Origin of the sequence: Pedobacter sp. N23S346 (genome assembly GCF_048515415.1) — a bacterium.
Classification (GTDB): Bacteria; Bacteroidota; Bacteroidia; order Sphingobacteriales; family Sphingobacteriaceae; genus Pedobacter.
This window is the reverse complement of sequence record NZ_JBLYEE010000004.1, coordinates 173015-362412: the sequence shown is the minus strand read 5'-3', so window position 1 is coordinate 362412 and position 189398 is coordinate 173015. Positions and strand designations below refer to the sequence as shown.

General features: G+C 37.6%; 142 protein-coding genes and 1 tRNA gene (1 of these 143 cut by a window edge). 61 read left to right on the top strand and 82 right to left on the bottom strand.

The features are described from left to right. Positions 1–529: 529 nt before the first annotated feature. Positions 530–2290, top strand: coding sequence for a S8 family serine peptidase (locus ACN1CD_RS10345; RefSeq protein WP_419130316.1), 1761 nt, complete (start codon positions 530–532; stop codon positions 2288–2290). A 10-nt stretch (positions 2291–2300) separates the two neighbouring features. On the opposite strand, the gene ACN1CD_RS10340 is transcribed toward ACN1CD_RS10345, so the two are convergent. The 3 genes from ACN1CD_RS10340 to ACN1CD_RS10330 are packed head-to-tail and all read right to left on the bottom strand — an operon-like array spanning position 2301 to position 5193. Then, complete coding sequence (locus tag ACN1CD_RS10340) at positions 2301–3080, bottom strand: polysaccharide deacetylase family protein (protein ID WP_419130315.1); 780 nt, start codon at positions 3078–3080, stop codon at positions 2301–2303. Then, positions 3080–4012, bottom strand: a complete 933-nt coding sequence (locus ACN1CD_RS10335) for a glycosyltransferase family 2 protein (protein ID WP_419130314.1) — start codon at positions 4010–4012, stop codon at positions 3080–3082. Before ACN1CD_RS10335 ends, ACN1CD_RS10340 begins: the two co-directional genes overlap by 1 nt. Beyond that, positions 4009–5193 (bottom strand): glycosyltransferase family 87 protein, encoded by a 1185-nt coding sequence (locus tag ACN1CD_RS10330; RefSeq protein WP_419130313.1) that lies wholly within the window; start codon positions 5191–5193, stop codon positions 4009–4011. The genes ACN1CD_RS10335 and ACN1CD_RS10330 overlap by 4 nt, the downstream gene beginning before the upstream one ends. A 316-nt stretch (positions 5194–5509) precedes the next feature. Here ACN1CD_RS10330 and ACN1CD_RS10325 point away from each other — a divergent pair, with 316 nt between their 5' ends. Further along, positions 5510–5701 carry a hypothetical protein gene (locus ACN1CD_RS10325; RefSeq protein ID WP_419130312.1) on the top strand — a complete coding sequence of 64 codons (192 nt, stop codon included), beginning with the start codon at positions 5510–5512 and terminating at the stop codon, positions 5699–5701. Between the two features lie 214 nt (positions 5702–5915). Next, positions 5916–8681: a DUF5695 domain-containing protein gene (locus tag ACN1CD_RS10320; protein ID WP_419130311.1), complete on the top strand. Its 2766-nt coding sequence runs from the start codon at positions 5916–5918 to the stop codon at positions 8679–8681. Between the two features lie 351 nt (positions 8682–9032). On the opposite strand, the gene ACN1CD_RS10315 is transcribed toward ACN1CD_RS10320, so the two are convergent. Next, entirely contained in the window at positions 9033–10997 is a 1965-nt protein-coding gene (locus ACN1CD_RS10315; RefSeq protein WP_419130310.1) for a glycoside hydrolase family 97 protein, read from the bottom strand. A 313-nt stretch (positions 10998–11310) separates the two neighbouring features. On the opposite strand from ACN1CD_RS10315, the gene ACN1CD_RS10310 reads away from it, so the two are divergent. The 5 genes from ACN1CD_RS10310 to ACN1CD_RS10290 all read left to right on the top strand — a co-directional run bounded on the left by ACN1CD_RS10310 (position 11311) and on the right by ACN1CD_RS10290 (position 17958). Then, the gene (locus ACN1CD_RS10310) at positions 11311–12990 is read left to right on the top strand and encodes a M1 family metallopeptidase (protein ID WP_419130309.1); all 1680 of its coding nucleotides are present in this window, start codon (positions 11311–11313) and stop codon (positions 12988–12990) included. A 186-nt stretch (positions 12991–13176) separates the two neighbouring features. Further along, positions 13177–14094, top strand: coding sequence for a dihydrodipicolinate synthase family protein (locus ACN1CD_RS10305; RefSeq protein ID WP_419130308.1), 918 nt, complete (start codon positions 13177–13179; stop codon positions 14092–14094). 10 nt (positions 14095–14104) lie between these two features. Further along, on the top strand, positions 14105–15688 hold the full coding sequence (locus ACN1CD_RS10300) for an aldehyde dehydrogenase (NADP(+)) (RefSeq protein WP_419130307.1): 1584 nt from the start codon (positions 14105–14107) through the stop codon (positions 15686–15688). Continuing rightward, a complete protein-coding gene (locus ACN1CD_RS10295; RefSeq protein WP_419130306.1) occupies positions 15685–16686 on the top strand; it encodes a 4-hydroxyproline epimerase in 1002 nt (333 codons plus the stop codon). Before ACN1CD_RS10300 ends, ACN1CD_RS10295 begins: the two co-directional genes overlap by 4 nt. Positions 16687–16716: 30 nt before the next feature. Next, positions 16717–17958 (top strand): NAD(P)/FAD-dependent oxidoreductase, encoded by a 1242-nt coding sequence (locus ACN1CD_RS10290; RefSeq protein ID WP_419130305.1) that lies wholly within the window; start codon positions 16717–16719, stop codon positions 17956–17958. A 40-nt stretch (positions 17959–17998) separates the two neighbouring features. On the opposite strand, the gene ACN1CD_RS10285 is transcribed toward ACN1CD_RS10290, so the two are convergent. Together ACN1CD_RS10285 and ACN1CD_RS10280 are read right to left on the bottom strand one after the other, a co-directional pair. Beyond that, complete coding sequence (locus ACN1CD_RS10285) at positions 17999–18295, bottom strand: type II toxin-antitoxin system RelE/ParE family toxin (RefSeq protein ID WP_419130304.1); 297 nt, start codon at positions 18293–18295, stop codon at positions 17999–18001. After that, entirely contained in the window at positions 18285–18521 is a 237-nt protein-coding gene (locus ACN1CD_RS10280; RefSeq protein ID WP_419130303.1) for a hypothetical protein, read from the bottom strand. The genes ACN1CD_RS10285 and ACN1CD_RS10280 overlap by 11 nt, the downstream gene beginning before the upstream one ends. Positions 18522–19486: 965 nt before the next feature. On the opposite strand from ACN1CD_RS10280, the gene ACN1CD_RS10275 reads away from it, so the two are divergent. From ACN1CD_RS10275 to ACN1CD_RS10255, 5 genes are all read left to right on the top strand, one after another. After that, entirely contained in the window at positions 19487–20389 is a 903-nt protein-coding gene (locus tag ACN1CD_RS10275) for an AraC family transcriptional regulator (protein WP_419130302.1), read from the top strand. Between the two features lie 135 nt (positions 20390–20524). After that, on the top strand, positions 20525–22267 hold the full coding sequence (locus tag ACN1CD_RS10270; RefSeq protein ID WP_419130301.1) for a DUF885 family protein: 1743 nt from the start codon (positions 20525–20527) through the stop codon (positions 22265–22267). Between the two features lie 35 nt (positions 22268–22302). After that, positions 22303–23712 carry an APC family permease gene (locus ACN1CD_RS10265; RefSeq protein WP_419130300.1) on the top strand — a complete coding sequence of 470 codons (1410 nt, stop codon included), beginning with the start codon at positions 22303–22305 and terminating at the stop codon, positions 23710–23712. A 106-nt stretch (positions 23713–23818) separates the two neighbouring features. Beyond that, positions 23819–26104: a prolyl oligopeptidase family serine peptidase gene (locus ACN1CD_RS10260; RefSeq protein WP_419130299.1), complete on the top strand. Its 2286-nt coding sequence runs from the start codon at positions 23819–23821 to the stop codon at positions 26102–26104. Between the two features lie 68 nt (positions 26105–26172). After that, complete coding sequence (locus tag ACN1CD_RS10255; RefSeq protein WP_419130298.1) at positions 26173–29697, top strand: family 43 glycosylhydrolase; 3525 nt, start codon at positions 26173–26175, stop codon at positions 29695–29697. Between the two features lie 961 nt (positions 29698–30658). Here the strand turns inward: ACN1CD_RS10255 and ACN1CD_RS10250 are convergent. Both ACN1CD_RS10250 and ACN1CD_RS10245 read right to left on the bottom strand, forming a co-directional pair. Beyond that, the gene (locus ACN1CD_RS10250; protein ID WP_419130297.1) at positions 30659–31594 is read right to left on the bottom strand and encodes a glycoside hydrolase; all 936 of its coding nucleotides are present in this window, start codon (positions 31592–31594) and stop codon (positions 30659–30661) included. Positions 31595–31599: 5 nt separating this feature from the next. Next, positions 31600–33045: a POT family MFS transporter gene (locus ACN1CD_RS10245; RefSeq protein WP_419130296.1), complete on the bottom strand. Its 1446-nt coding sequence runs from the start codon at positions 33043–33045 to the stop codon at positions 31600–31602. A gap of 162 nt (positions 33046–33207) precedes the next feature. Here ACN1CD_RS10245 and ACN1CD_RS10240 point away from each other — a divergent pair, with 162 nt between their 5' ends. Both ACN1CD_RS10240 and ACN1CD_RS10235 read left to right on the top strand, forming a co-directional pair. Beyond that, positions 33208–34605, top strand: coding sequence for an aminopeptidase P family protein (locus ACN1CD_RS10240; RefSeq protein WP_419130295.1), 1398 nt, complete (start codon positions 33208–33210; stop codon positions 34603–34605). Between the two features lie 6 nt (positions 34606–34611). After that, on the top strand, positions 34612–36384 hold the full coding sequence (locus tag ACN1CD_RS10235) for an aminopeptidase P family protein (protein ID WP_419130294.1): 1773 nt from the start codon (positions 34612–34614) through the stop codon (positions 36382–36384). A gap of 780 nt (positions 36385–37164) precedes the next feature. Here the strand turns inward: ACN1CD_RS10235 and ACN1CD_RS10230 are convergent. The 5 genes from ACN1CD_RS10230 to ACN1CD_RS10210 all read right to left on the bottom strand — a co-directional run bounded on the left by ACN1CD_RS10230 (position 37165) and on the right by ACN1CD_RS10210 (position 46196). Beyond that, a complete protein-coding gene (locus tag ACN1CD_RS10230; protein ID WP_419130293.1) occupies positions 37165–38118 on the bottom strand; it encodes a hypothetical protein in 954 nt (317 codons plus the stop codon). A 24-nt stretch (positions 38119–38142) separates the two neighbouring features. Next, entirely contained in the window at positions 38143–38814 is a 672-nt protein-coding gene (locus ACN1CD_RS10225) for a hypothetical protein (protein WP_419130292.1), read from the bottom strand. Beyond that, positions 38815–40284 (bottom strand): RagB/SusD family nutrient uptake outer membrane protein, encoded by a 1470-nt coding sequence (locus ACN1CD_RS10220; protein WP_419130291.1) that lies wholly within the window; start codon positions 40282–40284, stop codon positions 38815–38817. 10 nt (positions 40285–40294) lie between these two features. Beyond that, positions 40295–43438 (bottom strand): SusC/RagA family TonB-linked outer membrane protein, encoded by a 3144-nt coding sequence (locus ACN1CD_RS10215; protein ID WP_419130290.1) that lies wholly within the window; start codon positions 43436–43438, stop codon positions 40295–40297. Between the two features lie 370 nt (positions 43439–43808). Continuing rightward, positions 43809–46196 (bottom strand): glycoside hydrolase family 127 protein, encoded by a 2388-nt coding sequence (locus ACN1CD_RS10210; RefSeq protein ID WP_419130289.1) that lies wholly within the window; start codon positions 46194–46196, stop codon positions 43809–43811. A 550-nt stretch (positions 46197–46746) separates the two neighbouring features. Between ACN1CD_RS10210 and ACN1CD_RS10205 the strand changes: the two genes are divergently transcribed. The 4 genes from ACN1CD_RS10205 to ACN1CD_RS10190 all read left to right on the top strand — a co-directional run bounded on the left by ACN1CD_RS10205 (position 46747) and on the right by ACN1CD_RS10190 (position 49882). Beyond that, on the top strand, positions 46747–47289 hold the full coding sequence (locus tag ACN1CD_RS10205) for a hypothetical protein (protein WP_419130288.1): 543 nt from the start codon (positions 46747–46749) through the stop codon (positions 47287–47289). Between the two features lie 10 nt (positions 47290–47299). Then, positions 47300–48667: a hypothetical protein gene (locus tag ACN1CD_RS10200; protein WP_419130287.1), complete on the top strand. Its 1368-nt coding sequence runs from the start codon at positions 47300–47302 to the stop codon at positions 48665–48667. A gap of 6 nt (positions 48668–48673) precedes the next feature. Continuing rightward, the gene (locus ACN1CD_RS10195; protein WP_419130286.1) at positions 48674–49246 is read left to right on the top strand and encodes a hypothetical protein; all 573 of its coding nucleotides are present in this window, start codon (positions 48674–48676) and stop codon (positions 49244–49246) included. A 411-nt stretch (positions 49247–49657) separates the two neighbouring features. Beyond that, positions 49658–49882, top strand: a complete 225-nt coding sequence (locus ACN1CD_RS10190) for a helix-turn-helix domain-containing protein (RefSeq protein ID WP_419130285.1) — start codon at positions 49658–49660, stop codon at positions 49880–49882. 201 nt (positions 49883–50083) lie between these two features. Here the strand turns inward: ACN1CD_RS10190 and ACN1CD_RS10185 are convergent, their stop codons facing one another. The 3 genes from ACN1CD_RS10185 to ACN1CD_RS10175 all read right to left on the bottom strand — a co-directional run bounded on the left by ACN1CD_RS10185 (position 50084) and on the right by ACN1CD_RS10175 (position 53438). Then, complete coding sequence (locus ACN1CD_RS10185; protein ID WP_419130284.1) at positions 50084–51634, bottom strand: cryptochrome/photolyase family protein; 1551 nt, start codon at positions 51632–51634, stop codon at positions 50084–50086. A gap of 140 nt (positions 51635–51774) precedes the next feature. Continuing rightward, the gene (locus ACN1CD_RS10180; protein WP_419130283.1) at positions 51775–52911 is read right to left on the bottom strand and encodes an FAD-binding domain-containing protein; all 1137 of its coding nucleotides are present in this window, start codon (positions 52909–52911) and stop codon (positions 51775–51777) included. A 248-nt stretch (positions 52912–53159) separates the two neighbouring features. Further along, positions 53160–53438 (bottom strand): DUF427 domain-containing protein, encoded by a 279-nt coding sequence (locus ACN1CD_RS10175; protein WP_419130282.1) that lies wholly within the window; start codon positions 53436–53438, stop codon positions 53160–53162. 235 nt (positions 53439–53673) lie between these two features. Here ACN1CD_RS10175 and ACN1CD_RS10170 point away from each other — a divergent pair, with 235 nt between their 5' ends. Continuing rightward, a complete protein-coding gene (locus ACN1CD_RS10170; RefSeq protein WP_419130281.1) occupies positions 53674–53889 on the top strand; it encodes a hypothetical protein in 216 nt (71 codons plus the stop codon). 1689 nt (positions 53890–55578) lie between these two features. Here ACN1CD_RS10170 and ACN1CD_RS10165 read toward each other — a convergent pair. Continuing rightward, positions 55579–56091, bottom strand: a complete 513-nt coding sequence (locus ACN1CD_RS10165) for a hypothetical protein (protein WP_419130280.1) — start codon at positions 56089–56091, stop codon at positions 55579–55581. 569 nt (positions 56092–56660) lie between these two features. Continuing rightward, positions 56661–57071, bottom strand: coding sequence for a hypothetical protein (locus tag ACN1CD_RS10160; protein WP_419130279.1), 411 nt, complete (start codon positions 57069–57071; stop codon positions 56661–56663). A gap of 349 nt (positions 57072–57420) precedes the next feature. Between ACN1CD_RS10160 and ACN1CD_RS10155 the strand changes: the two genes are divergently transcribed. Further along, positions 57421–57966 (top strand): hypothetical protein, encoded by a 546-nt coding sequence (locus tag ACN1CD_RS10155; RefSeq protein WP_419130278.1) that lies wholly within the window; start codon positions 57421–57423, stop codon positions 57964–57966. A 275-nt stretch (positions 57967–58241) separates the two neighbouring features. Here ACN1CD_RS10155 and ACN1CD_RS10150 read toward each other — a convergent pair whose 3' ends face one another. Then, positions 58242–58643 (bottom strand): hypothetical protein, encoded by a 402-nt coding sequence (locus ACN1CD_RS10150; RefSeq protein WP_419130277.1) that lies wholly within the window; start codon positions 58641–58643, stop codon positions 58242–58244. Beyond that, positions 58633–59208, bottom strand: a complete 576-nt coding sequence (locus ACN1CD_RS10145; RefSeq protein WP_419130276.1) for a hypothetical protein — start codon at positions 59206–59208, stop codon at positions 58633–58635. Before ACN1CD_RS10145 ends, ACN1CD_RS10150 begins: the two co-directional genes overlap by 11 nt. 533 nt (positions 59209–59741) lie before the next feature. Between ACN1CD_RS10145 and ACN1CD_RS10140 the strand changes: the two genes are divergently transcribed. Both ACN1CD_RS10140 and ACN1CD_RS10135 read left to right on the top strand, forming a co-directional pair. Continuing rightward, the gene (locus ACN1CD_RS10140) at positions 59742–60107 is read left to right on the top strand and encodes a hypothetical protein (protein ID WP_419130275.1); all 366 of its coding nucleotides are present in this window, start codon (positions 59742–59744) and stop codon (positions 60105–60107) included. Positions 60108–60235: 128 nt separating this feature from the next. Next, the gene (locus ACN1CD_RS10135; RefSeq protein ID WP_419130274.1) at positions 60236–61357 is read left to right on the top strand and encodes a hypothetical protein; all 1122 of its coding nucleotides are present in this window, start codon (positions 60236–60238) and stop codon (positions 61355–61357) included. A 511-nt stretch (positions 61358–61868) separates the two neighbouring features. Here the strand turns inward: ACN1CD_RS10135 and ACN1CD_RS10130 are convergent. The 4 genes from ACN1CD_RS10130 to ACN1CD_RS10115 all read right to left on the bottom strand — a co-directional run bounded on the left by ACN1CD_RS10130 (position 61869) and on the right by ACN1CD_RS10115 (position 64363). Beyond that, on the bottom strand, positions 61869–62525 hold the full coding sequence (locus tag ACN1CD_RS10130) for a hypothetical protein (RefSeq protein ID WP_419130273.1): 657 nt from the start codon (positions 62523–62525) through the stop codon (positions 61869–61871). A 740-nt stretch (positions 62526–63265) separates the two neighbouring features. Next, entirely contained in the window at positions 63266–63868 is a 603-nt protein-coding gene (locus ACN1CD_RS10125) for a hypothetical protein (protein WP_419130272.1), read from the bottom strand. After that, a complete protein-coding gene (locus ACN1CD_RS10120; RefSeq protein ID WP_419130271.1) occupies positions 63869–64090 on the bottom strand; it encodes a hypothetical protein in 222 nt (73 codons plus the stop codon). A 199-nt stretch (positions 64091–64289) separates the two neighbouring features. Further along, positions 64290–64363, bottom strand: a tRNA-Met gene (locus ACN1CD_RS10115). A 136-nt stretch (positions 64364–64499) separates the two neighbouring features. On the opposite strand from ACN1CD_RS10115, the gene ACN1CD_RS10110 reads away from it, so the two are divergent. The 3 genes from ACN1CD_RS10110 (at position 64500) to ACN1CD_RS10100 (ending at position 67692) form a co-directional block, all read left to right on the top strand. Further along, on the top strand, positions 64500–64880 hold the full coding sequence (locus ACN1CD_RS10110) for an START-like domain-containing protein (RefSeq protein WP_010600323.1): 381 nt from the start codon (positions 64500–64502) through the stop codon (positions 64878–64880). Positions 64881–64909: 29 nt separating this feature from the next. Continuing rightward, entirely contained in the window at positions 64910–66334 is a 1425-nt protein-coding gene (locus tag ACN1CD_RS10105; protein WP_419130270.1) for an LptF/LptG family permease, read from the top strand. A 146-nt stretch (positions 66335–66480) separates the two neighbouring features. Then, on the top strand, positions 66481–67692 hold the full coding sequence (locus tag ACN1CD_RS10100) for a bifunctional 3,4-dihydroxy-2-butanone-4-phosphate synthase/GTP cyclohydrolase II (RefSeq protein WP_419130269.1): 1212 nt from the start codon (positions 66481–66483) through the stop codon (positions 67690–67692). A gap of 1734 nt (positions 67693–69426) precedes the next feature. Here ACN1CD_RS10100 and ACN1CD_RS10095 read toward each other — a convergent pair. Then, the gene (locus tag ACN1CD_RS10095) at positions 69427–73857 is read right to left on the bottom strand and encodes a translocation/assembly module TamB domain-containing protein (protein WP_419130268.1); all 4431 of its coding nucleotides are present in this window, start codon (positions 73855–73857) and stop codon (positions 69427–69429) included. A gap of 75 nt (positions 73858–73932) precedes the next feature. Here ACN1CD_RS10095 and tsaD point away from each other — a divergent pair, with 75 nt between their 5' ends. After that, positions 73933–74934: a tRNA (adenosine(37)-N6)-threonylcarbamoyltransferase complex transferase subunit TsaD gene (gene tsaD, locus ACN1CD_RS10090; RefSeq protein WP_419130267.1), complete on the top strand. Its 1002-nt coding sequence runs from the start codon at positions 73933–73935 to the stop codon at positions 74932–74934. A gap of 164 nt (positions 74935–75098) precedes the next feature. Further along, positions 75099–75296: a hypothetical protein gene (locus ACN1CD_RS10085; protein ID WP_154278923.1), complete on the top strand. Its 198-nt coding sequence runs from the start codon at positions 75099–75101 to the stop codon at positions 75294–75296. Between the two features lie 72 nt (positions 75297–75368). On the opposite strand, the gene recA is transcribed toward ACN1CD_RS10085, so the two are convergent. The 5 genes from recA to ACN1CD_RS10060 form a co-directional block, all read right to left on the bottom strand. Then, positions 75369–76382: a recombinase RecA gene (gene recA / locus ACN1CD_RS10080; RefSeq protein WP_154278924.1), complete on the bottom strand. Its 1014-nt coding sequence runs from the start codon at positions 76380–76382 to the stop codon at positions 75369–75371. 123 nt (positions 76383–76505) lie between these two features. Further along, positions 76506–77180 (bottom strand): endonuclease III, encoded by a 675-nt coding sequence (gene nth, locus ACN1CD_RS10075; RefSeq protein ID WP_419130266.1) that lies wholly within the window; start codon positions 77178–77180, stop codon positions 76506–76508. Positions 77181–77249: 69 nt separating this feature from the next. Then, a complete protein-coding gene (locus ACN1CD_RS10070; protein ID WP_419130265.1) occupies positions 77250–78437 on the bottom strand; it encodes an MFS transporter in 1188 nt (395 codons plus the stop codon). Positions 78438–78628: 191 nt separating this feature from the next. Further along, complete coding sequence (locus ACN1CD_RS10065; RefSeq protein WP_419130264.1) at positions 78629–78772, bottom strand: hypothetical protein; 144 nt, start codon at positions 78770–78772, stop codon at positions 78629–78631. A 138-nt stretch (positions 78773–78910) separates the two neighbouring features. Further along, the gene (locus tag ACN1CD_RS10060; RefSeq protein ID WP_419130263.1) at positions 78911–79495 is read right to left on the bottom strand and encodes an RNA polymerase sigma factor; all 585 of its coding nucleotides are present in this window, start codon (positions 79493–79495) and stop codon (positions 78911–78913) included. 259 nt (positions 79496–79754) lie between these two features. On the opposite strand from ACN1CD_RS10060, the gene uvrA reads away from it, so the two are divergent. Together uvrA and ACN1CD_RS10050 are read left to right on the top strand one after the other, a co-directional pair. Next, positions 79755–82568, top strand: coding sequence for an excinuclease ABC subunit UvrA (gene uvrA, locus ACN1CD_RS10055; protein ID WP_419130262.1), 2814 nt, complete (start codon positions 79755–79757; stop codon positions 82566–82568). A gap of 8 nt (positions 82569–82576) precedes the next feature. Further along, on the top strand, positions 82577–83230 hold the full coding sequence (locus ACN1CD_RS10050) for a LysE family transporter (protein ID WP_419130261.1): 654 nt from the start codon (positions 82577–82579) through the stop codon (positions 83228–83230). Positions 83231–84044: 814 nt separating this feature from the next. Here ACN1CD_RS10050 and ACN1CD_RS10045 read toward each other — a convergent pair. After that, the gene (locus tag ACN1CD_RS10045; RefSeq protein ID WP_419130260.1) at positions 84045–85079 is read right to left on the bottom strand and encodes a DUF2157 domain-containing protein; all 1035 of its coding nucleotides are present in this window, start codon (positions 85077–85079) and stop codon (positions 84045–84047) included. 241 nt (positions 85080–85320) lie between these two features. Here ACN1CD_RS10045 and ACN1CD_RS10040 point away from each other — a divergent pair, with 241 nt between their 5' ends. Next, complete coding sequence (locus tag ACN1CD_RS10040) at positions 85321–86307, top strand: hypothetical protein (protein WP_419130259.1); 987 nt, start codon at positions 85321–85323, stop codon at positions 86305–86307. A gap of 166 nt (positions 86308–86473) precedes the next feature. Here the strand turns inward: ACN1CD_RS10040 and ACN1CD_RS10035 are convergent, their stop codons facing one another. The 10 genes from ACN1CD_RS10035 to ACN1CD_RS09990 all read right to left on the bottom strand — a co-directional run bounded on the left by ACN1CD_RS10035 (position 86474) and on the right by ACN1CD_RS09990 (position 94470). Then, a complete protein-coding gene (locus ACN1CD_RS10035; protein ID WP_419130258.1) occupies positions 86474–88687 on the bottom strand; it encodes a cation:proton antiporter in 2214 nt (737 codons plus the stop codon). A gap of 82 nt (positions 88688–88769) precedes the next feature. Then, positions 88770–89117 carry a hypothetical protein gene (locus tag ACN1CD_RS10030; RefSeq protein WP_419130257.1) on the bottom strand — a complete coding sequence of 116 codons (348 nt, stop codon included), beginning with the start codon at positions 89115–89117 and terminating at the stop codon, positions 88770–88772. A gap of 58 nt (positions 89118–89175) precedes the next feature. Then, a complete protein-coding gene (locus ACN1CD_RS10025; protein ID WP_419130256.1) occupies positions 89176–90171 on the bottom strand; it encodes a bifunctional riboflavin kinase/FAD synthetase in 996 nt (331 codons plus the stop codon). A 135-nt stretch (positions 90172–90306) separates the two neighbouring features. Next, entirely contained in the window at positions 90307–91167 is an 861-nt protein-coding gene (locus ACN1CD_RS10020) for a YitT family protein (protein ID WP_419130255.1), read from the bottom strand. A 2-nt stretch (positions 91168–91169) separates the two neighbouring features. Beyond that, positions 91170–91895 carry a tRNA pseudouridine(55) synthase TruB gene (gene truB, locus ACN1CD_RS10015; protein WP_419130254.1) on the bottom strand — a complete coding sequence of 242 codons (726 nt, stop codon included), beginning with the start codon at positions 91893–91895 and terminating at the stop codon, positions 91170–91172. A gap of 27 nt (positions 91896–91922) precedes the next feature. After that, positions 91923–92717 (bottom strand): undecaprenyl-diphosphate phosphatase, encoded by a 795-nt coding sequence (locus ACN1CD_RS10010; protein WP_419130253.1) that lies wholly within the window; start codon positions 92715–92717, stop codon positions 91923–91925. A gap of 16 nt (positions 92718–92733) precedes the next feature. Further along, positions 92734–93120 carry a type II toxin-antitoxin system VapC family toxin gene (locus tag ACN1CD_RS10005; protein WP_419130252.1) on the bottom strand — a complete coding sequence of 129 codons (387 nt, stop codon included), beginning with the start codon at positions 93118–93120 and terminating at the stop codon, positions 92734–92736. After that, positions 93120–93323 carry a DUF2281 domain-containing protein gene (locus ACN1CD_RS10000; protein ID WP_419130251.1) on the bottom strand — a complete coding sequence of 68 codons (204 nt, stop codon included), beginning with the start codon at positions 93321–93323 and terminating at the stop codon, positions 93120–93122. The genes ACN1CD_RS10005 and ACN1CD_RS10000 overlap by 1 nt, the downstream gene beginning before the upstream one ends. A 38-nt stretch (positions 93324–93361) precedes the next feature. Further along, positions 93362–93592 carry a DUF3098 domain-containing protein gene (locus tag ACN1CD_RS09995; RefSeq protein ID WP_419130250.1) on the bottom strand — a complete coding sequence of 77 codons (231 nt, stop codon included), beginning with the start codon at positions 93590–93592 and terminating at the stop codon, positions 93362–93364. Beyond that, positions 93592–94470: a cell division protein FtsX gene (locus ACN1CD_RS09990; protein WP_419130249.1), complete on the bottom strand. Its 879-nt coding sequence runs from the start codon at positions 94468–94470 to the stop codon at positions 93592–93594. The genes ACN1CD_RS09995 and ACN1CD_RS09990 overlap by 1 nt, the downstream gene beginning before the upstream one ends. Before the next feature lie 203 nt (positions 94471–94673). Here ACN1CD_RS09990 and ACN1CD_RS09985 point away from each other — a divergent pair, with 203 nt between their 5' ends. After that, complete coding sequence (locus ACN1CD_RS09985) at positions 94674–95078, top strand: hypothetical protein (RefSeq protein WP_419130248.1); 405 nt, start codon at positions 94674–94676, stop codon at positions 95076–95078. A 268-nt stretch (positions 95079–95346) separates the two neighbouring features. Here ACN1CD_RS09985 and ACN1CD_RS09980 read toward each other — a convergent pair whose 3' ends face one another. Together ACN1CD_RS09980 and ACN1CD_RS09975 are read right to left on the bottom strand one after the other, a co-directional pair. Then, the gene (locus tag ACN1CD_RS09980) at positions 95347–95583 is read right to left on the bottom strand and encodes a hypothetical protein (RefSeq protein ID WP_419130247.1); all 237 of its coding nucleotides are present in this window, start codon (positions 95581–95583) and stop codon (positions 95347–95349) included. Then, the gene (locus ACN1CD_RS09975) at positions 95565–95735 is read right to left on the bottom strand and encodes a hypothetical protein (RefSeq protein ID WP_419130246.1); all 171 of its coding nucleotides are present in this window, start codon (positions 95733–95735) and stop codon (positions 95565–95567) included. Before ACN1CD_RS09975 ends, ACN1CD_RS09980 begins: the two co-directional genes overlap by 19 nt. Positions 95736–95854: 119 nt before the next feature. On the opposite strand from ACN1CD_RS09975, the gene leuS reads away from it, so the two are divergent. Further along, positions 95855–98680 (top strand): leucine--tRNA ligase, encoded by a 2826-nt coding sequence (gene leuS, locus ACN1CD_RS09970; protein ID WP_419130245.1) that lies wholly within the window; start codon positions 95855–95857, stop codon positions 98678–98680. 582 nt (positions 98681–99262) lie between these two features. Here leuS and ACN1CD_RS09965 read toward each other — a convergent pair. Beyond that, positions 99263–100564, bottom strand: a complete 1302-nt coding sequence (locus tag ACN1CD_RS09965) for a DEAD/DEAH box helicase (RefSeq protein ID WP_419130244.1) — start codon at positions 100562–100564, stop codon at positions 99263–99265. Between the two features lie 528 nt (positions 100565–101092). On the opposite strand from ACN1CD_RS09965, the gene ACN1CD_RS09960 reads away from it, so the two are divergent. Both ACN1CD_RS09960 and ACN1CD_RS09955 read left to right on the top strand, forming a co-directional pair. After that, positions 101093–104323, top strand: coding sequence for a SusC/RagA family TonB-linked outer membrane protein (locus ACN1CD_RS09960; RefSeq protein ID WP_419130243.1), 3231 nt, complete (start codon positions 101093–101095; stop codon positions 104321–104323). A gap of 11 nt (positions 104324–104334) precedes the next feature. Continuing rightward, positions 104335–106050 (top strand): RagB/SusD family nutrient uptake outer membrane protein, encoded by a 1716-nt coding sequence (locus tag ACN1CD_RS09955; protein ID WP_419130242.1) that lies wholly within the window; start codon positions 104335–104337, stop codon positions 106048–106050. A 268-nt stretch (positions 106051–106318) separates the two neighbouring features. Here the strand turns inward: ACN1CD_RS09955 and ACN1CD_RS09950 are convergent, their stop codons facing one another. Together ACN1CD_RS09950 and ACN1CD_RS09945 are read right to left on the bottom strand one after the other, a co-directional pair. After that, positions 106319–107653 (bottom strand): MFS transporter, encoded by a 1335-nt coding sequence (locus tag ACN1CD_RS09950; protein WP_419130241.1) that lies wholly within the window; start codon positions 107651–107653, stop codon positions 106319–106321. A gap of 191 nt (positions 107654–107844) precedes the next feature. Next, the gene (locus tag ACN1CD_RS09945) at positions 107845–109179 is read right to left on the bottom strand and encodes an APC family permease (RefSeq protein ID WP_419130240.1); all 1335 of its coding nucleotides are present in this window, start codon (positions 109177–109179) and stop codon (positions 107845–107847) included. A gap of 4 nt (positions 109180–109183) precedes the next feature. Here ACN1CD_RS09945 and ACN1CD_RS09940 point away from each other — a divergent pair, with 4 nt between their 5' ends. From ACN1CD_RS09940 to ACN1CD_RS09925, 4 genes are all read left to right on the top strand, one after another. Then, positions 109184–109420 (top strand): hypothetical protein, encoded by a 237-nt coding sequence (locus tag ACN1CD_RS09940; protein WP_419130239.1) that lies wholly within the window; start codon positions 109184–109186, stop codon positions 109418–109420. Then, positions 109347–109709 carry a hypothetical protein gene (locus tag ACN1CD_RS09935; RefSeq protein WP_419130238.1) on the top strand — a complete coding sequence of 121 codons (363 nt, stop codon included), beginning with the start codon at positions 109347–109349 and terminating at the stop codon, positions 109707–109709. The genes ACN1CD_RS09940 and ACN1CD_RS09935 overlap by 74 nt, the downstream gene beginning before the upstream one ends. A 193-nt stretch (positions 109710–109902) precedes the next feature. Beyond that, complete coding sequence (locus ACN1CD_RS09930; RefSeq protein ID WP_419130237.1) at positions 109903–111771, top strand: DNA topoisomerase IV subunit B; 1869 nt, start codon at positions 109903–109905, stop codon at positions 111769–111771. A gap of 159 nt (positions 111772–111930) precedes the next feature. Next, positions 111931–113952 (top strand): ATP-binding protein, encoded by a 2022-nt coding sequence (locus tag ACN1CD_RS09925; protein WP_419130236.1) that lies wholly within the window; start codon positions 111931–111933, stop codon positions 113950–113952. Between the two features lie 404 nt (positions 113953–114356). On the opposite strand, the gene ACN1CD_RS09920 is transcribed toward ACN1CD_RS09925, so the two are convergent. Genes ACN1CD_RS09920 through ACN1CD_RS09910 form a run of 3 tightly spaced genes read right to left on the bottom strand, consistent with a single transcriptional unit; the run spans position 114357 to position 122669 of the window. Further along, a complete protein-coding gene (locus ACN1CD_RS09920) occupies positions 114357–115379 on the bottom strand; it encodes a YihY/virulence factor BrkB family protein (protein ID WP_419130235.1) in 1023 nt (340 codons plus the stop codon). A gap of 8 nt (positions 115380–115387) precedes the next feature. After that, entirely contained in the window at positions 115388–117691 is a 2304-nt protein-coding gene (locus ACN1CD_RS09915; RefSeq protein ID WP_419130234.1) for a BamA/TamA family outer membrane protein, read from the bottom strand. Then, complete coding sequence (locus ACN1CD_RS09910) at positions 117675–122669, bottom strand: translocation/assembly module TamB domain-containing protein (protein ID WP_419130233.1); 4995 nt, start codon at positions 122667–122669, stop codon at positions 117675–117677. The genes ACN1CD_RS09915 and ACN1CD_RS09910 overlap by 17 nt, the downstream gene beginning before the upstream one ends. A 148-nt stretch (positions 122670–122817) precedes the next feature. Here ACN1CD_RS09910 and ACN1CD_RS09905 point away from each other — a divergent pair, with 148 nt between their 5' ends. From ACN1CD_RS09905 to ACN1CD_RS09890, 4 genes are all read left to right on the top strand, one after another. Next, the gene (locus ACN1CD_RS09905; RefSeq protein WP_419130232.1) at positions 122818–123306 is read left to right on the top strand and encodes a cytidine deaminase; all 489 of its coding nucleotides are present in this window, start codon (positions 122818–122820) and stop codon (positions 123304–123306) included. Positions 123307–123337: 31 nt separating this feature from the next. Then, on the top strand, positions 123338–125020 hold the full coding sequence (locus ACN1CD_RS09900) for a PNGase F N-terminal domain-containing protein (RefSeq protein WP_419130231.1): 1683 nt from the start codon (positions 123338–123340) through the stop codon (positions 125018–125020). A 378-nt stretch (positions 125021–125398) separates the two neighbouring features. Continuing rightward, the gene (locus tag ACN1CD_RS09895; protein WP_419130230.1) at positions 125399–128365 is read left to right on the top strand and encodes a DNA gyrase/topoisomerase IV subunit A; all 2967 of its coding nucleotides are present in this window, start codon (positions 125399–125401) and stop codon (positions 128363–128365) included. Positions 128366–128915: 550 nt separating this feature from the next. Beyond that, the gene (locus tag ACN1CD_RS09890; RefSeq protein ID WP_419130229.1) at positions 128916–131888 is read left to right on the top strand and encodes a glycoside hydrolase domain-containing protein; all 2973 of its coding nucleotides are present in this window, start codon (positions 128916–128918) and stop codon (positions 131886–131888) included. 752 nt (positions 131889–132640) lie between these two features. Here the strand turns inward: ACN1CD_RS09890 and ACN1CD_RS09885 are convergent. Further along, entirely contained in the window at positions 132641–133279 is a 639-nt protein-coding gene (locus ACN1CD_RS09885; RefSeq protein ID WP_419130228.1) for a gluconate 2-dehydrogenase subunit 3 family protein, read from the bottom strand. A gap of 11 nt (positions 133280–133290) precedes the next feature. After that, positions 133291–135027, bottom strand: coding sequence for a GMC oxidoreductase (locus ACN1CD_RS09880; RefSeq protein WP_419130227.1), 1737 nt, complete (start codon positions 135025–135027; stop codon positions 133291–133293). A 52-nt stretch (positions 135028–135079) separates the two neighbouring features. On the opposite strand from ACN1CD_RS09880, the gene ACN1CD_RS09875 reads away from it, so the two are divergent. Both ACN1CD_RS09875 and ACN1CD_RS09870 read left to right on the top strand, forming a co-directional pair. After that, the gene (locus ACN1CD_RS09875; RefSeq protein ID WP_419130226.1) at positions 135080–135208 is read left to right on the top strand and encodes a hypothetical protein; all 129 of its coding nucleotides are present in this window, start codon (positions 135080–135082) and stop codon (positions 135206–135208) included. A 101-nt stretch (positions 135209–135309) separates the two neighbouring features. After that, the gene (locus tag ACN1CD_RS09870; RefSeq protein WP_419130225.1) at positions 135310–136512 is read left to right on the top strand and encodes a class I SAM-dependent methyltransferase; all 1203 of its coding nucleotides are present in this window, start codon (positions 135310–135312) and stop codon (positions 136510–136512) included. A gap of 198 nt (positions 136513–136710) precedes the next feature. Here the strand turns inward: ACN1CD_RS09870 and ACN1CD_RS09865 are convergent, their stop codons facing one another. Further along, positions 136711–137070 (bottom strand): DUF1304 domain-containing protein, encoded by a 360-nt coding sequence (locus tag ACN1CD_RS09865; RefSeq protein ID WP_419130224.1) that lies wholly within the window; start codon positions 137068–137070, stop codon positions 136711–136713. Positions 137071–137118: 48 nt separating this feature from the next. Continuing rightward, on the bottom strand, positions 137119–137364 hold the full coding sequence (locus tag ACN1CD_RS09860) for a hypothetical protein (protein WP_419130223.1): 246 nt from the start codon (positions 137362–137364) through the stop codon (positions 137119–137121). A 150-nt stretch (positions 137365–137514) separates the two neighbouring features. On the opposite strand from ACN1CD_RS09860, the gene dnaK reads away from it, so the two are divergent. Next, the gene (gene dnaK / locus ACN1CD_RS09855) at positions 137515–139425 is read left to right on the top strand and encodes a molecular chaperone DnaK (protein ID WP_419130222.1); all 1911 of its coding nucleotides are present in this window, start codon (positions 137515–137517) and stop codon (positions 139423–139425) included. A gap of 421 nt (positions 139426–139846) precedes the next feature. Here dnaK and ACN1CD_RS09850 read toward each other — a convergent pair whose 3' ends face one another. The 8 genes from ACN1CD_RS09850 to ACN1CD_RS09815 form a co-directional block, all read right to left on the bottom strand. Beyond that, complete coding sequence (locus ACN1CD_RS09850; protein ID WP_419130221.1) at positions 139847–140920, bottom strand: phosphotransferase enzyme family protein; 1074 nt, start codon at positions 140918–140920, stop codon at positions 139847–139849. After that, positions 140911–141810: a nucleotidyltransferase family protein gene (locus ACN1CD_RS09845; protein WP_419130318.1), complete on the bottom strand. Its 900-nt coding sequence runs from the start codon at positions 141808–141810 to the stop codon at positions 140911–140913. Before ACN1CD_RS09845 ends, ACN1CD_RS09850 begins: the two co-directional genes overlap by 10 nt. A gap of 61 nt (positions 141811–141871) precedes the next feature. Further along, positions 141872–143440: a helicase HerA-like domain-containing protein gene (locus tag ACN1CD_RS09840; protein ID WP_419130220.1), complete on the bottom strand. Its 1569-nt coding sequence runs from the start codon at positions 143438–143440 to the stop codon at positions 141872–141874. Between the two features lie 99 nt (positions 143441–143539). Further along, positions 143540–143836 (bottom strand): chaperone modulator CbpM, encoded by a 297-nt coding sequence (locus tag ACN1CD_RS09835; RefSeq protein ID WP_419130219.1) that lies wholly within the window; start codon positions 143834–143836, stop codon positions 143540–143542. Positions 143837–143840: 4 nt separating this feature from the next. Further along, a complete protein-coding gene (locus ACN1CD_RS09830; protein WP_419130218.1) occupies positions 143841–144740 on the bottom strand; it encodes a DnaJ C-terminal domain-containing protein in 900 nt (299 codons plus the stop codon). 298 nt (positions 144741–145038) lie between these two features. Then, on the bottom strand, positions 145039–145359 hold the full coding sequence (locus ACN1CD_RS09825) for an AAA family ATPase (protein ID WP_419130217.1): 321 nt from the start codon (positions 145357–145359) through the stop codon (positions 145039–145041). 36 nt (positions 145360–145395) lie between these two features. Then, on the bottom strand, positions 145396–145803 hold the full coding sequence (locus ACN1CD_RS09820) for a helix-turn-helix domain-containing protein (protein ID WP_419130216.1): 408 nt from the start codon (positions 145801–145803) through the stop codon (positions 145396–145398). 431 nt (positions 145804–146234) lie between these two features. Then, positions 146235–148652 carry a prolyl oligopeptidase family serine peptidase gene (locus tag ACN1CD_RS09815; protein ID WP_419130215.1) on the bottom strand — a complete coding sequence of 806 codons (2418 nt, stop codon included), beginning with the start codon at positions 148650–148652 and terminating at the stop codon, positions 146235–146237. Between the two features lie 427 nt (positions 148653–149079). On the opposite strand from ACN1CD_RS09815, the gene ACN1CD_RS09810 reads away from it, so the two are divergent. From ACN1CD_RS09810 to ACN1CD_RS09800, 3 genes are all read left to right on the top strand, one after another. After that, complete coding sequence (locus tag ACN1CD_RS09810; RefSeq protein ID WP_419130214.1) at positions 149080–149502, top strand: hypothetical protein; 423 nt, start codon at positions 149080–149082, stop codon at positions 149500–149502. A gap of 636 nt (positions 149503–150138) precedes the next feature. Then, complete coding sequence (locus tag ACN1CD_RS09805; RefSeq protein ID WP_419130213.1) at positions 150139–152634, top strand: PAS domain S-box protein; 2496 nt, start codon at positions 150139–150141, stop codon at positions 152632–152634. Positions 152635–152911: 277 nt separating this feature from the next. Then, entirely contained in the window at positions 152912–154648 is a 1737-nt protein-coding gene (locus ACN1CD_RS09800) for an FAD/NAD(P)-binding protein (protein WP_419130212.1), read from the top strand. A gap of 37 nt (positions 154649–154685) precedes the next feature. On the opposite strand, the gene ACN1CD_RS09795 is transcribed toward ACN1CD_RS09800, so the two are convergent. The 4 genes from ACN1CD_RS09795 to ACN1CD_RS09780 form a co-directional block, all read right to left on the bottom strand. Continuing rightward, entirely contained in the window at positions 154686–155273 is a 588-nt protein-coding gene (locus ACN1CD_RS09795; protein WP_419130211.1) for a DUF4142 domain-containing protein, read from the bottom strand. An 83-nt stretch (positions 155274–155356) separates the two neighbouring features. After that, complete coding sequence (locus ACN1CD_RS09790; RefSeq protein WP_419130210.1) at positions 155357–155938, bottom strand: DUF1543 domain-containing protein; 582 nt, start codon at positions 155936–155938, stop codon at positions 155357–155359. A 723-nt stretch (positions 155939–156661) separates the two neighbouring features. Next, positions 156662–157156, bottom strand: coding sequence for a hypothetical protein (locus ACN1CD_RS09785; RefSeq protein WP_419130209.1), 495 nt, complete (start codon positions 157154–157156; stop codon positions 156662–156664). Beyond that, positions 157146–157616, bottom strand: a complete 471-nt coding sequence (locus tag ACN1CD_RS09780; RefSeq protein ID WP_419130208.1) for a hypothetical protein — start codon at positions 157614–157616, stop codon at positions 157146–157148. Before ACN1CD_RS09780 ends, ACN1CD_RS09785 begins: the two co-directional genes overlap by 11 nt. 110 nt (positions 157617–157726) lie before the next feature. On the opposite strand from ACN1CD_RS09780, the gene xth reads away from it, so the two are divergent. Beyond that, on the top strand, positions 157727–158497 hold the full coding sequence (gene xth / locus ACN1CD_RS09775) for an exodeoxyribonuclease III (RefSeq protein ID WP_419130207.1): 771 nt from the start codon (positions 157727–157729) through the stop codon (positions 158495–158497). A 195-nt stretch (positions 158498–158692) separates the two neighbouring features. Here xth and ACN1CD_RS09770 read toward each other — a convergent pair whose 3' ends face one another. Further along, a complete protein-coding gene (locus ACN1CD_RS09770; protein WP_419130206.1) occupies positions 158693–159088 on the bottom strand; it encodes a hypothetical protein in 396 nt (131 codons plus the stop codon). Between the two features lie 443 nt (positions 159089–159531). Beyond that, a complete protein-coding gene (nirB, locus tag ACN1CD_RS09765) occupies positions 159532–162036 on the bottom strand; it encodes a nitrite reductase large subunit NirB (RefSeq protein ID WP_419130205.1) in 2505 nt (834 codons plus the stop codon). Positions 162037–162299: 263 nt separating this feature from the next. Between nirB and cobA the strand changes: the two genes are divergently transcribed. Continuing rightward, on the top strand, positions 162300–163058 hold the full coding sequence (cobA, locus tag ACN1CD_RS09760) for a uroporphyrinogen-III C-methyltransferase (RefSeq protein WP_419130204.1): 759 nt from the start codon (positions 162300–162302) through the stop codon (positions 163056–163058). Positions 163059–163076: 18 nt separating this feature from the next. On the opposite strand, the gene gpmA is transcribed toward cobA, so the two are convergent. The 6 genes from gpmA to ACN1CD_RS09730 all read right to left on the bottom strand — a co-directional run bounded on the left by gpmA (position 163077) and on the right by ACN1CD_RS09730 (position 168775). After that, a complete protein-coding gene (gene gpmA, locus ACN1CD_RS09755; protein WP_419130203.1) occupies positions 163077–163766 on the bottom strand; it encodes a 2,3-diphosphoglycerate-dependent phosphoglycerate mutase in 690 nt (229 codons plus the stop codon). 129 nt (positions 163767–163895) lie between these two features. Next, complete coding sequence (locus ACN1CD_RS09750; protein WP_419130202.1) at positions 163896–164162, bottom strand: hypothetical protein; 267 nt, start codon at positions 164160–164162, stop codon at positions 163896–163898. After that, positions 164162–165298 (bottom strand): M42 family metallopeptidase, encoded by a 1137-nt coding sequence (locus ACN1CD_RS09745; protein ID WP_419130201.1) that lies wholly within the window; start codon positions 165296–165298, stop codon positions 164162–164164. Before ACN1CD_RS09745 ends, ACN1CD_RS09750 begins: the two co-directional genes overlap by 1 nt. Before the next feature lie 131 nt (positions 165299–165429). Continuing rightward, positions 165430–165840: a GNAT family N-acetyltransferase gene (locus tag ACN1CD_RS09740; protein ID WP_419130200.1), complete on the bottom strand. Its 411-nt coding sequence runs from the start codon at positions 165838–165840 to the stop codon at positions 165430–165432. Next, positions 165840–167003 carry an MFS transporter gene (locus tag ACN1CD_RS09735; RefSeq protein ID WP_419130199.1) on the bottom strand — a complete coding sequence of 388 codons (1164 nt, stop codon included), beginning with the start codon at positions 167001–167003 and terminating at the stop codon, positions 165840–165842. The genes ACN1CD_RS09740 and ACN1CD_RS09735 overlap by 1 nt, the downstream gene beginning before the upstream one ends. 230 nt (positions 167004–167233) lie before the next feature. After that, positions 167234–168775, bottom strand: a complete 1542-nt coding sequence (locus ACN1CD_RS09730) for an acyl-CoA carboxylase subunit beta (RefSeq protein ID WP_419130198.1) — start codon at positions 168773–168775, stop codon at positions 167234–167236. A gap of 468 nt (positions 168776–169243) precedes the next feature. On the opposite strand from ACN1CD_RS09730, the gene ACN1CD_RS09725 reads away from it, so the two are divergent. The 3 genes from ACN1CD_RS09725 (at position 169244) to can (ending at position 171950) form a co-directional block, all read left to right on the top strand. Further along, entirely contained in the window at positions 169244–169534 is a 291-nt protein-coding gene (locus ACN1CD_RS09725) for a hypothetical protein (protein WP_419130197.1), read from the top strand. Positions 169535–169683: 149 nt separating this feature from the next. Then, on the top strand, positions 169684–171288 hold the full coding sequence (locus tag ACN1CD_RS09720; protein ID WP_419130196.1) for a SulP family inorganic anion transporter: 1605 nt from the start codon (positions 169684–169686) through the stop codon (positions 171286–171288). Between the two features lie 5 nt (positions 171289–171293). Then, a complete protein-coding gene (gene can, locus ACN1CD_RS09715; RefSeq protein WP_419130195.1) occupies positions 171294–171950 on the top strand; it encodes a carbonate dehydratase in 657 nt (218 codons plus the stop codon). 392 nt (positions 171951–172342) lie between these two features. Here the strand turns inward: can and pruA are convergent, their stop codons facing one another. The 9 genes from pruA to ACN1CD_RS09670 all read right to left on the bottom strand — a co-directional run bounded on the left by pruA (position 172343) and on the right by ACN1CD_RS09670 (position 183922). After that, a complete protein-coding gene (gene pruA / locus ACN1CD_RS09710; RefSeq protein ID WP_419130194.1) occupies positions 172343–173977 on the bottom strand; it encodes an L-glutamate gamma-semialdehyde dehydrogenase in 1635 nt (544 codons plus the stop codon). A gap of 718 nt (positions 173978–174695) precedes the next feature. Further along, a complete protein-coding gene (locus ACN1CD_RS09705) occupies positions 174696–175421 on the bottom strand; it encodes a LytR/AlgR family response regulator transcription factor (RefSeq protein WP_419130193.1) in 726 nt (241 codons plus the stop codon). After that, the gene (locus ACN1CD_RS09700) at positions 175418–176104 is read right to left on the bottom strand and encodes a sensor histidine kinase (RefSeq protein WP_419130192.1); all 687 of its coding nucleotides are present in this window, start codon (positions 176102–176104) and stop codon (positions 175418–175420) included. Before ACN1CD_RS09700 ends, ACN1CD_RS09705 begins: the two co-directional genes overlap by 4 nt. A gap of 470 nt (positions 176105–176574) precedes the next feature. Beyond that, positions 176575–177618, bottom strand: coding sequence for a sensor histidine kinase (locus ACN1CD_RS09695; protein WP_419130191.1), 1044 nt, complete (start codon positions 177616–177618; stop codon positions 176575–176577). Between the two features lie 3 nt (positions 177619–177621). Beyond that, positions 177622–178932 (bottom strand): S41 family peptidase, encoded by a 1311-nt coding sequence (locus ACN1CD_RS09690; RefSeq protein WP_419130190.1) that lies wholly within the window; start codon positions 178930–178932, stop codon positions 177622–177624. A gap of 155 nt (positions 178933–179087) precedes the next feature. Further along, positions 179088–179261: a hypothetical protein gene (locus ACN1CD_RS09685; RefSeq protein WP_419130189.1), complete on the bottom strand. Its 174-nt coding sequence runs from the start codon at positions 179259–179261 to the stop codon at positions 179088–179090. A 135-nt stretch (positions 179262–179396) separates the two neighbouring features. Next, positions 179397–180809: a S41 family peptidase gene (locus ACN1CD_RS09680; RefSeq protein WP_419130188.1), complete on the bottom strand. Its 1413-nt coding sequence runs from the start codon at positions 180807–180809 to the stop codon at positions 179397–179399. A gap of 377 nt (positions 180810–181186) precedes the next feature. Further along, complete coding sequence (locus ACN1CD_RS09675) at positions 181187–182605, bottom strand: S41 family peptidase (RefSeq protein ID WP_419130187.1); 1419 nt, start codon at positions 182603–182605, stop codon at positions 181187–181189. Positions 182606–182611: 6 nt separating this feature from the next. Further along, positions 182612–183922 (bottom strand): S41 family peptidase, encoded by a 1311-nt coding sequence (locus ACN1CD_RS09670; RefSeq protein ID WP_419130186.1) that lies wholly within the window; start codon positions 183920–183922, stop codon positions 182612–182614. A gap of 489 nt (positions 183923–184411) precedes the next feature. Between ACN1CD_RS09670 and ACN1CD_RS09665 the strand changes: the two genes are divergently transcribed. From ACN1CD_RS09665 to ACN1CD_RS09635, 7 genes are all read left to right on the top strand, one after another. Further along, positions 184412–184570 (top strand): hypothetical protein, encoded by a 159-nt coding sequence (locus tag ACN1CD_RS09665; protein ID WP_419130185.1) that lies wholly within the window; start codon positions 184412–184414, stop codon positions 184568–184570. Between the two features lie 37 nt (positions 184571–184607). Continuing rightward, entirely contained in the window at positions 184608–184778 is a 171-nt protein-coding gene (locus ACN1CD_RS09660; protein WP_419130184.1) for a hypothetical protein, read from the top strand. A gap of 429 nt (positions 184779–185207) precedes the next feature. Next, the gene (locus ACN1CD_RS09655) at positions 185208–185855 is read left to right on the top strand and encodes a hypothetical protein (protein ID WP_419130183.1); all 648 of its coding nucleotides are present in this window, start codon (positions 185208–185210) and stop codon (positions 185853–185855) included. Positions 185856–185881: 26 nt separating this feature from the next. Beyond that, entirely contained in the window at positions 185882–186403 is a 522-nt protein-coding gene (locus ACN1CD_RS09650) for a peroxiredoxin family protein (protein WP_419130182.1), read from the top strand. Beyond that, positions 186393–188522, top strand: a complete 2130-nt coding sequence (locus tag ACN1CD_RS09645; RefSeq protein ID WP_419130181.1) for a peptidase domain-containing ABC transporter — start codon at positions 186393–186395, stop codon at positions 188520–188522. The genes ACN1CD_RS09650 and ACN1CD_RS09645 overlap by 11 nt, the downstream gene beginning before the upstream one ends. A gap of 145 nt (positions 188523–188667) precedes the next feature. Beyond that, entirely contained in the window at positions 188668–188865 is a 198-nt protein-coding gene (locus tag ACN1CD_RS09640; protein WP_419130180.1) for a hypothetical protein, read from the top strand. Positions 188866–188970: 105 nt separating this feature from the next. After that, positions 188971–189398, top strand: the 5' portion of a protein-coding gene (locus ACN1CD_RS09635; RefSeq protein ID WP_419130179.1) for a lysostaphin resistance A-like protein. It continues 64 nt past the right edge of the window; the window shows 428 of its 492 coding nt (coding positions 1–428); the start codon lies at positions 188971–188973; the stop codon falls past the right edge of the window.

The window sequence follows — 189398 nt, the reverse complement described above, 5'->3', positions numbered from 1 at the left end:
CCGGTAAAAAAAGTATTTTTGCCCATGTTGAATGTTTAAGTGTGGTAACTCAAATATCAACACTAAAAAGGGGAAGCCAAAAGCAACCCCTTTTATTTTATCAAAAAAAAATGTTTACCGGACAACAATGAACTTGATTCAGGATCTTTTTACAGCCTATGAAACAAACGGATAGACGAAAAACGAGCAACCTCACTATTATTTCCCGCAGATTTAAGGGATCTCGCAGATTAGATAAAAAGTTGTTAGTGGTGTTTTAACGGAAGTAATACTTAGGGTCAGGAATTCTTCGCTGCGCTCTTAATGATATAGGAATTAAACAAACTTCTCCTCATTTAGTTATAGGTTGAAAGTTAAGTTGAAAGTTCAAAGCGCATAAACCAGCAACGAACAACGATAGACGACAAACGATAAAAGTTTAACTCCATCTCACAAATATCTCTAGTTTCTCTTCTATGTTAAAAAATGTAAATTCTTCAAATGACAAAGTAATAAAACCGTATTATTGTAACATTACGTACGTCTTGATATGATCAACTTTAACCAAACAAAGGTATTCTTAATTTTCTTTTTTCTCTTTATACAAATTGGTGTTTTTGCACAAAACAAAAATATAAAACTTCCTGCTAATTGGTTCAATCTCGACTTAATTGAAAATGGATATTTCGGTATCAGTACCGAAAAAGCTTACAGGGAGATCTTAAAAGATAAGCAGCCAAAAGAACGTATCATCGTAGCCGTGATCGATGGCGGTATAGATACTGCACATCATGATCTGAAATCTGTGTTATGGACAAATGCCAAAGAAATTCCTGGAAATGGAATTGACGATGATGGTAATGGCTATATCGATGACATTCATGGCTGGAATTTCATTGGTTCCAAGAAAGGTAATCTGGAGTTTGATAATTTAGAACTTATCAGATTACTCAGGATCTATACACCTAAATATCAATCAACAACAAATTTAACGCCACTGGATAGCACTCAAAAGGAAGAATTTAGGTTATACAAGAAGATGGTTGGCGACTTCGGTAAAAAATATGAAGATGCCAGTAACACTTTCTCCGTACTTGTGGCGATTAATAAGGTACTGGATTCTGTAGCTAGCGGAAGTAACAAAAAAGTGCCAACATATGAAGATGTGGAAAGGTATAAGGCTGATGACGAGATTGAGGAGCAAGTTAAAAACATTATCAGAAAAGGATCTAAGGAGGATGGGAGCTTTGAGAAATTCTATAAAAGTATTAAAGATGGCTACAAACAATACGATGCCATGTTAAAATATAATCTCAATCCAAAATATGATATGAGGTCAGAATTGGTTGGGGATGATTATTCAAACAGCAGTGAAAGAAAGTATGGCAACACGGATGTTAAAGGACCAGATGCCATGCATGGAACGCATGTAAGTGGAATAATTGGAGCCGATCGTTCTAATAACATCGGAATATCAGGCGTAGCAAATTATGTTAGTATTATGGCCATCAGGGTTGTGCCAACGGGTGATGAACGCGACAAAGATGTAGCCAACGGAATCAAATATGGAGTTGACAATGGTGCAAGGGTAATCAATATGAGTTTTGGGAAAGCTTATAAGTGGGATAAAAAAGTTGTTGATGAAGCCGTGAAATACGCTGAATCTAAGGGTGTTTTGTTAGTGCATGCCGCAGGGAATGACAATCAAAATAATGATGTTGAAGAAAATTATCCCAATAAATACTTTGAAAGTCCGGAAGCTGAGGCTTACAAAGTGGCTCATCGGAAACCTGCGAAACCAGATTTCACACCACCAAAGCCGATGGGGCAGAATGGCATGGGTATGCGGCCGCCAATGAATAATGCAATCGTTAAGGCTGTTCCGGTAGATTCAGCAAAATTTAAGCTCCCAAGTGCGAGTAACTGGATTGAAGTTGGTGCAAGTGCTTATAAAGATGATGAAACGTTGAAGGCAGATTTCTCTAATTATGGAAAATACAATGTGGACGTTTTTGCTCCAGGCTTTCTAATCAATTCAACGGTTCCTGATGGTAAATATGAAGATTTGGATGGAACCAGTATGGCTTCGCCAGTAGTTTCTGGTTTAGCTGCGCTAATTTTGAGTTACTATCCGAAACTAAACCCGGCTCAGGTTAGGGATATCATTATGAAATCTGTTACCAAAGTAAATCATAAGGTTAAATATAAAAATGAAAAGGGCGAAAATACAAGAGCTTTATTCAGCGAAATCTGCGTAAGTGGTGGTATTGTAAATGCTTATAATGCTTTAAAGCTTGCAGAAACGTATTAAAAAGGATATTTTAATTTGATAACGTAGCAATGAATTCCTGAAAAGTTCCAAAAGGATAATTTTTTGATTTCATCCAGCTGATTAAGCTATCCATTCTTTTAATCATCTTCGACCCTGTGTTTTTTCTCACATAGGCTGGAAAGCCAAACCTATCGAAATCATCGAGATCTGTAAACTCCCACGGGTGGAAGTAGATATTCAGGTAATGATCTTTTTTATAAGTCCAGTCGGCTAGAAATTTATACATCGCGAGTGGTAGATTATGAAAAGAAAGCCAGAATAAAGGAAACCTAATCATCGGGCTTACAGAAGCCGGAATCTGCAGTACATTTTGTTTCTTGAAGTGCGTTCTGGAAACATTAAAATTATTATACCTGCCAGGCAAATAAGTTGGATTGATAGAGGTGTTGTAGCCATATCCAGCTTTTTCTATTTCCTTTTCGTCAACAGGCATCATCCTTGCCATACGATAGCCAGTTATTTCCTGGCCAGAAAGTTCTTGTAGTTTTATCTTAGATTGTAAAAGATGTTCTGGTTTAAAATCGGAGTGATAATAGCCATGTGAAGCTAATTCATGACCAGTTTTTGTGATCCGTTCGATTAAATCGGGTATATTCTCTGCAAAAGTTACTGTACAGAAAAATGTTGCTTTAATTTGGTGTAGATCCAGGAGATCTAAAATGGCTATGGTTCCTGTTCTGGAGATGGAAATTTGATCAGCGAAAGAAATATCTTTCCCATACTCAAAAGGCATATCAAACTCTTCAATATCAAAACTTAAAAGAACCATTAGTGATGCTGAATATTGGTTGAACGAATAATATAATTTGGGCGGTTTTTTGTCTGCATGAACATTTTACCAACGTAAATGCCAATGATACCCAGGATGATCAGCTGAAGGCCTCCAAAGAAAACAATCGTCATCAGCATGGATGCCCAACCAGAAACCTCAACATGATTTACGAAAGCATAAATAACATATGGAACGTATAAAACTGACGCAAATGAGAATATGAAACCAAGATACACAGCAGAATAAAGTGGTTTAATACTGAATGAGGTAACGCCGTGAAGTGCGAGGCGAAACATTTTCTTAATGGTATATTTACTTTTGCCTGAAAAACGGGCAGCGGGATTGTATTTTATAGCATGCTGTTTAAATCCAAGCCATTTAACCAGGCCGCGGAGGAAAGGTTCGTTTTCATGAAAATTTCTGAATACGTTAACAACCTTTTGATCTAACAAGCGGAAATCAGCCGCACCTGGTTCCAGTTCTATATCTGACAATAAATTAAGCGTTTTATAAAAGAGGTTTGATGAACTGCGTTTTCCTTTAGAGAGGCTTTTATCTTCCTCCCTTATAGTGTAAACCACTTCATAACCATCTTCCCATTTTTTTAGCATTTCAGGAATAAGTGTCGGTGGATGTTGCATATCGCAGTCCATTGAAATGACGCAATCGCCAAATGCATGATCCATACCAGCTTTCACGGCCAGTTGGTGACCAAAGTTTCTGGAGAATTCCAAAAAGAAAATATTTTCAGCCGTTGCTACATAATCCTGAATTTTCTTCAAGGTATGATCTGAACTGCCATCATCAACAAGGATAACTTCGTAATTGAAATTAATTTCAGCGAAAACTTTTTTGAGGCTTTCACAAATCACAAAAATATTATCAGCTTCGTTATATGCCGGTATTACGATTGAAACTAACTTCTTCATTTGTCGGTCAAGGAATAAGACTCAAAATCCTCTTTTAACATCTGGTAAACTATGGTTAGCCAGATGACAATACAAGGTAGCGCTTTAAGCGAATATAGACGAATAAATTCTTTTACTGCTCTAGGCAAAATATCAGTTGGAGATAGGCTTGTTAATACAAACGCAAACACAAAAAGTGAAATCACCCATGTTTTTTTAGGCGCCTGCTGTACAATAAACCAAATGGCCACGCCAGCAAATGCAATTACATATGTTGGCGATTCGGATCCACTACTAAAAATAACGGTGAAAATTAACGTAGATGCCAATAGCATTAATCTAAAGGCCAAATGTTTGTATTGTCTAATCCTAAAATAGGGAAGTGCAAATAAGACTAGTCCTGAGAGTAAAAAAGGTCCATTCGGGATATTTACATTACCGCTTATTCTCCTGCACATCCCCATAATGGAGATATCTTGAAATGAAGTTAAGGAAGCATTTGACGCATTTTTATGTATCAGTGAATGGTACCAATCTGAGTAAGATTGAATAACAAAAGATGGTGATGAGATTGCCATTGGCAAAATAAAAAGCAGCAACATTGCGGCTATACCAGCAAAAATGAACTTCAATTTATTGTTCGCAAAAAAGAAAAACGCAAGACCAACTATCCCATATAGTTTCACCATTGTGCCCAAAGCAATCATCAGAGCCGATTTTATTTCTTCCTTCTTAATGAGGTAAGAAAAGCTAAGTAACATCAATCCGGTTAGCGCAATGTTAAACTGAAAGCTGAACAGAGAGGTAAGTGTTTCGTGTGCACATATCCAGGCAACTATCGTTCGCTTATTTAATGAAATGGGTAAACTGTAAATGCCCCAAAGCAGAACCAGAACGTTAGCTATATTCCATAAAATCATTGCCATACCATCTGGCAATAATGCGAAGGGAGCAATGAGTAGAGAGAAAATTATTCCGTAGTGATTGCTATCGCCGTATTCGGCATAATTGCTATACAAATTTTGCATATCAACAGTGTGCCAATAAACATATTTGAAGATCAGGTAATTATTGTACGAATGATGAAGATACTGTTTTGTGCCAGCGATAATTGCCAAAAGGACATATATGGCGAAAACGAACTGCTTCTTTCGTAAAATCGTAAAAATCTTCGGAAAGATGGAGTGGTTTGCTAAGCTCATATGATTAATACCGCGAATATAGTGAATTTAATTATCCGTTTAAGGTGATTCTAATTGCCTTTTAATGTTGTTGAAGATAATTGTTAAGACTTTGATTTTTAAAAGAGAATAGAATTTGTAGTGACGTTACCCATCTGTATATGGTAATAATTCAGCTACAGAACTATTTTTCATATTTTTAAGTTTTTGAATGGCTATATTTAGTTATTATTAGTTTTTCTAAAGTGTATTGTCTCTTTATTAGTCTGAATCTTTTATTCTAGTTAACTTTTTTTGTTTATGCAAGATATTAAGTTGATTTTTTAATTAAATAGCTATGAAAAACTTTGTTATATCTCATTTTGGTCTTTTTGAGGTGGAAAATTATCGTAATTTTGGAGATAAAAAGCCAGTAATTCTATATGGTAGCGAAATTTACCCCGATCTTGGTAGTAAATTTCAACCTGGTATGCAAGAAAAAAAATCATCTTCATCATTCTTAAAATTATTATTCCGAAAACTTTTTTAACATACATTTTTCAAACAGACGATCCAATATTTTCTAAAAGTCACATATACTTCAAAGTGACCATTCTTATCAGTATCCTTTATTCTCTGGTTTACCATAATTAAGCTGATACTTTACCAATTTTATCTAAATTGACATGGAAGATTAACCCTTTCTGTTTTAAAGACTATTTTTGATTTACTACAATCATCATTAGTTTTTAAACGCTGTAACCATGAATATCAAGCTTAAAATGCCCTTCAATTATAAAAGGCTACTATTGCAAAATTTAATTTTTACAATTTCATTTTTTCTATTTTCTGAGATTGCCAGTGCACAATCGCCTTGGGTAAATTTGGCAAAGAAACCATCTACATTAGGCATAGAGAATGGTTTAGCGGCTTACGATGCAGGAGCATTTAATCTAAAACTAGTAAAGTCATCTCAAACGGTGGCCGGCCTTCAGCCAAAAAATATTAAAGATTTCGATTTCACACCTAGTGATAGTTTAAAAGTTAGAAGTTCGGATGGTTTGTACCATTTGGGTGATATCAATCTAAAAATCAGAAGTGGAAATGATGCTTCCTGGAAAAGTTATAGCACTGCAGCCAAAAGAATGCCTGTTAAAGCAATAGCTGTAAAGGGGAAAGTCCTTGCATCAGCAGATCTGGCAGCCACATTACCAGCAGATATTCCATTACAAATTATACGCAGCTGGGAGATGAGTGAAGGTAAACTTACTTTAAAATTCGAAATTAAAAATAAAACAGCTGCCAATGTAGAAATTGGTGCACTGGGGATTCCGATGATTTTCGATAATATTCTGGAAGGAAGAACTCTGGAACAAACCCACGCTAAAAATGTTTTTTATGATCCTTATATCGGACGAGATGCTGGCTACCTGCAAGTGACGAGGTTAAGCGGGCAAGCGCCATCATTAATCGTGGCTCCGGTTGGGAATACACCCTTTGAGGCTTATAATCCATTAAATGATGATCGTACGCCAAGGGGAATTGCTTTCGAAGGTTTTTACGAGTGGATGGTTTACAGTAAAGCTTATGCCGAAAATGAGTGGAAAAATGCAGATCAATGGAATGTACCTACATCCACCATTTTAAAACCAAATGAAACTAAAACTTATGCTTTGCAATTTATGCTTTCGGGCACTGCAAAAGATATAGAAAGCAAACTGATTCAGAATAAGCGACCAGTATCCATTTCTATTCCCGGGTATGTATTGCCAAAGGATGTAAATGCTAAATTATATGTAAACTATACAAAGAAAATTAAATCAATAACTGCTTTTCCAGATAAGGCATTAACAATAAGTGCTTCAGGTGTCACAAAGAATGGATGGAAAAACTACTCTGTTAAAGGCAATAGCTGGGGTAGGGCCAGGTTAACCATTGTTTATGATGATGGACTGGAACAAACCGTGAATTATAAAATTATCGAATCAGAAAGTAAGGTCATCGCCAGTTATGGAAATTTCTTAACAACGAAACAGTGGTTTGATCAACCTCATGATGTTTTTAAACGTTCGCCATCGGTAATTACTTATGATAATGAAAAGCAGCAACAAGTGGTGCAGGATAACAGGGCATGGATTGCAGGTTTAAGCGATGAGGGCGGGGCTGGATCGTGGTTGGGCGCCATTATGAAACAGTTGGTGAATCCGGATAAAACGGAAATAGATAAATTACAAAAATTTGTAGATACGGTGATGTTTGGAAATATCCAGCTTAAAGATGGTCCGCAGAAATATGGAGTGAAAAAGAGTTTATTCTTTTACGAGCCAGATTCGATGCCGAAAAATACTTATGCAAAAGACATCAATTTCAAAACCTGGTCTGCATGGCCAAGTAAGGAAGCAAATAATTTAGGAAGGTCTTATAATTATCCACACGTTGCAGCTGCGCATTGGATGATGTATCGTTTGGCTCGAAACTACACGGGCTTAGTAGCACAAGGTACCTGGAAACAACATTTAATTGATGCTGCTGAAACCGGAATGGCAATGGTTAATATTGCGCCATATTACGCACAGTTCGGACAGATGGAGGGAACCATATTCTACCTGATTTTAACCGACTTAAAAAATGAAGGTTTGAGTGATGAAGCCAACAAACTATCGGAAGCCATGAAAAAGCGTGCTGATCACTGGCGGTCGCTGGAATATCCTTTTGGCAGCGAAATGCCATGGGATTCTACCGGGCAGGAAGAAGTGTATGTATGGTCGAACTATTTTGGTTATGAAGATAAAGCCAAGATAACGCTTGATGCCATTTTAGCTTATATGCCTGTGATGCCGCATTGGGCTTACAATGGGAATGCCCGCCGTTACTGGGATTTTTTATATGGAGGTAAACTTCAGCGCATTGAACGGATGATTCATCATTACGGCTCTGCCTTGAATTCAATTCCGGTATTGATGGATTATCGCAAAAATCCAAATGATTTTTATCTCTTGCGCGCAGGTTACGGTGGATTGCTGGGTTCTATTTCTAACATTACTCAGGATGGATTTGCGCCTGCGGCATTTCATGCTTATCCTTCAACGCTTAAAAACGATGGCATCACAGGTGATTATGGGTCTGGTTTTTTTGGCTATGCGGTAAATACTTCATCTTATATTCTGGAGCATCCTGAATTTGGCTGGCTGGCTTTTGGTGGAAACCTGAAGAAGGAGAAAAATAGTGTTAATGTCGACATCACTACTGCAGCTAAATCATCAGTTTACCTTGCTCCAATTGGACTTTGGATTTCATTAGACGCTGGTAAAATTGAATCAGTAAGCTATAACATTTCAACGGGTGAAGTACGTTTGATGTTGGAAAAAGCAGATCAATACACGCCGGCCGCAGTGATTAGAATTGCGCAACCTGCAAAACTACCGAATGTGGGTACTTATGAAATTAAAACGGCAGGTAAAAAAGAAAGGGGTGCTACGCTGATTAATCTTTCTAAAACCGGGACAACTGAAGTGTTGATTCAAAAATAAAATATAAAAGTGTAAGCTTATAAGCTGTCTAAAAATTATAATTTATCAACTTACGAAATTTCAAAAGCCTGTGCGCCGAAGAATTTCGTAAGTTTTGATGAGAGTACCATAAAACTTTCGAAGTATTTCCCACAACAAAGGCCACCAAAACTTCGCAAGTTGATCATCGTAAAACATTCGCCTCTTATTGCATAAATGCGAATTCATTATTTCGGTCGGTGGGACATACGACCGATAGATACTGTAGAGAAATCTGAAAATAGGTCTTAGCATTTCGCTAAGACCTATTTTATGCAATTTGATATCATCACGTTGTTGTTCCGATAGATAACGCTGTAGTTCTTAATTCAATTAATCAATTGGCGTTAAGATGGCGCACCAACCACCACCTTTTTCCATTTTGATCTCGATTTTATCTGCTTTGGTCACTTTTAATGAGGTGATTTGATAATCAGCGGCGTGTTTATCAGCATTTATGCCATCACTTAAAATTTCCATCTGATAAGACTTGCCATCGAGGAAAGAAAGTTTTTGATTCAACGTTCTTGCATTCCAATCGGTCATTCCGGAGATGTACCATTTATCGTCTTTTTTACGGGCGATTAATGCATATTCACCAACCTTACCATCAAGTGCAACAGTTTCATCCCAAACTGTTGGGATTTTAGAAATGAACGATGTACATAAAGGATCTTTCAAATAATTAGATGGGTTATCAGCCAGCATCTGTAACGGACTTTCGTACATCACATACATCGCCACCTGGTGTGCCCTCGTACCCATACTCATGGGTTCACTAAAAACGATATTGAAGTTCTTTTTATTGGCATTAATCATCGCACCTGGCGTATAATCCATCGGCCCTGCAGCCATCCTGATAAATGGTAAAGTAACATTGTGGGTTGGGGTAATCTCTGCACTCCATTTGTTGTTTTCAGCTCCACGTACACCTTCATAACTCAGCACATTTGGATATTTATGGTTCAGTCCGACTGGTTTGTAAGCACCGTGCAAATCAACCATTAACTGATATTTCGCCGCAGTTGCCGCTACCCGCTCATAAAAGTTCACCATATATTGATCTGCTCTGGCCATAAAATCAACTTTAATTCCAACTGCTCCCCACTTTTTATATTGCGATAAGATATTATCCATATCCTTATCCAGCGGTCCCCATAAAGTCCAGAGCCAAACGCCTACATTTTTTGATTTACCATAGTCGATGATTTCCTGTAAGTCGATATCCGCTGTGGTATGCGTCAGGTCGGTAGTTGTTTTTGTCCAGCCTTCATCCAACATGATATATTCCAGGCCGAATTTAGCTGCAAAATCGATGTAGTATTTGTAGGTTTTGGTGTTGATGCCAGATTTAAAATCGACACCATAAATATTGTTATCATTCCACCAATCCCAGGCCACCTTACCTGGTTTAATCCATTTTAGATCATTGATAACAGCTGGGCTTGATAGCTTATAAGTGAGGTTGGTTACGAGTAAATCTTTATCCTCCGGGCATATCGCGATACTTCTCCATGGGAACTTACGCTGCCCTGAGGTTTTTGCAATATGACTTTCCAGTCTGGTAATTTTGATATCACGATCTCGTACTGGTGTGCTTTCTGCAATGTTTTTTGGATAACCGGCAGTAAGTTTCTCACTCCCTGTACCAAATAAAAACATATTGGGATAATCATAAAGATCAGCTTCGCTAACCAACATTTTAATTCCAGATTGAGCATAAACCAGCATGGGTAAAGCTGCATGTTGCTTACTGCTGAAGGCATTTAAGGTAGAGTCTTTATACAAACTTTCGAAATGGGAAAGAAAATTTGGATCACTTTCCTGGGGCCAGAATACACGATTGTTCGATCCAAAATCGAAATCTGCAATTTCATTTTCAACTTCTAATGTTTGCTTACCGAGTGTTGTTTCAAACCGATAGGCTACACCATCATCATATACCCTGAAATAAATACTATAATTCCCTTTAAAATTTAGCTTCAGTTCATTGTAGTTGTTGTTTACCTTTTTGCTTTTTACCGGAATTTCTGCTGTTAATATTTCCTGGTGCTGACTTTGCTTTTGATCGATCAGAATCGGATTTACCCCAAGTTGAATGTTATTTTTTAGCAACAACGCCAGCTGACTTGGCTGCAAAATTGTTTCCGCACCGTATTTAATGCTCCAGGTAATTTTCTGGCCTAAACTGATGTTAATTTTTATCTTCTGATCTGGAGAACTGATTTGGAGGTCTTTTCCAAATGCGGCTCCAAAAATGAAGATACCAACGAGAAAGGTAATGAGTTTCTTGTTCATAGTTTGTTTGTTAAATAGATGTTCTGGAAGGATTAATTTTTCCGCTGTATTAATATTTGGTCGAATTTATTGCTTACTAAATTACAGAAAAGATGGAGCTTAGAAATGACTATAATTTGCAATTGTTGTGCGTATTTTAACCCGAATTCCAACGTATTGATATATTTTAAGTGATTTTCGTACCATAGTTATTGCCAATAATTGGCTGATTCATCCCGTATTTTATCCGATTGATTCAAAAATTATTTATTAAAGACTGCTTTAGTCATCTTCGTATTAGCAAACCCATCACCATAGTTTGTTTAATTCTCACATGATGAAAAATTCGACTCATTGTATTCTTTTCCTAATCATATTGTTCGGTAATTTTACTGCTTTTGCGCAGATTAAAGCGCGAACATATTCTTTGGCTGATACCCTTAGGGGGAGCTTAAATGCAGAAAGAACCTGGTGGGATGTTCAGCGTTATGAGCTTGCTTTTAAACCAGATTACATTAATAAAACGATAGCCGGTGCTAACGAAATTATGTATAAAGTAGTAAAAGCTAATGATGGGAAAACGCGCATGCAAATCGATCTTCAGGAACCGCTTATTATCGATAGCATCTGGTACAATGGAAAATTAAAATTAACATTCGAACATGTTGGAAGTGTTTGGTATGCGCATGTTCCTGCTCAAAAAATTACAGCATTAAACCGTGTGAAGATTTTTTATCACGGCTCGGTACACCAGGCTAAACGAGCCCCATGGGATGGTGGATTTATCTTCACCACAGATTCTTTATCGCGGCCATGGATGACGGTTGCCTGCCAAGGTTTAGGTGCATCGGTTTGGTATCCTAACAAAGATCATCAAAGCGATGAACCCGATTTAGGTGCATCATTAACCATGACTATTCCAGATACACTTGTAGGTGTGGGAAATGGAAGATTGGTACTTAAGAAAAATAATAATGATGGCACCGTAACTTATAAATATAATGTACAAAATGCCATCAGCAACTATTGCATTATTCCTTACATCGGTAATTATGTTAATTTTAAGGAAGAATATCCTGGCGAAAAAGGAAAGCTGGATGTTAATTATTGGGTGTTGGATTATAATTTAAATAAGGCAAAAACCTATATGCCAGACCAGGTACATAAAATGCTGAAAAGTTTTGAGCACTGGTTTGGTCCGTATCCATTTTACGAAGATGGTTATCAATTAATTGATGCTTCTCACACCGGAATGGAACATCAATCTGCAGTTTCTTATGGCAATAAGTACAAGTTTGGCTATTTAGGCAGGGATATGTCTGGCAATGGATGGGGCATAAAATGGGATTTTATCATCATTCACGAAAGTGGACACGAATGGTTTGGCAATAATATTACCACAAAAGATCTGGCAGATATGTGGGTGCACGAAGGTTTTACAAATTACAGTGAAACCCTTTTTGTTGATTACATTTTCGGTAAGCAAGCCGGGAACGAATATAATTATGGTATTAGAAAGGGTATTCGGAATGATAGTCCGATTATACCTGCATATGGTGTAAATGCTCAGGGCAGTGGAGACATGTACCCAAAAGGTGGGAATATGCTGCATGCCATCAGGCATAGTATGAATAATGATGAACTTTTCAGGTCCATATTAAGGGGTTTAAATAAAACTTTCTATCATCAAACGGTAACCACTGTGCAAATAGAAAATTACTTTTCAAAAACGGCAGGTTATAATTATGCTAAAGTTTTGGATCAATATTTAAGAACCACACAAGTTCCGGTTTTTGAATATTACATTAAAAATGGTGAAGTATTTTATCGCTACACGAATTGCGTAACCGGATTTAATTTGCCTTTAGTGCTTAAGAAAGAAGATGTTAAAACATTGAAAATCGTTCCTTCGGGAGAATGGAAGCATTCAAAATTATTATCCGGGCAAAATGCTTTACTAACGGAAGCAGCAATAGAATCGATGTATTATCTGGACGTAAAAACTAAGAAATAAATTTAAACTCAAATGGTGTATTTATAGTTGGTATCGGTTAAAATCCAATAATTTTACCCTGAAGCTATGCCGTAACTTTGAAAATAATCAGGAACATCTAAGTAAAGAGACGCCATCCGTGGCTTTAAAGCTTTGAATAATGTTCAGTTAGTAATTAAAAATAACATATATAAAATTAGACATAAAATGGCAATAAAATGGACAGGGGTTTTCCCGGCTGTAACCACAAAATTTACAGCAAATGATGAATTAGATTTTGCAGCTTTTGATTTAAATATCGAGGCACAATTAGAGGCTGGTGCAAATGGTATCATTCTGGGCGGATCTTTAGGAGAAGCAAGTGTACTTACAGATGATGAAAAATTCGGATTATTATCTCACACGCTAGAAGTGGTAAATGGTCGTGTGCCTGTTTTATTAAACATCTCAGAATCTACCACTAAAAAAGGAATTGAAGTTGCTAAAAAAGCAGAATCATTAGGCGCCCAGGGATTAATGTTGTTGCCTCCAATGCGTTACTATGCATCGCCAGATGAAACTTTAGCATTTTTTGGTGCCATTGCAGAATCTACCGAATTGCCGATTATGATTTATAACAACCCTGTCGATTATAAAATCGAAGTAACTCTGGATATGTTTGAGGTACTTACAAAGTATCCAAACGTACAAGCCATTAAAGAATCTACAAGAGATGTTTCTAACGTAACGAGATTAATTAATCGCTTTGGCGATCGTTTCAAAATCTTCACAGGTGTAGATCCATTAGCAATGGAAAGTATTGTAATGGGTGCCGATGGATGGGTAGCTGGTTTAGTTGATGCCTTTCCAAGAGAAACCGTTGCGATTTTCAATTTGATTAAAGAAAACCGCATTGCTGAAGCCTTAACGATTTACCGTTGGTTCTTGCCGGTATTGGAATTGGATATTCACCCAAAACTTGTTCAGTACATTAAACTTGCAGAAGTGGCTACAGGATTAGGAACAGAGGCTGTTAGGGCACCACGTTTACCAATTGAAGGCGCAGAAAGAGAGCGCGTATTAAAAATTATTAACGACGCATTAGCAGTTCGTCCGGAATTACCTGCAGGAAGCTGGGGTAAATAAAAAAACAAATATGAACGGAAAAAATATTGTTGCCAGTGAATATGTAGATGGTAATGAAATTAGCCTAAAGGCAGTAAACCCAGCAACGGGTTTATTGCTGGATGGTGATTTTACTAAAGCCAGCGAAAAAGAGATTAATGGGGCTTTGGTTTTGGCGACTGAGGCATTTGAAGTTTATAGAAATATTAACAAAGATAAAAAGGCTGCATTTCTAAATGCTATTGCAGATGAAATTTTAGCCATTGGCGAAGAATTAGTGGCGCGTGCATCAGCAGAAAGTGGTTTGCCTTTACCAAGATTGCAAGGTGAATTGGGGAGAACTACAGGCCAGTTAAGGCTTTTTGCCAATCTGGTTGCAGAAGGTTCATGGGTAGATGCCATTATTGATACTGCTTTACCAGAAAGACAACCTTTACCTAGATCAGATATTCGCAGGATGCTGATTCCAATTGGCCCGGTAGTGGTTTTCGGAGCCAGTAATTTTCCTTTAGCTTTTTCAGTTGCCGGTGGAGACACCGCTTCTGCACTTGCATCTGGTTGCCCGGTGGTGGTTAAGGCACATCCTGCACACTATGGAACAAGTGCTTTGGTTGGTGAAGCGATAATTAAAGCTGTAGAAAAAACAGGCATGCCTAAAGGAGTGTTTTCTTTGCTTTATGATGATGCCTACCAGGTTGGAACAGATCTGGTTTTACATCCATTAACAAAGGCTGTAACATTTACAGGCTCTTATCATGGAGGAATGGCCCTGGTAAAACTTGGACAAGAACGCAAACAACCTATTCCGGTTTTTGCTGAAATGGGAAGTATTAATCCGATCATATTTCTTCCAGAGGCGATTGAAAACCAAGCGGAAGAACTGGCAAAAAAATACGCGGCATCCATTACCTTAGGTGCAGGTCAGTTTTGTACCAACCCAGGTTTGATGCTTGCCATTGCTGCACCGGGATTAGAAAAATTTAAGGAAACGCTATCTGCAGCAATTGCTGTTGTTCCGTCTGCAACAATGCTTACAGAAGGGATTGCTAAAAACTATGCAAAGCTTTCCGGAAACATCATTACAGAAGCAGGAGTTGAATTGCTTGCGGTTTCAGCAGTGAAAAATGCAGATTTGCAAAACCAATCTGAAGCGAAAGTAGCACAGGTTGATGCAGCGAGCTTTATCAAAAATCCTACACTCCATGAAGAAATTTTTGGCCCATATTCACTTTTAGTGGTGGCAAAAGATCAACAGGAATTGGAAGAAGTGATTTCTGTATTGCAGGGACAACTTACCGTTACCCTAATGGCTGATAAAAATGAACTTAGTCAATATCAATCGCTGATTCATAAATTAACAGATAAAACCGGGCGGATTATTCTCAATGGTGTACCAACAGGTGTAGAAGTTTGTGCCGCAATGCAGCATGGTGGACCATTTCCGGCAACAAATGACAGTCGATATACTTCTGTGGGATCTACTGCAATTTATCGGTTTGTGCGTCCGCTTGCTTACCAGGATTGGGAACAGGAATTGCTACCAGAGGAGTTGAAAGATGGTAACCCGGCGGGTATTTTTAGAATGATTAATCAGCAATTTACGAAAGACATATGAGTAAAACCTTTTTTTGTATAGATGCACATACTTGCGGAAATCCGGTGAGGTTGGTAGCTGGCGGTGGACCACAACTGGTGGGTGCTAACATGAGTGAAAAACGACAACACTTTTTAAGGGAGTTTGATTGGATCAGAACGGGATTAATGTTCGAGCCCAGGGGGCATGATATGATGTCGGGCAGCATCCTTTATCCGCCACATGATCCTGCAAACGATGTGGCTGTGCTGTTTATCGAAACCAGTGGTTGTTTGCCTATGTGTGGTCATGGTACCATCGGCACCATCACTATTGCGATAGAAGAAGGGCTGATCCAGCCGAAAATTCCAGGTGTAATCAGGATGGAAGCACCAGCTGGTTTGGTTGAGATTGAGTACAAGCAAGAAGGAAAAAAGGTTAAATCCGTTAAGTTAAAAAATGTGGCTTCCTACCTCGCTGCAGAAAACCTCGAAGTAGAATGCCCAGACCTGGGAACACTTACTTTCGATGTGGCTTATGGCGGAAATTTTTATGCAATTGTTGATCCGCAGACCAACTTCCCAGGCCTGGAAAATTATACGGCTTCGCAATTAATTACCTGGAGTCAAGCCATCAGGAAACGCATTAACGAGAAATATACTTTTGTTCATCCACAAGATGCTACCATTAATGGTTGTAGTCATGTGCTTTGGACAGGAACAACTTTAGATCCGACTTCTACCGCGAGAAATGCCGTTTTTTATGGAGATAAAGCGATTGATCGTTCACCATGTGGTACTGGTACATCTGCCCGTATGGCGCAATGGCACGCAAAAGGAAAGCTCAAAAAAGGAGAAGATTTTATCCACGAAAGTTTTATCGGTAGCAAGTTTACCGGAAGGGTAGAAGAAGAAATTGAATTGGCTGGTTTTAAGGCTATTATACCTAGTGTGGAAGGTTGGGCAAAAGTTTTTGGTTATAACACGATTAAAATTGATGCCGAAGATGATCCTTATGCATATGGATTTCAGGTGATTTAGTCGTTGATTTTTATAGAATAGGAAAATATAATGTCGAAAGTATTAGTTATAGGTGGAGGAATTGTTGGACTTACGTCTGCATATTATCTTCAAAAAAAAGGATTTGAAGTAACAGTTCTGGATAAAGGCGATTTAAGTGATAATTGCTCATTCGGAAACGCAGGTATGATTGTACCTAGTCATTTTATTCCATTGGCTGCGCCTGGAATGTTGAGTAAGGGGATCCGCTGGATGTTTAATAGTAAAAGTCCTTTTTACGTTCGCCCATCTTTAAACCCAAGCCTCATTGGCTGGGGGCTGAAATTCATGAAACACGCTACAGAAAAGCATGTGACTCAATCTGCAGAACCCCTTCGTGATTTATCATTATTGAGCAAAAAGCTTTACGAAGATTTATCAAAAGAACCAGATTTCAATTTCGAACTCACCAATAATGGCATTTTAGCTTTCTACAAAACCGAACAGGCTGGTGAAGAAGAAGCGCACCTGGCTGATAAAGCCAAGGCCCTTGGGCTGGATATGGCTGTTTTAAGTGCGGCAGAATGTAAGGCACTGCAACCAAATTTAAATCTTGATGTACTCGGCGCCGTTCATTACCGATGTGATGCACACCTTTATCCGGGGAAGCTGATGAATGCTTTACTCACTTATCTGAGAAGTAATGGTGTTTCGTTGGTTAGTGGGAAAGAAGTAGACAAAATCGAATCAGAAGGGAATAAAATTACGAAAGTGTTTACTGGTGCTACGGCCTGGGAAGCTGATCAATATGTGATTGCCACAGGGTCATGGTCGCCAGCGGTTGCTAAAATGGCTGATTTGAATATCTCACTGATGCCAGGAAAAGGTTATTCTTTTATGGAGCCAGAGCCGCAGCAACGCTTAACCATTCCGGCTTTACTTTGCGAAGCGAGAGTGGCTATTACACCTATGAATGGCAGCATTCGCTATGGTGGAACGATGGAGTTAGATAAGATTAATACAACGGTAAACATGCAGCGGGTGAAGGGAATTGTGGAATCTGTACCTAAATATTTCCCTGACTTGAACCCTGCTCTTCCGAATGAAAAAGAGATCTGGTATGGATTCAGACCATCATCACCTGATGGATTACCCTATATTGGCCGCAGCACTCACCGAAAAAACTTGATTATTGCCACTGGTCATGGGATGATGGGATTGAGTCTTGGGCCTGCAACAGGTTTATTGGTCAGTCAGATTATAGCAGAAGAAAAACTGGAAATGGCGGTGGAATCATTTTCGGCAAATAGATAATGGGATCATTTTTAATGCAGAAGCTTTAGAAATGATGACTTTAATACTTTGGTCTGTTATTTGGGTTTCTTTTGTTGTGAAAGCAAGATAGTATCCTGATTGAATTATTGTCTTCGTTAATTATAAAATATAAGGCATAGGGAAATTTTTTAATCCCTAAAGCACGGATATTTTTATAGCGTACTCTCAGAAATGGATTTTTTAATAATGAATTATAAGCATCTTTAAGAGCCGAAATAAAATGAACTGGAGCATCGATACTATATAAAGCATAGTAATCAATAGCGTTTTCTATTTCCTTTTGAGCTCTCGGCGAAACGATGATTTTATAAATCATATTTTTTATTGAGTTGAAGGATAGACTCTTCAGCAGTAAGATAGGAGCTCTCATCTTCTTGCAAGCGTTCATCCAAAACAATTTTCATGTCGGTGGTAAGTTCATGATCATTATTATCCTCTTCTACAATAATAGTGATAGGCTTGGATTTAAAAGTAGCCTTGATTGCATCTAAAATGTCAGTGCTTACTTCCTGTGCTGATGTTAAATGATATGTAGTATACATAATATGTTGTTTTAAAATTCTTTAAAATATTACTGATGAGAAAATGCGGAGAAAGCACTCTTACAATCAGTATTTTATAATTGTGGTAAAGTTATTTCTCCAGTTGATACAGTAGAAATGTTTTACAAAAATAAAAAGATAATGCTTTTTATTTTATAAAAGAAGCTAATCGTAAAATATAAAAACATTGTTATTTGATAATTGATTTAATTTCAACTTTAAAATTAAAAAGTTGAATAATTTTCTGTTCCGAGTAATTGCAGATACATACATCAAAGTGTCATAATTAATTTCTATGATTTTGTGGAGGTATTCCTTTGATCTCCTTTCAGATGATGAATAAAATTTTGGACTGGTCGTAGCGTCTCGTTACGACCTCAAAGCTATCGCTCTAACTTGCCTCGGCTGGCCGCCGAAAGGCTCCTACTTTTTTGCTTGATCAAAAAAGTAACAAAAAAATCAAGGCTTGGAACTGATGTCGGATAAATTCGTTGAAGCTTTATGGCGGCAGCACAAGCCGCGATAAAGAATCGCGGAGTACGCGCTGCCTTGGGTAGTGGTGGTGCGAAAGTTTTTACAGAAGCTTTAACGTTTTCTCCTTCCATCATCTCCTAGGCCGGAGAGCAGGGTGGTAATAGCGAAGTTCGTCCCTTGCTGTCATTAGTAGCCTGTTGAATGGCTTATAAAAAATATCCTTAACGGTGTTTCGATAAGCTCAATATGACAAATCTTAATATAAATTAATCATACCTTAATTTTCGCTAACCAAATTAATGTTTTGTTTGAATTTGCTTATTCAGCTTACTTTCAATATTACTTAAGAATAAAAATTCAAGGCGTAGATTTGTTGAATATTATCGCATTGTAGCAGGATTTTAACCTAATAAAGGTTTTTTTGAATTTTTATAGTTAATATCCTTATATTGAATCGTAATCAACAACCAACAAACCAACCAAACCGAGATATGAAAGTATTGCCATTTACCATGCTTGTGCCTGATGACAAGAGTGTCATTTCTGAGCACGTAGAATTGCCTTATTTTTATCAGTATCTGCACAGACATGATGAGTGGCAGATCACTTACATTGAACGGGGTGAGGGGACGCTAATCGCTGGAAGTGATATGCACGCTTTCAGACCTGGCGATATATTTGTGATCGGCGCAAAACTTCCACATTTGTTTAAAAGCAATCCGGAATATTTTGAAACTAAAAGTGAACGATCTGTTGCCGCTTATTCTGTTTATTTTAATTCAAACGGAACCTTAGGTCCACTATTTTCTCTTCCGGAGATGAAGATGGCCAATTCTTTTCTAGCAAAAAACAAACATGGCTTCAAGGTGCCCTTTATGCATACTGAAGAAATATTAAGTAAAATGGTTGCCGTTCACGAGGCATCTGGTACCGATTTACTTTTTGCATTTGTTAAACTGATGGTGGCTTTACAATCCATTGGCGACGACACCATTCCATTATGTTCTGATTTATATTCGTCAAATGTTAGTGAAAATGAAGGCATGCGGTTGAGTAAAATCATCGGTTACATTACAGAAAATTACAACAGTCAGATTACGTTGGAAGATGTGGCAAATGTTGCATTTATGACGCCTCAGGCCTTCTGTAGATATTTCAAAAAACATACCGGTCATACTTTTGTGTCATTTCTGAACGAGGTAAGAATTAATGATGCTTGTAAAAGTTTAATTTCCGGAGAGAAAACTGACTGCATATCGGGCGTAGCCTATAAAGCTGGCTTCAATAGCATTACTAATTTCAACCGGGTTTTTAAAAGCATTATTGGTCAGTCGCCAAGAGCTTATGTAGATACCTATAATACAGTAAGCAGGGTAAGTTACATGGGAGCGTAAGGTTCACAAGTCATTTTTTTTCTAATAAAATGATCTGATTTTTTTAATCGGAGTTAATTGCTATTGTTCCAATTTAAACAATTTACTATGCGTAATAGCCTACTTTTTGGCACTCTTTTTTTTATATGTTTTAGCATGTTTCTATCCTCGCGGCTGAGTGCCCAAAGCCCCAATGCTGTCCTTTACGAACAAACCAGCGAAATGGGGACCCTAATTGTAGGTTACCAACGAGATGTGGATGCCATTAACGATTTTTATTATCCTTATTCGGCAGGCGGCTACTATGCTGCGCCGCTCACAACTGTTAAATGTCCTGTTCAGCGTAAGCGTTTGCAAGAAATTAATAACGACTATCTGCTAAAACTAAAATCTGCAGGTTTTAATACCTTTAGTATATACGGAAAAGTAGATTATATACTTTTAAAGAAACAAATTGAAGCTTCTGTTTTTCTGCTTGATCAGGAAGAAAAAAGTTATAAGTCGCTGGGAAAGTACTTTCCTTTTGCAGATAACATTTACAGCCTGGAAAATCTTAGAAGAAGGGGTACTTACAAGGATGGGGCTCTTATAGCCGCCGAACTGAACGCTACAGTAAAGATGATTGATTCGGCATCTTCAGATTTAAATAAAACAACCAAACTTAGTTTAGATCAGCTAAAAACCGCATCTAATATTGCCATTAGTTTAAAGCATCGTTTAAAAGGATTTTATCAGTTTTACATGAATTACGAACCTACTTTTACCTGGTGGGTACCTAAACCTTATGAAAAAGTTGATCTTGCTTTAGATAATTATGCTAAACAATTTTCAGCTAAACAAGATAGTTTGATGGCTGCCAATCATGATAAGCTGGGTATAAAAGGCTTGCCAATTGGGCGTGATGAATTGATCAGACAGTTAAATGCAGAGCTGATTCCTTATACCCCAAAGGAACTCATCGAGCTTGCTGAAAAAGAATTTAAATTTTGTGATGCTGAACTGTTAAAAGCTTCAGTTGAAATGGGCTTTGGGAAAGATTGGAAAAAAGCACAGGAAAAAATAAAAAATAGCTATGTGCCACTAGGTAAACAACCTGAATTAATTGTGAAATTACAGGATGATGCACTTAAGTTTATTAAGGCTAACGATCTAATTGATATTCCGGCATTGGCGGAAGAGACCTGGGGTATGGTTATGATGTCTTCAGAACGACAACTGGTAAATCCTTTTTTTACCGGAGGAAGAGAAATTAGTATTTCGTACCCAACTAATACTATGGAAGAAGAGGATAAGCTGATGAGCATGAGGGGGAATAATCCATATTTTTCAAGAGGTACCGTTCAGCATGAGCTTTTACCTGGCCATCATTATGAATATTATATCAACAACCGATATAAGAGCTACCGTGATCCTTTTAAAACACCTTTTAGTATCGAAGGTTGGTCTTTATATTGGGAGCTTTTGCTATACGATAAAGGTTTTGCCAAAACACCAGAAGAAAAAATGGGAATGTTGTTTTGGCGCATGCACCGATGCGCAAGAATCTTGTTTTCGCTAAACTATCATTTGGGGAAATGGACACCACAGCAAAGTATCGATTTTCTGGTTGATCGTGTTGGGCACGAACGTGCAAATGCAGAAGGTGAAGTTCGTCGTTCGTTTCAAGGCAATTATAGTCCGCTATACCAGGTGGCTTACCTTACGGGAGGCCTGCAGCTTTTTGCTTTAAAGAATGAACTTGTTGATGGTGGCAAAATGAGTTTTAAACAATTTCATGATGCTGTAATTAAAGAAAATCTTATTCCTGTTGAAATGATCAGGGCAACTTTAATCAATCAGCCACTTACAAGAGATTTTACCACTACATGGAAGTTCTACGACAAAACGTCTAAACCTTAATCAATTCTGAACCACAAAATCAAGATACTAAATTTATGAAAGAAGAAACTAAACACTTTAAACCCTCACTTAAATTGTTAGATGCAACGATGTTAGTTGCTGGCAGCATGATTGGATCTGGAATTTTTATCGTGAGTGCAGATATCACCCGAAATGTGGGAAGTGCAGGATGGCTCTTGGTGGTTTGGTTGATTACAGGGTTCATGACCCTAACCGCAGCTTTAAGTTATGGCGAACTAAGCGCAATGTTTCCAAAGGCTGGCGGGCAATATATTTACCTGAAAGAAGCCTATAATCCACTGGTTAGTTTTCTATATGGCTGGAGTTTTTTCACGGTGATTCAAACGGCAACAATAGCAGCAGTTGGCGTGGCATTTGCCAAATTCACAGCCTATTTGTTGCCGTCTTTTAGTGAAGACCGTGTTGCGGTAGATTTAGGTTTTTTTACCATATCACCTGCACAACTGCTGGCCATTGCCGTTATTATATTGCTCACTTATGTAAATAGCCGAGGAGTAAATGCAGGAAAAGCAATTCAAACTACCTTTACAGTAGCGAAGTTGCTTAGTCTTTTTGGTTTGATTGGATTCGGACTGTATTTTCTCGATAAAGGAATCTGGAAAGCAAACTGGGAAAATATGTGGCATTTAGGGTTATTAAATGCTGATGGAATGATCTCGCCATACACAACTCTAGCCGCTTTTGGTGCCATTGCTGCGGCAATGGTGGGTTCAATCTTTAGTAGCGATTCTTGGCATAATGTAACATTCATTGCAGGGGAAATTAAAAATCCGGCACGTAATATTGGGCTGAGTTTAGCTTTAGGTACCATCATCGTAACGGTGCTTTATCTCTTAACCAATGTGATGTACACCGGGGTATTGAGTTTGCACGATATCGCCTATGCGGATAAAGACCGGGTGGCCGTTTCTGCGGCAAGCCATATTTTCGGCACCGCCGGAACGATGATTATCGCCGTAATGATTATGGTCTCCACTTTCGGGTGCAATAACGGATTGATTATGGCAGGTGCAAGGGTTTACTATTCGATGGGAAAAGATGGTTTATTCTTTAAAAAAGTTGCTCAACTCAACAAAAATGCCGTTCCGGGTTTTGGCTTGTGGATTCAATGCGTTTTTGCTTGTTTGTGGTGTTTAAGCGGGAAATACGGAGATTTGCTGGATATGATTTCCTTCGTGGTAGTGGGCTTTTATATGCTCACCATTTTTGGGATTTTCATTCTTCGCAAAAAACGGCCCGATGCTGCAAGACCTTACAAAGCCTTCGGTTATCCTGTTTTGCCGATCATTTACATTTTAATGGGGTTAGCATTTTGTATTCTTCTCATCATTTTTAAACCCAAATTTACCTGGCCGGGATTAATCATCACGTTAATTGGTATCCCGGTATATTATCTGATCAGGCGTTTAAACACCGAGAAATAAAAGAAAAAGAAAGGAGTAAAGTAGGTTAAAATATTCGTGTTATGCATCAAAATACAAAGGGAATTTAAGCACTTGTTGAATTATATTTACAGCTTAACATTGCAAAATGAAAATGAATTCCCTGATCCAAAAATTCGCCGTTACCTCTTTTTTTACTATCACTTCTCTTACTGTTTTAGCTCAACAAACTTCCTACGCACCCAGTGCCGCGGATATTGTTCAGGCCTATCAGCGGGCAAATAAATTAGATACCGCTATCCGCAACATCCCCACCAATAATGATATTGTTCCATTTTGGAAAAAAGATGGATCAGCATTTTGGTACAAGAAAAATCTACCAGATAAAAACTGCGAATATATTTATGTTGATGTGGCTTCTGGAAATCGCAAGCCCGCCTTCGATGCAGAAAAGCTGGCACAGAAAATAGAGGCCATCAGTGGTAAAAAGCAATCTGCCATGCGTTTGCAGTTTACCGAACTTTATTTTGCAGATCAAAATACCTTAAAGTTAAAAACTCAAAATCAATGGTATCAGGTAAATCTGAAGGATTATAGCATCGCAGCTACTACCGATACCACAATTTTTAAATATAATCCGAAAACGCCTTTGCAGCGAAAACGCTCTCGTTGGGAGGGGAGCAGAACGGTTCGCTTATCACCCGATGGAAAAAGCGAAATGGAAATTCGTGGAGGCAATCTGATCTTGATTGATGTGGCAACGAAAGCTGAAACGCCAATAAGTAAAGACGGTTCTGCAGATAAACCCTACGGGAATTTTGAATGGTCGCCGGATAGTAAAACGGTGGTGGCTTATAAAATTGATCCGAAGGAAACAAAGAAAGTTCATTACGTTTTAAGCTCCGTTCCAGGAACCACAAGAGGCGAATTAAAATCTCGGGAATATGCTCAACCTGGTGATGATTTTACCGCTTATCAGCCTTATGTTTTTAATTTAACAACTAAAACTTCGAAAAAAGTTGATGTAGAACCCACTGATTTTTTCGATCCGCAGCCATTACACTGGCGTGATAACCGATACTATTCTTATGAAAAAGCAGATCGCGGTCACCAGCGGTTCAGGGTAATTGAGGTAGATGTACAAACGGGCAAGACCAAAAATATCATTGATGAAAAAACAAAAACCTTCATTTACGAAAATAGAATTTATACTCGCTATCTCCCTAAAACAAACGAAATTTTATACACCAGTGAGCAGGATGGCTGGCAACACCTTTATCTTGTAAATGGCATTTCGGGTAAACAACAACTGATTACCAAAGGCAATTGGGTGGTTCGCGATATTGATAGTGTGGATGTGGTAAAACGCCAGGTTTGGTTTAAAGCCAGTGGCATGAATAAAAATGAAGATCCCTATTTTATCCATTATTACCGGATCGGTTTTGATGGGAAGGGATTAGTCAACTTAACGCCAGAGATCGGCAATCATACCCTTACCTTTTCACCCGACCGGAAATATTATGTTGATACCTATTCGCAGGTTAACATTCCGCCGGTTACTAAATTAAAACTTACTGCAAGTACAAAAACTTTGCAAGAAATTGAGCATGGCGATGCGGCAACATTTTTAAAAACCGGGGTGAAGTTGCCAGAAGTTTTTGTAACAAAGGGTAGAGATGGCTCTACTGATATCTGGGGCATAATTTGCAGGCCTTCTAATATGGATCTGAACAAAACCTATCCAATCATAGAATATATTTATGCCGGTCCGCAGGATAGCTTTGTGCCCAAAATTTTCCTGCCAGCGAGTGAAATGCAAAGCCTGGCAGAACTGGGTTTCATTGTGGTGCAAATGGATGGCATGGGAACGGCCAACCGATCAAAAGCATTTCATGATGTTTGCTGGCATAACCTGGCCGATGCGGGTTTCGAAGACCGGATTTTATGGATGAAAGCCATGGCTAAAAAATATACTAATGCCGACATTAATAAAATTGGTGTATACGGCACTTCTGCGGGTGGCCAAAACTCAACTGGGGCGCTACTTTTTCATCCCGAATTTTATAAAGCTGCGGTTTCTGCCTGTGGCTGCCATGATAATCGCATCGATAAGCAATGGTGGAACGAACAATGGATGGGTTATCCGGTTGGAGAACATTACGGCGCACAATCTAATATTACCAATGCGGCAAAACTACAGGGTAATTTATTCCTGATTGTTGGCGAAGCAGATGAAAATGTACCACCAGAATCTACTTATCGCCTGGCCGATGCCTTAATTAAGGCTAATAAAGATTTCGATATACTGAGCATTCCGGGAATGGGCCATAGTGATGGTGGTGTTTACGGGCGAAGACGGAAAAGAGACTTCTTTATCAAGCATCTTCTACACGCCGAAACACCAAATGTAAACCTGGTTTCGCCAACAAAATAGTAGTGCATATTGCTGCAGGTTAGCCGGAACCAATTTAATCGCTCCGAAGCGGGATCAAATCAATAATTATGAAAAATTCTTTGCTCAGTTTCTTGTTTCTTTCAATTTTGAGCGGTTTTTGTCAATCTGTATTGGCTCAATCCGAACACCTGAAAAAAGGAAATGGTAATCCGATTATTCCGGGTTATTTTGCAGATCCAACGGTAAAGAAATTTGGAGATACTTATTATATCTATGCCACTACCGATGGGAATGGTGGAGGCTTTGGACCATCGCAGGTGTGGACTTCAAAAGATTTTGTGAACTGGACGATGCAGGATATGAACTGGCCAACTACCCACCATTATTGGGCGCCAGATGCAACATTGGGTCCTGACGGGAAATATTACCTTTATTATTGTCAGCCAGTAGAAATCTTCGGCGCATCTTCTACTACGCCAGTCGGGCCGTGGACACCCTTATTGGCTCCGGGTAAACCAATTGTTCCTAACTTTCTGGTGCCAAATGTAATTACATTAGATGGCCAGACTTTTAAAGATGATGACGGGAAATATTATATGTACTGGGGAACCTGGGGCATTTATCCAAATCATGGCTGCGGGGTTGGCTTGCTCAATGCAGATATGAAATCGTTTGCTAAATTGGCTCAAATTCCCAATACAGATGCTAAAGATTTTTTCGAGGCACCATTTGTATTCAAAAGAAAAGGAATCTATTACCTCACCTATTCATCTGGTTATTGTGAAGATGGAACGTATCGAGTGCAATATGCAACGGCAACCAACCCAATGGGCCCTTTTAAATACGCAATTGAAAACCCGATTTTGGCTACCAATGCCGATGGAACAGTGCATGGCCCGGGTCATCAATCTGTATTGCAGCAGGGCGATGATTTTTATTTAATCTATCACCGCCACAATAATCCACACAATGATGGTGGTTATCACAGACAAGTGGCGACGGATAAAATTGTTTTTGATGAGAAAGGGAATATCCTTAAACTGGTGCCGACTCATGAGGGCGTTGGTTATCTGGCGAAAAACGTAAATCCACATGAGAACTTTGCTTTAGGGAAAACGGTGACGGCCTCATCTGTTTACGATCAGGATTTTAAAGCGGAGTACGCGGTGGATGATAACAACGGAACGCTCTGGAAACCGAAAAATAACATCGGGCCTTCCTGGTTGCGCATAGATTTAGGCAAGGTTCATCACGTTCGAAGTGTACACACCCAATTCGAATACGCCACCTGGTATTATCAGTATAAAATCGAATATTCTCTCGACGGAAAAACATGGAAACTGTATGCAGATAGAAGTCGCAATACGCAACACGGAAGTCCGATGATTGATTTTGGAAATGTGAAGGCGAGATATTTACGTACAACCGTTTTGCAAACAGAATATCCTGGACTGAATAAGGCGATCTGGAATGTTAAAGTTTTTGATGATGCAGCATATCATCCGGTGATGAATACCAAAGTCAAAAAATGGGAATCTTTGCAACGTTTTGAATCGAAAGGTTTATTGGTTGATTTGAATTTCAGTAAACTTCGTATTGGATCAGCCATTGAAAGTATTCCAAATGGCGGGAAACTGGCAGGTACATTTTCTGCAGCCGGAACAGGCAAGCCGATTGTGGCAATGATTGAGGGAAAAAAAGCATTATTGTTCTCTGGAAAGGAACGTTTATTGTCTTCCAGCCTAGCGCCGCAATCTTTATTGGGAAATAGTAGCTATAGTGTGAGCATGTGGGTGCTTAATCCGGAAATTGATAAGGAAGAAACCATTGTTTCGTGGACAAATAGGGGAGGTGATAATCTAACAAATGTTTCAGTAGGTTACGGCTCGAGCAAAAATGCTGGTGCAGCCGTTCATCTTGGTTGGGCAGATTTGGGGTATAAAGAAGTTCCGAAGTCAAGCCAATGGCACTATATTGTGATGGTTTTCGACGGGACTTTAGAGCGGATTTATGTAGATGGTAAACTGGATCGTGCGGATCGAAGAATGCTGTTTGTTAAAAAACTATCCCGCTTTATTGTCGGGGAGAATGAAGATGGAAGTGCAGGGTTTTCCGGAGCACTTGCCTCGCTGAAAATTTATGATAAGCCTTTAAGTGTTGAGGAGATAACCACTACCTACGCTAAAGGAATAAATAACAATACGGATTTGTACGTTGACGCCAAAAATCTGGAATATGGAAAATTAAAAAACTGGGAAAACCATGGCATCGCATTGGGTAAACTGAATATAAAAGGTGGTGTGGAAGTAGCTGATGTATCTGGGAAAATTGCTGTCGTATTAAGTGATGGAGCAAGGCTTCTTTTAAATGATGAAATTGCCAAAGCAATCAACTTCACTAAGCCTTTCAGTGCTGTTTTTTCTGTTTTGACGACTAAAGATTCAAAGGCTAATTTTTGTTTTGGAGTAGGGAAAAATGTAAATCTCGCAGGAACAGGCAGGTGGCAGCAGGTAATTTGCAACTATGCAAATGGAAAGTTTCAGGTTTTTGTAGACGGGAAATTGACTACTAATTTATCACATTCAAACGCCCAAAAAGATCAGCAGATTCTGCTTGAAACATCAGGAGGTCAAACCGCAATCTCTTCTGTTTTAATTTATAATACTGGTTTAGATGAACTTGCGCGAAGTGAAGAATTTAGTTTTTGGAAACGTACACAAAGTATCAGGCATGTAAAAGCAAGCTTTGCTTCAAATCCGTCTGCTATCACGCCAAGTATGGTTTCCATGGTTGCTCATCAGCCTGAATTACCCGGCAATGTTTTCGAATATTTTTTTACAGAAGTTAATAATCCAAATAGTGCAAGGTGGAATCAAACTGCTGATTTTATAGATTTTTCGGTGAAGCCAGGAAGTAATTATGAGTACATACTTAAAGTGAAAGATAATTTCGGGAATGTAACGGAGCCTTCTTCTACTTTTACTGCAAAAACAGATTCCTCGCTATTCACCATTAAAAGACAAAGTGGAACAGCTCAGTCCATCCCTGGAACAAAAGATGGATTGGCCGGAACCTCTTGGGATGGTTTCATGGGGACGGCAGACACACTTATTCAGCAATCAGGTGTGCTAAAGATGATTTCACATAATACGTTATGGGATGGCTCGGCTTCAACAGGTCCATTTGTATACAACAATGTGAAAGGAGATTTTGTCGCTGAAGTCATGCTTTCAGATCTACTTGGCCTGGCACAGAAAAAGGCTTATGGTGCAAGTGAGGCGGGGATCATGGTCAAACTACCGGGAAGCAATGAAAATCTGATTCAAAACGGCATCATGCCCGGTTGGGGAGTTGGTAACATTATTACTAATTTGGGTGCAAAGGGGAGAATACAATCAAATAATTCATCGAAATGGGATTTTTACAGACATTTACAAATCCAGCGTGCCGGAAATACATTTTTCTTAAGGGGAAGTAGTGATGGGAGGAATTGGGTAAACCTTCCGGGAAGTCCGATGAAGCGGGATGATTTGGCGGATGGGGTTTTGGAAGTTGGGGTATATCATGCTACTTATGGTGATATTGTCGGGTATGGTGCTTTTGAAGGATTTAAGGTTTTTCAAAGGAAATAATGCCCTATCCGCCTATCGGCACCTTTCCCCGGATGGGAAAGGACGAGTGGAAAAAGCATTCTTCGCAGCTAGTGACTTAAAAAATCAATAATAATAAAACATAGTTCCTGAATCAAGTTCACTGTTGTCCGGTTAAAGTTTAAACGATCCATTAAATCCTTTAAATCAAGCTAAAAAAGCTGTTTTTATCTCATTTTTAAAAGGTAAGCCCATTGTTTTATAGGTTTCCTAAAAATCTTGCACTAATTCGGCTGTCCGGTAAAAAACTATCATTTTCAGAGGTTTTAATATTTTAAACCGCTCATAGCTTCCATATCCTGCAAAATATTCTTTTGGTTAAGGAATATTGCAGCCATTTGTGATTAGGCTGTCCGGTAAAAATTTGTTCAAAAAGTTTTACCGGACAACAGTGAATCAAGTTCAGGATGACGACCGTGTTAACCCCCCGTTCATGCAAACGCTTCTTAACGTAAAATAAATCTGATAGATCTAATTCTGCATCCTGCTTTTCCACCTTGCTCTCCGGCCTAGGAAATGATGGAAGTAGAAAACGTTTAAAGCTTCTTCCACAATCTTTCATACCCCTACAACCTAAGGCAGCGCGTTCTCTCCCGATTCTTCATCGGGTGCTTGTGCTGCCGAAATTAAGCTTTAACGAATTTATCCGACATCAGATCCAAGCCTTGACTTTTGCTTCTTTTTGTTAAGAAAAAGAAGAAAGCCCTTCGGCGGCCAGCCGAGGCAAGCCAGCGCAGCGATAACAAATGGCCCTTATCTATCAAAATAATTATATTGACGAAAAGACTATTTAATCAGGACTCGTTAAGGTCTTAGCGAGACGCTACGACGAGAATTTAGATTCGCAACTAGCGACTTAAAAAATTAATAATAATAAAGGATAGATCCTGAGTCAAGTTCAGGAAGACGGCCGCATCAACCATTGTTAATGCAAAACCATCACTTAATGCTTCACTGTCGGTCCTCCAAAAGGAATATTTTTCCCATAATAAATATCCGCTGGAATATGATGCCCGGCATAAACCTGTGAGAGAATATGATATAGCGTCGGGTCATAAGCCTTCAAATCATCAGGTGTTTGCACACTTACAGTACCATCATTAAACTCGTAGTTTGACCAAAACCACCACTGACTACCTTCTGCCCAATACTCAGCAACGGTATTAATAGCATACTGGCCTTTATACATTCCCTTTTGTTTTGCAGCTTGGTAAGCTACATCAATTTGCTTGTAAAGTTCAGGATCGGCTTTCCGCAAGGCAGACATCACATTGTGGCTCCACTCATGCACCATAATATTTTCACCATAATACTTCGTTCCTGGGAAGCCTAAAAGATTTTCTTCTGCACACGAAGTTTGAATCCCACCCATTCCGCGGGCTCTTTGATTCCAATATCCTTTATCCGTTAAGCTGGCTATTCCCCCTGGTTTATTATAATTTTCTCTTTCCGTTGGCGTGAGTCTGCCATCAGAAAGCGCTGGTTTTTTCCAGTTACTATATTCCGGCAGATCCGTTTGCATTTCAGACCAGGCCATGATGGATAGACGGGCTTTCATGCTCATCATCGCACTGCGAATATCAGGTCTTTTCACTAACATATAATTGATGATATCGCGGGCCACTAATAGTGCGGCATCAGAAACTTTCGCCGATGAAACCACCGGAATACCAAATGCATCTGTATATTTTTCATAAAATTTGGGATAGCCCAGTGAATCTGGCGGACGGGTAATCAACAGCTGCTCCAGGTTGGTAACCAAGGGTTTTGCATTGCTTTTTTGTTCCTGGGCGGTAGCGCTTAAAGTAATAAAAAGAGTTGTAACAGTAAAAATTGTACAATAATATTGTTTTTGGATTTTAGAAAAGGACTTGATCATATCTGCTAATTTAATTCAGGTAGAATGGGTGATGTAGAATCGGTTTCCTGTCTTTCTTTAATCCTCGGAGAAACAAAAAGATAAATTAGGATAAAGAAACAAAGCAGGCCGATGAAGAACCAGTAATAATCTGCGCCTTTAAATTGAGCAAAGAAACCACCATTAGAAATACTCCTGTTTACCAGGGCTGTGAAAAGATTTCCTAGCGCTGTGGTGAGTAACCAGATCGCAATCATGGTACTTTTCATTGATTTACTAGCCTGCGTATAGGCATATTCCAGTCCGGTAATGGATACCAGAACTTCTGCGGCAGCAAGAATAGCATAAGCCAGAACCTGCCATCCAATAGCAGGAGTTGCGCCGCCATCAATACTGGTTTGAATTAATGCAATGATCACAAAAGATATAGCGGTAAGGACCAAACCAGCGCCTATTCTGCGCAGCGGGGTAGTTTTTAATCCTTTTCTATCCAAAAAAGGATATAGCCAATAGTTAAATATGGGAATAAAGACCAGCAAGAAGAAAGGATTTACCGTCTGGATCTGCTCTGGAAGAAGGTTTATACCCAGGATATGACGGTCCATCTTTGTAGCTTGTAATACCCACTCTGATAAATTCTGATCCCATAGGGCCCAAAAAATCGGAATGAATGCGAATACAGCCAGAACATTATAAACAGTTTTAACGTCTTCCACTTTCTGGTGATCAAACTTTTCTTTTGCTACATCCAGCAGCGATTGTTTTTTCTTCTTTGATCGCCAATTGATGAGCGCATAAATGGATATGAAAACAAAGTTATTTTTATTCACGCCCGATGGCGGAATATTGATGTACGTTTTTCTGCCCAAAAAGAATATCACGGTGGCAAGCGCCATTAAAATTCCGGGGATTCCAAATGCCCATTTGGCGCCATAACGGTCGTAAACCAATGGAATTACAATAGTAGACAAGACAGAACCAGCGTTGATGCTGAAGTAAAACCAACCATAAACTTTCGACATCAGGTGTTTGTTGCCGACTGTAAACTGATCACCAAGATTTGCAGATACACACGATTTAATTCCTCCGGCACCGATGGCAATTAAAATTAATCCGTATTTAAATTTTTCCAAATCATGATCAAATAAAGCCAGACACAAATGCCCAATACAGTAAACTATTGACACATAAATGATCACTTTATATTTTCCGAAAAACCAATCCGCCACCAGGCCGCCAACAAATGGAAGCGCATAAGCAAGCGATACAAAAAAATGTGTGGTTTCATTTGCCTTGGCTTCTGCAGTAATCTGCAAAAGAGGATTCATGGTTGGATTAAAAAAGTGAAACACCAAAAAGGTGGCTAAAATAGAACGCATGCCATAAAAGCTAAAGCGTTCTGCCCCCTCATTGGCAATAATGTATCCAATACTCTTGGGGTAGCTGCTCTTTTTCAATTCCATTTTATCCATACGCTAATTTGGTGTAATTCCGGGGATCAGTCTTTACTGATTTTCACCCTATGATGCATTATCTTATCCTCTTTGAGATTGTGACCTAAATGAGCCGACATTTTTTATCGCTTTTATTACTTTTGATCAAATTTTATTATTCATCACTACAAAATAAAGCAGATGTTTCAAACAAGTGTATATGTGGAGAGAAGGGCAGCGTTAGCTGAGCAGTTAAAATCTGGCTTACTTCTTTTCTTTGGCAATGAAGAAAGTCCGATGAACTATGCCGACAATACCTACAGTTTCAGGCAGGATAGCACATTCTTATATTATTTCGGTATTGCACATCCGGGCCTGGTGGCGGTGATTGATATCGATGAAAATCGCGAAATCATTTTTGGGAATGAAATGAGTATTGATGATATCGTTTGGATGGGCAGACAACAAACCATCCAGGAAAAAGCAAATCTGGCAGGCATCTCACAACTTCAGCCCTTTAGTGAAGTTTTTACTTATATTAATCAGGCGATTTCAAAAAACAGAAAGATTCACTTTTTGCCGCCTTATCGTGCAGATAATAAAATTAAACTGGCTCAGTTGTTAAATCTTCGCGTTGATAGCCTACAACAGGCTGCATCAGTGCCATTCATCAAAGCAGTTGCAACACAACGCTCCATAAAATCAGCATTAGAAATTACGGAGATTGAAAAGGCCGTTAATCATACAATTGATATGCATTTGCTGGCCATGCGCAAAACCAAGCCGGGAATGAAAGAGGAAGAGGTTGCAGCCTTAATTCATGGTGAAGCACAGAGAACAGGTGGAAATCTGGCTTATCCAATTATTCTAACCATTAATGGTCAAATTTTACATAACCATTTTCACGGAAACGTGATGCAGGAAGGACAGCTCGTGCTAAATGATTCTGGGATGGAAACCGAACTTGGTTATTGCGGAGATCTGACCAGAACTTTCCCGGTTGGGAAAAAATTCGACAGCAGGCAACGTGAGGTGTACTCCATTGTCCAGTCTGCACTTCAACGAGCAGAAGCCGCTTCTACACCAAATGCAAGATATATTGATGTTCATTTTGCCGCCTGTAAAGGTTTGGCAGAGGGAATGAAAGCGATGGGTTTAATGAAGGGTGATGTAGACGAAGCAGTAGCTGCAGGTGCGCATGCATTGTTTTTTCAATGCGGTACGGGCCACATGATGGGGCTTGATGTACACGATATGGAAGATCTTGGCGAAAAATATGTAGGTTATAATGAAAACCTGAAGAAAGAAACGGAGCTGTTTGGCTTGAAATCGTTGAGACTGGGAAAGGAGCTGGAACCTGGTTATGTGTTTACCATTGAGCCAGGAATTTATATGATTCCTGAACTGATTGATTTATGGAAATCTGAACGCAGATTTGAATCCTTTATTAATTATGATGCGGTAGAGAAATTCAAAGATTTCAGTGGAATCCGTTTAGAAAACAATTATGCGATGACTAATGATGGTCTGCAATTGTTAGGAAAACCACTGGCGATTGAGATTGATGAAGTGGAAGAAATTAGAAACAACGCTTATTAAATTGATATGACCTACCAGGAAAAATTATCCGCCATTCGGGCTAAAATGATGGCGGTTGGGATTGATGCTTATATCATTCCATCGTCTGATCCACACATGAGCGAGTACGTGCCAGATCGATACAAGTGTATCCAATTTGCATCTGGATTTACAGGTTCTGCCGGAACATTGGTGATTACACAAAAATTTGCAGGCTTGTGGGCCGATTTCCGTTATTTCGAACAAGCTAACCAACAACTTGAAGGTAGCGGATATGAACTGGTGAAATTGAAAGTTCAGCACACCCCTGAATATATTGGCTGGTTAGATGAGCAATTACCTGCCAGATCTATAGTGGCCTTCGATTATCAGCTAATGTCGATGGTTTTGGGCGAAGAAATTAAACAAGCTTTATCCGTAAAACAGTTTGCGATCCAGGATTTGGATTTGCTAACGGAAATATGGGAAAACAGACCAGCGCTACCAAATGATCTTGCTACTTTATTACCAGAGGAAGACTGCGGCCAAGATTTCAAAAGTAAACTTGTTGATCTTCGGTTGGAGATGCAGAAAGCTAAAACTGATATTCACGTGATCTCTAGTTTGGATGATCTGGCCTGGCTTTTCAATATCCGTGGGAATGATGTGAGTTATAACCCGGTGGTGCTTTGCTATGCTTTAATTACTGCGGATGAAGTGGCATTATATATCAATGATGGAAAATTATCGCCTGATGATTTGAATTTGCTGGCTGAAAGAGGAGGAACCATAAAACACTACCAAAACATTAGCGCTGATATTCAGGGATTAGCAAACTGTACCATTTTGCTTGATGGAAAGCGGACTTGCTATAAATTCTTAACGCAGTTATCTTCAACGGTACGCATAATTAAGGAAACCAATCCGGTAGTTTTTTTGAAATCAATTAAAAACGAAATTGAAATAAAAAATACAAGGGCGGCGATGGTAAGTGATGGTATTGCGCTCACGAGGTTTTTTAAATGGTTGGAAGAAAATATTGGTAAAATAGAAATTACTGAACTTTCTGCTTCTCAAAAGGTGAAGGAATTTCGGGAGCTTGGTAAAACTTTTGCGGGGATTAGTTTTGCTTCGATTGCAGGTTATGGCCCACATGCAGCGCTTCCACATTATTGTCCGGATGAAAAAAGTAATCTTGAATTACTTCCTAAGGGTCTTTTCCTGCTTGATTCAGGTGGTCATTATTTTTACGGAACGACCGATATTACCCGAACAGTTCCATTAGGCGAAACGACGGAAGAGGAAAAGATGGATTATACATTGGTGCTTTCAGCAATGATATTTGGTTCTGCAGCTAAGTTTCCGAAAGGAACGCGGGGTTATCAGATCGATGGAATTTGTCGACAGCAGCTCTGGCAGCAAGGTATTAATTACGGACATGGTACAGGCCACGGTGTGGGATATTACCTGAACGTGCATGAGGGGCCACAAAATATTGGACCCTCTAATGCTGCAGTTGCGGTTGATCCGGGAATGATTACTTCTATCGAACCAGGGATTTACCGGCCGGGTAGACATGGGGTCAGGATTGAAAACCTGGTGTTAACAGTTCCGGCAGAAACTACTTATTTTGGAGAATTCCTTCAGTTTGAAACGGTAACATTGGCTTACATTGATACCTCGATTGTGGTTGCCGAATGGTTACTTCCTGAACAGATTAATTGGTTGAATGCCTATAATCAAATGGTTTATGAGCGATTGAAGCCAGGGTTAAGTGAGGATGAGGCGTTATGGTTAGCGGGGAAATGTAAAGCGATATGACGGTAGGTTAGGTTGAAAATCAGGTTGTAGCATCTCGCTACGACTCTTCCTAGTCTTAGCCAGACGGGCTTCTTTCTTTTTCTTGGCAAAAAGAAACAAAAGTCAAGGCTTGCATCCTTTCTTGAATAGCAGCATCGAAATTCTTAAAGCAGAAATATGAGGCTTAGCCCTTACTTAAACCCGCCCTCGCTGCATATTTCCTTGGTCATTCGGAATAGGAAAGTAAGTGCAAGAATTTCAATGTGCTCTTCGGCGAAATTCTGCTAGGCCGGATAGCGTACTTAGGTAAATGAAGCGGTGGTTTTAAAGTTTGTTTAGCATGATGCATGGAGTGATGGCTTTAAGATTGATTCGTTCCTAAGCAATGACGGAGATGGTGCAGATGTTAATAAATTAGCAAAATGGCGATCGCTATAACCACCCAGCAAAGCCAAACCACTGTTTCCTCGTTCTGCTCTTAGACCGGCATGGTCAATTTTTTGGGATGGCACTGACCAAGCCTACCCACTGACTTTAACAGAAAAATTGCGAGCCGGCAGTTTTGTTTCTTTTGCTGTCAAAAGAAAAAAGGCCCGTCCGGCCAGGACAAGATAAAATCATTTAACTTTGAAGAGTAAAAAAATCTGCTTGTAGCTTCTCGCTATGACTCAATGTATATAGCGATCGTATTAAGATTGCTTCGGCGGCTGAAGAAGCCTTCTCGCAAAGACGGAAATAGATATTCAATAAAAAACCCAGCATCGGAATAATCCGATCTGGGCTTCAACACTAAACTAACCATTATGGCTTTTTAGTAATAGCAGGGATTTGAATAGTTACGGTGTAACTGCCTGCTGATAATGCTTTAAAACCAAAGAATACGGGATTTACATTCCTGTTTTCAACTGTAAACCTCGCTGGGATTCTGTAATAATTTCCGGTTCCGTTGTTGCCATCTTTAATCGGGAAACCGTTAGGGAGATCAATAAAATCCCATTCTAATGCAGCGGTGGTTCTAACCAAAGGGAAATAAGGATTCATTTGTGAAAAATTTCCCCGGTCGCCCCTGGTAACCACTTGCCCGGCAGATGGATTAAAGGCTACACCATTTTTATCTAAAAACACAAAACGGATTTTATTCGTGCCTTTGCTATCATAAGAAACAGTTACAGGAAGTGGCGACTGACCGCTAAAACCTGTTTCCGTATCAGGATCGGAAGTGGTAAAAAAAGCACCTGCATCCAAAGCAAAATGCGCTTTAGGAAGCAATTGAATTTTGCAGGCATTTAAAATGTCGCGGGTTCCTTTAACGTTGGTTACCTGAACATCGATCACATAATTTCCCGTAGCTACATTTGCCGTGGCTTGTGAAAGTGTTATCCGTCCGCCTACTTCGCTCACTTCCAGTGGGAGGGCAGGTTTCAATACAATTTTCTGATTCACAAGGGCCACTGTTGAATCTGCACTGGTAATCTGACCCAAAAATTGTTTAATGGTAAATTCCTTGAGCATATCTGGCGCAGGCTGACCTGTATTCGAATTCCTGACTGCCAATAGTTTAACCTTCACAGGGCCGGTAGAGCCATCTAATTCCAGCGCTTTAGAATTGACCACATTTCCCTGTGTTGCGATGAGTGGGTTAGGGCTGTAGTACATATAATCACTGATAAAGCCTGGAGTTACTTTTTTGCAGCTAAAAAAGATGCCCACCAGAGCCAATGCAGATAGAGATGAAATGATAAATCTTTTTTTCATGATTGTTGCTGTTGCAATTCCTGGTTAGAATCTGATGAATGTATGGTTGTTGTTTAACACATGTAACATGCCGCCTGAAGATGGTTCAATCCCGGTGGTTTGGCATTGTGCCCGTAAATCGATATTCGGATCGTTGGGTACGGGAGTCGCATTTGGAGGATCGAGCCCACCCCTGACTTTAATGTAATAGAGGTAATAAATCGGGGCCGAAGACCATGATTCACCAGGCTTGGGCTGTAAAATACGTTGTACCGCAGTTTGTGTATTTGCAGCATTAGCAACCACTAAAGGCTGCAATGGCGTGGAAGTTAATTCTATCCGCGATTTTGACAGGTACATGCGCAAAGAATCTGCTTTGATATCCTTATACATATCAGTGAGCGTGTACGTGTTATTTTCATCAATTTTACGAACAGAATCTCGTTTTACCCTGATGTAATTATTAATGGAATAATTGGTTGGTGCAAAGAAAGTTGCTGCGCCATTCACTTCATCTTTCATGTTATAATGATCAATTACCATAATCAGCGTATCGAATAAATGATACTTGTGTTGTTTCAGGTAATCATAAGTAGTGAGCGGTGTTTTTGCTTCACTAAGACCACCATCGGTTAAATATTCACTCTTTTTGCAACTGGTAAAATATGCCAGCCCCAGGCTGAATATTATAAAGTACAGAAGTTTATTTTTCATCATTTACATCTTTGAGCTCCAGAATGGAGTTTGAGTCAATTTTTTGTTAATGTTCATCAATGCCGGATCTAAAGGCCAATAGTATTTACCAGCATCAAAATCACTTTTATTCATTTTTTCAGCACCAAACTTCATGATTCCGGTTTTTTTACCGAGTCTTACCAAATCGTAATAGCGATGTCCTTCTAAGAAAAGTTCCCTTCCACGTTCGTCGATTATGCCTTCGAATAAATTAGCGTTTGTGCCTGACCAGGCGCCTAAACCCGCGGTGGCACGAACTTCATTTAAAGCAGATCTGGCCTGGTCAAACTGATTTAAGGCGGCAAGCGCTTCGGCTTTGAGCAAAGCGATATCAGCAAGCCTGAAAATGATAATGTTGTTTCTGGATACGGCATTAATTACATTTTGCCCGTTAACATAAGTAATGTTGGAATACTTAATGCAAATAGGATCGGTAGAATTAGTCAATGCAAATGCCGCCGTCAATCGCTTATCTGTAGGTGTATCAAATAAGGTAGTTAAGGTGTTAACATTAAGCGTAAATATGGCAGTTCCGGTATTGGTTGTTAAATAGGGGTTTTTTAAAGTGTAATAGGCAATATTAAATGAGTTACCTTCATTTTCATCACTCTGTGCGATTTCGAAAATCCCTTCGCTGGATTTACCTTTAAAAATATTTAAGTAGTTATCACGGTTTACGTACTGATAAAAGTTTTGGCTCAGGATTTTATCAGCAGTTAAATTACAATTCTGATAATCGCCTTGCCAGGCATAAATATGAGCCAATAGCGCCAGGGCAGCACCTTTATTTGCTCTTACAGCACGGTTGTTTGCATTGGTATAATCCCAGCTTAATAAGTTTATTGCAGTATTCGCATCGCTGATGCATTGTGCTAAAACTTCGGCAGCTTTGGTGCGGGGTATATCCACAGCATCCAGCACATTAACAGATGCTGTTACCAAAGGTACATCACCCCAGATTCTGGTCATGTAGAAATAGTTAAACGCTCTTAAAAAATAAGCTTCGCCCAGGAGATTGTTTTTAGATATGGTCGAAGCAAATTTATCATCGCCAATGGTGGGAATAAATTTGATGCATCGGTTTGCCTGATCAATTGCACTGTAAAATGTATCGTACCTTCTCATTTGCATCATTCTGTCCCAGGTTTCTCCGCTGGCTATAGGAATAGACCATTGCATTTGGGCAATCTCACTAAATCTATTACTGGCAGCTGCCGAAAATTCATCAGTCGGTAAATCACCGTAGGCATAAAAACCAATTCCTTCGGCTTTATTTAATGTTTTTCTCAATAGTGCATAACCGCCTGCAACGGCTTTATCGGCATCGCTTTCCTTTTTCCAGAAGGTTAAATCGGTAGAAACGCTGATAGGTGCCTCATCCAAGAATTTTTTACAGGAGGTGATCATGCTTATTCCAATGGCACAGCAGATATATATCGTAAGTTTTTTCATTGTTGTAGGGTTAAAAGGTTAAATCAAAGCCGAACGTATACTTTTTAGGGATTGGATAATCATTCCCGCCCGAGTAGCCTGTTACTTCTACGGCTTCTGGATCAGGTACAGTAGATCTGGACCAAACTTTTACGTTATCCATTACGCCATAAAATCTAACCATACTTAATCCGATTTTTTTTGTGAATTTCTGAGGCAACATGTAACCCAATCTGATGTTTTTAATCCGTAGAAAGCTTGCATCTTCAATGTAAGTGCTCTGGCCAATGTGCCATTTATCAACACTGTTGGTAATCAGGCCGGGGTATTTTGCAATGTCGCCAGGTTTAGACCAGAAATCTGCCACATTGAAGTTAGAAGCCGGGCCAGAACGCGGACCCCAAAATAAATAGGGGTCATTGGTGCCAGCATCCTGAAGTTTATCTGATAAATAACCATTCCGCAAGCTCCGGCCAGAAATAAAGGTCAACAGTACATCGAGCGAAAATCCTTTATAAGAAAAGGAGTTTAACATCCCGCCGGTAATATTTGGATTTGGATTTCCAATGGATACATAATCGTTATAATCGATGTTGTAATCGCCATTTTGATCTACTCTTGCCGGGTCGCCGGCGGCATATTGCGCACCACCAAAATGCGTAATTCTTTTACCCGTTTTCGGATCTATCGGAACATCGGCATCAGTAGAATAAATTCTGTTTACATCCCAAACCTTGAAGGTGAACAATGGCTCGCCTACACTTAACGTTTGTTGCAACCAGGGCGGCCCAAAGGTGAAATCTCTTCCGCCATTTGGCAGCTTGGTAATGTAATTATCGTTATAGGCAATATTGAAATTAGTGGTCCACTGGAATTTTGACGTTGGTGCCAGGTTTCGGGTAGTTAGTGTAAATTCAACCCCGGTATTGCGTAAATCTACATAGTTATTAGAGGTTTGAGAGTAGCCTGTGGTTAGCGGTACACCGATTTGAAATACCTTTGCTTTTGAATCACGGATATAATAATCAGCCGTTAAGGTAATCCTGTCTTTCAATAAACCCAAATCTATCCCTGCATTAAATTGCGGACTTCTTTCCCAACTGATGGAAGCTGCCGAAGCCGCACCATAATAATCAGGATAGAGTACCTGCGTACCATTATAAGTGGTTTGTGTGCCTTGTTGACCGTTACCCAATACAGATGTAGGATAATTAGCATCAGCAATTAATGATTGATATTGGGCGTAATAAGCACCGGGATCATTTCCAGTAATACCATAACTGGCCCTGAATTTTAAATAAGAAACTACATTTTTCACAGGCGTGAAGAAACTTTCTTCTGACGCATTCCAACCCACTGAAACGGATGGAAAGGAGCCCCATCTGCTATCTGCGCTATATCTGGATGATCCATCGGTACGATATACGGCTTGAAGCAGATATTTTCCCTTGTAGTCATAAACAAAACTCCCCATCCACGATAAACGTGAGCGCTCCTGAATCTCATTACTCACAAATAAATTTGGACCAGAAGCGATGCCGGCAACCGTTTTAACAGCGTCAGCATTCCCTATACTAGAACTCCTGGTATTATTTAACACGTTTTTTTCCATCCCCTGGAGCACCACTACATTAAAGTTATGCCCGCTTTTTAGCGATTTCGTATAGTTTAAAGTGTTCTCCAGCTCCCAGCGGTTGGTTTGGTAAATATAGCCGGTAGCCTCATTTTGTCCGCTTTCACTTAATAAGCTGGGCATAAAAAAGCTGCGGGTATTATTCGTAATGTTATAAGAGATGGTACTTTTCAGGTTCAAACCCGGCAAAATGGTATATTGCGCCATGGTGTTTCCATTTAAACTGGTGTTCTTGTCGTCATCCCTAAGTTCATCGTATCTGCCACTGTATAGTTCTTGTTCAGTTTGGCCAATACTCCAGAAAGATGAGGGAAAACCCCACGTTGTAAACGGATACCTGCTTCTATTAGGGTCACCTATTCCATGTTTCGCCTTAGTTAAGCCTACAAATAAATTGGTTTGTACCAGTAATTTTTTGGTTGGATTTACCTGAAAAAACAGGCTGGGGGTTATCCTGGTGATGTCGTAACCTTTCATTACGCCTTCTTCATAATAACGGTTAAAGGAGAACCTGTAAGAGTACTTATCGGTTGCCCCGGCAATACTGGCATCTACATTACTGATATTCCCGGTTTGAAGAAACAGGCCCTGCCAATCGGTATTGTTATTAAATGCGCTATTCAAACTATCGGTAAGCATCATGTTCAGGTTTCTCAGTCGATCATATTCAGCATTGCCTCCATAAAGTAAACCCATTTTTAACCGTCTTTCTGCTGCTCCGGTTTGAATAGGCTTTAGCGCAGGCTTATTTGCGATTCCGAAATAGCTCGAAACCCTGATTTGTGGCGGCGCACCGGCAATGGCACGTTTTGTTTTCACAATAATTACCCCATTAGCGGCGCGTGCACCATATACTGCCGAAGCAGATGCATCTTTCAAAACATCTACAGATTCAATATCATTCGGATTAATGGCCTGGAGCGGACTGCTACCGTAAGCAGAACCAATATCATTTACATCGTAAATTACCCCATCAATAACATATAAAGGAGAACTGGTTTGCCCAAAATTTACATTGCTTGCTCCACGAATGCTCACAATATTATTTCCGCCAGGTTCGCCTGATGTACTTAAAATGGTTAAGCCTGCAACTCTACCTTGCAACATGGCGTCGAAAGTAGAATAAGGCGTGTTTTCAAAATCTTTTCCCTTAACTGATGAAATGGCGCCTGCCGTATTTTTCCGCTGGATGTTCTGGTAACCAATGGCCACTACCTCATCTAAAGCGTTATCATCTTCTGCTAGTTCTACCTTAATATTTGTTTTCCCGGTTGATGAAATTTCCTTCGTTTTATAGCCCACAATACTGATGGTGAGCATGGGCGATCCTTCTTTTAGCGTAAGCGAGAATACCCCTGTGTTATCAGATGAAGTTCCGTTTGTAGTTCCCTTTTGTTTGATAGATGCCCCGGGTATGGGCTCGTTTTTTCCGTCGGTTACCGTACCGGTAATTCTGGTTTGTGCCAGGGTAATAAAGGGCAGCAAAAGGAATAGTATGATGCCGAGTAATTTACCTCGCCTCCAAGTAGAGTTCAATTTCATTAGCTTATTGATTAGTTTAAACGTTAGGTTAACGATTATAAATTTACCTTTGTAATGACTTAAATATGACGAAGATTTTACCTGATTTGAATCGTTTTTTAACCTATCCACAATAAAAAACAACTTATTCAGTTGATCGAAAATTTTTCTCTGGATAAAAGATTGAAATTGAGAATGGAAACTTTAATAAATAATCATCCAATTTTGCCTTATTTTGTATTAGTAGTTTGATTAATAGTGGGTTATTGATTTATTTTTGATAGGGTTTTACTTTTTTTTGATAAAATACCATGGTGCTTTAAAACGAAAAAACTCCCGTTCACAGAATTGAAAACGGGAGTTTTTCGAGAAAAAAATAGACCAATATTTATTATTTAACGGCCCACTCGTGCACGCCGGTTGCATGCTCTTTCGGGAGTTGAATTTCCATTCGTAAAGCGGTTGTATTTACTGGTTTGAAATGAAGTAAATTGAATTTGTCTTTGCTGATTTCGTATGGGGAAGTTGCTTCGACAGGTAACCACTGATCTCCTTTTTTATACAACAATTTGTAGGATGCAGGAATCCGGCATCCACCCCAGGGACTATCATCATACCAATAAATTTTAGATTCACTTACGGTTTGCGCAGCATCAAAATCATACTGGATAAATTCCTTGGTATCTTTTGCAGGCCACCAGTGTAGGTAAGGGAAATTGGTGTCTTTAGAATCGGCCGATTCATACTGGTCTTTAATGGCAGAGAACATCCTCTTATTTTTTAATGATGCAGATACGGTACTCTTGCTGGCAATGGTTGGAGCAGGTTTTGGTCTGGCGGCCGATTGTTCATACGGAATCCAAACAGTCATCTCACTTGGTCCGCGGTTTGCCCATGCATAATAAGGAATGGCTTTTACATTTTGATTCACCACTAAAAGGCTGTCGCTGTTTAATTGTCTTTTGGTACTTTGCCCGGCAATATTGATTACGCCAACGCCGTTTAAAAGGTTCGGATCGTATTGTGCAGTGGCGATGGCATTTTTATCGATCATAATGTTCTGCACCAGACTATCTTTATTGTCAGGTCCTTCAAGGCAGTAAACCATCGGACCACGTTCCAAAACAAAACGGGATAAATCATCTTTTACACTCTTGTTCGCAATAACTTTATCAGTTTCCAGCGGAAGATTCAACAAAACCAAGTCACCTTTTTTCCATTTTCTGGTTAATAAGGCATAACCCTTATCCGTGATAAAGTTCGTCGCCTTTCCGTTTATTGAAATGGTAACTGGGAGGGTTTTCTTATTCATAAAGGCATATAAATCGCCTGGAGAAGCTTCCTGATTCGCCCAGCCCGGGATGCGGATTTTTAAAGTGAAATCAGCCGTTTTTTCCGGATTGACATTAATAGCCACCTCACCTTTCCATGGGTATTCGGTGGTTTGTGTAATTTCTACATTGGTAGCATCAAGCGCAATTTTACTGGTATTGCCCATGAATAAATTAACGTAAAGATCATTTTTATCCTGTGCATACACGTAGCCAGGTAAAGAAGGTAAGAACCTGGCCATGTTACTGATGCAGCAGGCACAACTGATCCAGGCGCTGCGCTGGTGTTGAAACATGGAGGCTAAAGGATTAGGATAGAAAAATCGGTCGCCGCTTAAAGAAACACCCGATAATAAACCATTGTATAAGGTTCGTTCCAGCACATCAATATATTTTGAATCGCCATGTAGCAAAAACATCCTTTCATTCCAATAAACATTCCCAATGGCTGCACAGGTTTCTGCATAGGCAGACATGTTTGGTAGTTGATAAGCCTCGCCAAAAGCTTCGCCAGCACCTGTTGCGCCAATGCCACCTGTAATATAAAGTTTCTTATTTACCACATCTCCCCATATATCATCAATAGCTGCAAGGTATTTCGTATCGCCGGTTAGCGCTGCAATATCTGCCATTCCGGTATACATATAAGCTGCCCGCACGGCATGGCCAACGGCAGTATGCTGGTCTACCACTTTTTTATCTGCCTGGTTGTAAGCATCTCCCTTTGGTCCGCGAACATCTAAAAAGAACTTAGCCAGGTCGAGATATTTTTTATTGGCTGTAACGCGGTACATTTTAGAAAGGCCAATTTCTACAATCTGGTGGCCGGGATATTCTTCTATTTTGCCAGGGCCGAAAGTTTTAACTAAAAGATCTGCATTCTTAATGGCAATATTTAATAAGGTTTTTTTGCCTGTTGCCTGGTAATGCGCAACTGCAGCCTCGTACAGGTGCCCGGCATTATAAAGTTCATGGCTCAGAATTTCTTCCTTCTCCCAGCGTTTAGATCCGATCCATTCATGAGGTTGTTTCGCATTTACGGTTCTGAAGGTAAATAAATAACCATCCGGTTCTTGTGCAGCTCCAATAATGGCAATCAATGTATCTATATAAGCTTCTAGTTTAGGGTTTGCTTTATTTTGAATGGAGTAAGATGCACCTTCAATCGCTTTGTAAACGTCAGTATCATCAAATGGAAACTCGCTCATTTTGTCGCCACTTAATTTTTTGCCAGCGCGTAAAAAATTGTCCATCCGGCCATTGGCTTTGCATTGCGCAATTACATAGGGGATGGTAACGTTGGCATTAATCTCCATTTTTGGCTGCCAGAAATTATCGTGTACATGTACTTTCGTAAAGGCAACCGGCTGGATGGGATAGTCTTGTTGCTGAGCAGATGCTGTTGCCATTGCAACTATTAATACCAATGCAACTGTTAATTTCTTCATTTTTTAGATCAGGTTTTTAGCTGGTTTCACATTCCATTTCCCTCTGGAATGCATGTCGTTAATCCACTTGTATTCGCTTAAAGATCACCTTCTTTTCAGGAATGAGTGAAATGTTTAAGGTTATTCTATATCTGGTTAAGGTTTTATCAGTAGTGATGCTGATGGTACTAAATTAGTAAGAAAGCATTGTAGTCGGTTAATCAGTTTTGGCAAAAGTTAGCCGTATTTTAACTTATTTAACTTTGGTTTAGAAACAGAAATTTAAGTTAAACTTATAGTATGTTCGAGTAAAAAAACGCTAGGGTTTCGTGTAAAATACTACGGGGTTGGTGTAAGAAAAAAAACTATGTAACATTTTTGATGCTTCTTTGGGCAATCTAATCATTGTAAATGTATAATCTCTCAACTCTCAAAATCTATCCTTATTGTTTAAGAGTTCTTTGCGCTAATCCGCTAAATGAAACCTCTGATCCTGACCTTGGAACTCAAATTCTTTCAGTCGTCACATTCAACACCAGAAACTTTTTTTAAACAATTAATAACGCTAATCATGAACAAAACAAAATTTAAATTCCTAAGGGCTTTATTGCTCTTATGCGCTCTCATTGGACTAACAATTCAAAGTTGTAAAAAAGAAAAAACAGTAGACATTTCAGATGGAATTGAAGCTGGGGCTAAAGATAGGCTTTCCATGTCTAAAAAGACCTTTGACAATTTGTACTCTGAAATGAGAAAAGCTAATAGGAAGGTATTACCGTCAAATATTAAAAACAGCTTTCCTGAATTTATTTCCCTTTTTCACCATGAATCAACATTAATAAGTAAAACGTCATTATCGATTAAAGCAACTTCGCCATTAATGATGGCTAGAAAAGCATCCTTGCAAGCTTCTTTAAAGCCGGCACCAAAGTCTAATGTCAACCAGAATCAAGGTGCTTGGGAAGAAGTTGCTCCAACCTATGATGAGGTAATGACAGAGATTGTTGACGATCAGGTCTTTCAATCAATGTTAAATGTCGAAGGAGAAATTCAGGTAGATAATATAATTTATAAGGTTACCCCCTTATGGAACCTTTTTTACAAATGCAAATAATTACGCCGCTTTGAATAATGTGTTTGCCGATATTGCTTTACAGAACGATTATACTGTAAGGCTTGAAGATCAAGCTACACCAATTTTAATGGATGCGGTTCAAGTACAGAGCACGCAATATAGTGATGTAAGGTTACTCAATCAAAGTGTCTATTTCGTAGATTCATTTGTAGAGGAAGACTTGCCTCAACCTGAAGTAACTGTTTTCCCTTCTGACGCTGTTTTAGATCCGCTTGTATTCCCAGATTTAGTTGATGCTGATAATAATGGAGTAACGCCACCCTCAACACCTGATGAACTTCCGATTGCTAACCGTCAAAGTTACTTTTTAGATAATTTAATTATGGGGACGCAGCCTGCTGCTGATCCAGCGTATAACAATAATATTGATTATCCAATAGAGTTCAGAACAGGTTTCGGGAGCATCCTTCAAACATTTTTTGATAATTCAACACGATATAATAACTTTAATAACAAATATCGTATGAGTGCACTGATGTATAACAGGAATTATGGAGTTATCAAAACACTTGGGATAAAAGTTAAGTGTCAAAAAAAGGGATGGTTTTGGTGGAACAAAACGGATGCACAAGAAATCAGAGCCGGATGGGATTATATTTCTTATAAAGCCCCAATTGGTGTAGAAAAAATAGGGTTACCTAGTAATGATTTTGCACCATCAATTGGTCAACCATTCTTAATTAATCCAACAGAAGACCCATTCTATGGTGTGCCAATGTGGGGAAGTAATAATAGCTATGCTAAGCGTTATAATTTATATGGTTGGTATATGAAACGTGGCGATAATGAAATATTTACCGTTACTATTCCTGGAGGACTTTTGCCGATAAATAATCTTGAAGATGTGGATATACCTTCAAGTAAATTTAAATTCGCCATAAATGCTGGCTGGGCTAAATTAAAAGATGTATTAACCAAGTCTGCACCATCTAGTGGCACGTTGATAAGTCCTAATGCAAGTAACTACAAATTTCCAATCTATCCATTAAATGGTAACGGTGAGGTGAAATACCTTTCGATTAATGATATGGAGAACATGCCAAAATCATACGTTGGGGGCATTAGTAAAACGACATATCTAAATGGTGACTATAATTTATATACAATCGTGTCTCCACAAGAGCTTCGAGAATATAATACAGACATGATTGATATTCCATTAGATTTTAGAATGGTGGAGATAAAACTTTCGACAGATCCTAGTAAGTTAGCCTTTGACATCGGTCAGGCAGCTAGATCACTTATAACGGATAAACTTGCCAAGTCTTATAATGTTGATAAAGGTACGATTATAGGAGCCGTTAAATGGGATAACCAATGGAGGTCAATAAGGTTAAACTTCAAAATGAAAGAATAAATAACTATGAAAAGAAAACTATTATTATTTGGATTTGCGCTGGTTGCATCAAATCTGCTTTATGCTCAAACGATTACCAAACAAGAAAAAGGATATTTTAACCTTACCGAATTGGGTTATACAGTTGGGAATCATACTTATGATATTCAGGTTAGTCCAAATAGATATGATGGCGGAACAACGGGTGCTTATTCCCTCAGTTTAAGGAATATCAATGGCGTATTTTTTACTAATAAAATATCAGTTGGGGCAGGTGTAGGTTTAGAAAATTACACGGATAATGATAATTATTTTACAAATAATAATTTTTTCCAGTTATTTTTAGACGTTAGGTATTATTTTAAAAACGACAATAATACATTCTTTGCTTATGGCGACGCAGGGACTGGTTTGAAAATTGATGATAATTTCAGCAAAGGCCAAATGTTCAACCTTGGAGGAGGATATAAATTCAAAGTAGGTTCAAAAATGGCAATGCTAGGAAGCCTAGGTTACAGTGATCAATCCATCAAAGATGAGCCATCAATAACGAGAAATCGCTATTACGGCCTTGCTGTTAAAGTTGGATTACTTTTTTAATGGCATATAATAATATTACCTAATAATAGAAACGACATTATTTATCACTTAGTCGTTTATTAAGAATATGATTAACAGATTCTTGTGATCACCAAAAAAGGAAACAACTGGTATATGTTGTTTCCTTAAATAGCCTTTATTGAGAAAATATAGAACCTTTTTGTCTGATTTGCAGAAATTAGCGAAAGTTGTCATTTTACCATTTAGATGTAACTAATATGGTTTCTTTCAGAATGTATGTTTCATGCATGGCTGGTTCCTTGATCGATGTAAGTCAAAAGAATAATGGTTTAGATAGGATAATGATTGTCATTTTGAATGATTTAAGAGTATTTGATAGTTTATTTTAATATACTTTACTATGTTATTTAAGAATGAAAATCTTTTTTTTGCCTAAAATAGAGCATTATAATGTACTTTACAGCAATTATCGAAGCCATCAAATTACGACGGAATTCTTTAAAAGTTACACAGGAAACCTTATCAGACCTTTCTGGCGTGGCCATTGGAGCAATCAAGAAATTTGAGTCGGGAAGAGGCAGCCCCACCTTGATTACGCTTCAAAAGTTATCTGATACACTAGGCCTTGAAATCACTTTAAGCATCAAAAAAATGGTAAATAATGAGGAAAGCTAAGGTGAATGGCAACAAGATCAACGTTTTGACCGTTAGTTACCTTTCTTAAATTCGTAAAAAGTACAACCATAATTTTTCAAGCACATATAATATCCGGTTATATAGACATTTGTTCAAAGGCCTTGAAGATGTTTCCTAAATGAATTAGCAGAAAAGGTGCAACCAGATCGGTTTGTCAAATGCATCAGGATCAATATGATATTACAACTTATCTAAATTATTTAAGCAATGATTTGCCCGGTTCAAAACTGATGATTTTAGTTCCGGGTCCATTTTATCCCAAATCCGATAAACCATAGAAAGCCTGTGGTTACGCTGAAGCTTTTCCCGATGCCTGTCATGAAAGTCCCAATACAGGCTGTTAAAAGGGCATGAATTTTCTCCGATTTTATCACTGCGATCATATTTACAGCTATCGCAGTAGTTGCTCATCTTGTGAATGTAGTTGGCCGTTGCCGTGTAAGGTTTTGAGCCGATAATCCCTCCATCTGCATATTGACTCATGCCCCTGGTATTGGTAATTTCTACCCATTGGATGGCATCAATATAGATCCCCAAATACCAGAAATCAACCTCATCAGGATTTATCCCTGCAAGCAATGCAAAATTCCCGGTGATCATTAAGCGTTGAATGTGATGAGCATATGAAAATTCCAGCGATTGCGCGATCGAATGTTTTAAGCAATTCATGTTAGTCTCACCCGTCCAGTAGAACTGTGGAAGTTTTCTCTGGTAATTAAAGTAGTTCAGGTTTTCGAATTCGGGCATCTTCATCCAGTAAATGCCCCTCATGTATTCCCGCCATCCTAAAATCTGCCTTACAAAACCTTCAATCTGGTTTAGGGATATCGATTTTTTGTTTTTTCTCCAGTAGTCAATCGAAGTGTTTACCACTTCAATCGGCGAAATTAGTTTGGTATTCATGCTAAACGAAAGGCGGGAATGATAAATTGACCACTCCTGCGTGTGCATGGCATCCTGAAAGGTTCCGAACAATGGCAGGCAGTTTTCGCAGAAATAATGCAGCAGTTTTAACGATTGATCTCTGTCAATCGGCCATGGCAGGTACTCGGGATTAATGTTACCAATGGTCACAATTTCTGAAGCCCTGATTCTTTCAAATTGTTTCCTCACATCATTAGCCAATAACAAAGGAGGATTCGGTTTATGGTTCTTAGGAAGTTTTTTCCGGTTTTCTGTATCAAAATTCCATTTCCCCCCTTGTGGATCATCCGTATCATCAAGGAGTAGATGATGCTTTAAGCGCATTGCCCGGTAAAAGCTTTCCATCAGTAATTCTTTCTTTCCGGAAAAGAAATCACCGAGTTCTGTTCTGCTGGTATAAAAATGCTCTGTATCGAACGAGCGGGATGAAATCTGGAGCGTGCTACAAAAATGGTTCAGTTCCTGATCCAGCCTATATTCATCGGGCAATTGATAATGAAATTCCTCAATACCAAATTTCCTGATGATTTCAGCCAGGTTATCAGAAAAGTTTTGTTTGTTCTCTGCATCATCAAGGCGAATATATAAGGTTTCAAATGCGGTACTATTAAGCGTTTCTGCAAAATTTTCCATCGCAGCAAAAAAAGCACAGGCCTTTTGGATATGGTGCCAAACGTAATCGGTTTCTGTTTTTACTTCCATCAATACATGAAGCGTATCTGGTGTCGCCTGAGCAAACCAGGAATGTTTCAGGTTAAGCTGATCACCCAGAACTAGCCTTAATGTTTTGTATTTCTTTTTCATCATATTGAGGGATGGGAGTAGGATATGGGTTGCGGGTTACAAGTTGCAGGTTACGGGGCTGGATGTATAGGGATATCGTATAGACAAGGCTTACTACTTTTTATCTCAATAGAATAAATGCCGTATTGGTTTAGCGCATCTGATCATAATTTTTCCAGGTATGGCCTGCAAAGTTTCCAGTATTTAAAGAAGGATGGAAATGCACCTGTAACCTCTGGGAACATCCATTCATAAATATCTTTAATGCCGGGATAATGGCCAAATGCCGGATGTTCTTTTGAGATAAAAATTTCGCCAGCTAATAGGTTACTATCCTGATGTAGCGATAATAAATCTGATACCTCACCAGTAAAAATTTGGACTCCCGGAATGTTTTTAGATAGCCCGATTATAAAATTGATCACATTTTCACCCACAGGGTATTGAGAAAAGTGAGTGGGTTCTAACAATAAAATCCGGTTGGCCAGATCATCTTTTCTCCATGTAGGATCAAGATTATAGCTGTTGTAAATAATGGTTGGTCGGTTTGCGTCTATTTTGGGTAAAGCCGTTTCTGGCAGGAAAGTTTTTAACTGTAGGCGAGTTCTGTCTTTTAATTCATCAGGGATTGGCATTAAAGGGAGTTCTTCATAAGTTTTATCCAAAAAAGTATCCTGCTGATTACTTAATGTATACTTATTGATATTCTCCTGATTACAATAGTATTTCTTGGAAGCAAATGCCGCAGCTACCCATTGCCAGCTGGCGTTATTACTCGCCATATCTCCATCTAATAAATGATAATATAACCACTTTGATGGTGTTTTCCAATGGGTTTTGCCGATGTTACAAACCATAGATGCCACATACATTCTGAGGTGATTGTGCATATAACCCGACCGATACAAATCATTAATCCCGTTATCAATTGCGATTATGCCCGTTTTGGCTTCTGCGATTGATGATATCATATCATGTTCTACAATATCAGGTTGCGGTTGGTTAAGATCATCCCAGATGCGGTCTTTTTTCTCCTGCCAAATGCGCTGATAATATTCGCGCCAGGCCAGTTCTTGTGAAAATTTTTCGGTTATTTCTAATCCAAGTCCTTTTCTAAATACTTCTTGTTGAATTTGCTTCAGGCTGATCACTCCCCTGGAAATATATGGTGAAAGGTAGCTCACTGCACCATTTACAAAATTTCTGGTCTTTGCGTATTGCAAAGGATCTAAATCTTTGATTTTATTTAAAATCAAAGCATAATCTGTTGTAAATTTTATTTCAGGCATTTGCTGTTTCATAGTGAAGAAATATTTATTAATAACTACAACAAAGCAATTACAGATTTCTGAAGTATTGTATAGAATGCCTTATTACATTTGAGACTGACGAAGTTTCCCCACCACAAAGTCCACCAAAACTTCATAAGTCAGATCAACTTACGAAATTTCAAAGGCTGGGAGCGCGGAAGAATTTCGTCAGTTTACAACAAGGCATTCGTTGTACCTGCAACTTATAGGAATAGACTGCTATTGTAAAACAGCAAAATTTATTCAACTTTTACGCCTTTCCAAAAAGCAACATAATGTTTTATCTCCTTGGCAGCGTCTTTTGGATTTGGATAGTACCAGGCAGCGTCTTCGTTTTTTTGACCATCTACTACCAATGTGTAATAAGATGCTTCGCCTTTCCATGGGCAAGTGGTGTGTTTGCCGGAAGCCTGAAAAAATTCTTCTTTTATAGAAGCGGCAGGAAAATAATGATTGTTTTCAATTACAATTGTATCGTTACTCTCTGCTAAGACTTGATTGTTCCAGATGGCTTTCATGATTTTAATCTTTAAGATATCAACCGATAAACTCAGAATTTGTTTCGATGGAATGCTCCTTATAGTTAAGCTTATTAAGGATAAATTTAGGCACACAGAACGAACATACCATAGATCGATAATTTCGAATCTATTTAGTGCTAAAGTTTAATGCCGAACATAAAATAATTGCAACCTTGTAACCCTTTATAAAATTATTCGTCTTAAACCATCTCGAACTTCATATTATATCCTCATGAAACCCTTATTAACTTACTTCTTATTCTTTTTAATCTTTTCCAGTGCAGCCGCCCAATCCATCCCAACAAAACTTGACAGCTTGATTGATGCTTATGCCTCACTTAATAAGCTTAACGGGAATATAATGATCACCAGGGATGGACAGCATGTTTTCGAAGGTTCTTACGGCTACAGAGATATAGAAAAAGAAAAGCAAACCATCGGGCGATGAAACCTTTCAAATAGCCTTAAAGAGTCCTTATCAAATAGCTTTTTCGTAAATATAAATATCGTTAGATAGATAAGGGCCATTTCTTATCGCTGCGCTTGGCTTGCCTCGGCTGGCCGCCGAAGGGCTCTTACTTTTTTGCTTGATCAAAAAAGTAACAAAAAACTCAAGGCTTGGATCTGATGTCGGATAAATTCGTTAAAGCTTTATTTCGGCAGCACAAGCACCCGATGAAGAATCGGGAGAGAACGCGCTGCCTTGGGTAGTGGTGGTTTGAAAGTTTAGAGTCTAAGCTTTAAACGTTTTCTCCTTCCATCATTTCCCAGGCCGGAGAGCAGGGTGGCAATAGCAGGATGCAGACTTAGATTTATAAGATTTATTTCTGCATTAAGGAGCGTTCGCAGGAACGGTGGGTTAACACGGTCGTCTTCCTGAACTTGATTCAGGATCTTTTTACAGAAGTTCAAAACGATCAACGAAAGACGAAAAACGATTCAAGTAAATAATTTTATACCGACCTATTTTAACCCACTAGCTGCGATGAATAATTTTTTCCAGCGCCCTTTCCCATCCGGGGAAAGGTGCCGATAGGCGGATAGGGGCTGTTTTTCCCGCTACGCTTGGCCTGCCTCGGCTGGCCGCCGAAGGGCTCTTACTTTTTTGCTTGATCAAAAAAGTAACAAAAAACTCAAGGCTTGGATCTGATGTCGGATAAATTCGTTAAAGCTTAATTTCGCCAGCACAAGCACCCGATGAAGAATCGGGAGAGAACGCGCTGCCTTGGGTTGTGGTGGTTTGAAAGTTTAGAGTCGAAGCTTTAAACGTTTTCTCCTTCCATCATTTCCCAGGCCGGAAAGCAGGGTGGTAATAGCAGGATGCAGACTTAGATTTATAAGGTTTATTCTACGTAAGGAAGTGCAGGAGCGGTGGGTTAACACACTCGTCATCCTGAACTTGATTCAGGACCTATGTTTTATTCTTAATGATTTTTTAAGTCGCTAGCTGCGATGAATAATTTTTTCCAGCGCCCTTTCCCATCCGGGGAAAGGTGCCGATAGGCGGATAGGGGCTGTTTTTCCCGCTACGCTTGGCTTGCCTCGGCTGGCCGCCGAAGGGCTCTTACTTTTTTGCTTGATCAAAAAAGTAACAAAAAACTCAAGGCTTGGACCTGATGTCGGATAAATTCGTTAAAGCTTTATTTCGGCAGCACAAGCACCCGATGAAGAATCGGGAGAGAACGCGCTGCCTTGGGTTGTGGTGGTTTGAAAGTTTAGAGTCGAAGCTTTAAACGTTTTCTCCTTCCATCATTTCCCAGGCCGGAAAACAGGGTGGTAATAGCAGGATGCAGACTTAGATTTATAAGATTTATTTCTGCATTAAGGAGCGTTTGCAGGAACGGTGGGTTAACACACTCGTCATCCTGAACTTGATTCAGGATCTTTTTACAGAAGTTCAAAACGATCAACGAAAGACGAAAAACGATTCAAGTAAATAATTTTATACCGACCTATTTTAACCCACTAGCTGCGGTGAATAATTTTTTACAGCGCCCTTTCCCATCCGGGGAAAGGTGCCGATAGGCGGATAGGGGCTCTTAACCAATTAACCACCCGCTTTACAGGCACCCTTCCTTAAAAAAGGAAGGGTGTAGCGGTTGCCATAACTTATTAGTTGGTGATACAGCGACTCAAATTAATTGATTTGAATCCTTTGTTTAAAAGCTGTGTTCCAGGCATTGCAATCTGCCAGCCAATCACCAATCATTTTATAGGCGTTGGTAATTTCGGCAGAAAAGTTTAGGGTGGTGCCTTCATAACCATCTTCCTGAAAAATATAGGCATTTAAACCATAGTACAACAATTCAGACAACTGCGGGAGATCAAAATTGGCAACAGACTGCGGGTTATATTCCAGGTTTTTGTTGTAATGCTTAAAATACTCTTCTTTTACCAAAGGTTTTGCTGCGTTAAGCAGGCTGATAATGTTGTTTACGTGATAAAGTGCATTGGCAATGGCAATGGGTTTGTGTTTGCCTGAACGGGGATCTGGCCCGGTGGCAGCACGCAGCAGTTCGTTAAGTAATCGGTTAACATCTGATAGACTCCTCATTTCGAAATAAGTTTCGATCAATTTCCGGAATTCATTTACAGCTTCTACCTGAACAGGGAGCTGTGGGTTTGGGTTTTTACTTTTGGTACTTCGCATAACCGTTAAATAAAGTATCCCGATCGCTGCGAAGTACCAAATAACTCTTTTCAGAGAAAATTGAAATGAGGGGCTGCCTCTCGATCGGGAATATTGTTAAAAGAATTGTTGTGATGAAACTCTGATAGGGTGAAAAAATTATTATTTAATACTTCGCGATGGCAATGTAGATACAAAAATTTAATTCACAAAATATTTTCGAAGAATGGCAGTTAAATGGAACCTAATTTTTTTTAGTAGCAATAACGGGTGATGTAGTGATAGTACATTCCTTTAAAGGTGTTTAAGCTGTTAATTTAAGCTTTCCCTTAACTGCTAAATGAAATATCCTGGTCGCTGCAAACTACCAATAACTCAATTTTAAGAGAAAATTGAAAATGTGGGGCCACCACCTGACCAGGAATATTATGTATGAAATTTTAATTAAGGGAATGATATGTTATTGTACTAAACCGAACAGGTAGGTTTGCAAACGCTGTAATAAAAAAAATCTAGGGATGATTATTTTTTAAGCTGATTGTTATTTGAAGATCGTCGTACATATGGGATGTGACAATAACAAGGTAATTTTAGATACTCGATCTACGGGCAATTACTGCTATGGTAAATGCATCGGCTTCCGCTAATTCTTGTATTACACGGGCAATACTAAATTCTTTCTCTAGCAGGGCGATGGCGCCATAATTGGCCTTACGGTTGGTTAACAGAAAGAGATTGTATTCTAATTTTTTCTGCCGCTTAATGTTGTCATCTTTCGTGTCGCCATCTGGTAAGGTAGCCACTACAGTGTTAACCGCTGCAAGTTCTGCATTAATTACCTCAATTTCTGATGATACCTCAATGGTGGTAGTGGCATAATTTTCTTGTTGGCGTTCTAAAGAAAGTTTCCTGAAAGATAAATCTTTCCGCTCCTTTTCGATAAGGGCCAGAACGGTGTCGCAATCTGCAACTGCCGTTAATGTTGATACTGAATAATTCATGTTTAAAAATTTATTTTGTAATAAAAAATATTCCTAATAGTAGCAAATAAACTTTTTAAAATATAAATATTTCGACATTTAAATTGTATGATTTTATTTACGTTAAAAAAATGATTTTACTTTAAAAACCAACCTGAATTGTTCATTGCTGTTAATGCTTTCCAAATAAATATGATTCAAAAAGCATCTGGCATTCTTAAAAGTGAGATTGGAAACCATTTATCTCGAAACAAAAAATAGTTTCTTTAAAAAATGTTTCTAGATTTCGAAACAAAATTATTCGAAACAAAAAAATGTTTCGAATAATTTTGTTTCGAAAATCGTGTACCTTGGATTAAAATTCCGCAATATGAAAAAATTGAGAGATCAAATCGGCTTATCACAAACAGACATGGCTAAACTGATTGGGAGTAACAAAACCACAGGCAGTTTACATGAAAAAGGTTTGCGCGAGCTTAATCCTAAAGAATTAAGCATGTTAAGTACTATTGAAATTTTGATGAACAATTCGGCCGAGATCCAGGCAACCGAAAGCATTAGCTTAAATGATCAGAAAGCTTTAGTGGCCATGCTGAAAAAGCTGGCCTACAACCAGAAACGCGCAGCACAGCAACATGAAATCATCCGTGAGAAACTCTCGCGAATGGAAGAAACTTATGCCAACAACCGTAACCTTTGGCGTTTGCTTAACGAATTGAAAACAAATTTGAAAGGTAAAGTGGCTAACCCTTATGTGGGTGTGCTCGAAGTGAGGTGTTTAGAAAAACTTAAATCTTGTGGCCTTCATCAACAGATTTTACTCCGCCATCAACTTTCTGTTTTGGAAGGTGAGATTGCTTCTGCGCAAGAAATTGTTGAGGAGTATGAGGGGTTTGGGTTGCCGGGGGTGGGGTGAGGGGGGCTGGTCAAATGTGCACACGCGCACACTAGCATGAAATAAAAATATTTGTGAACGTGAAATAAAGCAAGATACATTTTAGTTATTCCGCCAAAGCACCGAAATGTGGATATCATCAAATATGATGAATTGTTTGAAATAATCTTAGTATATAAAAGATAATTGATAAGATGCAAAAACCTATTTACTGGTCATGAAATTAGATAGTCTTATTTAATCTATTCTCAAATAATAACAGTTGATATTTATATAATTTTCGAAATGTTGCATTATTAAAATGGCAAATCATCATTATTTGGTGTTTTTTCTGCTTCACCAATAATTTCTTGACCATTGAGATAGGCAATTAAGGCATCCATAGTTTCCTCAACCTTATAATATTGGTCACTAGCTGCTTTATACAGCTGTCTTAATAATTCAAAATCTTGTGGTGAAGATTCATCTTGAAACGTGTTAAACGTTTCTATTGGATCGCCATTGACATTGTAGACAATAATAACAAACATGTCCGGCTCTCTGGCATCTGCATGCCAAAAAGTTATTGTGATAGCCATACCTTCAGAGACAGATAACTTAAATTGATTTTCTGCACTCCCTTTAGTCCAGATTGCAGTCTTAGCAATTGTTCTTGATAACAACAGCTCTATAAGTTTTCTAAGTTTTTCAGGAATCATGATTTGTGGTTTTTAATTTTACCTCAACACTTAAGAATATTGTAGACAACAATTCAAGGTTTTTACTTATGATAGATCTGTCTATTTTACCTTTTGCTTTAAGTTGAAAGGTTTGAAAATTATCCAAATCAATATTAAAATTTTCAAAAACTGTTTTAAATTCTCTTTTGGATACAAGTGAATTATATTGTTCTTGGTTTTTCAAACTATTTAGTATAACTTTTAAATCCTTCATTCTTAAAATACACATTTCTATTTTATCATCTCTTAAATAGCCTTGAATTTCATCTACCATTGCTGCCTTACGAGATAAATCTGAAAGCATTATGATGTTATTATTCAATGTAATATTTTCATTGATTTTGTTTTGGGTATTTATTGCAATTTCTTTAATTGAAAGTATTTGTATATAAGCTATTATTAACCCAACAATAGACAATATAAACCCGATAATAGCTAAAAAATTAATAAAATTTCGCTCTTCCGGAGATAGGCAGAAAAACAAAACCACCGTAATTGCAAGTGATATAACAACAACAATGAGAATTTTTTGGCGATAACTCAAAACTAAATATCTAGATTTCGAATAGTAAAAAATTGTTAATTTTATTTGACTAAGGCAATGAATGATCAATATTAAACAATAAATTCCTGACAAGAGAATTTTATTGTATTACCTTCTTGTAACTTTCTACTTCACTCGCTAGCGCATACGTGCCGCGTGTGCATAAAATAAAACCCTTTAACCAAAAAAGCCCATCTTTCGATGAGCTTTTAATCAGTAGAGTCAATCCGCGGAAGTTCGACCCTTTTTGAACATTGTGAAGCGGTAGTTAATTTTGCGAAATTATTGAAGAATAAGATTGAGGGACAGTATAGAAAAAAGAAAAAGTTGTAATTGTTTTCGGAATTGGCTTAATGACAAGCTATGGTAGGAGGATATATGTAAGTATTGAAATTGATAAAGGCCGACAAGCCAGTTACTTTGTTATTCCCAAGCTCTGATCCAAATTAAAGGTTGGTAATTAAATAGTTATCAACACCTATTTACTTCGCTGTTATCATTTTTACATTTGTGTTAAACGTAAAATCAAAATCATGGCTCTTACCGACTTCTTTCGAATTAATTTCCCTTATGGGATAGCTTTCATCCCAAAAATGGGATGGTACGCATTTAATAGAGAATACATGCCGCTAGGTTGGCATAAGAAAGATCATACCGCCTTCAATTCATCCACAGTTGAGGAAATTCAAAAGATAAGTTCCTTCTACAAGGGTTTATCAGAGAAGCTTTTGCATGAATTGGCCGATGAATCTGATAGTATAGAAAGGGATGATTCTGGAGAAATCACCCGAATTTGGTTTTATAGTGATAGCAATAACCCAAATAATGATTTGAAAAACTGGGAGCCCTATATAAAGAAAATCAAAAAACTGGCTAAACTTAAAGTTGAAAATAAATAGGGTATCACATGTATAGCAGGCGCACATCAACTATTTTTCATGGGGGTAGAATTTCTGAAGTTTTCGAAAAAGTGCATAACGCAATCAAAACAACCATCGAAGGTGAACGGGAAGATTTTATATTGAATGTGAATGAGAACGATTATATCGAACATATTGAAGCCAAACATAAAATAAATCCTCCTCAAATCCATTTTGATCAGGTATCTGCTGATAGTTATGAAGCTGACATACCTGCGGAATATTTTCCTGGGGACTTTCACGTGTATCAGGGCAAGAGTTACAAAAAGGAAGTTATACAATTTTTCATCGCCGTTTCTGGGAATATCGGCTTACTCAAATATAGCCCTGCAACCACATTTTATTTTGGCGGAAGCGGAGATTTTGAAATTAAAGGTGATTCTATCCTAGTTGAATTTATTAATTTTCGTAATGATTCAGAGGAACTTAATCAAAAATTTCATGCGGAAGTTAATGGTCTCCATTCAAATTATAACGGCTTAATTGCTGATGTCGAAAGTTTTAACAGTTCCTTAAAAAGACAAATTAGATCAGTTTTCGACGAAAGAAAAGGCAAGATTCTTAGTAAAAAAAGTCTACTCTCCTCGCTCGGCGTGCCTCTGAGGAAAAAGGAAAATGTTTCAGCTACCTTTGCCGTTCCTAAGCCTGAACTTCGAGAAAAGATCGTTTTGAAACCAGTAGTTTATGAACATGGCTACAAGCCAGAACCAACATTAGACAATCCTACATACCATAAAATTTTAAAATTGATTAATGATGTCGGACGAAATTTCGAAAGGATGCCTAGCGTTTATAAAGATAAGGGAGAGGAGGATTTGAGAGATCACATTCTAATGACTCTAGATCCAAATTTTGAGTTTGGTAGTGCAAGTGGAGAAACCTTTAATAAATCCGGGAAAACGGATATACAGCTGCGATATGATAGCGCGGTAGTTTTTATTGCTGAATGTAAATTCTGGAGCGGGGAGAAGAATTATCTCATGACAATTGACCAATTATTGGCTTATCTTACCTGGAGAGACACCAAAGCATCAGTAGTGATTTTTGCAAGGCAAAAAGACATTTCAGCAGTTTTGTCAAAAATAGAGGAAAGTACCAAAAAGCACACTAATTACCTGAGATTCGTTGGTAAGTCAGATGAGAACTGGTTTAACTATCGTTTTCATCTTAATGGGGACCGAGGCCGTGAAGTGATGCTTGCAGTTCAGCTATTCCATTTGCCAGTTTAAATAATTTAAGATTTATAAAAAAAACATGCCCTTGCTAACAAGCCTGCCACATGTGCAAACAAACTACCCCTTAAACAAAAAAAAAGCCCATCTTTCGATAGCTTTTAATCAATAAAGTTAAGCTTCAATAGGTCTAACCTTTATGTGAATTGTGAAGCTGTGGTTAATTTTGAGAAAGCGATAGCTAATAAAGTTGAGGGGCTGTATAGAAAGAAAAAAGATTTTTAAAATGCTAAGTGCCCAAATCTTTCGCTCCAAAGTATGTACTCCGTTTCGGCTGGTAGTTGCCACCCGGTAAGATGCAAAACGATAGGGCTTAACATTTTTGCTAAGCCCTATGATATATCGTTTATTTCTTTTCTTGCAACAAGGTTTTTAACTTTTCTTTTGTTTCCGGAATTTCTTTTAGCGTCAGGGCTTTTTTAAATGATTCTATTGCCTGAGTTTTGTTTTCCCATGGCAAGGTATAAATCTCCTACAAGCTTATCAACAACGTATCAGAACAGTTATGCTAAATTTTTCCGCCCTTTTTCAAACCCGCTAAGATTATACTCGAATAATTAGTGTCTCCTACTATAGGCAGATCTATTGTACAAGTGCTAAAGTCTTTGCTCCACTTCACTAGAGGTTGCCCGGTTTTGTTTAGCGTATTAATAGTTATAGCAACTTTATTCGCAATTGGTCTCCATCCTAACGCAACTCCAACGCCTCTTTCAGGATTCAGAAATTCTCCTATTGTGGTTAAGGTTGTCATGCTGAGTTCGTAGCTATTATCTGTTAATTTATAACCATTTGCATTTAAGGTGATATGTAACTTGCCCTTGATTTTGGAAATTTCTTTAGCACATGCAGCTTTTTGTTCGGGTGTTGTATTTACGGCTGTTTTTTCTGCTGAGTTTAATATATCAGTGCCATAAACTTTATCAAAATACTTACCCAGGTATGAGCTTAAATAAGAAAAAGTTGAAATGTCAAAAGCGCGCTTATCAGACAGAATCCGGGTAAACATTTCCGAAGGACCATTAATAGTGACGCTTTCTTGTATAACCTTGGCTCTAGACCAATTATATTTTTGTTCCAGTGTTTGTACAATATCGGCAGTTCCCTGCGCCTTTGTGTAAAAAGGAGTGGCTAAGCAAAAAATAGCACAAAATAAAAATAGTCTCATTTCTTTAATTTTTTAATAGATGATGATTTAATAAATAGTTTGGAACCTGAAGAAATTTTGATTTCAATTTAGTTTCATGATCCCAAATCATTCATCTTAATTCCCATTATCAGCTCAATTATTGTTAATAAGCGATTATTGGTGTATCAGATTTTATTTAAATGGACTCATTTTTTGTTGAGGTTCAAATCAAAACTCTTAGATGGGTGAATAACAGTTTTTTTAACCAATAGTTTGATAATAGCTTAGTGATAAATAGATAGTAGTTTGAAATCAGCTGAGGAATGATCGATAGATTCGTTCACCTGCGTTGTTTTATATTATAAGTTTGATCATTTTATTGTTTGGATTGGGTTTGTATCAAAGCTATTATCCTCATCTAGTCTTAGCGTCCGGCTAAGATCAAAAGCAAATATAATCATAGGCATATAACAAAAAAAGCTCATCGTTCGATGAGCTTTTAATCAGTAGCCGTTACTGGATAAATTTCGAACTTTTTCTTGGCTGATTTGCAGGAATTGGAAATTTGATAAATCTTTTTAAGAGTAGGAATTGCGTTGTAGAATAATTATATAGAGGATTTTTATTCGCTTTTTGGTTGCAATTCGTTTTTAAGGAAGTCGTATTATTGTTTATGGTTAGATATTGAAAAGTTCCCACCGTTAAAACCTTTATTTTGAAGCAATTTATTTTCTTCTCTTTTTAGCGGATAGGTCTTGATTCGGTTCAGGAATTATATCTTACTTCAGTTTAGATAACCTCTCCTCAAGAAAGGGTAGGATATTTTTTGCGGCCCAATTTGGCATCTGCTTTTCTTTAAAAAGAAACCTTCCTGTATGTTCAACGGAAAGTATTAAATCAGGACCTCCAATAGGTTTAACATCATAGAGGTATAATCTATTAAATAATTCCAAATTTGATTTTAGTAATGTAAATGTGTTGTGGTACATTTGGAATATTGTTTTGTCAGAAACAAAATGCCCTCCAGCATTAAATCTTTTATCTGCCCTACTCCAGCATAAATTTACATCTTCCGTAAAGAATAAATGTAACTGAATGCGGTTTTTTGGTTTATAGGCAATTATTTGTTTTAAATCTTCATACTTCCAGTTAAATCCCAGATTGGTTTCATAACCAAAATTCTTATCGGTATCTAAAACCTCAAATATTTCTTTTTTAAATTTATTACTCCCAGCTTGGTCAGGGTCGGAATTATTTTGCTCTCTATACTTTAGATAAAAATAATCTTGATTGAGATATAGTTCGCCATTTACTAAAATAGTTTCTGATGCTGAGGTTTTACCAATTCCTGGTGGTCCGGCAATCACAATTATTTCAGCCATCTAATCAATCAGTTCTATTCTACCGTCATTATATTCTGCTATCATTTTGTTATCCGAAGCTCTTCGGTAAACCAATGGCTGATTGCGTGAAAATATATTTTCTCTAATATTTATTTCCTGCCATTTTTTGTATTCTTCCTGAAGCTCCGGGCTCATTTCCCAATAATCTTGTTTGAATTTATCAGGCTTTTTTCCGTATTGCAATTTAATTTCTGTTTCCATACCGCTAAATATTTAAGATCATTTGTAAGCCTAATAGTAAAAGAAATCTACATATAATTTAAGTTTTAATCGCTTTAAAAACTTAAAAGTAGCTTCTTTATACTTTTCTACATTAAGTATTGTTAAATTAAATATAATGTAATTTGTTATATAGGTCTATAACAAAAAAAAGCTCATCTTTCGATGAGCTTTTAATCAGTAGCGGGGAGCAGGATCGAACTGCCGACCTCAGGGTTATGAATCCTGCGCTCTAACCATCTGAGCTACCCCGCCGGGTTGAAATATTTGTGTATATTATCAAATATTTAGTTGGTTATTTTTTGGAGTTGCAAATATAGAATAAATTACCTTTCTTTAGAAAAATAAATAAAAAAAAATAGCTCCGGATTTATTCTGGTAATGAATTAACATGGCAGAGAAGAAAAAATTTACACTTGAGTACGAGGTTAAATCGTCACCACGAATTTTGTATAGCTTTATCAGTGAGCCAAATGGCTTGTCGCAATGGTTTGCCGATGATGTAAATTTCCGCGATCAGGTTTATACATTTACCTGGGATGATGAACAACTAAAAGCCAAGTTGGTTTCGATCAAAGAGAACAAATTAGTTAAATTCAAGTGGCTGGACGACGAACCTCAGTGTTATTTTGAGATGGAAATTGTTCAGGATGAGCTTACCAATGACGTAGCGCTTTCCATCACCGATTTCACAACAGATGATCTGTTAGCAGAGAAAAAATTAATCTGGGATAATCAAATTGACTATTTGATTAGCGTTTTAGGTGCCTAGTTTAAAACCGTATTGCTTACCTTTGTGAGGTGAAAAAAATACATCTTCTTCTTATAAAAGCATTCATTAAGCCATTCCTCGCCACATTTTTTGTAGTGATGTTTATTCTTTTGATGTTTTTCTTATTCAAGTGGATCGATGATTTAATCGGTAAGGGGTTTGAATGGTACACGATTTTAGAATTGATGTATTATGCCTCTGCCGCCAATGTGGCCATGGCATTACCACTTTCGGTATTGCTTTCCTCTATCATGACTTTTGGTACCCTCGGCGAAAATTATGAGCTGGTTGCCATTAAATCTGCAGGTATTTCCCTTCAGAAAGCCATGAGGCCCTTGTTTGTGGTGATCATTTTGCTTACCATCAGTTCATTTCTATTCTCTAACTACATGCTGCCTAAAGCGAACCTGAAATTCAGTTCGTTGCTTTATGATATCCGGAATAAAAAACTATCGTTTCTAATTAAACCAGGTGTTTTCAATAATAGTATTCCAAATTTCTCCATCCGGGTAGATTCAAAAGATGAAAATGGGAAACTGAGTGGCATTTTGATTTATGATCACAGGGGTACCAACGGGATTCCGAAGGTTATTATGGCCAGGGAAGGCGAAATGAATAAAACTTCGGATGGCAAGTACCTGCTCCTTAAATTAAAGGATGGCGTACAATATGAAGAACAGGCGAGTACCAGCGGGGCCTATAATCCACGCCAGATTTTAAATAGAACGCGTTTTAAAGAAACTGAGCCAAGATTTAGCCTGGAATCTTTCGATATGAACCGGACCGACCCCAATGCTTTTGGAAACAGTACACCGATGCTCAATTTAAGGGGAATCAGTAAAAAAGGAGATTCGTTATCTAAACTGCTGGATACCTTAGGCCAATATGCTGTACGAATGGCATCATCGAATTTCAAACAATTTAATTCAGCAAAAGGGTATTCCAAATTAAAAGTTACACCAAAAGTCATCAGCGACAATATTGTAAAGGATATTCCGAATGGATCGAAAAAGACCAGTTTAGACAACGCTTCAAACATTGTATCGGGGATGATCCAAAACCTGTCAAACACGGCTCCACGTCATACCGATTTGGTTGGCGAATATATTTTCACCAGGATAGAGTATCAAAGGAAGTTTACTTTGGCTGCTTCTTGTATCCTGTTGTTTTTTATTGGTGCGCCACTTGGGGCAATCATCAGGAAAGGCGGTATGGGTTTGCCGGTGGTAATCGCGATTTCATTTTTCTTGATCTATCATATCATTACCACTGTTGCAGAAAAATCTGCCAGAGAAGGTTCTACCAATCCAATTGTTGCGATGTGGATTGCGGTGATTGTGTTGTCGCCACTCGCGGCATTTCTTACCTATAAAGCTACGGTAGACTCGGCCTTATTTGACATCAATTATTACAAACAGCTTTTCTTTAAATTGTTCCGCATTAAGCAAAAATAGCAGCCAATATCCTTTACTTATAAATGATATTTCGAAGATTTTTTTTGTCTATTAAGGTTGTACCTTTGTGATGGCAAAAGCTGTTACATGTTATCTTAGCCAATTATAAATAACATGATTTGGCTAGATAAATATGCCTTGAACAAATGCAAACAAAACTAAATACCATAGAGGAAGCCATTGCTGATATTAAAGCAGGCAAAGTGATTATCGTAGTTGATGATGAAAACCGGGAGAATGAAGGGGATTTTTTAACCGCTGCGGAGAATGCAACGCCTGAGGTAATTAACTTTATGGCCACCTATGGAAGGGGATTAATTTGTGCACCGCTTACTGAAGAGCGTTGTAAAGAATTGAACCTCGATTTAATGGTTGGTAAAAATACAGCAGCCTACGAAACCAATTTCACCGTTTCTGTAGATCTTGTTGGCTATGGTTGTACTACCGGAATCTCAGCAAGCGACCGATCAAAAACAATGCTGGCTTTGGTAAATCCTAAAACCACTCCTGAAGAATTAGGAAGACCAGGACATATTTTTCCACTTATTGCCAAAGATGGTGGCGTAATCCGCCGTGCAGGTCATACAGAAGCAGGGGTAGATTTAGCCCGTTTGGCTGGAATGAAACCTGCTGGTCTTTTAGTAGAAATTTTGAAGGAAGATGGCGAAATGGCCAGACTCCCTGATCTATTCAAAATTGCAGAACAGCACCAGCTGAAAATAATTTCTATTGAAGATTTAATCGCTTACAGGTTAAATATTGATAGTTTAATTAAAAAAGAAGTAACCATCGATTTACCAACAGAGTGGGGCGATTTCAAAATGACTGCTTATACTCAGTTGGATAATAATGCAACACATTTGGCAATTTCAAAAGGTGAGTGGAGTGCTGATGAGCCGGTTCTTGCCCGTGTACACAGCTCTTGTGTTACTGGCGATATCTTCGGATCATGCCGCTGCGATTGTGGACCTCAACTTCATAAAGCTTTGGAAATGATTCAGAAAGAAGGAAAGGGAATTGTAGTGTATATGAATCAAGAAGGTAGAGGTATTGGACTGATCAATAAACTTCGTTCGTATAACTTACAGGATGCTGGTTTTGATACCGTAGAGGCGAATATTAAACTCGGTTTCAAAGGCGATGAACGCGATTATGGCGTAGGTGCTCAAATATTGAGATCTGAAGGCATTACCAAAATGCGTTTAATGAGCAACAACCCAACTAAGAGAGCAGGCCTGATTGGCTATGGTTTGGAAGTATTTGAAAATATTCCGATTGAAATTGAAAGCAATGTACACAATGAGCGTTATTTGAAAACAAAACGTGATAAAATGGGCCATTCGATTATGAAAGGATAGTTCAGTTTTCAGTTAACAATTTCCAGTTTGTGTTTGACAGTTGGATTGGGAATTGGGAGTTTGAAAATGATAAAAAAGATACGGCCAGTAGTTTAGCTACTGGCTTTTTTTGTTGAGGAAATATGGTTGTAGCGTCTTGCTATGACTCAATGCATATGGCAATCGCATTAAGATTGCTTTGTTACTCCAAGGACGGAAGGTAATGCAATTATAGAAATGGCGATCGCTATAGCCACCCAGCTAAGCCAAAAACTGTTTCTTCGTTTTGCTCTTAGACCAGCATGGTCAATTTTTCGGGATGGCACTGTCCCAGCCTGCCTACTGACTTTAACAGAAAAACGGCGCAGCCCTCATGAATACCATTAAAAATATAAATACTAATGAATAATTGCGAGCCGGCAACTTTGCTTCTTTGGTTGTCCAAAGAAGAGAGCCCTTCCGACCAGGACGAGATAAAATCTTTTTGATTAGAAATTAATAACAATCTTCTTTGTCTTAGCCAGACGGGCTTTTTTCTTTTTCTTGGCAAAAAGAAACAAAAGCCAAGGCTTGCATCCTTTCTTGAATAGCAGCATCAAAATTCTTAAAGCGGAAATATGAGGCTTAGCCCTTACATAAACCCGCCCTCGCTGCATATTTCCTTGGCCATTCGGAGCAGGTAAGTTTGTGCAAGAATTTCAATGTGCTCTTCGGCGAAATCCTGCTAGGCCGGATAGCGTACTTAGGTTGGAATAGTAATATATTAATGTTTGTTTAGCGTGATGCATGGAGTGATCGCTATAACCAAAATCTGGTTGTAGCGTCTTGCTACGACTCAACGCATATCGCGATCGTATTAAGATTGCTTCTTGCCTCCAAGGACGGAGGGAATGCATAAGTTAATGAATTATAGGAATAGCGGATTGCTATAGCAACCCGGTAAGACCAAACCACTGTTTCTTCGTTTTGCTCTTAGACCGGCATGGTCAATTTTTCGGGATGGCACTGTCCCAGCCTGCCTACTGACTTTAACAGAATAATTGCGAGCCGGCAACTTTGCTTCTTTGGTTGCCCAAAGAAGAGAGCCCGTCCGGCCAGGACAAAATAAAATTGTTTTAATAAAAAGCATAAAAAATCTGGCTGTATCGTCTTGCTAGGACTCAACGCATATCGCGATCGTATTAAGATTGCTTCGTGCCTCGCAATGACGACGTGTCGAGAATATCTTTTAAAAAACTGGTTGTAGCATTTCGCTACGACTACATGTATATAGCGATTGCATTAAGATTGCTTCGTGCAATGACGGAGATAGTGCCGAGGTTAATAAATTAGCGAAATGACAATCGCTATAACCGCCCAGCAAAGCCAGACCACTGTTTCTTCGTTTTGCTCTTAGACCGGCATGGTCAATTTTTCGGGATGGCACTGTCCCAGCCTGCCTACTGACTTTAACAGAAAAACGGCGCAGCCCTCATGAATACCATTAAAAATATAAATACTAATGAATAATTGCGAGCCGGCAACTTTGCTTCTTTGGTTGCCCAAAGAAGAGAGCCCGTCCGGCCAGGACGAAATAAAATCGTTGTAATAAAAGGTATAAAAAATCTGGGTGTTAGCGTCTAGATAAGTCTTAACTCATATAGCGATCGTTGTAAGATTGCTTCGTCGGCTGAAGGAGCCTCCTCGCAATGACGATAACCGGATGTGAACCCAAACTACAAATGATAGACGAAAAACGACCAACGATTCCTCCGTTTACTTCCTCGGATTCCCCTTGCTTTGATTGATAATCACTTCCTTACTAATAGATTTATTCGTTTTAACAGGTGTTTCGCTTTGTTTCCGTTTTAAGTTTCTTCTGTAAGAGCCAGAAATTTTCTGAATAAACTCTTTAAAAGTATCGAACTGTTGAGTATATACCAAACCAAAAGAAGTCACATTTGCAGTCTGACTAATCCCACTATTTAAGAAGATACTTTGTTGTGTGGGTGGTTTGTTAGCTGCTTTTACGGTTAAACTTCCGTCTTTTCTGATTAAAAAGAGTGCTTCAACCTCTCTACCTACATTGTCGTTAGAAAAGTCGATCACATTAAAATCATTTACACTGTTTCTGTCGACGATACCAGCATTGATGATCAACCTATTATTAAATAATTTGAAAGAGGCGTTGGCTTCGTTCAATGAGCGGACATTTAAATCTACAAAGTTCAGGTTTAACGATGATAATACATTATTAAACTGATTGAATACTAGTTCTGTAGCCGTACTTGTGGCGGTAGAACTTAATTGATTTCCGATAGATTCGCCGCCGTTTCCAGAAGCAAAACTCCGTCTGATAATTAAACTAAAGGCTTGTAAGTTAAGGTTATTCTGATCGCTTAAGTATGTCTGCAGCTGTTCTTTAATTGAGGGTTGTGACGGGAAATTAATATCAAGTTTAATTTCCGGCTGTAGCAGGAGGCCTGTCAGTCCCATTTCAACTTCAGTATCTACCCGCTGGTTAGCCAAACTACTCGCATCACGGTTGGCTGCTTTAAAGAGTTCATTTAAGTTTGCTCTCAATGCATAAATCGCTTTTAGGTTAATTTGTGCAGCAGTAGGGTTACCCGTCCAACGGATGGTACCACCTTGCCTGATTTCAAATTTCTTGTTAATTACTTCTTGTGCGGTAAAATCGAAACTACCGGTTTCAATAATATAATCGCCAGACATCTCGAAATCGCCCAAACTGTTAATATTCAGGTTTAATTCTGCATTACCCTTTCCACTCAAGTTACCTAAAGTGGTGAAAATATTGGCAGTTGTGTTCGGATCTATCGTAAGTTTGAAAGTTAATGTTAAACCATCGAAGCTGGTTGTTTTCTTCACTACCTTGCTCGAATCGCGACTAATGAAATTGATGAAATCTTTATCTGAAACCGTTTCGGAACTGTTTAAAGGCAGGTTGAAAACCGTTCCGTTTCCAGTTCTTGCTTTGATATCAATCTTCATCTTACTGGTAGGGCCATTAAACCTGAATACGCCTGTACCATACGCTTTCCCAAAATAAACTGAATTATCTTTCGAGGTGGTATTAAGCGCCATAAAATCTGTGGCCTTAACCTCGATAGCCAACGTTGGATCGTTAAGGTTATTCAAATCCACCGAACCTTCTGCACTTGCTAGATGACCTTCCAAATCTCGTAACTTGAAATCCTTAAGATTAACAACGCTGTTTTCGATATTCACCTTATCGGTAATAACATAGGTTGTTTTAAGGTAATTAACTGTTAACTGTCCCTCGTCTAATGCCAGTGATCCATTAATAGCAGGCTTATCCAATGGGCCTTTAACACTCAAATCTGCAGAAATATTTCCTTTCAAATTAGACACTAATGTTTTTACGAAAGGCTCCAGGATGGTAAGCTTGCTGTCGTTCATCTTCACATCCATATCGATCAGTTTCTCATTCAAATCCAGATTTCCTGTAAGTTTAAAAGTCTCTGTGTTATCTGCAATGATCCTGGTAAAGATGTTAACTTTATTTGTCTCGCTGTTAAAAGATGAAGTATCACTAAGCGTACCGATGTAGATATCGTTAAAGTTGAGGGAGTCGATTTTTAGATTATCGGTAGCCCTTGGAGCCTTTAAGATACCATAGAGCTTTGTATCTCCATTTACATTTCCATCAAGTTTTACGCCGAAGCCTTTTGTGAAGGGATTTAGTGTTTTTAACCTGAAGTTTTTAAATCCAACTTCAAGCAAGTCTTTAGGATCATCCGATAGTAAACCATCAATGGTTAATTGCTGGTTGCCGTTTGTTAAATCAAAGTTGCTGATCTGTGTTTTGCCATTGTTCAGCACAATTCTAACTTTCTCCTGAATCCGCCATTCCTCACTATTTATTTTTAAAATTGAGGGTAATAAGCTTAACCTGGCAGTGGTATCTTGGTTTTTGGTAAACTCAACGAGTCCGTTCAAATCCAGTTGATTAACTTCGTCAGAATTAGACATCTTGATGTTAAAAGCCAGACTATCATTGCGGAGAATGTTTGAAACGTTGACGTCTTTAATAAATAAACTATCATTTAACTGAACACGATCTGAAGTGATAATTAACTGAAGTTGTTCTTTAGTGGTGTTTTCATCCAGGATGATATTGTTTACCACAATGCCATTGTATTTCAGTTTTTTAACAAATCCAGTAAGTGTGGCGGTATTATTCCTCGAATCGAAATCGCCAAGCACGGTAGCGCCCTCCTCCATTTCTAGTCCGGGAGCAATAAACTGAGCCAGTGGCTCAAACTTTTTAATCCGCAGATCGAACTTAAATATTTGATTGTTATATTTTATAATGTCTGCTTTAAGCGATGGGATGTACGTTTTCGCTATTGCTTTATAATAAGAAGCAATAGAGTTAAGGTCGTATTCGCCAGAAATACTGGCATCTAAAATGTCAGATTTAATATTCAGGTTTCTGTTAATACCAGTGCCTTCGGCCATCAGTTGTACCGAATCCACATTGTATATTCCCTTCGGATTTTGTAATCTAATTTTTTCAATCAACAGACTACCTTTTATATTATTCAGATTCGTTCCGGAGAAATTCGTACTGAACCTGGCATCAACCATTAAAGAATCTTTCATTAATTTCAAGGCCTTTAATTTAGCTTTCGAAATCGTTGCATTGAAGTTAAAGACCGGCAGTTTTGGATTTAGATTAACACCACCATCAAAAACGAGTTTAACATTCCGATCATTGATGCTTAATTTTCCATCGAAATACTTTTTGTCAAAAGTCCCATCAATCTTCACGTTACTATATCTGTAACCATTGAAGTCGATATAATCTATATCACCATTAATTTTTTCCGTGAGATTTTTAAGTTCTTTTCCGCGACCTTTTACGTAAAGTGAAGAAGTAATTTTTCCTAAAGATTTTTCATCGATAAGATTGCCAATATTGAAATCGAATGTTTTAACATTACCCGTGTAAGATGGGATGTCATTTTTATCGATCTTCATATTTACATCAGAAACGATTCGGCCCAACTTCGTTTTAAACTCTCCATAAGCAATAAAATCATTTTGGAAACCCGTAAAACTACCATTGAAATTGATGTTGCCAAACTTATTTACAATCTTCGGAATAACCTTTTTCTTGCTATTGGTAATGCCAGCAAGAATTGCATCAAGATCGGTTTTGTTCGTCCCGGCCATTTCAATTTTCATATCCATGAAGGTTTCCCGCCATTTTGGAAGTCCCTTAAGAATGAAATCTCCTTTAATATAAGTGGCTTTCCCTGCTTTTATAGATAGCTTTTTTGCCCTGATGTTATTCACCAGGCCTGTAATCTGACCATCTATATCCAGTTCCAGTTTCACATCATTGAGTTCTGGCGTAAAAAAAGCAATGTCTTTGGAAGAGAGGTGGCTATCTTTGAAAACTGCTTTCATCCTCACATTATCTACATAATGATTAAAATCTTTGAGAGATTTATATTTCATTTGATAGTAATTCGTCAGGTGGCTATTATTCGTAACTAAGAGCAAGTTTTTCAATTCTATAGCATTACTATCCAGGGTGGTTTCTGCCGTTAAATTCTTAAGGTAAAAACCACTTTTTTCTTTTAAGGTCAGGTTTTTAACATTGGTTTTAAGAAGGTGATTTTTCATGTCAAGCCCCTCAAATATCCCGCTTAAAGCTTTAACATCAACGTTATCAAAGTTTACCGTTTTGCCTTGAGTAGTATCTTTAGCAGCATAGTTAGTATAGCGAAAAGCAAATTGGTTTAAAATAAGCCGGCCTAACTTCACATCATAAGGTTTACTTTTCTTTTTCTTTACCTTAGGTTTACCAGAATCGAAGTAGTCTATGATGAAATCGAGATTAGAAGACTTATCTTTGAAATCCTTTAGGAAAAATTGCCCATTATTAATCTGAATGGTATTAATATCAATCGTTTTATTATTAATAGATAATTGATTGATGTCGACCATGAACTGAGGCGTGCGCAATAAAGTGTCTTTTTGTAGATCGAGCACAACCAGATTTTCGAGCACAACAGATTTGAAAGGCTTGATATAAAGGCTTTTAATAGTGATAGTAGTTTTCAGCTCTTTAGATAAATATGATGCTACTTTCTGAGCAACATAAGTCTGAACGGGCTTAAACTGTAATGAGAAAATAATAAGCGCAAGCAGCAAAATTATTGATGCAATTACCCAAAGGAGTATTTTAAATAGTTTTTTAATAATTTTGCAGCTTAAAATTTAAATAATTTGTCTGTTATACTTGCTATCGAGTCCTCTTGCGATGATACTTCAGTCGCTATATGTAACAACGGCAAAATTACGGCCAATGTTATTGCAAACCAAACTATTCATGAAAATTATGGTGGCGTAATCCCCGAATTGGCATCCAGAGTACATCAACAAAATATTGTTCCAACTATTGAGCAGGCATTAAAGAATGCAAAGGTTACAAAACAGGACATAAATGCTGTTGCCTTTACACGTGGGCCAGGTTTGCTAGGTTCCCTATTAGTAGGGGTATCCTTTGCGAAATCTTTTGCACTTGCGTTAAATGTACCATTAATTTCTGTCAATCATATGCATGCCCATATCCTGGCCCATTTCATTGACGATCCAAAACCAAACTTTCCATTTTTATGCCTTACTGTTTCTGGCGGGCATACACAGATTGTGCTGGTGAAAGATTATTTCGACATGGAAATTGTGGGTGAAACGCTTGATGACGCAGCAGGAGAAGCTTTTGATAAAACGGCAAAAATTTTGCAGCTTCCTTACCCCGGCGGACCATTAATTGATCAGCATGCGAAATTGGGTAATCCTACAGCTTTTAAATTTGCTGAACCACAGATTGCAGAACTCAATTTCAGCTTTAGTGGATTTAAAACATCCATTCTCTACTTCATAAGAAAGCAGGAAAAGGAAAACCCAAACTTTATTGCCGAAAATTTAGATGATATTTGTGCATCTGTTCAACACAGCATTGTGCAAATTTTGCTAAACAAGTTAAAGAAAGCGGCTAAACAATATGGCATTAATGAAGTAGCCATTGCTGGCGGCGTTTCTGCAAACTCCGGCTTGAGAAATGGATTACAGGAAACTGCTGATGCGCTTGGATGGAAGGTATACATTCCTGCCTTTCAATATTGTACTGATAATGCCGGAATGATTGCTATTGCTGGTTACCAGAAGTTTTTAGTTAAAGATTTTGTAGGACAGGAAGTATCGCCGATGGCGAGAATGGAGTTTTAGGATAGAGGGGTTAAGGGGGGGTAGAAGGTTAGGGGTTTAGATAGGTTAGGGGGTTAGAGGTTTAGATGGGTGAGGTGGTTAGAGCGTTAGGAAAAGGATTAGCTAAACAACACAATTGCAATCCTAAGCTTCCAAGTAAGAATAATTAAATTGAATTTATAAATATGACTGGAGCATCATTGATATTTTGGATTGTTTGCGCAATACCACTTATCGGAATTTTATATTACCTGATCAGAAAAGATAAAAATAAGCTGAATGGAAGTTGGGGAGTGATCATTTTAGGTGCCTTAATTATCTCGGCATTATTGGTTATCGTATATGTAACCAAAGATTTTAACGCAATATTTAGCCAAAACTAAGTTTTGCATTTAACAACAAAAGGCGCTGTAAATTATTTGCAGCACCTTTTTGTATGAAAATTTTATTAGAGATTATTTTTCAGCTAATTTCTCACCTGTAACTTCAGCTTTAATCTTAATTTCAAGTTCATCTGCTAATTCTGGGTTATCACTTAGCAGTTGTTTCACTGCATCTCTACCTTGTCCTAATTTGGTGTCACCGTAAGAATACCATGAACCGGCTTTTTTGATAATTCCAAAGTCAACACCTAAATCTACGATTTCACCGTTTTTCGAAATTCCTTCACCAAACATCACATCAAATTCAGCGATTCGGAATGGAGGAGCTACTTTATTTTTAACGATTTTAACTTTTACACGGTTACCAGAAACTTCGTCTGAATCTTTGATTTGAGAAATCCTGCGGATATCCAAACGAACAGAAGCGTAGAATTTCAAAGCGTTACCACCAGTTGTTGTTTCTGGATTACCAAACATTACCCCAATCTTATCACGTAACTGGTTGATGAAAATACAGCAACATCCGGTTTTGGAGATCGTTCCGGTTAATTTACGTAAGGCCTGACTCATTAAACGGGCGTGTAATCCCATTTTACTGTCGCCCATTTCACCTTCAATCTCACTTTTAGGAACCAATGCTGCAACAGAGTCAATCACAATCACATCAATAGCACCAGAGCGGATTAAGTTATCGGCAATTTCCAATGCCTGCTCACCATTATCTGGTTGAGAAATTAACAGGTTATCTGTATCAACGCCTAATTTTTTTGCATAAAACTGATCGAAAGCATGCTCTGCATCAATAAATGCTGCTATGCCACCTTTTTTCTGTGCCTCTGCAATAATATGGGTAGCCAAAGTTGTTTTACCAGAAGATTCCGGACCATAGATCTCGATTACTCTTCCTTTTGGAATACCACCAATGCCCAAGGCAATATCCAAACTGATTGAGCCTGTAGAAATAAAATCAATCGGTTCAATAGCGGTATCGCCAAGTTTCATTATGGTGCCTTTACCATAAGATTTTTCTAATTTATCTAGGGTTAATTGTAATGCTTTTAATTTATCAGGATTTGCGCTTGCCATTTGTTTATGATTTGATTCCGTAAATATAATTGAATTGTCGGCAAAATATGCTCGTGTTAATAACTTGTATTGCTAAAATATTTAGCTAAGTTAATGGTTTTTTAGCTAATGTCAATAGTAAAATTAAATTATTTTTATTTTAAGTAGATCACGTCCTTTTTGAGCGGTTAATCGTTCAAAATACCTGCACATATAGGTAATTTCACATACTTCACATTTCGGGCTTCTGGCCAAGCAAACGTACCGGCCATGAAGAATGAGCCAGTGGTGCGCTATATGGATATCGTGTTTTGGTAAATTCTTAACTAAGTCTTTTTCTACCGCTAAAGGTGTTTTTCCGTTCGTTAATCCCAATCGGTTGGACACACGAAATACATGCGTATCTACAGCCATCGCTGGTGCATTATAAATCACTGAAGCAATTACATTTGCCGTTTTGCGACCAACACCTGGCATTTTTTGCAGGTCATCTATCCCCGAAGGAACTATATCATTAAACTCGTTAACTAAAATATTGGCCATGCCAACCAGGTGTTTTGCCTTGTTATTTGGATAACTGATACTTTTGATGTAATCAAAAACGATATCTGGAGTAACTTCTGCCAATGCTTTTGCATTTGGAAAACGCTGAAATAGGGCAGGTGTAACCATATTTACCCGCTTATCGGTACATTGTGCAGAAAGAATTACCGCTACCAATAACTGGTACGGATTGTTGTAATGTAATTCTGTTTCTGCATCTGGCTGTTTGGCCGAGAAATGTTCTACAAAAAGTTTATAACGTTCTTTTTTTAGCATGGGCAAATATAACAAGCAAATCGCTGAGATACCATTTATCTTTGCTATGTATAATGATTCAAGAAAAGATTAATGCATTATAGCATACTTTTGCTCTGTGGTAATCACAGCTTTGCCTGATTTACTTTTAATCAGCCAAAAGGCGAAGAAAGCACCAATCAGTGCCATTGCTGCGCCGACATAAGCAGGTGAAGTATAATCAAAACCATAAACTAAAGGTAACCCTCCGAAGAATGCACCTAAAGCATTTCCAATGTTAAAACTCGCCTGACTTGCAGATGCGGCCAGCATTTCAGAACCTTTGGCCGATTGAATCATCAGCATCTGGATTGGTGCGGCCAGTGAAAACGCAACTGCACCAGTGATAAATGTCATTACGAGCGCCAGTACCTGGTTTGCCGAAACAAAATGCACAATGGTTAAGGCAACCACCATTGCCAATAGTAATACGGCTGAAGCTTTGGCTGGTGAATATTTATCCGCCAGTAAGCCGCCTATAAAATTTCCTGCCATCATGCCTAAACCAGCAAGCATCAGGATATAGGTTACCGCTTCTGGTGAAAAGCCAGCTACATCCGTCATGAGTGGTGCAATATAACTGTACCAGGTAAATAAACCACCGGTACCGATGGAGATCATCAAAATTATAATCCAGGCTTCCCTCTTTTTGAAGAAACTGAGTTCAGCTTTCAAATCGCGATTTTTAGCAGCCTCTAAAGCGGGTAGCCATAATTTAAGACTCAATAAAGTAATCAGTCCAACGGCAACCACCACCGCGAAAGAAATCCTCCAGGAGAAATTATGGCCAATATATGTACCCAGTGGAACGCCAACAATATTGGCAATGGTTAAACCCATAAACATCAAAGAAACGGCTTGTGCTTCTTTCCCTTTTTGTGCAATGCGACTAGCCACTACAGAACCGACACCGAAAAAGGCACCATGTGGTAAACCAGATAATAACCTGGCAATAAATAAGGTATTGAAACTTGGTGCAAAAGCTGAAAAAGCATTGAATGCCGTAAACATGACCATCAGTGCGATGAGTATTTTTTTAGGTGGATATTTCCCAGCAATCATGATCAATAAAGGCGCACCAATTACAACACCTAGTGCATATGCAGAAATCAGATGGCCAGCTTTTGGTATAGTCACCGTTAAATCTTTTGCAATATCGGGCAGCAACCCCATCATTACAAACTCTGTTATTCCGATACCCAAACCACCCAGCGTTAGTGGAAGAAGATTTTTATTCATTTTGCTTCGTGTTAAAATTACACTAAGGCAAAGGTAAGACTTTTTGTTTTTTCAATTGTAAAAATCGGGACATCTTAGACGTTGAATCAATGCATCAAAAATGAGGTATTATTTAGCAAAACAGTTCTGAATAGTAAACGAAAAAGGCTGCCCTACACTTGTAGGACAGCCTTTTTTAACTCATGTAATTTTTACTTCTTGCTGCTGTAAGCTAAAATCTTCCGGATGGTTTCATCCTGAGGGTTTTTCGTTAAGCGATCCAGCTTACCTTTTATTTGATCATAAAATAAGCTAATTTCTGCGTCAGATTCGATGTCAGTTTTAGGCTGAAACATGTTTTGAATAGGTAAATTTACACTAGTGTTTGATGTAGAAGTTTTTGTCATAAGCAACGAAATGTGATAAGTTTATAAACTTAACGATAGTTCAGATGCTTTATTTTATACCCTACTACAAAAACTGTAACATTTACGCTACCCTTTGTATGTCATCTCTTTCGTTTTGAGCATTTTTCTAAGATTGCTCAAAGCGTAACGCATGCGTCCTAATGCAGTATTGATGCTTACATCGGTTAAATCAGCTATTTCTTTGAAACTTAAATCTGCATAATGGCGCATTAAAAGCACTTCTTTTTGCTCATCAGGTAATAAATGAATCATTTCCTTTAAATCTTTATGGGTTTGATCGCGAAGCATTTTCTCTTCAGCGCTCTCGTCATAAAACTGTAGCATATTGAAGACATCCATTCCATCAGAACTGGTGATGATTGGTGTTCTTTTTTCTTTTCTAAAATAATCGATAACAAGGTTATGTGCAATGCGCATTACCCAAGGTAAAAACTTACCTTCTTCGTTATATCTTCCTGATCGCAGCGTATTAATTACTTTGATAAAAGTATCCTGAAAAATATCTTCCGCCAGATATTGGTCTTTAACCAATAAATAGATAGAAGTATAAATCTTGCTTTTATGTCTTCGTAAAAGTTCCTGCAATCCGTTTTCGTTCCCAGTAATATATACCTTTACGAGGTCCTGATCGTTATATGATTGTAAATTCATAGGTTTACCTACACTAAATCCCGTACTGTTTGCTAAAAATTAATTTGTAGATGTTTAATTTCTATAGCTTATCTCCTATGTTTTTTTATTGAGTTAGTTTGGTTTTTGAGGTCGTTAATATCCAAAGAAAGTTATTTTTTTATCAAAATGCAAAAAATAAAATGTTAAAAAATAAATTAACCGTCTTAGTACCCTATTTTTGTATCATCTCAAAACCCAAATTACTTTCCGGGGTTTTATAATATATTCTTAACTATACATGAGCAAAAAAGAGGCCGAAAAAGATCCGCATAAAAATATAATCATTAAAGGTGCCCGTGTGCACAACCTTAAGAACATTGATGTTGCTATTCCGAAAAATAAATTGGTGGTGGTTACAGGCATGTCTGGTTCGGGGAAATCTTCGCTAGCATTTGATACTTTATATGCTGAGGGACAACGCCGTTACGTAGAAAGTTTATCATCTTATGCCCGTCAGTTTATGGGTAGGATGAATAAACCAGATGTAGATTATATTAAAGGGATTGCGCCTGCTATAGCGATAGAACAAAAGGTAATTACTTCCAACCCCCGCTCAACGGTAGGCACGTCAACAGAAATTTATGATTATTTGAAGTTACTTTTCTCGCGGATCGGAAAAACAATATCTCCGGTATCAGGTAAAGAAGTAAAAAAAGATTCGGTAAGTTCTGTGGTAGACTACGTGGGCGCCATGCCCGAAGATACCACGGTAACTATTTTTTGTCCGCTCTATCCGCATAACAACAGAACCATTAAAGAAGAACTTGCCATCTTATTGCAGAAAGGCTTTTTAAGGGTGTTGATTGATGAGAAAGTTTTGAAAATCGAATCAGTGCTTGATGATGCCGACTTTAAGGATGCAGAATTAACTGATGATAAAACGGTGCAGATTCTCATCGATCGGATTGTAGTTAATCAGGAAGAAGAAACGTTAAGCCGACTTGCAGATTCTGCACAAACGGCATTCTTTGAAGGTAAGGGTGATTGTTATGTGGAGGCCGAAGGGAACACTAAACATTTCAGTGATCGGTTTGAACTGGATGGAATCCGTTTTGAAGAGCCAACACCTAATTTTTTCTCTTTTAATAATCCATACGGAGCCTGTAAACGTTGCGAAGGTTATGGGAATGTAATCGGAATCGACGAAGATTTGGTGATTCCTGATAAAAGCAAAAGTGTTTACGACAATGCCATTGCACCCTGGAGGGGAGAGAAAATGAGCGTGTGGTTGCAGAATTTTGTTAAAGTAGCCCCAAAATTTGAATTTCCAATCCACAGGCCTTATAGTCAGTTAACGGCTAAAGAACAACGGTTGCTGTGGACAGGTAATAAACACTTTTCCGGCCTCGATGCCTTTTTTAAGGAATTGGAAGAACAAACTTATAAAATTCAATATCGGGTTATGTTATCGCGTTACCGCGGAAAAACGACTTGCCCGGATTGTCAGGGATCTCGTTTACGTAAAGATGCATCCTATGTTAAGATCGCAGAGAAATCTATTATCGATATCGTTTTGATGCCATTGGCTAAAGCTTTGGTTTTCTTTAATGATTTAAAGCTCAGTGTAAATGATGCGAAAATTGCGAAACGTTTGCTGGCTGAAATTGATAATCGTTTTCTTTACCTGAACAATGTTGGTTTGGGTTATTTAACGCTGAATCGTTTGTCGAATACGTTATCTGGAGGGGAGTCTCAACGAATAAACTTAGCAACCTCTTTAGGCAGTAGCCTGGTGGGATCCATCTATGTGTTGGATGAGCCCAGTATCGGACTCCATCCCCGCGATACCAACAAATTAATAGAGGTTTTAATATCCTTAAGAAATGTAGGTAATACAGTTATCGTAGTAGAACACGAAGAAGAAATGATGCGTGCGGCTGATTATATTATCGACATCGGCCCAGAAGCGGGTACGCATGGTGGTAACCTCGTGTTCAGCGGAAATTATGAGGAAATTTTAAAAGACACCAATAGTTTAACTGGCCGATATTTAGCAGGTATTGAAAAGATTGCCATACCAGAAAAGCGACGTAAATGGAAAGATCATATTCTGATTAAAGGTGCCCGCGAAAATAATCTTCAGAATATTGATGTGAAGTTTCCTTTGGGGGTTTTCACTGCAGTGAGTGGTGTTTCAGGCTCTGGTAAAACCAGTTTGGTGAAGAAAATTCTTTATCCTGCTTTGCAGAAAGCCATTGGTAATTATGCAGGTGAGCAAACGGGTGCTTATGATGGTATTTTTGGAAATACTGATTTGGTGAGTGCCGTGGAGATGGTGGATCAGAATCCGATCGGGCGTTCCAGTCGTTCGAATCCCGTTACTTATGTTAAAGCCTGGGATGATATCCGTGCGCTGTTTTCAGGTTTGGCCTCGGCAAAAGCTGCTGGCCTAAAACCTGCTGCATTTTCTTTTAATGTGGAAGGTGGCCGTTGCGATGTTTGTCAGGGTGAGGGTGAAGTGAAGATTGAAATGCAATTCATGGCCGATATCTACTTGCCTTGTGAGGCTTGTGGAGGGAAACGGTTTAAACAACAGGTTTTAGACGTTACTTATAAGGAGAAAAATGTTTCTGAAATTCTGGATATGACCATCGATGAAGCTGTCGATTTCTTTGCAGATGAACAGAAAATTTTAAATAAGTTAAATCCATTGGTTGATGTTGGTTTAGGCTATGTTCATTTGGGGCAATCATCAAATACCTTATCGGGAGGAGAGGCACAACGGATTAAGCTTGCTTCATTCCTGATTAAAGGAAATAATGCCAATAAAACGTTATTTATTTTCGATGAGCCAACCACTGGTTTGCACTTCCATGATATTAAAAAGTTGTTGAAAGCGCTCAATACTTTGATAGAGCAGGGGAATACCATTTTGGTAATTGAACACAATATGGACATGATTAAATGTGCAGATTGGGTTATTGATATTGGGCCTGAAGGTGGTGATGGTGGAGGTAAATTGGTTTTTGAAGGCTTGCCTGAAGATTTGATTAAAGAGAAAACTTCTTACACAGGTAAATATTTAGCAACGCATTTGAATTTAAATCCATAATTTCGGCAATGCTTTTCCTAACCTTTTTTATAGGCATTATACTTAACGCCATGGGCTACATTCCTCCTGGCAATATCAATCTCACCGTTGCGCAGTTGGCCATTAACAAAGGCATGCGCCAGGTGTGGTATTTTATCTTGTCGTTTTCTTGCGTAGAAATATTTTTTACGTTTGGGATGATGCGTTTTGCACGTTGGGCCATGAGCGATATTAATCCCAATGAAGCGGTAAGTGAAGTGCGGTTAGGCACTTTAGTAGACTGCTTTATGATTCTTATGTTCATTACCATGGGAACGATTACCTGGGTCAACCGTAAAAAGGTACCGATAACCAGTAATAAAAAGGAAGATAAACGAAGTGGAAGTGTATTGTATGGATTAATCCTTGGAGTGTTAAATCCGGTTCAAATTCCTTTCTGGTTGTTTTTTGGCAACTATGTGATTTTGCATGAATGGATAGAAACTGATTATTTATCATTGATTGTTTTTGCTATCGGATCTGGTTTTGGCTCTGCGGGTGCCTTATATGTTTATGCTCACTTTGCCACTTTTATTCAGGATAAATTTGCATTAAGTAGCCTGATTATTAATAAATCAATTGCGATATTCCTGTATGTACTCGCGGCATATTTGATCGTGAAACAGGTTGTTATTATTTTGTAAGGGTTTTTAGTCTGCAGTCGTGAGTCCAAAGTCTTTAGTTGGGAGTTTAGAGTTGGGAGTTGCAGGGGAGTAAAGCATGTTGCCGATAATCAAGTGTAAAATTTTGATGTTTTTTCATAACGAAAATCTTGTTGTAGCGTATCGCTATGACTTTTATTGCTAGGTTAAATGATCGCTTTTTACATTAAAGGTTTTAAAATAAGGTTAATAAGCAATTGCTGTAGCCACCTAGTAAGGCCAAAGCATTGACTCTTCGTTCCGCTTTTAGACCGGCATGGTCAATTTTTAGGGATAGCACTGAACTAGCCTACCCACTGACTTTAACAAAAAAATTGCGAGCCGGCAACTTTGCTTCTTTGGTTGCCCAAAGAAGAGAGCCCGTCCGGCAAGGACAAAATAAAATCGTTTTCATACAAAGCATAAAAAATCTGGTTGTAGCATCTCGCTACGACTCAGCGCATATAGCGACATCTTCATTAAAACAGCTTTTCTCCGTTTTATGTCAACCTCATTGCGGTTAGAGCAGTTCAAAAACAAAGGGGAGATTGTGCCACGAACATTACCGATGAAGGATCGGAGAATGTTCTCGCAATGACGTTCAAGGAGAAGAAAACTAAGGTGTTAAACTATATGCGATCGTCATTGAGGCAGCTTTCAGGAAGCAATCTCTATTACTAAATCTGGTTATAGCGTCTCGCTACGACTCTGCGTATATAGCGATTGCGTTAAGATTTTTTTCCATTCATCGTCATTGCGAGGCGGCTTCTTCAGCCGGCCGAAGCAATTTCTATTAAGAAGGATAACGTATACATTCTTACTTTAAAAATTCTACATTCCATATTTTCTCTGCTTTTCTGCCAATGAGCCAAAATGATGCAGCCAATACCGAAAAGAAAAGCGCCTTGTGCCAGCTATCCCAGAAATATTCGAAATAACGGGTATAGAGATTTACAAAAAGGAATGTGATTCCAAATTCCCTTGCAATATCATCACGGTATTTTAAACCATATAAGGTGCTGGCCACGCAAACTGCAGCAGAAATTAATGCCCAATAAAATAAGTTCAACTGGCGAACAGAATACCATTCTTCCAAACTGGCGAAGTTTCCAAAAACAGATAGAGCCCAAAGCGAAATGAACAAATAAACCATTCCGGCCAGGTACGTAACCTGAAAAAATTGCTTTGTTTTCGGAATCGCTTTCATGATGAAAGATGATGCGGTTAACGCGGCGCCAAACACCACAAACCTGAGTGGGTAATTCATGCCCAGAAAATAATAGTTCCAGCGGCTTAAATATCCTGTTTCTGTACCAAACCAGGCGCCTAAAGATATTAATGCAAAGATCCAGATCAACTTTGAATTGAAAAAATAACCAAGTCCGCCATAAATAAACACCGAAATTAAGATCAGAACGGTGAAATTTCCAGTACCATTATCCAGCGATTTGCCAAAATAGGCAATGGCATTCGCCGTGAGTAAAATGGCCGAAAACACAATTGCTTCATTACTAAATTTAAGATTGGGCAGCTTTTTCTTCCTTCGAACCCCCAAAATGTATAGCCAACCCGCGATTCCTGCAGATACCAGTGCAATCACGATATTTGGGGTATTGTAAACGCGTTTGAGGTAGTTAAGAATAGAATTATCAATCAAAAGCGATCCTAAAGCAATAAAACCACAGGCCAGTGCCACCCAAAAGGCATACTGAGCAAGTCTTAACCAGTCGAAATTTTTAGCTTCATAACTTTGCCGAAGCTTATTGCCGGTTTCTTCATTAATTAAGCCATCGTTTTGCCATTGCTCAATCATGTCATCAAGAAATTCACTTTTTTCTATATCAACTTTCATAGGTTTACGAATATATAAAATTAGTCTGAAGATAGAGGGGTATTGGAAAGCTGGGAAGTTGAGTAATTAGGAAGTTGAGGAGTTGAAAAAGCAATGTGATTGTCATCTGTATCTTAATAGTTTTATCATTCAAACAACTGGATATTGACTATACGGTTTCCCGTAACACTAAATGAAATTCCTACTATATCTTTATCTCTTAGTAAATTATCTAAAACTGTAAGACAATTCATTCTTAAATATGGCAACATTAAATAGCTTTATCAGATCTGCAAATGCATCTTATAAAAGAACTGCAAGGGCAAATGAAAGGCAGGCTCGAGCGCATGCTAAACAACAACAACAATATCTAAAAGAGCAAATTAGAAATGACAGTATCGCGGCTGTAAATGCCTACAATGATTACTTAGAAATGTTGATTTCAATACACAAGAGTTGCAGTGAAACATTAAACTGGAATACATTTTTACAAGAACCTGAACCTGTCAAGCCAAAAAAAACAAAAAAAAGAGAGGAGGTAGCTGCAGTAGCGCTTCATTTATACAAGCCTTCAATACTTGATAAATTACTCGGTAAAGAACATAATAAACGGGCGAATCTTCAGTCAACACTCGATGAAGCCATAAGAAAGGACCTTCAAGAATTCAACCAAAATGTACAGCAATATAATAATGATCTGGAGGATTGGAAAACGGTAAGATTAATTGCTACAGGTGTTTTGGCTAAGGAATCTTCAGCTTATAAAGATGCCATTTCTTTTTTCGATCCTTTTACCAATATCAATCAATTAGGGACGCGAATTAGTTGTGTTTTCAATGGTATTGGTTTAACATTAAACGTATCAGTAAATACATTAGATATTATACCGGATTATGTACTTTCAGCTACAGCTAACGGAAAGCTCTCTAATAAAAAAATGACTACTACGAAATTTAACGAACTCTATCAGGATTACGTTTGCAGTTGTGCTATTAGGGTAGCCAGAGAAACTTTTGCACTTCTTCCCATCGATTGTTTACATGTAAACGCTATTGCGGATCTTTTGGATCCTTCAACGGGACGTATTTTGCCACAGCCGATTCTATCTTGTAAATTTATTCAAGAAAATTTAGCTAGATTAAACTTTGTTCATATAGATTGTTCTGATGCAATGCGAAATTTTGTCCATAATATGAAGTTTTCAAAAACTACTGGTTTTGCACCTGTTCAGGTTTTATCCAATAATTAATTTTTATGATGATCTTTGTCGAAAGAACAGAATTAGAAGATAAATTAGTAAAAAGACTGGAAGTATATCTTATTAATGCAACAAAACTTCCGACTTTATTCATTTAATTTCTAGGATCATCTTCAAAGCTAAACTTTTGGCTTGATTCAACTTAAGACCTCCAACTTTAAATTACCTCCTTAATCTTCTTATTATTCCCAACAATCCAGATCACGTCGCCGTTATCGAAAGTAAAATCAGAAGATGGATTTAGAATTCTTTCTGTTCCACGTTCGATTCCAACTATTAGTGCCTGTGCTTTCTCACGGATACCTGCATTTCTGATGCTTAAACCGTAAACGGGAGATTCCATGTTGACTACAACTTTCTGCAATGTCATCTCCTTATCCGGGAAGTTTTTCTCGCTTTCAGTTTCTGGAATATCTACTTCTAAAATTGCTTTTACCGCTGCCAGCTGATCATCTGCACCAATCAAAAGTAGTTTGTCGTTCGGGTATAGTCTTTCATCTCTACCTGGTGTTGGAATATGGGTTCTCCCACGTTCAATCATGGCAATGTTAACTCCATACTTTTCGCGAATCATTAAGCTGGTAAGTGTTTGGCCCACTACTTCCGATTCCGGAGAAACTACTATTTCTGTTAAATGCGTATCCCAGGGTAAAATATCTGGTTTTTGGTTTTCTCTCGCATTCAGGTTTAAAATGAAACGTTTCTCCAGCTTATTATAAAATGCCTGAAGTTTTCTAGAGAAGATAAACATCATTAATACCATTAGCACCAAGGCTATTCCTGCAGCCACCCAGGTGTCGAAAAATTCGTATACCAAGAAACCTACGAAAAATACCCCTAATGCAATTCTAAATGCTTCAATTGCAATGAGCGGTCCGCGGGTAAACTTTTTACTTAACCACAAATGCGAATAAGCGGTTTTCTGGATTCTCCTAATGGATAAGGCCCATAAAAAAGGTGCCATGATGATGAAAGAAACGACCAGGCTAATGATGGTCGATCTCATTCCATTTACAACATTATTGGCAATGAAAGGCTGAATATAACGCGATGCCAGGAATATAACGGCTACGATAATTACCGAGTGGATCACGGTGTTAAAAGCATAGCCACGCAAAAGGATTTTCCAATCACTCAGTGTGGTCATTCCCGCAGTACTGGAGCTGTATCTGGAGATTCCATCGAGCCATTTTTTTGGTAAAACTCTATTCAGGAAGTTATAAAACGATTCAGAATGTTTAATCAGATAGGGGGTTGTAAAAGTGGTGATGGCTGATGCAGCCACAGCAATGGGATAAAGAAAATCGCTCGTTACCTTTAAGGTTAATCCCAACGTGGCAATGATGAAAGAAAATTCCCCGATCTGGGCCAAACTCATTCCCGCCTGAACAGAGGTTTTCAATGGCTGACCCGAAAGTAATGCACCAAGGCTTGAACTTAAAAACTTGCCTAGAATGGTTGCTAAGGTTATAATTACGATCGGTAAACCATAGTCGATCAGGATTTTTGGATCGATTAACATCCCTACAGAAACGAAGAATACGGCAGCAAATAAGTCTTTTACCGATTTGGTAAGGTGTTCTATTCTTTCTGCCTGTGTGGTTTCGGCCAGGATGGAGCCCATAATGAAAGCGCCCAAAGCCGGCGAAAAACCAACTTTCACGGCCAGAAGCACCATGATTAAACATAGCGCTAAAGAAACCACCAACATGGTTTCATCGTTCATAAGCTTCCTGGTGGCTTTAAGGAAAGTTGGGATGAGGAATATTCCACCCAGAAACCACAGCACTAAAAAGAAAGCCAGTTTTGCAATCGAAATTAACATTTCAGTGCCGGCGAATTGCTGACTCACTGCAAGTGTAGATAGAAGAACAAGCAATAAAATCGCAACTAAATCTTCAACAATGAGTACGCCAAATACCAAACCAGCGAATTTTTTATGTTTAACACCCAGTTCTTCGAAAGCCCTGATGATGATGGTGGTGGAAGAAACAGAAAGGATACCACCAAGAAAAATACTATCCATGGTTTTCCAACCCATTAGCTTTCCCGCAGAAAAACCAATGAGGAGCATGAAAACAACTTCTACAATGGCAGTAATAGACGCCGAGCCACCTACTTTAACAAGCTTTTTAAAACTGAACTCTAAACCCAAACTAAAAAGGAGGAAGATTACTCCAATCTCACCCCAAATATTAATGCTTTTGGTATCGGTAACGGAAGGAAAAAAATCTAAATGCGGGCCTACAAGTAAGCCTGCTAAAATGTAACCTAAAACTAAGGGCTGCTTTATTCTTTTAAATATGAGTGTGGTAATCCCTGCTGCGGCGAGGATTAATCCTAAATCGGCAATTAAATCTGGTAAATGCATTTTTGGTAATCGGTATGATGGTAAAAATATTTCCGGCTAAACCGGCTGTTGTATTCCACCTGATGGTGGTGAACCTAAAAATTTACCAGAAAACGTGTTTCGGGTAAAGCATTTTGAGCAAACACCAATATTTATACTTAAGTCGCTTCAATACCGACTTATTCATTTTTACTGGAAGAAAAAGTGCGAGGGTGATAAGGAAAACAGCAAATAGATCCAAAAGAATTTTAGCCACCGCATTGCTGATCAGGTTTTTTTGTAAACTTTCCTGATCCTGCGTGATGCCAGGATTGAGCGTTAAATTGCTTTTTTTAGAGATGGACGTAACTTGTGCAGGCTGATTTTTTGTCGTACTATTTTTTTTTGGATTAGCAAAGCTTGCGAAACTCACCAGTGCACTTAAAAAAAATATGATATAAAAAAGCCTCATTGCTGCTAATATAGCGAAAATGAGGCTTTTTTGAAAGTTAAATTTAGATTAAGCTTGCCTATTCTAAAGATGAGAAGTACGCCAGTGTATCTTCCTTATCTTTTTGGAGCTGAACTTTCAGGGCTTCTAAACCAGTGAACTTTACATCATGACGAAGGAACTTCAAGAAATTCATTTTAATGTCCTGACCGTAGATTTCCTGATTAAAATCGAAGATATTTACTTCAATATTTCTCGTCATTCCATTGATAGTTGGTCTTTGACCGATATACGCCATGCCTTTGAAAGTCCGAAGTCCGGAGTCAGGAGTCAGAAGTCTGTTCCCTGATTCAGGTTTTTCGGTATTGTATACCGCATCCATCTCAACGGTTACGGCGTAAATTCCGTCGCCTGGAATGAGTTTGTAGGTTTCTTCTACGAAAATATTTGCTGTTGGAAAGCCAATCGTTCTGCCAATTTTATCGCCTTTTATTACCCGACCGAATATAGAGAACGAATAACCCAGATAATCGGATGCCAGGCTCACATCTCCGGCCAAAAGTGCCTGACGGATTTTGGTTGAACTCACGGCCACATCGTGAATATCCTGTTCCATAATTTCTTCTATAGTAAAACCAAAATGAGTGCCTGCAACTTTCAAATCTGCTAAATTGCCTGTACGGTCTTTTCCGAAACGGTGATCATAACCAATGATGATGTGTTTGGTTCCGATATTATTTACCAGGGTATTTTTAATGTAGTCTTCTGGTAATTGGTTGGAAAAATCGCGTGTGAAAGGTGTAATAATTAAATGATCAACGCCCAGGCTCCTTAAAATCTCTGCCTTTTCATTAATGGTGTTGATCATCTTTAAATCTTGATTTTCTGGATCGATGATGAGCCTGGGATGTGGGAAGAATGTTAAAATAACACTTTCACCCTGATCTGCCTTTGCCTTTGCAACCAATTGTCTGATGATTTTCTGGTGCCCAAAGTGAACACCATCGAAAGTGCCGATGGTTACTACTGCATTATTGAGCTTAGTAAATTCTGATAGGTTATGATATATTTTCAATGGAATAATCTTTTAACTATGGGTTTTGCGTGAGGGATGGAAGCGGTATACCCCGATTTTTCATCGGGGATTTAGCGTACATCCCGACCCCTTGCGTAGCTTGGGGACACGCCCAAATTTCTATAATTATATTTATTAATGCAAAGCATGGCGCTTCACTACGCCACCTTTTAAATCTGCAATTTGTTGTTGTATCACGAAGGCATCGGGATCTATATTTCTGATGGCTGTTTGCAATTTGCTCATTTCCAGTTTGGTTACCACGGTAAAAACAATGTCTATGTCTTTTCTTTCTCCATAACCACCTTCGCCTTTATAAATGGTTACCCCGCGTTTCATTTCGGTAATAATATAGCTTTTTATTTCTTCCTGGTGTTCTGAGATGATGGTTACGCCGGTGTATTGCTCTATTCCATTCACAATAAAATCGATAGTGTAAGAAGCTGATAAATAAGTTAATATCGCATAGAGCGCTGTTTCTATATTTAAAAAGTAAGCAGCGAAGGCAAAGATGATGATGTTTAAAATGAGAATAAGATTGCCAACCGTTAAAATGCTGTTTTTACTGATGTAGAGTGCGAGTACTTCGGTGCCATCGATTACGCAACCACCCCGCATGGACAGGCCAATTCCTCCACCTAAAAATAATCCACCGAAGAAAGCGATGAGCAATTTATCGTGGGTAATGGGCTTAAAGGGCAATACAATTAAAGCTACAGATAAGGCCGCAATGGCAATAGCCGTTTTAATGGCAAAACCTTTTCCAATTTGCCTGAAGCCTAATATTACAAACGGAATATTGATGATGGCAATGAGGTAGGAGAGGTTCCACCCGGTTAAAGTGCTTAAAAGGAGCGAAATCCCGGTTACGCCACCATCAATGAAATGGCTGGGCATTAAGAAACTTTTCAAACCAAAACAAGCTGAAGTAACCCCCGCAGCAATCAAAATGATTTCTTTTGCAAACCGGGCATTCTTGTTTTTAATTCGGTTCATCTTTACTCCTGAATTTTAATTTCTTCTTTCTTGCTACGAATATAATTAACAAGCTCCAGAACCTCAAACGAATTTGAAAGCAAAAAGTTTCCACTTCTGGTTCGGGTAAGTTTTGATAGGTAAGCGCCGCTGTTAAGTGCTTTTCCAAAATCAGAAACCAGTGAACGAATGTAAGTGCCTTTGCTGCACACGATCCGGAAATCAATTTCGGGAAGCTCAATTCTGGTGATTTCAAAGGCCGGAACGGTTACAAAGCGTTTACGCAATTCTACTTCTTCGCCCAAACGTGCTTTTACATACAAACGTTCGCCGTTAATTTTTACTGCTGAATGTGCTGGTGGGTATTGCTCAATATCTCCGGTAAAAGGTGTGGTTGCAGCATAAATCTGCTCTTGGGTAATGGCAGAAATGTCAAAAGTTTGATCAACTTCCGTTTCCATATCAAATGATGGCGTAGTGGCCCCGAGAACCATGGTGCCAGTATATTCTTTTTCTTCTGCCTGGAAAGTGTCTATCTGCTTGGTTAATTTACCGGTACAGATGATTAACAAGCCAGTAGCCAGTGGATCTAGTGTTCCTGCATGGCCTACCTTTAATTTTAATGGTTTTAAAGAGTTGCGAATTTTGCCAACCACATCAAATGAAGTCCATTTGTAGGGTTTATTAATTAAAAGCAGTTCGCCCTCGGCAAAATTGAAATCTTTAAACTTTGAATTTTCTGTACTCACAAATCTTTTTTTGCACAAAGATACAGATTAAATTATTTGCATCGAGTGGCCGGTTAGCAACAGGATAATAATCACCAGGCCTGCAATAATTCTATAATAACCGAACATTTTAAAACCATGTTTATTTAAAAAGCCAATGAAGCTTTTAATGGCCAAAAGTGCTACAATGAAAGCAATTACGTTTCCTATAATCAGTAGATTAACCTGCTCATGTGTGATGGTATTGCCTTCTTTATAAAAATCAAATAATTTTTTGCCTGTAGCGGCGAACATTGTTGGAACGGCTAAAAAGAAGGAAAATTCTGCTGCTAGCTTCCTGCTTAATTTCTGAGTCATACCGCCAATGATGGTAGCTCCGGAGCGGGAAACGCCGGGAATCATGGCAATGCATTGAAAGAAACCAATTTTTAAAGCAGTTAAATAATTTATTTCTTCTTCTTCGTGAATAGTTGGCTTATTGAACCATTTATCTACAAATAAAAGAATTACGCCGCCAATCAGTAATGAAATGCCCACGGCCATCGGACTTTCTAAAAGTTCATCTATCTTCTTACTTAACAACAAACCAAAAACTGCTGCCGGAATAAATGCAACCAAAAGTTTAATGTAGAAGTTGATGGATTTAAAAAATCTTTTGAAGTATAAAACCAATACGGAGAGAATAGCCCCTAATTGAATGGCAATGGTAAACAATTTCACAAATGGATCGCTCGCGATGCCCATAAATGAAGATGCAATGATCATATGCCCGGTACTCGATACTGGCAAAAACTCAGTCAGCCCTTCGATAATAGCAAGGACAATGGCTTCGAAATAGTTCATAATAAATTTGTATGGGTTAATCCCACTGTAATTTTACTTTATAGCTTTTTAATTTTTTATCTCTGGATAGGAGCATTAGATCTTCTGAGATTGCTTGAGATACTATAATTCTAACAAAAGGATCATTGTTGAAAAAGTCAAGATTTAGTAATGTTGTTAGATGTGCTTCATTAATTGAAATTATTTCAATTTGATTTCTTTCTGCAAATCTAAATAATTCATCAAAACCGATGTTTAAATTGAGTTTTCCAATCTGTTTTTTAATTGCGATTTCCCAAAGCGAAGCAATGCTGATGAAACAAGATTTATTAATGTCTAATATCTTTTTTTTTATTGAAGCAGGCAATTGATCATCACCTTCAACAAACCACAGGAAAGTGTGTGTGTCTAACAAAAAAGCCATTAAATATAATCCGAAAATATTTCCAATGGTTCATCAAAATCATCAGCTAATTTGATTTTACCTTTTGCATAACCAAATTCTCGTGACTTTAATTTTGGTTTGTTTATGTTTTTTGTTTTTAAGAATTCAACAAAATCTGCCACTTCTTGTCTAAGATTCATAGGCAAGGAATTTATTTCTATTTGCAAATTTGTAGTTGTCATACCTTAAAGTTAAAAAAAGACTTTATTTAAAGCAAAAGTTATTTTTTTAAGATAGCGTAAATGCCGAAAGCGAAACCAAAAAGAACAACAAGCGGTGCCAGTAAGGTTCTTCTGAAATCGTAAATATCACCTGTTGTACCCATCATCAGAATAAAGCCTACTGCTACAATCGCGATGCTAATTAACAATAACTGATAGTTTTTTTTGGTGAAAACTAATTCACTTTTAACGTCCTTGGTAATTGGACCTGTCTTTTTTTCTAATGCCATTATCTATAAAGATTATAAGATTTTAAACGTAAATACCTGCTTACTGCAAACCAGGTGCTTATGCCGGTAATAAATATTCCAATAATAATTAAGCCAACGAATACAAAGCCAAATTCTTTATAGTTGTTTAGGATAATAATTTCCGGAACTTCTTTACGTGCATAAATTAAAGTGGCTAATAAAATGATAATTGCTATAAAAGCTGCAATTAAACCATGTAATGCCGCGTATAATAAAAAAGGACGTCGGATAAAGTTTTTCGTTGCACCAACCAGCTGCATACTTTTAATTAAAAATCTTTGGGAATAGATGGCTAAACGTATGGTATTGTTAATCAGTGCAATTGCGATGACTAAAAGCAGTGCAGCAAATGCTAAAATGATTAAGCCAATGGTATTGATATTTTTGTTCACCATGTCTATTAAAGAACTTTGGTAAACCACTTCTTTAACAACAGGATTTTTAGCGATACTCACTTTCAGTGCTTCTATGCTTTTATTATTGGCATATTCGGCTTTCAAATAAACATCAAAAGTAGAAGTAAGTGGATTGTAACCTAGAAAATTAACAAAATCTTCGCCCAAATCCTGCGTTAGATTTCTAGCTGCCAATTCTTTGTTTACATATTGGGTTTGCTTTACCACACGATTTGCATTTAACTCCTTTTGAAAAGCCAGAACGTCTGTTTCCTTTGCACCTTCATCAACAATAATGTTGAGCACAATATTTTCTTTTACGTAATTAGACAGATTTTTGGCATGTACAAGTACCAACCCAAGCAGGCCCAGCATTAATAAAACCAGCGCAATACTGATAATTGTAGAAATATATACGGTTTTGGTTTTCTTAGATGCATCACTTACTTCGAATTCTTCCATGTATTTCAATTTAGTTTTTGCGAAAATAGAAATTATACCTGATAAACACCAATATAAACCTATTCTAAATGAACTTTAACGCGTTGGTAAACGATTTAGTTTAAGTGTAACACTATAATTCCAAAGGAAGACTTTTTTCGTAATCTGCACGAAATTTGGAAAAACGGCGTTAATAATTATAATAAAACCTAAATCTATTCTAAATGAAAAAACAAATTACCATAATTGGATTGCTTTTTATCGCAACCACGGCATTATTATCTTGTAAGAAGGATACTACTTCCTTAAAAGCCCGGATTATGGGGAAATGGACAGTAAATAGAATCGAAGTATCGGGAAATACAAACCAATCCCTTAACGGAACCTTTAATTATACTAAAGATGATTATATGGATTTCAAATCTAATAACGATGATCAGGTAGAATTGAGTTTGACTAACCAGCGTACCATTGGGACCTATACCACATCTTTGGGAGATGAATTTTCGATGATTTTTCCAGAAGGAGATTCGTATTGCACAGTAGCGAATCTCACTGGAACACAATTTCAATTTACCGCTAAAATTGATAAAACCAATATTGTAAAAACATATTTCTTAACCAGGTAAAAGGTCTAACCCCCTAGTGTTTGCTTGCGCCATTGGTTTTTAATAGCCAATGGCGCTTTTTTTGTGGAGTGCTAAAATTACCTATCTATCGGTTGGTGACTTACAAAGAGAAAAACTTATCTACAGTAGATTCAATGGTGTTATAAACGATTGACGATACTTGGCAGGTTAGTGAGACACCAACCTGTAGGCTAAAATTTACCAATGAATTGTTTTAGAAGGCAAAAACTCAAAAACTCAAAAATTATAATTTTAGTTTCAAATTCTATTAAAGCGATGGTATCTTCTTTTCATATATTATACATTTATAGCCCATTAAAAACCTTTCTGTGTCGCGGCAAGTTCTATATCTTTTTCTGCTGTCAGCTAACTTCTCTATAAAGTTATATACGCGATCTGCAAATTTTTCAGCAGTAGCAGGTAAGCCTTCTGATTCTATATACCAAGAAATTGCAGCAATACTTTCGACAACATATTCTTTGATTGTTATTTTTCTGCTGACCATTTCCTGATTAACTTTTTGCTAAGCGCTCTTGCTTCAGCAATGGAAAAAGTTTTTTCAGGATGATGTTTTAAAGCTGCAGACTTTTGCAGTGCTTTATAGCTTTCTTCGGGGATGAGTACGTATTTTTTATTTTCGATTGTGATAGGTGTCATAACCACTCATTTTGATTAGTGAAGATAATAATAAATAACTTAAAGTTTTAACTTGTTTTTGGTTTTACTAAGCCCCTTTATTTCTGTATTTTCGCTTCTTTAAAAATTTAAAACTTGCAATGGATTACCAATTCAAAGAAATAGAACAAAAGTGGCAGAAATTTTGGGCAGATCATCAAACGTTTAAAGCCGAAAGCAATTCTACAAAACCAAAATATTATGTGTTAGATATGTTTCCTTACCCATCTGGCGCAGGTTTACACGTTGGTCACCCACTGGGTTACATTGCATCAGATATTTTTTCGAGATACAAACGTCTTAAAGGCTTCAATGTTTTGCATCCAATGGGCTACGATTCTTTCGGTTTACCTGCGGAGCAATATGCCATACAAACTGGTCAGCATCCGGCTCTCACTACAGAAGCAAATATTGCAACCTACCGCCGCCAGTTAGATCAGATCGGTTTTTCTTTTGATTGGAGTCGTGAAGTGCGCACCAGTGAGCCTTCTTATTACAAATGGACACAGTGGGTTTTTATGCAATTGTTCAATTCCTGGTATAACCTTGAAAACGATCGTGCTGAAGATATCACTACTTTAATTGAAAAATTTAATGCTTCTGGCTCTGCTGATGTAAAAGCGGCTTGTGATGAAGATGTAAAATCATTTATGCCAAGTGATTGGGCAACTTTTACCGAAGAGGAAAAGCAAACTGAATTATTAAAATATCGCTTAACATACCTTAGAGAAAGTACTGTGAACTGGTGTGCTGCTTTGGGAACTGTTTTGGCCAATGATGAGGTAAAAGATGGTTTCTCAGAACGTGGCGGTTTCCCGGTAGAGCAGAAAAAAATGATGCAGTGGAGCATGAGAATCACGGCTTATGCTGACAGACTTTTGCAAGGTTTAGATACCATCGATTGGCCTGAACCTATTAAAGAAATGCAGCGCAACTGGATTGGTAAGAGTGTAGGAGCATCAGTTAAATTTAAGATTGAAGATTTACGATCTACGAATGAGACTCCTGACTCCGGACTTCGTACTGCTGACTACATTGAGGTTTTTACCACTCGAGTAGATACCATTTTTGGTGTTTCTTACCTGGTATTGGCGCCCGAGCATGAATGGGTGGCAGAATTAACTACTCCGGAACAAAAACAAGATGTTGAGAATTACATTTCTCAAACGAAAAAGAAATCGGAATTAGACCGCATGGCGGATACTAAAACTGTTTCCGGTGCTTTCACTGGTACCTATGTAATCAATCCCGTGAGTGGTGAACGTGTTCCATTGTGGATTGCGGATTATGTGCTTGCTGGTTATGGCACCGGTGCGGTAATGGGTGTACCAAGTGGCGATCAACGCGACTGGTTATTTGCAACGCATTTCAATTTGCCGATTATTCAAATTTTGGATGGTCAGAAAGAAATCGAAGTACAAGCTGATCCTACTAAAGAGGGTACTTATATCAATTCAGGTTTTATTAATGGATTAACTTATCAGAAAGCAGTTCCATTGTTAAATAAATGGTTAGAGGAAAATAATGTAGGTAAAGCAAAGGTAAATTTCCGTCAGCGTGATGCGATTTTTGGTCGCCAGCGTTACTGGGGTGAGCCAATTCCGGTTTACTTTAAAGATGGTTTACCTTATTTAATCAAAGAAGAAGAACTGCCATTAGTCTTGCCAGAAATTGATAAATATTTACCAACCGAAACTGGTGAACCACCTTTGGCGAGGGCAGACAACTGGATGCCTCCTGCTGGTGATCATTATGAATTAAGCACCATGCCAGGTTGGGCCGGAAGTAGCTGGTACTGGTACCGCTATATGGATGCGAATAATAATGCTGACTTCGCCTCAAAAGAAGCTGTCGAATATTGGCAGGCTGTCGATTTATATATAGGAGGTTCTGAACATGCAACAGGTCACTTATTATACAGTCGCTTCTGGAACAAGTTTTTGAAAGATTTAGGTTACACCAAAGAAGAAGAGCCTTTCAAAAAACTGATTAACCAGGGGATGATTCAGGGCAGAAGTAGTTTTGTTTATCGAATTAATGACGAGAATGGAAAGCCAACTAATACTTTTGTTTCCGCAGGGTTAAGGAAAGAATATAAAACATCAGCTTTACATGTTGACGTTAACATTGTGGAGAACGATACCTTAGATCTAAATAAATTTAAAGCCTGGAGAGAGGAATATGCAAATGCAGAATTCATTCTGGAAGGTGGGAAGTACATCTGCGGTATTGAGGTTGAGAAAATGTCGAAATCAAAATTTAACGTAGTTAATCCTGATGATTTGATCGAACGTTATGGCGCTGATACCTTGCGGATGTATGAAATGTTCTTAGGTCCGCTGGAGCAAAGTAAACCGTGGAACACCAATGGCATTGAAGGCGTATTTAAATTCTTGCGTAAATTCTGGAGATTATTCCACAATGAGGCTTGGGAATTTACTGTTTCTGATGCTGAACCTACGAAAGCAGAATTGAAATCATTGCATAAGATTATCAAAAAAGTACAGGATGATATTGAGCGTTTCTCTTTCAATACTTCCGTGTCGAGCTTTATGATCGCGGTAAATGAATTAACAGATTTAAAATCAAACAAGCGAAGTGTTTTGCAAGATCTGGTAGTGATTTTATCTCCATATGCGCCACACATCTGTGAAGAACTTTGGGTTCAATTGGGTAACGAACCTGGAACATTGTCGTATACGGCTTTCCCTGTTTTTAATCCGGAACACTTAGTGGAAGATGAATTTGCTTACCCGGTTTCTGTGAACGGTAAAATGAAGATGAATCTGAATTTGAGTTTAACTTTGGGTCTACCAGAAGTAGAGGCAATTTTACTTGCAAATGAACAATTCCAAAAGTTTCTGGACGGCAAAGCGCCAAAGAAAATCATTTTCGTAAAAGGAAAAATTATTAATGTGGTTGTTTAAGGATAGGTTTAAAGCTTAAAGACTAAAGCAGAAAGCTTCCTGTAAAGTTTTATAAAAGCCCCGATTTGTGAGATAGCAAATCGGGGCTTTTTGTGCTCATCGTCAGCAATGACGGGAATCAACTTACGAAGTTTAGTTGGCCTGTGTGAGGGAAAACTTCGTAAGTTTAAAACTGTAGTTTCTCTCCCCTGAACAATCCTTGCGAGAATATTCACCGATTTTTTCATCGGTAGTATTTGCGGTAACCTGCTTTTTTGACATTGCTAACAAAAAGGAGGTTGCCACGGCTGATGAAGAATTAGCCTCAGCAATGACGACCGTTTATGTATGTGGCAAAGCAAAAGGTATAAAAACAAAACCCAAGCTATTTAACAAAGTAGGTTTTCGCTTTAGACTTTCCGCTTAGAAAGGAGGTTGCCACGGCTGATGAAGAATCAGCCTCGCAATAACGACCGTATTATAGATATGGCAAAGCAACAGGAATAAAAACAAAACCCAGGCTGTTTTTCACAACCTGGGTTTCTTCTTTAGCTTATAGTCTTTCAGCTTTGAGCTTTTTTCTTTCGGCTTTAAGCTTTAGTCTTATTTAGCTTTATTTCTGTTTCCACCAAATTTCCTTTGACTGCTGGCGTTACGTGGTTTGCCGCTCATGTTGCCATCGCCGCTTTTTCTTGCGCCACCGCCGCCGCCTTTAGATTGGGCTTGTGGTTTACGCTTTACCTGGTTTTTAGCCAACATACTTTCCCAGCTTAATGGGTAAGGATGGTCATCAACCACCGGTAAAGTAATTTTAATCAGTTTCTGGATGTCCAGTAAATATTCGTTTTCTTCAGCATCGCAAAAAGAAATAGCAATTCCGTTTGCACCAGCGCGACCTGTACGGCCAATTCTGTGGACATAAGATTCAGGGATATTCGGTAATTCGTAGTTGATAACATGCGATAACTGGTCGATATCAATACCACGCGCAGCAATATCAGTTGCCACTAACACACGGATTTTTCTATCCTTAAAATCTGTTAATGCACGTTGACGGGCATTTTGTGATTTATTACCATGAATGGCGGCAGATTTAATTCCGGCAAAGCCTAAATCTTTCACAATTCTATCTGCACCATGTTTAGTTCTGGTAAAAACCAATGCAGTTTGAATGTTCTTATCCTCCAACAAGTGAATTAACAACTTCTTTTTATCTGGTTTATCAACAAAATAAACCGATTGAACGATGGTTTCAGCAGTAGAAGAAATTGGGGTTACTTCAACTTTCGTTGGGTTAGATAAAATAGTATTGGCTAACTTCTGAATTTCATCCGGCATGGTAGCCGAGAAAAATAAAGTCTGGCGTTTAGCGGGTAATTTAGCTACTACTTTCTTCACATCGTGAATAAAGCCCATATCCAACATACGATCTGCTTCATCTAAAACAAAAAGTTCTATCGTGCTTAAGCTGATGAAACCCTGATTCATTAAATCCAATAAACGACCTGGGGTTGCCACTAAAATATCGATTCCTTTTTTAAGTGCTTCTACCTGGGAGTGTTGATTAACACCTCCAAATATGACCAGGTGACGCAGGTTTAAATTGTTACCGTAGGCCTTAAAACTTTCTTCAATCTGTATTGCTAGTTCACGGGTTGGTGTTAATACTAAAGCTTTAATGTTTTTATTTGCCTTGGTATTGATGTGTTTTTCGTGCAATAATTGCAACATTGGGATGGCAAATGCAGCGGTTTTACCCGTTCCTGTTTGTGCGCAACCTAATAAATCTTTACCTTTTAATATAGTGGGGATGGATTGCTCCTGTATCGGGGTAGGTTGTGTATAACCTTGTTTCTCAAGGGCCTGTAAAATGGGCTCTATGAGGTTTAATTCTTTGAATAACATGTATGTTTCTGTGTAATATTTATCGAAGAAGCTAGAACAATCATTTGTTGAAGGACTAACTTGCGGAGAGAATATGCCATTCAGAATGGCAAGCCCATATTCCTGCTTCAGCGGCAAAGATAAAGAAATAATTGGGAAGAGCAGATATAATTTTTATGTAAGCCAGTTCTCAGCCTCAAAAAGCGATAAAAAAGCAGATTTAAAAAATTATTGTTTGGTTGCAGATTTATTTTTAGTTAAATTGTAATCAGTTTATAATCAGAAATATGCAATTATTTTGCGTTATGTCTGTGTAGACTTACTGAATTACCTAACCAAATTAAACTTTTTTTATATGGCACAACTTGTACCTAAACGCCGAGGCAATTTTCTAAGCTTTGATCCAGTCGCATTTTTACATTTTCAATCAATCCGGCGTAACATCTCTATTTTTCAAAGGCATTGTTGATCAACGCCTGATTGAATTTGAACCAGTTTACTAAGCTGGTTAATTCGAACCGAAAACTAATACTAACCAATATATAAACTATGACACAAAATCTATCCATTTTCAGGAGGGGCTTTCTTCTTCTGTGCTTGGGTTTGTTGTATGCCATTGGCGCAACTGCCCAAACTAAAATTACTGGTAAAATCATTGCCAGTGATGACAAACTTCCCATCGTTGGAGCAACAATTAAAATTAAAAATGCTATCGGCGGTACCACAACAGATGCAAATGGCACATTTTCACTCAGTGTAAAACCCACTGATATTCTGGTAATTTCCTTTATTGGGTTTACAAACAAAGAAGTAACTGTAGGTAATCAGACCAACATTGCTGTGGTATTGCAGGCAGAGAACAACAACTTAACAGAGGTTGTGGTAACGGGTTACTCCGCCCAGCGGAAAAAGGATTTAACTGGAGCCGTAGCTGTGGTGAGTATGGATCTTTTAAAAGCACAGCCAGCCGCGAGTGCCGTAGAAGCTTTACAAGGTAAGGCTACTGGTGTTCAGGTAATTAATGACGGTGCGCCAGGTTCTACGCCACAAATCAGGATTCGTGGCACGAGTACCATCAATAATAATGAGCCCCTTTATGTAATAGATGGGGTGCCTTTTGAAGGTAAATTATCATGGCTTAACCAAAATGACATCGAAAGTCTGCAGGTATTAAAAGATGCTTCTTCTGCTTCAATCTACGGCTCGAGGGCAAATAATGGGGTAGTGATTATCACCACTAAAAAAGGTGTAGGTGGTGCACCAAAAATTACCGTAGATTCTTATTATGGTACCCAGGTGCCTAGAAAAAGTAGTTTTCCGGAAATGATGAACCCTCAACAATACGCACAATATGTATTTGATGGTTATAAAAACGCCGGAAAAACAATTGCTGCGGGCAGAAATTATGGTTCGGGAACAACACCCGTATTACCGGATTTTTTAGTTGCCGGATCGAAACTAGGCCAGGACGTTACTGCTGCCGATGCTGATCCATCTAAATATAATTATAGCCGCGATCCAAACTTGTTTTACCAGATTACCCGCGCTAATAAAGCAGGTACCAACTGGTTTGATGAAATAACGAAAGCTGCACCCATTCAGAATTATCAGTTAGGCGCTACTGGCGGTGGTGAAAATGCAACCTATGCGGTTTCTGCAGGTTACCTAAACCAAAAAGGAACTATAGATTATACTGGTTTCAAACGTTATAACTTCAGGTCTAATACAGGTATATCGGCATTTAATAAACGGGTACGTTTTGGTGAAAATGCACAATACAGTTATTCAGAAGGCTATGGATTTGGTGTAAATCCAAATCTTCCAGGTGGTTATCAGGATCAGGGAAGTGCGCTGGGTTGGGCTTACCGTATTCCAACCATCATTCCTGTTTATGATATCAATGGTAATTTCGCAGGTAGTCGTGGTAGTCAGTTGGGGAACGCAGAAAACCCATTGGCTGTTTTATTCAGGGCGAAAGATAACCTGAATAAAAATAATTTCTTCTTCGGTAATATCTTTGGAGAAGGTGATATTATCCCAGGCCTGGTACTCAGAACAAACTTTGGTTTACGTTATGAAAACTATAATGGTTTATCTATGCGCTATCCAAACCTCGAGTTCTCTGAAGGAAATAATTCCAATAACCTGAATGAATATCAGGGATATAATACAGAGTGGACCTGGACCAATACTTTAAACTATAGTAAAGTATTTAACGAGAAGCACAGATTGAATGCTTTAATTGGTACTGAAGCCATCAGGTCGAGATCAAGGCAATTAAACGCCGGAAGGAATGATTTTTTCCTTTTGGGTAATCCCGATTATTACTATTTAAATACTGGTTCTTCTAACATCAGCAACTCCAGTACCGGATCTATCGGATCATTATATTCGTTGTTTGCTAAACTTGATTATTCCTTTAATGATCGCTATCTGGCCAGCTTTACCGTTCGTCGTGATGGTTCATCAAACTTTGGTGAGAATAATAAGTACGGTAACTTCCCGGCAGTGAGTGGTGCCTGGCGGATATCTGAAGAAGACTTTATGAAAGATGTTAAATGGATCAGCGATTTGAAAATCCGTGCCGGTTACGGACAAACAGGAAATCAGCGGATTCCTGCTTATCAATACATCAACCGATTTGAAAGTTCTATCATCAATGCTGCTTATGCTGTTGGTGGTGGAAATGGTCTTACTACTGGTGTGCGTCAAAATGCCTATCAAAATCCTGATGTGAAATGGGAATCTTTAAAATCGCTTAACATTGGTTTGGATTTTACGTTGTTAGATGGTGCAGTTGACGGATCGTTAGACTGGTATGATAAGAAAACCACCGATATGCTTTACAATTTACCATTGCCATCAAGTGTAGTCGGATTAGGTTTTTCTCCGTTTGTTAACATCGGCGATATGAGCAATAAGGGGATCGAATTTAATGTAGCCTATCATTATGGCAGAAAAGCAGATAGCCCTTTAAAATTTGATATCGGCTTAAACTTCTCTAAAAACGAAAATAAAATTGTGCAACTGGCGCCTGGAATCTTAAACCAGATTTATGGTAATTACAGAAGTTTGCAAACCAGTGTATTACAGGAAGGAGCTCCTTTTGGTTCTTTCTTTGGCTACAGAACGGCCGGTATTTACCAAAGTGCTGCTGATATTCAAAATAATCCATCTTATGCTGGCGCCAGGGTTGGTGGACTTCGTTATCAGGATATTAATGGTGATGGTGTATTAGATCCAAGAGACCGTACCATTATTGGCGATCCAAATCCTGATTTCAATTTAGGGGTAAACTTGAATGCCTCTTATCGTAATTTCGATATTTCTGCTTTTATCTACAGCGTGCAGGGAAATGATATTTTTGAAGCTACCCGTTACTTTACCGATTTCCCATCATTCGATGGCGCTAAAAGTACGAGGTTGTTAAATGCCTGGAGTCCTACAAATACATCAAGCCTTATTCCTTCTGCTTATGCAGGTGCATCTGATCTTGAGTTTGCTTCTTCCAGCTATTACATTCAGGATGGAAGTTTTGTAAGGTTGAAAAATATTCAATTAGGCTATTCTGTTCCAACGGCTAAAGCTTTCGGACCGAATTCAAGGATTAGCAGATTAAGGGTTTATGTGAGTGCAACCAATTTATTTACCATCACCAAATATACAGGATTAGACCCTGAGGTTAGTCAGGTTACTGATGGATTTACTGCTCCGGGAGTAGATCAGGGTGTATATCCATCTCCACGTCAGTTTTTAATCGGTATTAATGTTGGGTTTTAATTAAAATGATCATGATGAAAAATATAAAATATATTATTCTTTCCGTACTAATCTGCAGTAGCATGTCTTGCAAGCGGGATTTTTTAACACTGCAACCTCAAGGAGAACTTACTGAAGAGCAGTTAATGACACAGGATGGAGTGGAAGGCCTTTTAGTTGGTGCCTACAGCTTATTAAATGGAAACGTTAATGGTACTTACGGTAATTATGGTGCGGCGCCAAGCCAGTGGTTATTTGGTGAGGTAGCTTCAGATAATGCCCACAAGGGAAGTAGTGTAGGTGATCAGCCGCCAATGAATGCCATAGAGCAACATGCTCCAACCAGTACCAATGATAATTTATCCAACATTTGGGATAGATGCTTTGAAGGTATCCAAAGAGCAAATACGACCATTAAGGTGTTAAACAACCTTCAGACTGGCCAGGCTGCTGGAAAATTCAGCGATGCCCGTGCAAGAGAAATTCAGGGTGAAGCCAGGTTGTTACGCGCTCACTACTATTTCTTTCTGGTGCGAATCTTTAAAATGGTGCCATACATTACAGAAACAACTAATGGTGCTATTGTTCCGAATGATAAAGATATCTATCCAAACATCGTAGATGATCTTACCTACTCGGTTGCAAATCTATCGACCACCAAACCGAGAGGACAAAGAGGCCGTGTAGATAAATATGCAGCGCAGGCTTATCTGGGGAAAGTACTCCTTTACCAGAAAAAATATACTGAAGCTTACGATTTGTTAAATGCAGTGATCTTGGCAAAACCAGACATTACCACTTTACCTTATTCTGATAATTTTGATATTACTAAAGAAGGTGGTCCTGAAGCAATATTAGCCGTAGAGCATTCTGTAGGTACTGATGGTACTGGTGGTGATAATGGAAATGTTGGCGATATTCTGAATTTTCCTTATGGCAATACGCCAATTAATTGCTGTGGTTTCTTTCAGCCGACCATCGATTTAGCCAATGCGTTTAAAGTAGATGCTGCCGGCCTTCCTTTATTAGATGGCAGTTACCGGAACAATCCATATAAATCAGATTTCGGGTTATTACCAGCAGAAAAAGATAGTTATGTGGTTGATAAAACATTGCCTTTAGATCCGAGAATAGAATCTACTTTAGGTAGACGTGGGGTTCCTTATCGTGATTGGGGATTAATGGCTGGTGATACCTGGATTCGTGATGCAAGTAATGGCGGTCCGTTTTTGCCAATTAAAAATGTTATTGAATCTTCTCAGATTTCCAGCGGATCAGCTCCTGGAACAACGAATGTAACCGGATTAAACGTAAACCTGATTCGTTTGGGTGACGTATATTTAATGGCTGCAGAATGTGCTGTTGAAAAGGGCGATTTGCCAAGGGCGCTAACACTGGTTAATTTAGTTCGGCAAAGGGCTGCAAAGATAACCCCTCAACTGGTTAATGGAGTGCCTGCCGCCGCTTATAAAGTGAATCCATACGTGTCGTTTCCAAATGCTACTTACGCCAGGAATGCGGTGCGTTTTGAGCGTCGCCTGGAATTGGCGATGGAAGGTCACCGCTTTTTTGATTTAGTACGATGGGGAATTGTTAAGCAAACACTCGAAAGTTATTTCGCTTTCGAAGGTGGGTTTTTTGATTACCTGAGAGGGATTAATATCGAAGCTAGGGATGAGTATTTCCCGCTGCCACAAGATCAGATTGATCGGAGTAAGGGCACATTGAAACAAAGTCCGGGATATTAACCTATTAACCGGAGTTCGGTAATATTATGCATTAGCATACCATTGAGCAGTTTATTTTTGTTCTTAACCACCCCGCCCTTTGGGCACCCCTCCGAAGGATGGGAATGGCGATCGTATTCCCCTCTTTCAGAGGGGTGGTCGCAGACCGGGGTGTAATAGGCAGTAAATAATTGTTCAACTCTCAGGTTTTAAGTAAAACAAAAAATAGAAAAACGCATGGAGGAATTTTGCTCCATGCGTTTTTTTATTTCAACTGAAATTTATGTGTTTATTTCTCTTCTTTAAACCGGCTAAAAACCACTAGAGCGATCAGGCATAAAGCAAAACCCACTACGCCATTTAATCGAAGTCCGAAGTCGTTTCCGGGATCTTTTCCATAGATGGTGAGCATGGCAAAAACAGCGATGCCTAAGGTTTGACCTAACTTCACAAACAAGTATTTTACAGCAAAGAACATTCCCTCATGATTCTCTCCTGTTGCAATGGTATCTTTTTGGGCGATATCGGCCAGGATTGCTGTAGGTAAAATCCCTAAGGCTGCTAAAGGAAAAGATGCCGAAAGTACCAAAAGGTAAATCTGGGTGTAAGGCCCGAAAGGTAATTTTCCTAAAAAGAAGATGGTAACAAAGATCAGGCAGAGTACACCAAAGCCTAGTAAAACAAAAGGTTTCTTACCAATTTTAGCAGATCCAAAATTAACCAGTGGATAAAATAAAAGTGATGCCAGCACCATCGCACCCATAAATTTGCCTCCTTCTGATTCTGGTAAGCCAAGCAAAACGGTACAGAAGAATAACAGGCCACTGGAGATGATGCTCAAAGCCGTATAAAAAGCGAAATCAGAAATTAAATAATATTTGAAATTGCTGTTTTTGAAGGTGTTTTTTATGGCAGGCCAAAGTGGAACATGTGTCGGTTTGGCTACAGAGAATTCTTTCTCATTGATGAAGAATATCGGCATCAACATCACCAGGCCAGATAAAACACACAAACCCCAGATTGCAATTTGTACAGCTTCACTTCTATCTGCAATGTTAAAATGATTTTGAACCAAATCTGCAAAGTTGTTGGTGCAGGCAGAAAAAATAATACCAATTACAAAACCCACCTGCTGATAGCTGGATAGTTTAACTTTTTGACGGGGCGTATTGGTTACCTCTGCCAGTAAGGCGTTGTATGGAATAATGTAAGTGGTTACCGATACAAAAAATAAACACAGCGTAATGGTTAGCCACCATGCATTATGTAAACTTTCTCCTTTTTGAATAGGATAAAACACCAATCCACAAAAGATCATTGCGGGTAAAATTGCCCATTTCATAAAAGGCATGCGTCGGCCATTTGGATTTTCACTGGCATCGCTTCGGCTTGCAATAAAAGGATCAAATATGGCATCAACTAATCTGCCTGAAGCAGCAATGATGGATAGAATGTTAAATGCACCCAAAAAAACAAGTTGCGGAACCAAGGTGGGTAAGCCTGAATTACTCGGTGGCAGGTAGAAAAATGGAAGCATTACAATGATGATGTTAGTCATTGTACTCCAACCAATCATTCCTGCAGCATAAGCAATTTCTTGTTTTAAAGAGAGTGTTTTGTTCATTAATTTGGTTAAGCTATTTGTAAAGCAAGGTCTTATTTTTTATTGGAAAAACCAGCTTTGCTTATCATTTTATTCTAGGTAATAGCAAATTTTTGACAATGGTTTGTGTCTCCTGGAAGAATTAATTCTTAATCATGTGAACCAGAGAAGAGGATCTTCAGCCATTAATCCCCATTTGGTAATTTACATACTTACTTTTTAATCAGTTTGGAAATGAAATAAATGATCAGAAATCCAATAAAAATATACAAACCATTCAAAGCTGCATTTGGGTCATCTGCATAAATGCTAAATGCCACAAAAGTATAGGCCGCAATAAATATTATTGGCAAAATGGGATAGAGCGGAACAGTATAGATTGTTTTCTGATCGAGATGTGCCGTTCTTTTTCTTAAAATGAAAATAGTTGCTGCAGAGCTTGCCATGCTAATGCTTTCCAGGAAGATAGTATAATTTAGAATCTTATCGAAGGTTTTGGCATAGAAAATAATCACCACAGCAATGAGCGTAAAAATGGTTAAACTTAAGGTAATTACTTCGGTTTTTTTATTCATTTTACTGAATATTTTTGGTAGCGCACCTTCTTCGCCCATGGCAAACATCGCCCTCGGATTACTGAGCAAATTCACATTTACATAACCCATTACCGATACAAAAATGATTACTGAAAGCATTTTAAACCCCGCCGGACCAAATATTTTGGAAGCTAAAATTGCAGCAATACTTTCAGCAGTTTTAAGTTCTTCAAAGCCAATTACCTTTACATAAACATAGTTGATGATTAAATAAAGCGTTACAATAATGGATAATCCGATAATAATTGAACGCGGAATAACTTTTTTTGCTTCCTTAACCTCACCTCCGAAATTAATGGTTTGTGCATAGCCAGCATAAGAGAACGAAACGGCAATTAGACATAAACCTAAGGCTTTTCCATAATCTGACCAGTTGGGTAGGGCGCCAGTTTCAGTTTTGAAAATAGGAGTTATGGCTTGACTTTGAGTGCCAAAAAATACAGCAGAAATAAGCAACAGGATTAAGGCAATTTTGACAATCGTTAATACATTTTGGGTTTTAGCACTCGCTTTTAAGCCAAGTAAATTGATGAAATAGAAAACCAAAATGGTGGTGATGGCAATTGCTACCCTGTAAAAGTCGGTTTGCATATCTGCTGGTAGCATAATTTTACCTAAATATTCTGCACCAATAATAGAAATTGCTGCTACAGATGCTGCACTCGAAATAATTACAATACAGTTGATGGCAAAAGCAATAGAAGGATGATAAGCCGCCGAAAAGATTTTATAGTAACCACCCGTTACCGGATACCTCGAACCAATTTCTGCATAAGTTAACGCACCACAAAATGCTACAAAACCACCTATAAACCAGGCCAGGTAAAACAATTCGGGAATCTGGGCTTTTGCAGCCACGTTAACAGGCGTACGAAATATCCCCATTCCGATAACCAAACTGACTACAATCATGGATAAATCGAAGAGCGAAAGTTGCTTTTTTTGTTGCATTAAAATGGATAATAAGTTATGGGATGAAGATAGGGAAAATATGGAGGATGGGAAAAAGGGGGAATGGAAAATGGGGAAACGGAAGATGGAAAACGGAAAAAAGATTGCACTACGTCCCTCATCCATCTTACATCATCACTTTTTACATTTAAGATGGGAAGTGGAAAATGGAGGATGGAAAATGGGGAAACGGAAGATGGGAAACGGAAAACGGGCAACGGAAACGGATGATGAAAAATGAGAAAACGGAAGATAGAAAACGGGAAATTGGAAACGGAATAGTAATGCGCCCATCATCCATCCTACATCATTACCTATTACATTTAAGATGGGAAACGGAAAACGGAAAACGGGAAACGGGAAACGGGAAATGGAAAAGGAATTGCACTATGCCCTCATCCATCTTACATCGTCACCTTTTACATTTAAGATGGGAAGTGGAAAATGGAATCGTAATGCGTCCATCATCCATCCTTACCTCTTACATTTTCTTAATGTTGAAATTTTCATTTGCTAGCTTCGAAGAATAGAAGTATTATTGTATAATAATTTTTGCTATTCGATTTTTGTAGAACTATCACTGTATTTTTCTCATTTATTCGATAATCAAATCATCCCAAAACTATTGTCATGTTGAACGTTAAAGCTTGCTCCGAACATCCCTCGGTATAGCTCCTTTGTGTAATCACGAAGTTCTATCAACTTGATAACAAATAAAAATTTATGGCAGAAGTAGTTTATAACGACGACAGTATTCGCTCATTAGATTGGAAAGAACACATCAGATTACGGCCCGGTATGTATATCGGTAAGTTAGGTGATGGCTCTGCCCAAGATGATGGAATTTATGTTTTGTTAAAGGAGATTGTAGATAACTCTATTGATGAGTTTGTGATGGGAACTGGAAAAACCATCGAAATTACAGTTTCTGAGCAGAAAATAAATGTTCGGGATTTTGGTCGGGGTATTCCCTTAGGAAAAGTTATAGATTGTGTAAGTAAGATTAATACGGGCGGTAAATACGACAGTAATGCTTTTCAGAAATCTGTAGGGTTAAATGGTGTAGGTACGAAAGCAGTAAATGCGCTATCTACCAGTTTCACCGTTCAATCTTATCGTGATGGCAAAAGCAAAAAAGTCGAATTTTCGAAAGGAGAGATTGTTAATGAACAACCCATCATCGATACTACTCAGCGAAATGGTACAGCCATTACCTTTTATCCCGATGAAACGATTTTCAGAAACTACCATTACATTCCCGATTTTGTAGAAAGTATGGTGTGGAACTATGTGTTCCTGAATACCGGCTTAACTGTAAATTTTAATAACCAAAAATATTTTTCGGAAAGAGGATTGTACGATCTGCTTTCTAAATTTAATAAGCCAGAAGAAATTCGTTATCCGATTATCCATATGATTGGAAACGACATCGAAATTGCCATGACACATGGTCAGCAATATGGTGAAGATTATCACTCGTTTGTAAACGGACAGCATACCACACAGGGAGGAACCCATCAAGCTGCTTTTCGGGCGGCAGTGGTGAAAACCGTAAGGGAGTTTTTTAAAAAAGAATTTGATGCTGCGGATGTACGTTCATCTATCATTGCTGCAATTTCTATACGGGTACAGGAACCTGTTTTTGAATCACAGACAAAGACTAAACTGGGTTCTCAAAATATGGGACCAGAGGGGCCATCAGTAGCAACATTCATTAATGATTTTGTGAAGAAGGAACTTGATGATTATCTGCACAAAAATCCAGATGTGGCAGATGCGCTGCTAAAACGGATCAATCAGTCGGAGCGTGAGCGTAAAGATATTGCAGGCATTAAAAAGTTAGCGAACGACCGGGCGAAGAAAGCCTCATTACACAATAAAAAACTTCGCGATTGTAAAGTGCACTTTAACAGTACGCACGAAAAACGTTATGAAACCACGTTGTTTATTACCGAAGGAGATTCCGCATCAGGTTCTATTACAAAATCCCGCGATGTAGATTGCCAGGCCGTTTTTAGTTTGAAGGGTAAGCCGCTGAATTGTTATGAGTTAACTAAAAAAGTGGTTTACGAGAATGAAGAATTTAATCTATTGCAGCACGCACTTAACATTGAAGATGGTTTAGAAGGCTTGCATTATAATAATATCGTTATTGCAACTGATGCCGACGTAGATGGAATGCACATTCGTTTGCTTATGATGACTTTCTTTCTTCAGTTTTTCCCTGATTTAGTAAAAGCAGGACATGTTTATATTTTACAGACCCCATTATTCCGGGTTCGAAATAAGAAAGAAACTATTTATTGTTATAGTGATGAAGAGCGTCGAAATGCCATTGCAAAATTAGGTAACAAGCCCGAAATCACTCGTTTTAAAGGGCTAGGTGAGATTTCTCCTGATGAATTTGGTTTGTTTATTGGTAAAGATATCAGGCTAGATCCTGTTATTTTGAAAGATCAGACCATTAAGAGTTTGCTCGAATATTATATGGGAAAAAATACTCCCGACAGGCAACAGCACATCATTAGAAATCTGCGTGTAGAAAAAGACGAGGTAGAAGAAGAACCTAAAATTATTGATGAAGTAGCATAAAATTCGGCGTTGATGTAATCACAAATTAAATCAACGCAATTGAAACCCACAAAAAGTTCAGCAAGAAAGTATTTAATAGTCGTATCTTCAATTTTAGCGATTTTCGGTATAACGGCAGTTTTATTTGTGAATTTCTCTAATATACCTCTTCTAAAGTCAGTGAAGAAAATTGCTCAGGTGCAATACGATTATGCAAAATTAGATAGCTGTATCTTTAAGCTTTACAATGCAGATAATAGCTGCAGAATGTATATAGTTAGTGAGGAGCGGAGCTATTACAACTTATTTATTAAGGAGATTAAAGAAATCTCCTTAATAATGGAAACCATCGAACTTAAAAACAATAAAGAGAATGCTTCCTCTTCCAAAGATTTTGATCGGTTAATTGCACAAAAGAAACTCCGGACACAGCAGTTTATTCATTTAAAAAGGCTTTCAGATAGTCTGATTAATTTTTCTGTTCAAGTAGGTGAGGTAGCGAAAAAAAATAATCCCCAGGCCAAGCTTTTTACCACAAGGCAATTTAAAAGCATCATTAAAATTGATACCCTTAAGCCAAGGATAGGCGCCCATCAAAAAAAACGATTTTTTAGTCGTGTAATGGCTGCTATTAATGGTAAAAGTACCAAAGAGATTGATAGCGCTAAATCAACAATTGTTAGAACAACCATTTCTGCAGATACCTCATCGTTAAATCTAACCTATAATAAGCTGCAGCTTAATACCATCAACGATTATTACCTTAAACTCTATCTAACTAATAACAGGCTAAAAATTAAAGAAAAGCAATTGCTTAATATAAATCACCTGTTGATTTTAAAAATTGTTAATGAGCTGAAAAAGTATAAATCTATTGAAAGTGATTACAATACATCTGCGCAACAAATTGCAGACATAAACGCCTTTAATGAGGTAGAAAATTTAGATAAGTTTATGAAAGTTTTGCTTGCGCTGGCCACGGGCCTCCTGACTTTTGTTTTTTATATGATTTATCATTTTTATGAAAATGAGAAAACGTTAATAGCACATAGTGATAAAGCAGCATCTTATGCGGTATCAAAAAGCCGTTTCCTGGCTAACATGAGTCATGAAATCAGAACCCCTTTAAACTCCATTGTTGGATTCTCTGAACAATTAACTCAGCTTGATCTTGGTACCGAGCAAAAGGAACAAGTTTACGCGATCAAAACTTCATCCATCATGCTACTGGAAGTGGTAAATGATATTCTTGATTTTTCAAAATATGAGACTGGGAAAGTTATTTTGGAACAAGTTTCTTTCTCACCTCATACTGCCATAAAAGATGTTTTTGATAGCATGAGTGTACAAGCCGCTAAAAAGAAAATTGGCTTTAATATGGAGTTGACTATCAGTAAAGATGTTTACATACTAGGTGATCCTCTACGCTTAAAACAAGTGGTGATGAATTTATTAAGTAATGCAATTAAATTCACTTTAAATGGAACTGTAACACTGAATGGAGATTTGACCATCACCCAGGAAGGGCAAGCCAAACTTAATGTAAGTATTACAGATACTGGTTTAGGTATAAGGGCAATAGATCAGCAAATTATTTTTGATGAATTTGCGCAGGTGTATTATGCTTCTACAAAAGAACGGCAGCAAGGTACCGGGCTTGGCTTAGCTATCTGCAAGAAAATCGTCGAATTTCAAGGTGGAACAATAAGTGTAGAAAGTGTGGAAGACGAAGGCTCTACTTTTTCTTTTGAACTATTGTATCAAATAGCTGCTAAACCAATCGCAACCGATTATCCTTCATCAAAGTACTATGATGAGGTTGCAAGTCTGGCTGGAAAAAGAGTTTTGCTGGCAGATGATAGTATGTTAAATATTTTACTGGCAGGTACCATCCTTAAAAAATATAAGATCACCTTTGATGCGGTGTACAACGGAGAAGAAGCCTATGAGTTATTTTGTGCAAATGACTACAATCTCATTTTAACTGACATACAAATGCCAGAAATGGGTGGGATTGAACTTACTCAGAAGATCAGAAATCAGCCTGATATTATTAAAAGGAACACACCTATACTGGGCATAACGGCAAATGTTTTACAAGAGGATAGACAAAAATACCTGGCATCAGGAATGAATGAGTTGGTTTTGAAACCGTTTCTTGAACATGAACTATTGGGGAAGATACTGAAGTTTATTAGGTAGCTAAATGAAATAGCCTGAATGCCACTACAATATCCGTTATAATGCTTCTAAATAGTTTATTTCCGCTTAGACTACGATATGGTTAATAAAATAGGTCCTGAATCAAGTTCAGGAGGACGGCCGCCTTAACCCTACGTTCATGCGGATCGAAAAATCTGAACGGATGAAAACATATAAATCCAATATTGAACTTGCTATTGCCGGCCTACATTGACGTATTTTATTTTATGAAATAAATTATCCCTCTGGAGGAATATTATGTGGATGCCATTATTTGTTAAGAGATTTTTCCCAATCTTTGCGGCGAATGCATGGCGCTTTAAAGCGCCAATAACCCAAAATGCCGGGCAATCCAAATGTGGGCCTTTTACAAACTTCGCAAGTTGATTATATGAATTTCCAGATTATTTATCTGGTGCGTTTAGGGTATCTTCAGGATGCTGAGGCGGGAGAACATCTACATGCTTCTCTACAATTGTGATTTTCGTAAATACAGCATATTTGCTTGGTGCAATACCACCATCAAACTTCTCGGAGTAAGCCTGTGTAAATTCAGCACCAAAATAAAGGATGATCGAAGTATAGTAAATCCAGAGTAAAATCACAATGATTGAACTTGCTGCACCAAATGCAGAACCAGGGTTACCCTTCTCAATGTAAATCCCAATTAGATATTTACCTAAACTGAAAAGTACAGCAGTAAATAATGCACCAATTATAGCAGATTTCCATTTAATCACCACATCTGGCAGTACCTTAAAAATTACCGTAAATACTGCGGTAACTGCGGCCAGTGTAATCACGTTATTTAAAATATAGATGATCAATGCCATGGTATCATCGGCAACAGGAATTACTTCATCAATCTGGCTTTTAGAAAGCAAAGAAATCAATTTATCTCCCAAACCAACCACTACGCTGTTAACTACTAGTGATACCAGGAGCAAAAAGCCCATCGAAACAATCAGAGAGAAAGAAAGTAACCGATTGGTTAACATTTTAAGCCAGCCTTTTTTAGGGATAGCTTTAACCTTCCAGATCATGTTGATGCTATCCTGAATCTCAATAAAGATTGCCGTCGAGCCTATAATCAGTGTGCCGATACCGATAATCAGTCCTATAGTAGATTGTCCGCTTTTGGTTGAATGTTCAACAAAACCTTGAATCTGGGTTGCAGCATCCTGACCAACCATGTCTGTAACCTGTGCGAAAAACTTATCACGGGTATCAGTATTGCTTTTATTTCCTAAAAAAATGGTAGCTGCAGATAAAACGATAATAATTAACGGAGTTAGCGAAAATATGGTGTAGTAAGCTAACGCAGCACTAAGTTTCATCACCCTATCCTCTACGAAACCTTTTCCTGCAGCAATAAATAAGTGATATAGCGCAATAAAAAAATGTTTAATCTTCTTAACTAACTTCATTCGAAAAATTAAAACGGATATCCTATCCCAATATTAAAGATTAAATTCTCTCTTCTCCAGGCTTTATCTCCGAAAGCGATATTATCAAATACCCAACGCTGCCCTTCTGCTAAATATGGTTTGCGTACCGGGAAAGCTACATCTAAACGCACTACAAAAATGGTTGCATCAACCCGCAAACCTGCACCGGTACCAACTGCTAATTCGTTTAAAGCATTTTTAAGTTTAAATTCAGATCCTGGTCTGCCGGTATTGTCTGTGCCAGGAATCCCAACATCTTCTTTTCTCAACCAAACGTTTCCGGCATCTACAAATAAAGCTCCATACAATACGCTCACTAATTTAAATCTTAATTCTGAATTTAGCATCAACTTGATGTCTCCACCCTGATCTGCAAAAACCGCATCCTCAGGAACTTTATACGTTCCGGGGCCTAATGTTCTGGCTGGAAAAGCTCTGATATCATTACTACCACCCGCAAAGAATTGCCTTACAAACGGTAAGGAGGTGCTATTTCCGTAAGCATAACCATAACCAAGATTTAAACGATTTGCCCAGGTTACATTTCTGGTAACCTTATAATAATCTCTTAAATCTGCCTCTAATCTGATAAATTGTGAGAGCGGAACATTGAAAATGGCACGTCTGCCTTCATCATCTTTTGGAACGAAAGTACCCCATAAGTTTCCACCAGTTTCTATTGCACCATAAAAGAAGGTATTGTTCCTTCTATTGGTTTCCATCTGGTTGGTGTACGTAAAGTTATAACTACTACCAATAATAAGTTGATTTTCTAAAGTAGTTCTTAGTAGTGGATTTACCCTATATAAACTATCACGAACTGCTGTATCAGGAAAACCCGTAGAAATATAACTCACCGAAATAGGATTGAAATTATGTTCCTTATACTGGTTTTCTTTAAAGTTATAACCAAATTCCCCTTTAAAAGCGTTCAAGGTATATTCACCACCTCTGTTTAGCATTTGGTATGAAACTGAAGCGATTGTTTTAGGGATGAACGCAGTGGTACTGTTTGGCTTATAGAATGGAACAATGAACCTTGGAAAAGTTAACTTTGCTTCAGTGGTAAGTGATACGGAGTTCTTACCCAATGATGTTCCTCTGGTTTGTGTTTCAAAACCTCCAGCTGCACTAATATCCAGTTGTTCTGCACCTCTAAAAAGATTTCTGGTCGTTTGCGTTACTTTAACCTCTGAGCCTACAAAGTTATTTGATTTACTGGTTCCGGTAACTCCAAACGTAAGCGAATTTTTCTTCAGTGGCGTTAAATAAATATTTAAATCAAGCTCATTGTTTTTAAAACTATCAAGCGGTAAAAACTCTGCCCTCACGTCTTGAAAAGCACCCACATTTACCATTCGGTTTAAAGATTGATTATGGTCTCTTCGGTTATAACGTTCCCCTTTCTGGAAAAAAACCAAACGATCAAACAAACGTGGCTTAAAGGTCTTTCGATCATCATAGATATTGAAATCATGATATTCTATAGGCTTTAAGCGCCTTAAAACAGTATCTCTTCTAAGCGAATAGTTTGGATAGATGTTGATGTTTTTAATGGTATATGGTTTTAATCCGGCTTCGGGCGCAATATCTTTAACCTTTACAGATACATTTACCAGGTTTTTGCCGATGGTACTATCCACCTGCATAATTAAATAATCAGGACTAAAATAAAAGAAACCATTTTCTTTTAAATCGTTGTCAATTCTAATCCGCTCATTTTTGTAAGTATCTAAATCATAATAATCACCAACTTTTAATAGCGTTTTCCCTTTGTTGTTATTGATAATATTGGTTAGCACACCAGAATCTGGAGGAAAGCTAATCTGGTTTATTTTATATCGCTCTCCGGTATTCGCGGTGTAAATGGCTTTACCTTTTCTTTCTTTTACTACGGTATCACCAGTAACTTCAGCTTGCAGATATCCTTCACTTAAAAGGTAGCTGGCTAACACATCGTTATTGTATTTTAATTTTACTTCACTTAAAAGCACTGGTGCTTCACCCTTTTTTCTAATCCAGTTTCTTAACCCGCCTTTAGCTTTTTTGGGTTCGCCGGCAAAATTATAAATGGCCAGTTTTAATTTGTTGTTAGGCTTTGGCCGGGTTTTACTTTTTAAATCTGCCTTTACCTGTTTTTCATCGTCAATTTTGCCAGAAGAATCTGGATTGATATTTATTTCAGCGCCGGTATATAAAATCTGACCTGGTTTTAGGGATTTGGTACTGCTACAGCCCGCGTAAACTAAACAGGCCAATATAAACAGGGTAGGTCTAATTAGTTTTCTCATTTTGTGCTTTCTGTTCAATGTTTCTCGTTCTTCTGTTTCTTTTCTTCTGGAATATCTCTCTGAATTTATTGTAATCTACAACAAGGGTAAATCCTAAACCTGTTTCAATAATTTGTCCCTGAACAATTACGTCGTTTTGATTTCTCCTGTACGCCCGTAACCTATATCTTCCATCTGCTGATAATGCATATTCCACATTTACGTTACCTGCAATATCTGTAGATTTTTCTCCCGGTGCCTGTGGACCTTCTAAAGCAAATGAGCTTCCAACGGTTACTGTTAACCGATCATTTAATAGTTTTTTAGATAACCCAATTTCAAGATCGGTTTTTTGCTGCATCGAACCTGTAGAATAATCTTCTGATGAATTTACGCCAAAATTAAGATCTACACCTTGAATTAAATCGGATGTTAGATTATTTAACTGCTCAGTTAATAGTTTACTTACACTAGAACGGGCAAGCGTTGAAACCCCGCCGCCGCCACCAGCTAAACTTTCGAAAGGATTATTTGCTATAAATCTATTTAGTGCAAGTAAAGCGAACACTTGTTTGTTTAACTCACTTTCATTTCTATTTACATTAATTAACTTGGTATAAACCTGTCCGCCTAAAGCATTACGCTCATTTTCTGGTAAATCTAGTTTAAAAGAAATAATTGGTTTCAACAATTCACCTTTCATCATTAAATAAACCTGGAATGGTAATTTTGTTCTCGCCTCGTATAAGTCAGGCTGATTAAGCAAGTCGATTGGTGCAGCGTTTACTTCATATAATGCAGTTAAATTTACATTCGCTGAAGTAGGCTCGCCAGTCCAGATAATCGTACTTCCTTTTACAAGTCTGAATTCTTTTTTACCTAACGGACCTATAGATAAATTATAAGAACCATCAATCACTTCATATCGGCCTGTCATGCTAATTTTCCCACTTGGATCCATCGTAGCATTCAAATTCGCATCACCTTTTATGTTTAATGCATCGCCATTTGATGGATCTACTACCACATTAAGTTCTGCTTCCGGATCAATGGTAATTGCTGCGACCAGGTTAATTCCCTTCATTGATGATTTACCAATGCTGTCTACTTTTAAAGCTTTTTGTCCGTTAAACGGTGGCGCATCTGCATCAATAAACTGTACAATACCGTCCTGATCAATGATAGATGGATCATTGGAAGGTAAGGCAAAAAAGAATCTGGTATCTTTATTTACCTTGATTTTCATGTTTACATCAGGCTGATTCAAATCTCCCCTAACTTTAATATCACTGGTGAGGAAAACCTTACCGTAAATCATTTCATTATCTGCCGCAGTGGAATTGATTGCCCTGAAATTATTCATTTTTATGTCTAAACCAAAGCGATAATTTCTATAATCCGTTGTCAATACTTTGCCGTTAATCGTTGCTTTCTGGTTAAGGGAGTCAATTAGCGTAAAGTTATTAAAGGCAATTCCTTCGTTGGTGAATGAAATTTTTTCATTAGGCATTCTGAAATAGGAATTCACATAAGCGACATTAATTCCGGCGTTATTGAAGGTCAAATCACCTAGAATTTTCGGAGCCGTTAAAGCACCTTTAACCGTAAGGGCGCCGGTGAGTGTTCCTGTTCCATTTTTTAATTGCCCTGCAGATAAGCTTTCGATATTTTTCAACTCAATCTTATCAATATTTACGGTTAAATCAAGCGCACTTTGTGGAGCGGTATAATAAAAACCATTTACCCTTAAATCATGAACACCACTTAGCGCAACATTTACCTCGAAAGCATTTTTAGTATCATTATTTACCGCCAAACGTAAGGTGCCTAATTGATCTTTTTGGTAACGTAATTGGTCGATGGTTAAATTGGCCTCAAACTTCGCGGCAGTGGCCAGGTCTTTTACATTAGCTGTTCCGTTTAATCGACCGCCAACCAAAGTGGTATCCGTTTCTGCAAATTTAGTTAAGGTCTCTAACTGAAAATCTTTAAACTCAATTGACAGTGGCGCATTGGGTTTTGTAGGGTTACTGTTAATCGATAATGACTGGCCACTGTTACTAATTTGAAATTGATTAACCAATATGCCAGATGCACCAAATTGAATGTAATTATCTTGCGAAACCACCCATTTTTGATAATCAAGTAATAGTTTCTGAGGATCTAAAGTGAATTTAAAGTCTTTATTAATCGACTGGAAATTTCCACCAATTACGTATTTATCTTTACGCTGTCTATCACGAAGAAAAATATTAACTCCTAAAATATTACTTGCCGCATCACCACTAACTTCTGTGTTAAAAAGTGAAACTGAAGGGCTTTGCAATGCTTTAACTGTTAAGGCGTAGTCGAGTTTGTTATTGTCGTTATTGATATTTAAAACAGTGGTATCAACTTTAAAATCGCCATAAACAATTTGCGGGAAGTTACCTTTAATCTGCAGGCTATCTTTTTGCGTATCAATTAAACCATAGAATTGTGATTGTTTAAAAACCGTTAATTCAGGAACGAATTGTTTCAACAACTTAGAATCATATACCTGAACGAAGAAACGCATTCTTTGATCTGGAATTTTTGTTACCTCACCAAAAGCATAGTATTTGTTAATTTCATTGATGATGGCATTGCTCAACTTCGTTAGCTGATACTTTCCATCTAGCTTCGCTGATAAAATTTCTGATTTTAATGTCAGCAAATTTTCTGTATCAGTGGTTTTAGCAAAAACAGAAATGGTATCTACATTAATGCGTTGCGCATCCTTCACCACCTGAAGTCCGGTAATGTCAACATTTCCATTTAAGTAATCTGCATCGGCAGTTGCTAAATCAACTTTTACAACACCGGCAGCACTTAAAACTGTTGGACTAAAATTCAACGCCTGAAGGTTAACTTGTTTTAAATTCAGATCTGCTTTTACAGCAGGGTATTTCCCGGCAAGGTTAACATTGGCATCCAGAGCAAAGTTTGCATTGCTATCTGGCATACTACTTTTAATGGCCACTTTCTGATTGGCATAAGTACCGGCAAGTTTTAAATTGCGATAAGTATATTTATTATAATAGGCACTTAAAACACGTGCATTAAATTTAGCGTTTATCTTTTTTGGATCCAGACCAGTACCCGCAACATCTGCTTTAACAGAAACGCGACCTAATTTAGGTTGCATTTTTAACAAGCGACCAACATTAAAATTATTCAGGCTAATATCTGCTTTATAACTTTCACGGCCTTTTTGTCCTTTCATGCCAGCCACTACAACTGCTCCACCCATATCAGTTTGGATATTCATGTTGGTGTTAAAATCAGTCATAGATCCAGTGAACTTTCCTCTTGCGTTTATCACATTAGGCAATTCGATAGATGGTGGGAGAGATTTTTTAGGTACAGCCACCAGGATATCACTTTTTGTAACATGAAGTTTTTTAATATTCAGATCGAGAAAGGTTTTATTCACGTCTGGTAAGCCCTTCACCGTTCCGCTAATGTCAATCTGTGTATTCTTTAATCCGGTAATTTGTAAACGCGGAATTTTAAGGTCATTTAAATAACCATTCAGTTCAGCATTTATTTTAATTTTTTCGTTTCTATAATTCGCAGGAATCGCATCACTAAAATAGCCAGCATCTCTAAGTCCGATGGTGGTATTTTTTAAACTTAATGCCAATTTTACGCGCTCCGGATGTTTGGTTAAATCCTCCATTGAGGTAAAGTTCAATTCCGTAGCATTTTCAATGGCGGTGTTTGGTGTTTTTAAAACGAAGTTGCTTAACTTGATTTGCTTATCGTTATAAATCGCATTACCCTTTAATTCAGTTAAAGCAAATCCACTTTTTTCTTTTAAAGATCCGTTTTTTACGTTGGCCTTAATTCCATCAGCACTATAACTTATATCTCCGGCACCAAAGGTAAGGCCACTTATTTTAAGGTGGTTAAAATCCATTCCTTTTGGCGTCGCTTTCGCACCCAGATTATCGAACTGCACATTATTATCGGCCAGGCTAATGTTTTTGATAATTAATCCCAATGGAGATTTTTCCGGAACAACGGTATCTTTCACCTTTTTCAAATCATTGCTGGGCGCAGGTTTGAAGGCGAAAAGGATATTGGATTTGTTTAACTTGGCATCTTCAACAGAATATTTACTGTTTGTTAAATCTACTTTTAAGTTTACCAAACCCAATTCATTCAAATTAGCTACAGCTTTAGTAGTTGAGATTTGATCGTCGTAATTTACCTTTACATTGTTGAATGCGAAATTTTCTACCTCTATGAGTGGAAGCTTTCCAGTTTCCTTTTCCGTACTATCTACACTGTTGGTAAGGTGTTGCACCAATTGTGTTAGCGGTTTCTGTTGCAGGTAGCTTAGTGAGGTATTATCCAGATTCAGGTTACTGATTACATAATGTTGATTCGCTAAATCGAAAGTTTTTAGTTTCGTTTTAAAAGCACCAAGGTAGAGTTTAACATCATTTCCGGCAACATCATCACGATAGGTAATGCCAATATCTTCGAAAGAAACTTTATCTACAGAGAATTTAAGCGTTGATGTAGTATCCTGATCAACTTTTTGTTCAGGTTTTTTTTGATTGCTCATGAAAGCATCAACCAGGAAGGAAAAGTTGAAGGTGGTATCTGGATTGATGCGCTTTACGTTTGCGCGGATGTTTTTTAACTCGATGTTGTTAATCTCAACGGTGTTTTTTAGCAATTTAAAAAGACTAATGTCTACCGCCAATTTCTCCGCATAAAGAAGCGTATCTCCCTTTCTGTCTTCGATGTAAAATTTGTTTAATACTACATCTTTTGGTAGTGCAATCTTGATACTTTCTAAACTAACCTCAGTCTTGGTTTTAGTTTTAAGATAGTTGATTGCCTTTCCCTTTACAAAGTTCTGTACTGCCGGGATGTTGAGTGAGAGTGCAATACCTACAATCAGGATAATTATCGAAGCGATTACCCAAAGTAAAACTTTTAAACTTTTACGTACGTATTTATTCAAAGCGGATGGTGTTTGGTGATTTTAAAATACAATCAAACTCGCTATCAAAATTAATTTTAATAGCGAGTCTACGAATAATACAAAAAATAACTTAAATTGTTCGCCCGCTACAAAAATTTAACATAGGCGGTTTCGTAATATATTATAAATGAAATTATTAAATTTAAATATAAGTTTTGAGCAATATGCTGGCATTAATGAATTACAGGAAAATGATCGGTTGCTATGCGAAAATGCAGAGCAAGCTTTAGCAACTTCCTATTCCCCTTATTCTAAATTTAGGGTAGGTACAGCAATACGGTTAGCATCTGGAGAAATCATTTTAGGAAGCAACCAGGAAAACCTTGCTTATCCTTCTGGATTGTGTGCTGAACGGGTTGCCCTGTTCTCTATCGGGTCTAATCAGCCAAATGCAATAATCGAAAGTATGGCCATTACTGCCCAAACGGATAACTTTGAAATCACTAAGCCTGTTACCTCTTGTGGTGGTTGTTTACAAGTAATGGCTGAATTTGAACGTAAACAAGCTACACCGATAGCCGTAATTTTTTATTGTCTGAACGGAGAAGTTCTAAAAGTGCCGAGTGTAAAGAGTTTGTTGCCATTTTCTTTTGTAGAAGATAGGTTGGAAAGATAAGCCTTTCCATACCTATATTTGGTTTTCTGCTATGATGAAACGACTTTACATCTTCCATTTTTTTCTTGTTATTTCTGTTTTTGCACAAGCCCAAAAAGTACTTAAACCAAAGCCTGGATATAAAATAACGTATAACCGATCTGCTGATGGCCAACCAAAAGGCGATAGAAATCCAATCATTGTTATAGTTAGTGAACAGCAGAATCTGCTCACTACGCAAAGTATACAAAGTAGTGGATTAAATTATCCCTATGAGCAAAGTGTTGTTGCCAAACCAGAAAACACATTGTTTCAGATTGCCAATTTGGCAAAGCAAAGTCAAATCGCCACGGCAGATAGCGCTGCAATAGCAAAGCAGGTTTTTGAGTTTAGCAATGAAACCAAATTGATTTTGGGTTATACCTGTAAAAAGGCAAAAACAATCGTAAACTCAAATACCATTGAACTGTGGTACACTACTGATGCCGGTATAAAAGCGGCGCCAACTGCTTTGGGGCAGAATTTGGGTTTGGTGTTGGAGCAGGTTCGCAATGGAAACAGCTATATCACCGCCACAAAAATTGAAGAAGTTAAGACTTATAAAACTATCGATGTTGCACATTTAAAGTTAACGGATGGTTTATCCTATAAAGATTTGTTGTGGAAAAGCAGGTTTACTACGCTAAGCATCTTCAATGATGAAACGATTAATTTTATGGATAGACCACAATCGAATGATTCCATTTTCAGGTTTGCGGGTGGAACGGTGATTGCCAGAAAAGTTAAGTTTCCTCTGTGGCAGTCTAATCCCAATGTTTTTGTCGATTTAACGGAGCAATCTAATGGCGATGCATATGATCGAACGGGTTCTGTTTTCATCATCCCTACTGATAAATCAATCAGTTTAATGGACGCCCTGAAGAGTTCGGTAAAGGCCTTGCCTGTTTACGATAATGGAAATGGAAAAACTTATCAAGGTGTGGTGGCTACGGCTAATTACAGCCCGGTAATTGAGCTGATGCGCTTTTTTACACCCTTTGGCGTTGGAAAATACAATTACTTGAAATTAAAAGATAAGAACTGGGCTGATAAAGTTTACTATAGACAAGATGTTTCTGAACTTTTCCCTTTGATGAATGGAAAGGAAGTTTGGGTGGCGGTGTTTATTGGTAACTACGATAAAGGCGGACATCGCGTGTCGATGAATATTACTTTACATCACGACAGGCAGGAGAAAATTGAGAAAGATGTTTTGCTGTCTTTATTTAATTCTACCAATGTAATGGAAATGGCCGGACAGGAATATGCCACCATGTTTAGCAGCGAAAAAGGTCTGGAAGTTTCTTTTACTTTGGCAAAAGATGTTAAAGATGCTAAACTGCGTTACATTACTACTGGTCATGGCGGCTGGGGCGGTGGAGATGAGTTTGTACCGAAGAAGAATACCATTTTTTTGAATGGAAAAGAGACATTTGCTTTTGTGCCCTGGCGGATGGACTGTGGCTCTTACCGCTTATCTAATCCGGCATCTGGAAATTTTGAAACCGGGTTGTCTTCATCAGATTTGAGTCGTTCTAACTGGTGCCCAGGGACAGTAACAAATCCAAATATTATCCCATTAGGTAATTTAAAGGCAGGAACACATACCATAAAAGTAGCCATTCCAATGGGGCTTCCGGAAGGATCTTATTCCAGTGCATGGAATGTGTCAGGTTTATTAATGGGAACAGAATAGTTTTGCTTCAGCAAAATGAAAAAGGTCATTGATTGTCTGAAGAAATTAGCTCAGATACGTTCGAGTTTGCTAACTGCAGCTTTTCCATATTAACCGTTAGCTATAATAGGCTATAGAAAGGCTCTTTCTTGCTATCCGCACCAACTTGCCATTTAAACCTGATTGGAGCGATATCTTTTTTGTAAAGCATAAACTATTATTTCTTGAAAGAGGTGCAAAAAAAGATTTAGCGTAAAGCAGGAAGAACATTAAAAAAGACTACAAATATTGCTTTCCAAATTAAAATGAGCAGGTTTTCTAACATCGAAATGTGCATAACCTCTATTCACTCGGTCGCATCATTTTTCCTATATTTACGGCTGCCAATTTTTTAAGTAAATGAGTGAAGAATTAAACCAAAACGTAAACGAAGAACACAAACATACTATAACCCCAATTAACGGTTTATACGAAAATTGGTTCCTGGATTATGCCTCTTACGTGATTCTGGATCGTGCGGTGCCGCATATTCATGATGGTTTAAAGCCTGTTCAGCGCCGCATTATGCATTCATTAAAGGAAATGGATGATGGGCGTTTTAACAAAGCTGCTAACGTAATCGGTAACACGATGAAGTATCACCCGCATGGTGATGCCTCAATTGGCGATGCGATGGTGCAGATTGGTCAGAAAGATTTGCTGATTGATATGCAAGGGAACTGGGGCGATCCTATTACCGGCGATAGTGCTGCGGCTCCCCGTTACATTGAAGCACGTTTATCGAAGTTTGCAAATGAAGTGGTTTTCAATCCGGATACTACCGAATGGCAATTAAGCTACGATGGGCGGAATAATGAACCCATTACCTTGCCTGTTAAATTCCCTTTGTTATTGGCGCAAGGGGCAGAGGGTATTGCGGTTGGTTTGGCTACGAAAGTGATGCCGCATAATTTCAACGAATTGCTCGATGCATCAATTGATGTGCTTAAAGATATACGACCGAACATTGTACCCGATTTTTTTACGGGTGGCATGGCCGATTTTTCGAATTACAATGAAGGACAACGCGGTGGCAAAATCAGGGTCAGGGCGAAAATTACGGAGAAGGATAAGAAAACGCTGGTCATTACGGAAGTACCTTATAGCACTACAACCAGTTCCATCATTGATAGTATTTTGGCCGCCAATGATAAGGGCAAAATCAAAATCAAAAAGATTGAAGATAGTACTGCCGCTCATGTAGAAATTATTGTGCACCTGGCGCCAGGAATTTCTCCTGATGTAACCATCGATGCGCTTTATGCCTTTACGGCTTGCGAAGTTTCTATTTCACCAAATACTTGTATCATTCAAGATGATAAGCCACATTTTTTAAGTGTGAACGATATTCTAATTGAAAATACAAAACACACTAAAAGATTATTAAAACGGGAATTGGAGATTCGCTTGCATGAATTGCAGGAGAAAATTTTCTTTAGTTCGTTGCTTAAAATATTTATTCAGGAGGGTATGTATAAAAACCCTGAATATGAAAATTCGAGTAATTTCGATACCGTTGTAGAGGTTTTACACCTCTTGTTTGATCCTTTCAAACCATCGCTTTACCGTGAAATTTTGCCGGAAGATTTCAAAAAGCTGATCGATAAGCCAATGAGTAGCATCACCCGTTTTGATGTGAAAAAGGCAGATGAGCAAATGAAAAATCTGGAAGATGAAATCAAAGTGGTTAAAAATCACTTAAAGCACCTTACTGATTATACCATCGCCTGGTTTCAGCGGTTAAAAGATAAATACGGAAAAGGAAGGGAGCGTAAGACAGAAATTCGCCTGTTTGATAGGGTGGAAGCATCGAAAGTGGCCCTGGCAAATGTGAAATTATACATGAACCGTGAAGATGGTTTTATTGGTACTGGTTTACGTAAAGATGAATTTATAGCCGATTGTTCGGATATAGATGAAGTGATTGTTTTCCGTGAAGATGGAAAGTGCATGATTACCAAAGTTGCCGATAAAACGTTTGTTGGGAAGGGGATTATCCACGCCCAGGTTTTTAAGAAAAACGACGAACGGACCATCTATAATATGATTTATAAAGATGGCGGCACCGGAGTAGCTTACATCAAACGTTTTGCAGTTGTTGGCGTAACAAGAGATAAGGAATACGATTTAACCAAAGGATCTAAGGGCTCTAAAGTCTTATACTTTACAGCTAATCCTAATGGCGAGGCTGAGATTATAAACGTAGCGTTAAAGCCGCATTCTAAATTACGTAAACTTCAATTTGATCAGGATTTTGCGGAAGTGGCCATTAAAGGTCGCGGTTCGCAGGGAAATATTATTTCAAAATTCCCGGTTAAGAAGGTTACATTGAAGAGTAAAGGTGTATCTACCTTATCAGGATTAAAGATTTGGTACGATGATTTGTTAAAACGACTAAACGTTGATGGCAGAGGAAAGTATCTGGGTGAATTTGATGGCGATGACCGGATTTTACAGATTCATAAAGATGGTTATTACGAATTGAGTTCTTTTGAGTTAAGCAATCATTTCGATGATGGTTTAATCTTAATTGAAAAGTTCGATCCGGAAAAGGTGTTTGCAGCTGTCCATTTTGAGGGTAAGGCACAAAATTATTTCATCAAACGTTTCGTTTTTGAATTGCAGTCGGTCGGTAGGAAAACGATTTTTATCAGCGAAGAGCAAAAATCTAAGTTATTGTTTTTAACGGCTCATCCGGCAGCGAAGGTAGTTGTTGATGTCTTAAAAGGTAAAACACAAATTCCTGAAACTTTAGATCTAGTACTCTCTGAATTAATTGATGTAAAAGGTTTGAAAGCCAATGGCAATCGATTATCGCCGCATGATGTACAAAAGGTTGTGCTGTTAGAGCCTGAAATGGAGGTAGAAGAAACAGACGAAAATGAACCTGGCGGAGATAATGAGAATTTAAATGAAGCTGAAACAGCAGAAGAAATTATCGCTGAACCTGTTTCAATTGATGATGACGCTGAACCTGAAGTAATAGAAAAGATAACTGAAACGCCAGCAGTAGAACAACCAAAACCGAAATTTGAACGCAAAATAGTACCTGCTGTTGAAGAGAAAGTAGTTCCGGAAGAAAAGCCCGTAATTGAACAACCAGCTCCAGAACCAATAGAAATTGAATCTGAAAAAACCAATACAGCGGAAAAACCTATTGAAGAAGATAAAGTAGAAAAACCAAAATCTTCAACTTTAAAAGAAGAGAAACCTAAGGTTAAGGAAAAACCAAAAGCAGAACAAAAACCAGCGAAAAAGGTTGATTTTGAAATTACCAACCCTAATGATATTGAGATAGATGATAAAGGGCAGTTAGGGCTATTTTAGGTTAGGTCGTCATTGCGAGGGATGCACTAACCGATTCGTCATGCTGACCTGTAGCGCAGCGGAAAGCTACGCAGTAAATTTAGTTCAGCACCTATTAAGGTAAGATCCTGAATCAAGTTCAGGAGGACGATTCGTCTCAAAATGGATTTCTCGAGGGATGCACTAACCAATTCGTCATGCTGACCTGTAGCGCAGCGGAAAGCTACGCAGTAAATTTAGTTCAGCACCTATTAAGGCTAAGATACTGAATCAGGTTCAGGAGGACGATTCGTTGTAAAGAGATTTCCTCAAGGGATTATCGCGATAAAACATAGGCAAGTTGGTAAGACACCAATCTGTAGAATCTTGCTATTTAGAATGCCAAACTAGAACGGTCGTCATTGCAATGACGAGGTTTCGAGAATATTTTTAATAATCCGGTCGTAGCGTCTCGCTGTGATTTATTGCATTTAGCGATTGCATCTTACTAATCCAGTGATAAGCTTCAATTTTTAATTTTATTATAGTATTTCAACTTGGTATCTATAAATTAGCCTAAAACTAATGTGAAATGAAATTAAGGCTAATTTTATTGTACTGTCTTTTCGGACAGCTGTCTATCCAAGCTCAAACATTAAAATATACCGATGGCAAGAATGCCTGGAATGCAGATTCGCTTGGCAACCATAGGGTTGTTGTTCAATTCGCTGGGAGCGATAAAATAGCTCATGCTAAAATTAACTGGCGCAGGAGGGATGAACATCCTGAATCAAAAGGGATTATTGTTCACGATGTTAAAGGTAAAACAGTATCGGTTCTTGGAATTGATAAATTCACCAGAGAAAGCGCAGATATCTATTTTGATCCTTCTTCTGGTGCTGGTATATATTATATTTATTATCTACCCTATAAAAACGAGGGCAGGAGCAACTATCCAAAAGGTGTCTATTTAAAACCAAATCAGGTTGATCAAAACTGGTTAAATAAGGCAAAGCGGGTTAAGGTGAATACTTCGGTTGTAGAGATTCAATCTATCGATGCTTTCAACTCTTTCTATCCAATGGAAGTGATTGCTACCAATAAAGAAACATCGGCTTTAAAAGCTAAATATCCATCAGAAGCTTTTATCGTATTTCCCGAGGATAGAATGTACCCTATTAAGATGCAGAATGATCTACCTTACCGATGGATACAAAAAGGGGCATCAAATTCTTTTGTAGGTACAGCAAGTAAAGGAGAAAATTATACCTTCCAATTGGGCGTATTCGCTTTGCAAGATTTAAAAAACGTAGATATAAGCTTCGGCGATTTGAAAAGCGCAGCTGGAAAAGTGATTCCGTCGAGATACATCAATTGTTTAAATACCAATGGAATTAGTTATGATAATAAACCTTTGGTCCAAACCGTAAATGTAGCTTCGGGTAAGGTTCAGCCGATGTGGATTACTGTCGATATTCCTAAAAATACAGCAACTGGTATTTATGCTGGTAAATTCACTGTTAAAGCCAATGGTAAGTCTAAGGTTGTTAATGTGAGTATCTCTGTTACTAATCAGGTATTGGCCGATGCAGGCGTAGGAACTCCAAATAAGCAAACCCGTTTAACTTGGTTAAATTCTACACTGGCACAAACGAATACGGTAGTTGCACCATATACGCCTTTAACTGTGGAAGGGAATGTGATTTCACTTTTAGGAAGAAAGTTAGAAATAAACACAGATGGTTTTCCTAAGCAGATTCAGACCTTCTTTAATACAGAAATGACTGGTTATAACAAAAAACCTAATAACCTGTTATACGAACCGATTCATTTTCATTTTTATAATACACCTAAAACACAAGAAAAATTTGTTCCAAGTAATTTTCAGATTACCAGTAAAGAAGCCGGAACGGTAAAATGGAAAGCAACCAATACTTCGCAAAACCTGGCAATGGATTTGGAAGGTGCTTTAGAATTTGATGGTTATGTACATTATGTGATTAAGGTTACGGCTTTAAATGATGTGGAATTTAGTAATGTAGATTTTCACATTCCATTTGATAAGTCTGCAACAAAATACCTGATGGGGCTGGGTGAAAAGGGTGGGATTAGGCCAGATACTGTCAGATGGAAATGGGATGTAGCGAACAAAAATCAAGATGCAGTTTGGATTGGAAATGTAAATGCAGGTTTGTATTACAACTTGAGGGATGAAAACTATGTTCGTCCGCTGAATACCAATTTCTACTTGCAGAAACCATTAATGTTGCCGAAGTCGTGGGGTAATGCTAATAAAGGTGGCATCCAGATTAATGTTAAAGGCAGTTCTATGTTGGCTGATAGTTTTACCGGAGCAAGGAGCATGAAGAAAGGGGATGTACTTTATTATAATTTCAATTTACTGATTACGCCTTTTCACCTGTTAGATAACGATTTCCAATGGGATAACCGTTTCTATCACAAATATGGCAGTCTGGATTCTATTAAGGCTACCGGTGCCACCGTTGTGAACATTCACCATGCCACACCAATTAATCCCTGGATTAACTATCCATTTATCGAATGGAAAAAGATGAAGAATTACGTGGATGAAGCGCATCATAAAGGCTTGAAAGTAAAAATTTATAACACCGTTCGGGAACTTTCGAACCATGCATATGAATGGCCGGCTTTAAGAAGTTTAGGCACTGAAGTGTACTCTCCAGGTAAAGGCGGCGGCTTTAGCTGGTTACAGGAGCATTTAGATTCTAATTATATCGCGGCCTGGTTTGTTCCAGAAATTAAAGATGCCGCTGTAATTAATAGTGGAATGAATCGCTGGCACAACTATTATGTAGAGGGGATGAACTGGTTGGTGAACAATGTAGGAATAGATGGGGTGTATTTAGATGATGTGGCTTTCGATCGGGTGACCATGAAGAGAATCAAACGTGTTTTAACCCAAAATAACCACCCTGGTATTATTGATCTGCATTCTGCCAATCAGTACAATAAAAATGATGGTTTTAATAACAGTGCAATTTTATACCTGGAGCATTTTCCTTATTTGAATCGGTTATGGTTTGGAGAATATTTCGATTATGAAAAGAATAATCCTGATTTTCTTCTAACAGAAGTTAGCGGAATTCCTTTCGGTTTAATGGGAGAGATGTTACAGGATGATGGAAATCCATGGCGTGGGATGATTTATGGAATGACGAGCCGCTTAGGTTGGTCGGATAAGAGTAATCCAAAACCACTTTGGAAAGCCTGGGACAATTTCGGGATAAAAGGATCTGAAATGATCGGTTATTGGAGCGATAATTGTCCGGTAAAAACGGATAATGTTAAAGTATTAGCAACGGTTTACAAGCAAAAAGGTAAAACGATGATTGCGTTAGCCAGTTGGGATGAAAATGATGTAAAAATTGATTTAACTATCGACTGGATTAAGTTAGGTTTAGCTGCCGATAAAATAAAAATAACTGCACCGGCGATTGATCAGTTTCAGACTGAAGGCAATTATCCAGAAGGAAAATCGATTCCTATTCAAAAAGGGAAAGGTTTGATTCTGATAATTGAGTAATTCTATAGGTAAGTTTTCATTATTTCGAGGAGGTACAACGAAGCAATCTATTCTGTAATTAAGATTGCTTCGCCGGCTGAAAAAGCCTCTTTATGGCCACTCAGAAAAGCCAAACCACTGTTTCTTCGTTCCAACCCCTCGGTTGGTGACTCACCAACCGAAACGATTTATCATTTTTTGTGCCGATCACATGATGCGAAAAATATTTTTTCTATGCCCTTTTCCTCGCGGTGAAAGGTGTTTATAGACGGATAGGGCCGTTTTTCTGATACGGTGACTTGCCTCGGCTGGCCGCCGAAGGGCGTTTACTTTTGGCTTGGCCCAAAAGTAACAAAAATCCAAGGCTTGGATCTGATGTCGGATTAGCTTGTCGAAATTTAAATGGCGGTAGCGCAAGGGCTCGATTTGACTTATAATAAAGATTCATTTTAAGGAGCCGTTCGCGCTACCTTGTATTTGAAATATTTGAACGTTCTTGCAAAAATTTCAACAGCTTCTCTTTCCATCATTTCCTATGCCGGATGGCATGGTGCAGATAGCAAAGCGCTAATCCAAGTTTGAGGTATTCTTCCACCTTGCTGTTATCCTGAGGGTTAAGTTACATTATAAAAATCATAATAAGACGTTTTTGGAATTAATTGATTTTTAGTTTTTAGTGGTTACGTCAATGAGGCTCGAAGCAATCTTAAAGCGCTAAAAGTAGCGATAGTTGTAAGATTGCCTCGTACCTCCAATGACGATTTTTTAAGAAATTATACCTTCACATTCTCCATTCCATATTGTTTTAAAACATCTTCTGGAACACCAGTCCACTGGTTTGGTGCATTTCCGGCATAACCAATATCCTTCACCCCAATTTCTGTAGTGTAGAATCCTGAGGCCGTTAGACTTCGCATTCTGTTAAAAAAGGTAACACCTGCCTGAACTTCTGGCTTTGCTTTTTTCGGGTAAGCGATTTCATCGATGATTGAAATCTGCTGACTTGATGACGCATCTATAAATGATTTTCCGAACTTATTAAAACAGTAAACATCCAGCCATTTTAAGCCACCACGCATCGGTGTCTTGTGTTCGGGAATGTCTTTAACTATAAATTCAATAAACTCGGGTACTTTGGCATCAGATGCGCTGCCTGAAACATTATCTTTTGGAATGATTATATCTGCCAGAACCGTTATCGTAGCCATTTCGTGTTTATCAAAAAATGTTTCTGCTTTCAGTTTTTTATTCCGGTCAATTTCCCATTGTTCTCGTCCTGCTTCTGTAGCATTTTCTTCTTTCGGGGCAACAACCTCAGCTGTTTTTGTTTCGGGTTGCTTACAGGATTCTAGTAATACGGTGGTACTAATCGCTGTTAAACCCAATGCTTTTATGGAATCACGTCTGTTCATGTTGTAATTCTTTAAATGTTATGTTTTTTCTTTTGAGCTAAAATGTATTCTGCGGTGCGCATGGAGAGCGCGAGGATTGTCCAGGTGGCATTTTTATCGCCTTGTTGCACAAACGGCCCGGCGTCTACCACGAAGAGGTTTTTACAATCGTGCGCCTGGCAATATTTATTTAATGCAGATTTCTTTGGATCATCTCCCATGCGGATCGTACCCACCTCATGGATGATTTTCCCTGGAGGAAGCAGTCCATAGTTGGTTTCTGGTCCCTGAATTTTTGAAGTCACTACACCACCCATTTCTTTCATCATGGTGAGGAAAGTATCCTGCATGTGCTTGGCCTGCAGAATCTCTTCTTTGGCCCATTTATAATGGAATCTTAAAACCGGAATACCATATTTATCAACTGTGTTCGGATCGATTTCGCAATAATTATCTTCGCGGGCAATTGCTGTTCCTCTTCCGGCCATACCAACCGTGGTACCGTAAAAGCGGCGATAATCATCCTTTAGTGATTTTCCATACCCACCAGAATCTTTCATTTTGCCATCTCTGCCTGGCACCATTCCATTCATCTCCGGAACGCCACCTCCAAAACCGTATGCAGGCATTCCCATGCCGCCCCAATATTCAATGTGGTATCCTCTAGGGAAATTAAGTTTTTTATTATCGAGCCACCAAGGCGAATAAATGTGAACACTGCCTAAGCCATCTTCATTGTAACGTTTCCTGTCCATCAGTTGAGGGAGAAAACCGGAAACACTTACACCTGTTGAATCATGGAGATATTTACCAACTATGCCGCTGCTATTGGCTAAGCCATTCGGGTGTGATGATGATTTTGAATTTAAAAGAATTCTTGCAGATTCGCAGGCACTGGCACCTAGAATAATGATTTTTCCATTTACCTGATATTCCTGTAAATCTTTCCGGTTTACATAAGATACGCCTTTGGCAGTTCCATCTTTATCAGTGATCACTTCACGAACCATGGCATCGGTGATCACGGTTAAATTTCCTGTTTTTACTGCTGGAATTACCAGGCAGGATGATGAAGAGAAATCACCATAAACTTTGCAACTCCTTCCACATTGACCACAATAAAAGCAAGGTGCCCTGTCGGTATTGTTGGGTAAAGGTTCTGTCAATACAGATCCTCTGCCAGGAATTACTTTTACACCAGCTTTGTCAGCACCTTTTTTAATAAAAAGTTCTGTTAAACGTGGTTTAGGTGGTTTCATGAAAATGCCATCTGGTTCATTTGGCAACCCTTCTTTTGTGCCATAAATACCAATTAAGCGATCTACCCGATCGTAAAAAGGTTTAACTTCATCGTAGGTTATTGGCCAATCATCAGTTAAACCATCTTTAGCTTGGAAATCCAGCGGACCCATTCTTAGCGAGATTCTTCCCCAGTGATTGGTACGACCGCCTAGCATGCGTGATCTGAACCATTCAAATTCAGTTTTATCTTTTGTGGTATAAGGCTCGCCTTCCAGTTCCCAGCCGCCGTATGAAGCATCAAAGTCGCCAAAAGGCCTCGTAGTGGATGCACCACGACGCGGAGATTCCCATGGCCATTTTAATTGATGTGCATCTATTCTTGGATCGAAATACTGACCAGCTTCTAGCATTAGAACTTTTTGTCCGGCATTTGCTAAAACATAGGCAGACATACCGCCGCCTGCACCAGAACCAACGATAATCACGTCGTAAACAGTCGGCGATTTTTTAATCTGAAATTCACTCATTTGTATTGGTTAGATTAAACTATAAATCTAATCTAACGCTATTTTTTATTAAATGAAAACGTTTAATTACTTTGGAACGATTACAGATAATGTCTCTTTATCGTTTTCTAAATCGTATTACCTCTCCAATACCACCATTCAAATCGCAAACCAATTTTTTTATACCGATGCATTGATTTAACAACACCAGCAACTAAACAAAGCATCGCTTCATTGTTACATTATTTGCCTTCAGGAGTTCTTCAAAGAAATTGGTTTATCTTTGTGCTTTAAATTTTATTGATGGTATTTTCAGCACACGTAGAACAATTTATATCTGCCTTAGAACAAAGCTTAAGCTTACAGCAGTTTGTGAAAATTTCTTTGGGGAATTATAAAGGCTCGGAAGAGGGATTGAAGCAACTTTTAATTAGAAAAGTCTTAATTAAAAGAGAAGCAAAACTGGCATTTACTTTTCGCTATAAAACGCGTGATATTCTAAAAAACTTTGATGAAGAAGAAGCGGTAAAGCTCATTTCGGAATATTTGCAGACTGGGTTTAAAATTGCTACGCTATTTACTACCCAGAAGGATTTAATTTTTGAAGAATTAAATAACGGTAAAATTGTTTTAAGAAAAACGCAAGCATCAACCAAAGAGGTTCCAACGGCTCATCACGATCAAGAGAAGTTGAGGTTAATTAAGCCTGATTCAAAACCTTATTTAACCGAGTTAAAAATTACGGATGCAGATGGCAAAGTGTTTAAGAATGCGCAGGATAAATTCCGCCAGATTAATCATTACATTGAAATTCTTAGTTCTTTGATAAAAGAATTGCCGGAAGGAACCATTAAAAAAGTTGCTGATATGGGATCTGGTAAGGGCTATTTAACATTTGCCTTGTACGATTATTTGCATTCGGTTTTAAAGTTGGATGCAGAGATTGTTGGGGTGGAGTACCGCCAGGATTTGGTTGATTTATGTAATGGTGTTGCTGATAAATCCAATTTTGACCAATTAAGCTTTGTTGAGGGAACGATTGAAAATTATAATGCAGAAAATGTTAATTTATTAATTGCGCTTCATGCTTGTGACACCGCTACTGATGATGCTATTTTTAAGGGGATTAAAGCAAATGCCGAGCTGATTGTTGTTGCACCATGTTGCCATAAGCAGATTCGGAGAGAGATAGAGCAAAACAAAGTGAAGAATGATGTTTCTTTTTTAACTAAGTATGGAATCTTTCTGGAACGTCAGGCTGAAATGGTTACCGATGGGATTCGTGCTTTAATTTTGGAATACTTTGGGTATAAAACTAAAGTGTTTGAGTTTATTTCTGATGCGCATACGCCTAAGAATGTATTGGTTGTTGGGGTGAAGAAAGTTGAAAGCATAAAGACTAAAGCTGAAAGCGAAAGACAAGCGGAGATTTTACAGAAGATTAAAGCAAGTAAAGCATACTTTGGAATTGGTTACCACCATTTAGAAAGATTGTTGGAGTTGTAAATTAACCGCAAAGAACACTAAGTTTTCGCAAAGGATCGCAAAGCTTCAGGCTAAATAAAGTGTAAAAGGTTGGGGTTTTAGTTTAACCGCAAAGAACACTAAGTTTTCGCAAAGAACCGCAAAGCCTTCTAGCTAAAACTAAAGCAGAAACAAAGGTTAATCCCTTATTTAATGCAATACCAACTAATAAGATCAGGCTTACAGGTGTAATAAGATTAACGCGATTAATGCCGGGATTGATTGCACATAAAGAATCTTCTTACTGGCAGTTGCAGCGCCGTAAATGCCGGCAACGATTACGCAGCATAAGAAAAAGATAGCTACATAAATTTTCCATTGATGATCGCTGATACATAACGACCAGATTAATCCAGCTGCCAGAAACCCATTATACAAACCTTGGTTTGCTGCCAATGCTTTTGTTTGTGGAAATAAATCCTGAGGAATAGTTTTAAAAACTTTAGGTGCTTTGGTGGTCCAGGCGAACATTTCCAGCCAAAGAATATAAATGTGAAGCAAGGCGACGAAGCCGATTGCGATTTGTGCTGCTAGTTGCATTATTAAGAAATCTAAAGATTTAAATGATTACACAGATTGATTCTGCTTTTAAATATATAAAACTTTAAGGATTATTGTGTTTAGTCGGCCAGTGGTTTTTTGCATTGACTGATGTATAATAAACCCGATAAGAGCGAACACGTAGTGTAACGAAGTAAAGCGGTTAGCGGGACTGCTGCTTCCGAAGTATTGCTTGCTATCATTTTCAAATCCGTTTAGAAATATACCTTGCTTTGGTCTTTCTGTTTTAACCTTTTTGTCTCCATCATCCATCTGCCATACAACATTTTCCATTCTTTTATGTCATGCTGTCAGTAAACTTTAAGCTATTTTTTTACATTTTATCAGTCTTTTGACGTTATTTTCTGCCAAAAGCCAATTGGCACAAGCATTGTTTAATAGCTAGCAATTACAATACTTTAAAAGAAAGAAAATAAAAATACAATGGGAAAAATTATTGGAATAGACTTAGGAACAACAAACTCTTGCGTGAGCGTAATGGAGGGCAATGAGCCTGTAGTTATAGCGAACAGTGAGGGCAAACGTACTACACCGTCTATTGTTGCTTTTGCAGAAAACGGTGAGCGTAAAGTTGGCGAGCCTGCTAAACGTCAGGCTATAACCAACCCAACAAAAACGATATATTCGATTAAACGCTTTATGGGTAACAGCTACGACGAAAGTTCTAAAGAAGCTGGACGTGTACCTTATAAAGTTGTTAAAGGTGATAACAATACACCGCGTGTTGAAATCGACGACAGAAAATATACTCCACAAGAGATTTCTGCAATGATTTTGCAGAAAATGAAAAAAACTGCTGAAGATTTCTTAGGATACGAAGTTACTGAGGCGGTGATTACGGTACCTGCTTATTTTAACGATGCACAACGTCAGGCTACTAAAGAAGCTGGTGAAATTGCAGGTTTATCTGTAAAACGTATCATTAACGAACCAACTGCAGCTGCTTTAGCTTATGGTTTAGACAAAGCACATAAAGACATGAAAATTGTTGTGTTTGACTGTGGTGGTGGTACTCATGATGTGTCTGTGTTAGAATTAGGTGATGGCGTTTTCGAAGTAAAATCTACTGATGGTGATACACACTTAGGTGGTGATGATTTTGATCACATTATTATTGATTGGTTAACTGAAGAATTCAAATCTGAAAACAGCATGGACCTTGCAAAAGATCCAATGGCTTTACAACGTTTGAAAGAAGCTGCTGAGAAAGCTAAAATTGAATTATCAAGCACTACATCAACAGAAATTAACTTACCATATATTACTGCTGATGCTAGCGGCCCTAAACACTTAGTGCGTACATTATCTCGTGCTAAATTTGAGCAATTGGCTGGTGATTTAATTAAACGTACTATCGATCCATGTAAATCGGCTTTGAAAAATGCAGGTTTAAGCACAAGCGATATCGACGAAATTATCTTAGTTGGTGGTTCAACTCGTATCCCTGCTATTCAGGATGCTGTTAAAGCTTTCTTCGGTAAAGAACCAAGTAAAGGTGTTAACCCTGATGAGGTTGTAGCTATCGGTGCTGCTATTCAAGGTGGTGTTTTATCTGGCGATGTTAAGGATGTATTGTTATTAGACGTTACGCCTTTATCATTAGGTATCGAAACTATGGGTGGTGTAATGACTAAATTAATCGAGTCTAACACAACAATCCCAACTAAAAAATCGGAGACTTTCTCCACTGCAGCTGATAACCAGCCTTCAGTAGAAATCCACATTTTACAAGGTGAGCGTCCAATGGCTGGCCAAAACCGTACAATTGGTCGTTTCATTTTAGATGGTATTCCACCATCGCCTCGTGGTGTTCCTCAGGTAGAAGTTGCTTTTGATATTGATGCTAACGGTATCTTACACGTAAGTGCAAAAGATAAAGCTACTGGTAAAGAGCAAAAAATCCGTATCGAAGCATCTTCAGGTTTAACTGATGCTGAGATCAAAAAAATGAAAGAAGAAGCAGAAGCTAATGCAGCAGATGATGCTAAGCAAAAAGAAGAAGCTGATAAAATCAATGGTGCTGATGCATTAATTTTCTCTACAGAGAAACAATTGAAAGAGTTTGGTGATAAATTATCTGCTGATAAAAAAGCGCCAATCGAATCAAGTTTAGAGAAATTAAAAGCAGCTCACTTGTCTCGTAACTTTGCAGATATCGATGCAGCACAAGCTGAATTGCAAGCGGCATGGAACGTAGCTTCTGAGGAAATGTACAAAGATGGCGGTCAGCCTCAAGGTGGTGAACAACCACAAGCTGATGGTCAACCTCAAGGTGGTGGCGATAATGTTACTGACGTTGATTTTGAAGAAGTAAAAGAAGACGATAAGAAATAAGTCTTAAGTCTGAAGTCCTGAGTCGAAAGCCTTGGGAGGATATAAAAAGCGTTTCTGATTAAGTTCAGAAACGCTTTTTTAGTTTGGAGTTGAGAGTTTGGAGTGGAGAGTTTTGGGCGGAAATAGCAAGTGTTCCTGACTAAGTTCAGAAGCGCCTTTTTTAGTTTGGAGTTGAGAGGTATGAAGAAATCTTAATACTGTTGCTATATAAGTTAGATCGTAGCGAGACGCTACAACCAGATAAGAGGTTTTAACAGCGATTGTAACTTATATGTTCCTTACATGCCTATATAGGTTAATATTGGCATCATCGATTAGACTTACGAAGTTATTCCTACGCACAAGCCCTTGAAACTTCGTAAGTCGGAGATATTTAAAGGCCATCGGTGTGGGGAAACTTCGTCAGTTTCAGAAATCAACTTTATTGGTTTTTGTCAATAATCCCCTGCAATTCTTTTTCATTTATCAATAACTCAGAAAGCAATTTAAACTGATTTTTAGCGCGATCTAAGTTTTGAGTAGGATAGTTTATAGGGTAATAAATATTTCCGTTTAGAAAATCAGTTAAGAAGCGTAAAGCCTGCATGTAAATAATATACCGGCCAGAGAAAAGAATCAGCTCCTTTTCTGTTTCGGTTAAAATACTTTTCATTTCAGAAAGATACCCTTTAATCATCGCCTCAAAATAAGGCAATCTGATTTTGATTCTGGTTAAATCTGTTTCATTTTCAGAGAAAGCACAGAGATAGGTTCGCATCATATCGCCTAAATCTGATATAAACTTTCCAGGCATAATGGTATCTAAATCGATAACACAAACACCTTTAAAAGTTTCTTCATCCAAAAGCACATTGCTAATTTTAGTATCATGGTGCATTACCCGATCTGGAAAATCATCTCTCTGTGAATAAGAGGTGTAATAATCTAAAATATATTTATGATTCAATGCATCTTCAATCTGAATTTCAGCTTGCTTTTTTAATGCTTCTGGTGCTTTACTTAATGCCTGTGTAAACTGTTTATATCTCAATCCTAAATCGTGGAAGCCGGGGATAGTAGGTTCAAGTGTTTGCGTATCGAAATTATTAAGCAACCTACTCAATTTACCAAATTGTTTAGCGGCTTCAAAAGCTTGCTTTGGATCAGTTAAAACATCAAGCGAAACTGTTTGAGGTACAAATGGTAACAATCTCCAAAACTCCTGATTAATATGAGCCATTTCTACTCCTTCGATAGTAGGAATAGGTTTGATGAAAAGATAATCAGGATGGTGTTGAGCAAGGTAATCTGAGATAGCCTTTAAATTCCCTGCGATGGCCCAGGGCGATTTAAAAACGGAAGTGTTAATTTGCTGAATAATGTATTTCTGCTCTTCAGCCAGGGGAGAAAGCAAATAGGTACGGTTAATTAAACCCGTACCTATTTGTGTGATTGTTGTGTTTTCTTTAGTAAATCCGTAAGCTTTTAAAACTTCAGAATCTAAATTTAGTTCCATAGTTTTTCAGGATAGGTTCCGTTTTTAACCAATTGGTCTATAGAATCCTGAACATATGGCTTATCTTCTTTATACGTTACACCAAACCATTTATTCGAAGTTGGTACCACTTTGATAGTAGCAGTATTGTTCTGTACCAGACTTTCGCCGATAAGTGGGATAAAGAATTCTGCTTTAGGTTTATCTTTATTAGCCATTGCAAATTCTTTAAATAATCCTTCTGTGATTTCAAAAACAGCTGGAGTAAAGCCCCAGAAATTCATCGACACGGGCGTACTAAAATCTAATGGAAATTCTTCGCCATTTTCTTCATAGAAAATTTTTCCATCTTTTGGATAAACTTTTGTACGCTCAATAATCTCTGATAAGTTGCCTGATTCATCTACTTTACAAACCCCTCTCGATACTGAACCGAACTCAGAAAGTGTTTTGCCGATTTCGTATCCTATGATTGAATAGTTACTATCTGTAGCTTCTGTATTTAAGAAATCTGCCATTTTTTTAAAGGCATCAAATCCATAATAATCATCGGCATTAATTACGCAGAAAGGCTCATTAATTACATCCCTGCCCGATAAAATGGCATGAGCTGTTCCCCATGGTTTTTCTCTGTAAATTTCTTCTTCGATTCCGAATTGTTTTAGGTCGAAATTTTGGAAAACGTATTCAGTTTCTATTCTGCCATTAAGTTTTGGCTCAAAAATAGATTTAAAGTTATCTTCAAATTCTTCTTTAATGATAAATACAACTTTGCCGAAACCAGCGTTAATTGCATCATATATTGAATAGTCGATGATGGTTTCGCCATTTGGGCCAAAGCCATCGATTTGTTTCATACTTCCATAACGGCTTGCCATTCCGGCAGCCAATATTAATAGTGTAGGTTTCATCATTTAAAATATTAAATCGAGCGTTTCTTTTGTTGTGTTAATTTATATTACCAAGGCTTTTTTAAAAACCCAAAAAGCCTCCGGTTTTAGATCTCGTTTTCTTTCCTGTTAGCATTCCGAAGATACCTCTAACAATTTCTTTGCCAATCTGGCGAGTAATTGTTGCATCCATTACTTGCTCTACCAGGCTTTTTTCTCCTGGCTTTGCCTTATTCTCCTGTTCCTCTTGCTTTTGTAATTCTTTTTGTTGTTTTTCCTGTTCTGCAACTTCGGCCTGATCATTAATCTTTTTAGTCAGCATTTCATACGCACTTTCGGGATCGATTGCATCTTTGTATTTAGCATACATCTTACTGCTATTTATCAGACTCTCGAAATCTGCCGAACTTAATGGTCCCATCACCGAGCGGGGAGGCGTAAGCATTGTAGCAGAAACTTCGGTTGGTATTCCTTTTTCATTTAAAACGGTAATCAATGCCTGGCCAGTACCCAACGAAGTTAAAACTTTGTCTATCTGGTAAAAATCAGATTTAGGATAGGTATTTACTGTTTTCTTTAGTGCATCTACATCATTTGGGGTAAATGCCCTAAGCGCATGCTGTACCCGGTTTCCTAATTGCCCCAATACACTTTCAGGTACATCGGTTGGAGATTGGGTACAGAAAAATACGCCAATTCCTTTTGATCTGATTAACCGGATGATGGTTTCAATTTGTTCTAAAAATGCTTTTGAAGAGTTTTTAAATAATAAATGGGCTTCATCAAAAAAGAAAACCAACTTGGGTTTTTCTAAATCGCCAACTTCGGGCATGGTATTAAATAATTCAGCTAAGAGGCTCAACAGAAATGTAGAATACAATACAGGCTGGTTTTGCACATCGGCAATATTGAGTAAACTAATGGTTCCTTTACCATCTACGCGTTCGAACAAATCGTCGATATCAAAAGATTTTTCGCCAAACATGCCACCTAAACCTTGTTGCTCAATGGCTACAATTTTTCTCAATATTGTGCCAGATGTAGCTGTTGAGATGCTGCCGTAACTGCTTTTAATTTCTGCTGCTCCGGCACCTTCTGATAAATAGGAAACTAGTTTTTTTAAATCGTTCAGATCGATAACGGGCATTTTATTGTCATCTGCATATTTGAAAATGACTGCCATCACACCAGATTGTGTATCGTTCAAATCCAGAACTTTCGATAAAAGAGTCGGGCCAAATTCGAGTACAGTCGCCCTCATTTGAGCACCCAGTTTTCCTGATAACGAATAGATTTCAAGCGGAAAAGCGGTAGGTGAAAATGGTTTGTTTAATTGTTGGGCACGCTCTTCGATTTTTGAATTTACCTGGCCTGGTTGATTCAATCCAGATAAATCGCCTTTAACATCTAACATAAAAACGGGTACACTGGCATCAGAAAGTTGCTCGGCCAGGAGCTGTAACGTTCTGGTTTTACCAGTACCGGTTGCGCCAGCAATTAAGCCATGTCTGTTCATCATCTTTAATGATAAATTAACTTCAGCTTCGCTGTAAACCTGTCCGTCTAAAATGCCTGCGCCCAAGTAAATATACGAGCCGGTTGGGGCATAGGATGCTTTTATCTTATCGATGAATGTTGACGACTCGCTCATGTTGTTTTATATGAATGCCAATTTAAGAAACTAATTTTATAATAAATGTGCATTTACCTTACCAATCGGTTCAATTTATTGCACAATTTGGTTTACTGTTTAATTGAAATGTTTACTGTGGATAAGGTCGGCTTTTAACGCATTTATTTCACTTTGCATGGTTTCTACCTGATTTAATAAATGTGCAATAGCATGTAAACCCTCCAGGTTAATATCGAGGTCTTTTGCCAAACGAACATAACGCTCTAGTTTTGAAAGTTCGCCAGACGATAGAAAACTGGATTGCTTTTGTGTGGTGGTTTTGATTAAACCAAAATCTTCAAGTGATTGAATAAAATCAATTTCCAAATGATGATAGATACAAATATCATTCACGGCTATTAGATTATTTCTCATTGTTTTAGCTTTTAGAAAGTTTTTCAAATAATTCTATTTGCTCGGCGTTTAAGTTTGTTGGTAATTTTACCTGCCACTTAATATAGAGGTCGCCAAACTGATCATCTTTTTTATAAATCGGGAAGCCTTTGCCTTTTAAACGTAAGGTAGCATCTGGTTGTGTGCCTGCCGGAACCTGCAACTTTACTTTCCCATTTAGGGTTTCTACAATCTTTTCTCCACCTAAAATAGCAGTATATAAATCTATCTCTTCCTGGGTATAGATGTCGTTGCCTTTTCTCTTAAACTTAGGGTCTTCGCTGATATTGAATTTAATATACAAATCTCCGGGTTGACCATTATTTGCCCCTGGCGCACCATAACCGGGAAGCTTTATTTTCTGGCCATTTTCTACTCCTGCCGGGATGGTAATCCGCACCTGGCGGCCATTAACCGTAAGCGTTTGTTTATGTGTGGTGTAAGCGTCTTTTAAATTTAATTGTAAATCGGCATTATAATCTTGCCCTTTAAAAGGCGATTGCCTGCCGCTTCTACCGGCCCCACTACCAAACATGGAGGAGAAAAAATCTGAAAAATCATCTCCGCCGAAGCCGCCAGAATAGCCGCCGCCGCTACCATAACCGCCACCTTGAGATTGATATTGCGAACGTTGTTTTTGCTGCGCATCCAGTTGATCGGCATGTTGCCAATCTTTACCATATTTATCGTATTTCTTACGCTTATCAGGATCACTTAAAACTTCGTTAGCCTCATTAATCTGCTGAAATTTTTTATTCGCCTCTTCATTATTCGGGTTTAAATCGGGGTGATATTTCCGGGCTAATTTTCGATAAGCTTTTTTTACATCATCAACCGTTGCCGTTTTCTTTAAATCAAGGATTTTATAGTAATCTATGTAGTCCATATGCTGTTAACAAATTATTGAGGTTTATGTTCAAATGCCTCGCGGATAAATTTACTGTAAATATTTCAGGTGTTTGTTTTCGGGATCAAAATTTTAAATACACAGAAGTTTTAAATGGAAAATGCCTCCGGTTTTGGGGGCATTTGGAGGTAAAGATTAATCAGGAAAAATTTGTTAATCTTTAAGTCTCTTATCAAAATCTATCAGAAATGTTTTAAAAAAGGAACAGTTGTTCGAAATGGTATTTAAATCAAGCAGGTTAAAAATATCAGGACAATGAGATTCTTCAAATTTTTTATTAAGTTTTCTCGTCGCTTCTTTTAGCCTTCCTTTTGGATCGGCAATATGCATCGGATTGCCTGGATATTTTAAACTTGTTGTCGCTATTTGTGGATTTTAATATTAACTCTGCTGATTTAAAGGTGTATTGTAAAACTCTAAACATCGAATAAATGGCATCATTCAGAAATTCTAATAAATTAGATTTGCCGGAGCCATTCGGACCTATAATAACATTAAGTCCTGGGTTGAGCTTGATGTGTAAATTATCTATAGATTTAAAGCCCTTCAAGAAAGCCTCCTCTATATGTAATTTATGTTTGGTATCGCTTTCAGACATTTAATTAATATTGTGGTAAAACTGGTAAACAGAGAATTACTTTCCTTTCAAAATTTCTACTTTCTCCTGCTCACTTGATAGTAAACGTTCATAGAGTTTTTTATTTTCTTCCATTAAATCTATTAGTTTATCTAACGGATTAAAGGTACAGTGGTAATTTACTCCTGGTCCATTTACAACTTTATTATCGTAGTTATTTTGGATATTATTAATCACAGATTCATCACTATAATTCTTTATAGCTTCCTTCGATACGCCTAATACATTGGCAATTTTATCTAAGGTACTATCTTCTATTTCTTCGCTTTGTTCTAATTTGCTCACCGTTTGTTGGCTAACGCCAAGTTCTGCAGCGAGTGTTTCCTGCTTCATTCCACGTAGCTCTCTTATACGGCTGATTTTTCTACCTATGTTAGTGGCATTTGTTTTTCCTGTGGTTTCCATATTCCAAATATATCTAATTTTTGTGTGGTAAAAAACAATATGGAGTTGTAGTTAACAATTGCCTATTTATGCATATAAGGGGATAGTATAAGTTTATCTTTTGTAAATAGCAATAGTATAAATTTATTAACCATATAAGGCATTTAAGGACATATAAGGCTAAATGGAGAAGAACGTTTAAAAGAGTTACAGTAGGCAACATAAGATTTGCAGTAGGCTGCATAAAGTTTACAGTAAGCAACATAAGGTTTGCAGTAGCAGGAATAAGGAAAGCAGTAAGCAACATAAGCGCTTGGGTTAACTTTTTATTTTTACCACCTTAGGCACCTAAGTAAATATAAGCTCGTTTGGTTATTAGCTTTAATAAAAAAACCATTACAATACCAGCAAATGCCAATACTGTAATGGTTTTTTAATAAATTTAGGGCAAATTATTTTTTTCCTTTTACATATTTTTCTAACCATTGGTCTTCTTCCCAAAGGGTATGAAGGATGTTTTCTTTACCACGATAGCCATGTGCTTCGTAAGGTAAGAATACAAATCGGGTGGTGCCGCCGGCACCTTTAATGGCATTAAATAAACGCTCACTATTAATTGGGAAAGTGCCTGGGTTATCATCAGAATCGCCATGAATTAAAAGCAATGGTGTTTTAATTTTATCTGCATAACTGAACGGACTCATTTCGTAATAAAGCTGCGGAACCTGCCAGTAAGTGCGTTCTTCATTTTGAAAACCAAACGGCGTAAGTGTACGGTTGTAAGCGCCACTACGCGCAATTCCTGCAGCAAAAAGATCGGTATGGGCCAGTAAATTAGCCGTCATAAAGGCGCCATAACTGTGGCCACCAACTGCCATTCTTTTCTTATCACCCACGCCTAAATCAGCAAGTTTATTAATGGCAGCTTCTGCATTTAATTTAAGCTGCTCTATAAATGTATCGTTTGGTTTTTTGCCGTCTTTTGCCACGATTGGCATTTCTGCATTATCCAGAATGGCATAACCACGGGTTACCCAATAAATTGGCGATCCCCAGTTAATGGTTGTAAATTTATCTTTCGAGCCACGGATTTGTGCCGCATCTGCTGCAGAGTTAAATTCACGCGGATAAGCCCAAATAAGGGTTGGGAGCGGACCATCTTTTGCCTTATCATAACCTTTTGGTAAATACAAATCTCCAGTCAAATCCACACCATCGGCACGTTTATAAGAAATTTTTTCTTTAGTGATGCCATCAAGAGATGGGTAAGGGTTTGCAAAATCTGTAATGGGCTGATCGGCCATGCGAAGCATAAGGTTTTTGATGAAATAATTTGGAACCATTTTCTGGCTCTCCTTGCGGGTTAGTAAGATCAATTTATCAGGATTGATCACATCGGTTACATATTCGAATGTGCCTTCTGCACTGCGCCAAATAATTTCATTCTTTTTCGAAGCCAGGTCAAACTTCGCTAAAAAAGGTAAATCGCCTTTTTCTGATGAACCTATAGGGTTGTTCATCAATAATTTGGTGCCATTATCTATGGTTTTAATCACCTGGCGGCCATACTTGTTTTTGGTAGTTACCGGATTACCTGGATTGCCATAAGCATCGGTTTGATTACGGGTATAGAGTTCTTCAACAGCGCCCGTAGTAGGATTATACCTGCTTACTTTATTCGTTTGCTTACTGCGTAAGCCTTCCATAATCAGGGCTAAGTTAGCATCTCCCCATTGTACACCGCGGTAACGTGTTTGTGTTTTGAATAATTCTTTTTCACTTCCGGTAAATGGCGCACTTAAAGCGTAAACTGCATCATGGAAAGGAACATTCTTTTTAATTAAACCACTATCTAAGGGTTTAGCCCAAACCAATGTGGCAGGCTCATCATCTCTCCAATCAAAACCACGGGCAACATTTTGTGTATTGTCGTAACCAGATGGTGTACCTTCAGATGATGGTAATTCTGCAACAACTTTTACCGTTTTGCCATTTAAATCTGTAATGCTAACGGTTGATGGAAAACCATAGGCAGAAACGAGATAAGAAAAAGGTTTCCGGATGGTTTCCGTCATGAGATAAGTTTTATCTGGCGATAGGCTCACTACTCCATAAATTGTGGGCTTGCCAATTGGCGTTTCTACGCCTGCGGTATTTTTTACCAATTGAGCAGTAGCGAAAAACTCGAACAACTGTTCATCAAAAGGCGATTTAATTAAATCCTGATAGGTTGCACTTGGAGCGGCTTTGCCTAAGTTTTGCTGAATGGTAGGCCCTTTAGGCATTAAGGGTTTGGTGGGTGCAGCGCTTGCTGGCTTGGTTACCGCGCGATAAATTAATGTATTGTCGTTTAACCAGATTAAGCCACTACCCAAAACAACATTTAAAAATGTTTTATTGGTTTTTACGGCCTTTTTTGTTGCAATATCAATTACATATAAATCAACGCCTTTTTGAGTAGTATTGGTAAAGGCAATTTTTGTTTCTGCAGGATTCCAGCTAATGTTACCGGCATATAGCGGGCTGGGTAAACCTGTAACCTGAGCAGTTTGATTCGACTTAATGTTTTTTAAACTAAAATTATTGATGTAATTCTGCCTGCTTGGAGAATAATTGTTGGGATTTAACCTTAAACCAGCAATCCGGTATTCGGGCATTGCCAATTCTTCTACAGATGGATAGGAATTGCGTTCGCTAAATAAAATCCATTCTGCCTTGCCATCAATACTTACTCCCGGAGTAGGTTTGGCTAGCAATAAATCTGCGATTTCTTTGGGCGGTGTTTGATAGCTAACCGCATCTTGCGCAGCTGCATTTAGCGAAACAAAAGCCCCTGCTACTACTAAATAAACGTATAAATTTTTAATCATTTTTTAAATAAGTTGTTGATAAAAGGAATAGTCAAAGATTGGAAATTTAAAGGTATCGTCTCGTAACTTCTTATTTACAGTATTATTATATGGGAAATATTTTAGCTAATTTTAGTTGCTAGCGCTACTGAGTATTCAAAATTCCTCGGCGCATTTAATATTTGTATGATCTTAAGTATGGAAAGTGGTTATAAATCTCTCAATACTGTACATAGGTTTTTTTTCTGTAGTTTTTGTATGACGTATTTATCGATTTAAATTATCGTATTTGTCACTTTTTTTCTTAGAAATACCTAAAAATGTTGATCTATGTCAAAAAATGCGTTCATTTTATACAATATTTTGCGTTTTTTCCTACTTTCGTCCTGTCAATCGTCCCCGATATTGATTTAATTGAATTTTTTACACTTAAAAATTAATTATCTCGATGACAACAAAAGTAAAACATGGTGAGATTTTAGAGCGCGTTGTGCGCCGAAATCGAATGGGAATTAGTGAGCTTTCAAGAAAGCTGAATGTTAGTAGGAGAACAATCTACAATTGGTTTGGCCAAGATAGGCTCCATCAAGAAATCATTTGGCAGATTGGACATTCATTAGGACAGGATCTTTCAATTTCATTTCCTGATGTTTTTCCAAAAAGCAATTCCGAGACAGAACACCCTGTCGAAGCCAGTGAGAAACCAGCAGGCAATTCAAATTCAGTATATTTCTGGATGAATAAATACATTCATTTATTAGAAAAATACAATAGTTTATTAAGTGTTGAGGAGGAGCAGGCGCATGCTGAAGATCAGCATAAATCTATGCCTCTAAGAAACAGAAGAACAGAAACGTTCATGTTTCAGTAAAAGCTTTTAGCTATTGCTGAAAAAAAGAATCTAAATCGATGTAAAATACCTTTTATTTAAAAAGATTAAAAGCAGAATAAAGTTGATATTTCTACATGATAAGAAATAAAGATCTCAAAGAATGTTGCAAAAAATCATTTTAAATACTGGGGAAGTCTTACAAAGAATTTGATATAATTCTAACAACCCAAAACCAGATATAACCAACAATGGTCATTCTCTAAATTAAATAAGTACTAATCTGGAACTTACTTAATTTTCTGACAAAACAAATATAGCCACTTATAAAAATAAGTGGCTATTTCTTTTTAAGGGTTCTGCCTTTTATGGTGTGCCTGCCCTCCGCGGATTACCCACTCACAGGACTTTTTTATCACTTTGTTTATGAACAACAATTTAGTGAAATGTTGGTTTCATTCTACAAAAAAATTTTACACATCCTGTGGATAATGTGAATAACTAAAATTTTATCAACTCAAACATTTATTATAGATGTTGGTTTTGTAAATCGAGATATTAAAATAAAGCAGTTTCAGCGTCGTATTTATAGAGAAAATAGGAGTTGTTTATTTTAGAAATTTTCCTCCACGATATCTTAAAAAAACATAATTTTCACCTTTCACCCTAAAATGTAGCATGAGCCGTCCATCATATTTTTTAAGTAGCGAGGAATTACTGGAGGTTTTTAACCTCACCCATACTGCCACAGCAATACATGTAACTGAAGATGCTATTATTCAAGAGGCCAATGATGCCATGCTTACCATTTGGGGTAAGGATAGAAGCGTAGTTGGAAAGTCTTTACAGGATGCATTGCCAGAACTCAAGGGGCAGCCTTTTTTAGATATGTTTAAACGGGTGTGGAATGAAGGGCTTGTCATTTCGGGTAAGGATACTGCGGCACATCTCGAGATCAACGGAGAGATGCAAACCTTCTATTTTGATTTTGAATATCGTGCCGTAAAAAATGAATCGGGCAAGGTAATTTGTATTCTGCATACGGCAATTGATGTTACAGAAAGATTTCTAAAAAGGGAGGCGATGGAGCTTGTTGCAGAACGGCAAGCGGCATTGGACAGAGAGCAGGCTTTAAATGAAGAACTTGCCGCAACCATAGAAGAGCTTTCTGCAACTAATGAAGAGTTACAAAAGGCACAAAATCGCTTACATATCTTAAATACCGAATTGGAAGACCGCGTTGCTGAACGTGTTAAGGAACTTTCGGAAAGTGAAGAGCGTTTTAGAATAATGGCTGAAGGCACGGAAGTTTTTATTGCTGTTGGCGATGAAAGTGGAAATGCAATATATTTTAACAAACACTGGATGACGTTAACAGGAAGGTCAATGAATGAACTTCTTGATTTCGGTTGGGCAGATCTGATTCACCCGGAAGACCGTGATCGTTATATAGGTATTTACCTGGCTGCTTTGGAAACGAAGACAGCTTTTGCAGGCGAATTCAGAATATTAAGTAAGGAAGGTAATTACCGCTGGCTTTTAGCCAGTGGTCCGCCACGTTTCCATTCAGATGGAACCTTTGCTGGTTATATCAGCTCTTGTGTGGATATTACTGAGCGTAAATTGGTAGAACTCGAAAGGCAAAACTTAAGTGCTTTGGTTGATGCAAGTTCTGAATTTATCTCTCTGGCAAACCTGAATCAGGAAATGACTTACGCAAATCCCATTGCTTTGAAAAAACTTGGATGGGATTCTATCGTAAACAGAACCATATTAGATTGTGTATACCCTCAGGATAGGGATTTTGCAAAAAAAGCATTAAACAATTTAGTTGCTTACGGAAATTTCCGGCATGAAATCCGTTATTGGAATGAGAAAACGGAGAAGCCCTTTTGGATAGAGTGGAATGGTATTGCCATTAAAGATCCGATCTCGAATGAGTTTATTGCATTGGCTACGGTTGGGCCAGATGTTACGGAAAGGAAATCTCACCAGGAGGAGTTACAAAATATTAATGAGGAAATGGCTGCAGCGAATGAGGAACTTGCTGCAACAAATGAAGAACTTGCAACCACAAATGAAGAATTGGCTCAAACCCATGACGATCTGGTGCAGTACATCAGAAAATTATCAGAAAGCGAAGAAAAATTGATACAGGCCATCGAAACCGGGAAGATGGGTACCTGGAGCGTAAACCCTCAAACACTTAAAGTTACCATGTCTGGTTTCGTTCGTGAATTGTTGGGTTTAGAAATGGATGAAGCCGTTTCTGTAGCGCAAATTTTTAAATCGATTAATGAAGATTACCATCAATTGGTTGCCAAATCTTTAGATGATGCCTTAATACATCATATCCCGAGCGATACTGAATACCTGATTAACAATCTACAAACTGGCGAAGAAAAATGGGTGCGGGCTACGGGTAAAGTCTTTTTAGATGAAACGGGTAATGTAACAGAATATTCGGGAATGTTTATGGATATTACCGAACGCAAGCTGGATGAACTTCGTAAAAATGATTTTATCGGAATGGTGAGTCATGAGTTAAAAACGCCTTTAACAGCCATAAATGGTTTTGTGCAGGTGTTGCAACGAAAATCCAGGTTAGAGGCTGATGAATATTCTAGTAATGCGCTGGAAAAGACCCACATCCAGATCAGGAAAATGACGGCCATGATTAACGGCTTTTTAAACGTTTCCAGATTGGAATCTGGTAAGCTAATGATTGATAAAACATCTTTCCGGTTAGATGAACTGCTACAGGAAACGGTAGATGAAACTTTTATATCGCCTTCTACACATGAAATTATCCTTGCTCTATCTTGTGAGGTAGTGGTGCATGCAGATAGGGATAAAATTGGTAATGTAATTTCAAATTTGCTGAGTAATGCGCACAAGTATTCATCTAACGGAAGTAACATAGAAATTAATTGTAACGTCAACGGAAATGATGTGATTGTGAGTGTTAAAGATCAGGGAATCGGGATTTCAAATGATGATGCGAAAAAACTTTTTGATCGTTATTACCGCGTGCAAAGCAATCATACCATATCTGGTTTCGGAATTGGCTTATACTTGAGTGCTGAAATTATCCAACGCCATGATGGAAAAATTTGGGTAGAAAGTGATGGTGAACTTGGTTCGACCTTTTATTTCTCTTTACCGCTTAATTAGATACAAAAAAGGGATAGGCTAAAAGCCTATCCCTATATCTAAACCCAAACATGCGCTCAAACATGAATGAATCACACAGTAAACAACTATAAGTTGTATTGGTTTTAGGTTATTGCAAATTTTTATTCAGCGTGAATGATTAATCCAAAATCAAAAGAGTTTTTAACGTTGAGCAAAACAATTTCCTTTTTTTTCGATTGTTTAGACAAATGATTTATACGCGAATTGTGACAGGTATTTGTAGCAATTCTTTTATTTAAAGATCATTAATTATCAAATGACTAAAAGCGCTAACCAACAAAGAATAGCAATACTTGGCGGTGGCCCCAGTGGGCTTTTTATGTATAAACGATTGGTAGAATCAGAGATTAAGCATCTTGTGATTGATATTTTTGAGCGGAAGAATTCCCTTGGATCTGGAATGCCATATAGTGAAGAAGGCGCCAATAAAGAACACATCACCAATGTATCAGATAATGAGATTCCGGTTATCTTTAATTCTATTGAAGATTGGGTTAAAATTGCTCCTAAATCTATCTTAACCAAATTTGATATCAACGTTGATACTTTTAACGAGTATAAAGTTTTACCCAGGTTATTTTTTGGTGAGTACCTTTCTGCACAGTTCGATTTACTTAAAAAAGCTGCAGATGATAAAGGAATTGTAACCAATATTCACCTTAATACCCAGGTAACCAATATTATTGATGATGCTAAAAAAGAAGAAGTTAGCGTAGAACTTAATGGGAAAGAGGTGATCCTCTTTAATCGTGTAATCGTTTGTGTTGGCCATAACTGGCCAAAAAAATATGAGGGTAAAATCAAAAACTATTTCGATTCTCCCTATCCTCCACAAAAGCTGGCTAAAAAATTTAACCATCCTATTGCCTTAATGGGATCTTCGCTTACAGCCATAGATGCGATTAGAACGCTGGCCAGAAATAATGGTGTATTTCAAGAAGAAGAAGGTGGTAAATACAAATTTACACCTGATGATCAAAGTGATAAGTTTAAGATTGTAATGCATTCCAGAAATGGTTTGCTACCCGCCATTCGCTTTCATTTGGAAGATTCTCATCTGGGAAAAGATGCTACCTTAAGCAAGGCGCAAATTCAGAAAAATATTGAGGATAACGATGGTTTTATTTCTTTGGATTATGTATTTGAAAAGAATTTTAAAGATCAGTTTAAGAAGAAAGATCCTGCGTTTTATAAGAAAATAAAGGATATGGATCTGGAGCGCTTTGTTGATGCCATGATGTCTTACAGGGAAAATGTTCCGGCATTTGATCTATTTAAAAAAGAATATGAAGAAGCGGAAAAATCTATTGATCGCGAAGAATCTATTTATTGGAAAGAGGCCTTAGCTGTTTTGAGTTTTGCAATGAATTATCCCGCAAAGTATTTATGTGCAGAAGATATGCAGCGGTTACAAAAAGTGTTAATGCCGCTAATTTCCATTGTAATTGCATTTGTTCCACAAAGTTCTTGCAGGGATTTGATGGCACTACATGATGCTGGCGTGCTTGAAATCGTTTCTGTTGGCGAAGATAGCTCGGTAGATCCTGAGGAAAAAGGAGGTGTAAAATATACTTATACAGATGCGGATGGAAAGGAAATTTCCATTGTATATAAAACGTTTGTTAACTGCATTGGCCAGCCACATTTATCGTATGAAGATTTTCCGTTTAAAGGCTTAGTAGAAGGTGGAACCATTAGCCCGGCAACATTAAAATTTACGTCGGAAGCGGAAGGTAAAAAAGAAGCCAATAAAGAAAATAAACTGGTAGAAAAGAATAAGCTTGGCGAATATATCTTGCGTGTTCCGGGTATTAAAATTAACGATTCCTTTCAAGTTGTAGATGAATCTGGAAAAGCGAACGATAGAATTTCGATGATGGCTGTACCTTATATTGGTGGTTATAATCCGGATTATTCCGGAATAGATTTTAGTGAAATGGCTTCACTGGAAATACTAAAGTGCCTGCAGCACAAAAAAAATCCTGGAGCATAACTCCGGGATTTTTCATTGATAAAAGTAATTTGATCAATTATTTCATTGCATCGTTAATTTTGTTAATCATTACCAAATGGCTTTGCACAATAGGTGCAGTTTTGGTTGCAAAAGCTTTCAATTCTGTGTCTTTAGCATCTCTGGATTCATCTTCCATTAATTTCAAGGTAGATTTGTGTCCATCAACCATATCACTTACATACGCTTTATCGAATTCAGTCCCAGATTTTTTACTTAAATCATCTAACTTTTTCTGGTGATCAGCATCAACAGTTGTTGGAAGTGTAATGTTCTTGGTTTTTGCAATTTCCATTAATTCCATATTTGCATTGCCATGGTCTGTAACCATCATGGTTGCAAATTCCTTAACCTGTGCATTGCTGCTTTTCTGAAGGGCTAACTTGCTTAATTCTACTTCTGCCATTCCGCCTACTGCAGCTGTTGTTGCAAATTTTGCATCCGCTTCATCAACAGCAATACCGCCCGTTGCAGTTGCATTAGTGGTGGTGTCTTTTGCCAGGTTTAAACTGTCTGCACTTTCTTTAGCATCTTTATTTTCACCACTACATGCCTGAAATGCTAATGCCGAAGCAGAAATTGCCATTACATAAATTAACTTTTTCATATTATTGGTTTTTTGTTGTATGCTAATAACATGTTATAGAGAGAATGGTTTCGTTGCATTGCTGCTTAAACAAATGTGGAATATTATAATTTATTGAGTTTAAAATAGCCTAAATGAATTTCGTCTTCTGGTAAATTGCCGCCTGGCAAAATCTGGATATGGTATTTTTCCTTATACACCGGACTTAAGATTTCTTCCACACGATAAATATCATCGATATCGATACCATATTTTTCATCTATGTGGGCATTTGCGCCTTTTATAGAATTGGTTTTAAAAAAGACTGATTTCTTGGCATCCTGAATGGCGGAGGCACGATCATCCTTCACACTCAATACAATATAGTGCTGTTCGGCTAATTTACCAGATTGATAGCCGCCAAGGTTGGTGAAGAATAATTTATGAGGGGAAGCTTCACGTGTTGCTTCCCTTGGGAGAATTTTGATTTCATAACCTTCTACCTGGGTAACTTCTCTCCATCCATCAACATGAATACTTGCTCCGGCTTCCGGCCAGAAAGCTTTAATTTCTGGAACGAGTTCTTTCAAAGAAGTTGCTATTCCGAAGAAATAGTCGTGCTGTTCTACATTTCGCTGGGGTGCTTTCGATCCTAATAAAAGCAGGTATAATTTGGGTTGATTGGTATGATTTAAATCGTCGCTCATTCTTAATTTTTTTTATAACAACGCCTTAAAGCGGCTATGGTTTAAAAAAGTTAAAGAATTATAGGTGTGTTGGCCGTAATTATGGTTCTCCTTTTCTTTTAAAATACTTAGTATCGAACGACAGAACAGTTTTATATTGGATTGCTCTTGTTTAAATAATTATCCCGCAGATTTAAAGGATTTCCGCAGAAGCAAGTAGCAAAAATCTGCGAAATTGTTTTGATCTGTGGCTAAAGCCTTGTATCATGTTAAGTTATTTAACTATTGGTTAGTGCCTCGCTAACATAAATATATGCATCTATAACTTAGTCGTATAGTGATTAATATGATGCAGCTTATGTTGGTTGGTGTGACACCAACCAGTAGGGGGAATTGCTTTCGCCTAAATGATCATCCCGCAGATTTAGGAGATTTGCGCGGAAGGAAGGAGCAAAAAATCTGCGAAATCATTTTAATCTGCGGGCCAAAGCCTTGTATCATATTAAGTTATTTAACTATCGGTTAGTACCTCGCCAATATAAATATATGCATCTATAACTTAGTGGTATAGTGATTAATATGATGCAGCTTATGTTGGTTGGTGTGACACCAACCAGTAAGGGGGTTTTATATGGGATTGCTCTTGCTTAAATAATTATCCCGCAGATTTAAAGGATTTCCGCAGAAGTAAGTAGCAAAAATCTGCGAAATCGTTTTGATCTGTGGCCAAAGCATCAATAAGAATTAACGGATTGGGGCATTTTGTTTAATCTCGGTTTTAAGTTCCAGAATTTTTTCCTGCGCCTGTCTGTTTGCCAGATAGAAGTAGATAGCGAAGCCTAAAAATATTTTTGCCAAAATAAAAACGGCTGCGAAAACCCAACGCCATGCTTTATGAATGCGCATGTGGCTTGATTCTGATTCAACCTCGATGTATCGGTCTTTATTGGCATATTCGCGGTTTGTTGTATGTTCCTGTTCAGAAAATTTTTCTACTTTCTGCTCTCTTAGTTGAATTTCATTAACCTCATGTTCAATTTTTGCTAAAATTCCTGGCGGCGGCGGAATAGCCATGCCTTGTGCCAGAACTTCCATATCATATTCTAGTTTGGTAAGTTCCTGTTCGAATTCTGGAAATTGTTTTCTAAGTGTTAGTACTTGTTCAATTTCTTGTTCGGTGGCAATCCCCATAATATAGGTTTCCATGATGCCACTTTCCATAATTTCCTTAATTTCCACGTGACCTCCTCATTTTATCTATTGATGATTTCAGTTGAATGCGTATGCTGTTCTCTTCTTCGCCAAGTGATGCTGCTATACAAGAAATTGATCTGCCGTGATAATATACTGCTTTGAAGATGATGCTTTCCTGTGCAGTTAAAACATTGATATGATCTTCTGAACGATTGTTGTTTTGATCCAGGCTGGTCATTGATGTTGGCCTTTCGCTTAATTTTTGCTGTGCCAAAACTTCCTTCGCATGTTGCCTGAGGTGCATCCACGTACTCATATTGCTGTTAGAATTTAGTTTGGTTTCCAATACAAAAGAGGTTATTATTTTTATCAAATGCGCTTCGGAGTTTTTAGAATCCTGGATAGTGCCTTGGATAAAACCTAAAAGCATACCTGCATATTTATCGTAAAATTGCCGGATATCTCCAGAGGCTTCTTTTGGGATGTTCAAAGTAGCTTCAGACATTAATTAGCGGGAGTAGTTAAATAAAATTGCAAGATAAGGCCAAAATTTTGATTTACATTTACAAAACGAAATATTTTTATCACTAACTGCTTTAGTTACTTTAATTTATCATGAAAATTGCAACCTATAATGTTAACGGTGTTAATGGTCGTTTGCCTGTTTTATTACAATGGCTCGAAGAAACTAAACCTGATGTGGTTTGCCTTCAGGAGTTAAAAGCGCCACAAGAAAAATTTCCGGAACAAGCCATTTTAGATGCTGGTTATCATGCCGTTTGGCATGGACAAAAAAGCTGGAATGGTGTAGCTATTTTGTCTCGCGGTTACGAAATTAAAGAACTTAAACGAGGTTTGCCTGGCGATCCGGAAGATTTGCATAGCCGTTACATAGAAGCATTAGTTAACGATGTAGTGATTGGTTGCCTGTATCTTCCAAATGGTAACCCAACACCCGGACCAAAATTTGATTATAAAATGGCCTGGTTCGAAAGATTAACCGATCATGCGGCGAAACTGCTGGAATATAATTTGCCTGTGGTATTAGCGGGTGATTATAATGTAATGCCGACTGAAAAGGATGTTTATAAACCCGAACGTTGGGTAAACGATGCTTTGTTTAAGCCAGAGGTTAGGGAAGCTTTTAAAAAACTTGTAGATCAGGGCTGGACAGATGCCATTAGAAAACTTTATCCAACGGAAACTATTTATACCTTTTATGATTATTTTAGAAATGCTTACGGCCGTGATGCCGGTTTAAGGATCGATCACTTTTTATTAAGTCCGCAGCTTGAAGGAAGGTTATTAAAAGGTGGCGTGGATAAGCACGTGAGGGGTTGGGAGAAAACCAGTGATCACTGCCCGGTGTGGATTGAGGTTGAGTAAAATTGGAAAATGAATGAATTAGTGAATGATAGAATTAATGAATGTTAGAATTAGTAAATGAATGAATGGTTGAGTGATGGAATACAAGCTTATTTAGCTATTCAAACTTAAAAAATACCATGTCATACAGATGCTAATCATTCTATCATTCAAAACTTCGTCATTCAATCAATTACCGATCAATTATTCAGTTCTTTATAATTTATAGCCCAAGCCTACACCTACATTCCATTCGCCATTTTTGGCACTCGTTTTCGCATTATAATATAAAGGAAGCTGAAGTGCGATGTGATTAAAAACAGCTGTTAATCCTAAGCCCAAAGAAGGGGTGATTAAGCTATTTTTAGTTGCCCCTGGCGCTACTTTGTCTTCCTTAATTCTTAATGATGGGAGTAAGCCAGCACTTATCGAGAATGGCTTCTTTAAATATTTTATTGATGGGCCGATACAGTTGATGTACCCTCCATGATCGACATATCCGCCAACGATTGTTCCATCGAATAACGCAACTTTGGTTTGTGCCTTTGTTTCAAAGCAAAGTAAAGCCAGTGCGAGGCAAGCTAATAGTGCGATGTTACTTCTTCTTTTCATAATTTAGGTTTGGTTTTTTTATGGGAGTTTGGTTTTATTTATTTAATGTTCGTGGCAATCTTGTTTTTGGTTTTTCATTTGTTAAGCCACAATGAGGTTGCCACGAAACGGAGAAAAACCGTTTTTCGCAATGACGACCGTGTTAGTTGGGCGTGCTAGTTTCTCTGCTCTTTTTTTCTATCGGTTGGTGTCTTACCAACCGAAAACTTATGCCTTTAAACTCATTGTGTTAAAAATTGATAATCAAACTTAAACAACAATGAGGTTGCCACGAAACGGAGAAAAACCGTTTCTCGCAATGACGAGCGTGTTAGTTGGGCGTACCAGTTATTCTGCCCCATGACCGTCCTTGCGAGAACATTCTCCGATTTTTCATCGGTAATGTTAGTGGCAATCTCCTGTTTGATTTTCCGTTAGTTATGCCGCAATGACGAACACGTTAGTTAGACTGTTTTCCATTCCGGGGTCTTTTTCTGACCTCTCATATCTACAAATTCGATTGTTGGATCTTTTTCTTCGGGTGCATTTACGAAGTGTGAAAATCTTTTTCTAATTGCCGGATTCTCTACCGCTTCTTTCCACTCACATTTATAACTGGCAATGAGGCTTTCGATTTCATTTTCCCATTTCTCTGCCATTCCAAGGCTATCGTTGATGATTACATTTCGCAAGTATTCCATACCGCCATCCATTTTATTAAGCCAGGTTGCGGTTCTGGTAAGTGGATCACCTGTACGGATGTAAAACATCAGGAAACGATCGATATATTTAATGCAGGTGTCGCTGTCAATATCTGTGGCCAATAATTGTGCATGCTGCGGTTTGCTTCCGCCATTACCACATACATAAAGGTTCCAGCCTTTTTCTGTGGCAATGATGCCGAAATCTTTACTCTGGGCTTCTGCACATTCTCTGATGCAACCGCTCACTGCTGATTTAAATTTATGCGGCGCCCTGATTCCCCGATAACGCTCTTCAATTCTAATGGCGAAACTCACACTGTCATGCAATCCAAAACGGCACCAGGTACTTCCAACACAGCTTTTTACTGTTCTTAGCCCTTTCCCATAAGCATGGCCGCTTTCGAAACCCGCGGCTATTAATTCTTCCCATATTATCGGAAGATCATTTAAGTGTGCACCAAACAAATCGATTCGCTGTCCGCCGGTTATTTTAGTGTATAAGTTATATTTCTTGGCTACTTCTCCAATTACAATCAGTTTATCTGGTGTAATTTCTCCGCCAGGAATACGTGGTACCACAGAGTAGGAGCCACCTTTTTGAATGTTCGCCAGAAAGCGATCGTTACTATCCTGAGCGGTGTCATTTCCTTTTTTAAGGATCATTTCATTCCAGAGGCTGGCCAGGAGCGAAGAAACCAATGGTTTGCAAACTTCACAACCATCAGATTGACCCAGTTTATTCAGCACTTCATCATATGATTTTAATTCATGGATATGGATTAAATCGTAAAGCTCCTGTCTGCTATAGCTAAAATGTTCGCAAATTACATTTCGTACGTACTTTCCTTGCGTTTTTAAGGTGTGTAACATTAAATCTTTCACCATTGGCATACAGCCTCCGCATCCTGTTCCGGCTTTGGTACATTTTTTTACACTATCGATGGTTTCACAGCCCAGTTCTGCAACTGCATGGCATATATCTCCCTTTGTTACCCCTTCACAACTACAAATCAATGCTTCATCCGGTAGGGAAGTAATGCCTGCTGCTGTTTCACCGCCTCTGCTTCCCAGAATCAGTTCTTCCGGATTTTCTGGTAATGCAATTTTGTTTACACTGGTTTGCAGCAGCATATTGTACGCTGCTGCATCTCCAATTAAAATACCTCCTAAAAGGTACTGCCCGTCATTACTAATGTTAATTCTTTTATAAATGCCTTTATGTTTGTTTTCGAAAACGATGGTACGGCAGTCTGGCTCATTAATAAATGGATCACCAAAACTGGCTACATCAATGCCAATGAGCTTCAGTTTAGTGCTCATGTCAAAGCCTTTAAATGATTTATCTTCTGCGCAAAGATTAGTGGCTAAAACTTCTGCCATTTCGTATCCTGGTGCGATAAGACCATAAATCATTTCGGAATGCAAGGCACATTCGCCAATAGCGAAAATACAAGGGTCGTTGGTTTGCATTCGATCATCAACCAAAATCCCGCCTCTCGTGCCAACCTCAATTCCACAGAATCTGGCTAGTTCATCTCTTGGTTTTATTCCCGCAGAGATAACCAGCATATCTGCAGCTAGTTCTGAATCATCAGAGAATTTTAATCCGGTAATGCTTTTATCGCCTTCAATGCGGCTGGTGTTTTTATTCAGGTGAATTTGTAAGCCTAATTCTGTGAGCATAGATTTAAGCATCTCGCTGCCTGCCAAATCAATTTGTCTAGGCATGAGTCTGGGCGCAAATTCTACAATACTGGTTTCTGCAATTCCTAAATCTATTAATGCTTTAGCGGCTTCAAGGCCAAGTAAACCACCTCCAATTACAGTGGCTGTTTTGGCTTTTTTCGAATAATCTGAAATCAAATCAAGATCTTCAATGGTGCGGTAAACAAAAACGCCTTCTTTTTCAATGCCTTCTATATTGGGTACGAATGCGGCAGAGCCTGTTGCGAAAACCAAAAAATCGTAACTATAAATTTCACCGTTTGATGTTCTAACCGTTTTTAAATTGCGGTCTATGCCCACTATTGGATTATTTAAATAAAGATCGATATCTTGTTCCTGGTACCAGCTTTCGGTAGACATAGACAGGTCATCAGCTGTTTTGCCATTAAAATATTCGCTTAAGTGAACACGATCATAAGCTCTTCTCGGCTCTTCACCAAAAACAACTAATTTAAAGGCATCAGACTTGGATGTCAATTTTTCGCAAAATTTATACCCCACCATCCCATTTCCAATTACGATTATCTTTAGTTTGTTCATGATTTTTTGATTTTTGATGATTATTTGCCCTTGTTTTGTTTGTTTTTATCTTTTTTCAGGTTTATGTTGATTAATTATTGATAATATTTATCGATAACTAATGCCTTTAAAGATTTTTATATGATTTAAGATATTCAAATATAGCTTTATTGATCAATATTTTTATTAAAACATGATTTTTATCATATTTTATTTAAATTTTTAATATTATTTGATCATATTTACTATTAATTAGTTGAATCATTAAAATTATCCTTCAAAAAATGGAAGATTTTGGACTTTTTATAATGGGTGCCGGACCTGGAGACCCCGAGTTGATCACAATGAAAGCCTTTAATGTGCTAAAAAGGGCAGAAGTAATCCTATATGATAATTTAAGCAATGAAAAGTTGCTGGAAATTGCTCCAAAAAATTGTGTAATGGTATATGTAGGTAAAAAGCCTTATGCTAAATGCACTCCTCATGAGGATATAAATGATTTGATTGTAAAATATGCATTAGCATATAATGTAGTGGTCAGGTTAAAGGGTGGCGATCCGTTTATATTCGGCAGGGGTTTTGAAGAATTGCTTTTTGCAGAGAAGTATGGGATCAAATCTCATTATATTCCAGGGATCAGCAGTATGCAAGGTGCGGGTTTGGTAGATGTTCCTTTAACCCACCGTGGCATTAGCGAAAGTGTTTGGGCAATAACAGGTACGAAAAAAGATGGAAGTTTATCCAGAGATTTGAAATGCGCAATGAACAGCTCTGCTACTGTCGTTATCTATATGGGAATGAAAAAGCTTGCGGAAATATCTACAGCATATAAGCAGGCTGGTTTAGGTTCTACTCCCGTAGCCATTATACAGCATGCTAGCTTAACAAATCAAAAACAAGTTACGTGTGAGATTAAAGATCTTCAGGAAACTGCTATAAGAGAAGGCTTGGCGCATCCTGCGATTATCGTAATCGGCGATGTAGTTAGGGCAAGAAAAATCGTATCTGCTCAAAACTATTTTAAACAGGCTGTAGCCGTTTAAGCTTTAACATAAAATATTTTATTCCAGGTAATAGTGCCTGATTTTCTTTAAATCATCATCTAATTCATAAACCAGAGGAATTCCTGTTGGAATTTCTAATGCAGTAACTTCTTCATTTGATAAATTATCAAGGTATTTAATCAAAGCTCTTAAGCTATTTCCGTGTGCAGAGATGATTACTTTTTCATTTTTACTAATTGCCGGCACGATAGATTCATTCCAAAAAGGCAATACTCTTGCAATCGTATCCGCTAAATTCTCGCTCAATGGTAATTGCTCGGGAGTTAAATTCTGATAACGCAAATCATTTCCCGGATAGCGGTCATCATCTTTTGTTAATTGTGGTGGCTCCTCATTAGGGTCGCGGCGCCATTTGTACACTTGTTCTTCACCATATTTTTCGGCAGTTTCTGCTTTGTTTAAGCCTTGTAACGCACCATAGAAACGTTCGTTTAAATGCCAGGTTTTATATTCTGGAATCCAAAGATGATCAAGGTCTTCCAGAATGATGTGCAGGGTTTTGATTGCCCGTTTCAATAATGATGTAAAAGCGATATCAAAATTATAACCGTGTTTCTTAAGTATTGCAGCAGCTTTTTTAGCTTCAAGATATCCATTTTCAGAAAGGTCTACGTCTGTCCAGCCGGTGAAACGGTTTTCAAGGTTATAAATGCTTTGGCCGTGGCGAATTAATATAAGTTTTTTCATTTGCCTTTGATAACAGTTTAGGACGCTATTTGATTTTAAACGCTGTAGGCTGATTGTCAAATTCTATATCATCCAACATCCTAACAAAAGAACAGGGCTTGAAGAATTAAATTCAAGCCCTGTAAACTATTACTTTTCGATCTGTTTTTGCTGCTCAATGAGCGCCTTCTGATCCGTTAAGTCTTTGTAATAGAAATAAGCACCGAAGCCAGCAATCAGCAGGATATTGCTCAACTTAAAACTGTGGTCGAGCCAATAGTTTAAAGGTGGCGTGTTTCCGCTCAAACTTTGCTTTATACTTCCCCATGAATTAAGGGTAAAAATAACCGCGATCATTAACAAAACTTTTAAAAAGGTTCTGATGGCTATTTTCTGATGCGAAATTTTGGTTTCCATTATTTAAATTCTCTAAAATCCTGTCCGTTTTCAATGTTTAATAAACTCTGGTAAATCAGGCTGATTACATTGTCTACATCTTCTTTATGAACCATTTCTACAGTGGTGTGCATGTAACGTAATGGTAGAGAAATTAATGCTGATGGAACTCCTCCGTTTGAATAAGCAAAGGCATCAGTATCAGTTCCGGTAGAACGTGATGAAGCCTGGCGCTGGAAAGGAATTTCATTTTTCTCGGCTGTTCTGATTAATAATTTATTCAAATTGGTTTGTACCGCCGGAGCGTAAGAGACAACAGGTCCTTTTCCTGCTGATAAATCACCCTGGATGTTCTTATTAATCATTGGGGTAGTGGTATCATGCGTTACATCTGTGATGATGGCCACATTTGGTTTAATACGTTGTGCAATCATTTCCGCACCACGTAAGCCAATTTCTTCCTGTACAGAGTTAACAATATACAATCCGAAAGGTAGTTTTTTCTTATTTTCTTTTAATAAACGAGCCACCTCTGCAATCATAAAACCGCCTACACGGTTATCTAATGCACGCCCAACATAGTAACGATCGTTCAGGATCATAAACTCATCTTCGTAGGTAATAACACAACCCACGTGGATGCCTAATTTCTCTACTTCTTCTTTTGTTATACAGCCACAGTCTAAAAAGATGTTTTTCAACTCTGGTGCCTGTTCTTTTTCTCCATGACGAGTATGAATTGCAGGCCAGCCGAAAACAGCCTTAACTAAACCTTTTTCTGTATGAATATTTACCCTTTTGGATGGTGCAATCTGATGATCTGATCCACCATTGCGGATAACATAAATCAAACCATCGCTGGTGATATAATTCACATACCATGAAATTTCATCGGCATGTGCTTCGATCACTACTTTATATGGTGCCTTTGGATTGATTACTCCAACTGCTGTTCCATAATTGTCTACAAAATGCTCGTCTATATATGGTTTTAAATAATTTAACCAAAGTTTTTGTCCTTCCCATTCGTAACCAGTAGGGGCAGGGTTGTTAATATATTCTTCTAAAAACTGCAGTGATTTTTTAGTTACAACAGTTACGTGTTTTTTCTTGTCCTGCGCCTTAGGCAGGCTGGTATCTTCTTTTTTCTTTGCCATATTTATTTAAGATTTTAGATCTAAGATTTTGGTTTTGCAGATTACAAATCCTATCATCAATCAAATTATTCAGGACTTATAGCATGTTATTTGTATGTAGTTAAACCAATCGTAATTGGTAAATCTACCATCTAAAATTCCCGCTCCATTACCACAAAATCATACCCATCTTTAAAAAAGGTTTTTTCGGTTTCGTGGAAGCCAAATTTATAATAAAATTCTTTAGCATTTACCCTGGCGTTACACCAAAGCTTTGATGCTTTCTGAATTTTACAAAAATCTAAGATATACTGCATTAATTGTGTTCCTAAGCCTGATTTTTGTTGATTGGATTGAATAGCCAATTTCCTGAACTGGTAAACATCGCCATCATGAAACAGCGATACCACGCCAGTAAGTTTATGGTCGACGTATAATCCAAAATGGATGCCTTCAAAATCATCTGCCAACTTTACGCTATCAAAAGGCAATTCCGGATACATTACCTCGTGCCGGATTTTCCAGGTTAACGATGGGAAAATTTGTTCGATTTGGATGAGCATTATATTGTTATTTTCTTTCTGCCGTAAAACTGATAAATTAAAATATTAAGGAAGGTGATTCCAGCTATTCCATAGCAGAATAGGGCCCAGCCACCATGGCCCCAAAGCCATAAGCCGAATGCCGAGCCACAACTGGCGCCAATAAAGCTTACCGACATAAAGATGGTGTTCAATCGGTTTCTGGCTTCAGGGATGAGGGTGTATATCCGGGTTTGATTGGTTACGTGAATGGCTTGCTGACCAATATCAATCAATACTATACCGATAACAAAAAGGTATAAATGACTGCCTGTGAAATAGAATAATACAATGCTGATTAATTGAAGGATGAAGCCAATCATCAGGTTTTTGCGGGGGTTGTTGCCATCGCTTAGTTTACCCACAAGTGGTGCGGCTAAGGCACCTGCTGCGCCAGCAATTCCGAATAAACCAATCTGTAAGGTTTGAAAATTGAAGGGTGGATTAGCTAAAAACAATACCATGGTTGTCCAGAATGCGCTGATAATGGCAAAAGCCAGAAAATTAATAATGGATGTTTCGCGGAGAACGGGTTGTGTTTTAATGTAGCTAAACATCGAACTCATTAACTGTTTATATGAACCTTTAAATGCAGGAAAGCTTTGTGGAAAGCGTTTGGCCATTAATAGAATTAATAACAAACAGATGCCTGATGCCATGTAATAAACTGCTCTCCAGCCTAACCAAAAGCCAATACTTCCACTTACTGCCCTGGAAGCAAGGATCCCGACTAACAATCCGCTCATAATCATGCCGATGTTAGCACCGCGGTCTTTATCCGTACTTAAGTTAGCGGCAAGTGGCAAAATGAGTTGTGGAACAATGGAACAAATTCCAATTAATAAGGATGCAACCTCAAGCAGAAAAAATGTTGGTGAAACTGCCGCTAATAACAAAGCTATAATGGCTAAGCCAGTGATGATTAAAATTTGTTTTTTTCGCTCGAACATATCACCAAGCGGAACTAAAAGAAATAAACCTATTGCGTAGCCAATTTGGGTGATGTAGGTAATTCTTCCTGCATCGGTTTCGTTAATCTTGAAATCTTTTGCAATCAGGATGACCAGAGGCTGGCAGTAATAAATGTTGGCTACAATAAGGCCGGTGCAAAAGGCCATTAGCAGGATGTCGATACGTTTTAACATTTAAGATGTAAAATGGAGTTAATATGTAAAATGTGAATATGTAAAATGGATGATGGAGTTAATATGTAAAATGTATAATGTCAAAATGTATGATGGGGTTTATTCCATCTATCATCTTACCTCATCCATCTCTTATATGTAAAATCGATGATGGAGATAATATGTAAAATGTATAAATGGATGACGGGGATTTGTTCCCTCTACCATCTTCCCTCACCCATTTTCCATCCTTACAAGGGTATATTTCCGTGTTTTTTCCGGGGATGATTTACCACTTTATTTTCTAACATCTTAAATGCTTTTATCAACTTCATACGGGTTTGTGCAGGTTCAATTACCTCATCTACAAAGCCTCTTTCTGCTGCGCGATAGGGGTTTGCAAAAATATCTGAGTATAGTTTCTCTTTCTCCAGCCATTTTTCTTCTGGATTTTCTGCTGCAGTTATCTCTCGTTTAAATATAATTTCTGCGGCACCTTTTGCGCCCATTACGGCAATCTCCGCACTTGGCCAAGCATAATTCATATCGGCGCCAATGTGTTTGCTATTCATTACATCATACGCACCGCCATAGGCTTTTCTGGTAATTACGGTAATGCGGGGAACAGTTGCCTCACTAAAAGCGTAAAGCAGTTTGGCGCCATTGGTGATGATGCCGTTCCATTCCTGATCTGTTCCTGGCAGAAAACCTGGTACATCTTCGAAAACCAGTAATGGAATATTGAAGCAATCGCAAAAGCGGACAAACCTGGCGGCTTTTGTGGAGGAGTTGCTGTCTAATACTCCAGCTAAATAGGCGGGTTGATTCGCCACAATACCGATACTCCGGCCAGCCAACCTGGCAAAGCCAACCACGATATTTTCAGCAAAATCTTTATGAATCTCCAGAAAACTATTTTCGTCTGCTACAGTAGTGATGACTTCCCGGATATCGTAAGGCTGCAATGCATTAAGCGGTAAAAAAGTATTTAATGCCGCCCTGCTCTCATCTCCGGTTTCATAAGCTAAGGGGGTTGCAATTTCTTCACAGTTCTGAGGCATATAGCTCAATAACTTCTTCACCTGATTAATGGCCTCAATTTCATTGGCGCAGGCAAAATGGGTTACGCCAGATTTTGTAGCATGTGTAGTTGCACCTCCTAATTCTTCGGAGGTTACTTCTTCATGGGTAACTGTTTTTACTACGTTAGGGCCGGTAACAAACATATAAGAGGTGTTTTCTACCATCAAAATAAAATCTGTAATGGCAGGAGAATAAACGGCGCCGCCGGCACAGGGGCCCATTATGGCAGATAATTGTGGAATAACACCAGATGCCTGAACGTTTTTATAAAAAATATCGGCATAGCCACCAAGAGAAACTACTCCTTCCTGAATGCGGGCACCGCCGCTATCATTAAGTCCGATTAATGGTGCACCATTTTTCATTGCCATATCCATCAACTTGCATATTTTCTCGGCATGAGTTTCAGACAATGATCCACCGAAAACTGTAAAATCCTGAGAAAAAACATAAGTTAAACGACCGTTTATGGTTCCGTAGCCCGTTACCACGCCATCGCCTAAATACTGCTCGCGTTCCATTCCAAAATCGGTACTTCGGTGGGTAACCATCATGCCTATTTCCTCAAAACTTCCTTCATCCATCAAAAAATGAATGCGCTCACGTGCAGTTAGCTTACCTTTTTTATGCTGGCTATCAATACGGGCCTGACCACCACCTAAACTGGCCTGTTTAATTTTATCCTGAAGTAGTGCTATTTTTTTATCCATCGCAGAAGTAATGAGATTTTAAATTTAGAAATTACCATTGGTATTGCAAGGTTTAGGGCCGTCTAAAAATGATAATTTATCAACTTACGAAATTTCAAAAGGCTGTGCGCTGAAGAATTTCGCAAGTTTTGATGACAATACCATAAAACTTGCGAAGTATTTCCTCAACAGAGGCCAACAGAACTTCGCAAATTGATCTTCATTCACGAGATTTAGACAGTTTCTAAAAGAAATAAATTTTTAAACTAGCAGTAGATTTAGAGATGAAAATTAAAACGCCTGTAATTCAGTAGATTATTCAGGGATAGCGAGTTAATTTCCTTAAATTACATTTGTTTTACAACACAAAGTTTTGAAAAGTCAATTATCCTTCTATTTTTGCGATACAACATTAGAACAGGATTAGAAAATCAAATGTTTTTTAGAAAGTACAAATATATCATTGTCAGTGCGTTCATGTTCATCTTCATGGCGAAGATGGTTATATCTGGCGCGCCGGTATTTTGTAAGTGTATCGATAAGGACATTATGAATGCTGTGATCATGCAGATTGAATTGGAGCATGACGGCGGTAAAGATTCATCGAAAGAAATTTCGAAATTTAACGATTTTAAACTTTTAGAATTAAATCATCCTATTTTTTCTTATGAATTCTCTTCCAGTCACATTGTATTGAAGAGCAGTTTTATTGAGCATTTCAAACGATACGTAGATCCATATCATCCTACAGTACCCACACCTCCGCCAAACATTATCTAGTTTTTTTATTGGGGTAAATTTTTAGAATTCTTTTTATTGTGCTGATGTAAATACGTGGCTAATGGCCAGGTAATTACTGCATCCTTTAAATTATCTTAAGAAAATCCCCGCGATTTATTCGTTAAAATTTACCAGATAATTATATCGTTATGCAAAAGTTTAACCCGGCCTCAGCAGGCTCGGACGTCAGAAAGTATTTTCTTAAAAAGAATCTTAAAAGAGATCTTCCATCCAGTATTGTTGTGTTCTTAGTGGCATTGCCATTATGTTTAGGTATTGCCCTGGCTTCTGGTGCACCATTATTTGCGGGTTTAATTACTGGAATTATTGGTGGAATTGTTGTTGCCTCGTGTAGCGGCTCGCAGTTAAGTGTGAGCGGGCCTGCCGCTGGATTAACGGTGATTGTGTTAGGTGCGATTACCTCCTTGGGTAATTATCAGACCTTTTTACTGGCGGTTGTTTTGGCTGGGGTTTTTCAATTAATCCTGGGTTTGGTAAAAGCCGGAACTATCGGAAATTATTTTCCATCAAGCGTAATTGAGGGTATGCTGGCAGCCATTGGTTTAATTTTAATATTGAAGCAATTGCCGCACGCCCTGGGCGTAGATACCGATTTTAGTGGTGATGAAGGCTTTTTTCAGCAGGATCATGAGAATACCTTTTCTGCAATTTCTGCAGCAATCGGTCATTTTAGCCTTGCAGCAGTGGTGATCAGTTTACTGGCAATAGCGATTTTAATTATCTGGCCTAAATTTCCAAAATTAGCCGTTGTGCCTGCCCCATTATTAGTGGTGGCTTTGGGGATTTTAGGAACACTTTTTTTCGCTGGAACGGATTATCCACTTCGTGCAGATCAAATGGTTAAAATTCCGGTTGTGAGTGGTTTCAATGGTTTATTGGGTTTATTCACCATGCCAGATTTTTCTCAGCTGGCCAATAAAAACGTTTACATTGTGGCCGTCACCATTGCCGTTGTAGCGAGTTTGGAAACGCTGTTGAGTATCGAAGCTGTTGATAAAATAGATCCGATTAAAAGAGTATCTCCAACAAACCGGGAATTGATTGCACAGGGGATAGGTAACATTACCAGCGGAATGGTTGGTGGTTTACCCATGACATCTGTAATCGTTCGGAGTTCTGCTAACGTAAACGCTGGCGGCCGGACTAAAATGTCTGCGATTTTCCATGGCTTGTGGCTGCTTTTATCATTGCTGTTTATCCCGCAGGTAATTAATATGATTCCGCTTTCCTGTCTGGCTGCAATTTTATTGGTAACCGGTTACAAGCTAACCAGAATAAGCCTTTTTAAACACATGTACCATAAGGGATGGGATCAGTTTGTGCCCTTTGTAGTTACGGTTTTGGCTGTTCTTTTTACTGATTTACTTAAAGGTGTGGCCGTGGGTATGCTATTATCAATATTTTATTTATTGCGTACCAACATGCGGAACCCTTTCTTTTATAGAATCAGCAATGATGGCGATAAAAAGAACATCAGGATTAAACTGGCCGAAGAGGTATCTTTCTTAAATAAGGCAGCGATACAGGTGGTTTTAATGAATATTCCTCGCGAAACAAATGTAATTATCGATGGTTCAAATGCCAGATACATTGATCCCGATGTTTTGGAAACCATTTTCAATTACAAGCATAATGCCTACACAAAAGGTATTATAGTAACCCTGGAGCATATACAGAAACATTATGCTGTGCCCAAATTAACCAACAAGTTTGTAGAAGATATTAATAAATAAAAATCATGTGTGCAAAAACAATAGAAACAGAAGATATATCATACGAAGCATTATTAAAGGGAAATAAAGATTGGGTGAAGGATATGATTACTAAAGATCCTGCCTTTTTTGATAAACTTTCTGAGAGCCAGCGTCCGCCGGTGTTGTGGATTGGTTGTTCTGATAGCCGTGTACCTGCCAACCAGATTACAAACACCAAACCAGGTGATATTTTCGTCCATCGAAACATTGCCAATGTGGTGGTGCATACGGATATGAATATGCTTTCCGTTCTGGATTATTCGGTAAATGTGTTGAAAGTGAAACATGTAATTGTTTGTGGCCATTATGGCTGCGGTGGTGTAAAAGCGGCTTTAGGTAATAAGCAGGTGGGGATTATTGATAACTGGTTGAGAAATATTCGCGATGTTTACCGTACCCACGAAAGTGAAATGGCTATCCTTACAGATCCTGAAGAAAGGTTCGATCGCCTGGTAGAACTCAATGCGATTGAGGGTGCATCAAATATTATGAACACCTCTATTGTACAGGCTGCCTGGGCAAATGGCCAGGAATTATCGGTACATGCATGGGTTTATAGTTTGAAAACAGGAATTATCAAAGACATGGAAGTGACTAGTAATTGCCTGGATGATGTAACGCCTGCATTTAAGATTGGGTAAGATGTATCTTCATGGATATATTTAAGCTGAGATTCGACCAATATCACCGCTTTTAACACCCCGGTCTGCGACCACCCCTCTAAAAGAGGGGAATTACGATCGCCATTCCCCTCCTTTGGAGGGGTGCCCAAAGGGCGGGGTGGTTAAAATAAGAATAAACCATTATCGAACTCCCGCTTAATAAGTCATGAAAGCCCCGGCATTAGTCGGGGCTTTCTATTTTTAGGCACTAAGGTCTTAGGTTAAGGCGATCATGGAATCTTCAATTGCTTTTCGAAGTGCTTTTAAAAACAAAAACCCCTGAAGGTTTCAGAGGTTATCAATTATAGATGTTATTAAGTCACCCAATGAAGCGGACGAAATACCCATCTTCATTGGATGACTGATTTTTATTAATCTTCAGCTAAAAAAGGATAGCGGTAATCTGTTGGTGATTCGAAAACTTCTTTAATGGTACGTGGAGAAACCCAGCGTAACAAGTTAATCATCGAACCCGCTTTATCGTTAGTACCTGAACCTCTTGCGCCACCAAATGGCTGCTGACCTACAACGGCTCCTGTACATTTATCGTTAATGTAGAAATTACCTGCCGAATTGCGTAAAGCGTGTGCTGCTTTATCAATAGCGTAACGATCCTGGGCTATTAAGGCACCAGTTAAGGCATAAGGTGATGTGGTATCAATTACTTCTAAAATTGAATCGAAATCTGCATCGGCGTAAACATAAATCGTTAACACCGGGCCAAATAACTCTTCGCACATGGTGGTGTATTTCGGGTCATTTACAACCAGAACAGTAGGCTCTACGAAATAGCCTTTGCTCTTATCATAATTACCACCAGCGATGATTTCTACGCCTTCGTCTTGTTTCGCCTGATCAATGTACTTCGCTAATTTATCGAAAGAGCGCTCATCAATTACGGCATTGATAAAGTTGGTGAAATCTTCCGTGCCGCCCATTTTAAATGTTGCTAAATCGCGAAGCATTAATTCTTTAATCTCCGGCCAGATGCTTTCTGCAATGTACACTCTTGATGCTGCAGAACATTTTTGCCCCTGGTATTCAAACGCGCCACGTACAATTGCGGTACTGGCGATATCGGTTTGCGCAGAAGGGTGAACAAGAATAAAATCTTTACCGCCAGTTTCTCCTACAATGCGTGGATATGATCTGTATTTATGAATGTTTGTACCAATAGTTTTCCAGATTTCCTGAAAAACTTTCGTAGAACCTGTAAAGTGAATTCCTGCGAAATCTTTGTGATTGAAAATTACTTCACCTGTTTCTGGTCCATCTGCATAAACCAGGTTAACCACTCCATCTGGTAAACCCGCTTCGCGGAAAATTTCCATTAATAGATTGGCCGCATAAACTTGCGTATCTGCTGGTTTCCAAACCACTACATTTCCCATCATTGCTGCAGATGCAGGTAAGTTTGCTGCAATTGCAGTAAAGTTGAATGGTGTAAGTGCAAATACAAAGCCTTCTAAAGGGCGTTGTTCTACGCGGTTCCAGCTACCGCGTGGCGAAACTGGAGGTTGTTGCTTGTAAATATCTACCATATAGCTCACGTTGAAACGTAAGAAGTCGATCAACTCGCAAGCGGCATCAATTTCTGCCTGGTAAGCATTTTTGCTTTGACCTAGCATGGTCGCTGCATTTAATTTATAACGGTATTTGCCTGCAATTAAATCTGCGGCTTTTAAAAAGATAGCTGCTCTGTGTTCCCAGGAAAGGTTTTCCCAATCTTCTTTCGCTGCTAAAGCTGCATCAATTGCCTGTGAGATGTGCGTTTTATCGCCAATGCTGAATTGGGCTAAAACATGTTGATGATCGTGTGGGGCAACAACTTTTCCTTTTTTATCGGTATGAACAGGCTTCCCGCCGATGTACATTGGAATATCTTGTTGGTGTGAGCGGGCTTCGGCTAATGCTTCTTTTAAAAGTGCACGTTCTTTACTGCCTGGGCCATAGTTTAATATAGGTTCGTTTACCGGTGTGGGTACGTTAAAAAATCCTTTAAGCATAGTGTATTTTTTATGAGTTGCCCAAAGGTAATGCTTTTTGAGGGATGGAATTCTATTTATTTGGTAAAGAAAACCGTACGTATACTTAAACGTTAAATTTGTTAATTTAAGAAGCTGCCTAAAAATTATAATTTATCAACTTACGAAATTTCCAAAGCCTGTGCGCTGAAGAATTTCGCAAGTTTCGATGATAATACCACAAAACTTTCGAAGTATTTCCCCCAACAACGGCCACCAAAACTTCGCAAGTTGATATTCATTCATGAAATTTAGACAGTTCATTAGGTAGTTCGCATAATCATTAAAAGCTTCCATATACGTCTATAAAGAATCTGAAACAATTTCTCGAGAAACAAAAAATAGTTTCCAAAGAAAATGTTTCGGGTTGGAGAAACAATTTATGGAGAAACAAAAAGATATTTCTCGTAAATTTGTTTCTCGGATGGTGTAATTTGAATTAAAGTTTAGCAGATTGGCTTAACACAACCAGATATGGCTAAACTTATTGGGAGTAATAAAACTTCTGGTAGTTTACATGAAAAAGGTTTACGTGAACTTAATCCTAAGGCGTTAACTATGTTAAGTACTATTGAACTTTTGTGACTATTTGTGAAAAAGTGCTGATGGTGGCAGTAGGTATGAGGCAAACATGCTCTGACGATTATGCATTCAGATTGGGTATAAACGAAAGAGCGGGTTTTAAGAGCGGCATTTTCCCTTAGAGCAGTAATTTTTGCTTCATCATATCTAAAAAATCTTTTCTGTAGGTTTCGCCAATTAATATTTCTGCCGAAATCCCTTTTAAAATGACCCGGTTTCCATCTATAGAGGTAATCTTGTTGAGCGCAACAATAAATGATTTTTGCACCCTGATAAATTTTGCTTTAGGAAGCCTGTCTTCTACATCCTTCATGGCTAATAAAGCCAGTGTTCTGGTACCATTATGATGGAAGGCAACATAGTTTTTCATTCCTTCCACAAAATCAATTTCCTTAATGTTTATTTTAAGCATTTTTCCTTTGGCTTCTGTTTTAACCAGGAAATAATCATTTTCCTGATGGTTATCTGGTGGGCCCAATTTTTTAATGTTGATAATTTTTTGAGCCTTGCCAATCGCCTGGAGAAAACGAATTAGGGGAATGGGTTTAACCAAATAATCTACCACATCGAGGTCAAAACCATTGGTTGCAAATTCTTTGTAGGCGGTGGTTAATATTACCTGAGTTTCTTTACTATTCATCGTCTGGATGAATTCGATGCCAGAAATTTCGGGCATGTGGATATCCAGGAAAATAAGGTCTACCGGGTTACTGTTTAAAAAACTAAGTGCATCAATCGGATTGGTAAAAGTGGCTAAAATCTGTATCGCAGAAATAGATTTTAGGTAATGTTGGATTACTTCAATGGCATGATCTTCATCATCAACAATAATGCAATTAATCATGAGGTGTAAGGTTTAGGCTTTATGGTTTGCAAGGTGAACTGCTCTAATAAATTAATCTGATTGGCTTGATTAACCTCATTGGCCATTGTACTGAAAGGGATGCTCAGATCTAATAAGTAATCCTGATCAGTTTCGGTGATGTTCAAAATAAACTTTTTCTGGTAATGATGGGCAAGTCTTTTTTTAATATTGTCTAATCCTATTCCACTCGAAAGTTCCTTTGGTCCTTTTTTCTTTAGGTTAAAGGTATTTAAATATACATAGCCATCTGCCTCGTTAATGTTTAAGAAGATTTTTACAGAGTAATTTTTATCTGTGCAATTGCCATGTTTAAGGATATTTTCTACCACGGTGATTAAGATAAGCGGAATCACCCGAACATTCTGGGTATTCCCTTTAATTTGAAAGTCTATTTGTAATTTATGGTTGAAACGGAGTTGATTAATTTTTATTACATTTTTAATGTGTTCGATTTCATCATCGATCAAAGTCATGCGGTCATCACTATCTATTTCGAGTGAGTAACGCATGATTTCGCTTAAGGTCATAATGCCATTTGCAAGTTCTTTTGAGTGGGGTAAGGACTTGGTAAAAAAGAAATTAAGGGTGTTGTTGAGGAAATGGGGATTGATTTGCGCACGAAGGAAAGCATTTTCAGTATCAAGTCTTTCTTTCTCCATCATTTTTAACTGTTTTTCACGCTTAAAGGATTCATTAAAATAGAATAGGCTGAATGATAATATCGCATATTTGATAAACTTATACAAGTTTACGGTAATAAAATCAAAGAAATGAAAGAGTCTAGGTGTAGGTCCATCTGGCCAAACGAAGGGCCTGATATAATAACCTGTTACATACCAAAAAACCGCGTAGGAGGCATGAGCCAAAATTAAAAAAATAATTAATTGCCACGTTCTTAATGGGTAAGTAGAAAAAGTATATATAAACCAGCATAAATAAAAGGCATAAATGTCTGGTAAAAAGGTAAATAAAAAATAAAGTGTACTTATGGAGTAATTTTTAGGCGAAGTAAAAACGCCAGCTGAAATACTAGTTATAATATATGCTAACCAAAGGCCTAAATGATAAAATATGAATTTATATTTTCTTTGAAATTTCAATATACTTATCATTTTGTAGCTGATTAATTATTTTAGTTTTTCTTTGGGATTGTTAAGTTAACTCTATAGAAGAGCTCTTGATCATTTATGATTAATTTAAATCCATCCCCATAATAGTTTTTAAGTCGTGTTCGTAAATTTTTGAGACTAATTCCTTCTAAAGGAATACTGTGTTTATTCTTTTTTTTGTTGAAAGCGTTTACTACTAGGATATCATTATCAATCGTTAGCTTTATTTCTGCTTTAGCATTCTTATTAGTACAATCGCCATGTTTTAAAATGTTTTCGAGAATGGTAGCCAAAGTTAGTGGGACAACTAAGAAGTTTTGTATATCACCAAGGACTATTAAATTTATATTCAGACTATTTTCAAAACGTAACTGATTAATTTTAATCATATTCTTTATTTGTTCAATTTCATCAATTAGTAGTGTTAATTGGTTATTTTGATCAGCCTGTAAAGAATAGCGCATGATCTCTGATAAAGTCATTATTCCATCTGACAATTCCTGAGATAACGGCAACGATTTAGCATAAAAGAAGTTTAAGGTGTTATTTAAAAAGTGAGGATTTATCTGTGCTCTTAAGAATGCATATTCAATTTCTAATTTTTCATTTTGTATTACTCTTAATTGTCTCTGATGATTCAACGTTTTCTTGAAAAATTGAAAACCGAACGCTACAGTATTACACTCTATAAAAATGTAAAATATAACTAAAACAAATTGCCAGAATTTAAATTCGGATGTTGGGATATAATCTTTGCCAATCTTTGGCAGGATACAATAATCAACTATATACCATACCAAAACATAAGAAATAAAAATTAGTATTAGTGATAGAATTAATTTATAAGTTTTTAAGGGAACTAAAAATTTAGAATAAGCATACCAGCTTATGTAAAAGCCATAGAATGTTGGAATGTTTAGTATTAAAATATCAGCGAGTAGATTCTCTAAAATATTACTTGCATAAGCGGAGTTTCTTGAAGCTTTTAACAACACACCTAGTGCAATATAAAATATCCAAAAGCAAATATGATATATAAATACTTTATGTTTTTTGAATAGGTACAAAATTTATAATTTATATTCTTTAACAAATAGCATCCAATCTTTAACATTTTCTGGTATTTCCACGTCAGGTTCAATACCTACATTAGCCATTTTTTTATCGGCTCTAAGTAGTCGTGCAGGCGGATAAACTAATGTGAAAAATTTGCAAGGCATCTGGGTTTCTACACGTTCAAGGTAATTGATTGAACCTGAGCTATTAGTGCCAAAAAGTTTAACTTTTGTGCTTTGTCTTGCCTGTAAAAGAAAGAGTTCGGCACTACTGGCTGATTCATTATTCATTAAAATGGATATGCGTGATGGATTATTTAATATTGTATTGAATTTAATGGTATCTATAGGATATAACAAATAAAGTTGGTTACGATGTGCTTTTAGTTCTAAAACTTTTTTTCTATAACTTTCTTTTATATTTCCAGAAACCAAATTAAAGATTCTTTCGTATCCGTCTTTAATATTATCATCTGTTGCTAAAACTTGTGCCCCTTCCGTAAGTATAGGATCAGTATATAGGTATGGTAATATTTTTTCGAAAGCATCTGCAGCCCCTCCCGAATTGTTTCGCAAATCGATAATTAAATGGTTTGTATTCTTTATTGTTGAATCATTTATGGACATTAAGTCATCCGTCTCCTTTTTAAGCTCAATAGCGAAACTTGGAATAACCAATACAGAAGTATGATCATCAAGCTTTTTAAACTTCGGCTTATATTGATTACTACTTAAATCTTGCTTTGGTAGAAAGTTTCTATAGAACTTTCCTATTTCTTTAAGATCCATAGTATCGCGGTTTATAGAAATTCTGGCAGGATAATCTGAATGATCACGCGCAAAAAATGAAACAAATTGATAGGTCCCATTTTCCTTTTTCAGTCTGAATTTAATTTGTTGCGGAATCCAAAATACTCCGTCAGCCTTTATCATAAAACCAATAAATTCATTTTTATTTAAACTATCACGTACAACTCCAAACTTGTTTGTATTTGTTGAGTTATTCCAAATCCCCTCAACCGGGTCTGGTTTTGTTTTTTCGTTTGCTAAGTAGGATATTAATTTCGTCTCTGACCAATTTGCTTTTTCTTCCATTGAGAAAAAATTGATAACAGAATCTTTTGGTTGATTTGAATTGAAAGCAATAGTCATATGCTTGTCTTTAAAAAAGCCTAACCATTCTTTGCATAAAGAAATGCATTTACTTTCTTTTGTTTTATATGCTATTTTTTTAAGGCTATCTGTAAAGACCTCAAATTGTTTTCGATTTGATTTGTTAACCTTATCTTTAAATCCAACGTAATTTTCTTTAACCTGTTTTACCATAAAAGTAAAATTAGTTGAACAATTACAAGTTTGTGCCTCAGAATTAATGCAAAGAAATAGACAAAATATTATGAATGTATGCTTCATGTTCACCCTATGGAATTGATTAAGATTTTATGAAATTTGGACTAATTTTTTAGACTCAATTCAAATAACTAAAACGTTTGTGCAATCGTCTCATTACAAATATTGGCTCCAGTTGAAATTGGACTATCGCTGTTTGTACCATTTCCTCCATTAATTTTACGCATTTGATCTTTGTTCAAATTAACAAGTTCTTTTCTTTTAAAAAGAAAAACTGTTTTCTTTTCTAATTTTTTAGTTTTCATAAGACTTAGTTTAAGTGTTTTAAATGTATGGCTGCAAAGTATAGTTTATTATGAGTTGGATAAAAAAAACTACACCAAACAGCCTTTTGTGAATACGAAACTATAGGATTAGATATGTAAACCGTAAAGTCTAACTTACTTTTTGTACGTTCTTACAAAATCTATCCAATCAATGGCTTTATCTGAAATAACTATATCTGGGTTGACTCCGACGTTATCTAATGGATGTTTTATGCTATACAATGATTTGGCTGCTGGATAAATAAGGGAATAATATTTGCAAGGCATCATTGAGACTACAGTTTCGCCATAATCAACGACTCCTGAACTATTTGTACCATATAGTTTTACTTTCTTGCTTTGTTTTAGTTGTAAGAGAAAAAGTTCTGCAGCACTACCAGTATTATCGTTTACCAAAACTGAAATACGTTGTGGGTTTTTAAAAACTTTTTCAAATTTAATAGTATCTATTGGATATAAATTATACAACTCACCCTTATGCTCTTTAAGTGTTGCCAAGTCTTTCTTGAGGGAATTTTTTATGCTGTCAGATGCTTCTGGGTATTCAGTAGAATAACCATCTTTAATATTATCTTCTGTTGCCAAAACTACACCGCCAACGGTTAAAATAGGATTGGTGTAGATATAAGGTAACAAACTTTTGTAAACAGATGTTGATCCTCCTCCGTTATCTCTTAAATCAATAATTAGATGCTTGGTTTGCTTTAATATGATTTCATTTTTTTTAACAATACTATCCACTTTAGCTGCATAAGCTAATGATTCAAAAGACGGCATTTCGAATAAGCAGGTTTCATTATCAAGAATCTTAAATTTTGGAGTAAGATCTGCTTCTTTTTCAGCCAACTCTTTATGTTTATAAGGCTCTTTCTGCCATTTTCCAAAAAAATCAAAATCAAGAATATTCTTTTGCTGGATTAATTTCGGATAGTTCATTGAATGATCACCACCTCTGAAAAAAACAGTTTTATACATATTTTTAAATTTTGCAATTCTAAATTTTATTTGCTGTGGAACCCATCTGGAACCATCTGCTTTCAACACAAAAGCGATGAACTCTTGGTTCTTTTTTGTTACATCTTTTATTATGCCAACTTCATAAACCCCGTAACTCCAAATGCCTTCTATCTCATCTAGATTGTTTCTGTTATGTGTTAAGTAAGTTTTAAATGTTTTTTCATTCCAGTTTGTTTTTTCTTCATTCGAAAAAAATAATCGTATAGAATCTGGAGATATCACATCAAAATTGATAGTAAAATTAACATGCTTATCTTTAAAAAAAGTAAGCCATTCTCTACATACAGATATACATTCGTAAGGGTTTGATCGATTTGATACATTTTGTAAACTGTCTGTGAATTTTTCAAAATATCTTATGTTATTAGAATTTACTTTATCAGGATATCCAACATAGTTTTTTTTAACTTTGTTAACCATAAAACGAAAATTATCTGAGCAATTACAGGTTTGCGCACTTACTGAATATGTAACAGATATTATCAATATCATGCATATTATGAATTTCATTGCTTTTGAATTTTAAAAAGTAGATTTTTATTTTATACAACGTTATTAAAAAGTCTAGGAAATATTAACGACCTAATGTTTTAACCGTCTTTTCCATGCAGTCGGGTTTTCCTGAAAAATCTCCGCGATCAGTTTCTATGCCCCCCATTAATCTTTTTCATTTGTTCTTTTGTTAAATTCGAAAGGTTGTTTTTTTAGAAAAGAAAAATTGTTTTCTTTTCTAATTTTTTAGTTTTCGTAAGATATATTTTAATTGTTTTTTAGATGTATGGCCGCAAAATAAAGTTTATCATAAGTCTGATCAAAAAAGATACACCAAAAGGACTTTTGGAGATACAAAACCAGTGGATTAGATATGTAAAACTGTAAAGCCTAACTTACTTTTTGTACGTTCTTACAAAATCTATCCAATCGGTAACATTTGCAGGTATTTTAACCTGTGGTGCAATGCCGATATTATCAAGAGGGCGTTTAATGCTATGTAAAGATTTACTAGCCGGATATGCTACTGTTAAATAGCTGCATGGTAAATTTAGTTTTACAATTTCCCCATAGTCTACTATACCTGCCGTATTTTCACCAAATAGGGTTACTTTTTTACTTTGTTCTGCCCTTAAAATAAATAGTTCGCTACTACTAGCAGTACCGCGATTCATTAGGATAGAAATACGCTCAGGATTTTTTAAAACTTTTTTGAATCTTATTTTTCCAGGCTTATACAAAAGATATAACTCTCCTAAATGGCTCCTTAACTTTTTTACATCTTCTTTTAAACTTTTACGTTCTTCTTCAGATGCAAATGGGTATTCTTTATCATAGGCATTACGTATATTTTCTTCAGTTGCTAAAACTTTTCCGCCATCTACTTTTATCGGATTTGTATAAAGATATGGCAATAAATTTTTAAAACTATTTGTTGACCCTCCAGCGTTATCACGAACATCAATAATTAAGTGTTTAGTATTATTGATGGCCTCTTTATTATGCTCAATCAAACTATCTATTAAATGCTTATAACTAATGTTAAAAGACGGGAGTGCAAGTAAAGATGTTCCATCATTGATTTCAACAAATCTGGTTGATAGATTTTCCTCATAGGAGGATGTTTCCTTAATTTGAGGTTTATATTCTCCCTTGCGCCATTTTCCGAAAAATCCAAAATCTATAGTGTCTCCGCTTTTAATTAATTTTGGAAAAACAATAGAGTGGTCGCCAGCACCAAAATACATAGTCCTATAATTTTGATCAATTTTAGCTACCCTAAATTTTACTTGTTGTGGAAGCCATCTTAATCCATCTGATTTTATAATGAAACCAATGAATTCTTGATTCTTTTTTGTTTGATCTCTAATAATGCCAATTTTATAGGTGTTGTTTTCGTGATTCCATATGCCTTCCAAACTGTCTAAATTATTCGCATTATTTTTCAAATAATTATTCAATAAAGCTTCAGACCATTGTGTTTTTTCAACATCTTTAAAAAATGTCTTTACTGAATCTGTAGATAATTTGTCGAAATTTAATCCAAAGGAAATGTGTTTATCCTTAAAAAAATCGAGCCACTCTCTTGACAAACTTAAACATCTGTATGCATCGGAAACAGTTGCTATTTGCTGTAAACTGTCAGTGAATTTTATGAACTTGTCTTTGTTAGTGACGTTTATCTTATCAGAATAGCCCACATAATTTTTTGAAATTCGTTGGGTTAAATACTTAAAATTATCGCCGCAGTTGCAGTTCTGTGCGCTGGTTTTAATTGTAAAAAGTAAAGCTGTAAACAGGAATATGTATTTCACGACGGGTTAATTATTATACTTTTTTACAAAATCTATCCAATCGGTAACATTTGCAGGTATTGCTATATCAGGTTTTATCCCAATATTATCTAAAGGATAATCAGGTAACCTTAAAGATTTACAAGCTGGATAGTAAAGGGTATAAAAATTACATGGCATTTTGCTGGTAATAAATTCAGTATAATCAATTGCTCCGGAACTATTTGTCCCGTATAGCTTAACCTTTTTACTTTGTTTAGCTTCTAAAAGAAACAATTCGGCAGCGCTTCCTGTATTTCTATTCACTAGAAATGAAACACGTTCAGGGTTTTTGTAAACTGTATTAAATTTTATGGTATCCACCGGGTAAAGCTTATAAAGTTCTCCCTCATGAGCCTTTAAAGTTGCCAGGTCTTTCTTAAATACATTCCTAATGCTATCTGAAACTTCGGGATACTCTTTAGAATAGCCATCCCTAATGTTTTCGGCTGTTGCTAAAACAAAACCTCCTTCTTTTAATATAGGGTTTGTATATAAGTATGGCATGAGTTTTTCATAGACTAAAACAGAACCACCACTATTATTTCTTAAATCTATAATTAAATGTTTAGTGTTTTTTAATATGCTTTCGTTCTTTTTAATTAAGGCTTCTGTTGGGGCTACATAATCTAATTTTCCAAAAGAGGGCATTTCAAATAAGGCTGTTTCATTATCCAATACCCGGAATTTTGGAGAAAGGTCAATTTCTTTTTCATTTTTGAGTGCTATATTTAAAGGTTTAGGTGCTTTAATCCACTTTTTAAAAAAGCCAAAATCTAGCGTATCTGCATCTTTTATTAAGGTAGGATGTTGCTCGGAGTGATCGCCTCCACTAAAATAAATGGTTTGATACTGCCCGCCCTGCTTCATTATTCTAAACTTGACTTGTTGGGGCATCCACCTTACAGAATCTGCTTTGAGCACAAAGGCCATAAACTGATTTGGCTTGATGTCTTTAACAATTCCAACTTCATAAATGCCGGTACTCCATATACCTTCTACAGGATCTAGCTTCGCTTTGTTTTGGATGAGGTAAGATTTAAAACTACTGTCTGTCCAGTTGGTTTTTTCTTCATCTGCAAAAAAAGTCCTGACTGAATCGGAATTTAGTTTATCGAAAGCCATCCCAAAACCAATGTGCTTATCTTTGAAGAATTCTAACCATTCACGACATAAGCTCAAACACTTATATTGATTAGCCTGATTGGCAACCTGTTGTATGCTATCGGTGAATTTTTGAAATTGTAACTGATTCTTCGGTGTTACTTTATCTGCATAACCCACGTAATTTTTAGCCATCTTCTGTGTTAAATATTTGAAATTATCTCCACAGTTGCAATTTTGTGCTTTAAGGCCTGTAAGTATAAATATAAAAAGGAAGACGCATAGTAATTTTTTCATATAGAATAGATGGTGATTAAGTGAGATTTTATCAGCTAATTTGTTAGTTTAATTTGTGGTTAAAAATATAAAAGATTGTCGTAGTAGGCAAAAATTATTGATGAATTGGGCTTTCCTATATATGAAAGTAGCTTTTATGATTGGAATGCTCTGTTTTACTTACGAGGCTCTTTCGCAGGTAAAAAAGGATGGAGCTTAATAGTATGTGTAGCTGATTTATAGTGTAATATGTAATTAAAAGTACATCGTGTCCTTACAAAACGCCATTTGGTGTATCTTTTTTTATGCTGGGAAAAATAAATTCAATACTTGTATCATGTTAGGCCAACAGAGGCGGAAACCTGAAAAGCCTTTAAAGAGTAGGGTATAAAATTTAAATTAAACGACATGAAAAAATTAGAATTAGAAAAAATGGAAAATATTATGGGTGGTGTTAATGGTTTAGGTTGTTTTGCTTACGGACTAGGTTTAGTCTTGGGAGGGCCTACCTCAATTGTTGATTCAATAAGAGGTAGAAGCACTTTAAAAGATTGTTGGAATTCTTAAGTATTAAAAATATTATAAACGTATAAACTTGAAAATCATGAAAAAAATAGAAAAAAAACAAATGGCTGAAATTACAGGTGGATCTAACAGAACATGTCTGTTAGTTGGGATTTTTGGTGGCTTAGGAATACTTGTTTCTGGTGGGGCATTGCTTGTAGGTGCAGTAGCTGCAGGGGGTGGTGGTGCCTCTGCAGGTTGTTTTGGCTAAACATCATTATCTAGAAGTGTAGTAATTCATTATTACACTTCTAAATTTACCAAAAAAATCTCATCTTAATCAAATAAAATATTTATGCTGAACTTAAATAAAATTTCGCTTCAAATCTGGGCTTGTGTGTTTTTCTTGACATTATTGTTAATTAACATAATATTCAAAATAATGGAAAAAGAAATTAACGGAGCCTTAATAGTATTGGCATTTGGAATGATCATAGCACACTTAAATAATAAAAGTAGAAAAGCGTCTTTACAAAAAGAAAAATTGAATAAAGATTGATACACTTTATAGATTTACATGCTGCATAATTTAGTTTAGAAATATTTTTGATATAAAGTTCGCTTGTAACTTCTACACTAAATTTTGAAATCGATGTAAAATTTCTCCTCATCATATGTTTTTTCATTAATTTATTCTAACATGAATAGTAGCATTAGAAGTTGGCACTTACTGTGTACAATTATTTTCATAAGTTTTGCCTTAATTTTCTTATTTAATCAGTTTCTGCTAACAAAAGAGGTTTATTATAGTAGTTTTCAGGATCAGTTAGATAATGGTAGAATTGACGAACTATTTAATTTTAAGGCTAAGTTTGTATGGATAGGATTTCTATTCATCCCGGTATGGTTAATCCTTAAAAATTTTATTGTTGGTTTATGTTTACAAGTTGGTTTACTTTTAAACAATACTAAATTAAAATTTGGCATTACCTTTAAAATAGCATTAACTGCTGAATTTATTTTTTTATTGCCACAACTTTTTAAACTATGTTGGTTCTTGATTTTTAAAACTGATTATACAGTTACTGAGGTTCAACAGTTTTATCCGCTATCTGCACTAAATTTATTTAACCCAGAAAATTTACCTGCATTATTAATTTATCCTTTCCAAACCTTTAATGTTTTTGAGCTATTATATTGGATCTTATTAGCTGGTGGTATTAAACAGGCTTTAAACACAGATCTTAATCAAGGTTTGAAAGTAGTATTTTATGGTTATATACCCGCGCTGGTGCTATGGATGATATGCATAATGTTTATTAGTGTTTCTCTGAACCCGGCAACGTAGTTACGATCCAATTTAGTTTAATTTTTATGAAGAAAATAATTATAGCAATAGGCATTTTAGCCTTTTGCCTGGCTGGGCTATTGACTTATAAAATTGTTCAAAAGTTTAATAGGAATAAAATTATAGCCAAAGAAAAGCAAGCACTACCAGTTTTTCAGTTTTACGATCAAGACCTTCAAAAATTTAGCGCTACACAATTACAATCAAATGTTCCAGTTTGCATTTTCTATTATAATGCCGAATGTGAGCATTGTGATTACGAAGCTAAAGAGATCAGGAAGCATATCCGTGCCTTTGAAAAAGCTCAGGTGGTGATGGTTTCTACCAATATACCTAAAGAAACTGCGCAATTTATCAATGCACATCAATTAAAAGATTACGCTTTTATCACCTGGCTTTACGATAAAGAATATAATTTCTATAAATGGTTTGGCAAATCGGTTACTCCATCTGTTTATATCTATAACGAGCAGCATGAGCTGGTGAAAGAATATACCGGTGAGGTTAAGATCTCTGCTGTACTTAAATATTTAGATCATGAAAAATAAAGCTGGTAAAACACTTGTATTACAGCATGACAGTAGTGATTGTGGTGTAGCTTGTTTGCTTTCTGCGGTACAATACTTTGGAGGAAGCAGCAGTTTGGAGCATTTAAGAAAAATAAGTGGTACTGACGGTAATGGTACCACTTTATTAGGGCTTTGTGAAGGTGCTACTCATGTAGATCTGAAAGCTGAAGCCTTTGAAGCTGAACCTCAACACTTAATGGAATTAAAGGAGTTATGTTTGTTACATATAAAATTAGAGAACGAAATGGAGCATTATGTGCTCTGTTATGGGTATGATGATAAAAACAAGGAATTTATTATTGGTGATCCGGCAAAAGGGGTGGAGTATTGGACTAAGGAAACTTTATCCAATTTTTGGGTATCTAAAATTCTATTAACACTGAGACCAGTTGAAAGCTTTTTATCCTCCCAAAATAAAAAAAAGCAGAAATTCAAATGGTTTTTAAATATACTTAGTGAAGATTATAATATTTTACTTGCTTCTACATTTTTAGGCGTCGTTATTGCTAGTTTAGGGCTTTCTACTGCTTTATTTACGCAAAAATTAGTTGATGAGATTATTCCGAAGAACCAAGTAAATAAAATGATAAGCGGCTTGGTTATTTTACTTTGTTTGCTAATCTCAAAATCTATCGTCGCCTTTTTAAGGCAGCTCTTTCTGCTTAAGCAAACCAAAGATTTTAATGAAAGAATCACAGGTAATTTTATTTCCAAATTATTATATCTACCAAAACTGTTTTTCGATAGCAGAAAAACAGGTGATTTAATTTCAAGATTAAATGATACCCAAAGGATTCAGCGGAGTGTTGCTTTTTTAAGTGGAAGCTTCGTAATTGATTTTTTGATTGTAATCATTTCCTCTGTATACCTGTTTCACTATCATTATGGAATCGCATTAACAACCTTGGCAGCGATTCCGCTAATGGGCTTGATTACTTTCAAATTCAAAAAGAAGATTCTTGCAAATAATACTGAAGCAATGGCTTCTTATTCAGCTAATGAAAGTAATTATATAGATGTTATTCAAGGGATTAGTGTGATTAAGACAGCGAATAAAGAGGAAGATTTTATTCGTAGATCGATTAATTACTTTTCCAATTTCCAACTCAAAAATTACACATTGGGGAAAACAAGTAATCAGTTTAACTTATTCGTGGAAATTTTTGCTTCGATCATCATCGTTTTAATTATCAGTCAGATTTCATATTTAACTTTACATCAGAAATTAAAAATTGGTGAGATGATGGCAATCTTATCTATTGCGATAAGTATTATACCTTCCTGTACAAGGTTAATGCTAACAAACCTGCAAATTCAGGAGGCAGTTGTAGCTTTTGAAAGAGTTTATGAATTTGCAGATACTCCTCCAGAAAATGATGGCGATACCTTAATTACAGACGATGAATGGGATGGCGTATTTGAACAAATTGAAATAAAAGATTTAAGTTTCAGGTTTGCAGGTAGAACACCTTTATTGAAGTCGATTAATCTTGAAATATACAAAGGGAAAATATCGGTACTATTGGGTAATAGCGGGTGTGGGAAAAGTACACTCCTTCAAATTCTTCAGAAATTTTATAGACAGGAATCGGGCTTTGTTTTGGTTAATGGTAAGTATGAACTGCAAAATATACCTACTCATAAATGGCGTAGTATAATCGGTGTTGTGCCGCAAGAGATTAAGTTGTTTAACTCCAGTATAATAGAGAATATTTGTTTAAGTAAGGAGGAAAGTGATTTTGAAGACGTTTTGAGGTTATGTAAAGGATATGGTATGGAATCTTTTTTCTATCAATTTCCGCAGGGATTAGCCACGAGAATTGGCGAAGATGGGCTAAGCCTTTCTGGTGGACAAAAGCAGATTGTCGGCTTGTTGAGAGCACTTTTTAATAAGCCTCAATTGCTATTGCTCGATGAAGCAACAGCGTCTCTTGATCCTGATATGGAAACCTTTATTTTAAATTTGCTTTTAGCCCTGAAGAAAAATATGGCAATTTTTTTAATTACGCATAAGGAAAGCACAGCCCTGATCGCTGATTTTAAATTTATAATCCAAGATAAAGTTGCCTCTAAATTATTGGTTAATGAAATAATTTAAGGCATTTTATCGCTGTAATGTGCCATTTGGTGTATCATTTTTTAAGCTTGGAAAAATAAATTCAATACTTGTATCATGTTAGGCCAACAGAGGCGGAAACCGAAAAGCCTTTAAAGAGTAGGGAACAAAATTTAAATTAAACGACATGAAAAAATTAGAATTACAAAACTTTGGTGTTCAGGAGATGGATGCTAAAGAAATGACATTGGAAAATGGAGGAAGGTTTGGCTTAGGTGATTATTTGGTTGGGCACTTAATTGATGCCTGGGTAGAAATATGGTATGCAGCCGGGCAAGAAGGAGGAAGATATCAACAATCACTACCGTCTGGGTTAAAAAAATAAGTTGCAATTATGAGTTACATTTAGGTGTAACTCATAATTTTAAAACAGATAGCAAACTAAATTTTTCTTACTTGTTATTACGTTAATTTTTCTAAATCAATAAATATGATTAATAGTGCAGTTAAGTTGAAAAATGCTTCAAAAAATCCAATAGTATTTATCATTATATTTTCATTCTTTTTATTAATTGTGAGCTTTTTATATGATTATTTTACAGAAGTTATTGGATTAAAGTATGGGATTAATGCTGTTCAAAATAATGAAGTTCATGATAGGACACTGACTTATAAACTAATTTTGGCTTGTTTTATAGCCCCAATACTTGAAACCTATTTTTTTCAATCAGTACCCTATCATATTTTAAAGGAGAAAAAATTTGAAAATTGGAAGATCATACTGTGTTCAGCCATTTTATTTGGCTTACTCCACTTTTCAAACCTTGCGTATTTGCTTTTTGGTTTCTTTTCGGGAATTGTATTAATTGTAGCGTATATATATTGGGAAGGAACGCGGCTAAGTAAAGTTATAATTGT

What these genes read in the sequence shown, in the direction of transcription:
- uvrA (WP_419130262.1), top strand. Translation starts at nt 79,755, where the DNA reads ATGAGCAAAAAAGAGGCCGAAAAAGATCCGCATAAAAATATAATCATT.
- ACN1CD_RS10155 (WP_419130278.1), top strand. Translation starts at nt 57,421, where the DNA reads ATGAAAAAATTGAGAGATCAAATCGGCTTATCACAAACAGACATGGCT.
- ACN1CD_RS10240 (WP_419130295.1), top strand. Translation starts at nt 33,208, where the DNA reads ATGTTTCAAACAAGTGTATATGTGGAGAGAAGGGCAGCGTTAGCTGAG.
- ACN1CD_RS10255 (WP_419130298.1), top strand. Translation starts at nt 26,173, where the DNA reads ATGAAAAATTCTTTGCTCAGTTTCTTGTTTCTTTCAATTTTGAGCGGT.
- ACN1CD_RS09745 (WP_419130201.1), bottom strand. Translation starts at nt 165,298, where the DNA reads ATGGCAAAGAAAAAAGAAGATACCAGCCTGCCTAAGGCGCAGGACAAG.
- ACN1CD_RS09945 (WP_419130240.1), bottom strand. Translation starts at nt 109,179, where the DNA reads ATGCAACAAAAAAAGCAACTTTCGCTCTTCGATTTATCCATGATTGTA.
- ACN1CD_RS10185 (WP_419130284.1), bottom strand. Translation starts at nt 51,634, where the DNA reads ATGATGAAAAAGAAATACAAAACATTAAGGCTAGTTCTGGGTGATCAG.
- cobA (WP_419130204.1), top strand. Translation starts at nt 162,300, where the DNA reads ATGGAAGATTTTGGACTTTTTATAATGGGTGCCGGACCTGGAGACCCC.
- ACN1CD_RS10005 (WP_419130252.1), bottom strand. Translation starts at nt 93,120, where the DNA reads ATGGCTTTTTTGTTAGACACACACACTTTCCTGTGGTTTGTTGAAGGT.
- ACN1CD_RS09975 (WP_419130246.1), bottom strand. Translation starts at nt 95,735, where the DNA reads ATGACACCTATCACAATCGAAAATAAAAAATACGTACTCATCCCCGAA.
- ACN1CD_RS09920 (WP_419130235.1), bottom strand. Translation starts at nt 115,379, where the DNA reads ATGAAGTTAGTTAAGAAGATTAAACATTTTTTTATTGCGCTATATCAC.
- ACN1CD_RS10315 (WP_419130310.1), bottom strand. Translation starts at nt 10,997, where the DNA reads ATGAACAAGAAACTCATTACCTTTCTCGTTGGTATCTTCATTTTTGGA.
- ACN1CD_RS09665 (WP_419130185.1), top strand. Translation starts at nt 184,412, where the DNA reads ATGAAAAAATTAGAATTAGAAAAAATGGAAAATATTATGGGTGGTGTT.
- ACN1CD_RS10140 (WP_419130275.1), top strand. Translation starts at nt 59,742, where the DNA reads ATGGCTCTTACCGACTTCTTTCGAATTAATTTCCCTTATGGGATAGCT.
- leuS (WP_419130245.1), top strand. Translation starts at nt 95,855, where the DNA reads ATGGATTACCAATTCAAAGAAATAGAACAAAAGTGGCAGAAATTTTGG.
- ACN1CD_RS10280 (WP_419130303.1), bottom strand. Translation starts at nt 18,521, where the DNA reads ATGTATACTACATATCATTTAACATCAGCACAGGAAGTAAGCACTGAC.
- ACN1CD_RS09735 (WP_419130199.1), bottom strand. Translation starts at nt 167,003, where the DNA reads ATGTTAAAACGTATCGACATCCTGCTAATGGCCTTTTGCACCGGCCTT.
- ACN1CD_RS10070 (WP_419130265.1), bottom strand. Translation starts at nt 78,437, where the DNA reads ATGAATAAAAATCTTCTTCCACTAACGCTGGGTGGTTTGGGTATCGGA.
- ACN1CD_RS09770 (WP_419130206.1), bottom strand. Translation starts at nt 159,088, where the DNA reads ATGAAAAGAAGAAGTAACATCGCACTATTAGCTTGCCTCGCACTGGCT.
- ACN1CD_RS10230 (WP_419130293.1), bottom strand. Translation starts at nt 38,118, where the DNA reads ATGAAAAAAAGATTTATCATTTCATCTCTATCTGCATTGGCTCTGGTG.
- ACN1CD_RS10345 (WP_419130316.1), top strand. Translation starts at nt 530, where the DNA reads ATGATCAACTTTAACCAAACAAAGGTATTCTTAATTTTCTTTTTTCTC.
- xth (WP_419130207.1), top strand. Translation starts at nt 157,727, where the DNA reads ATGAAAATTGCAACCTATAATGTTAACGGTGTTAATGGTCGTTTGCCT.
- can (WP_419130195.1), top strand. Translation starts at nt 171,294, where the DNA reads ATGTGTGCAAAAACAATAGAAACAGAAGATATATCATACGAAGCATTA.
- ACN1CD_RS09955 (WP_419130242.1), top strand. Translation starts at nt 104,335, where the DNA reads ATGATGAAAAATATAAAATATATTATTCTTTCCGTACTAATCTGCAGT.
- ACN1CD_RS09895 (WP_419130230.1), top strand. Translation starts at nt 125,399, where the DNA reads ATGAGTGAAGAATTAAACCAAAACGTAAACGAAGAACACAAACATACT.
- ACN1CD_RS10045 (WP_419130260.1), bottom strand. Translation starts at nt 85,079, where the DNA reads ATGAAAGTTGATATAGAAAAAAGTGAATTTCTTGATGACATGATTGAG.
- ACN1CD_RS09835 (WP_419130219.1), bottom strand. Translation starts at nt 143,836, where the DNA reads ATGAGAAATAATCTAATAGCCGTGAATGATATTTGTATCTATCATCAT.
- ACN1CD_RS10290 (WP_419130305.1), top strand. Translation starts at nt 16,717, where the DNA reads ATGTCGAAAGTATTAGTTATAGGTGGAGGAATTGTTGGACTTACGTCT.
- ACN1CD_RS09865 (WP_419130224.1), bottom strand. Translation starts at nt 137,070, where the DNA reads ATGCAACTAGCAGCACAAATCGCAATCGGCTTCGTCGCCTTGCTTCAC.
- recA (WP_154278924.1), bottom strand. Translation starts at nt 76,382, where the DNA reads ATGGCAAGCGCAAATCCTGATAAATTAAAAGCATTACAATTAACCCTA.
- ACN1CD_RS10195 (WP_419130286.1), top strand. Translation starts at nt 48,674, where the DNA reads ATGAAAAGAAAACTATTATTATTTGGATTTGCGCTGGTTGCATCAAAT.
- ACN1CD_RS09885 (WP_419130228.1), bottom strand. Translation starts at nt 133,279, where the DNA reads ATGAACAGACGTGATTCCATAAAAGCATTGGGTTTAACAGCGATTAGT.
- ACN1CD_RS09965 (WP_419130244.1), bottom strand. Translation starts at nt 100,564, where the DNA reads ATGTTATTCAAAGAATTAAACCTCATAGAGCCCATTTTACAGGCCCTT.
- ACN1CD_RS10085 (WP_154278923.1), top strand. Translation starts at nt 75,099, where the DNA reads ATGACTGGAGCATCATTGATATTTTGGATTGTTTGCGCAATACCACTT.
- ACN1CD_RS09700 (WP_419130192.1), bottom strand. Translation starts at nt 176,104, where the DNA reads ATGATGGAGAAAGAAAGACTTGATACTGAAAATGCTTTCCTTCGTGCG.
- ACN1CD_RS10265 (WP_419130300.1), top strand. Translation starts at nt 22,303, where the DNA reads ATGAAAGAAGAAACTAAACACTTTAAACCCTCACTTAAATTGTTAGAT.
- ACN1CD_RS10270 (WP_419130301.1), top strand. Translation starts at nt 20,525, where the DNA reads ATGTTTCTATCCTCGCGGCTGAGTGCCCAAAGCCCCAATGCTGTCCTT.
- ACN1CD_RS10325 (WP_419130312.1), top strand. Translation starts at nt 5,510, where the DNA reads ATGAAAAACTTTGTTATATCTCATTTTGGTCTTTTTGAGGTGGAAAAT.
- ACN1CD_RS09725 (WP_419130197.1), top strand. Translation starts at nt 169,244, where the DNA reads ATGGCGAAGATGGTTATATCTGGCGCGCCGGTATTTTGTAAGTGTATC.
- ACN1CD_RS10010 (WP_419130253.1), bottom strand. Translation starts at nt 92,717, where the DNA reads ATGAACTATTTCGAAGCCATTGTCCTTGCTATTATCGAAGGGCTGACT.
- ACN1CD_RS09690 (WP_419130190.1), bottom strand. Translation starts at nt 178,932, where the DNA reads ATGGTAAAACAGGTTAAAGAAAATTACGTTGGATTTAAAGATAAGGTT.
- ACN1CD_RS09840 (WP_419130220.1), bottom strand. Translation starts at nt 143,440, where the DNA reads ATGAGCGAGTCGTCAACATTCATCGATAAGATAAAAGCATCCTATGCC.
- ACN1CD_RS10170 (WP_419130281.1), top strand. Translation starts at nt 53,674, where the DNA reads ATGAAACCCTTATTAACTTACTTCTTATTCTTTTTAATCTTTTCCAGT.
- ACN1CD_RS09980 (WP_419130247.1), bottom strand. Translation starts at nt 95,583, where the DNA reads ATGGTCAGCAGAAAAATAACAATCAAAGAATATGTTGTCGAAAGTATT.
- ACN1CD_RS10040 (WP_419130259.1), top strand. Translation starts at nt 85,321, where the DNA reads ATGGCAACATTAAATAGCTTTATCAGATCTGCAAATGCATCTTATAAA.
- ACN1CD_RS09875 (WP_419130226.1), top strand. Translation starts at nt 135,080, where the DNA reads ATGAAAACGTTTAATTACTTTGGAACGATTACAGATAATGTCTCTTTA.
- ACN1CD_RS09705 (WP_419130193.1), bottom strand. Translation starts at nt 175,421, where the DNA reads ATGATTAATTGCATTATTGTTGATGATGAAGATCATGCCATTGAAGTA.
- nirB (WP_419130205.1), bottom strand. Translation starts at nt 162,036, where the DNA reads ATGAACAAACTAAAGATAATCGTAATTGGAAATGGGATGGTGGGGTAT.
- ACN1CD_RS10330 (WP_419130313.1), bottom strand. Translation starts at nt 5,193, where the DNA reads ATGAGCTTAGCAAACCACTCCATCTTTCCGAAGATTTTTACGATTTTA.
- ACN1CD_RS09640 (WP_419130180.1), top strand. Translation starts at nt 188,668, where the DNA reads ATGAAAAAATTAGAATTACAAAACTTTGGTGTTCAGGAGATGGATGCT.
- ACN1CD_RS10225 (WP_419130292.1), bottom strand. Translation starts at nt 38,814, where the DNA reads ATGATGAAAAATAAACTTCTGTACTTTATAATATTCAGCCTGGGGCTG.
- ACN1CD_RS09660 (WP_419130184.1), top strand. Translation starts at nt 184,608, where the DNA reads ATGAAAAAAATAGAAAAAAAACAAATGGCTGAAATTACAGGTGGATCT.
- ACN1CD_RS10060 (WP_419130263.1), bottom strand. Translation starts at nt 79,495, where the DNA reads ATGAATTTACAATCATATAACGATCAGGACCTCGTAAAGGTATATATT.
- ACN1CD_RS10050 (WP_419130261.1), top strand. Translation starts at nt 82,577, where the DNA reads ATGCTTTTCCTAACCTTTTTTATAGGCATTATACTTAACGCCATGGGC.
- ACN1CD_RS10305 (WP_419130308.1), top strand. Translation starts at nt 13,177, where the DNA reads ATGGCAATAAAATGGACAGGGGTTTTCCCGGCTGTAACCACAAAATTT.
- ACN1CD_RS09825 (WP_419130217.1), bottom strand. Translation starts at nt 145,359, where the DNA reads ATGTCTGAAAGCGATACCAAACATAAATTACATATAGAGGAGGCTTTC.
- ACN1CD_RS10340 (WP_419130315.1), bottom strand. Translation starts at nt 3,080, where the DNA reads ATGGTTCTTTTAAGTTTTGATATTGAAGAGTTTGATATGCCTTTTGAG.
- ACN1CD_RS09950 (WP_419130241.1), bottom strand. Translation starts at nt 107,653, where the DNA reads ATGAACAAAACACTCTCTTTAAAACAAGAAATTGCTTATGCTGCAGGA.
- ACN1CD_RS10210 (WP_419130289.1), bottom strand. Translation starts at nt 46,196, where the DNA reads ATGAAGAAATTAACAGTTGCATTGGTATTAATAGTTGCAATGGCAACA.
- ACN1CD_RS09780 (WP_419130208.1), bottom strand. Translation starts at nt 157,616, where the DNA reads ATGTCTGAAGCTACTTTGAACATCCCAAAAGAAGCCTCTGGAGATATC.
- ACN1CD_RS09930 (WP_419130237.1), top strand. Translation starts at nt 109,903, where the DNA reads ATGGCAGAAGTAGTTTATAACGACGACAGTATTCGCTCATTAGATTGG.
- ACN1CD_RS10275 (WP_419130302.1), top strand. Translation starts at nt 19,487, where the DNA reads ATGAAAGTATTGCCATTTACCATGCTTGTGCCTGATGACAAGAGTGTC.
- ACN1CD_RS09995 (WP_419130250.1), bottom strand. Translation starts at nt 93,592, where the DNA reads ATGGCATTAGAAAAAAAGACAGGTCCAATTACCAAGGACGTTAAAAGT.
- ACN1CD_RS09800 (WP_419130212.1), top strand. Translation starts at nt 152,912, where the DNA reads ATGACTAAAAGCGCTAACCAACAAAGAATAGCAATACTTGGCGGTGGC.
- ACN1CD_RS10100 (WP_419130269.1), top strand. Translation starts at nt 66,481, where the DNA reads ATGCAAACAAAACTAAATACCATAGAGGAAGCCATTGCTGATATTAAA.
- ACN1CD_RS10160 (WP_419130279.1), bottom strand. Translation starts at nt 57,071, where the DNA reads ATGAATTATTCAGTATCAACATTAACGGCAGTTGCAGATTGCGACACC.
- ACN1CD_RS09900 (WP_419130231.1), top strand. Translation starts at nt 123,338, where the DNA reads ATGATGAAACGACTTTACATCTTCCATTTTTTTCTTGTTATTTCTGTT.
- ACN1CD_RS10020 (WP_419130255.1), bottom strand. Translation starts at nt 91,167, where the DNA reads ATGAACCGAATTAAAAACAAGAATGCCCGGTTTGCAAAAGAAATCATT.
- ACN1CD_RS09960 (WP_419130243.1), top strand. Translation starts at nt 101,093, where the DNA reads ATGACACAAAATCTATCCATTTTCAGGAGGGGCTTTCTTCTTCTGTGC.
- ACN1CD_RS09890 (WP_419130229.1), top strand. Translation starts at nt 128,916, where the DNA reads ATGAAATTAAGGCTAATTTTATTGTACTGTCTTTTCGGACAGCTGTCT.
- ACN1CD_RS09670 (WP_419130186.1), bottom strand. Translation starts at nt 183,922, where the DNA reads ATGGCTAAAAATTACGTGGGTTATGCAGATAAAGTAACACCGAAGAAT.
- ACN1CD_RS09805 (WP_419130213.1), top strand. Translation starts at nt 150,139, where the DNA reads ATGAGCCGTCCATCATATTTTTTAAGTAGCGAGGAATTACTGGAGGTT.
- ACN1CD_RS10065 (WP_419130264.1), bottom strand. Translation starts at nt 78,772, where the DNA reads ATGTTTCAGCCTAAAACTGACATCGAATCTGACGCAGAAATTAGCTTA.
- ACN1CD_RS09790 (WP_419130210.1), bottom strand. Translation starts at nt 155,938, where the DNA reads ATGAGCGACGATTTAAATCATACCAATCAACCCAAATTATACCTGCTT.
- ACN1CD_RS09795 (WP_419130211.1), bottom strand. Translation starts at nt 155,273, where the DNA reads ATGAAAAAGTTAATTTATGTAATGGCAATTTCTGCTTCGGCATTAGCA.
- ACN1CD_RS10175 (WP_419130282.1), bottom strand. Translation starts at nt 53,438, where the DNA reads ATGAAAGCCATCTGGAACAATCAAGTCTTAGCAGAGAGTAACGATACA.
- ACN1CD_RS09845 (WP_419130318.1), bottom strand. Translation starts at nt 141,810, where the DNA reads ATGAAACCTACACTATTAATATTGGCTGCCGGAATGGCAAGCCGTTAT.
- ACN1CD_RS09730 (WP_419130198.1), bottom strand. Translation starts at nt 168,775, where the DNA reads ATGGATAAAAAAATAGCACTACTTCAGGATAAAATTAAACAGGCCAGT.
- ACN1CD_RS10205 (WP_419130288.1), top strand. Translation starts at nt 46,747, where the DNA reads ATGAACAAAACAAAATTTAAATTCCTAAGGGCTTTATTGCTCTTATGC.
- ACN1CD_RS10130 (WP_419130273.1), bottom strand. Translation starts at nt 62,525, where the DNA reads ATGAGACTATTTTTATTTTGTGCTATTTTTTGCTTAGCCACTCCTTTT.
- dnaK (WP_419130222.1), top strand. Translation starts at nt 137,515, where the DNA reads ATGGGAAAAATTATTGGAATAGACTTAGGAACAACAAACTCTTGCGTG.
- ACN1CD_RS10235 (WP_419130294.1), top strand. Translation starts at nt 34,612, where the DNA reads ATGACCTACCAGGAAAAATTATCCGCCATTCGGGCTAAAATGATGGCG.
- ACN1CD_RS09685 (WP_419130189.1), bottom strand. Translation starts at nt 179,261, where the DNA reads ATGAAAACTAAAAAATTAGAAAAGAAAACAGTTTTTCTTTTTAAAAGA.
- ACN1CD_RS09850 (WP_419130221.1), bottom strand. Translation starts at nt 140,920, where the DNA reads ATGGAACTAAATTTAGATTCTGAAGTTTTAAAAGCTTACGGATTTACT.
- ACN1CD_RS10320 (WP_419130311.1), top strand. Translation starts at nt 5,916, where the DNA reads ATGAATATCAAGCTTAAAATGCCCTTCAATTATAAAAGGCTACTATTG.
- ACN1CD_RS09830 (WP_419130218.1), bottom strand. Translation starts at nt 144,740, where the DNA reads ATGGACTACATAGATTACTATAAAATCCTTGATTTAAAGAAAACGGCA.
- ACN1CD_RS10120 (WP_419130271.1), bottom strand. Translation starts at nt 64,090, where the DNA reads ATGGAAACAGAAATTAAATTGCAATACGGAAAAAAGCCTGATAAATTC.
- ACN1CD_RS10260 (WP_419130299.1), top strand. Translation starts at nt 23,819, where the DNA reads ATGAAAATGAATTCCCTGATCCAAAAATTCGCCGTTACCTCTTTTTTT.
- ACN1CD_RS09720 (WP_419130196.1), top strand. Translation starts at nt 169,684, where the DNA reads ATGCAAAAGTTTAACCCGGCCTCAGCAGGCTCGGACGTCAGAAAGTAT.
- ACN1CD_RS09820 (WP_419130216.1), bottom strand. Translation starts at nt 145,803, where the DNA reads ATGGAAACCACAGGAAAAACAAATGCCACTAACATAGGTAGAAAAATC.
- ACN1CD_RS09990 (WP_419130249.1), bottom strand. Translation starts at nt 94,470, where the DNA reads ATGGAAGAATTCGAAGTAAGTGATGCATCTAAGAAAACCAAAACCGTA.
- ACN1CD_RS09915 (WP_419130234.1), bottom strand. Translation starts at nt 117,691, where the DNA reads ATGAGAAAACTAATTAGACCTACCCTGTTTATATTGGCCTGTTTAGTT.
- ACN1CD_RS09985 (WP_419130248.1), top strand. Translation starts at nt 94,674, where the DNA reads ATGAAAAAACAAATTACCATAATTGGATTGCTTTTTATCGCAACCACG.
- ACN1CD_RS09655 (WP_419130183.1), top strand. Translation starts at nt 185,208, where the DNA reads ATGAATAGTAGCATTAGAAGTTGGCACTTACTGTGTACAATTATTTTC.
- pruA (WP_419130194.1), bottom strand. Translation starts at nt 173,977, where the DNA reads ATGCTTAAAGGATTTTTTAACGTACCCACACCGGTAAACGAACCTATA.
- ACN1CD_RS09750 (WP_419130202.1), bottom strand. Translation starts at nt 164,162, where the DNA reads ATGGAAACCAAAATTTCGCATCAGAAAATAGCCATCAGAACCTTTTTA.
- ACN1CD_RS10150 (WP_419130277.1), bottom strand. Translation starts at nt 58,643, where the DNA reads ATGATTCCTGAAAAACTTAGAAAACTTATAGAGCTGTTGTTATCAAGA.
- ACN1CD_RS09815 (WP_419130215.1), bottom strand. Translation starts at nt 148,652, where the DNA reads ATGATTAAAAATTTATACGTTTATTTAGTAGTAGCAGGGGCTTTTGTT.
- ACN1CD_RS10295 (WP_419130306.1), top strand. Translation starts at nt 15,685, where the DNA reads ATGAGTAAAACCTTTTTTTGTATAGATGCACATACTTGCGGAAATCCG.
- ACN1CD_RS10035 (WP_419130258.1), bottom strand. Translation starts at nt 88,687, where the DNA reads ATGCATTTACCAGATTTAATTGCCGATTTAGGATTAATCCTCGCCGCA.
- ACN1CD_RS09905 (WP_419130232.1), top strand. Translation starts at nt 122,818, where the DNA reads ATGAAATTATTAAATTTAAATATAAGTTTTGAGCAATATGCTGGCATT.
- ACN1CD_RS09860 (WP_419130223.1), bottom strand. Translation starts at nt 137,364, where the DNA reads ATGGAAAATGTTGTATGGCAGATGGATGATGGAGACAAAAAGGTTAAA.
- ACN1CD_RS09940 (WP_419130239.1), top strand. Translation starts at nt 109,184, where the DNA reads ATGGATAATAAGTTATGGGATGAAGATAGGGAAAATATGGAGGATGGG.
- ACN1CD_RS10220 (WP_419130291.1), bottom strand. Translation starts at nt 40,284, where the DNA reads ATGAAAAAACTTACGATATATATCTGCTGTGCCATTGGAATAAGCATG.
- ACN1CD_RS10245 (WP_419130296.1), bottom strand. Translation starts at nt 33,045, where the DNA reads ATGGATAAAATGGAATTGAAAAAGAGCAGCTACCCCAAGAGTATTGGA.
- ACN1CD_RS10310 (WP_419130309.1), top strand. Translation starts at nt 11,311, where the DNA reads ATGATGAAAAATTCGACTCATTGTATTCTTTTCCTAATCATATTGTTC.
- ACN1CD_RS09880 (WP_419130227.1), bottom strand. Translation starts at nt 135,027, where the DNA reads ATGAGTGAATTTCAGATTAAAAAATCGCCGACTGTTTACGACGTGATT.
- ACN1CD_RS09810 (WP_419130214.1), top strand. Translation starts at nt 149,080, where the DNA reads ATGACAACAAAAGTAAAACATGGTGAGATTTTAGAGCGCGTTGTGCGC.
- ACN1CD_RS09680 (WP_419130188.1), bottom strand. Translation starts at nt 180,809, where the DNA reads ATGAAATTCATAATATGCATGATATTGATAATATCTGTTACATATTCA.
- gpmA (WP_419130203.1), bottom strand. Translation starts at nt 163,766, where the DNA reads ATGAAAAAACTTATATTAATTCGCCACGGCCAAAGCATTTATAACCTT.
- ACN1CD_RS09740 (WP_419130200.1), bottom strand. Translation starts at nt 165,840, where the DNA reads ATGCTCATCCAAATCGAACAAATTTTCCCATCGTTAACCTGGAAAATC.
- ACN1CD_RS09645 (WP_419130181.1), top strand. Translation starts at nt 186,393, where the DNA reads ATGAAAAATAAAGCTGGTAAAACACTTGTATTACAGCATGACAGTAGT.
- ACN1CD_RS09935 (WP_419130238.1), top strand. Translation starts at nt 109,347, where the DNA reads ATGGAGGATGGAAAATGGGGAAACGGAAGATGGGAAACGGAAAACGGG.
- ACN1CD_RS10000 (WP_419130251.1), bottom strand. Translation starts at nt 93,323, where the DNA reads ATGACAACTACAAATTTGCAAATAGAAATAAATTCCTTGCCTATGAAT.
- ACN1CD_RS10110 (WP_010600323.1), top strand. Translation starts at nt 64,500, where the DNA reads ATGGCAGAGAAGAAAAAATTTACACTTGAGTACGAGGTTAAATCGTCA.
- ACN1CD_RS10285 (WP_419130304.1), bottom strand. Translation starts at nt 18,295, where the DNA reads ATGATTTATAAAATCATCGTTTCGCCGAGAGCTCAAAAGGAAATAGAA.
- ACN1CD_RS09870 (WP_419130225.1), top strand. Translation starts at nt 135,310, where the DNA reads ATGGTATTTTCAGCACACGTAGAACAATTTATATCTGCCTTAGAACAA.
- ACN1CD_RS10180 (WP_419130283.1), bottom strand. Translation starts at nt 52,911, where the DNA reads ATGAAACAGCAAATGCCTGAAATAAAATTTACAACAGATTATGCTTTG.
- ACN1CD_RS10030 (WP_419130257.1), bottom strand. Translation starts at nt 89,117, where the DNA reads ATGAGGCTTTTTTATATCATATTTTTTTTAAGTGCACTGGTGAGTTTC.
- ACN1CD_RS10215 (WP_419130290.1), bottom strand. Translation starts at nt 43,438, where the DNA reads ATGAAATTGAACTCTACTTGGAGGCGAGGTAAATTACTCGGCATCATA.
- ACN1CD_RS10250 (WP_419130297.1), bottom strand. Translation starts at nt 31,594, where the DNA reads ATGATCAAGTCCTTTTCTAAAATCCAAAAACAATATTATTGTACAATT.
- ACN1CD_RS10165 (WP_419130280.1), bottom strand. Translation starts at nt 56,091, where the DNA reads ATGCGAAGTACCAAAAGTAAAAACCCAAACCCACAGCTCCCTGTTCAG.
- ACN1CD_RS10335 (WP_419130314.1), bottom strand. Translation starts at nt 4,012, where the DNA reads ATGAAGAAGTTAGTTTCAATCGTAATACCGGCATATAACGAAGCTGAT.
- ACN1CD_RS10300 (WP_419130307.1), top strand. Translation starts at nt 14,105, where the DNA reads ATGAACGGAAAAAATATTGTTGCCAGTGAATATGTAGATGGTAATGAA.
- ACN1CD_RS09650 (WP_419130182.1), top strand. Translation starts at nt 185,882, where the DNA reads ATGAAGAAAATAATTATAGCAATAGGCATTTTAGCCTTTTGCCTGGCT.
- ACN1CD_RS10190 (WP_419130285.1), top strand. Translation starts at nt 49,658, where the DNA reads ATGTACTTTACAGCAATTATCGAAGCCATCAAATTACGACGGAATTCT.
- ACN1CD_RS10125 (WP_419130272.1), bottom strand. Translation starts at nt 63,868, where the DNA reads ATGGCTGAAATAATTGTGATTGCCGGACCACCAGGAATTGGTAAAACC.
- nth (WP_419130266.1), bottom strand. Translation starts at nt 77,180, where the DNA reads ATGCTAAAAAAAGAACGTTATAAACTTTTTGTAGAACATTTCTCGGCC.